The sequence below is a fragment of the Arthrobacter yangruifuii genome (assembly GCF_009192775.1).
Taxonomy (GTDB): Bacteria; Actinomycetota; Actinomycetes; order Actinomycetales; family Micrococcaceae; genus Arthrobacter_B; species Arthrobacter_B yangruifuii.
In genome coordinates, this window is record NZ_VTFX01000001.1 from 787009 (window position 1) to 1017694 (window position 230686).

Annotated in this window: 217 protein-coding genes, 4 tRNA genes and 1 pseudogene (1 of these 222 cut by a window edge); 160 read left to right on the forward strand and 62 right to left on the reverse strand. The window is 66.0% G+C overall.

Annotated features, from left to right (window positions below):
• Positions 1-71: 71 nt before the first annotated feature.
• On the reverse strand, positions 72-1091 hold the full coding sequence (locus GD627_RS03840) for an LLM class flavin-dependent oxidoreductase (protein ID WP_152271407.1): 1020 nt from the start codon (positions 1089-1091) through the stop codon (positions 72-74).
• A gap of 79 nt (positions 1092-1170) precedes the next feature.
• On the opposite strand from GD627_RS03840, the gene GD627_RS03845 reads away from it, so the two are divergent.
• From GD627_RS03845 to GD627_RS03855, 3 genes are all read left to right on the forward strand, one after another.
• Positions 1171-1722: an RBBP9/YdeN family alpha/beta hydrolase gene (locus tag GD627_RS03845; RefSeq protein ID WP_152271408.1), complete on the forward strand. Its 552-nt coding sequence runs from the start codon at positions 1171-1173 to the stop codon at positions 1720-1722.
• Between the two features lie 10 nt (positions 1723-1732).
• Positions 1733-2800: an ATP-dependent DNA ligase gene (locus GD627_RS03850; protein WP_152271409.1), complete on the forward strand. Its 1068-nt coding sequence runs from the start codon at positions 1733-1735 to the stop codon at positions 2798-2800.
• Positions 2801-2918: 118 nt separating this feature from the next.
• Entirely contained in the window at positions 2919-4289 is a 1371-nt protein-coding gene (locus GD627_RS03855; RefSeq protein ID WP_152271410.1) for an FAD-binding oxidoreductase, read from the forward strand.
• 24 nt (positions 4290-4313) lie between these two features.
• On the opposite strand, the gene GD627_RS03860 is transcribed toward GD627_RS03855, so the two are convergent.
• Positions 4314-5339: an SGNH/GDSL hydrolase family protein gene (locus tag GD627_RS03860; protein WP_194265951.1), complete on the reverse strand. Its 1026-nt coding sequence runs from the start codon at positions 5337-5339 to the stop codon at positions 4314-4316.
• 304 nt (positions 5340-5643) lie between these two features.
• Here GD627_RS03860 and paaZ point away from each other — a divergent pair, with 304 nt between their 5' ends.
• Entirely contained in the window at positions 5644-7716 is a 2073-nt protein-coding gene (gene paaZ, locus GD627_RS03865; RefSeq protein ID WP_152271412.1) for a phenylacetic acid degradation bifunctional protein PaaZ, read from the forward strand.
• Positions 7717-7747: 31 nt separating this feature from the next.
• On the opposite strand, the gene GD627_RS03870 is transcribed toward paaZ, so the two are convergent.
• Positions 7748-8284 (reverse strand): CGNR zinc finger domain-containing protein, encoded by a 537-nt coding sequence (locus GD627_RS03870; RefSeq protein ID WP_194265952.1) that lies wholly within the window; start codon positions 8282-8284, stop codon positions 7748-7750.
• 290 nt (positions 8285-8574) lie between these two features.
• Between GD627_RS03870 and GD627_RS03875 the strand changes: the two genes are divergently transcribed.
• A complete protein-coding gene (locus GD627_RS03875) occupies positions 8575-9876 on the forward strand; it encodes an MFS transporter (protein WP_152271414.1) in 1302 nt (433 codons plus the stop codon).
• Between the two features lie 30 nt (positions 9877-9906).
• Here the strand turns inward: GD627_RS03875 and GD627_RS03880 are convergent, their stop codons facing one another.
• The 4 genes from GD627_RS03880 to GD627_RS03895 form a co-directional block, all read right to left on the reverse strand.
• The gene (locus GD627_RS03880) at positions 9907-10947 is read right to left on the reverse strand and encodes a hypothetical protein (RefSeq protein WP_152271415.1); all 1041 of its coding nucleotides are present in this window, start codon (positions 10945-10947) and stop codon (positions 9907-9909) included.
• Between the two features lie 128 nt (positions 10948-11075).
• Positions 11076-11807: a TetR/AcrR family transcriptional regulator gene (locus GD627_RS03885; protein WP_152271416.1), complete on the reverse strand. Its 732-nt coding sequence runs from the start codon at positions 11805-11807 to the stop codon at positions 11076-11078.
• Positions 11808-11824: 17 nt separating this feature from the next.
• Positions 11825-13189 carry a phenylacetate--CoA ligase PaaK gene (gene paaK / locus GD627_RS03890; RefSeq protein WP_152271417.1) on the reverse strand — a complete coding sequence of 455 codons (1365 nt, stop codon included), beginning with the start codon at positions 13187-13189 and terminating at the stop codon, positions 11825-11827.
• Entirely contained in the window at positions 13186-13716 is a 531-nt protein-coding gene (locus GD627_RS03895; protein WP_152271418.1) for a hotdog fold thioesterase, read from the reverse strand. The genes paaK and GD627_RS03895 overlap by 4 nt, the downstream gene beginning before the upstream one ends.
• A 135-nt stretch (positions 13717-13851) precedes the next feature.
• Here GD627_RS03895 and GD627_RS03900 point away from each other — a divergent pair.
• Positions 13852-14532 (forward strand): annotated as a pseudogene (locus GD627_RS03900) (VTT domain-containing protein); the annotation flags it as partial.
• A gap of 503 nt (positions 14533-15035) precedes the next feature.
• Here the strand turns inward: GD627_RS03900 and GD627_RS03905 are convergent.
• Positions 15036-17213, reverse strand: coding sequence for a S9 family peptidase (locus tag GD627_RS03905; RefSeq protein ID WP_152271420.1), 2178 nt, complete (start codon positions 17211-17213; stop codon positions 15036-15038).
• 69 nt (positions 17214-17282) lie between these two features.
• Positions 17283-18053 carry a hypothetical protein gene (locus tag GD627_RS03910; protein WP_152271421.1) on the reverse strand — a complete coding sequence of 257 codons (771 nt, stop codon included), beginning with the start codon at positions 18051-18053 and terminating at the stop codon, positions 17283-17285.
• A 139-nt stretch (positions 18054-18192) separates the two neighbouring features.
• Between GD627_RS03910 and paaA the strand changes: the two genes are divergently transcribed.
• The 7 genes from paaA to GD627_RS03945 all read left to right on the forward strand — a co-directional run bounded on the left by paaA (position 18193) and on the right by GD627_RS03945 (position 23135).
• A complete protein-coding gene (paaA, locus tag GD627_RS03915) occupies positions 18193-19155 on the forward strand; it encodes a 1,2-phenylacetyl-CoA epoxidase subunit PaaA (protein WP_152271422.1) in 963 nt (320 codons plus the stop codon).
• A 2-nt stretch (positions 19156-19157) separates the two neighbouring features.
• Complete coding sequence (gene paaB, locus GD627_RS03920) at positions 19158-19514, forward strand: 1,2-phenylacetyl-CoA epoxidase subunit PaaB (protein WP_194265953.1); 357 nt, start codon at positions 19158-19160, stop codon at positions 19512-19514.
• Positions 19511-20329 (forward strand): 1,2-phenylacetyl-CoA epoxidase subunit PaaC, encoded by an 819-nt coding sequence (gene paaC / locus GD627_RS03925; RefSeq protein ID WP_152271423.1) that lies wholly within the window; start codon positions 19511-19513, stop codon positions 20327-20329. Before paaB ends, paaC begins: the two co-directional genes overlap by 4 nt.
• Before the next feature lie 5 nt (positions 20330-20334).
• Positions 20335-20838, forward strand: coding sequence for a 1,2-phenylacetyl-CoA epoxidase subunit PaaD (gene paaD, locus GD627_RS03930; protein ID WP_146360836.1), 504 nt, complete (start codon positions 20335-20337; stop codon positions 20836-20838).
• A gap of 4 nt (positions 20839-20842) precedes the next feature.
• Positions 20843-21976: a 1,2-phenylacetyl-CoA epoxidase subunit PaaE gene (gene paaE / locus GD627_RS03935; RefSeq protein WP_152271424.1), complete on the forward strand. Its 1134-nt coding sequence runs from the start codon at positions 20843-20845 to the stop codon at positions 21974-21976.
• Positions 21977-21985: 9 nt separating this feature from the next.
• Entirely contained in the window at positions 21986-22753 is a 768-nt protein-coding gene (locus GD627_RS03940) for an enoyl-CoA hydratase/isomerase family protein (RefSeq protein ID WP_152271425.1), read from the forward strand.
• Positions 22754-22886: 133 nt separating this feature from the next.
• On the forward strand, positions 22887-23135 hold the full coding sequence (locus tag GD627_RS03945; protein WP_146360842.1) for a DUF6480 family protein: 249 nt from the start codon (positions 22887-22889) through the stop codon (positions 23133-23135).
• Between the two features lie 165 nt (positions 23136-23300).
• Here the strand turns inward: GD627_RS03945 and GD627_RS03950 are convergent, their stop codons facing one another.
• The gene (locus GD627_RS03950; protein ID WP_152271759.1) at positions 23301-23753 is read right to left on the reverse strand and encodes an Lrp/AsnC family transcriptional regulator; all 453 of its coding nucleotides are present in this window, start codon (positions 23751-23753) and stop codon (positions 23301-23303) included.
• Between the two features lie 184 nt (positions 23754-23937).
• On the opposite strand from GD627_RS03950, the gene pdhA reads away from it, so the two are divergent.
• From pdhA to GD627_RS03975, 5 genes are all read left to right on the forward strand, one after another.
• Positions 23938-25083: a pyruvate dehydrogenase (acetyl-transferring) E1 component subunit alpha gene (gene pdhA / locus GD627_RS03955; RefSeq protein WP_152271426.1), complete on the forward strand. Its 1146-nt coding sequence runs from the start codon at positions 23938-23940 to the stop codon at positions 25081-25083.
• Between the two features lie 68 nt (positions 25084-25151).
• The gene (locus GD627_RS03960; RefSeq protein WP_425481890.1) at positions 25152-26240 is read left to right on the forward strand and encodes an alpha-ketoacid dehydrogenase subunit beta; all 1089 of its coding nucleotides are present in this window, start codon (positions 25152-25154) and stop codon (positions 26238-26240) included.
• Positions 26237-27751, forward strand: coding sequence for a dihydrolipoamide acetyltransferase family protein (locus tag GD627_RS03965; RefSeq protein ID WP_152271428.1), 1515 nt, complete (start codon positions 26237-26239; stop codon positions 27749-27751). The genes GD627_RS03960 and GD627_RS03965 overlap by 4 nt, the downstream gene beginning before the upstream one ends.
• Positions 27752-27812: 61 nt before the next feature.
• Positions 27813-28673 (forward strand): MBL fold metallo-hydrolase, encoded by an 861-nt coding sequence (locus GD627_RS03970; RefSeq protein WP_152271429.1) that lies wholly within the window; start codon positions 27813-27815, stop codon positions 28671-28673.
• 41 nt (positions 28674-28714) lie between these two features.
• Positions 28715-29932 (forward strand): MFS transporter, encoded by a 1218-nt coding sequence (locus GD627_RS03975; RefSeq protein WP_152271430.1) that lies wholly within the window; start codon positions 28715-28717, stop codon positions 29930-29932.
• A gap of 25 nt (positions 29933-29957) precedes the next feature.
• Here the strand turns inward: GD627_RS03975 and GD627_RS03980 are convergent, their stop codons facing one another.
• Positions 29958-30878, reverse strand: coding sequence for a phosphatase PAP2 family protein (locus tag GD627_RS03980; RefSeq protein WP_152271431.1), 921 nt, complete (start codon positions 30876-30878; stop codon positions 29958-29960).
• Between the two features lie 92 nt (positions 30879-30970).
• Here GD627_RS03980 and GD627_RS03985 point away from each other — a divergent pair, with 92 nt between their 5' ends.
• Complete coding sequence (locus tag GD627_RS03985) at positions 30971-31966, forward strand: o-succinylbenzoate synthase (protein WP_152271760.1); 996 nt, start codon at positions 30971-30973, stop codon at positions 31964-31966.
• Positions 31967-31998: 32 nt separating this feature from the next.
• On the opposite strand, the gene GD627_RS03990 is transcribed toward GD627_RS03985, so the two are convergent.
• Complete coding sequence (locus tag GD627_RS03990) at positions 31999-32409, reverse strand: ACT domain-containing protein (RefSeq protein ID WP_152271432.1); 411 nt, start codon at positions 32407-32409, stop codon at positions 31999-32001.
• Positions 32410-32538: 129 nt separating this feature from the next.
• Here GD627_RS03990 and menD point away from each other — a divergent pair, with 129 nt between their 5' ends.
• Positions 32539-34272: a 2-succinyl-5-enolpyruvyl-6-hydroxy-3-cyclohexene-1-carboxylic-acid synthase gene (menD, locus tag GD627_RS03995; protein ID WP_194265954.1), complete on the forward strand. Its 1734-nt coding sequence runs from the start codon at positions 32539-32541 to the stop codon at positions 34270-34272.
• A 140-nt stretch (positions 34273-34412) separates the two neighbouring features.
• Here menD and GD627_RS04000 read toward each other — a convergent pair whose 3' ends face one another.
• The 6 genes from GD627_RS04000 to GD627_RS04025 all read right to left on the reverse strand — a co-directional run bounded on the left by GD627_RS04000 (position 34413) and on the right by GD627_RS04025 (position 40003).
• On the reverse strand, positions 34413-34967 hold the full coding sequence (locus tag GD627_RS04000) for a DUF3237 domain-containing protein (protein ID WP_152271433.1): 555 nt from the start codon (positions 34965-34967) through the stop codon (positions 34413-34415).
• A 141-nt stretch (positions 34968-35108) separates the two neighbouring features.
• The gene (locus tag GD627_RS04005) at positions 35109-35861 is read right to left on the reverse strand and encodes an amino acid ABC transporter ATP-binding protein (protein WP_152271434.1); all 753 of its coding nucleotides are present in this window, start codon (positions 35859-35861) and stop codon (positions 35109-35111) included.
• Positions 35862-35866: 5 nt separating this feature from the next.
• Complete coding sequence (locus GD627_RS04010) at positions 35867-36652, reverse strand: amino acid ABC transporter permease (RefSeq protein ID WP_152271435.1); 786 nt, start codon at positions 36650-36652, stop codon at positions 35867-35869.
• A gap of 72 nt (positions 36653-36724) precedes the next feature.
• Positions 36725-37513, reverse strand: coding sequence for a basic amino acid ABC transporter substrate-binding protein (locus GD627_RS04015; RefSeq protein WP_152271436.1), 789 nt, complete (start codon positions 37511-37513; stop codon positions 36725-36727).
• A 167-nt stretch (positions 37514-37680) separates the two neighbouring features.
• Positions 37681-38460 carry a basic amino acid ABC transporter substrate-binding protein gene (locus GD627_RS04020; protein WP_152271437.1) on the reverse strand — a complete coding sequence of 260 codons (780 nt, stop codon included), beginning with the start codon at positions 38458-38460 and terminating at the stop codon, positions 37681-37683.
• Between the two features lie 193 nt (positions 38461-38653).
• Positions 38654-40003, reverse strand: coding sequence for an isochorismate synthase (locus tag GD627_RS04025; protein ID WP_152271438.1), 1350 nt, complete (start codon positions 40001-40003; stop codon positions 38654-38656).
• Between the two features lie 119 nt (positions 40004-40122).
• Between GD627_RS04025 and GD627_RS04030 the strand changes: the two genes are divergently transcribed.
• From GD627_RS04030 to GD627_RS04040, 3 genes are all read left to right on the forward strand, one after another.
• Positions 40123-40833, forward strand: coding sequence for a demethylmenaquinone methyltransferase (locus GD627_RS04030; RefSeq protein WP_146360868.1), 711 nt, complete (start codon positions 40123-40125; stop codon positions 40831-40833).
• Positions 40830-42155, forward strand: a complete 1326-nt coding sequence (locus tag GD627_RS04035; protein ID WP_152271439.1) for a geranylgeranyl reductase family protein — start codon at positions 40830-40832, stop codon at positions 42153-42155. The genes GD627_RS04030 and GD627_RS04035 overlap by 4 nt, the downstream gene beginning before the upstream one ends.
• A gap of 152 nt (positions 42156-42307) precedes the next feature.
• Positions 42308-43261, forward strand: a complete 954-nt coding sequence (locus tag GD627_RS04040) for a polyprenyl synthetase family protein (RefSeq protein ID WP_152271762.1) — start codon at positions 42308-42310, stop codon at positions 43259-43261.
• A gap of 22 nt (positions 43262-43283) precedes the next feature.
• Here GD627_RS04040 and GD627_RS04045 read toward each other — a convergent pair whose 3' ends face one another.
• The 4 genes from GD627_RS04045 to GD627_RS04060 all read right to left on the reverse strand — a co-directional run bounded on the left by GD627_RS04045 (position 43284) and on the right by GD627_RS04060 (position 46481).
• Positions 43284-43772, reverse strand: coding sequence for an HIT family protein (locus GD627_RS04045; RefSeq protein ID WP_146360872.1), 489 nt, complete (start codon positions 43770-43772; stop codon positions 43284-43286).
• Positions 43773-43779: 7 nt separating this feature from the next.
• Positions 43780-44208 carry a hypothetical protein gene (locus tag GD627_RS04050; RefSeq protein ID WP_146360874.1) on the reverse strand — a complete coding sequence of 143 codons (429 nt, stop codon included), beginning with the start codon at positions 44206-44208 and terminating at the stop codon, positions 43780-43782.
• Positions 44209-44416: 208 nt separating this feature from the next.
• Entirely contained in the window at positions 44417-45049 is a 633-nt protein-coding gene (locus GD627_RS04055; protein WP_152271440.1) for a putative glycolipid-binding domain-containing protein, read from the reverse strand.
• Between the two features lie 22 nt (positions 45050-45071).
• Positions 45072-46481 (reverse strand): PucR family transcriptional regulator, encoded by a 1410-nt coding sequence (locus tag GD627_RS04060; RefSeq protein WP_152271441.1) that lies wholly within the window; start codon positions 46479-46481, stop codon positions 45072-45074.
• A 145-nt stretch (positions 46482-46626) separates the two neighbouring features.
• Between GD627_RS04060 and GD627_RS04065 the strand changes: the two genes are divergently transcribed.
• Positions 46627-48057: a gamma-aminobutyraldehyde dehydrogenase gene (locus GD627_RS04065; protein ID WP_152271442.1), complete on the forward strand. Its 1431-nt coding sequence runs from the start codon at positions 46627-46629 to the stop codon at positions 48055-48057.
• 75 nt (positions 48058-48132) lie between these two features.
• Entirely contained in the window at positions 48133-49488 is a 1356-nt protein-coding gene (gene gabT / locus GD627_RS04070; protein WP_152271443.1) for a 4-aminobutyrate--2-oxoglutarate transaminase, read from the forward strand.
• Between the two features lie 107 nt (positions 49489-49595).
• Here gabT and GD627_RS04075 read toward each other — a convergent pair whose 3' ends face one another.
• A complete protein-coding gene (locus tag GD627_RS04075) occupies positions 49596-51491 on the reverse strand; it encodes an HNH endonuclease signature motif containing protein (RefSeq protein ID WP_152271444.1) in 1896 nt (631 codons plus the stop codon).
• A gap of 318 nt (positions 51492-51809) precedes the next feature.
• A complete protein-coding gene (gene rarD / locus GD627_RS04080; RefSeq protein ID WP_152271445.1) occupies positions 51810-52862 on the reverse strand; it encodes an EamA family transporter RarD in 1053 nt (350 codons plus the stop codon).
• A gap of 142 nt (positions 52863-53004) precedes the next feature.
• On the opposite strand from rarD, the gene GD627_RS04085 reads away from it, so the two are divergent.
• A complete protein-coding gene (locus tag GD627_RS04085; protein WP_152271446.1) occupies positions 53005-54426 on the forward strand; it encodes an FAD-dependent oxidoreductase in 1422 nt (473 codons plus the stop codon).
• 140 nt (positions 54427-54566) lie between these two features.
• Positions 54567-55961: a GAF domain-containing protein gene (locus tag GD627_RS04090; protein WP_343032375.1), complete on the forward strand. Its 1395-nt coding sequence runs from the start codon at positions 54567-54569 to the stop codon at positions 55959-55961.
• Positions 55962-55971: 10 nt separating this feature from the next.
• Here the strand turns inward: GD627_RS04090 and GD627_RS04095 are convergent, their stop codons facing one another.
• A complete protein-coding gene (locus GD627_RS04095) occupies positions 55972-57654 on the reverse strand; it encodes a DHA2 family efflux MFS transporter permease subunit (RefSeq protein WP_152271447.1) in 1683 nt (560 codons plus the stop codon).
• Between the two features lie 203 nt (positions 57655-57857).
• On the opposite strand from GD627_RS04095, the gene exaC reads away from it, so the two are divergent.
• The 7 genes from exaC (at position 57858) to GD627_RS04130 (ending at position 64152) form a co-directional block, all read left to right on the forward strand.
• Positions 57858-59381, forward strand: a complete 1524-nt coding sequence (gene exaC / locus GD627_RS04100; protein ID WP_152271448.1) for an acetaldehyde dehydrogenase ExaC — start codon at positions 57858-57860, stop codon at positions 59379-59381.
• 82 nt (positions 59382-59463) lie between these two features.
• Positions 59464-60483 (forward strand): alcohol dehydrogenase AdhP, encoded by a 1020-nt coding sequence (gene adhP, locus GD627_RS04105; RefSeq protein WP_246165304.1) that lies wholly within the window; start codon positions 59464-59466, stop codon positions 60481-60483.
• The gene (locus tag GD627_RS04110; protein WP_152271449.1) at positions 60483-60878 is read left to right on the forward strand and encodes a DUF779 domain-containing protein; all 396 of its coding nucleotides are present in this window, start codon (positions 60483-60485) and stop codon (positions 60876-60878) included. The genes adhP and GD627_RS04110 overlap by 1 nt, the downstream gene beginning before the upstream one ends.
• Before the next feature lie 102 nt (positions 60879-60980).
• Complete coding sequence (locus tag GD627_RS04115; RefSeq protein ID WP_152271450.1) at positions 60981-61331, forward strand: hypothetical protein; 351 nt, start codon at positions 60981-60983, stop codon at positions 61329-61331.
• A gap of 355 nt (positions 61332-61686) precedes the next feature.
• Positions 61687-61986, forward strand: a complete 300-nt coding sequence (locus GD627_RS04120) for a DUF4193 domain-containing protein (RefSeq protein WP_146360892.1) — start codon at positions 61687-61689, stop codon at positions 61984-61986.
• Between the two features lie 78 nt (positions 61987-62064).
• Positions 62065-62820 carry a nucleotidyltransferase family protein gene (locus tag GD627_RS04125; protein ID WP_152271451.1) on the forward strand — a complete coding sequence of 252 codons (756 nt, stop codon included), beginning with the start codon at positions 62065-62067 and terminating at the stop codon, positions 62818-62820.
• A 141-nt stretch (positions 62821-62961) separates the two neighbouring features.
• On the forward strand, positions 62962-64152 hold the full coding sequence (locus GD627_RS04130; protein ID WP_152271452.1) for a TerC family protein: 1191 nt from the start codon (positions 62962-62964) through the stop codon (positions 64150-64152).
• A 209-nt stretch (positions 64153-64361) separates the two neighbouring features.
• On the opposite strand, the gene GD627_RS04135 is transcribed toward GD627_RS04130, so the two are convergent.
• A complete protein-coding gene (locus GD627_RS04135; RefSeq protein ID WP_152271453.1) occupies positions 64362-64985 on the reverse strand; it encodes a DUF2238 domain-containing protein in 624 nt (207 codons plus the stop codon).
• Between the two features lie 88 nt (positions 64986-65073).
• On the opposite strand from GD627_RS04135, the gene GD627_RS04140 reads away from it, so the two are divergent.
• A complete protein-coding gene (locus GD627_RS04140; RefSeq protein WP_152271454.1) occupies positions 65074-65835 on the forward strand; it encodes a glycosyltransferase family A protein in 762 nt (253 codons plus the stop codon).
• A 116-nt stretch (positions 65836-65951) separates the two neighbouring features.
• Here GD627_RS04140 and idi read toward each other — a convergent pair whose 3' ends face one another.
• The gene (idi, locus tag GD627_RS04145) at positions 65952-66473 is read right to left on the reverse strand and encodes an isopentenyl-diphosphate Delta-isomerase (protein WP_152271455.1); all 522 of its coding nucleotides are present in this window, start codon (positions 66471-66473) and stop codon (positions 65952-65954) included.
• A 35-nt stretch (positions 66474-66508) separates the two neighbouring features.
• On the opposite strand from idi, the gene GD627_RS04150 reads away from it, so the two are divergent.
• Genes GD627_RS04150 through GD627_RS04175 form a run of 6 tightly spaced genes read left to right on the forward strand, consistent with a single transcriptional unit; the run spans position 66509 to position 71835 of the window.
• The gene (locus tag GD627_RS04150; protein ID WP_152271456.1) at positions 66509-67576 is read left to right on the forward strand and encodes a polyprenyl synthetase family protein; all 1068 of its coding nucleotides are present in this window, start codon (positions 66509-66511) and stop codon (positions 67574-67576) included.
• Positions 67577-67579: 3 nt separating this feature from the next.
• Entirely contained in the window at positions 67580-68506 is a 927-nt protein-coding gene (locus GD627_RS04155) for a phytoene/squalene synthase family protein (protein WP_152271457.1), read from the forward strand.
• A gap of 2 nt (positions 68507-68508) precedes the next feature.
• Positions 68509-70203, forward strand: coding sequence for a phytoene desaturase family protein (gene crtI / locus GD627_RS04160; protein WP_152271765.1), 1695 nt, complete (start codon positions 68509-68511; stop codon positions 70201-70203).
• Positions 70203-70604: a lycopene cyclase domain-containing protein gene (locus tag GD627_RS04165; protein ID WP_152271458.1), complete on the forward strand. Its 402-nt coding sequence runs from the start codon at positions 70203-70205 to the stop codon at positions 70602-70604. Before crtI ends, GD627_RS04165 begins: the two co-directional genes overlap by 1 nt.
• On the forward strand, positions 70601-70951 hold the full coding sequence (locus GD627_RS04170; protein ID WP_152271459.1) for a lycopene cyclase domain-containing protein: 351 nt from the start codon (positions 70601-70603) through the stop codon (positions 70949-70951). The genes GD627_RS04165 and GD627_RS04170 overlap by 4 nt, the downstream gene beginning before the upstream one ends.
• 35 nt (positions 70952-70986) lie before the next feature.
• The gene (locus GD627_RS04175; RefSeq protein ID WP_152271766.1) at positions 70987-71835 is read left to right on the forward strand and encodes a prenyltransferase; all 849 of its coding nucleotides are present in this window, start codon (positions 70987-70989) and stop codon (positions 71833-71835) included.
• A gap of 127 nt (positions 71836-71962) precedes the next feature.
• Here the strand turns inward: GD627_RS04175 and GD627_RS04180 are convergent, their stop codons facing one another.
• Complete coding sequence (locus tag GD627_RS04180; protein ID WP_146360912.1) at positions 71963-73453, reverse strand: catalase; 1491 nt, start codon at positions 73451-73453, stop codon at positions 71963-71965.
• Positions 73454-73506: 53 nt separating this feature from the next.
• Positions 73507-73956: a Fur family transcriptional regulator gene (locus GD627_RS04185; protein ID WP_152271460.1), complete on the reverse strand. Its 450-nt coding sequence runs from the start codon at positions 73954-73956 to the stop codon at positions 73507-73509.
• 168 nt (positions 73957-74124) lie between these two features.
• Between GD627_RS04185 and GD627_RS04190 the strand changes: the two genes are divergently transcribed.
• Positions 74125-74856 carry an alpha/beta fold hydrolase gene (locus GD627_RS04190; protein WP_194265955.1) on the forward strand — a complete coding sequence of 244 codons (732 nt, stop codon included), beginning with the start codon at positions 74125-74127 and terminating at the stop codon, positions 74854-74856.
• 5 nt (positions 74857-74861) lie between these two features.
• Complete coding sequence (locus tag GD627_RS04195) at positions 74862-75695, forward strand: esterase/lipase family protein (RefSeq protein ID WP_246165305.1); 834 nt, start codon at positions 74862-74864, stop codon at positions 75693-75695.
• A 57-nt stretch (positions 75696-75752) separates the two neighbouring features.
• Here the strand turns inward: GD627_RS04195 and GD627_RS04200 are convergent, their stop codons facing one another.
• Complete coding sequence (locus tag GD627_RS04200) at positions 75753-76496, reverse strand: MBL fold metallo-hydrolase (protein WP_152271462.1); 744 nt, start codon at positions 76494-76496, stop codon at positions 75753-75755.
• Between the two features lie 124 nt (positions 76497-76620).
• Here GD627_RS04200 and GD627_RS04205 point away from each other — a divergent pair, with 124 nt between their 5' ends.
• The 3 genes from GD627_RS04205 to GD627_RS04215 all read left to right on the forward strand — a co-directional run bounded on the left by GD627_RS04205 (position 76621) and on the right by GD627_RS04215 (position 79611).
• Positions 76621-77892, forward strand: coding sequence for an MFS transporter (locus tag GD627_RS04205; RefSeq protein WP_152271463.1), 1272 nt, complete (start codon positions 76621-76623; stop codon positions 77890-77892).
• A 126-nt stretch (positions 77893-78018) separates the two neighbouring features.
• The gene (htpX, locus tag GD627_RS04210; protein ID WP_152271464.1) at positions 78019-78891 is read left to right on the forward strand and encodes a zinc metalloprotease HtpX; all 873 of its coding nucleotides are present in this window, start codon (positions 78019-78021) and stop codon (positions 78889-78891) included.
• Between the two features lie 42 nt (positions 78892-78933).
• Entirely contained in the window at positions 78934-79611 is a 678-nt protein-coding gene (locus GD627_RS04215; protein WP_152271465.1) for a histidine phosphatase family protein, read from the forward strand.
• 164 nt (positions 79612-79775) lie between these two features.
• Here the strand turns inward: GD627_RS04215 and GD627_RS04220 are convergent, their stop codons facing one another.
• Entirely contained in the window at positions 79776-80267 is a 492-nt protein-coding gene (locus GD627_RS04220) for a YajQ family cyclic di-GMP-binding protein (protein ID WP_152271466.1), read from the reverse strand.
• Positions 80268-80402: 135 nt separating this feature from the next.
• Here GD627_RS04220 and GD627_RS04225 point away from each other — a divergent pair, with 135 nt between their 5' ends.
• The 6 genes from GD627_RS04225 to amt all read left to right on the forward strand — a co-directional run bounded on the left by GD627_RS04225 (position 80403) and on the right by amt (position 85324).
• Complete coding sequence (locus GD627_RS04225; protein ID WP_152271467.1) at positions 80403-80735, forward strand: hypothetical protein; 333 nt, start codon at positions 80403-80405, stop codon at positions 80733-80735.
• 235 nt (positions 80736-80970) lie between these two features.
• Positions 80971-81052, forward strand: a tRNA-Tyr gene (locus tag GD627_RS04230).
• Between the two features lie 93 nt (positions 81053-81145).
• Positions 81146-81583 (forward strand): MarR family winged helix-turn-helix transcriptional regulator, encoded by a 438-nt coding sequence (locus GD627_RS04235; protein WP_152271468.1) that lies wholly within the window; start codon positions 81146-81148, stop codon positions 81581-81583.
• 64 nt (positions 81584-81647) lie between these two features.
• Positions 81648-82049 (forward strand): thioredoxin, encoded by a 402-nt coding sequence (trxA, locus tag GD627_RS04240; RefSeq protein WP_146360930.1) that lies wholly within the window; start codon positions 81648-81650, stop codon positions 82047-82049.
• A 197-nt stretch (positions 82050-82246) separates the two neighbouring features.
• Positions 82247-83473: a formaldehyde dehydrogenase, glutathione-independent gene (gene fdhA / locus GD627_RS04245; RefSeq protein ID WP_146360932.1), complete on the forward strand. Its 1227-nt coding sequence runs from the start codon at positions 82247-82249 to the stop codon at positions 83471-83473.
• A 255-nt stretch (positions 83474-83728) separates the two neighbouring features.
• Positions 83729-85324: an ammonium transporter gene (gene amt, locus GD627_RS04250; RefSeq protein ID WP_152271469.1), complete on the forward strand. Its 1596-nt coding sequence runs from the start codon at positions 83729-83731 to the stop codon at positions 85322-85324.
• Here amt and GD627_RS04255 read toward each other — a convergent pair.
• On the reverse strand, positions 85321-85614 hold the full coding sequence (locus tag GD627_RS04255) for a putative quinol monooxygenase (RefSeq protein ID WP_152271470.1): 294 nt from the start codon (positions 85612-85614) through the stop codon (positions 85321-85323). The two genes, amt and GD627_RS04255, sit on opposite strands and share 4 nt — an antisense overlap.
• A 154-nt stretch (positions 85615-85768) precedes the next feature.
• On the opposite strand from GD627_RS04255, the gene GD627_RS04260 reads away from it, so the two are divergent.
• Positions 85769-87421 carry an AMP-binding protein gene (locus GD627_RS04260; protein WP_152271471.1) on the forward strand — a complete coding sequence of 551 codons (1653 nt, stop codon included), beginning with the start codon at positions 85769-85771 and terminating at the stop codon, positions 87419-87421.
• Between the two features lie 130 nt (positions 87422-87551).
• Here GD627_RS04260 and GD627_RS04265 read toward each other — a convergent pair whose 3' ends face one another.
• Positions 87552-88589, reverse strand: a complete 1038-nt coding sequence (locus GD627_RS04265) for a DNA-3-methyladenine glycosylase family protein (RefSeq protein WP_246165307.1) — start codon at positions 88587-88589, stop codon at positions 87552-87554.
• 124 nt (positions 88590-88713) lie between these two features.
• On the opposite strand from GD627_RS04265, the gene GD627_RS04270 reads away from it, so the two are divergent.
• The 3 genes from GD627_RS04270 (at position 88714) to GD627_RS04280 (ending at position 93486) form a co-directional block, all read left to right on the forward strand.
• Positions 88714-90093, forward strand: a complete 1380-nt coding sequence (locus GD627_RS04270) for a cystathionine beta-synthase (RefSeq protein WP_152271472.1) — start codon at positions 88714-88716, stop codon at positions 90091-90093.
• Positions 90094-90121: 28 nt separating this feature from the next.
• Positions 90122-91309, forward strand: a complete 1188-nt coding sequence (locus tag GD627_RS04275; protein WP_281349955.1) for a cystathionine gamma-synthase — start codon at positions 90122-90124, stop codon at positions 91307-91309.
• 326 nt (positions 91310-91635) lie between these two features.
• A complete protein-coding gene (locus GD627_RS04280; protein WP_152271474.1) occupies positions 91636-93486 on the forward strand; it encodes an HNH endonuclease signature motif containing protein in 1851 nt (616 codons plus the stop codon).
• 306 nt (positions 93487-93792) lie between these two features.
• Here GD627_RS04280 and GD627_RS04285 read toward each other — a convergent pair whose 3' ends face one another.
• Positions 93793-94263, reverse strand: coding sequence for a hypothetical protein (locus tag GD627_RS04285; RefSeq protein ID WP_152271475.1), 471 nt, complete (start codon positions 94261-94263; stop codon positions 93793-93795).
• Complete coding sequence (locus tag GD627_RS04290) at positions 94263-95441, reverse strand: amidohydrolase (protein ID WP_152271476.1); 1179 nt, start codon at positions 95439-95441, stop codon at positions 94263-94265. The genes GD627_RS04285 and GD627_RS04290 overlap by 1 nt, the downstream gene beginning before the upstream one ends.
• Positions 95442-95599: 158 nt before the next feature.
• On the opposite strand from GD627_RS04290, the gene GD627_RS04295 reads away from it, so the two are divergent.
• The 3 genes from GD627_RS04295 to GD627_RS04305 all read left to right on the forward strand — a co-directional run bounded on the left by GD627_RS04295 (position 95600) and on the right by GD627_RS04305 (position 99886).
• The gene (locus GD627_RS04295; RefSeq protein WP_194265956.1) at positions 95600-96889 is read left to right on the forward strand and encodes a glycosyltransferase 87 family protein; all 1290 of its coding nucleotides are present in this window, start codon (positions 95600-95602) and stop codon (positions 96887-96889) included.
• 9 nt (positions 96890-96898) lie between these two features.
• The gene (locus tag GD627_RS04300) at positions 96899-97579 is read left to right on the forward strand and encodes an MOSC domain-containing protein (protein ID WP_146360952.1); all 681 of its coding nucleotides are present in this window, start codon (positions 96899-96901) and stop codon (positions 97577-97579) included.
• A 399-nt stretch (positions 97580-97978) separates the two neighbouring features.
• On the forward strand, positions 97979-99886 hold the full coding sequence (locus GD627_RS04305; protein ID WP_281349956.1) for a DEAD/DEAH box helicase: 1908 nt from the start codon (positions 97979-97981) through the stop codon (positions 99884-99886).
• Positions 99887-100025: 139 nt separating this feature from the next.
• Here the strand turns inward: GD627_RS04305 and GD627_RS04310 are convergent, their stop codons facing one another.
• Positions 100026-101408 carry a protein kinase domain-containing protein gene (locus tag GD627_RS04310; protein WP_246165310.1) on the reverse strand — a complete coding sequence of 461 codons (1383 nt, stop codon included), beginning with the start codon at positions 101406-101408 and terminating at the stop codon, positions 100026-100028.
• Positions 101409-101584: 176 nt separating this feature from the next.
• Between GD627_RS04310 and GD627_RS04315 the strand changes: the two genes are divergently transcribed.
• From GD627_RS04315 to GD627_RS04350, 8 genes are all read left to right on the forward strand, one after another.
• Positions 101585-101656, forward strand: a tRNA-Thr gene (locus GD627_RS04315).
• Positions 101657-101730: 74 nt separating this feature from the next.
• A tRNA-Met gene (locus GD627_RS04320) sits at positions 101731-101804 on the forward strand.
• A gap of 245 nt (positions 101805-102049) precedes the next feature.
• Positions 102050-102616: a type 1 glutamine amidotransferase domain-containing protein gene (locus GD627_RS04325; RefSeq protein ID WP_146360964.1), complete on the forward strand. Its 567-nt coding sequence runs from the start codon at positions 102050-102052 to the stop codon at positions 102614-102616.
• 75 nt (positions 102617-102691) lie between these two features.
• Entirely contained in the window at positions 102692-103648 is a 957-nt protein-coding gene (locus GD627_RS04330; protein WP_194265957.1) for a DUF2797 domain-containing protein, read from the forward strand.
• Between the two features lie 58 nt (positions 103649-103706).
• Positions 103707-103943, forward strand: a complete 237-nt coding sequence (locus GD627_RS04335; RefSeq protein ID WP_146360968.1) for a hypothetical protein — start codon at positions 103707-103709, stop codon at positions 103941-103943.
• Complete coding sequence (locus GD627_RS04340) at positions 103943-104392, forward strand: FAS1-like dehydratase domain-containing protein (protein WP_146360970.1); 450 nt, start codon at positions 103943-103945, stop codon at positions 104390-104392. Before GD627_RS04335 ends, GD627_RS04340 begins: the two co-directional genes overlap by 1 nt.
• Before the next feature lie 5 nt (positions 104393-104397).
• A complete protein-coding gene (locus GD627_RS04345; protein ID WP_152271480.1) occupies positions 104398-104829 on the forward strand; it encodes a MaoC family dehydratase in 432 nt (143 codons plus the stop codon).
• 5 nt (positions 104830-104834) lie between these two features.
• Entirely contained in the window at positions 104835-105899 is a 1065-nt protein-coding gene (locus tag GD627_RS04350) for a UDP-N-acetylmuramate dehydrogenase (protein WP_152271769.1), read from the forward strand.
• Between the two features lie 16 nt (positions 105900-105915).
• Here the strand turns inward: GD627_RS04350 and GD627_RS04355 are convergent, their stop codons facing one another.
• The 9 genes from GD627_RS04355 to GD627_RS04395 all read right to left on the reverse strand — a co-directional run bounded on the left by GD627_RS04355 (position 105916) and on the right by GD627_RS04395 (position 115325).
• The gene (locus GD627_RS04355) at positions 105916-106416 is read right to left on the reverse strand and encodes a hypothetical protein (RefSeq protein ID WP_152271481.1); all 501 of its coding nucleotides are present in this window, start codon (positions 106414-106416) and stop codon (positions 105916-105918) included.
• A 234-nt stretch (positions 106417-106650) separates the two neighbouring features.
• Positions 106651-107799, reverse strand: coding sequence for an aspartate-semialdehyde dehydrogenase (gene asd, locus GD627_RS04360; RefSeq protein WP_152271482.1), 1149 nt, complete (start codon positions 107797-107799; stop codon positions 106651-106653).
• A 10-nt stretch (positions 107800-107809) separates the two neighbouring features.
• Positions 107810-108517, reverse strand: a complete 708-nt coding sequence (locus GD627_RS04365) for a dihydrofolate reductase (protein ID WP_152271483.1) — start codon at positions 108515-108517, stop codon at positions 107810-107812.
• Positions 108518-108527: 10 nt separating this feature from the next.
• Positions 108528-109331 (reverse strand): thymidylate synthase, encoded by an 804-nt coding sequence (locus GD627_RS04370; protein ID WP_152271484.1) that lies wholly within the window; start codon positions 109329-109331, stop codon positions 108528-108530.
• Between the two features lie 36 nt (positions 109332-109367).
• Positions 109368-110222 carry a DUF1648 domain-containing protein gene (locus GD627_RS04375; RefSeq protein ID WP_152271485.1) on the reverse strand — a complete coding sequence of 285 codons (855 nt, stop codon included), beginning with the start codon at positions 110220-110222 and terminating at the stop codon, positions 109368-109370.
• A 67-nt stretch (positions 110223-110289) separates the two neighbouring features.
• Positions 110290-111255, reverse strand: a complete 966-nt coding sequence (locus GD627_RS04380; protein ID WP_146360988.1) for an NUDIX hydrolase — start codon at positions 111253-111255, stop codon at positions 110290-110292.
• The gene (locus GD627_RS04385) at positions 111255-113480 is read right to left on the reverse strand and encodes an RNA degradosome polyphosphate kinase (RefSeq protein WP_152271486.1); all 2226 of its coding nucleotides are present in this window, start codon (positions 113478-113480) and stop codon (positions 111255-111257) included. The genes GD627_RS04380 and GD627_RS04385 overlap by 1 nt, the downstream gene beginning before the upstream one ends.
• Positions 113481-113556: 76 nt before the next feature.
• Positions 113557-114561: a mycothiol synthase gene (gene mshD, locus GD627_RS04390; protein WP_152271487.1), complete on the reverse strand. Its 1005-nt coding sequence runs from the start codon at positions 114559-114561 to the stop codon at positions 113557-113559.
• A gap of 62 nt (positions 114562-114623) precedes the next feature.
• Entirely contained in the window at positions 114624-115325 is a 702-nt protein-coding gene (locus GD627_RS04395; protein ID WP_152271488.1) for a winged helix-turn-helix transcriptional regulator, read from the reverse strand.
• A gap of 141 nt (positions 115326-115466) precedes the next feature.
• On the opposite strand from GD627_RS04395, the gene GD627_RS04400 reads away from it, so the two are divergent.
• The 4 genes from GD627_RS04400 (at position 115467) to GD627_RS04415 (ending at position 118724) form a co-directional block, all read left to right on the forward strand.
• The gene (locus GD627_RS04400) at positions 115467-116210 is read left to right on the forward strand and encodes a hypothetical protein (protein ID WP_152271489.1); all 744 of its coding nucleotides are present in this window, start codon (positions 115467-115469) and stop codon (positions 116208-116210) included.
• A 277-nt stretch (positions 116211-116487) separates the two neighbouring features.
• Positions 116488-117087 (forward strand): heme-binding beta-barrel domain-containing protein, encoded by a 600-nt coding sequence (locus GD627_RS04405; RefSeq protein WP_146361001.1) that lies wholly within the window; start codon positions 116488-116490, stop codon positions 117085-117087.
• An 87-nt stretch (positions 117088-117174) separates the two neighbouring features.
• A complete protein-coding gene (ygfZ, locus tag GD627_RS04410) occupies positions 117175-118266 on the forward strand; it encodes a CAF17-like 4Fe-4S cluster assembly/insertion protein YgfZ (protein WP_146361003.1) in 1092 nt (363 codons plus the stop codon).
• A 56-nt stretch (positions 118267-118322) separates the two neighbouring features.
• The gene (locus GD627_RS04415; protein WP_152271490.1) at positions 118323-118724 is read left to right on the forward strand and encodes an ankyrin repeat domain-containing protein; all 402 of its coding nucleotides are present in this window, start codon (positions 118323-118325) and stop codon (positions 118722-118724) included.
• A gap of 27 nt (positions 118725-118751) precedes the next feature.
• Here GD627_RS04415 and GD627_RS04420 read toward each other — a convergent pair whose 3' ends face one another.
• The 5 genes from GD627_RS04420 to GD627_RS04440 form a co-directional block, all read right to left on the reverse strand.
• Positions 118752-119468 (reverse strand): GNAT family N-acetyltransferase, encoded by a 717-nt coding sequence (locus GD627_RS04420; protein WP_152271491.1) that lies wholly within the window; start codon positions 119466-119468, stop codon positions 118752-118754.
• Between the two features lie 152 nt (positions 119469-119620).
• Positions 119621-120652, reverse strand: coding sequence for a 6-phosphofructokinase (locus GD627_RS04425; RefSeq protein WP_152271492.1), 1032 nt, complete (start codon positions 120650-120652; stop codon positions 119621-119623).
• A gap of 70 nt (positions 120653-120722) precedes the next feature.
• Positions 120723-120965, reverse strand: a complete 243-nt coding sequence (locus tag GD627_RS04430) for a PspC domain-containing protein (RefSeq protein WP_152271493.1) — start codon at positions 120963-120965, stop codon at positions 120723-120725.
• A 92-nt stretch (positions 120966-121057) separates the two neighbouring features.
• Positions 121058-121459 carry a hypothetical protein gene (locus tag GD627_RS04435; RefSeq protein ID WP_152271494.1) on the reverse strand — a complete coding sequence of 134 codons (402 nt, stop codon included), beginning with the start codon at positions 121457-121459 and terminating at the stop codon, positions 121058-121060.
• Between the two features lie 2 nt (positions 121460-121461).
• Positions 121462-122955: a PspC domain-containing protein gene (locus GD627_RS04440; RefSeq protein WP_152271495.1), complete on the reverse strand. Its 1494-nt coding sequence runs from the start codon at positions 122953-122955 to the stop codon at positions 121462-121464.
• 133 nt (positions 122956-123088) lie between these two features.
• Here GD627_RS04440 and GD627_RS04445 point away from each other — a divergent pair, with 133 nt between their 5' ends.
• Together GD627_RS04445 and GD627_RS04450 are read left to right on the forward strand one after the other, a co-directional pair.
• Positions 123089-124510 (forward strand): ATP-binding protein, encoded by a 1422-nt coding sequence (locus GD627_RS04445; protein WP_343032376.1) that lies wholly within the window; start codon positions 123089-123091, stop codon positions 124508-124510.
• Positions 124507-125169, forward strand: a complete 663-nt coding sequence (locus tag GD627_RS04450) for a LuxR C-terminal-related transcriptional regulator (RefSeq protein WP_152271497.1) — start codon at positions 124507-124509, stop codon at positions 125167-125169. Before GD627_RS04445 ends, GD627_RS04450 begins: the two co-directional genes overlap by 4 nt.
• Before the next feature lie 93 nt (positions 125170-125262).
• On the opposite strand, the gene GD627_RS04455 is transcribed toward GD627_RS04450, so the two are convergent.
• Positions 125263-126486: a pyridoxal phosphate-dependent aminotransferase gene (locus GD627_RS04455; protein WP_152271498.1), complete on the reverse strand. Its 1224-nt coding sequence runs from the start codon at positions 126484-126486 to the stop codon at positions 125263-125265.
• Between the two features lie 285 nt (positions 126487-126771).
• Between GD627_RS04455 and GD627_RS04460 the strand changes: the two genes are divergently transcribed.
• The 9 genes from GD627_RS04460 to GD627_RS04500 all read left to right on the forward strand — a co-directional run bounded on the left by GD627_RS04460 (position 126772) and on the right by GD627_RS04500 (position 133414).
• A tRNA-Trp gene (locus tag GD627_RS04460) sits at positions 126772-126844 on the forward strand.
• Positions 126845-126928: 84 nt separating this feature from the next.
• Positions 126929-127210: a preprotein translocase subunit SecE gene (gene secE / locus GD627_RS04465; RefSeq protein WP_146361022.1), complete on the forward strand. Its 282-nt coding sequence runs from the start codon at positions 126929-126931 to the stop codon at positions 127208-127210.
• 73 nt (positions 127211-127283) lie between these two features.
• Positions 127284-128099 carry a transcription termination/antitermination protein NusG gene (gene nusG / locus GD627_RS04470; protein WP_425481891.1) on the forward strand — a complete coding sequence of 272 codons (816 nt, stop codon included), beginning with the start codon at positions 127284-127286 and terminating at the stop codon, positions 128097-128099.
• 129 nt (positions 128100-128228) lie between these two features.
• A complete protein-coding gene (rplK, locus tag GD627_RS04475; RefSeq protein ID WP_146361026.1) occupies positions 128229-128660 on the forward strand; it encodes a 50S ribosomal protein L11 in 432 nt (143 codons plus the stop codon).
• A gap of 113 nt (positions 128661-128773) precedes the next feature.
• A complete protein-coding gene (rplA, locus tag GD627_RS04480) occupies positions 128774-129481 on the forward strand; it encodes a 50S ribosomal protein L1 (RefSeq protein ID WP_146361028.1) in 708 nt (235 codons plus the stop codon).
• 172 nt (positions 129482-129653) lie between these two features.
• Positions 129654-130754: a GNAT family N-acetyltransferase gene (locus tag GD627_RS04485; protein ID WP_152271500.1), complete on the forward strand. Its 1101-nt coding sequence runs from the start codon at positions 129654-129656 to the stop codon at positions 130752-130754.
• A gap of 340 nt (positions 130755-131094) precedes the next feature.
• Positions 131095-131664: a 50S ribosomal protein L10 gene (rplJ, locus tag GD627_RS04490; protein ID WP_146361032.1), complete on the forward strand. Its 570-nt coding sequence runs from the start codon at positions 131095-131097 to the stop codon at positions 131662-131664.
• Between the two features lie 61 nt (positions 131665-131725).
• On the forward strand, positions 131726-132100 hold the full coding sequence (rplL, locus tag GD627_RS04495) for a 50S ribosomal protein L7/L12 (protein ID WP_146361035.1): 375 nt from the start codon (positions 131726-131728) through the stop codon (positions 132098-132100).
• A gap of 159 nt (positions 132101-132259) precedes the next feature.
• Positions 132260-133414 carry an ArsB/NhaD family transporter gene (locus GD627_RS04500; RefSeq protein ID WP_152271501.1) on the forward strand — a complete coding sequence of 385 codons (1155 nt, stop codon included), beginning with the start codon at positions 132260-132262 and terminating at the stop codon, positions 133412-133414.
• Here GD627_RS04500 and GD627_RS04505 read toward each other — a convergent pair.
• Positions 133411-134646: an acetyl-CoA C-acetyltransferase gene (locus GD627_RS04505; protein ID WP_246165312.1), complete on the reverse strand. Its 1236-nt coding sequence runs from the start codon at positions 134644-134646 to the stop codon at positions 133411-133413. The genes GD627_RS04500 and GD627_RS04505 overlap by 4 nt on opposite strands.
• A 536-nt stretch (positions 134647-135182) precedes the next feature.
• Between GD627_RS04505 and rpoB the strand changes: the two genes are divergently transcribed.
• From rpoB to tuf, 17 genes are all read left to right on the forward strand, one after another.
• Positions 135183-138683 carry a DNA-directed RNA polymerase subunit beta gene (gene rpoB / locus GD627_RS04510; protein WP_152271502.1) on the forward strand — a complete coding sequence of 1167 codons (3501 nt, stop codon included), beginning with the start codon at positions 135183-135185 and terminating at the stop codon, positions 138681-138683.
• A gap of 191 nt (positions 138684-138874) precedes the next feature.
• Positions 138875-142765 carry a DNA-directed RNA polymerase subunit beta' gene (locus tag GD627_RS04515; RefSeq protein ID WP_146361041.1) on the forward strand — a complete coding sequence of 1297 codons (3891 nt, stop codon included), beginning with the start codon at positions 138875-138877 and terminating at the stop codon, positions 142763-142765.
• Between the two features lie 113 nt (positions 142766-142878).
• Positions 142879-143646 (forward strand): IclR family transcriptional regulator, encoded by a 768-nt coding sequence (locus tag GD627_RS04520; protein WP_152271503.1) that lies wholly within the window; start codon positions 142879-142881, stop codon positions 143644-143646.
• Positions 143647-143782: 136 nt separating this feature from the next.
• The gene (locus tag GD627_RS04525; RefSeq protein WP_152271504.1) at positions 143783-144979 is read left to right on the forward strand and encodes a 4-hydroxybenzoate 3-monooxygenase; all 1197 of its coding nucleotides are present in this window, start codon (positions 143783-143785) and stop codon (positions 144977-144979) included.
• A 120-nt stretch (positions 144980-145099) separates the two neighbouring features.
• Positions 145100-145918, forward strand: a complete 819-nt coding sequence (pcaH, locus tag GD627_RS04530; RefSeq protein WP_152271770.1) for a protocatechuate 3,4-dioxygenase subunit beta — start codon at positions 145100-145102, stop codon at positions 145916-145918.
• Positions 145918-146484 (forward strand): protocatechuate 3,4-dioxygenase subunit alpha, encoded by a 567-nt coding sequence (gene pcaG, locus GD627_RS04535; RefSeq protein ID WP_152271505.1) that lies wholly within the window; start codon positions 145918-145920, stop codon positions 146482-146484. The genes pcaH and pcaG overlap by 1 nt, the downstream gene beginning before the upstream one ends.
• Before the next feature lie 2 nt (positions 146485-146486).
• Positions 146487-147902 carry a lyase family protein gene (locus GD627_RS04540; RefSeq protein ID WP_152271506.1) on the forward strand — a complete coding sequence of 472 codons (1416 nt, stop codon included), beginning with the start codon at positions 146487-146489 and terminating at the stop codon, positions 147900-147902.
• Complete coding sequence (locus GD627_RS04545) at positions 147899-148711, forward strand: alpha/beta fold hydrolase (RefSeq protein WP_152271507.1); 813 nt, start codon at positions 147899-147901, stop codon at positions 148709-148711. The genes GD627_RS04540 and GD627_RS04545 overlap by 4 nt, the downstream gene beginning before the upstream one ends.
• A 4-nt stretch (positions 148712-148715) precedes the next feature.
• Positions 148716-149120, forward strand: a complete 405-nt coding sequence (pcaC, locus tag GD627_RS04550) for a 4-carboxymuconolactone decarboxylase (RefSeq protein WP_227918757.1) — start codon at positions 148716-148718, stop codon at positions 149118-149120.
• 63 nt (positions 149121-149183) lie between these two features.
• Positions 149184-150383: a thiolase family protein gene (locus tag GD627_RS04555; RefSeq protein WP_152271508.1), complete on the forward strand. Its 1200-nt coding sequence runs from the start codon at positions 149184-149186 to the stop codon at positions 150381-150383.
• A 31-nt stretch (positions 150384-150414) separates the two neighbouring features.
• On the forward strand, positions 150415-151098 hold the full coding sequence (locus GD627_RS04560; protein WP_152271509.1) for a 3-oxoacid CoA-transferase subunit A: 684 nt from the start codon (positions 150415-150417) through the stop codon (positions 151096-151098).
• Entirely contained in the window at positions 151095-151760 is a 666-nt protein-coding gene (locus GD627_RS04565; RefSeq protein WP_152271510.1) for a 3-oxoacid CoA-transferase subunit B, read from the forward strand. Before GD627_RS04560 ends, GD627_RS04565 begins: the two co-directional genes overlap by 4 nt.
• Before the next feature lie 19 nt (positions 151761-151779).
• Positions 151780-152562: an IclR family transcriptional regulator domain-containing protein gene (locus GD627_RS04570; protein ID WP_152271511.1), complete on the forward strand. Its 783-nt coding sequence runs from the start codon at positions 151780-151782 to the stop codon at positions 152560-152562.
• Positions 152563-152903: 341 nt separating this feature from the next.
• The gene (gene rpsL / locus GD627_RS04575) at positions 152904-153278 is read left to right on the forward strand and encodes a 30S ribosomal protein S12 (RefSeq protein WP_146361060.1); all 375 of its coding nucleotides are present in this window, start codon (positions 152904-152906) and stop codon (positions 153276-153278) included.
• A 1-nt stretch (position 153279) separates the two neighbouring features.
• Positions 153280-153750: a 30S ribosomal protein S7 gene (gene rpsG, locus GD627_RS04580; protein ID WP_146361062.1), complete on the forward strand. Its 471-nt coding sequence runs from the start codon at positions 153280-153282 to the stop codon at positions 153748-153750.
• Between the two features lie 117 nt (positions 153751-153867).
• Positions 153868-155982: an elongation factor G gene (fusA, locus tag GD627_RS04585; protein ID WP_152271512.1), complete on the forward strand. Its 2115-nt coding sequence runs from the start codon at positions 153868-153870 to the stop codon at positions 155980-155982.
• 219 nt (positions 155983-156201) lie between these two features.
• The gene (tuf, locus tag GD627_RS04590) at positions 156202-157392 is read left to right on the forward strand and encodes an elongation factor Tu (protein ID WP_146361066.1); all 1191 of its coding nucleotides are present in this window, start codon (positions 156202-156204) and stop codon (positions 157390-157392) included.
• 121 nt (positions 157393-157513) lie between these two features.
• Here the strand turns inward: tuf and GD627_RS04595 are convergent, their stop codons facing one another.
• From GD627_RS04595 to aroA, 3 genes are read right to left on the reverse strand one after another with little or no spacing between them, the layout of a single operon-like run.
• The gene (locus GD627_RS04595) at positions 157514-159499 is read right to left on the reverse strand and encodes an oxidoreductase (protein ID WP_210250451.1); all 1986 of its coding nucleotides are present in this window, start codon (positions 159497-159499) and stop codon (positions 157514-157516) included.
• A complete protein-coding gene (locus tag GD627_RS04600; RefSeq protein ID WP_210250453.1) occupies positions 159496-160746 on the reverse strand; it encodes an acyl-CoA dehydrogenase family protein in 1251 nt (416 codons plus the stop codon). Before GD627_RS04600 ends, GD627_RS04595 begins: the two co-directional genes overlap by 4 nt.
• Positions 160743-163781: a 3-phosphoshikimate 1-carboxyvinyltransferase gene (gene aroA / locus GD627_RS04605; RefSeq protein ID WP_152271513.1), complete on the reverse strand. Its 3039-nt coding sequence runs from the start codon at positions 163779-163781 to the stop codon at positions 160743-160745. The genes GD627_RS04600 and aroA overlap by 4 nt, the downstream gene beginning before the upstream one ends.
• 757 nt (positions 163782-164538) lie before the next feature.
• On the opposite strand from aroA, the gene GD627_RS04610 reads away from it, so the two are divergent.
• The 35 genes from GD627_RS04610 to glmM all read left to right on the forward strand — a co-directional run bounded on the left by GD627_RS04610 (position 164539) and on the right by glmM (position 190914).
• Positions 164539-169872, forward strand: a complete 5334-nt coding sequence (locus GD627_RS04610; RefSeq protein ID WP_152271514.1) for a hypothetical protein — start codon at positions 164539-164541, stop codon at positions 169870-169872.
• Positions 169873-169904: 32 nt separating this feature from the next.
• Positions 169905-170036 carry a hypothetical protein gene (locus GD627_RS16930; RefSeq protein ID WP_281349957.1) on the forward strand — a complete coding sequence of 44 codons (132 nt, stop codon included), beginning with the start codon at positions 169905-169907 and terminating at the stop codon, positions 170034-170036.
• Positions 170037-170533: 497 nt separating this feature from the next.
• The gene (gene rpsJ, locus GD627_RS04615; RefSeq protein WP_146361073.1) at positions 170534-170842 is read left to right on the forward strand and encodes a 30S ribosomal protein S10; all 309 of its coding nucleotides are present in this window, start codon (positions 170534-170536) and stop codon (positions 170840-170842) included.
• Between the two features lie 17 nt (positions 170843-170859).
• Positions 170860-171516, forward strand: a complete 657-nt coding sequence (rplC, locus tag GD627_RS04620) for a 50S ribosomal protein L3 (protein ID WP_152271515.1) — start codon at positions 170860-170862, stop codon at positions 171514-171516.
• Between the two features lie 4 nt (positions 171517-171520).
• The gene (rplD, locus tag GD627_RS04625) at positions 171521-172135 is read left to right on the forward strand and encodes a 50S ribosomal protein L4 (protein ID WP_146361077.1); all 615 of its coding nucleotides are present in this window, start codon (positions 171521-171523) and stop codon (positions 172133-172135) included.
• Complete coding sequence (rplW, locus tag GD627_RS04630; protein WP_066295939.1) at positions 172132-172437, forward strand: 50S ribosomal protein L23; 306 nt, start codon at positions 172132-172134, stop codon at positions 172435-172437. Before rplD ends, rplW begins: the two co-directional genes overlap by 4 nt.
• 30 nt (positions 172438-172467) lie before the next feature.
• Positions 172468-173307 carry a 50S ribosomal protein L2 gene (rplB, locus tag GD627_RS04635; RefSeq protein WP_146361090.1) on the forward strand — a complete coding sequence of 280 codons (840 nt, stop codon included), beginning with the start codon at positions 172468-172470 and terminating at the stop codon, positions 173305-173307.
• Positions 173308-173319: 12 nt separating this feature from the next.
• Complete coding sequence (rpsS, locus tag GD627_RS04640; protein WP_104052734.1) at positions 173320-173601, forward strand: 30S ribosomal protein S19; 282 nt, start codon at positions 173320-173322, stop codon at positions 173599-173601.
• Positions 173602-173639: 38 nt separating this feature from the next.
• Positions 173640-174005, forward strand: coding sequence for a 50S ribosomal protein L22 (gene rplV / locus GD627_RS04645; RefSeq protein WP_146361092.1), 366 nt, complete (start codon positions 173640-173642; stop codon positions 174003-174005).
• The gene (rpsC, locus tag GD627_RS04650) at positions 174006-174848 is read left to right on the forward strand and encodes a 30S ribosomal protein S3 (RefSeq protein WP_146361094.1); all 843 of its coding nucleotides are present in this window, start codon (positions 174006-174008) and stop codon (positions 174846-174848) included. It begins immediately after the preceding gene.
• Entirely contained in the window at positions 174849-175265 is a 417-nt protein-coding gene (gene rplP / locus GD627_RS04655; protein ID WP_146361096.1) for a 50S ribosomal protein L16, read from the forward strand. It begins immediately after the preceding gene.
• A 2-nt stretch (positions 175266-175267) separates the two neighbouring features.
• Positions 175268-175597 (forward strand): 50S ribosomal protein L29, encoded by a 330-nt coding sequence (rpmC, locus tag GD627_RS16935; RefSeq protein ID WP_146361098.1) that lies wholly within the window; start codon positions 175268-175270, stop codon positions 175595-175597.
• Positions 175594-175899 carry a 30S ribosomal protein S17 gene (gene rpsQ, locus GD627_RS04665; RefSeq protein WP_146361100.1) on the forward strand — a complete coding sequence of 102 codons (306 nt, stop codon included), beginning with the start codon at positions 175594-175596 and terminating at the stop codon, positions 175897-175899. The genes rpmC and rpsQ overlap by 4 nt, the downstream gene beginning before the upstream one ends.
• A gap of 362 nt (positions 175900-176261) precedes the next feature.
• Positions 176262-176630, forward strand: a complete 369-nt coding sequence (rplN, locus tag GD627_RS04670) for a 50S ribosomal protein L14 (RefSeq protein ID WP_055239356.1) — start codon at positions 176262-176264, stop codon at positions 176628-176630.
• A 3-nt stretch (positions 176631-176633) separates the two neighbouring features.
• The gene (gene rplX / locus GD627_RS04675) at positions 176634-176993 is read left to right on the forward strand and encodes a 50S ribosomal protein L24 (protein WP_146361102.1); all 360 of its coding nucleotides are present in this window, start codon (positions 176634-176636) and stop codon (positions 176991-176993) included.
• Positions 176993-177562 carry a 50S ribosomal protein L5 gene (gene rplE, locus GD627_RS04680; RefSeq protein WP_146361104.1) on the forward strand — a complete coding sequence of 190 codons (570 nt, stop codon included), beginning with the start codon at positions 176993-176995 and terminating at the stop codon, positions 177560-177562. The genes rplX and rplE overlap by 1 nt, the downstream gene beginning before the upstream one ends.
• A gap of 90 nt (positions 177563-177652) precedes the next feature.
• On the forward strand, positions 177653-178051 hold the full coding sequence (gene rpsH / locus GD627_RS04685) for a 30S ribosomal protein S8 (protein WP_146361106.1): 399 nt from the start codon (positions 177653-177655) through the stop codon (positions 178049-178051).
• Between the two features lie 18 nt (positions 178052-178069).
• Complete coding sequence (rplF, locus tag GD627_RS04690; protein ID WP_146361108.1) at positions 178070-178606, forward strand: 50S ribosomal protein L6; 537 nt, start codon at positions 178070-178072, stop codon at positions 178604-178606.
• Between the two features lie 2 nt (positions 178607-178608).
• A complete protein-coding gene (gene rplR / locus GD627_RS04695) occupies positions 178609-178992 on the forward strand; it encodes a 50S ribosomal protein L18 (RefSeq protein ID WP_146361110.1) in 384 nt (127 codons plus the stop codon).
• A 29-nt stretch (positions 178993-179021) separates the two neighbouring features.
• Positions 179022-179699 carry a 30S ribosomal protein S5 gene (rpsE, locus tag GD627_RS04700; RefSeq protein WP_186764197.1) on the forward strand — a complete coding sequence of 226 codons (678 nt, stop codon included), beginning with the start codon at positions 179022-179024 and terminating at the stop codon, positions 179697-179699.
• Positions 179699-179911, forward strand: coding sequence for a 50S ribosomal protein L30 (rpmD, locus tag GD627_RS04705; RefSeq protein WP_146361114.1), 213 nt, complete (start codon positions 179699-179701; stop codon positions 179909-179911). The genes rpsE and rpmD overlap by 1 nt, the downstream gene beginning before the upstream one ends.
• A 1-nt stretch (position 179912) precedes the next feature.
• Positions 179913-180368 carry a 50S ribosomal protein L15 gene (gene rplO / locus GD627_RS04710; protein ID WP_146361116.1) on the forward strand — a complete coding sequence of 152 codons (456 nt, stop codon included), beginning with the start codon at positions 179913-179915 and terminating at the stop codon, positions 180366-180368.
• Between the two features lie 245 nt (positions 180369-180613).
• A complete protein-coding gene (gene secY / locus GD627_RS04715) occupies positions 180614-181924 on the forward strand; it encodes a preprotein translocase subunit SecY (protein ID WP_152271516.1) in 1311 nt (436 codons plus the stop codon).
• Positions 181921-182493, forward strand: coding sequence for an adenylate kinase (locus GD627_RS04720; protein WP_146361120.1), 573 nt, complete (start codon positions 181921-181923; stop codon positions 182491-182493). The genes secY and GD627_RS04720 overlap by 4 nt, the downstream gene beginning before the upstream one ends.
• Positions 182494-182541: 48 nt before the next feature.
• Positions 182542-183366, forward strand: coding sequence for a type I methionyl aminopeptidase (map, locus tag GD627_RS04725; protein WP_146361122.1), 825 nt, complete (start codon positions 182542-182544; stop codon positions 183364-183366).
• A 401-nt stretch (positions 183367-183767) separates the two neighbouring features.
• Positions 183768-183989 (forward strand): translation initiation factor IF-1, encoded by a 222-nt coding sequence (gene infA, locus GD627_RS04730; RefSeq protein WP_055239372.1) that lies wholly within the window; start codon positions 183768-183770, stop codon positions 183987-183989.
• An 84-nt stretch (positions 183990-184073) separates the two neighbouring features.
• Entirely contained in the window at positions 184074-184187 is a 114-nt protein-coding gene (gene rpmJ / locus GD627_RS04735) for a 50S ribosomal protein L36 (protein ID WP_012397712.1), read from the forward strand.
• A 201-nt stretch (positions 184188-184388) separates the two neighbouring features.
• Positions 184389-184766 (forward strand): 30S ribosomal protein S13, encoded by a 378-nt coding sequence (gene rpsM / locus GD627_RS04740; RefSeq protein ID WP_146361124.1) that lies wholly within the window; start codon positions 184389-184391, stop codon positions 184764-184766.
• A 66-nt stretch (positions 184767-184832) separates the two neighbouring features.
• Positions 184833-185234, forward strand: coding sequence for a 30S ribosomal protein S11 (gene rpsK, locus GD627_RS04745; RefSeq protein WP_049829160.1), 402 nt, complete (start codon positions 184833-184835; stop codon positions 185232-185234).
• Positions 185235-185416: 182 nt separating this feature from the next.
• Positions 185417-186427, forward strand: a complete 1011-nt coding sequence (locus tag GD627_RS04750; protein ID WP_146361126.1) for a DNA-directed RNA polymerase subunit alpha — start codon at positions 185417-185419, stop codon at positions 186425-186427.
• A gap of 65 nt (positions 186428-186492) precedes the next feature.
• Positions 186493-187053, forward strand: a complete 561-nt coding sequence (rplQ, locus tag GD627_RS04755) for a 50S ribosomal protein L17 (RefSeq protein ID WP_146361128.1) — start codon at positions 186493-186495, stop codon at positions 187051-187053.
• 38 nt (positions 187054-187091) lie between these two features.
• On the forward strand, positions 187092-188021 hold the full coding sequence (locus GD627_RS04760) for a tRNA pseudouridine synthase A (protein ID WP_194265958.1): 930 nt from the start codon (positions 187092-187094) through the stop codon (positions 188019-188021).
• Between the two features lie 308 nt (positions 188022-188329).
• Positions 188330-188773 (forward strand): 50S ribosomal protein L13, encoded by a 444-nt coding sequence (gene rplM / locus GD627_RS04765; RefSeq protein WP_152271517.1) that lies wholly within the window; start codon positions 188330-188332, stop codon positions 188771-188773.
• A 39-nt stretch (positions 188774-188812) separates the two neighbouring features.
• Positions 188813-189310: a 30S ribosomal protein S9 gene (rpsI, locus tag GD627_RS04770; RefSeq protein WP_146361132.1), complete on the forward strand. Its 498-nt coding sequence runs from the start codon at positions 188813-188815 to the stop codon at positions 189308-189310.
• 233 nt (positions 189311-189543) lie between these two features.
• Entirely contained in the window at positions 189544-190914 is a 1371-nt protein-coding gene (glmM, locus tag GD627_RS04775; protein WP_152271518.1) for a phosphoglucosamine mutase, read from the forward strand.
• A 60-nt stretch (positions 190915-190974) separates the two neighbouring features.
• Here the strand turns inward: glmM and coaA are convergent, their stop codons facing one another.
• Positions 190975-191955: a type I pantothenate kinase gene (gene coaA / locus GD627_RS04780; RefSeq protein WP_146361136.1), complete on the reverse strand. Its 981-nt coding sequence runs from the start codon at positions 191953-191955 to the stop codon at positions 190975-190977.
• A 122-nt stretch (positions 191956-192077) separates the two neighbouring features.
• Here coaA and glmS point away from each other — a divergent pair, with 122 nt between their 5' ends.
• From glmS to tsaD, 14 genes are all read left to right on the forward strand, one after another.
• On the forward strand, positions 192078-193964 hold the full coding sequence (glmS, locus tag GD627_RS04785; protein ID WP_152271520.1) for a glutamine--fructose-6-phosphate transaminase (isomerizing): 1887 nt from the start codon (positions 192078-192080) through the stop codon (positions 193962-193964).
• A gap of 13 nt (positions 193965-193977) precedes the next feature.
• Positions 193978-194328, forward strand: a complete 351-nt coding sequence (locus GD627_RS04790) for a holo-ACP synthase (RefSeq protein WP_146361140.1) — start codon at positions 193978-193980, stop codon at positions 194326-194328.
• Positions 194329-194338: 10 nt separating this feature from the next.
• The gene (locus GD627_RS04795; protein WP_152271521.1) at positions 194339-195871 is read left to right on the forward strand and encodes an NAD(P)H-hydrate epimerase; all 1533 of its coding nucleotides are present in this window, start codon (positions 194339-194341) and stop codon (positions 195869-195871) included.
• A 75-nt stretch (positions 195872-195946) separates the two neighbouring features.
• Positions 195947-198127, forward strand: coding sequence for a glycogen debranching protein GlgX (gene glgX / locus GD627_RS04800; RefSeq protein ID WP_152271522.1), 2181 nt, complete (start codon positions 195947-195949; stop codon positions 198125-198127).
• Positions 198124-200454, forward strand: a complete 2331-nt coding sequence (gene treY, locus GD627_RS04805) for a malto-oligosyltrehalose synthase (RefSeq protein WP_152271523.1) — start codon at positions 198124-198126, stop codon at positions 200452-200454. The genes glgX and treY overlap by 4 nt, the downstream gene beginning before the upstream one ends.
• Entirely contained in the window at positions 200451-202193 is a 1743-nt protein-coding gene (gene treZ / locus GD627_RS04810) for a malto-oligosyltrehalose trehalohydrolase (RefSeq protein ID WP_152271524.1), read from the forward strand. Before treY ends, treZ begins: the two co-directional genes overlap by 4 nt.
• A 131-nt stretch (positions 202194-202324) precedes the next feature.
• A complete protein-coding gene (mgrA, locus tag GD627_RS04815) occupies positions 202325-203371 on the forward strand; it encodes an L-glyceraldehyde 3-phosphate reductase (RefSeq protein ID WP_152271774.1) in 1047 nt (348 codons plus the stop codon).
• A 28-nt stretch (positions 203372-203399) separates the two neighbouring features.
• Positions 203400-203918, forward strand: a complete 519-nt coding sequence (locus tag GD627_RS04820) for a GNAT family N-acetyltransferase (protein WP_152271525.1) — start codon at positions 203400-203402, stop codon at positions 203916-203918.
• Positions 203919-203967: 49 nt separating this feature from the next.
• Positions 203968-205236: an alanine racemase gene (gene alr / locus GD627_RS04825; protein ID WP_152271526.1), complete on the forward strand. Its 1269-nt coding sequence runs from the start codon at positions 203968-203970 to the stop codon at positions 205234-205236.
• Positions 205233-205766: a tRNA (adenosine(37)-N6)-threonylcarbamoyltransferase complex ATPase subunit type 1 TsaE gene (tsaE, locus tag GD627_RS04830; protein ID WP_152271527.1), complete on the forward strand. Its 534-nt coding sequence runs from the start codon at positions 205233-205235 to the stop codon at positions 205764-205766. The genes alr and tsaE overlap by 4 nt, the downstream gene beginning before the upstream one ends.
• Before the next feature lie 307 nt (positions 205767-206073).
• The gene (gene bsh, locus GD627_RS04835) at positions 206074-207021 is read left to right on the forward strand and encodes a choloylglycine hydrolase (RefSeq protein WP_152271528.1); all 948 of its coding nucleotides are present in this window, start codon (positions 206074-206076) and stop codon (positions 207019-207021) included.
• Between the two features lie 102 nt (positions 207022-207123).
• On the forward strand, positions 207124-207792 hold the full coding sequence (gene tsaB / locus GD627_RS04840) for a tRNA (adenosine(37)-N6)-threonylcarbamoyltransferase complex dimerization subunit type 1 TsaB (RefSeq protein ID WP_152271529.1): 669 nt from the start codon (positions 207124-207126) through the stop codon (positions 207790-207792).
• Complete coding sequence (rimI, locus tag GD627_RS04845) at positions 207789-208301, forward strand: ribosomal protein S18-alanine N-acetyltransferase (protein ID WP_343032378.1); 513 nt, start codon at positions 207789-207791, stop codon at positions 208299-208301. The genes tsaB and rimI overlap by 4 nt, the downstream gene beginning before the upstream one ends.
• Positions 208302-209384: a tRNA (adenosine(37)-N6)-threonylcarbamoyltransferase complex transferase subunit TsaD gene (tsaD, locus tag GD627_RS04850; RefSeq protein WP_152271530.1), complete on the forward strand. Its 1083-nt coding sequence runs from the start codon at positions 208302-208304 to the stop codon at positions 209382-209384. It begins immediately after the preceding gene.
• Between the two features lie 95 nt (positions 209385-209479).
• Here tsaD and GD627_RS04855 read toward each other — a convergent pair whose 3' ends face one another.
• Entirely contained in the window at positions 209480-210625 is a 1146-nt protein-coding gene (locus tag GD627_RS04855) for a glutamate--cysteine ligase (protein WP_152271531.1), read from the reverse strand.
• A gap of 156 nt (positions 210626-210781) precedes the next feature.
• Between GD627_RS04855 and GD627_RS04860 the strand changes: the two genes are divergently transcribed.
• A complete protein-coding gene (locus tag GD627_RS04860) occupies positions 210782-211594 on the forward strand; it encodes a shikimate 5-dehydrogenase (RefSeq protein ID WP_152271532.1) in 813 nt (270 codons plus the stop codon).
• 34 nt (positions 211595-211628) lie between these two features.
• Here GD627_RS04860 and GD627_RS04865 read toward each other — a convergent pair whose 3' ends face one another.
• Positions 211629-212855, reverse strand: a complete 1227-nt coding sequence (locus GD627_RS04865; RefSeq protein WP_152271533.1) for a THUMP-like domain-containing protein — start codon at positions 212853-212855, stop codon at positions 211629-211631.
• Positions 212856-212909: 54 nt separating this feature from the next.
• Here GD627_RS04865 and GD627_RS04870 point away from each other — a divergent pair, with 54 nt between their 5' ends.
• Positions 212910-214085, forward strand: coding sequence for a MalY/PatB family protein (locus GD627_RS04870; RefSeq protein ID WP_152271534.1), 1176 nt, complete (start codon positions 212910-212912; stop codon positions 214083-214085).
• A 37-nt stretch (positions 214086-214122) separates the two neighbouring features.
• On the opposite strand, the gene GD627_RS04875 is transcribed toward GD627_RS04870, so the two are convergent.
• The 4 genes from GD627_RS04875 to GD627_RS04890 form a co-directional block, all read right to left on the reverse strand.
• Positions 214123-214881, reverse strand: coding sequence for an iron ABC transporter ATP-binding protein (locus GD627_RS04875; protein ID WP_152271535.1), 759 nt, complete (start codon positions 214879-214881; stop codon positions 214123-214125).
• Between the two features lie 34 nt (positions 214882-214915).
• On the reverse strand, positions 214916-215932 hold the full coding sequence (locus GD627_RS04880; protein WP_152271536.1) for an iron chelate uptake ABC transporter family permease subunit: 1017 nt from the start codon (positions 215930-215932) through the stop codon (positions 214916-214918).
• A complete protein-coding gene (locus GD627_RS04885) occupies positions 215925-216965 on the reverse strand; it encodes an ABC transporter permease (protein WP_152271537.1) in 1041 nt (346 codons plus the stop codon). The genes GD627_RS04880 and GD627_RS04885 overlap by 8 nt, the downstream gene beginning before the upstream one ends.
• 65 nt (positions 216966-217030) lie before the next feature.
• Positions 217031-217972 (reverse strand): siderophore ABC transporter substrate-binding protein, encoded by a 942-nt coding sequence (locus GD627_RS04890; protein ID WP_152271538.1) that lies wholly within the window; start codon positions 217970-217972, stop codon positions 217031-217033.
• A 332-nt stretch (positions 217973-218304) separates the two neighbouring features.
• Between GD627_RS04890 and groES the strand changes: the two genes are divergently transcribed.
• The 10 genes from groES to GD627_RS04940 form a co-directional block, all read left to right on the forward strand.
• The gene (gene groES, locus GD627_RS04895; RefSeq protein WP_146361179.1) at positions 218305-218601 is read left to right on the forward strand and encodes a co-chaperone GroES; all 297 of its coding nucleotides are present in this window, start codon (positions 218305-218307) and stop codon (positions 218599-218601) included.
• An 82-nt stretch (positions 218602-218683) separates the two neighbouring features.
• The gene (gene groL, locus GD627_RS04900; protein WP_152271539.1) at positions 218684-220294 is read left to right on the forward strand and encodes a chaperonin GroEL; all 1611 of its coding nucleotides are present in this window, start codon (positions 218684-218686) and stop codon (positions 220292-220294) included.
• A 270-nt stretch (positions 220295-220564) separates the two neighbouring features.
• Positions 220565-222085: an IMP dehydrogenase gene (gene guaB, locus GD627_RS04905; protein WP_146361183.1), complete on the forward strand. Its 1521-nt coding sequence runs from the start codon at positions 220565-220567 to the stop codon at positions 222083-222085.
• 114 nt (positions 222086-222199) lie between these two features.
• On the forward strand, positions 222200-223339 hold the full coding sequence (locus tag GD627_RS04910) for a GuaB3 family IMP dehydrogenase-related protein (RefSeq protein WP_152271540.1): 1140 nt from the start codon (positions 222200-222202) through the stop codon (positions 223337-223339).
• A 64-nt stretch (positions 223340-223403) separates the two neighbouring features.
• Entirely contained in the window at positions 223404-225128 is a 1725-nt protein-coding gene (locus GD627_RS04915) for a glycerol-3-phosphate dehydrogenase/oxidase (protein ID WP_152271541.1), read from the forward strand.
• A 102-nt stretch (positions 225129-225230) separates the two neighbouring features.
• Entirely contained in the window at positions 225231-225707 is a 477-nt protein-coding gene (locus GD627_RS04920) for a PTS sugar transporter subunit IIA (RefSeq protein WP_281349973.1), read from the forward strand.
• 55 nt (positions 225708-225762) lie between these two features.
• Positions 225763-226572, forward strand: coding sequence for an SURF1 family protein (locus GD627_RS04925; protein ID WP_146361189.1), 810 nt, complete (start codon positions 225763-225765; stop codon positions 226570-226572).
• Positions 226569-226985, forward strand: coding sequence for a DUF3817 domain-containing protein (locus GD627_RS04930; protein WP_146361191.1), 417 nt, complete (start codon positions 226569-226571; stop codon positions 226983-226985). The genes GD627_RS04925 and GD627_RS04930 overlap by 4 nt, the downstream gene beginning before the upstream one ends.
• A gap of 83 nt (positions 226986-227068) precedes the next feature.
• Positions 227069-228658: a glutamine-hydrolyzing GMP synthase gene (guaA, locus tag GD627_RS04935; protein WP_152271542.1), complete on the forward strand. Its 1590-nt coding sequence runs from the start codon at positions 227069-227071 to the stop codon at positions 228656-228658.
• Between the two features lie 148 nt (positions 228659-228806).
• Positions 228807-230686: the 5' portion of a DUF4011 domain-containing protein gene (locus tag GD627_RS04940; RefSeq protein ID WP_246165313.1), read on the forward strand. 1963 nt of this gene lie beyond the right edge of the window; the window shows 1880 of its 3843 coding nt (coding positions 1-1880); it begins with the start codon at positions 228807-228809; the stop codon falls past the right edge of the window.

Genomic DNA, 230686 nt, shown 5'->3' on the forward strand with positions numbered 1-230686 from the left:
TCCAGGCCCCGTAGCTGCCACGGCTCACCGGAAAGGTGCCGGCTTGCCAGCGTCCGTTGCTGCCGGAGGAGTTATCTCCAGCCGGCCCCCGGCGCCACCAGCTTCACGATGCTTTCCAGCAGATGCGCGTTGTACTCCACGCCCAGCTGGTTCGGCACGGTCACCAGGACGGTATCGGCAGCCTGCACGGCGGCGTCAGCGGCCAGCTCGGCCGCAATGACATCGGGTTCACCGATGTAGCTCTTGCCGAACCGGGCAAGGCCGCCGTCGAGGTGGCCCACCTGGTCCCGTCCCTCGGCCTGCGCGCGCAGCCCGAAGTAGTGCCGGTCCTCACCGGTAACCAGCGGAATGATGCTGCGGCTGACGGAGACCCGCGGCGTACCCGGGTGCCCGGCGTCGGCCCAGGCCTTGCGGTACACCTCGATCTGCTCGGCCTGCAGCTGATCGAACGGCACACCGGTGTCCTCGGTCAGCAGGGTGGAGCTCATCAGGTTCATGCCCTGCTCGCCGGTCCATTTGGCCGTGGCGCGCGTGCCCGAACCCCACCAGATGCGCTGGGGCAGCCCGGGGGAGAGGGGATCGATGGCCATGGGCGCGGTGGTGCCGGTCATCGCGGGATCGGACTGAGCCACCCCGGCACCTGCAATGGCGGCACGGAACACTTCGGTGTGCTGCCGCGCCATGTCGGCGTCGGAGAAATCCGGCCCCGGCACGTAGCCGAAGGACTCGTATCCGCGCAGGGCCGGCTCGGGGGATCCCCGGCTGATGCCCAGCTGCAGCCGTCCGCCGCTGATCAGGTCCGCAACGGCGGCATCTTCTGCCATCGAGAGCGGATTCATATAGCGCATGTCGATCACACCGGTGCCCAGCTCAATGCGGCTGGTCCGGGCGGCCATGGCTGCGAGCATGGGGAACGGGGCGGAGAACTGCGGGGCGAAATGGTGCACCCGCATATACGCGCCGTCGACGCCGATTTCCTCCGCCGCGACCGCCAGCTCGATCTGTTGCAATATTGCGTCCTGTGCACTGGGCGTCCGGGACCCCAAAGCATTCCGGTAATGTCCGAAGGACAGGAACCCTATTCGTTTCATATCAGCCTCAGCGCCGGAAGGCTCGGCGGTATTCCCGTCTCCGCCGGGGCCGGATAAACGGCGTCAGAAAGCAGGCACAGTGCACATCACCATGGTCCCGGGCTACCAAGGCTCACCGCCCGAGCAGTGGCAGAGCCGCTGGGAGGCGGAGCTGCCGAACGTCACCCGCATCGCGCCGTCGTCGTGGGATGAACCCGAGCTGGAGGACTGGATGACGGCGCTGGACCGGGCAGCCGGAGACCAGCACGGAGACACCGTTCTCGTAGCGCACAGCCTGGGCTGCCTGGCCGCGGCGGAATGGCTGCTGCGCAACCCTCATGGTGCCCGCGGAGCGTTCCTGGTCAGCCCGCCGGACCCGGTGGCCGCCTCGTTTCCGCAGCCGGCGGGAAGCTTCCGGAATCCGCGGCTGCAGCAGCTGCCCGTCCCGGGACTGCTGATCGCCAGTGAGAGCGATCCGTACTGTGCGCTGCCGGCAGCGGAAGCCATCGCCGCCGCCTGGAAACTGCCCGTGGTCAATGCGGGCGAACTGGCCCATATCAATGAAAAGAGCGGTGTCGGCTACTGGGAACAGGGCCGGGATTTACTCACGGCCTTCACCGCAGGGCTGGGGGAACGGGCTCCGCTCGGATAAGAATGGGCACATGCAACTTCCGGTGATGCCTCCCATTGCGCCCATGCTGGCCAAAGCGGTTACTTCCCTGCCCGAAGGGAACTACCTCTACGAGCCCAAATGGGACGGGTTCCGGTCCATCATTTTCCGGGACGGCGACGACGTTGAGATTGGCTCGCGGAACGGGAAGCCGATGACGCGCTACTTTCCCGAACTCGTCGAAGCCTTTAAGCAGAACCTGCCCGAACGCTGCGTGGTGGACGGGGAGATTGTGATGGTTGGCGCCGACGGCAAACGGCTGGACTTCGAGCTGCTGCAGCAGCGCATCCATCCGGCCGCCAGCCGGGTGAAACTGCTTGCCGAGCAGACTCCGGCCCGGTTCGTGGCCTTCGACCTGCTGGCGCTGGGGGACACCGACTACACGCAGAAACCGTTTGCCGAACGGCGGGAGGCACTGGTCCGGGCCCTGAAACCCGCCCAGCCACCCGTGTCCGTCACCGCAGCCACGGATGATCCGGAGCTGGCGCGGGACTGGTTCGAGCGCTTCGAAGGCGCCGGTCTGGACGGAGTAGTGGGCAAACCCCTGGACGCTCCGTATGCACCGAACAAGCGCACCATGGCCAAGCTCAAGCACGAGCGCACGGCGGACTGCGTGCTGGCCGGCTACCGGGTGCACAAGTCCGGCCCCGATCTGATCGGCTCGCTGCTGCTGGGCATCTACAACGACGACGGCGTCCTCACCAATGTGGGCGTGGCCGGAGCCTTCTCCATGGACCGGCGCCGGGAGCTCTTCGAGGAACTGCAGCCGCTGGTCGCGGGGGAGGACGGCCATCCCTGGGCTGCGGAGGAGCAGGACGGCGGCACCCGCACACCGCGGAACTCCGAGGGCAGCCGCTGGAGCGGGAAGAAGGACCTGTCTTTTGTGCCGCTGCGCCCGGAACGGGTGGTGGAGGTGAAGTACGACCACATGGAGGGTGAACGGTTCCGCCACGTGGCCCGGTTTGTCCGCTGGCGGCCCGACCGCACCCCGGAGTCCTGTACATACGATCAGCTGGAGGAGCCGGTGAAATTCGATCTGGCGGAGGTACTCGGGGCCTGACGGAGAGGGGGATTTTCGGTGGGGTCTATGCCTGCCTGAACGGGTGTGGCTAGCATTTTCCAGACAGATGTTTCCCGAACCGGGGACCGGGAACTCCCGCCAACCCAGGGAACAACCCATGATCCTCAACCCAGAATTGGAAACCCTCCGCTCCCGTGTCCACGGCCCGGTGAGCGGCCCCGGAGACCCGGGCTACGCCGTCGACACCTTCAACCCCTCAATGATCCAGCGGCCGGATGCCGTGCTGGCCGCCGCCGATGCGCAGGATGTGCAGAACGCCGTGCGCTGGGCCGCCGAAACCGGGATTCCCGTGGGTGTGCAGGCCACCGGGCACGGAGCAGCGGCGGCCATGGATGAGGGCCTGCTGATCAGCACATCCGCGCTGCAGGATCTTCGGCTGGATCCTGAGGCCGGGACGGTGACCCTGGGCGCCGGCGTCCGCTGGAAGACGGTGCTGGAGCAGACGGTTCCGCACGGACTGACCGCCCCGAACGGGTCATCGGGCACCGTAGGGGTTGCCGGGTACGCCACCGGCGGCGGCCTGCCGGTCATGGGCCGGGCCTTGGGATTCTGCAGCGACCATGTGAAGGCGATGGACGTGGTCACTCCCGACGGCGCCTTGCACCACACGTCAGCGGAGGTTGACGCCGAGCTCTTCGCGGTCCTGCGTGGAGGCAAGGGCAATTTCGGGGTGGTCACCTCGCTGACCCTGGAGCTGAACGCCTTCAGCGGGTTCTACGGCGGCGGACTTCTGTATCCGGAGGAAACCGGGCCGCAGGTCCTGGAGGCGTTCCGCGGATGGACGGAGCAGCTGCCGTCGGACGCCTCCGCATCCATGGCGTTTCTGCACCTGCCGGATGCGCCGTTCCTGCCCGGGGAGCTGCGCGGAACGGCGCCCGTGCACGTACGGTTTGCCTGCTTCGGCAGTGCGGAAGAGGGGGATACCCTCCTCGAGCCGATGCGGCGGGCAGCGGCACCCCTGATGGATACCGCCGGGACGATGGACTACCGCGCGGTGGGCAGTATCCACATGGACCCGGAAGGCCCCATTCCCAGCCTGGACACCGGCGCCCTGCTGACCGGACTGCCGGACGGGCTTGCCGCCGCACTGCTGGAAGAAGTCGGTCCCGGATCCGGGACACCGCTGATGATGACGGAGATCCGGCTGATGGGAGGTGCCCTTGCCGTGGACCCTTCGGCACCGGACGCGGTCTCCGGGCGAAGTGCCGGCTTCAACGTGTATGCCGTCGGGTTGAACATGCCGCCCGCGGCGGAGGCCACTGCAGCGGCCTTGGAGCGGCTGGACACAGCCGTGGCGCCGTACACCGAGGGGGCTCTGGTCAACCTCGCCGGGCGGGTCCGGCCCGGATCCGGCGGCCAGCCGTTCTGGAGTTCCGAGGTGCTGCTGCGGCTGCAGGCTGCCAAAGCGGCCTATGATCCCGACAACCTGTTCCGTTTCGGGCATGCCGTGCCGCAGCCGGTTCCCTGAGCCACACCCGGGCCGCCGCGGAAGTCAGCGACGGCCGCGGCAACCTCCGGCCTGGAACTCACCGCCGGCATCGGCCAGGACGGCCGCGGTGTAACCGTCCCGGTAGCCGGTCTCCGTGGGGTGCAGGTTGAAGGGGTTGCCCTGCTCGAAAATGATCCAGGAATCAGGGGAGCCCACTCCGTGTCCGGCAAATTCATCCACCACGTCCACAAACTCCCCGTTCTCGGGAACCTGTCCGGCAATGACGGCATTCAGGGCATCGGTTCCCTGGTTGAACAGGGCCACCGCCTCGGCGCTGAGCGGTCCCGCCGCGACGGTTTCAAACAGGTGCGGGTAACCGGTGACCACCAGGGTGGCCCGCGGGGCGGCCGCCGTGATCCGGGCGAACTCCGCCGCGAGTTGCGGCGCCAGGACGGTTTGGGCGTAGGCACTGGCCTGCTCGATGGCCGGTGCGCAGGTGGCCGGAAGCTGCGCACCAGCGCAGGCGGCCACCACGGTGACGAACTGGACATCGTTGCCGCCGATCGTCACGGTCACGACGTCGGTCCGGGAGGTGAGCTTGCCCTGGGCCACGGCGCCGGTGATCTGCTCCGGCAGATCCACCGGTGTGTCGGCCGGAGTGGTCAGTGCGGTGGCACCGGCGCAGGTGGCATCGGTGTCCAGATCCACCCGGTTCAGGGCGTCCAGCAGGGCAGGGTAACCCTGCGCCGTCCGGCCGCAGGCATCCAGCAGCGGCCCGCCGCCGAAGCCGGAGGCGTAGGAGTCTCCGAAGGCTACGTAGTCGACGTCGCGGCCGCTGCCGTGCCCCGCGCCGTGCCCCGCGCCGTGTCCTCCGCCGTGTCCGCTGCTGTGCCCCGCGCCGTGTCCGCCGCCGTGTCCCGTCCCTTGTCCGTTCCCGTGCCCTCCGCCGTGCCCGCCGCGGTGCTGTACGGAGTCTCCACCGGAGCTTCCGGCTACGGCAGGGGTGGTTCCGCCGGCCAGGAGAGCGGCTCCGGCAAGGACCACAACGGCGGACTTCGCACGGAAGGACAGGTGTTGGGTGGGGCTCATCTTTGCGCTCCTTAGGGCAGCGGACACAACAACATCAAGGCCGACAGTCTGACGCAGCATCAGTGCGGCGGCAATCGTGACGCTCTTTATCCGCTGTCCCGGTGCCCGGATCACCGCCGGACGCCGCGGCACGGCGTTCCCCGCCGCCGACGGTCAGGCAGCGGGGTGTGACCGCGGACACTCTGCGCTACGCTGGCGATATACCGACCGTCTGTTCAGTAATCATGGGTCGGCAATAATCCGGTATCTCCGGCAGCCGGGCAATGGTGCCCTGCCGGCCGCGTCCCGCGTGAAAGGTTTCCCCATGACGGCAACAGCTCTCGACGTCGACTACGTGCCCAGCTATGTACGCGGCGCCTGGTGGTCGCCCGGCGCCGGAAGGCAGGGAACCGAGGTGCGCGATGCCAGCACCGGAGAGCTGCTGGCCCGGGTGAGCACCGACGGCCTGGACACCGCCGCCGCCGTCGAATATGCCCGCGTGACCGGTCAGTCCGAGCTGGGGAAGTACACCTTCCATCAGCGGGCGCTGATGCTCAAGAAACTCGCCATGCACCTCAATGCACAGCGCGAGGAGCTGTATGCCGTCTCCGCCCGCACTGGCGCCACCCGGGGGGATTCCCTGGTGGACATTGACGGCGGAATCGGCGTCCTGTTCGCCTACGCTTCCAAGGGCCGGCGCGAACTGCCCAACTCCACGGTCCTTGTCGACGGCGCCGTGGAGCAGCTCGCCAAGGACGGCTCCTTCCTCGGCGAGCACATCTACACCCGCATTCCCGGTGTTGCCGTGCAGATCAACGCCTTCAACTTTCCGGTCTGGGGCATGCTGGAGAAACTGGCTCCGGCGTTCCTCGCCGGCGTGCCAAGCATCGTGAAACCTGCCACCCCCACCGGGTACGTCACGGCAGCGGCCGTCCGGATGATCGTGGAGTCCGGGGCCCTTCCCTCCGGTTCGCTGCAGCTTATTTCCGGTCCGGCCAGGGACCTGCCGGACCACCTGGACTACCGTGACCTGGTCGCCTTCACCGGTTCCGCCTCCACTGCCGAAAAACTGCGTGCCCATCCTCGGATCGCGGTCGGTGGTGTCCGCTTCACTGCCGAGACAGATTCGCTCAACGCCGCCATCCTGGGTCCCGATGCGGTCCCCGGCACTCCGGAGTTCGACGCCTATATCAAGTCGCTGGTTACCGAGGTGACCGTCAAGGCCGGACAGAAGTGCACCAGCATTCGGAGGGCCCTGGTGCCGCGGGACCTGGTGGACGACGTCGTCTCCGCCGCCGCTGCGCGTCTCCGGCAGCGGGTGGTGCTGGGTGATCCGCGCGCCGCGGACGTGACCATGGGTGCCCTGGCGTCCCGGGAACAGCTCGACGGCGTCCGGGAATCGGTGCAGCAGATGCTCGCGGCCGGCGCCGAGCTGGCGTGGGGATCATTGGAGGCGCCCGACGTCGTACGCGCCGACGGAAGCACGGGAACCTCGCCGGACGGCGCCTTTATGGAGCCGCTGCTGCTGACCTGGCCGGACAGTGACGCGGATGCCCTGCACAGCGTCGAAGCGTTCGGGCCGGTGGCCTCGGTGGTGGGCTACACCGACGTGGCCGACGCCGTCCGGCTGGCTGCCCGCGGCGGAGGGTCGCTGGTGGCAACCGTCTGCACCAATGATCCGGATACCGCCCGGGAGATCCTCACCGGCATCGCCGGACACCACGGGCGGGTATTGTTCCTGAACCGCGAAGACGCCCGCAGTTCCACGGGGCATGGGTCACCGGTGCCGCACCTGGTGCACGGCGGTCCGGGCCGCGCCGGCGACGGCGAGGAGCTGGGCGGCATCCGTGCGGTGCGGCACTACATGCAGCGGACCGCGGTGCAGGGTTCACCGAATATGCTCACCAGCCTCACCGGTATCTGGCATGCCGGGGCCGACCGCCGGTTCGACGCGGGGCACCCGTTCCGCAAGCCGCTCAGTGAGTTGCGGGTCGGCGACGCCGTGCGCTCGGACCTGCGGAAAGTCACGCTTGAGGACATCTCCGCCTTTGCGGAAACCACCGGGGATACCTTCTACGCGCACACGGACCAGGAGGCCGCGGCGGTGAACCCGTTCTTTCCCGGCATCGTGGCGCACGGCTATCTGCTGCTGTCCTGGGGAGCGGGACTGTTTGTCGATCCGGCGCCGGGTCCGGTGCTGGCGAACTACGGGCTGGAGAACCTGCGGTTCCTGACCCCGGTCGCCGCCGGGGACTCCATCCGCGTCACCCTGACCGCCAAGAAGATCACGCCGCGCGAAACGGAGAACTACGGGGAGGTGGCCTGGGATGCCGTACTCACCAACCAGGACGACGAACTCGTGGCGACCTATGACGTGCTGACTTTGGTGGAGAAGTAAGTCCCGGAGGCGGCAGGGCTAGGAGGGCGGGCTAAACCTTCCGCTTCCGGTAGGCCTGCATCTTGGTGCGGGCGCCGCAGATCTCCATGGCGCACCAGGTTCCGCCCCGATTGCGGGAAGTATCGAAGAAGACCCAGCGGCAGACGTCCCGCCGACACGCTTTCAAGCGCTGAAGCTGGGCCGGATCGGCATGAACCAGGACGGCGCCGATGCGGGCGAGTGCCTCGCGCACAGGGGGCTGGGGGACCGGTTCGACGCGGGACTCTCCTCCTGGGACCACGACCCGAACGGGAAGCTGCTCCAGTGCACGGTCCAGGCGCTGCAGGCCGACGACGGTGTCGGGTGCCGGCGTGCCGTGCAGATGCCCGCCGTCGTGGTGCGTGAGGAAGAGGGAGCGCAGCCCCTCCCGAAGTTCGATCGCTAGGGCAAGATCCCCATCAGTAGCCTGCGTGCCTGCCCCAACGAGCCCGTAGCTGGCCAGCCACGCCGTCAAGCTGTCGGGGTTGTCCAGAGCGTCTTGCCCGGCTTCCCGGTCAGCCGTATTGGCGAACACCTGGAGGAGTCGCAAGGGAGCAGGGGCCGGTGCGCGACCGCCCGGCTCAGGGTATCCGCTGTCCGCGGGAACATTTTGTTCCGAAGTGTTACCGCTCATAGCTGATTGCCGGTAACGTGTGCCGGAGCAGCGGAAACGGACAAGCCGTCAGGGGACCCAGCTATGCACGCATCAGCTCGATCGAGGATGGCTCGTCGTCCCGACAGCCTGGCTCGATTCCACGTCGCAGCGGGTCTCCATATCCGGCACATGCCTTCATTATTGCCCGTCATGCACACAGCCGCCTTACAGTCGAGGGCCGCGGCATGAAGGACCCAAGCTGGGTGCTGCTGCGCACCGACCGCAGTTTCCGCCGCTACTGGCTGGGGCAGGGTGCTGCCAGCGCCGGGGCCCAGGTCACGGGCATCGCTCTTCCGTTGGTCACAGCCATTGCCCTCGATGCCGGACCGGCGGCGGTCAGCCTTGTCGCCGCGGCCGGCACCCTGCCGTACCTGCTGTTCGCATTGGTGGCCGGGCATCTCCTGCAGGGACGGGACCAGCGGTGCTCCATGGTGGCGGCCGATCTTGCCCAATGCGTGCTTCTGGCACAGATTCCGCTGGCCTGGGCCGGAGGATGGCTCAGCGTCCCCCTGCTGGCAGCAGTCACCTTCCTGAGCGGCTGCTGCGCCTTGGTCTTCGGGTTATCGGCCTTCGCCTTTGTGCCCGCTCTCGTTGCGGACCAGGACCTCGCGCCGGCCAACCGCGCCGTCCAAGCCAGTCGAACCGTCGCGGAGATCAGCGGCCCGGGGCTGGCCGGTCTTCTCGTCTCGGCGCTGGGTGCTCCCGGCGCCTTGATTGCCACCATGCTTGGGCACCTGGCTTCCGCTGCGGGAGTGGCCTCGAGCCGCCCGCGGGAACAACGTTCCGGTGCGGCGGCTCCGGCGTCGGGGGCCTCGATCGCTGCGGGGAAGGAGAACCGGAACCCGGTTCCGGAGAAGCGGCCCACCCTCCTCACCGGACTGCGGATCCTGTTCGGTGACCGCCACCTGCGCGCCTTGACCGTCCATGCGGCGACCTATAACGCGGCAGAACAGATCCTGATGCTGAACCTGATTCTCTGGGCGGTGCAACAGCAGGACGTTGGTGTTGGCGCCTATGGTCTGGCGCTGGCCGGAGCCGGAGTCGGCGGTCTGCTCGGGACACTGACTGCACTCCGCCTGGCCGACAAAGCAGGCCTGGGTCCGGCCTTCGCCGTTTCACTGCTGCTTTCCTGTGCGGTTCCGCTGCTGCTGCCGGTCTGGCCGGTCACCGGGTGGACTCTGGCAGCTGTCATTGCTGCGGTCATGCTGCTGCGGGGCATAGGGGAAGGTAACGCCAATATCTACTCACTGACGATGCGCCAGCAGCTTATTCCTCGGGAGGAGCTCACGCGCTCCGCAGGTGCCTATACCCAGGTGATGTACGGCTCCATTCCGCTGGGCGCCCTGCTGGCCGGCGTCGTCGGTGAAACACTGGGGGTCCGCGTCGGGGTCCTGATTGGGGCCGGAGGACTGGTGCTTTCTGCCCTGCCGATGCTCACCCCGGCGTTCCTGCGGCTCCGCACCATCCCTGTCCCGGCCGCCGCCTAACCTTCCGGCCATCGGGGGCCGGGCGTAGGGTCAGGCGACACGGATCCAGGTGTCCTCTGACCGGCGCCAGACCTGCCGCGGCCCGTTGACCTCACGGGCACGGTCGGTCAACCAAAGAGTGCTGTCCGGGTCCCAGCCGGCAATCACCGAGGCGGTCCCGGCGTCGACGTCGAGCGCCCGCCCCGCGCTGCGAAGGTAGCCCAGGACCGTCAGGTGCACGGCGTCCCATTGCCCGGCGGCGCGTTCCCAGTCCGGGATCACCCAGCGGCCAATGCGTCCCGTGGTTTGGAACCAGTTATGCCTGCGGGACGCTGTGACCTCCAGCGGATAGGCCCGGCACAGCGTCATCCAGTCTGCGGGGGAGCGGATGTCGAGGATCCGGCCGATGCCGCTGACCGGAATGACGGTCGCTTCGTCCAGGCCGGCCGAGTCCTCAACGAGGCTCAGCCCCGCGGGAATCTGCCCGGCGGTGCGGACCAGCCCGAGCGGGGCGGACCACCAGGTTCCACTGAATGCCGCCCGCGGATCCTGCGGACGGTCCCGTTCGGCCTGCGCTTCCTCGGCCCGGACAGCCTCGCCCCACTTCTGCAGGATGCCACGGGGGTTTCGGGGAAGGGGTGCCGGGTCCTCCGCCGGCCGCCAGTCGATGGACCACTGTTCCGGTGTCCCGGGGGAATCCCACGCCTGCGCCGCGCGTGTGTCGAGCACCCGTTCAGCCAGGGGTTGAAGGGCCCTGCGGATGACCGGAAGCGCGGCCAGCGCGTCTTCACCCTCCGGTGCCTGCCAGTACCGGGCCGAGTCAACGGACCGTTGGAGGGCAGCGCAGATCTGCTCATCATCCATGCGGCGGAGGTCGAGGGACAGAATCGTGCCTGCCAGGTGTTCGGGCGAGGGCCGCTCAGCGGGGTCGGCGGAACCGAACAGTACCCTTGACGTTCCTTTCCCCGGGTCGAGTTCGTAACCCAGCCAGAACACGGCCGAGCCGATGTCCTCGTCCAGCGCGGCCGCAAGCTCGAGGCACAGGCGCCGTCCCCTTGGTCCTTCCAGGAGCAATTCCGCCGGTTCCGTCATGGGCACATCCTTGCACGGGGGTCCGGCTGCGGCGCGGATAGGCAGGACGCTGATTTCCCCGGCCACGGCCGGAGACGCCTTCCGTAGAAGGATCTGGAGCCCGGAGCCGCTTTCCGCAGACGGATCCGCTAGGCCCGGCGGGTGTGCAGCCCGTCGAACACCATGGTCATGACGTTGTCCGCCAGCTTCTGCGCCGGGAGCGGCCCGCCGGGCCGGTACCACTCCACAATCGAGTTGATGGTGCCGAACAGCAGCCGCGTGGTGGTGCGTGGATCAATATCGCTGCGTACCGAGCCTTCGCGCCTAGCAGCGTCCACCAGGTCAGCCACCCGGTGGTCGAACTCCCGGCGCCGGGCCAGGGCACTGCGTTCAATCTCCGTGTTGCCGCGCAGGCGCAGCAGCAGCGTCACGAACGGGAGCCGCTCGGTCAGCACTTCGATGGTGCCGCGCAGCACGAACTCCAGCCGGGCATCGGCGGCACCGGACGAGGCCCGCGGATCATCCAGCACCGCCTCGAGCCCGTCCAGTGCATGGTCCAGTGCCAGCCGCAGCAGGTCCCCCTTGGACGGCACGTGGTGGTAGATCGCGGACTTCGTGATGCCCAGGTTCTCGGCCAGGATGCCCATGGAGGTGGCTTCATAGCCGTGCCGGTTGAACACGTCCACGGCCACGTTCAGCACCGTCTGCTGGTCATATCCCGGCCGTCCCCGGCGCGGCCCGGACGCGGGACCGGACACGGGACCGGACACCGGCCCGACGGCGGCCGCGGGCTCAGGGGCGGCTGCGGGCACGGCGGCCCCGGCCTCAGCAGCGGGCACGGGGGCAGGGTCGGCGGGCGACCCGGAAGAGACAGCAGGCATGGCGCCATTTTCCCATGTCAACGGGCGCTTCCCTGCGCCGGGGCAGGATCGGTGTCGCGGCGCAGATCGTAGATCCGGCGCAGCTTGCCGCTGGAGCGTGCCAGCGTTCCGGGCTCGACTATCTGAACGGTGCAGGTGGAGCCGATATGGATCTTGATCTGCGCGGCAAGATCCAGCGCTGCCGCGGCGGAGTCCGGCGTCGAGGAGTCTTCCCGCCGCTCAATCCGCACCGTGAGTTCGTCCAGGCGCCCGGGGCGGCTGATTTCGAGCTGGAAGTGCGGGCTGAGGGCCGGGATGCGGAGGGCGATTTCCTCAATCTGGGTGGGAAAGAGGTTCACTCCGCGCAGGATGATCATGTCGTCGCTGCGGCCGGTGATGCGTCCCATCCGGCGCATGGACGGACGGGCGGTGCCGGGCAGCAGGCGGGTGAGGTCATGCGTGCGGTAGCGGATGATCGGCAGGGCCTCCTTGGTCAGGGAGGTGAAGACCAGCTCGCCGGGTTCGCCGTCGTCAAGGACCCGGGTGTCGTCAAAGGGATCGATGATCTCCGGCCGGAAATGGTCCTCCCAGATATGGGCGCCGTCCTTGGTTTCCACGCACTCGCCGGCCACTCCCGGTCCCATCACTTCGGACAGGCCGTAAATGTCGCAGGCATCCAGGTCCATGACGGTTTCGAGTTCGTGCCGCATTTCCTCGGTCCACGGCTCGGCCCCCAGAACTGCGTTTTTCAGCGAGGTGGAGCGGGGGTCGATACCGGCGGCCGCCATGGCGTCCGCGATGGCCAGCAGATAGGTGGGTGTGCAGAGAATGGTGTCAGGTTCGAAGTCCTGGATCAGCTGAACCTGCCGTTCCGTCTGCCCGCCGGAGACTGGAATCACCGTGCAGCCGAGCTTCTCGGCGCCGAAGTGCGCTCCGAGGCCACCGGTGAAGAGCCCGTAGCCATAGGCGTTGTGGACCTTGTATCCGGGCTGCACTCCCGAGGCGCGCAGCGACCGTGCCACCAGCGCACTCCAGCGCGCCAGATCCCCGGAGGTGTAGCCGACGACGGTGGGACGCCCGGTGGTTCCGGAGGAGGCATGGATGCGGGCCACCTGCTGCTGCGGAACGGCGAACATGCCAAACGGATAGGTCGAGCGCAGGTCCTCCTTCGTGGTGTACGGGAACCGTGCCAGATCCGCCAGCTCCCGCAGGTCCGAGGGATGGACGCCGGCGTCGTCGAACTTGCGCCGGTACAGGGAAACCCGTGCGTAGGCGTAGGCGACGGTTTCCTGGAGACGCTTGAGCTGGAGGGCCTCCAGTTCGTCCCGGCTCATGCGCTCCTCCGGGTCCCAGGCGGACAGATCGGCGGCAGCGGATTTGATCGGAAGGGGAGTGGTTTTCATGCCCGGCTTTCGGTCGGGACCGGAGGGGGAATCCGGGCGGGGTTGCGGATGGTGCGGGAACGTCCGCGGAAGAGCGCGACGACGGCGGCGGTGCCGTCGGGGTGCTCGGACCGGACCTCGATGTCGTAGACCCCGCTGCGGCCGTTGCCGGCGCGGTGCTCGGCGGATGCGGTCAGCAGGTCACCGGCCATGGCGGGCGCCAGGAAGGTGATGTCGGCGCCGGCGGCCACCGTGATGGTTTCGCGTTCCCTGGCCGGGCCGCCGCCTTCCGGGTTGCAGGCCAGGGCGAAGGCGGTGTCGGCAAAAGCGAAAACCATCCCGCCGTGGCCGATGCCGAAGCCGTTGACCATCTCCGGGCGCAGACGCATGGCAATGCGCGCCGTCCCCCTGCCGATCTCCAGGACTTCGATCCCCAGCCAGGCCGAGGCTGCATCGTCCGCGAGGAGGGGATGCCCGGGAACAAGAAGGGGATGCCCGGGAGCCGTACCCCCGAGAGCCGTACCCCCGGAGACGTCACCGTTAGCCATGGGACCTCTTTTCTTTACCGAATGTTCATTAGGTAATCCCGGCGACCAGCAGGCTGTCAAGGATCACGCATCGGGGTCCGTATCGGCTGCCGGCGATGGGCCGGAGTTGCGGAGCGCCGCGGCTGGCCGGAGGGCATGGCGTACCCTAATGAGGTGACTCTCTCCGCGGCCACTGCCGTTTCCGGTCCTGTCCGGCCTCCAACATCTTCCCTTTTGCCTGAGTGGCTGGACCCCCAGGTGTTCCTTGCAGACCCTGCTCTTGGGCCGTGGGTCGTCCTCATGGTGTGCGGCATTGTCTTCGCCGAAACAGGACTGCTTATCGGTTTCTTCCTGCCGGGGGATTCCCTGCTGTTCACTGCCGGCCTGCTGGTGGCCACAGGCACCATTGACATCAACGTGTGGCTGCTTGCGGTCCTGGTCTTCATCTGCGCCTTCGCGGGGGACCAGACCGGTTATTACATCGGCAGGAAGGCAGGGCCGGCCGTTTTCAACCGGCCGGACAGCAGGCTCTTCAAACGGGAGAACGTTCGGCGTGCCCAGGTGTTCTTTGACCGTCACGGCGGCAAAGCCGTGATCCTGGCCCGGTTTGTGCCCGTGGTCCGGACCTTCACCCCGGTGGTGGCCGGCGTGGCTGAGATGAACTACAAGGCGTTTGTCTCCTTCAATGCCGTGGGCGCCTTCCTCTGGGGTGTGGGGGTCACCCTGCTGGGCTACGTGCTTGGCGACCGGGTGCCCTTTGTCCGGGAAAACCTGGATCTGATTTTTGTGGGCGTGGTGCTGCTCTCCGTGATCCCGATTGTTATTGAGGTTCTGCGCCAGTCCCACAAGGCCGTGAGCAAGGATGATGCTGAGGGTGCCAAGGGTGCCAAGGGTGCCAAAGACACGGGCGCCGAGGATGCGGGTGCCGAGGATACAACTGCCCGCGCAGCCGATGCCGGGCACGGAGCCAGCAGGGCCGACATCGACCGTCCGTCCGATGCCGGCCGCACAGGCGACGCCGGCCGCGCAGGCGACACCGGCCGTGCAGCCGATGACGGTGACGGCGCTGACGGTTCCACGCCGCTGACGGAGAGCCGCCGCGCTGCTCCCACGGAGGGCCGCCGCACCGCTCCCGCGGACGGACGCCGCTTCATCACACCGGAGCCGAAGGCCGACCGCGCAGCCGAATAGCCTGCCCCGCGTGCATGCTCGGCCAGACGATTGCCAAGCCAAAACAGGTCCGAACCCCCTGAGGGTCCGGACCTGTTTTGCTTTGGTGTGCTGCCCCGCAGCCCCGCCCCTGCACCCTGAGGGTGCCTTGCCGGGGCGACTGCCGCAGGCTAGGCGGCGTCCTGTCGGCTGGGTGCAGGAAGCAGGTCGCGGGCACCGAGGGCGGACAGGATAAACGCGTAATCCCAGGCCCGGTCCTTCCAGGCCTCGTACCGTCCGGATGCTCCGCCGTGGCCGCCGTCCATCTCGATCTTCAGCACGATCGGCTCGCTGCCGGTGGTGGTTTCCCGCAGCTGCGCCACCCACTTGGCCGGTTCCACATAGAACACCCGGGTGTCGTTGAAGCTGGTGACCGCGGCGATCTTCGGATAGTCCACGGCCCGGATGTTTTCGTACGGGCTGTATTCCTTCATGTACCGGTAGACCTCGGGATCGGTGATGGGATTGCCCCATTCCTCCCATTCCAGGGCCGAGAGCGGCAGGTCCGGATCCAGGATGGTGGTGAGGGCATCCACGAAGGGCACCTGCGCCACGATGGCCCGGTATTTCTCCGGGGCAAGGTTCGCGACGGCGCCCATCAGCAGACCTCCGGCGGAGCCGCCCATGGCCGCGATCCGGTCCGGATCCGCCCACCCGGAGGCGGCTACCCAGTCCGTGGCGTCCACGAAGTCGGTGAAGGTGTTCTTCTTGTTCAGCTTCTTCCCGTCGTCGTACCAGGCGCGGCCCATCTCGCCGCCGCCGCGGATGTGCGCCACCACGTAGATGACTCCCCGGTCCAGCAGGGACAGCCGGGCGACGTTGAATCCCGGGTCCATGCTGATTTCATAACTGCCGTAGGCATAGACCAGTGCCGGATTGCTCCCGTCCTTGGACAGGTCCGCCCGGCGAATGACCGAAAGCGGAATGCGCGTGCCGTCCGCCGCCGTCGCCCATTCGCGTTCTGCCACGTAATCCTCGGACCGGTAACCGCCCTTCACGGGGGTTTCCTTGCGCAGCTCCAGCTCCCCGGTGGCCAGCACGTAGTCGTAAACCCGCGGAGGAGTGAGGAAGGACGTGTAACTGAGCCGGATGATCGGGGAATCGAACTCGGCATTGGCCAGGTTGGCGGTATAGAGCTCTTCGTCGAAGGCCGGTTCCACCGGTGCACCCTGTGCCGGGGTGCCGAGACCGTTCACGGGAAGGATCTGCACCCGTTCGGTGGTGTCCTTGCGGACCGAGACGAGGACGTGGGAGCGGGTGACCGCAGCTCCGTTGACGCGCACGGTGTCGTCATGGGCAATAACGGTCTGCCAGTGCTGTTCCTCCAGCGGCTTGGCGAACTCCTCCTCCGCCACCAGGGACAGCATGGAGTTCAGGGCACCGCGGTTGTGGGTGAGCAGGTACTGCCGGCGTCCGTCGAGCGTCAGCGGCTCGGCTTCGTAGAGGATGCCTTCGCTGCGGGGGATCAGGGTCCGCACCGTGCCGGCGGGATCGTCGAAGTCCAGGACGCGGTACTCGCTGTACTCGGAGCTGCTGATGCCGATCAGCAGCTGCCGGCGGTCAGCCGAGAGATCGAAACCGGTCCACATGGCAATGTCGTCCTCCTGGTAGATGACGACGTCGTCCTCCACCTCGGTGCCGAGCGTGTGGGCCTTGACCTGGTAGGGGCGCCAGGAATCGTCCACCACTGTGTAGAAGACCCGGCGGCCGTCCGGGGAGAACGCCAGGGAGTAGAAGACGTTGGAAATGACATCCGGAAGCAGCTCCCCGGTGCGCAGGTCCTTGATCCGGAGGGTGAAGCGCTCGTCTCCTGCGTTGTCCTCCGAGTAGGCCAGCAGGTTGCCGTCTTCGGTGACTGCCAGTCCGCCAAGCGAGAAGAACGGCTTGCCTTCGGCTTCGGCGTTGCCGTCCACCAGGATCTGTTCGCCCGGAACAGGAACACCGGGGACGACGGCGGGCGGCGTCCAGTCGGCGTCGAGGTTCCCGGTATCGGCGGCGGCCGTGCGGCAGTGGATGGCGTACTGCTTGCCTTCCTCGGTGCGGGTGTAATACCACCAGCCCTTTTTGCGTGCCGGAACGGACAGGTCCGTTTCCTCGGTCCGGTTCTTGATTTCGTTGAAGATCTGCCCGCGCAGCTCTTCCTGATCTGCGGTCATGGCCGCGGCATAAGCGTTCTCCGCCTTGAGGTGTTCAACCACCTCCGGGTTTTCCTTCTCCCGAAGCCACTCGTAATTGTCAATAAACGTGTCGCCGTGGCGGGTTCGTTCGGTGGGGACTTTCTTGGCAACCGGGGGCTGAGGAGTAGTCATCTTTCGAATATATCCATCCGGGCGGCGCCGTCGAAGGAAGCCGCCAGGCGTTATGCTCGCGGCTTAGCCCTAGTCTCCAAGCAGCAGCCAGGCACAGAATGCTCCGGCAGCGAGGAAGAGCGCCCAATTCACGGCCACCACCAGCAGGGTGGAAGCGAAGGGCCGTGCCGCCGCCTCGCGGCGGGGGAGGATCACCGGCTCGGGGATGGGGCCCTTGCGGAACTGGCCCCACAGGCTGGTGGCCAGCAGGACCACTCCTCCGCCCAGTGCCAGGGGCAGCGCGGGCACTGAGACCAGGACCAGCTGGGGGGCGAACAGCAGTAGTCCCGTTTCCGCCAGCAGGCAGATGGCCAGCAGGAAGGCCGGCCGCCGCAGGGATGCCCAGGTGGGATGTACTGCGTAGAGCGGGCTGACGCCGGCCGCCACCAGTGCGGTGAGGGCCAGGAGCAGCCCGGGGACGGTGACGTTAACCGTGGCAGCGTCAGCAGTCACGGCGGCGGCCACGGCGAAGAACCCCAGCAGACCCAGCAGCGTGGGGACAACAACGGCAGCCATCGGCGGCCTTCCTGCCGGGCCGGCCTCGGCATGTCCTGCCTTTGCCTGTCCCGCCTCGGCATGTCCCGCCTTTGCCGGGCGGACCTCTGCCTGTACCGCCTCTGCCTGGCCATCCGGGGACAGCCACCCCGTTCCGTCCGGCGTCGGGGGACCGCTGCTGCCGGAAGCGCCGCCGGCTGCACCGGACGCAGTGCTGGCGGCACCGGAAGCAGTGCCGGATGCCGTCCCGGAAGCCATGCCGGAGGAGGAAGACCGGCTGTCGGCGTCGGGTTCGGGGATTCCCATGACCATCCTTTCGCACGGTTTCTTCTCCCCACCAGTGTTCCACAGCGGCCTTGACCTGCACGCCCCGGCTTCCTATCCTGAACGAACGGTCGGTAAATAAATGGGCGGGCCGGTAAACCAGCGATGAGGCAGGTCACCGATGAGTGCAGGAACCGTAACCGGGCAGGAGCAGTTTGACGCGCTCATAGCGGCGGATGCACGCGTGGAGCCCCGTGACTGGATGCCGGAGGGATACCGTAAGACCCTGGTCCGGCAGATCTCGCAGCATGCCCACTCGGAAATCATCGGGATGCAGCCGGAGGCAAACTGGATCACCCGGGCCCCCTCCCTCAAGCGCAAAGCCATCCTGATGGCCAAGGTGCAGGACGAGGCCGGCCATGGACTGTATCTGTACTCCGCTGCCGAGACGCTGGGCACTCCCCGGGACCGGATGACCGCCGATCTCATTGCCGGCAAGGCCCGGTACTCAAGCATCTTCAATTACCCCACGCTCACCTGGGCGGACATGGGTGCCATCGGCTGGCTGGTGGACGGTGCCGCGATCTGCAACCAGGTCCCCCTCTGCCGTGCCTCCTACGGACCGTACGGGCGGGCGATGGTGCGGGTCTGCAAGGAGGAATCCTTCCATCAGCGGCAGGGTTTCGAGATCCTGCTGGAGCTGGCCCGCGGCACCGAGGCGCAGCGGACCATGGCACAGGATGCGGTCAACCGCTGGTATGCCCCCTCCCTGATGATGTTCGGCCCTCCCGATGACGATTCCCCCAATTCCCGGCAGTCCATGGAATGGAACATCAAGCGATTCTCCAATGATGAGCTGCGTTCGCGTTTTGTCGGCATGATCGTGGAACAGGTCAAGGTCCTCGGCCTGACCCTGCCGGATCCGGACATCCGCTTCAACGAGGAGACCGGCCGGTGGGAGCACGGAGAGCTGGACTGGAACGAGTTCCGCGAGGTCCTCGCCGGCCGCGGACCCTGCAACTCCCAGCGACTGGCCCGGAGGCGGGAAGCCCACGAAGACGGCGCCTGGGTGCGCGACGCCGCGGCGGCCTACGCCGCACGGTTGGCGGCCCGCGGGAATGCCGCTGCAGGGGCGGTGGCGTAGCCATGACCGGTGGATCAACAACGGGCGACGACGGTTCCCGACCCGTAGCTGCGGCCCCTGCGGTCCCCTCAGCCCCCGCCGCAGCCTGGCCGCTGTGGGAAGTATTCGTCCGCTCCTCCCGGGGCCTTTCCCATGTCCATGCCGGATCCCTGCACGCCCCGGATGCCGACATGGCGGTCCGTAACGCCCGCGACCTTTACACCCGGCGCAACGAAGGCGTATCGCTCTGGGTGGTGCCGGCGTCGGCCATCATCGCCAGCGACCCGGACTCCAAGGGGCGGTTCTTCGAATCCCCGCAGGGCAAGGACTACCGGCACGCGACCTACTACACGGCGTCTGAAGGGGTGAAGCACCTGTGAATTCGGACAGCGCCACGCGTATTACCCCCGGCAATGCGCTGCGGCCCGAGGACATTGCCGCCGCCGGCACCCGGGCAGACCCGGACGTTGCCGCCTATGCCCTGCGCCTGGGGGATGACGCGCTGATCCTGGCGCAGCGGCTCGGCTGGTGGATTTCGCGGGCCCCCGAGCTGGAAGAGGACGTGGCGCTGGGCAACATCGCCCTGGACCTGATGGGCCATGCCCGCTCCTTCCTCACCTACGCGGGCAGCGCGGACGGACGCAGCGAGGATGACCTCGCGTACTGGCGGAAGGAAACCGAGTTCCGTTCCGCCCACCTGGTGGAACAGCCCAACGGCGACTTTGCCCGGACCATTGCCAGGCAGCTGGCGGTCTCGTACTACTCCTTCGAGCTGTACAGCGCCCTGCAGCGCTCTGCCGACCCCACCCTCGCCGCCATCGCGGCGAAGGCAGTGAAGGAAGTGGACTACCACCGGGACCACAGCGCCCAGTGGGTGCTCCGGCTGGGCCTGGGCACCGACGAGTCGCGGCGCCGCATGATCCGTGCGCTCGACCTGACCTGGCCGTACGTAGGGGAGCTGTTCGACGACGACGAACTGGTGGTCTCGCTCGACGGTTCCGCCGTCCTGCCCTCGTCCCTGAAGCCTGCCTTCGACAGCGGTATCGCGGCCGTGCTGCGGGACGCCGAGCTGGAGCTGCCAGCGGTGCAGCCGGCTCCCGGGGGAGGCCGGCAGGGGAGGCACAGCGAGCACCTGGGCTACCTGCTGGCCGAAATGCAGGTCCTGGCCCGCGAACATCCCGGTGCGTCGTGGTGAGTGTCATGGAAATCCCGCTGCGCCCCGCAGACCCGGCCGCTGCCGCAGCCTGGGACGTTGCCGCCACGGTGTGCGATCCGGAGATTCCCGTGCTGACCATCGAGGACCTCGGGGTGCTGCGGCGGGTGGAGCTAACCGAGGCCGGCGTGCAGGTGGCCATCACCCCCACGTATTCGGGCTGCCCGGCCATGGATGCCATCCGGCAGGACGTCACGGCCGCCTTGGGGGCAGCAGGTTACACCGGCATCCAGGTATCCCTGGAACTGGCACCGGCCTGGACCACGGACTGGATGACGGGCGCCGGGAAGGAAAAGCTGGATGCCTACGGGATCGCGCCGCCGTCGGGCCGTGCCGCTGCGGGCCCGGTGCGGGTGGGGCTGAGCGTGAAATGCCCGCAGTGCTCGTCACTGAACACCCGCGAGCTGACCCGGTTCGGCTCGACCTCCTGCAAGGCGCTCTGGGTGTGCGGCGACTGCCGGGAACCGTTCGACTACTTCAAGGTGCTCTGAAGCCATGACTGCACTTCCCCAGGCCCCGCCCCGCCGCGGAGCCTTCCATTCCCTGACCGTGACGGCCGTGCGCCGGCTGACGGACGACGCCGTGGAGGTCACCTTCGCGGTGCCGTCCGGCCTGATGGAGGCCTATTCCTATCTCCCGGGACAGTACGTTGCCCTCCGCACGGTGCTGGACGGCACGGAACTGCGGCGCAGTTATTCAATCTGCGCGACGCCGTTGCCCGGCGAACTCCGCGTGGCCGTGAAGCGGGATCTCGGCGGGCTGTTTTCCTCCTGGGTGAATGACCATCTGAAGGCCGGCGATGTGCTGGACGTGATGAGCCCCGCCGGCAGCTTCACCTCCCGGCATGCCCCCGGCAGTCCCGGTCCGGAGGCGGTTCGGGGGCAGGTGTTTGCCGCGGTGGCAGCAGGATCCGGCATCACTCCGGTCATCGCGATTGCCCGCACCGTCCTGGCTTCCTCCGACAGCACGCGCTTCGATCTGGTCTATGCCAACAAGGCAGCCATGGATGTGATGTTCCTGGAGGAATTGGCGGACCTGAAGGACCGGTACCCGTCCCGCTTTGCGCTGCACCACGTCCTCTCCCGCGAACAGCGGATCTCGCCGCTGCTCAGCGGCAGGCTCGACGCCGGCAAACTCACCACCCTGATCGACTCGGTGCTGCCGGCCGCAGCGGTGGATGAATGGTTCCTCTGCGGCCCGTTCGACCTGGTCCAGCTCTGCCGGGACGCGCTCGCCGAACGCGGTGTCGACCCCGCCAGGGTGCGCTTCGAACTGTTCACCACCGGACGTCCCGACCGGCCGGAAGGCTCCGCCGGTCGTCCGGTCCTTCCCGACGGTTCGGGGGAGAACTATGGCATCACCTTCCGGCTGGACGGACTCCAGGGCAAGGTGGCCAGCCCCGTGCATGCCCGCGAATCCCTGCTCAACGCAGCATTGCGCGTCCGCCCGGACGTGCCCTTCGCCTGCGCCGGCGGCGTCTGCGGAACCTGCCGCGCCAAACTGGTCTCCGGCACCGTGGAGATGGAGGAGAACTACGCGCTGGAACCCGAGGAACTGGAGCGCGGCTATGTCCTGACCTGCCAGAGCCGGCCCACCAGCCCGGAGGTCACCGTTGACTACGACGCCTAGGAGCACCCGATGATTGACCTGCGAATCCACGACGGCGTGGCCGAAGTTGTCCTCAATGCGCCGCAGAAACTCAACGCCCTGGACGGTTCCGCACTGGCGGAGCTGGGACGGGCGTACGACGACGCCGCTGCCGCCGGGGTGCGGGCCCTGCTGCTGCGGGGGGAGGGCCGCAGCTTTTGTGCCGGCCGGGACCTGTCCACCGTCACCCCGGAAGGCGACGATGCCCGCGGCTACCTCGTCGATGACCTGCTCCCGCTGCTGCAGAAAATGTCAGCCTTCCCTGCACCCACCTTCGCCGCCGCCCAGGGTGCGTGCCTGGGAGTGGGGCTCGGCCTGCTGGTGGCCACCGACGTCGTCTACGTAGCTGCGGACGCGAAGATCGGCTCGCCGTTCGCCAACCTGGGTGCGGCACTGGATTCGGGCGGACACTGGCTGTTCACGGAGCGGCTGGGACCGCACCGCACCCTGGACCTGATCTACACCGCGGACCTGATGACCGGTGCCGAAGCCGTGGCCGGGGGACTGTTCAGCCGTTCGCTGGACCCTGCGGAGCTGCTCGACCGCACCCGGGACGCGGCGGTGCGCGTTGCCTCCGGACCCACTCAGGCGTTTGCTGCCTCACGGGAGCTGGTGGCGCAGATCAGGGACCGGCGGCTGGGTTTCTGGGAGGCCCTGGATGCCGAAAATGCCGTGCAGGAAAAACTCAGCTCAACCCCCGACTACGCCGAGGGCTTTGCCGCCTTCCTCGGCAAGCGCAGACCCGTTTTCCAGGGATGAACAGCCCGCCGTGACTACACGCTCCGGCTTGTGATGCGGCGGACACCGGACTAAGTTGGAACCAACTCGTAAGCATGCTTATAACAGCTGCTTGCCGGCGCCAGAGAACCCTGAGACACCGAGGAGGCGGAACATGGTCCAGAGCTATGACCCGAACAATGACCCGGCAAACCCGGACAAGCCCAAGGATGCGCAAAAGGGCTCCAACACGCAGGAGGGCACCGGAAACCATGCCCACAGCGAGGCGAAGGCCGGCAGCCCCAACCCTGATCCGGCTGACGGCAATATCACCGGCCTGGAACCCGGCGGCGGCGTTCCCCCGGGAGAGACCCCTCCGGCCGAAGGCCAGATGAGCAGTGACCAGGGGCACGACGAGAACTGAATCGGCCCTTGCCGCAGACCAGCGCCCGCAGCAGTTGCTGCGGGCGCTGTTTTGCGTTTGCGGCCGTCTCCAGCGGCGGGAAGCGCCTTCGGTGGGTTTATCCGTGGCTTTTCCGGTGGGTTTTCCGGTGATCGCGGGGGATCCGGCGGGTGGCATCTCCGGCCGTCAGCGGGTATCCCGTTCCTCGAAGACCAGGAATGTCTGGGTGTCCAGCACACCGGGCATGGACTGGAGCTGGTCGAAGATGACCCGGCGCAGATGAATGTTGTCCTCGGCCCGCACCAGCAGAATAACGTCGAACGACCCGCCGACCAGGGCAATGTGATGGATCTCAGGCACCTCGCTGAGCCGGTCCTTCAACTCCCGCCAGGCATGCTGGCGGACTTTCAGGGTCACATACGCAGAGGAGCCCAGGCCGGCCTTTTCCGGATCGACCAAAGCGGTAAAGCGGCTGAGCACCCCGGACTCGGTGAGCCGGGCAATCCGCGAATAGGCATGCGCCCGGGAAATATGGACCGCCTGCGCAACAGCGGTGAACGAGGCCCTGCCGTCCTCCCGCAGGACAGCCAGGATTTTCCGGTCAACATCGTCCAGAGGTGGTACCTGCGTTATCGCCATAATGTCCACGCTCTCCCGGGTAATCTGGGTCACATCTGCAAGGTGTCCATCAGATTACTCCCGCAGGCCCCTGACGTCCAAGATTCGCCGTAATGCTGGTAACGAAAGCGCGCCCGAAAGCATACTGGCAAGACAGAATCCCCGAGCGCAAAGACGCCTCGGGCCCTGCGTTCGGAGGCTCATGATGACCATCTCTACCGGCAGGACACCTCAGGCTGCCGTGCACGCCGACAATGGTGCTGATGCGGTGACAGCTCTGCTGCCCTCGGAGGTTCCCGTCCGGCTCATCGGGCCCGACGGCGCTGCGCAGGAGGATTCCCGCTACCCGCGTCCTTCCGGAGAGGCCCTTCTGGACGCCTACGCCAGACTGGTTTCCGGGCGCAGGATCAATGACCAGGCCAACGCCCTGGTGCGGCAGGGCCGGCTGGCCGTTTACCCTTCCTCCCACGGGCAGGAGGCCTGCCAGGTGGCCGCGGCCGCGGTGCTGGAACCCCAGGACTGGCTGTTCCCCACGTACCGGGACAGTGTTGCCGTGATGTCCCGCGGAGTGGATCCGCTGCAGGTGCTGACGCTGCTGCGCGGAGACTGGCACAGCGGGTATGACCCGTACGAGCACCGGGTGGCTCCGCAGGCCACGCCGCTGGCCACCCAGCTGCTGCACGCCGTCGGCGTTGCGCATGCGGCCAAGCTCAAGGGGGAGGACACCGTGGTGCTGGCCCTGTGCGGTGACGGTGCCACCAGTGAGGGCGACTTCCACGAGGCGCTGAACTTCGCCGCAGTGTTCCACGTTCCCGTGGTGTTCTTTATCCAGAACAACGAATACGCCATCTCGGTGCCGTTGAAGAACCAGTCCGTGGCTCCGTCGCTGGCGCACAAAGCCGTGGGCTACGGGATGCCGGGGGAGCGGGTGGACGGCAACGACGTCGCCGCACTGCTCTCCGTCCTCGGTGCGGCCGTGGAGCGCGCACGGGCGGGCGGCGGTCCTGCCCTGGTTGAAGCGCATACCTACCGCATGCAGGCCCACACCAATGCCGACGACGCCACCCGGTACCGCTCGGCCGAAGAAGTGCAGAACTGGGTGCCGCGGGATCCGCTGACCCGGGCCCGGAGCTACCTGCGCAGCCTCGGGCTGCTGGATGACCGCCGAGAGGAAGCTCTGGTTGCCGACGCCGAGACGGTTGCCGCTGCCATGCGGAACGGGCTGAACACCGACGCCGACCCGGATCCGATGGCCCTGTTCGAACATGTCTACACCGCGCGGACCACCCAGCTGCGCGAACAGGCCGAGCTGCTGCGCGGCGAACTGGAGCGGGACGAGGCTTCCCGGTGACATCTCTTGACTCGAAAGGCAGCGCCATGGCTTCAACCTCCACTGACATCCGCGTCCAGACGCAGGAGATGCCGGAGTCCGGTCCGGAAACGCTCACCTTCGCCAAGGCGCTCAACGCCGCGCTCGCTGACGAGATGGCCGCCGATCCGACGGTGGTGGTCTTCGGCGAGGACGTGGGGCCGTTGGGCGGCGTCTTCCGGATCACCGACGGGCTGACCGCCCGGTTCGGTGCCGACCGCTGCTTCGACACGCCCCTGGCCGAATCCGGGATCATGGGCATGGCCGTGGGCATGGCGATGAACGGGCTGCGTCCGGTGGTGGAAATGCAGTTTGATGCGTTCGCCTACCCGGCCTTCGAACAGGTGGTCAGCCACGTGGCGAAGATGTCCAACCGGACCCGGGGCAAGGTGAAGCTGCCCCTGGTGATCCGTATTCCCTACGCCGGCGGGATCGGCGGGGTGGAACACCATTGTGATTCCTCCGAGGCCTATTACGCCCACACTCCCGGGCTGACCGTCGTCGCGCCTGCCACCGTGGCGGACGCGTACACGCTGCTGCGCGATGCGGTCCGCCTGAATGATCCCGTGGTGTTCCTCGAACCGAAAAAGCTGTACTGGAGCAAGGAAACAGTGGATCTGCCCGGCCTGCGCCGGGCCGCCGATGAGGCACTGCGCACCGGCGGACGGGTTTCCGGCGGCGTCGGCACGGCAGCCGTGGCACGGGCAGGAACCGATGCAACCCTGGTGGCCTACGGGCCGTCCGTATCGACGGCGCTGGCCGCGGCCGCCGCTGCGGAAGCGGAGGGACGGTCCCTGGAAGTCATTGACCTCCGATCCATAGTTCCGTACGACGACGCCACGGTGGATGCTTCCGTCCGCCGGACCGGCCGTGCCGTGGTCATCGCCGAAGCGCCCGGTTTCGCCTCCGTGGCATCGGAAATCGCCGCCCGCATCTCTGAACGCTGCTTCCACTCGCTCGCCGCGCCGGTGCTGCGCGTGACCGGGTTCGATGTTCCCTATCCCGCGCCGAAACTGGAGCACTGGTTCCTTCCCGGTGTGGACCGCATCCTGGACGCCGTGGACCAGCTGCAGTGGGAGGAGCCTGCGCCCCTCGGGTCCGCCCCTGCCGGAACCGGCTTTTCGGGGGAATGGCGATGAGCGTGCGTACCTTTCTGCTGCCGGATCTCGGCGAAGGCCTGACCGAAGCTGAACTCGTGACCTGGCTGGTGGCCGTAGGGGACATCGTGGCGGTGGACCAGCCTGTGGCGGAAGTGGAGACAGCCAAGTCGCTGGTGGAAGTGCCCTCCCCCTTCGCAGGCCGTGTGGCGCAGCTGCACGGCCGTGCCGGGGAGAGTGTCGACGTCGGGCGTCCGCTGATTTCGGTGGAGACCGCAGTTGCCGCGGCGGCCGCAGGACAAAGCGCTGCGGGGGAGGCCTACCGGGAGGAAGAGAAGGCAGGATCGGGCAATGTCCTCATCGGCTATGGCACCCCGGCCGGCGGCCGGTCTTCGCGCCGCACGCGTGCAGCGAGGGCAGGCATGGCCGGGTTCCGGGGTGTTGGACCTGAGGCTCCCGGCCACGCTAGGGCAATGCCCGCAGCTGCCGGTCCGGAGATGTCCGGAGCCGCAAGGCAGGAAGCTCCGCGGTGCATTTCTCCTCTGGTCCGGCGTTTGGCCCGGGATGCCGGGCTGAAGCTGGCAGAGGTCTCCGGCAGTGGACCCGACGGGCTGATCCTGCGCCGCGATGTCGAAGCCGCCATGGCTCCGGCCACCCGAGCGGGCGGACCCGCCGGAACTGCCGTAGACGCCGGACATGCCGGACAGGCTGGAACTGCCGGGCCTGCCGTAGACGCCGAAACCGTGACCGCAGCCGTAACCGGAACCGTCACCGCAGTCGGAACCGACCGGCGGACGGGGCTTGCCGTCGCTTCGCGAACACCGGTCACCGGGCCACGGCGCACCATTGCTGCGAATCTGAGCCGCAGCCGCAGCCTCATTCCGGAAGCTACTGTCTGGGTGGATGTTGATGCCACGGCCCTGATGGACCTGAGGACGGACTTGTCGCAGCAGCGGCAGGAGGCCCCCTCGCTGCTGGCCTTCCTGGCCCGTTTCGCCCTGGCCGGACTGGCCCGGTTCCCCGAGCTGAACACCCGCTTCGTCCCTGCGGCAGGGGACGCCGGCCAGAGCCCTCCGCGGAACCCGGGGGAGGGCCGCGAAGAACAGCAGGCCGTGATCGAAACCTTCGACGGCGTCAACCTGGGTATTGCGGTCCAGACCGGCCGGGGATTGATGGTCCCCTCGGTCCGGCGGGCGGACACCTTGACCACCCGGGGCCTGGATACGGAAATCCGCCGCCTCACCACGGCCGCCCAGGCGGGCAAGGCAACACCTGGTGAACTCTCCTCGGGCACCTTCACCCTGAACAACTACGGTGTCTACGGCGTGGACGGCAGCGCGGCAATCATCAATTATCCGGAATCAGCCATCCTCGGCGTGGGGCGCATCATCGAGAAACCCTGGGTAGTTTCCGGCCAACTCGCGGTTCGCAGAGTCACCCAGCTGACCCTGGTTTTCGACCACCGGGTCTGCGACGGTGCGGCAGCCGGCGGTTTCCTGCGCTACGTTGCGGACGCCGTCGAAAGTCCGGGACGCATCCTGGCAGACCTGTAATAAGTGGAACGGGCAGCCGCACGCGATAGGTTGGAATTTGGCCGGGAGAAGGAAAACTGACATGACCGAAACACCGCAGCACGTCACCACTGCCCACCGCGGATGGCAGGAGGTGGCACCCCGGATCTGGGTGCGCGCCAATGCCGCTTTTGCCGTGAACACCGGGCTGGTGATCGGAGATGAGCGTGCCCTGCTCATTGATACCGGAGCCGGTCCGGGGATGGCGCAGGAGATTTACGACGCCGTCCGGATGCTGACGGACCTTCCCCTGACTGCGGTGAACACGCACGCCCACTTTGACCACTACTTCGGCAACGCGCTGATGCTCGCCAACGGCGTGGAGGATATCTGGGCCACTGCCGGATGCGCCGCCAGTATCCGGGAGAACGGAAACAGCCAGCGTCCGCAGGCCGCCGACGCGGAACCGGAAATGGCTGTGGCCATGGGCGGAAACACGGAGCTCGCCGAGCCCACGAAACTGGTGGAGGACGCCCCTGTGGACCTTGACCTGGGCGGGATCTCTGTGACTCTTTTCCACCTCGGACGCGGCCATACGGATCATGATCTGCTGGTGGGTGCCGGGGATGTCCTGTTCACTGGAGACCTCGTGGAACAGGGGGCCGACCCCGCCTTTGAGGACGCGTTCCCGAAGGATTGGATCCGCACCCTGGGGAAAATCGCGGCGCTCGAGGACCTGTACACCGTCTTCGTTCCGGGCCACGGCAAACCCGTCAGCGTGGATTTCATCACCACCCAGATGAACAAGATGCGTACCGCCGTCGCCGTCACCCGCAGCGCCATGGACCAGGCCTCGGTGGACATGACGAAGGCGATCCCCATCCTGCCGTACGGTCCGGACCAGTCCCGGGCGCTGCTCACCCGGCTGCGGACCCTCGCCCGGTGGAGGTGGCTCCAGAAGTAACCCGGGCCGGGCGGGCACCCGTTCAGCGGTAGTCTGGGGCCGTGCCAGCGGACGATTTCAGCCTTCGGAAAATTGCCATCCCTGCCTACGGCCCCACCCTGCTCTACGGCCTGGCGACCGGGGCGATCCTGCCGGTAATTGCGCTCAGCGCCCGCGGACTGGGTGCCACCGTGGCGCTGGCGGCGCTGGTCATCACCCTTACCGGAGTCGGTTCGCTGCTGACCAATGTGCCGGCCACCATCGTGACCACCCGCTTCGGCGAGAAGTGGGCCCTCGTCGCCGCGTCGGCCTGGTGCGCGCTGGCCATGGTCCTTGCCGCGTCCGTTCCGGTGCTGTGGGTGTTCGCGGTGGCCGTTTTTATGGTCGGCATGGCCGGCTCGGTGTTTGGACTGGCCCGGCAGAGCTACCTGACAGAGGCCGTTCCGGTGTATTTTCGGGCGCGGGCCCTGTCCACGCTCGGTGGAGTGAACCGCATCGGTGTGTTCATCGGCCCCTTTGCCGCTGCCGGCGCCATCTCCTTGTTCGGTACCGCGGGAGCCTACTGGGTAGGTGCTGCGGCGGCCGTCGGTGCCGGGATCCTCAGCCTTCAGGTACCGGATCTTGCCGTCCGGTCTCCCGGGGCCGGTGCCGCGGTATCAGCGCCCGACGCCGGCCCCGCACCCACGGTACGGTCCATCCTGCGCAGCCACGCCAGGGTGTTCCGGACCATCGGCATCGGGGTGCTGCTGATCGCAGCCGTCCGTGCCACCCGCCAGGCCGTGATTCCGCTCTGGGGCCAGCACATCGGACTGGATCCCACAGCCACGGCACTGATCTACGGGCTCTCCGGAGCCATCGACATGCTTATCTTCTATCCCGCCGGCAAGGCCATGGACACCTGGGGGAGGCGTTCGGTGGCTGTGCCGTGCATGCTGATCATGGGGCTGGGACTCGGGTTGCTGCCGCTGGCTTCCGAAGCAACCGGACTTCTCCTGGCAGCACTGCTGATCGGGTTCGGCAACGGCATCGGATCCGGGATTGTCATGACCCTGGGGGCGGATTTCTCGCCCTCGCCCGGACGCCCCCAGTTCCTGGGCATCTGGCGTCTGCTGGCGGATATCGGAACCATGGCCGGTCCCGGTATCCTCTCCGGCGTCACGGCCGCGGCGTCACTGTCGGCAGGGATCGGGGCCACCGCGGTCCTGGGACTGCTGGGGGCTGTGGTGCTGTGGACCTGGGTTCCCGGCCGGAAGGCCGCCGTCGGCTCCATCACGGGCTGAGCCGCCGTTCAGCGCGCGGGGGCCGCTAGCGCCGGGCAGACCCGCGGTCGGGGTCTCCGGCCTGTTGGCTGAAAAGCCAGCAGGCGAGGGAACTGACCAGATAGCCCACGCCCACAATGAGGGTCAGCCCCGCCCAGAAATACAGCGGCACGGCGGAGGTGACGGCCGCCGGATGCCAGCGGGCATAGGAGTACAGGCCCAGGCTCCCGGCCGTCGCCAGCACCCCGGGCACGGCACAGAGCAGGGCAACCGCCCTGGCGGACCACTGCGCGGCTCCCTTGGCTGGCCAGCGGTTCCAGTCGGGGTTGGTCCGCATCATCACCAGGCCGCCGACCAGTGTCCATGCTGCAACCACCAGAAGCGAGGCGACGACGTCGGCCGGCCGGTGCCACAGGTTCAGGAAGGTGGCAGCACCCGCGAGCACGGCGTAGCTGCCCCCGAAGAGCGCTGCCAGCGGCCGCCAGCGCGGTGAGGCGAGCAGGAAGACCGCGGCGGCAGCAGAAGCGGCAAGCGTGGTGTGGCCGGACGGCAGCGAATTGAAGTCCAGTGTCACCACCCCGCGGTCGGGCCGGTCCAGCACGGTCCGCTTCAGCAGCTGACTGCTGATGTTCGCCGCTGCGAAGGTGCCCAGGGCAATGACTGCCGGGGAAATCCGGTGCCGCAGGATGGTCACAAACACCACCACAATCACGGCAATAAACACCGAGATCAGCGGCAGCTCGTCGAGGAAGGCGATAACCGGCCGTTCGGTGGCCGGGGCAATCAGCTCGGCCTCCTTGAAGGCGGACTCATCAGCCAGTTGCCCGGTGGTGGTCCGGACGAAGAACCAGTAGGTAGCGGCAACACCGGCAGCACACAGCAAAGCGGCGAAAAGGAAAAGAGCCGGATTATGCGCAGCCGGCCGTTGGGCGCGGGCGCGCGGTGCCAGCAAATTGCGAGTATCCATCTCTTCCAGACTGCCACATCATCTTGATGGTTACCTGTTCGCGGCAGCGGCCCCGGACGCCGGACGTCAAAGCGTAGGCTGGCAGGGTGCCGATGAGTCCTGACCTGTCCGTCCTCCTTGCCAATGCCCGCGTCGTCTCCATTCCCATGCGGGTGAAGTTCCGCGGCATCCTCCACCGGGAGGCCCTGCTGCTTTCCGGCCCGGCCGGCTGGGGAGAGTTCGCGCCGTTCCCGGAATACTCCGACGCTGAAGCTGTGCCCTGGCTTGCCTCCGCCCTTGAGGCCGCCTGGGAGGGCTACCCCGATCCGGTCCGCAGCTCCGTTCCGGTCAACGGCACGGTGCCTGCGGTCCCAGTCAACGAGGTGGAGCCCGTGCTGGCCCGGTTCGGGAACGTATCCGCCGTGAAGGTCAAGGTAGCGGAGGCCGGCCAGTCTCCACAGGAGGATCTGGCCCGGGTGGCCGAGGTGCGCCGGTTACTGCCCGACGCCGGGATCCGGGTGGATGCGAATGAGGGCTGGGACGTCTCCACCGCCGTCGACACGCTGACCGCGCTGGCCGGGGCCGGACTCGAATATGCCGAGCAGCCCGTCGCCGGGATCGCGGGCCTGCGTGCCGTGCGGACCGAGCTGCGCCGGCGCGGGGTTCCGGTGCTCATTGCCGCAGACGAAAGCGTCCGGAAGGAAAGCGATCCGCTGAAGGTTGCCCGGGAAGACGCAGCGGATCTGATCATCGTCAAAGCGGCTCCGCTGGGCGGTGTGCGCCGGGCGCTGGAGATCGTGGCGCAGGCCGGGCTGCCGGCGGTGGTGAGCTCTGCCATCGACACTTCCGTGGGGATCCGCACCGGTGTGGCGCTGGCCGCGGCACTGCCCGAGCTGCCGTACGCCTGCGGTCTGGGTACACTCTCGCTTATGGCCGGAGACGTCACCGGGGACTCCCTGGTTCCCGACGGCGGTGCCCTGGCCGTGCGGGACGTGCCCGTATCCGGAGAACTGCTGGAACGGTTTGCCGCCTCTCCTGAACGCAGCCGGTGGTGGCTGGACCGGCTGGAGCGGGTGCACGGACTCCCGGCGGCGCGTCCGCAGGGCTAGCCGCGGAGGCAGCCGGCACGCCGTCGTCGTACCTAGCGCAGCGTGTGGCCGGCTTCCCGCAGCAAGCCGCGGGCAAGCTCATACTTCGACGATGGAACCATAAGGATGTCTCCGTCAAAGGTCGAGACCACAAACACCGGGCAGCCGGCGGCGGACAGCGGTCCGACGAGGGCCGTCACCACCCCGGTCAGTCCGAAGGGAATCGGGCCGGAGGCATAGAGTGCGGCCCAGGGTCCGTCGATTTCGGCATCTGCCGGGGCCAGCGCAGCGGGGCAGACAATGGAAAGCTCCTGCGGCGTGCGGGTGACGGACACAAATCCGCCCGGGAGCGCCGGTGACAATAGTCCGGCCGGGGTCTCCGCTGCCGCTGAAAGCCTGGCAATGACATAGTCGCCGGCGAGCGCGTGCAGCTCCACGGAAGGGCCGGGGGCTGGAAAGGGCATGGCAGGATCCTGATTCACTGGGTGTGCGGAAGGCTCCAACTGCAGAGCCGCGCTCATCGCACCCCATCATCATGCCAGCCCTCCGAGGCTGCTGGCCCATGCAGAAGTGGGGACACCTAGGATGGAAGGGTGACTGGAAACCCGCGCGCCTCCGACTCATCCGCCAACAGTTCCGAACCGATTTCCGGCAGCGGGCTCAGCTCGCTGCAGGCCGCCCGCTCTGCGCTCGCAGCCCTCGCAGCTGCCGGGGTGCGCGACGTCGTCCTGGCACCGGGATCGCGCAGCGCACCGTTGGCCTACGCATTGGCGGAAGCGGAACTGCAGGACCGGATGCGGGTACACGTGCGGATCGACGAACGGGTGGCCGGCTTCACTGCGCTGGGCCTGGCCCGCGGCGGGCGCCGTCCCGCAGCTGTGGTGACGACGTCGGGAACTGCCGTGGGTGAACTGCTGCCTGCGGTCATGGAAGCCCACCATTCCGGCATCCCGCTGGTGGTCCTCTCCGCCGACCGGCCGGCGGAACTGCACGGCACCGGCGCCAACCAGACCACCGTGCAGCCGGGGATTTTTGCCCACTATCCGGTGGCGGCTGCGGATGTGGAGGCCGGCTCCGATCCTGCCGGACCCATTTCCGCCTTGCTGGACCGGCTCGGCAACGGGATTCCCGTGGGGCCGGTGCACGTGAACCTCCAGTTCCGTGATCCGCTGACTCCCGGAGAAACCGATCCGCTCTTCCTGGAAACGGGGGCTTTCGCGGAGGACCTTCCTGCTCCCTCCGCACCGGTTCCTGCCGAAGACCGGGTTCCCGCTGCCGATCCGCCGATTCCCGGCACGCACCGCACCGTGGTCGTGGCCGGCGACGGCGCCGGGGAAACCGCTGCACTCTTTGCCCTGCGTGCCGGGTTGCCCCTGCTGGCGGAGCCGTCCTCCAACGCCCGCTTCGGTCCCAACGCCGTAGGCGCATACCGGCTGCTCCTGCAGGACCTGGGGCCGCTGATCGAGCGCGTTGTGGTGTTTGGCCGGCCCACGCTGTCCCGTCCCGTGGCCGCACTGCTGGCCCGCACCGACGTCGAGAAGGCGCTTTACCTGCCGCGTCCGGTGAACTGGTTCGAGCCCGGACGGCGCCCGGAAACGATCATCAGCGATATCCCGGCGCTCTTCGACTTCGCCGGCACCGGGGCGCCTGACTGGCTGGAACAGTGGCGGACGGCGTCGGAGGCGGCACTGAACACGCTGAACAACCTGCTGGAGCAGCAGCAACAGCTCACGGGACTGCAGGTGGCGGACCTGGTGTGGGACGCTGCGGATGCCAACCTCGTGCTCGGTTCCTCCAACGTCATCCGGGATATGGACCTGGTGGCCTCCCCGGGCTGGCATCCGCTGGATGTGTACGCCAACCGCGGTCTGGCAGGTATCGACGGAACTATTTCCACGGCCACGGGCATTGCTCTGGCCAACGGCATTCCGACGCGTCTGCTGCTGGGGGACCTCACCTTCCTGCACGACGCCGGAGCGCTGCTCCTGGGGAACGGCGAGCAGGCACCGGACCTGCAGATCATCGTGCTGAACGACGGCGGCGGCGGCATCTTCACGGTCCTTGAACACGGCGCGCTGGGGGAGGATCCCCGCTACACGGCCCTGGTGGAGCGCTTCTTCGGCACGCCGCACCGCGCGGATCTGGCTGCACTGTGCCGCGGCTACGGTGTCCGGCACCGGCAGGTCCGCTCTGCCGATGAACTGGAGGCGGCACTGGCCGAACCGGTGAGCGGACTGTCCGTGCTGGAAGTAGGGACGGCACGGGAGACCCTGCGCAGCCTGCATCAGCAGGTGCAGGCCGCTGTGACGGCAGCGCTGCGGGGCTAGGACCCGGAGAGGGGACAGCAAGGAACCCTGCATCCTTACCGTGGGGTCCGGGGCAGCAGGACGGGGCCGCAGTTTACGGCATGGCACCGTCCTTGGACGACGTGCCGGTTCTGGTCGGGCGGTCTTGGGTGCTGGGCCGCTTAGGCGAGGATCCAGATGTCGATGCGGACACTCGACGGAAGCCGGGTTCCGGCACCTATCAGGATGCGTGAGGAGAGCCAGGACCATTCCGGCCCGCCCGCCAGGAACCGCGGCGTGCACCGGAAATAGATCCGTTCGGGGTCCACTTTGCCGCCGCGAACGAGGGTGGCTAGGTCCTCGGCCGATCCGGACCGGATCCCGAAATTCGAGACGTAGATCCGCTCTCCGGTGTCCGTTTCAATGGAGTACTTGGCTTCGAGCTCGGTGAGTGTCGCAGAGCGCAGCAGCTGGAAATCAGCCCCGCCCGGCAGCACCGTACCGTTGAGCTGCGGTCCCCTGACCGTCCCTCCGGTTATCGGGATGAGCCGCCGGGTGCCTTCCGCCGTGGGCCCGATCTCGACGGGATCGCCCACACTGATAAGCAGCGTGGCCAGGAAATCCAGGCCCGGGGCAGCCGGGGGCCCCGCGTCCGCCCGCGTGTCCTGTGGGGGCGGGCTGACGGTGGTGCGGGCGCCGGCGGCGTTATCCCCGGCCCCGGATCTCTGCGTGGTCATGGACAAGAGGCTACCGGTGGCACGAACGGAAGGGATGGCTTACCTGGCACCCGAGCCGGTGTAGGAACAAAACGGACGGCCCTTCCGGACCGAAGTCCGGAAGGGCCGTCCGCGCCGGCAGGAAGCCGGTTGTGAATGAGTCTAGAGAACCTTCGAGAGGAACGCCCGGGTGCGTTCATGCTGCGGGTTGCCCAGGACGTCTTCGGGACGTCCCTGCTCCACCACAACGCCGCCGTCCATAAAGACGACGCGGTCGCCGACTTCACGGGCGAAGCCCATCTCGTGGGTCACCACCATCATGGTCATGCCTTCCTCGGCAAGCTGACGCATGACGGCAAGGACGTCGCCCACGAGTTCCGGGTCCAGCGCGCTGGTGGGCTCATCGAAGAGCATCATGTCCGGATCCATGGACAACGCGCGGGCAATCGCCACACGCTGCTGCTGGCCGCCCGAAAGCTGCGCGGGGAATGCCGTGGCGCGGTCCTCCAGACCCACCTTGGCGAGGTTCTTCAGTGCCACCTTGGAGGCCTCTGCCTGGTCGCGCTTCTTTGCCCGGCGCTGTGCCAGCGTCAGGTTGCGCAGCACGTTCAGGTGGGGGAAGAGGTTGAACTGCTGGAAGACCATGCCGATCCGGGTGCGGACCTTGTCCAGGTCCGTGTCGGGATGGGTAATATCAACGCCCTCCACCAGGACGGTGCCGCTGGTGGGCTCCTCCAGGCGGTTGACGCAGCGCAGCAGGGTGGACTTGCCTGAACCGGACGGACCGATCACGCAGACCACTTCGCCCTGGTCCACATGGAAGTCGATGCCCTTGAGCACCTCGTTGCTTCCGAAGGACTTGTGAAGGTTGCGGACCTCGATGGCAGGGCCGGAGGTGTTTTTGTCGACGCTCATGGCTGCTACCTGCCTCTCTGGTTGTGTCGTTCAAGCTTTGCCACCAGCTGGGTCAGCGGCAGCGTGATGATCAGGTACATCAGGGCAGCGAGCACCAGGGGAGTAGCGTTCGCGGTCTGCGACACGGAGTCACGCGCAAAGGTGGTCAGCTCGCGGTCCTGCAGGGCCATGCCGGCGATGAAGAGCAGCGACGTGTCCTTGATGAGGATGACCAGCTCGTTGGTCAGCGGCGGCGTGATGATCCGGAAGGCCTGGGGCAGCGTCACGGAAATCATGGTCCAGGCCGGACCCATGCCCAGCGACCGTGCGGCCTCGGCCTGGCCGGAGGGCACAGCCTGGATTCCGGCACGGATAGTCTCGGCAATGTAGGCGCCGGAGACAATGATCAGGGCAAGAAGCCCTGCGCCCGCACTGCCTCCCGGCGGCCGCCAGTCGAACGCGATGGGCACGGCGAACGCGAAGCCGAAGATCACCAGCAGGGCAGGCAGGCCGCGGAACAGCTCAATGTACGCGGTGGCCGCCCAACGGTACGGTGCCACGGGGGAAAGCTTCATCAGTGCCAGGAGCAGCCCCAGCAGCAAGCCGCCGGCGAAGGCGATAACCGTGTAGATGATGGTGTTTTTGACCGCCACGGTGATGATGGTGGGGAAGGCTTCACGGGCCACCTCGGCGTCGAAGAAGTTCTCGCCAATGGCTTCCCAATCGGCTGCCAGAACTACTGCTACCAGCGCGATGACAAAAACGGCATACAGGACGCCCCTGAACAGGCGTCTGCGGGTGGAGGGTTTCACTATGGGGGCCTTCCGGGGAAGAAAAGGTGTCGTCCCGGGCACCCGGCCCGGGACGACTCAATGGTCTAGGCGTTATTCAGCGAAGTACTTGTCGTAGATCTCCTGGTACTTGCCGTTGTCCCGCAGTTCAGTGAGCTGCTCATTCACTGCAGAGACGAGTTCGGTGTTGTCCTTATCCATGCCGAAGCCGTAGGACTCATCGGTGGGATATTCCTCGGCAATGCTGAAGTCCCCGTCCTCCGTGTGTCCAATGTTCACCGGAAGGTCCTGCAGCACCGCATCGACGTTACCGGACTGGATGGCCGGGAAAAGTTCCCCGTCACTCGGGTAGGCCATGATTTCCGCGCCGGAGGCATTGTCGCGGGCGTATGACTCGCCGGTGGTATTTCCCTGCACGCCGAGCTTCTTGCCGTCCAGGTCATCGATGCTCTTGATGTCTGACCCGGCAGGGACCAGCAGCGACTGCAGCGAGTCATAGTACGGATCGGAGAAGCCCATGGCCTCCTGGCGTTCAGGCGTGATGGTGATGGCGCTGGCCGTCAGGTCGCACTGTCCCGCAGCCAGCACCGTGCCGCTGGCAATGCCCTCGAAGCCGGCATCCTGGACCGCGAGTTCAAGGTCGAGGCCCGCAGCGATCTCCTTGACCATGTCCATATCGAAGCCGGTGTACTCGCCGTTTTCCTCATACTCGAAAGGAACAAAGGGAATGTCGGAGCAGACGGTCAGCTTCCCGTCGGAGACGAGATTGAATCCATTGCCGGCTTCATCGGAGGCACCGGCGTCGTCACCTCCGCAGGCCGTCAGCGAGAGGGCGCCGATGGCCAGGAAGGCAAGGGCTGCGGTGCGGGCTTTGTGCGGCATTGGTTTACAACCTTACGTCGGACGGTGTGAGCAGTCTCACCCGTAGCTTGGTGTTGGGAAGCAGTCTAGAGTGTACGCAGCCCATAGTTCCGCAACGCCTCCCGCACTGACGGCGCAGTGCGGGAGGCGGAGACAGTCGCTGTTGGTACCCCGGCTACTCCGGCCGGCTACTTCGTGAAGAACTGGTCATGGAGTTCCTGATACTTCCCATTCTCCCGCAGGGCCGCAAGCTGCTCATTCACCGCGGTGACGAGTTCCTCGCTGCCTTCCTTCTTCATGGCAAAGCCGTACGACTCGCCCGTGGCGAAGGTGCCGGAAATCTTGAACTTGCCATCCTCGGTGTGGTCAATGTTCACGGCCTCATCCTGGATGACTGCATCGATGTTGCCGGCCTGCAGGGCCTGGAAGAGCTCGGCATCCGTCTGGAAAGACATGATTTCCGCGTCAGCGGCGTTGTCCCGTGTGTAGCTCTCGCCGGTGGTTCCCTGCTGGACGCCCACCTTCTTGCCTGCCAGATCGTCCAGGGAGGCAATGCTGGAATCCGCAGGAACCAGCAGCGTCTGCGGCGAATCGTAGTAGGGGTCGGAGAAGGCCAGCTTCTCGGCGCGTTCGTCGGTGATGGACATGGCTGCGGCAATCAGGTCGCACTGGCGGGCAGCCAGTACGGTTCCGCTCTGCAGGCCGTCGAAACCAACGTTCTGCACCTCGTGCTCCAGACCCATGCCCTTGGCGATTTCGCGGGTGAGTTCGATGTCGAAGCCGGTGAACTCACCGTCCACTTCATATTCGAAGGGCTTGAAGGGAACGTTGGAGCAGACCGTGAGGGTGCCTTCGTTGACCATGGCGAGGCCGGATTCCTCGGTGTCGCTTCCGCCGCCGCAGGCGGTCAGGGACAGTGCCGAGATGGCAAGGAGGGCGGCAATGGTGGTGCGGGTTTTGTGCGGCATGACGTTTCAGGACCTTTTGTGGCAGGAATAGATAGGGCCGCAGGCGGAAACCAGCCGTCTCCAGAGCGGCGTCAGACGGAATCACCAAGCGGCGACTCCCGAGTTTCTATTCTACCCACTGTAATTTTATGCAAGAAACCATGTGGGTATGCAGTCCGTCTCGCGGGGCCCGTCCTTCGGCTGCCGAAGCCTGTCAGGATCCGGCGCGCGAGGAGGCGAAGTCGGGGCTGCGCAGCGGAACCGCACTCGGACGGTCCAGGCCCAGGGCCTCCAGCATCGGCCGGAATTTACTCCAGGTTTCCTCCAATTCCGCCGAAGGATCGGAGCCGGCGACGATTCCACAACCTGCATAAAGGCGAACGTCAGTGGGGCTTTCGATCACAGCTCCGCGCAGGGCGATACCCCATTCACCGTTTCCATTGCCGTCCATCCAGCCAACCGGTCCCGCATACGGACCGCGGTCCATGTGTTCAAGCTCACTAATCAGCTCGCCGGCCACGCTGGTGGGGAATCCGCACACGGCGGCAGTCGGATGCAGGGCCTCAACGAGGGTCAGCGGTGTGGGAACCGCTCCGTTGCCGTCCGGAGCGAGTTCGGCGGTCACATCCGAAGCCAGGTGCCAGACATTAGGCAGCTCGAGGACAAACGGCTCGGTATGGGAGGTCATCGAGGAGGTGAAGGGTTCCAGGGACCGGGTGAGTGAGTCAATGGCGATCTGGTGCTCGTGCTGCTGTTTGGCGGAGCCCGCAAGCACCCGCTGGGCATACCCGGGATCATCGACGGGTGCGGTGGCTCGGTCGAGGGTGCCGGCCAGGACGCGTGCCTCAGCCCTGCCGTCCTGCACCCGGATCAGCATTTCAGGGGTGGAACCGATCAATCCGTCGACGGCGTAGGTCCAGCAGTCCCGGTAGCGTACGGCCAGTTCGCGCAGTACCTGCGACGCCATCAGGGGGCTGGCCAGCTTCACCGCAATGTCGCGGGCCAGAACAATCTTGCTGAGGTCGCCGGCCGCCACGTGGGCCACGGAGCGTGCCACGGCGTTCTTCCATTCCGCCTCGCTCAGCATGCCGGGCAGGACCTGGTCTGCCGGATCGCTTTCGCGGTAGGTCGGCAGATCCTCCAGATAGCGCGCGAGTGCTGCGTTTGCAGTCTCAGCGTTGAGCTTCGCCTCGGGATCCGTTGTTGTGTAGGTCAGCCAGGCGGCACCGTCCTGCAGGCCGACGATGATTTCGGGAACCACGAGGCGGGATTCGAAGGGGGAGCGCTTGGAGAAGGCGAAGGATCCAAAGGCGACGATGCCTGTGCCGGGAGCTTCCAGGGGGTCCTGGACCTCGGCGTGGGCCAGGAGGGACCGCCACCAGTCCTGCGCCCGGGCAAAGCGGTCCGGGCCGCTGGAGGTAAAACGGGCAGTTTCGCCGAAGCCTACGAGTCCCTCCTGCCGCCGAATCCAGCAGAGTTGCTCGTCAAGCACCAGATACTCGAGAAGACCAATGGTGGAGGAAAGCTCACCGACGGGCACAGTCACAGAACGCAGGGTGGTCATAGTGGTTCCACAGTACTCCGCCGCCGGTCGACGCCGGATATCGGGCTCCCCGGGTGAGAGGAACGAGACAGCCCCACGGCCGGTTCGGTGGCTCTCCTATTGTTTGAGACAATGACAGAGTGAACCGCGCATCGTTGGAAAAACGCCCGGATGAAGTTGCTGCCATGTTTGACGACGTGGCACCTAAATACGACGTCGTAAACGACGTGCTGTCCCTGGGGCAGACACGCCGCTGGCGCCGTATTGTGGTGGACGCCGTCGGAGCCGTGCCCGGCCAGAGGGTCCTTGACCTTGCCGCCGGCACCGGCACCTCGAGCGAGCCCTACGCCGACGCGGGCATCGACGTCGTTGCCTGCGACTTCTCCCTCGGAATGCTAAAGGTCGGCAAGCGCCGCCGTCCGGACATCGACTTCGTCGCCGGGGACGCCACCAATCTGCCGTTCGAGGACAATTCCTTCGACGCCTCCACCATTTCCTTCGGCCTGCGCAACGTCAACGAGCCGAAGAAGGCCCTGGCGGAAATGCTTCGGGTCACCAAGCCCGGCGGACGCCTGGTGATTGCGGAGTTCTCCTCACCGGTGGTCCCCGTCTGGCGCACGATGTACACCGAGTACCTGATGCGCGCCCTTCCGCCCATCGCCCGCAAGGTTGCCTCCAACCCCGATGCGTATGTGTACCTGGCCGAATCCATCCGCGCCTGGCCCAACCAGGACGGCCTGGCTGCCTGGATTGCCGAAACCGGCTGGGAGGACGTTGCCTACCGCAACCTCACCGGCGGCATTGTCGCCGTGCACCGTGCCGTCAAGCCCGGAGGGCATCCGGCGAAGTGAAGGTCCTTATTGTCGGTGCCGGTCCTGCCGGTTCCACAGCCGCGTACTACCTCGCCTCTGCGGGCGTGGATGTCACCGTTCTGGAAAAAACCGCCTTCCCCCGCGAGAAGGTCTGCGGCGACGGCCTGACTCCGCGTGCCGTGCGCGAAGTCCAGTACCTCGGCCTGCCGCATGACGAAGCCGACGGCTGGCGCCGGAACAAGGGGCTGCGCCTGATTGCCGGAGGCCGGAAACTCGAGCTGCCCTGGCCTGTGCTCTCGGATTTCCCCGACTATGGGCTGGTCCGCACCCGCCTCGGTTTCGACGAGGCCCTGGCCCGCCATGCGCAGGCTGCCGGAGCGAAGATCCTGGAGCATCACACCGTGGTCTCTGCCCTCCGCGGCGATGATGGACGAGTCGAGGGCGCCGTCGCCAATGTCCTGGACGCGGACGGCAGGCGTACGGGTGAACGGCGGGAGTTCTTCGCCGACGTCGTTCTGGCTGCCGACGGAAACTCCAGCCGAACTGCCTTGAGCCTGGGCATCGAAAAGCGCGACGACCGCCCCATGGGCGTGGCGGTACGCACCTACTTCGAAAGCCCGCGGACCAACGACGACTGGATGGAAGGCTGGCTGGAGCTTCCCGATGCCTCCGGCAATCCGCTGCCCGGCTACGGCTGGGTTTTCGGTGTGGGCGACGGAACCTCCAACGTGGGCCTGGGCATCCTGAACTCCTCCAGGGAATTCGGAAAGCTCGACTACCGCAAGGTGCTGCGGGACTGGACCGCCGGTATGCCCGCCGAGTGGGGCTTCACGCCGGAGAACCAGGTAGGCGAGATTCGCGGTGCTGCTCTGCCGATGGGCTTCAACCGCACTCCGCATTACTCTCCGGGGCTGCTTCTGCTCGGCGATGCGGGCGGAATGGTCAGCCCGTTCAACGGTGAAGGCATCTCCTATGCCATGGAGTCGGCTCGCTTTGCCGCCGAACACATCATCGAGGGTTCCGGCGCTGCGCTTGTTCCGGGTCTGCTCACCTCGCGTGCCGCGTTCGATGTCGAACTGCGCGCCTATGCAGACCACGTGCGTCAGGAGTGGGGAAGCCACTTTACGCTTGGCCGTATTTTCGCCGGCATGATCGGCCGTCCGGCAGTCATGAAACTTGCACTGCGTACAGGAATGCCGATTCCCGTGCTCATGCGCTTCGTGGTGCGCATGCTCGCCAACCTCACGGACAGCAACTCCAAGGGCATAGAGGATAGAGTGATTGCCTTACTGGAAATGCTGGTCCCGGCGGCAAGCAACCAGGGAACGCCGACAACCCGGCAATCCGTGCAGCGCCCGTGACGTTTGATGCCTCTTGTCCACCCGTTCCGACAAATAGTTAGTCTTGAACAGTGACTGAATCCACCAACACCAGCCCGGAGACCGGGTCGAGCACTTCCATACTGCCTCCTGGCTTCGCGCTGCTGGCGGAGGATCCGAGGCTTGGCCCCTCCATGGTCGCTTCCCTGGAACAGGTGGAAGTCCGCCTGCGCGAGGCCGTGGCGAACTCCGATCCCTTTGCCGATACCACGTCCCGGCATCTGGTGGAGGCCGGCGGCAAGCGGATCCGGCCCCTGCTGACCCTGCTGGCTTCCCACCTTGGCGGGGAGGAAGCCGGGGACCAGGTCATCCAATCCGCCGTCGTCGTGGAATTGACGCACCTGGCCACCCTCTACCATGACGATGTCATGGACGAGGCACCCTATCGCCGCGGTGCCCCGACCGCACATGAAATCTGGGGCAACTCCGTAGCTGTGCTTACCGGTGACCTGATCTTTGCCCGGGCGTCCAGCCTGGTCTCCGCGTTGGGCGGACCTGCGCTGGCCATTCAGGCGCACACCTTCGAGCGGCTGTGCATGGGACAGCTGCACGAAACCGTGGGTCCGGCCGAGGGCCAAGACCCGCTGGAGCACTATCTGTCCGTGATTGCGGATAAGACCGGTTCCTTGATTGCAGCTTCCGGCCAGTTTGGTGCGCTGTTCTCCGGAGCCGGCCAGGAAGTCATCGACATCATGGTCGAATACGGCGAGAAGGTCGGTATTGCCTTCCAGCTTGCCGACGACGTCATCGACGTGACCGGCATACAGGAGAAGTCGGGAAAGACCCCGGGAACGGACCTGCGCGAAGGGGTTCCCACGCTGCCGGTGCTGTTGCTGCGCCGGGCCGCTGCATCCGGTGATGCGGATGCCGCTGCGGTGCTGGAACTGGTGGAGCGGGACCTGAGCTCTGACGAGGCCCTGGCCGAAGCAGTTGCTGCACTGCGCAGCAGCCCGGTCACGGAGGAATCCTGGGCCGTGGCCCGCAACTGGTCCGAGGATGCCGTGGCGGCTCTCGCGCCGCTGCCGGACTCCGTGGTGAAGGAAGCCCTGGCTGCCTTTGCCCGGGCAGTTGTCGACCGCGAGGTCTAGGGATACTGCCGGATCCGGGTGTCTACAGGACGGCGCGCAGCTCTGCGGCTTTGCGGGCACGGACAGCGGGGGGCACGATGGGCCGTTTCGGCGTGAAGTAGAGGCCGTCATCGGTCCAGCGGGGGAGCACGTGCTGGTGGTAATGCCAGACGTGCTGGCTTCCGGCAGGCTCATTGTGCTGCCGGGTGGTGACGCCGTCGGGGTTCCACGCCTTCTTGATGGCGACCGCCATGTCCCGGGTTACCAGCATGATCCGCGCCGCGACGTCGTCGGGCAGTTCATAAAGCAGCTCGTAGTGCTGCCTCGGCGTGACCAGGACGTGTCCAGGTTCCGGATCGAAGCCATGGGAAGCGATGAACGCAAGCACCAGCTCGTCGGAGTAGATGAGGTCGCCGGGCTCGCAAAGGTTGCCCGGGTAGCGGAACTCACCGGAAGCCATGTCGCAGAACGGGCACTCATAGCCCTCCGGTGCATGGCTCTGCCACGTCTCTTCGCGGAAAACGTCCCTCATTGAAGGTTCAGTCCTCGTCCTCGTCCTCTTCGAAAACCCACTCGAACATGTCCAGGACATACTCGCTCAGGGTGCCTTCCTCGCTTTGCCAGTCGCCGCGGGCGTTGTTGCGCCGCCAGACAATCGGGTCCGGAACGTCCAGCTGGTCCGCCCGGATGCCCCAGACAAACTTTTCGTCCTCATCCTCGAGGAACAGCAGGTATCCGTCTTCAATCTCGAGCTCGTCGGGATCCCAGAAGAAATGGAAGGCTTCCATCAGGTCTTCGCAGCCGCCCAGGGCAAGGTAGAACTCCCGCAGCACCAGCGGGATGCTGAAGTCGTGGGCTGCGAGCATGGAGTCAAGCTCCTGCTCGGGGATGCCGTCTTCTTCCCGCCAGTTGTCCTCAAGATACTTTGGGACCAGTGCGCGGAACCGGTCCAGGAAAATTTCACTCATGAGGTCTCCAAGCGTGCGTTGAGTGGATGTATTCCAATCCTAGCCGGGACCTGGACTCGGTCCCGACGTCGGCGGCGCGGTGACGGGGCGGTGACGGGGCGCGGTGACTCGGTCCGGACGTCGACGGCGCGGTGACGGGGCGCGGTAACTCGGTCCCGACGTCGGCGGCGCGGTGACGGGGCTCCACGGGGCTGCACGGGGCTGGAGGCTAGGGCAGCCTGGTGGCCAGACCCGGATAGTTAATGAGGGTGCCGTCCGCGTCGACGGTGAGCTCGGCGGTGAACCCGCGGTTGGCGGAGCTGTGGAGGACAAGGGCGTGACCCGCATCCGCCGAATACGCCCGGACCTGCGAATAGACCTGTGTTCCGGGAAGCACCCGCAGGCTGGGCATTTCCACCCAGGCCACGGCCAGCTGGGTCTCATCCGGGGGAGCGGAGTCATTCAGCAGATCCAGCCGCAGGATCGGCATGGTGTAGGTGAGCGGGCACAGGCCAAGGTCGCAGTCCTGGGCTTCATCGAGGCTGCGGGGGTCGGCAATGCCGGGGTCCGGCAGGTCCGTCATTCCGGACGTGGTTGTCTCGGCATTCCACCGTCCCTCGGTGCTGCGCTCGAGCAGCAGGCGACGCGACCAGCCTTCACCTTCCACCTCCACTATCAGCCGGCGTGTGACCCAGCCAGGGATGGTGGACAGGGTCCAGGACGCCCGGTAGCCGGGAGCGACCGAGGTTCCCGCTGCGGCAAGCTCCCGGTCCCGAAAAGACACCACTGCCGTATCCGTGCGGTCCGGATCATCCAGACCCTGCCAACGGACAGTTCTGGCCTTCTGCGCGGTGGTAGTCATTCCTACAGGTTAACTGCCCGGCTCAACTGCCCAGTCTGCGGACGTTCAGCGCCAGGTAGAGGTGCACCCGGTCCGCAGTGACCGTTGGGTCGTACCCGGTCAGCTCCGCAATCTGCGCCAGACGGTAACGGACGGTGTTGCGGTGCAGGCCCAGATCTGCCGCCACGGCGGCCACCGAGCCGTTCAGGAGCAGATAGGCGTCCAGGGTGGGGATCAGATGTGCGCCGTGTTTAGTGTCGAAGGCCGCCAGGGGGTCCAGGGCTTCGGCGGCGAGATCCGTGAGCGGAACATCACGGCTGGCCATCAAAAGGGACGTCAGGTTGAGGCGTTCGGGCTCGTTCACCGGCGCGCCGTTCCGCAGTGCTTCCCGTGCCTCGTAGAAGCTCCACCGCAGCCCGGCAGGTTCAGTGTACGAACCACCGATTCCCACCTTTGCCGTCAGGCCCGCATCGAAGAGGTAGGCACTCAACCGGCTGGCCAGTCCGCCGGCCTCCGCCGCGGAAACCATCAGGGCGAGCCGCTTGTCATGGATGGCGGAAGGGAAGCCGCTGAATTCTGTTGGCAGAGGCAGTGCAGGGAGTGTCCGGATTTGGCCGGATGCCACCTCCACCAGGAGCACGGATTGACGCCTGTCAGCGTCGATACCGGCTGCCTGAAGCCTCGCGGCCGCCTCCTGACCGGTGAGCAGGCCGTTCACCACGTCTCCGACAAGCTGTCCCGTGACTGCCCTGCTGCTGGCCCGTCTTGCGGCCTGGTTGCTTAGTTCCACTCCGATCAGGCTCTGCGCGTAGGCAACGATGTCCGGCTGGACGGATGGTTCGGCAATGGCCAGTGTGCAGCGGTCCCGCAGTCCGGTGGGGACCGGGATCCGCCGCCAGGAAGCGTCGGGCTCGGATGTGGCGAAGACCGGTGCGCCGTACTGGAACAGGGCCACATCTGCCTTTACCAGGTGCGCCAGCTCCGCCAGAAGCCGGGGCAGCCCCTTGCCGCTGAGCAGTGCTTCCGCCAGAACCTGATGTGCGGACAGCAGCTGATGCAGCTGGGTGAGGTGGTCTGCGGACAAGGAATCGGCAACCAACTTCCCAAGCGCCATGAAGGGCGTGCTGTAGGGGACCTCGAACACCGGTACGCCCAGGCGGTCCGCCTCTGCCAGAAGCGGAACCGGCACCGTGTCGTGGCTGAGCCCGGTTCCGAATCCGATTCCGAGGGCTCCTGCCCGCTTCACACTCTCCACGAAGCGGCGTTGGGCCGCAGTACTGCGGTGCCGCAGTCCGGTGGTCAGCACCACCTCGCCGCCGCCGAGGAAAGGGGCGGGATCTTCCAGTTCGGTTACGGCCACCCATTGGATGGGATCGTCGGAAAGCGCCGAGGTGCCGTGGCGTGTCAGTTCCAGGCCGCGTGCAGCCAGGAGGTCCGAAAGTGTGATCGACATTGCACCACTATAGGCGGCGGGGGTTTAGGCGGGTGCACTGTGGGATTGTCCGGTGGCTGTGCAGGTGGCCCTACGTGTGAGAGCTGCTTCACAGTAGGTTTGAGGGGATCACTGACGCAGTTCCCGCCCCGAAAGGACATCCGGCATGGCTGAGACGTTGCAGAATTTCATTAGCGGGGCTTTTGTCCCGTCGCGCGGTACCGAGGTGCTGGACGTCGTGAATCCGACCAACGGCGAAGTAGTGGCCGTGTCTCCGGTTTCCGTCCAGGCCGACGTTGACGCCGCCATGGATGCAGCCGCTGCAGCGTTCAGGACCTGGAAGCGCACTACTCCCAGCGAGCGCCAGCGCATGCTGCTGCGTCTGGCTGACGCCCTGGAGTCCAATTCGGACGAACTGGTGGAAGCGCAGCACCGTAATACCGGACAGGTCCGCTCGCTGATTGCTGCCGAGGAGGTAGCCGTTGGTGCGGACCAGCTCCGCTTCTTTGCCGGTGCGGCCAGGCTCCTGGAGGGTAAGTCTGCCGGGGAATACATGGAGGGGTTCACGTCCTTCATCCGCCGCGAACCGATAGGCGTCGTTGCCCAGGTGGCTCCGTGGAACTATCCGCTGCTGATGGCGGTCTGGAAAATCGGTCCGGCCCTTGCCGCAGGAAACACAGTGGTGCTCAAGCCGTCCGACACCACCCCCGAATCCACACTGGTTCTTGCCCGGCTGGCGGCGGAAATCTTCCCGGCCGGCGTACTCAACGTCGTCCTCGGCACCGGTGAAACCGGAGCACTGATGGTCGAGCACCCCGTGCCCGGCCTCGTCTCCATCACGGGTTCCGTGCGGGCCGGCGTCGCCGTGGCATCCGGTGCCGCGAAGACACTCAAGCGTGCCCACCTGGAACTCGGAGGCAAGGCACCTGCGGTGGTTTTTGCCGATGCTGATCTGGACCGGACCGCCACGGCCATTGCCGAGTTCGCGTTCTTCAATGCCGGTCAGGACTGCACAGCCATCACACGGGTGCTCGTGGAGGATTCCGTGCATGACGCGCTGGTGGGCAAGCTGGTTGCAGCGGCAAAGGAACTCAGGACGGGCAGCGACAACGACGAGGAAAACTACTTCGGACCGCTGAACAACATCAACCACTTCAACGCAGTGAACGCGGTGATTGAGGCGCTTCCCGCGCACTGCCGTGTGGAGACCGGCGGACGGAGGGCCGGGTCCAAGGGCTTCTTCTTCGAACCCACCGTCATCACCGGTGCCCGCCAGGATGACGACGTAGTGCAGAAGGAAACCTTCGGTCCCGTCATCACCGTGCAGAAATTCGATACCGAGGAGCAGGCTGTGGAACTGGCGAACGACGTCGAATACGCCCTGGCCTCCAGCGTCTGGACCACCAACCACGGCCGGGCGATGCGGCTGTCCCGGGACCTGGATTTCGGAGCGGTCTGGATCAACACGCACATCATGCTCACAGCCGAAATGCCGCATGGCGGTTTCAAGAGCTCCGGTTACGGCAAGGACCTCTCGATGTACGGCGTGGAGGACTACACCCGGATCAAGCATGTGATGAGCGCACTGGACGCCTAGCCTCGCGTCCGGTTCCCTTGTTTTTTCGTCGGCACCACCCTGAATTCCTTCATCGGCCCCCCGAAAGGCAGCCTTATGAGTACCTCCGTTATGACCCCCAGTTACCGCCTTGAACAGCGACGCCGGATTGCCGGCACCTTTCCGGGGCCGAACTCCGCTGCCCTGGAGGCACGGCGGGCTGCCGTAGTGCCCAAGGGTGTTGCCTCCAGTGTTCCGGTGTATGCCGCCGACGCGGACGGCGGGATCATCGTGGACGTGGATGGCAATGCCTTCATCGATCTGGGCTCGGGCATTGCTGTGACCAGTGTGGGAGCCTCCGATCCTGCCGTTGTGGCTGCCGTGCAGGAACAGGTGGCGCACTTCACGCACACGTGCTTCATGGTGACACCCTATGAGGGCTACGTGGCCGTGGCCGAACGTCTTGCCGCTGTCACTCCCGGGGACTTCGAGAAACGCACGGTGCTGTTCAATTCCGGCGCGGAAGCGGTGGAGAACGCGGTGAAGATTGCCCGATCGGCGACCGGGCGGAACGCCGTCGTTGCTTTCGACCACGCCTACCACGGCCGCACCAACCTCACTATGGGCCTGACGGCGAAGGCGATGCCTTACAAGACCGGCTTCGGCCCGTTCGCTCCGGAAATCTACCGGATGCCCATGAGCTATCCGTTCCGTGAGGAGAACCCGAACATCAGCGGCGCCGAGGCCGCTGACCGGGCCATCCTGGCGATCGAGAAGCAGATCGGTGCAGACCAGCTTGCCGCGCTTTTGATCGAACCGATTCAGGGTGAGGGCGGGTTCATTGTCCCTGCAGAGGGTTTCCTGCCCCGGCTTGCGGAGTGGGCACAGGCCAACGGCGTGGTCTTCATTGCCGACGAGGTGCAATCCGGTTTCTGCCGTACCGGTGAATGGTTCGCGGTGCAGCACGAGGGAGTGGTTCCGGACCTGATCACCATGGCCAAGGGCATTGCCGGCGGAATGCCGCTCTCTGCCGTGACCGGGCGTGCGGAGCTGCTCGACGCCGTCCACCCCGGGGGTCTGGGCGGCACTTACGGCGGCAACCCTGTCGCCTGTGCTGCTGCCCTGGCAGCAATGGACACCATGGAATCCCAGGATCTGGCCGGTAGGGCACGGCACATCGAGGAGCTTGTACTGCCCCGGCTGCGGGCACTCGCGGTGGAGGGCGGTGGCGTTGGAGATGTCCGCGGACGAGGGGCCATGCTCGCCATGGAATTCGTTCGGCCCGGGGCCAAGGAGCCCGACGCCGAGACTGCGAAGGCTGTTGCCGCTGCCTGCCTGCGGGAAGGCGTTATCGTGCTGACCTGCGGCACCTATGGAAACGTGATCCGGCTGCTGCCGCCGCTCACCATCGGTGACGACCTTTTACTTGATGCACTGGACGTCTTGGAGACTGCTGTGCTGTCTCTGGGCTAGCGCCGGGAAACGTGCCAGCGGGAAGGTTGGCGTCTGGAAGGTTGGCGTCTGGAAGGGTGGGGCCTGGCGGGACGGCGGCCGGGTGTCTTTGCAGAGACCGGGACCGGTCAGGTTCCACCCGGGTGGTTGCCTGATGCAGGCGCCCCCGGGTGGAAGTAGGTGTTTCGCAGCGGTTGACGGTCCGGGTCCACGTAGCCCGGCGGTCGGAACCATGGAATACCTGAGCGCATGGATATCTGCCAGTTCCCCTGGTGGATGATGTGATGGTGGAAGGAACACAGCAGGACTCCGTTTCCAATGCTGGTGTCTCCACCCTGCTCCCAGAACGTCACATGATGCGCCTCGGTCCACGGCCCCGGCACAGTGCAGCCAGGAAAGACGCAGCCGCGATCACGGGCATGCAGGGCCTTGCGCAGGTGCGGAGGGAACAATCGTGCCGCCCGGCCCAGATCGAGCACCTGACCCTTTGAGCCCAGGACTACGGGGAGAAGGTCCGCGTCGCAGGCGATCCGGCGAACGGCCCCGGTATCGATAGGCCCGGCGAAGGATGCTATTCCCGGCGACGGGAAACCATCGTCGCTTGGTTTGTTGTCTGGAGAGTCTGGAGAGTTTGGAGAGTCTGGAGAGTTTGGAGAACCCGGAGGGTGCGGAGAGTCCGGAGAGTCCCAAGGGTTCGGAGAGTCTGGAGAGTCCGGCCGCTCCGGGGTGTTGCCACAGTTCCGCTGGCCCAACGTCCCTGCTGGGCTCATCAATCCCTTCAGCAACTCCTTGTGGCCGATAGTGATCATGACCTGGGGACGTAATCCTCCGGCAGCAGGCAGGCCTCCCGAGGCAAGAGCAACACGGACCGCGGCCAGCAACCCTTCAAGAAGCAGCTGCGGTCGGGTTGGCCTCGGCAGGCGGCCGGTGACGTCACCGTCGGCAGATGATTCCTGTGCCGCTGTGGCCGGAGCGGACTCGCCGGTTTCCGGTGTGTCATCAGCGGGACATGACATGTCGGCATCTGTGGAGATGCCGGGGACTGTCGGCCCGTCTGGGCATGCTGCCCCGGTTCCCACACGGTCGGTTTCGGGAGCCCCGCTTTCCTCGGCACCGCGGGTCGATCTGCCGGGAGTCGGGTGCTCCCGGCCGGTCAGTCGGGGATTGGCGGCACTGTTGATCAAGGTTGTCAGTGCCTCGTGCTGTTCATCAGTGCAATAGATATGGAAATGGTTCAATCCATTTCGCCGTCGACCAGGGAAGATCCCTTGGAACCGGGCGAGTTCCTCCTCGGTGGGCGGTTGGTCCTGATTCAGCACGGCGGTCCAGTGTTTGGCTGTACGCACGAGGAAATCATGGTCCTGACGGGAACCGATGTCTGTGAGTTGCTTCTCCATGGCTTCCAGAGCCTGCGGTTCCAAACGCGGAAGCGCTTCCTCCAGGGCATGAGCAATGACATCCACCCCGGATTCAGCCAGCGCAGCATCTGCGCAGGCCGCAGCGAGCCGGGGATAGGCGGGCGGCAGCACCTGGCCCAGGGGAGTGGTTCCGGGAAGGACAGCTGCGGCCAGTGCCAGTCGGCGCCGGGCTTCAGCCAGCGAGATGCGAAGGCGGGAGCGCATGAACTCCGCGGTACTCCGAAACTCCCGAATATGGGCTTCCTTTCCCGAAAGAGACGCAGAAGCCGCGTCTTTGCGGCCATCAAACCCGGTGGAGGCCCCGGGAACGGTATCTCCAGCCGCTGACCACGCTGCGCCGGCGAGAGCATGGGCGGGCCGCTGCCGATCGATGGCCGAGGCTGCCGTCAGCTTCAGGTAGTCCGTCATCCGTGACAGGGCCTCAACAGCGGCGGCGAAATCCGCCGCGTCCTGAAGGCCGAGAAGGCCGACTTCGGAAGTTGCATGGTCCCGAAGCTCACCGGCCTCGGCCAGGACCGCTTCGGCACGCTGGACAAGGTCCACACCGGAAGCCGCGAGGGAGAATTCGGCCGGTAGCGGCAACTCGTCCAGAGGATCCAAAGTCATACGACAAGAGTGACGCAGCAATCCAAAGGCGCCATCAGCAGACTGCGGTGCGGGGGATAACCACGCCGGCACCCGGCAAAGAGCGCCCTTGGGGAGGACAGGTCACTCCGCCGGCCCACTCACCTGAGGGGAAAGGCCAGCCCAAGGCCGGTTTCGGACGGAGCCTGCTGACGACTGGACGCATTCCAACCGTGCCCATGAAGTCCCCGCTCTAGGAAGCCCGCGGATACGTCCCGGCACTAGGAAGTCCCCGCTCTAGGAAGCCCGCGGAAACGTCCCCCGGCGGAAGCCCGAGCATTCCAACCGTGCCCCGGGATGTTAGACCGTCGCCGCGCGGAGCCTGCGGTTGCGGCGCGGGCCGCCGATCATGTCGACGGTCAGCATCACCAGTGCGAGCCAGACCAGACCGAAGCCCGCCCAGCGCTCGGGAGGCATGGCTTCCTTGAAGACGGTCAGCGCCAGAATGAACTGCAGGGTGGGAGCCAGATACTGCAGCAGCCCCACCGTGGACAGCGGCAGACGGCGGGCAGCAGCACCGAAGAAGATCAGCGGCACGGCAGTGATGACGCCCGAAGCGACCAGGAGCCAGAAGTGCCCTGCCCCGTTGGAAGCCAGCGTTGCCGTGCCGGTGACGGACAGCCAGATCATTACTGCGACGGCGATAGGAGTGAGTACAGCGGTCTCGATCGACAGGCTGGAGACGGCATCCACGCGGGAGCCAATGCCCTTTTTGACCAGGCCGTAGAACCCGAAGCTGAACGCAAGGGCCAAAGCCACCCAAGGCACGGTGCCGTACGCCAGCGCGAGGACCAGCACGGCAATGAATCCCACGCCCATGGCTGCCCACTGCAGCGGACGCAGCTTTTCCTTGAGCACCAGCACGCCGAGCAGAACCGAGACAAGCGGGTTAATGAAGTAGCCCAGGGCAGCCTCCACCGCGTGTTCGTTCAGCACCGCCCAGGAATACGTCAGCCAGTTCACAGCGATAAGCAGCGCCGCCCCGGCAAGTGTTCCCACCGTCCGTGGATTGCGTCCCGCAGCAAGCATAGGCTTCCAGGCCCGCATGACTGTGAGCAGGATGGCGCAGAAAACCAGGGACCAGACCACACGGTTGGCAACGATTTCCACAGCCCCGGCAGGCTTGAGGACCATGAAGTAGAGAGGAAGCAGACCCCAGAGCCCGTACGCTCCGACTCCGAACAGAATGCCGGGCAGGTTTTCGCGGCCGGGCGCCGGAGCTGCGGACGTCCCCGGTTTCCCGGAAGGCGCCGGGGTGTTCGAGGAAGAAGAAACGGAGGAGGATGCGACGCCGGTGTCGGCTGCAGCATTGCGGTCGCCGCCAACAGCGGGGACGGGTTTTGAGGAAGGCACGTGGTGCCTAACACGCGGAAGCCGGAACGTATTCCCGGCAGCGGTTCCGGGCCGTTTAGACGACGGGGGAACCCGGCATTTAGAATAGATAACTGTGTGTTAAGTGCACACCCAGAAGCTCAGAAGAGAAGAAGGACTATCAGTGACTAACGCAGCCGCGGACAGCGCCCAGCGTCCCTTGAGGGTCGCCATAATCGGTGCAGGCCCCGCCGGTGTTTACGCCGCCGACATCCTTACCAAGGCCGACCGGGATTTTGAGGTCAGCATTGACCTCTTTGACCAGTACCCCGCGCCCTACGGCCTCATCCGCTACGGGGTTGCTCCCGACCACCCGCGGATCAAGGGCATCGTCAACGCCCTGCATAAGGTCCTGGACCGCGGCGACATCCGGTTCCTCGGCAACGTGAACTACGGCCGCGACCTGACGCTGGCAGACTTCCGCCACTTCTACGACGCCATCATCTTCGCCACCGGCGCCATCAAGGATGCTCCGCTGAACGTGCCCGGCGTCGAGCTTGAGGGTTCCTTCGGCGGCGCTGAATTCGTGTCCTGGTATGACGGCCACCCCGATGTCCCGCGGGACTGGCCGCTGGACGCCAAGGAAGTGGCGGTTATCGGCAACGGCAACGTAGCCCTTGACGTGGCCCGCATCCTTTCCAAACACGCCGATGACCTGCTCACGACGGAAATCCCGTCCAACGTCTATGCGGGGCTGAAGAAGTCCCCGGTCACGGACGTGCACATCTTCGGCCGGCGCGGCCCGGCGCAGGTGAAGTTCACGCCGCTGGAACTGCGTGAACTCTCGCATTCCCGCGACGTCGACATTGTCCTGTACCCCGAGGACTTCGAATTCGACGAGGGCTCAGACGAGCAGATCCGCACCAACAACCAGACCAAGACCATGGTCAACACCCTGACCAACTGGCTGGTGGAGGAACAGGACACCGGTGCGTGCCGCCGTCTGCACCTGCACTTCCTCCACAACCCGGTGGAGATTTACGACGACGCCGCGAACCCGGGGAAGGTCGCCGGCATGAAGTTCGAGCGCACCGAACTGGACGGCACCGGCAATGTGCGCGGCACCGGGGAGATCGTGGACTACCCCGTCCAGGCCGTCTACCGGGCCATCGGCTACTTCGGTTCCGAGCTTCCCGAAGTGGGTTACGACGAGCAGCGCGGCGTGATTCCCAACGAAGGCGGCCGTGTCATCAACGAAGACGGCGCTCCGGTGCCGGGCATCTACACCACGGGCTGGATCAAGCGCGGCCCCGTTGGCCTGATCGGGCACACCAAGGGCGATGCGCTGGAAACCATCGGCTTCCTGCTGGAGGACCGGCTGAACCTGCCGGCCGCGACGCACCCGGACCCGTCGTCGATCATCGAGCTCCTCGAGGAGCGCGGCGTGAAGTACACCACCTGGGAAGGCTGGCTGAAACTGGATGCCTATGAGCGCAGCCTCGGGGCGTCCTACATCCACCCGGATCCGCTGACCGGAGAACTCGTCCGTGAGCGCGTCAAGGTGGTCGACCGCGAGGAAATGACCCGCATTTCCCGCGGCGAGTAACCGTTCGGGACTAAAGTCCCGTTCCTCTGGCCTCCGCCGGTCCGCGCATGGGAGCATGTCCAACAAAAGAGATGTTCCCTCAGCGGGCAACGTCCGTTGTTGGGACGTTGCCCGATTATCAGCGTGGATAGGCGGGGGCCGTGCGCATTGCGGCGCAGAATCAAAGTGTTGCCGCGGGCGGGCCGTCCGGTGTCCTGCCGCGGATACCGGCGGATGCGCTGCGCCGGAACGCCGTGCGGGCGCATGAGAGCCTCGGGTCCGGCAGCGGCTGGCTGGAACGGCTGCGGCCCTCCGTCCGGGAGTCCTGGCAGCGTTCCCTCCAGCACCACCGGGATCCGGATGCCCCGCGTCCGGAAATAGTGTTCGACGACGCCGCGCTGGTCTACTACCGGTCGGTCCACCCGCTTTCCGCCGTGATGCCCGTGATCCGCCGGCTCCTTGTGGAACCGGGAGAGGATTCCGGGCTGCTGGTGGCCGTGGGGGATGAGCTGGGCCGCCTGCTGTGGGTGGACGGCGATGCGGTGCTGCGCAGGCGTGCCGAAGGCATGCTGTTCGTACCCGGAGCGGACTGGTCCGAACGAACGGTCGGAACCAGTGCCCCCGGAACCGCGCTGGCCACCGGGTCTGACGTCCAGATTGCCGGTCCGGAACACTTCAGCCGGCTCGTCCACTCCTGGAGCTGTACTGCCGTGCCCGTGCATGATCCGGACACGGGATCCCTGCTCGGCGTTGTGGACGTCACCGGCGGTCCCGAAGCAGTCGCCCCGCATACCCTGGCCCTGGTTCGGGCAGCCGTCGCCGCCGCCGAAGCGCAGCTTCAGGTCCACCGCCTGCAGGCCGGCCGTGACGAGCCGCGCAAGGGGGCCCTCGCCTCCCTGGGCGCCCCGCGCCGCCGCACGAGCCGGCCGGCTTCCCCGCCCGCCCGCAATACGGAAAGCCTGGAGCTGCTCGGCCGGGATCGCGCGGTACTGCATACCGGAAGCGGATCTGTGGAACTCAGCTCCCGCCACGGAGAGCTGCTCGCCGTGCTGGCGCTGCATCCGGACGGCCTTACCGCCGAGGAACTGGCAGCACTCGCGTATCCCGACGGCGGACAATCGGGCACGGTGCGGGCAGAGATGCTGCGGCTGCGCAATCTGATGGAAACCGTGGCGGCCGGGACACCGGTCGAGCCGTTGGTCCCGCGCTCCCGCCCCTACCGTCTGGCCCGGCCGTTGGCGCTCGACGCCGGGCAGGTCCTGCGGTTCCTGGAACAGGGTGCCCACAGGCTGGCCCTGGGCATGTACCGCGGACCGGTGCTTCCGCGCTCCGAGGCCCCGGCACTGATCCGGCTGCGCAGCAACGTTTCGGCGGTCCTGCGCCAGGCCATGCTCTCCGACGCCGGTGCGGATGCCCTTCTGCAGTATCTGCACCTGGCGGAAGCAGAGCACGACGCCGAGGCCTGGCAGCGTGCACTGCAGGTGCTTCCGCCGCGCTCACCCCGCAGGGCAGCCGTCGCCGCAGCCCTTGAACGGATCGAACGGGACCTGGCCTAGGCGGACGGGGTTATTTCTCCTGCCCCGGTGAAGCGGCCCCGGAAGGTTCCGAGCCCCCGGACGGCGTGCCGGCGGGCCCCGAGCCTCCGGGCACCGTGCTGGCCGCCTGCCGGATCCGAAGACTGCTCAGCAGCCCGACCAGCAGCGCTGCGGCAGCTATCCAGCTCGCCAGCGACGCGCCGTCGGTCATCGCCTCCCTGGCTGCATCCGCAATGAAGGCCGTCTGCGGATCGGCCGCCAGGGCCTGGATGCTCCCACCCGAAGTTGCATTGACGGAATCCACCACACCGGCGAGCTGCGGCGCGTTGGCCACGGCGTCCGCCACACGGTCCTCGGTGCCGTTACGCAGCGTCGTGAAGAACGCGGTCCCCAGAACGGCAATACCAAGTGCTGATCCGGTTTGCCGTGCCGTGCTCTGCGTAGCCGAACCCTGCCCGCTCTTGGCCACTGGAACATCGGCGAGGATCACGGAGGTCAACTGCGCCGTGGCGAGCCCCACGCCCATTCCGTAGACGAGCAGGATCGGAGAGGTCAGCCACGCGGTGCTGTCCGGGGCAATCAGCAGTGCCAGCGATGCAATGGCGAGGATCTCCAGGCCCAGGCCCATCCGGACCACTACCACCGGACGGAAAATCCGAGCCAGCGAGGTGACCCCGCCACTGGCAAGAAAGGATCCCAGTGCCAGCGGAAGCAGGGCAAGGCCGGCCTGGAACGCGCTGTACCCCAGCACGTTCTGGAACCAGAGGGGCAGGGACAGGATCAGGCCAAACTCGCCGAAACTCACGATCAATGCGGTGACGTTGCCGTTGGCAAAGGAAGGAATCCGGAACAGCGAAAGATCCAGGATGACGCCTTTGCCCTCGTTCGTCCGTCTCCGTTCCAGCAGGACGAAGCAGACCAACGCCACGGCGGCGAGCAGGAAGGCCAGCGGAACAGGAGACAGTGGACCCACCTGCAACAGCGCGTCGTCCGCGGGGCGCCACCAGCCGAAGCTTCGGCCTTCGATGAGACCGAAAACCAGGGATCCGAAGCCCACGATGGACAGGAGCGCTCCGCCCAGGTCCAGCCGCTGCGCAGCAGAGGAGATCTCCTCCTTCGACTCGGCAACGAACAGCAGCAGGCCGGCGAGTATAACCACACCCACGGGAACATTGATCCCGAAGGCCCACCGCCAACTGGCATGCTCGGTCAGCCAGCCGCCCACCAGGGGCCCGACCGCCGCCATGCCGCCGATGGTTGAGCCCCACACCGCGAAGGCAATGCCGCGTTCACGTCCCTGGAAGTTGGCGTTGAGAAGCGCCAGGGTGGTGGGCAGGATCATGGACCCGCCCAGCCCCTGGACGGCCCGTCCCAAGATAAGGATGCTGCCGGACGAAGCGGCGGCGCAAAGCAGGCTGGCGGCCACGAAGATGACGACGCCGGTCAGCATCACCCGCCGCCGGCCCACCCGGTCGGCGATCCGGCCCCAGGTCAGGAGCAGGGCCGCGAAAAGCAGGGTGTAGATCTCCTGGACCCACTGGATCTCGGTACTGGAGATGCCCAGATCCGCAACGATCGAGGGTATGGACACGGAAACGATGGTGGCGTCCATGATGATCATGGCGACGCCGAGGCTAATGGCCAGCAGGCCCCACCAGCGGTATCGGACAAACCGGCCGGGAGGAAGGGAGCCGGTTTCGGAAGGAGTAGCCATGTGCCGTCCTGGGTCGGTGGGGGAGGGGGGATCTGCGGATCGGGGACGTTGCTCACGAAAGAGTACGGCTGTCCGGTGCCAATGTGCCAGCAGGCCGGCCGGTCAGCGGCCGGGGGAGGATTGCAACCTGCTTGCAACGTTGTGGTCCGTAGCATCGCAGCATACGCAACCGACATCGGCGTCGAACGCACAAGGAGCACAAAATGACCGTTTATGCACAGCCGGGCACCGAAGGATCCAAAGTCACCTTCAAGCCGCGCTACGAGAACTGGATCGGCGGGGAATGGGTGGCCCCGGTTAAGGGTGAGTACTTCGAAAACATTTCCCCGATCAACGGCCGTCCATTCTGCGAGGTGGCCCGCGGAACGTCCGCCGACATTGATCTCGCACTGGACGCCGCCCACAAGGCTGCAGGAGCCTGGGGCAAGACGGCAGTGGCCGAGCGTGCCCTGGTCCTGACCCGCATCGCGGACCGGATGGAAGCCAACCTTGAGATGCTTGCCGTCGCCGAAACCTGGGACAACGGCAAGCCGATCCGGGAAGTCCTCGCCGCGGACCTTCCGCTGGCCATCGACCACTTCCGCTACTTTGCCGGTGCCATCCGCGCACAGGAGGGCGGCATCTCCCAGATTGATGACAACACCACGTCGTACCACTTCCATGAGCCGCTGGGCGTGGTGGGACAGATCATTCCGTGGAACTTCCCCATCCTCATGGCTGTCTGGAAACTGGCACCGGCACTCGCCGCAGGTAACGCCATCGTGCTGAAGCCCGCCGAGCAGACGCCGACGTCGATCCTGGTGCTGATGGAGCTGATTGCCGATCTGCTGCCGGCGGGCGTGCTGAACGTCGTGAACGGCTTCGGCGTGGAGGCCGGCAAACCGCTGGCATCCTCGAACCGGATCCGGAAGATCGCCTTCACGGGTGAGACCACCACGGGCCGGCTCATCATGCAGTACGCCAGCCAGAACCTCATTCCGGTCACGCTGGAGCTGGGCGGCAAGAGCCCGAACATCTTCTTCGCCGATGTGGCTGCCGCTGATGACTCCTTCTATGACAAGGCCCTTGAAGGCTTCAACATGTTTGCCCTGAACCAGGGCGAAGTCTGCACCTGCCCGTCCCGCGCGCTGGTTCAGGACTCCATGTATGACACCTTCATGGCCGATGCCCTGGCCCGCACGGCACAGATGATCCAGGGCAATCCGCTGGATACCAACACGATGGTCGGAGCGCAGGCTTCCAACGACCAGTTGGAAAAGATCCTGTCCTACCTCGACATCGGCCGGCAGGAAGGTGCCCGGGTCCTGACCGGTGGAGCACGTGCCCACCTCGACGGCGATCTTGCCGGCGGTTTCTACGTCCAGCCGACCGTCTTCGAGGGCACCAACAACATGCGCATCTTCCAGGAGGAGATCTTCGGCCCGGTGGTATCCGTGACGCGGTTCTCCGACTACGGCGAGGCCATGGCCATTGCCAATGACACCCTGTACGGCCTCGGAGCAGGTGTCTGGTCCCGGGACGGCAACACGGCATACCGTGCAGGGCGGGACATCCAGGCCGGCCGGGTGTGGGTCAACAATTACCACGCCTATCCCGCCCACTCCGCCTTCGGCGGCTACAAGTCCTCCGGCATCGGCCGAGAGAACCACGCCATGATGCTGGACCACTACCAGCAGACCAAGAACCTGCTGGTCAGCTACGCCGAAAACAAGCAGGGGTTCTTCTAGGCAGCCCCTCTGCGTGCCTAGGCTGAGGGATCATTCGTCTTCCGCGCGAACTACCGTGTTCCGTTGATGGAAAGAGGATCCCATGGCCAGCATGCAGGCAGCAGTAGTGAATCAACTCGGTGGAGGACTCTCCGTCGAGGACGTTGAGGTACCTGCCCCGGGCCCGGGGCAGGTACTCGTCAAGCTGGTGGCCACGGGCGTTTGCCATACGGACCTCCATGCCGCGGACGGCGACTGGCCCGTAAAGCCGTCCCCGCCGTTCATCCCCGGCCACGAAGGGGTAGGGGAAGTGGTGCAGGTCGGTGAAGGGGTTACCGACCTGCACCTCGGCGACATGGTTGGCAACGCCTGGCTCGCCTACGCCTGCGGCGTGTGTGAGTACTGCCGGACCGGCTGGGAAACGCTGTGCGAGCAGCAGAAGAACAGCGGCTACTCGGTGGACGGCTCCTTCGGCCAGTACATGCTGGTGGATGCCCGCTTCGCAGCGCGCATTCCGGAAGGGGCAGATCCGCAGGAAATAGCTCCGATCCTTTGCGCAGGCGTCACGGTGTACAAAGGGTTGAAAGTCAGCGAGGCACGTCCGGGTCAATGGGTGGTCATCTCCGGCATCGGCGGACTGGGACACGTGGCCGTGCAGTATGCCATTGCCATGGGGCTGCGTGTGGCTGCCGTGGACATCGCCGATGACAAGCTGGAACTGGCCAGAAAGTACGGTGCCGAGGTTGTGGTCAATGCACGCAACGAGGACCCGGTCGCGGCCATTCAGCAGAAAATCGGCGGCGCCCACGCAATACTGGTCACCGCGGTGCATCCGGCGGCGTTCGGCCAGGCCATCGGCATGGCCCGGCGCGGCGGCACCATCGTCTTTGTGGGACTGCCTCCCGGGGACTTCCCCGCTCCGATTTTCGACACCGTGCTCAAGGCACTCACCATCCGCGGATCCATTGTGGGTACGCGCCAGGACCTGGCTGAGGCGATTGACTTCTATGACCGCGGACTGATCCACCCCAACATCACCGTCCGCAGCCTGCAAGAGATTAATGACGTAATGACTGAACTCCGGGAAGGCCATGTAGATGGCCGTGTGGTGATTGGATACTGATGGATTCTCCGCTTGCTTCTTCGCTCGACGCTGCAGCCGTGCTGCCCGGAGAGAGCTTTTCCCGGGTGGCCCTGACACCTGAGGCGCAGGAGCTGCTGCTGCGGCTCCGGCCGATCCACGGTGAGCTGATGTTCCACCAGTCAGGCGGCTGCTGCGACGGGTCCTCGCCCATGTGTTATCCCAAGGGGGAGTTCCTGACAGGAGAGGCCGATGTGCTTCTGGGCGTCTTTGACCTGCAGGGGGAAGAGCTCGAATTCTGGATGTCGCGTGAGCAGTTTGAGTATTGGAAACACACCCATCTGACAGTGGATGTTGTGTCCGGACGGGGAAGCGGGTTTTCCGTGGAAGCGCCCGAAGGTAAGCGCTTCCTCATCCGGTCCCGTCTGTTTGGGTAGGATCCAAATAGTAAGCTGGCTGTTGAAACTGCCGTTTCGGACGGTAGTGTGCATGTGGACGGAACTTATGAGGCCCGGTACGGGCAGGAGAAGAGGAAGACCATGGTAAAGAAATTCGTATTTTTGGCGGGCGCGGGTATTGGCTACCTCGTTGGCTCCAAGGGCGGCCGTGAAAAGCTGATGCAGCTCTGGAAGGACCCGAAGGTGCAGGAGACCGTGTCCCACGGCACCGACTGGGCGAAGGAAAAGGCGCCGGGACTGCAGGAAAAGGTCACGGGTGCCGCCAAGGACGCCGCCACCAAGGTCACCGGTTCCAGCAGCTCCAGCAGCAGCGACTCCAGCTCGGCCCCGACCACGGGCTCTTCCGCAGCAGGCAGCACGGGAACCAGCGGTTCCTACACCTCCGGCGGCGAGTCCAAGATGACTCCGGCTGAACCCCAGCCCGAGTCCTAGGCGGATAAAGGCGCCGGATACCAGGTGAAAGCCCGGTGTCCGGCGCTTTTTCGTTTCCCCGTCCGAGCAGGCAACTTCCGGCAAAAAGCCGGAACCTCTCCAACGGCACGCACGTTGGACATGCAGCGGGCGCACGGCACTGACGGCAGATCCCGCTGTTCAACGGATCTGCGGTGCCACGCGCCTCCTCCGGGGGAGGGCCTCGACGGCGGGATGCGAACCGGGTTCCGGAGCAGCAAATCTGCTGCCGGCACCGCCGAGGTGAACCGAAGGGAACTGCATGTCCGTGATCTTCGGCTAGTATCGAGTGCCCCGGAGCAACAGAAACTACGGATTTGGAGTGTGAGCCGAAAACATGGCTACAGATTATGACGCGCCTCGCAAGACCGAGGAAGAGGCCGGTCCGGCTTCGATCGAGGAGCTTCAGGCCCGTCGGAGCGATAAGCAGTCTGCCGTAGTTGACGTGGATGAAACCGAGGCCGCTGAGGGATTTGAGCTGCCCGGGGCGGACCTGTCCGGCGAAGAACTGCTCGTACGCGTAGTGCCGCCGCAGGAAGACGAGTTCACCTGCAACTCCTGCTTCCTCGTCCGCCACCGGTCCCAGCTTGCCGTGGAAAAGAACGGCCTGGCTTACTGCAAGGACTGTGAAGGCTAATTACCCGTAACCTCAGCCGCCGCGCCGCCAGGGTGCGGCGGCTGCCTGTTTAAGGCCGGAACGTGGAGGGATAGGCAGATGAGGGCAACGACGACGGCGGTCCTGCTGGCCGGCGGTGCGGGTGTCCGTCTCGGGCGCGGCCCCAAGGCACTGCTGCCCTTCCGCGGCCGGCCCCTCATCGAGCATCAGGTACGCGTGCTTCTGGCCGGCGGCTGCGGCACCGTGGTGGTCGTGCTGGGCGCCGGGAGTGCGGAAGTACGCACCGCCGCCCGGCTGGGGAACGCTGACGTGGTGGTCAATCCCCGCTGGGACCTCGGAATGGGCTCCAGCTACCGGTGCGGAGTCGAGGCAGCCCTGGGACATGACCCGGGAGCGGTGCTCGTGGCCCTCGTGGACCAGCCCGGCCTGAATCCGGCAGTGGTGGCACGCGTCCTGGCCGCCGGGCGTCCCGGCAGGATCGCCGCCGCAGGGTACCGGGGGGCAGACGGCCGTCTGGAGCGCGGACACCCCGTGTGGTTCGACGCTTCCCTGATACCGGAGACCCTGGCGCCGCAGACCCTGGCGCTGCAGACCCTGGCGCTGCAGACCCTGATACCGGAGACCCTGGCCCCGCAGACCCTTGTACCGGAGACCGTGGCCCCGCAGGCGCCGGAAACCCCGCCGGACGTCGCCGGGGCCAGTGCGGCCGGCGCAGCGCGGAAAAATGCTGATTCGGATTCCGGTGCCAGGGCCTTTTTGGCCGCTCATCCCTATCTCGTGGACGTGGTCGACTGCTCCGACCTCGCCGACGGGAGGGACATAGACACCGAAGCGGACCTCATCCTGTTAGACTGATGGCTTCGTAGGGGAGTATCCCGAAACGCCGATATCCGTCAACACGTGGAGCACCGACGCTCCGCCGGATTCAGCGGCCACCTGTAAGGGTGGCGGGAGAGACCTATGCTCCTTCGGCATACCCTACGAAAGTTGACTTTCATGACTGTTTCCCCCTTGGTCTGGGGAGTGACCATTCTGGTCATTCTGGCCCTCTTGGCCTTTGATTACTTCTTCCACATCCGCAAAGCGCACATTCCCACGCTGAAGGAAGCGGCCCTTTGGTCCTCCATCTATGTGGGCCTGGCCATCGTTTTCGGCATTGTCGTCTGGATCTTCGGCGGCAGCCAGATGGGCACCGAGTACTTCGCCGGCTACATCACCGAAAAGGCCCTGTCGGTAGACAACCTCTTTGTCTTCCTGATCATCCTGGCAAGCTTCCGGGTGCCGCGTGAGGACCAGCAGAAGGTCCTGCTCTTCGGCATCGTGTTCTCGCTGATCGCCCGTACCGCGTTCATCTTCCTCGGCGCCGCGTTGATCAACTCCTTCTCCTGGGTGTTCTACATCTTCGGCCTGATCCTGCTTATCACCGCAGGCAACCTGCTCAAGCCCGAGAGCACCGAGGGCGAGGACGAAGCCAACAACTTCATCATCCGGCTGGCCCGCAAGATCTTCCATACCTCGGATAAGTACGACGGCGACAAGCTGTTCACCATGGAGAACGGCAAGCGCGTCCTGACCCCCATGCTGCTCGTGATGGTTGCCATCGGCGGCACGGACATCCTCTTCGCCCTCGACTCCATTCCGGCCATCTTCGGCCTGACCCAGAACGTCTACATCGTCTTTACCGCCACGGCCTTCTCCCTCATGGGCCTGCGCCAGCTGTTCTTCCTCATTGACGGACTGCTGGACCGCCTGATCTACCTCAGCTACGGCCTTGCTGCCATCCTTGCCTTCATCGGCGTCAAGCTTGTCCTGCACGCCCTGCATGAAAACACCCTGCCGTTCATCAACGGCGGAGAGCACGTCCCGGTCTTCGAAATCACCACGGGCCTTTCGCTCTCGGTCATCGTCGGCGTACTGGTCATCACCGTCATCGGCTCCCTGCTCAGCCCCGCGGGCAAGGCCATGACGGCCGTGAACAATGCGCGCCGCCACGCAGACGCGTACCTGGACCTGTCCTACACCGCAGACCCGGCCGAACGGGAGCGCGTCTACAAGGCGCTGTGCGATGAGGAGAAGGACATCATGCAGATGAACCTCAAGTACCGCGACAAGGTCAAGGACATCGAAGAGATCCGCGAAACCGTTGCCCGCGCACACAGCGAGCACGAGCGGTACCTTTCCCGCTAGCGGATACGCCGGTAGGAAGAACCTGCAGGAGGGCATCCCGGGCAGCAGCGTCAGTGCTGCCGGGGTGCCTTTCGCGGTTAAGCCGGGGTAGCCGGGTAGCCCGGTAGCCGGGTAGAGCCGGGTAGAGCCGGGTAGAGCCGGGTAGCCGGGTAGCCGGTTAATCCCGGTAGCCCGGGTAGCCGGTTAAGCCCGGTAGAGCCCGGACCGGATCAGCGCCCGGTGTGGTGGGGCGCCGGAGCGGTCAGCAGTGCCCCGGAACGGCGGACCGCAGAGCCAAGGCACAGCCCCCCAACCAACGCACCCAGCCCTCCGGCCGCCAGATCGGTCATGGTGTCCACATAGCCCACGTGGATCCGCGCATCCACATACGTGTTTCCCCACCATTCACCGATCTCCCACAGCACACTCATTCCCAGTCCGAGTGAAAGCACCAGAAGCGGAACCACCACGGGCAGCGACCGCGATGCACGGTGAGGGCGCTGGATTGCCGGAACGGCGCCGAACTGCACCAGCAGGAAATAGGCGACGACGGCGAGGACACCGGTGGAGGCGCAGTGAACGGCCAGATCCCACCAGGAAATGCGGGCGTAGAGATCCGCCACGCTGCTCCATGCGGCGGTTAGCAGCACCAGGCCGTAGACGGTGTCGAAGCCGGGCAGGACACTCAGGGACCGGGACACCAGCAGACCCAGCAGCACCAGCAGGAACAGCGCCGTTTCCACCGGTCCCAGCAGTACCAGCGCCGCTACGACACTAAGCACCGACAGTGCACGGACCGCGTCGGCAAGGTAGTCCACCCGGGTTTCCGGCGGGCGGAGCAGCGCATCGATCATGGTCCTACGGTAGCCCGGCACAGCCTCCGGGTGCAGGGCCCAACGAAAACCGGCCGGGCCGGCGCCGGCTCCACGCTAAACTCGGCCCATGCCCTCCGAGCTTCCGGCAGTGTCCGTGGTGATCCCCTGTAGAAACGATGCAGTGTTTTTGGAAGCCTGTCTGTTGTCCCTGTCCCGGCAGACAGTGCCGCCCCGGGAAATAGTGGTGGTGGACAACAACAGCAGTGATGCCAGCGCCGGGGTTGCCCGGCGCTTCGGGGCCCGCGTGGTCTTCGAGGCGGTTGCGGGAATCCCTGCCGCCGCCGGCGCCGGGTATGACGCCGCCGCCGAAGACACGGAGGCGGGAACCGGCGCGGTTATTGCGCGATGTGACGCCGACTGTGTCCTTCCCCCGGATTGGGTTGCGCGCATAGCTGAATCTTTCGCCGAGGATCCGCAGCTGGAAGTGCTCAGCGGACCCGGCGTCTTTTACGGCATGCCCAGGCTGCGTGCACAGCTGCTGTCCCGGCTGTATCTGGGCTCCTATTACCTGGCCATGGGCTCGGCCCTGGCCCATTGGCCGTTTTTCGGCTCCAATCTGGCCCTGCGAGCCGCAACCTGGCGGGAAGTCAGCGGCGTCGTGCATCGCCGCGATGCGCAGATGCACGACGACGTGTGTCTGAGTTTCCATCTGGGGCAGGGGCGGCGGTGCCGCCTGGATCCGACCCTGGTGGTCGGGATGGCACCGCGGGCGGTGCAAAGCCGGGCCGGTCTGGCCCTGCGCTTCCGCCGCGCCTTCCACACCCTCGCCGCTCACTGGCCGCGGGAATACCCGTGGATTCGCTGGGGACGGCGGTTCGCCCGGGCCTGAAGGGACCGGAGGAATCCGGCTCTCGTATTCCCGCGGGTCTGGTTTCCCCACCGGGCTCTGCGGGCGCGGATTTCCGTTGCCGCCGTGCCGGGCGCGCAGACCTGGAGGAAGGCAGCTTAGGGGTAAAGCAGCGGCAGCTGCAGCACCAGCCAGGGACTGAACGCCCAGGGCGTCAGCCGTACCGCGGGAACAAGCTGCGCCGGATCGGCCCATTGCCAGTCCATGACCTCGTCCGCGGCAGGGACCGGATCGGCATCGGCAACAGCCGTGTACACGGGACAGATCTCGTGCTCGACAATTCCGGAGGCATCCACGGCACGGTAGCGGAACTCCGGAAGCCGCAGCGTCAGGTCCCGCACGGTAAGTCCCAGCTCACGCCGTGCACGCCGCGCCACGGCATCTTCGGTGGCTTCTCCGGGACCCGGGTGGCCGCAGAAGGAATTGGTCCAGACTCCGGGCCAGGTCAGCTTTGTCAGGGCCCGCCGGGTGACCAGCAGCTGGCCGCGGGTATTGAAGACATGGGTGGAGAATGCCAGATGCAACGGCGTGTCGGTGGTGTGCACGCCGGCTTTGTCCCGGACGCCCACGGCACGGCCGTCATTATCTACGAGAACCACCTGTTCCGTGCTACTCGTCATTTCTTCCCCTTGTCCCATACGTGTTTACTTTACCTATGGATACGCACCCCCCGCTCGATCTGTCCGCAGGCGAGGACCAGGTTGAGATTGTCCTGCAGCAATTCTTCGAACAGGCGAAGGAGCGGGCGGCGAAGCTCGGCCCCGCCTATCTGTCCCTCTGGCAGTCACTGGAAGACTCGGCGGCAGGCGGCAAGCGGGTGCGTCCGCGGATCCTTCTGACCTCCTACCTGGCGCTCGGAGGCACGGACCGCGGGGCCGCGGCCCGGGTGGGTGCAGCCTTTGAACTGCTGCACACCGCGCTGATCGTCCACGATGACGTGATCGATCTGGATTTCACCCGCCGCGGCCAGGAAAACGTCGCGGGGGTGTTCCGGGGGCTCGCAGCGGCCGCCGGCGTCGAGGAACGGGCCGCCCGTCACCGCGGACTCTCCGCAGGGGTCATTGCCGGTGACCTCGCATTGACTGGCGCCTTCCGGCTGCTGGACCGGCTTGAGGTGGATACCGAGGTGCGGCTGCGCCTGGCCGAGATCCTGGACGAGGCGGTCTTTGCCTCCGCCGGAGGCGAACTGATCGATGTGGATCTGTCCTTCCAGCCCGGCGCGCCGCCGGTTGACGAAATCCTGCGGATGGAACGCCTCAAGACTGCTGTCTACTCCTTCGAAGCTCCGCTGCAGGCGGGTGCGGTGCTGGCGGGAGCCTCGAACGACGTCGTCGACCTCCTGGGCCTGTACGGCAGGGACATCGGGATTGCCTACCAGGTGGTGGATGACCTTCTGGGGGTCTTCGGTGCCGAGAGTGCGACGGGCAAGTCCAGCTTCTCCGACCTGCGTGAAGGTAAACGCACGGTACTGATCTCCCACGCAGCGCAAACCCCGGAATGGAGCGAACTCTCGGCACTGCTGGGCAGCCCAACGCTGAGTGCCCGCGAGGCCGCCCGCGCCCGGGAACTGCTGGTTGCCTGCGGCGCCAGGGATTACGCACAGAATCTGGTCCTGGAATATGCCGAGCGCGCACGGCAGCACCTGCAGTACCCGGCAGTGCCGCCGGCCCTGCGCACAGCCCTGTTCGCGGTAGCGGACCGGGCCGTAAACCGGGGGCGGTGATCCGTGGCAGCTGAACAGGGCCTCGCCCTCTACAACACCGTGGCGCAGCAGACCGCCGCCGTGCTGATCCGGTCCTATTCGACGTCGTTCGGGCTGGCGTCCCGGTTGCTGGCGGCGCGGACACGCCTGCAGATTGAAACCATCTACGCGCTGGTCCGGCTGGCGGATGAGATTGTCGACGGCGTGGCGGCGGAGGCGCTGGTTCCCCGCGCGGAGGTCGGCGTGCTGCTGGATGAGCTGGAAGCGGACACGGAGCGTGCCCTGCGCACCGGGTACAGCGCCAACCTGGTAGTCCATGCCTTTGCGCTGACCGCCAGGGAAACCGGGATCGGCCCCGCCCTCACCCGGCCGTTCTTTGCCTCGATGCGGGCTGATCTCCACCAGGCGGAACATACCGAAGCCAGCTTCGATGAATACGTCTACGGTTCCGCCGAAGTGATCGGGCTGATGTGCCTGGAATGCTTCCTCCAGGGGGTGTCCCTGCCCGATGACCAGGCCAAGCGGCTGCGCGAGGGTGCCCAGCGCCTGGGCGCGGCATTCCAGAAGGTCAACTTCCTGCGGGACCTCGCCCAGGACTTTGAAACCCTGGGACGCAGCTATTTCCCCGGGGTCACCGTTGAAGCCTTTACCGAGGCGGACAAGCACCGGATCCTGGACGGGATCGACGCCGACCTTTTGGTCTCGGGCACCGCCGTGGCGCAGCTGCCCGCAGACTGCAGGGCCGCCGTCGCACTGGCCCAGGACCTGTTCACCGAACTGGCCCGCCGGCTCCGTGCCACCCCGGCCGAGCAGCTGCGCACCACCCGGGTTCGTGTTCCCAACGCCGTGAAGGCCCGCATCGCAGCCCGGGCAGTCCTGACCCGCCGGGTCTCCGCACACCGTTCACGACACCAAACCCCCGATCTTGCGGGAAGCGAAAGGCAACCATGAGCATGCGTCCGCGCACCGCCGTCGTGATCGGCGGCGGTATCACCGGGCTGGCCACTGCGGCGCTGTTGTCCCGGGAAGGCCTGGCGGTCACGGTCCTGGAGAAGCAGCCGGAAACCGGAGGCAGGGCCGGCAGCTGGGAAACCGGAGGATTCCGCTTTGACACCGGACCGTCCTGGTACCTGATGCCGGAGGTCTTCGACCATTTCTTCCGGCTGCTGGGCACTTCGGCGGCGGACCAGCTGGATCTGGTCCAGCTGGATCCCGGCTACCGGGTGCTCTTTGAAGACACCGCGGAACCGGTGGATGTGGCCGCCACGCGGGAAGGGAACATTGCGCTCTTCGACTCGCTGGAACCCGGAGCCGGTGCCCGGCTCGAGGAGTACCTGAAGTCATCCGAAGAGGTCTACGCGATGGCGAAGAAGCGCTTCCTCTATACGACGTTTGCCTCGTTCCTGCCGCTGCTGCGCCCGGATGTCCTGCGCAGCGGGCCCCGGCTGGCCCGGCTGCTGCTGGAACCCCTGAGCAGTTTTGTTGCCAAGCGCTTCACAGACCCGAGGATCCGGCAGATCCTGGGCTACCCGGCGGTCTTCCTGGGCTCCTCGCCGTTCACCACGCCCAGCATGTACCACCTGATGAGCCGGCTGGACCTGGCCGACGGGGTGCTTTATCCCATGGGCGGCTTCTCCCGGCTGGTGTCCGTAATCTCCGATCTGGCCCGCGCCGAAGGCAGCCGGGTCATCACCGGCGCGGAGGTCACCCGGATCCGCACGTCCGCTCCGTCCGGATCCCGGCGGGGCCACTTCCGAACCCGCAGGCCGCGTGCCGTGGGCGTGGACTACCGCGACGCCGAGGGGAAGCTCGTGTCGCTGGATGCGGACCTGGTAATTTCGGCCGCGGACCTGCACCACACGGAGACAGCCCTCCTGCCCGAAAATTTGCAGACCTACCCGGAAAGCTACTGGGAACACCGCGTCCCCGGCCCCGGCGGGCTCCTGCTGCATTTGGGCGTGCAGGGGACCCTGCCGCAGCTGGAACACCACACACTCCTGTTCACCCGGGACTGGGAAGCCAACTTCGAGAAGATCTTCGGTGCGGACACCTCCGTGCCGGACCCGGCGTCCCTCTATGTCTGCCGGCCAAGCGCCACCGATCCGGGCGCCGCTCCGGAAGGACACGAAAACCTGTTCGTGCTGGTGCCGGTGCCGTCGGATCCCACGCTGGGCGCCGGAGGAATCGACGGCGCCGGGGATCCGCAGATCGAGAAGATGGCCGACGCCGTCATTGCCCAGATATCCTCCTGGGCGGGTATCCCTGACCTGGCAGAGCGGATTATCATCCGCCGGACCGTGGGCCCGCAGGACTTCGTTGCGGATCTCAATTCGTGGCGCGGAACCCTGCTGGGCCCGGCCCATATCCTCAAACAAAGCGCGTTCTTCCGCGGTACAAACGCCAGCCGCAAAGTGGAAGGACTGCTGTACGCCGGCGGTTCCACCCTGCCGGGTATCGGCCTGCCCATGTGCCTGATCAGCGCGGAACTGGTCCTCAAGCGGCTGCGCGGGGAAACCGGCACCGAGGCACTGCCCGAGCCCCCGCCATGGTCAGCGCAGTCGTGGCCGGCCGGACTGGCGTCCTCCGACCTGCCGCCGGCGGGGCCGCATGCCTCCGCAGGGCCACCCATCGGCGGGACGGACGCGTGATGGGTCTGCTCTACCTGCTTTTCCTGCTGCTGTCCCTGGGCTGCATGGTGCTGCTGGACCACCGGTTCCGGCTGTTCTTTTTCGCCGACGTCCGCCGGGCCGCCGCCGTGCTGGCCGTCGGGGTGCTGTTCTTCACCGGCTGGGACCTCGCCGGCATCGGCTCGGACATCTTCTACCGGGGCGAGACCCCGTTCATGCTCGGCGTGACGCTGGCACCGCACCTGCCGGTGGAGGAAATCTTCTTCCTGGCCTTCCTCTGTTACCTGACCATGGTGGTCTTCGGCCTGGTCCGGCTGGCCGCCGGACATGCTGCGGAACGTGCTGCGGCCCGGACCGGGAACCACACCACGGAGCAGCCCGGACACCCGGGCCGCCGGCCGGCAGAGCGGACGCAGCGATGACCTACTGGACCCTCAACGCCTTCTTCCTTGTTCCGGCGGCCCTCATCTTCGCCCTGGCGCTGCCGGGCCGGCGCCGGCCGCGGTACTTCGCTTCGGCAGCCGCGGTGACCGCCGTGGTGCTGCTGGCCCTGACCGCAGTCTTCGACAACCTCATGATCCGCGTGGGCCTGTTCTGGTACAACGAGGACCGTATTTCCGGAGCCTTTGCCGGCGCCGCACCCCTGGAGGATTTCGCCTATCCGCTGGCGGCCGCCCTCCTGCTGCCCGCCCTCTGGGTGCTGCTGCCGGGACGGGCCCCCGATCCGGGGGCTTCTCCCCGAAACCGAACCGCCAAGGAGCAGCCGTGAGTACCGCCGCCACCGGAACAACGGGAACCCTGCGGATGCTGCTGGTGTCCTCCCGGCCGCTGTCCTGGGTCAATACCGCGTATCCCTTTGCCGCGGCGTACCTTCTGACCACCGGGCGGATCGATGCCGCCTGGGTGATCGGGACGCTGTACTTCCTGGTGCCCTACAACCTGGCGATGTACGGCATCAATGACGTTTTTGACTACGAGTCGGACCTGCACAATCCGCGCAAGGGGGGAGTGGAAGGCGCCGTCCTGGACCGCAGCTTCCACCGCACCACCCTGTGGGCGGCGCTGGCCACCAACGTGCCGTTCCTTGCCGCCCTGGTGCTGCTGGGCAGTCCGCTGTCCTGGCTGGTGCTGGCCGTCAGCGTGTTTGCGGTCATCGCCTACAGCGCCCCGGGGCTGCGGTTCAAGGAGCGCCCGTTCCTGGACTCCATGACCTCGAGCACCCACTTCGTCAGTCCGGCGGTCTACGGGCTGGTGCTTGCGGGGGCGGTCTTTACTCCCGGACTGTGGGCCGTGCTCGGCGCCTTCTTCCTCTGGGGAATGGCCAGCCAGGCGTTCGGGGCGGTGCAGGACGTGGTGCCGGACCGGGAAGGCGGCATCGGGTCCATCGCCACCGTGCTGGGTGCCCGGCCCGTGGTTTGGCTGGCCGCGGGGGCTTATCTCGCCGCCGGCCTGCTGATGCTGCTGACCCCGTGGCCGGCGCAGCTGGGCGGGTTGTTGGCGGTGCCCTACATCCTCAACCTGGTGCCGTTCCTGCGGATTACCGACGCCGGGTCCGCGGCAGCCAACGCCGGCTGGAAACGGTTCCTGAAATTGAACTTCCTGACCGGGTTCCTGGTGACCCTGCTCCTCATCGCGTACTGGCCCAACCGGTAGGGCCGGCAGCAGCGGTCAAGGACAGAGGGCAGTATCCGAACAGACAGCAGCGGCCGGCCCCCGAGGGGACCGGCCGCTGCCGTTGTTACTGCCTACCGGGAACCGGTGTCAGCGTCGAAGGGAGTAATTACTCCGCAACGCCCACGAACTCGGCCTTTTCGTTGGCCGTGGTCTCGCCCTGTGCCAGGGAAAGGCGCAGCTTCTCGCCCAGGACCGCGTCAACGTTGGTCCAGTACTGGATCGCTGCTTCGCGGATGTGCGGACGCTTCACACCGGAGATGGCGCCGGTGATGGTTTCCAGGAAACGCTGCTTGGCGGCGTCGTCGAATACCTCGCGGTACAGCGTGCCGGCCTGACCGAAGTCGCTGTCCTCGGAGTGCAGGGTGGCGGCGGAACGCACCAGGGCGCCGTCGTTCTCCCAGCTGCCCGCGCCGGCCAGCGCTGCGTCGGCCACGGGGCCGCCGAGCGTGTTCGGAGCGTAAACCGGGGTTTCCGGGGTGTTGTAGGAGAAGCGCATGGCGCCGTCCTGCGAGTAGTTGTTGACCGGAGCCTTGGGGGCGTTGACCGGCAGCTGGTTGTAGTTGGCGCCGATGCGGTAACGCTGGGCGTCCGGGTAGGAGAAGATGCGGGCCATCAGCATCTTGTCCGGGCTGGCATCAATGCCGGGGACCAGGTTCGCGGGGGACAGGGCAACCTGTTCGATCTGCGCGAAGAAGTTCTCCGGGTTGCGGTTCAGGGTGTGGGTACCCACCTTGATCAGCGGGTAGTCCGCGTGCGGCCAGACCTTGGTCAGGTCAAACGGGTTGAAGCGGTACGTCTTGGCATCTTCGTACGGCATGACCTGCACGTGCAGGTCCCAGGACGGGAAGTTGCCTTCGGCAATCGCCTCATACAGGTCGCGGCGGTAGTAGTCGGCGTCGGCGCCGGCAATCTTTTCAGCCTCGGCACCGGTCATTTCGGAGTTGCCCTGGTTGGACGTGAAGTGGTACTTCACCCAGAAACGCTCGCCGGCGGCATTGATCCACTGGTAGGTGTGCGAACCGAAGCCGGGCATTTCGCGCCACGACGTCGGGAGTCCGCGGTCGCCCATGAGGTAGGTGACCTGGTGGGCCGACTCGGGGGAGTTGGTCCAGAAATCCCACTGCATGTCCGCATCGCGCAGACCGGAGCCCGGAAGACGCTTCTGCGAGTGGATGAAGTCCGGGAACTTGATGCCGTCGCGGATGAAGAACACCGGGGTGTTGTTGCCGACGATGTCGTAGTTGCCCTCGGTGGTGTAGAAACGCATCGCGAAGCCGCGGACGTCACGCCAGGTGTCGGGGGAGCCCATTTCACCGGCCACGGAGGAGAACCGCTGAACTGTCTCGGTGACGGTGCCCGGCTGGAAGACGGCTGCACGGGTGTACTTGGAGACATCTTCGGTGACTACGAACTCACCGAATGCGCCGCCGCCCTTGGCGTGCACGATGCGCTCGGGCATCCGTTCCCGGTTGAACTGCGCCAGCTTCTCGACGAGGTAGCGGTCGTGAAGGGCAACGGCGCCGTCGGCGCCGGTGCTCAGCGAGTGTGCGTCGCTGGAAACCGGGGTGCCGGTCTGCGTGGTGGTGAAATTGGACATACTTGTTCTTTCTCTGGTGCTGACAAAAGGAGGAGGAAAGGCTGGGGGCCGGCTCAGGAGGCTGCTTCGGCGCAGTCGGTGCAGAGCCCGCGGTACAGCACATCGGCAATCTGAATGGTCATGCCGGTGGGATTGCCGGGGGTAAGGCAGGGTGCGTGGCCGACGGCGCAGTCGACGTCTTCAATCCGCCCGCAGCCGGTGCAGACCGCGTGGTGGTGGTTGTCATTCACGCGGGTCTCATACCGGGCCGGTGAGTCGGGTGTCTCGATTTTCCGCAGCAGGCCGATTTCAACGAGGTCCGCCAGGACCACATAGACCGACTGCAGGCTGATGTCCGGAAGATCGTTCCGGGCACCCGCCGCGACGTCGTCCGCTACCGAGTGGGGTGCGGCGTCAACGGCGCGGAGCACGGCCAGGCGCTGTTTGGTGACCCGGCGGCCATGCATGCGCAGCTCGGCAGACCACGCGGCGGTGGTCTCTTCTGCTGCTGCTGTTCCGGTCATGCCACTCATCCTATCTTTAATCTGAGTAATTCATAATAAGTCGACCCTTACCTGCCGCCGTCCCGGTACGCTGGGCGTAGATCATTCCACGGAACACCAAGCGGAGGCATAGTGCCGGCAGCAGACGTTCGAATCGGATACCGGCGCGTAACGGTAGGGCAGACAGAGGTGGATATCCGTACCTACCGGCGCTTTGATGACGCCGGAACGCCGGACTGGCCCGAAGCCCCGGGCGAGGTGGTCCTGGTGCACGGGATCGGCGCGTCGGAGCGGTATTACGGACCGCTGATCCGGGAACTGGCACGCACCTCGATTGTGCACACGCTGGAACTTCCCGGTTTCGGCTCGACTCCGAAACCGCGCAGGCAGCTCCAGATGGAAGATTTCGGGCGCATTGCCGTCGAGGCCCTTGAACTTGCCGGCATATCCGGCGCGCAGTGGGTGGGCCATTCGATGGGCTGCCAGGCGGTGGTGGAGATGGCGCTCGCCGCCCCCGGTGCCGCCTCCTCCGTGGTACTGCTGGGTCCCACTATTAACGACGCCGAGCGCTCTGCCCCGCTGCAGGCGCTGCGCCTGCTGCAGGACTGCCTGGGCGAACCGCCGGCGGTCAACTACATCCTGGTCACCGACTACCTCCGGGCCGGTCCGCGCTGGTACCTCACGACCCTGCCCGTAATGATCCGCCACCGGATCGAGGACCGGCTCCCGGACGTGGTGCCCCCGGTGCTGCTGGTGCGCGGAGGTAAGGATCCGGTGGTGCGGGCGGACTGGCTGGCCCGGCTGGCCGCAGCCCGCCCCGGTACGGTGACGGCGGAAATCCCCGGTCAGCCGCACGTGATGATGTACACCCGCCCCCGGGAAACGGCCGCCCTGATCCGGACGGCGGTTCCAAAACGGTGATGCAGGTGCCGCGGAAGCCGGGTGGCCCTAGGCTCCGGAAGGCGGATGCGCCGGAAACCGGCAAGCCCGGGGTAGCGCCGGATGCCGGACTCCGCGCCGGAACGGGTGCCGGTGTCCGCCCGCGGCGCGGCGGCCGGATTTTCCGCTGGAGCCGGGAAGCGGGCGGCTGGGCCTCGGACTACGCGTACGTGGCCTACTGGCAGGTCCGGAACTTCGTGCTGCGCCGCGATCCGTCCGCCTACCTCCACCCCGAGGGCCCGCAGCGGGCCCCGGTGGTGCTGATTCCCGGAGTCTATGAGAACTGGCAGTTCCTGCGTCCGCTGGCCGACTACCTGTTCGAGCGCGGACATCCGGTGCATACAGTGGCGCCGCTGGGCTACAACCGCGGCGCGATCGAGGATATGGCGGCGCTGGTGGAACGCTACCTGGTGGAACAGGGCCTGCAGGACGTTCTCGTGCTGGCGCACAGCAAGGGCGGGCTGATCGGCAAGCAGCTGATGACCCTGCCGGAGGGCGGGGTCCGGGTAGACCGGATGATTGCCGTCAACACGCCGTTCTCCGGATCCGTGTATGCCGATCTGTTTCCGCTCGCGTCGATCCGCGCTTTCTCCCCCCGGGACCCGTTCCTGCGGCGGCTGCTCGGCAATGAGGAGGTGAACGCCCGGATCACCTCCGTCTACAGCAACTTCGACCCGCACATCCCGGCCGGCAGCCACCTGGCCGGTGCACGCAACATCCAGCTGCAGACCATGGGCCACTTCCGGCCCATCGGAGATTCGCGGCTCCTCGACGTCTTGGAGCAGGAGCTGAACGACGCCGGACCCGGCGGGCCGGCCTAGGGTATCTGCGCCGAGTGCATCGCCCCGGGGGCGCGTCCCGACTAGGGTGCGTCCCGCCTAGGACGCGCCGCGGGCCAGGGCCTCTTCCACGGCCGCTGCCGCGCCGTCCCGCCACGGTTCGCCGTGGCCGGTGAGGAGCAGGGGAGCATCCGTTTCGGCCAGCAATGACAAGGAGGCGAGTGCCTGGGCGCTGTCCGCCGTCGCCGCGCCGGAGACGATCTGCGGACCCTTGGCACCGGTGTAGGGGTTCAGGGTGACCAGGGAATCGCCGCTGATCAGCACGCCGCGGTCCGGATAGTGCAGGGCCACGTGGCCCGCCGTGTGTCCCGGGGTGTACAGAATCTCGGGCGTGCCGGGCAACGCGGCTCCGGAATCCCTCGTCAGGCTGTGCACATCGGTCACGCCGCGCACGTTCAACGCCCCGGCAAGGGTCATTGCGCCCAGCACCGGCACCGCCTTGGGGTAGCGGATCGGATACAGGAACCGGTTGGTTTCGTGCTCGTAGCGGTAGGGGTGGGCGGCAATGTACCGGTCCGCGTCATGCACCAGGATAGGCGTGCGGTACTCCTGCCGAAGCCGTGCAGCGGTACCCACATGGTCGAAATGCGCGTGGGTCAGCACCAGGGCGCGGAGATCCCCGGGGCCGTAGCCCAGCTCGTCCAGTGCACCGGTCAGGTGCGGCCACATTCCCGGCAGGCCGGCATCGATCACCGCCACGCCGTCGTCGTCCTCGACGAGGTAGACATTCACAAAGGAATGCTCAAGGCGGTGGATTCCATCGGCAACGTTACGGGTAAACACGGCGGTTACTCCTTAGACAGGAACGGCGGACGGCATGGTTTCTCCCCCCATCCTAAGCAGGCTTTCTAATCCGGCGGGCGTGTGCTGTGCCCGAAGAGAGCCGGCGGAACCCTAGACTGCTTTGGTGCCAAGACTGCTCGCTGACCTCACGCCCCTGCGCGAAAGCCCCGAATTCCGGCGGCTCTGGACCGGAACCGCGCTGTCCGCCGTCGGCACCCAGCTCACCCTCGTGGCCGTCAGCCTGGAAGTCTACGAACTGACCGAGTCGAGTTTCAATGTGGGTCTGCTGGGGCTCGTGGGCCTGGTGCCGTTGATCCTGGCCGGTCTCTACGGCGGATCCGTGGTGGACGCGTATGACAGGCGCAAAGTGGCGCTGTTCTCCTCGGGGCTGCTGTGGATCAGCACCATCGGCATTGCCGCGCAGGCCTGGGCCGGGGTGGGCAATGTGTGGCTGCTGTACCTCCTCGTGGCAGTCAATGCCGGTGCGGGCGGGCTGAACCAGCCGGCCCGCAGCGCGATCATTCCCCGGCTGGTCCGTCCCGAGCTGCTGCCGGCCGCCAATGCGCTGAGCATGATGACGTTCGGCCTGGCCATGACGGCGGGCCCGCTGCTGGCCGGCGTGCTGGTGGCCCGGGTGGGCTACGGCTGGACCTACACCATCGACGTCGTCACCTTCACCGCCGCCATGTGGGCGGTGTACCGGCTGGCGCCCATGCCGCCCGTGGGCAAGGTGCAGAAGGCCGGGCTGGGCTCCGTGCTGGAGGGATTCCGGTTCCTGGGCACCAGGCCCAATATCCGCATGACCTTCGTGGTGGACCTGTGCGCCATGGTGTTTGCCCAGCCCCGGGCACTGCTTCCGGCGATCGGGGCACTGATGCTGGGCGGCGGCGCCACCACCGTAGGTGTGCTGCTGGCGGCCACCGCCGTGGGAGCCTTCCTTGCCGGACTGTTTTCCGGGCCGCTCGGGCTCGTCCGCCGGCAGGGCCTGGCCGTGCTGTGGTCCGTGGCGGCCTGGGGGCTGTCGGTCACGGCCTTCGGAATAGTGGTGGTGCTTGCCGGGCACAACGACGGCGCCGTTCCGTCCCAATGGCTGATTCCGGCGGCGGCGGCCATGGCCTGCGCAGGAATTGCCGATTCCATCAGCGGCGTCTTCCGGTCCACCATCCTGCAGTCCGCCACGCCGGACGCCATGCGGGGCAGGCTGCAGGGTGTGTTCGTGGTGGTGGTGGCCGGCGGGCCGCGGCTGGGGGACCTGGTGGCGGGTGTGGATGCCTCGCTCGTGGGAGAGGGCTGGGCGGCCGTGCTCGGCGGACTGATCTGCGTGGCCCTGGTGGCGGTGCTGGCTCGGAGCCAGCCCCGGTTCGCGCGGTATGACGCGCTGCATCCTGAGCCCTGAGCCCTGAGCCCTGAGCCCTGAGCCCTGAGCCCGGCGCTCGCGGAACAGTCCGAGCCACTTAAACGTTGAACCATATGGATCAACAGACACCGCAGGCCCCGCCTGTATGAAAGGACCAACACACCCGTGCACCGACACTTCAACGGCCTCAAAACCGCAGCCCTGTTCGGCGTACTCTTCGCCGTGCTGCTGGGCATCGGAGCCCTGCTGGCCAGCGGAACCGGAAGTTCCGCGTTCATTTGGATCTTCCTGGTTATCGGACTGGCCACCACGGCCTACAGCTACTGGAACAGTGACACGCTCGCCATCCGGGCCATGCGTGCCGTGCCGGTTACCGAGGCACAGGCCCCGGAAATGTACCGCATTGTCCGGGAGCTGTCCCTGCAGGCCGGCCAGCCCATGCCGCGGCTGTACATATCTCCCACCATGGCCCCCAACGCCTTTGCCACTGGCCGCAACCCCCAGCACGCCGCCGTGTGCTGCACCCAGGGCATCCTGGCCCTGCTGAATGAACGCGAGCTGCGCGGTGTGCTCGGCCATGAACTGATGCACGTCTACAACCGTGACATCCTCACCTCTTCGGTGGCTGCGGCCATTGCCGGCGTGATCACCTCGCTGGGACAGTTCCTGCTGTTCTTCGGCGGCGGCGACCGGCGCAACGCCAATCCGCTGGCGGCCATCGCCATGGCCATCCTGGCCCCGTTCGCTGCGTCCCTGATCCAGATGGCGATCGGCCGGACCCGGGAGTACGACGCCGACGAAGACGGCGCCAGGCTCACGAATGATCCGCTGGCGCTGGCATCGGCGCTGCGCAAGCTGGAGAGCGGAACGCAGCGTGCACCGCTGCCCAGCAATGACCAGAAGCTGGCCAACACCGCGCATCTGATGATCGCCAACCCGTTCCGTGCCGGCGTGCGCGGCCTGCTGGCCACCCATCCGCCCATGAACGAGCGCATCCAGCGCCTGGAGCGCATGGCGGGCCGCAGCCTCGGCGCCTAGCCGGGATATGATCCGCTGCCCGGGACAAAGTAGGCTTCGGGCATGCGTCTGATACTCATCCGCCACGGCCAGACCCCCTCCAATGTGGAACATTTCCTGGACACCGCTGTTCCGGGACCTGGCCTGACGGAACTGGGCCAGGAGCAGGCGGCGTCGCTGCCCGAAGCCCTGGGCCACGAACCCATCGACGGCATCTTTGCCTCCAACCTGGTGCGTACCCAGCTCACTGCCGCACCCCTGGCCGCCGCACTGGGGCTACCGGTCGACATCCGTGACGGGCTGCGTGAAATCTCCGCCGGTGAGCTGGAAATGCGCAATGACCGGGACGCGATTATTGCCTACCTGAAAACCGTCTACAGCTGGGTTTCCGGCGACACTGCCGTCCGGATGCCCGGCGGGCCCGACGGCGCCGCCACGCTGGGCCGCTTTGATGCCGTCATCGAGGAACTGGCTGCCGCGGGACTGAAGTCTCCGGCCCTTTTCAGCCACGGGGCCATCATCCGGGCCTGGGCCACGGCGCGTGCCGCGAATGTGGGAGCGGATTTCATCGTTGACAACGGGCTCAGCAACACCGGCGTTGCCGTCCTCGAAGCGGAAGACCTGTCCGGCGGCGGCCTCGGCCCCTGGCAGCTGCTCACCTGGATGGGCGAAGCAGTGGGCGGCGGAGATCTCAGGGACTACGGCAGCGACGGTCCCGCGGCGGACGACGTCACCCTCTAGGCTGCCGCTGCCCGGACTCCCGCGGCCCGGACCGCCGGACAGTTGGACCGCCGGTCAGTTGGGCAGCCGCGCGGCCGGAGGGGGTACGGCAAACGGCGCCGTCCCCGCCGGGGGAGGCGCCGTCGTCGGACCGTGCTGGAGTCTTGCGGAAGTCCCGTTGGGATCTAGCGGAAGTTGATGAACTGCAGATCGACTTCGAGGTCCGCACCCTTGAGCAGGGCCATGGTGGCCTGCAGGTCATCGCGGGACTTGGAGCTGACCCGCAGCTCATCGCCCTGAATCTGGGACTTGACGCCCTTGGGGCCTTCGTCGCGGATCAGCTTGTTGATCTTCTTGGCCTGGTCCTGGGCAATGCCTTCCTTCATGGAGGCTTCGATCCGGTATTCCTTGCCGGAAGCGAACGGCTCGCCGGCGTCCAGGGACTTCAGGGAAATGCCGCGCTTGACCAGCTTGGACTGCAGAACGTCCAGGACGGCCTTCACCCGGTCCTCGGAGTTGGCCTTCATCAGGATCTTCTCACCGCTGAAGTCCACCTCGGCACCTACGCCCTTGAAGTCGTAGCGCTGGATAATTTCCTTCTGCGCCTGGTTCAGCGCATTGGCCACTTCCTGCTTATCGATCTTGCTGACGACGTCGAACGTGGACTCGCTGGCCATTTCGGAACTCCTCTAAGTTGGTGACTTTTTCCTGCTACTTAGCGTAGTAGGTCCCGGCACGGATGGCGCCCCGCTCACAGGAGCCGTCCAGCCGGCACCCGGCATTGCCACATCCAGGCGCGGAAGGGTGAGGGGGTGGAAAACAATCCCCATACCGCGTCCCGCCCCTCTCCCCGCCGTCCCGCCGCTGTCCGCATCCGTACCGCGGCAGCCGGTTCGTTCCTTGCCGCAGCGTCGGCTGCCGGACTCGGAGTCATCGGTGCTCCACCGGCGAAGGCGGAGATCGGTCCGGTCTCCTCAATGCTCGACGGCGGCACGTTGGCCGCGGACGACGAACGGGGCGTCCGGGAGCGCCTGGCCGGGATCCGCACTGATCTGGACAACGCCGTCGCCTGGGGTTCGGTGACCCGGACCCAGGCGGACCGGTTCTATGCACAGCTCGAAGGACGCATAGCGCGGGGCCTGTAGGCCCGCAATCCGGGGAAGGGTGTCGAAAGGCCGGGGATGCACCCGGAGCAGGCCAGGAACAGGCCCGCGAATGTGCCCGGAACAGGCCCCGTGACAGGCACGCAACAGACCCGGGAACGGCGTCCTTTAGTGCCTCGGAAGGGGATTTGGGGCTCGATTCGTAACTTTGGAAAATCTTCGGTAAAGTTGTCTTGTCCGCAGCCGCTGCGGACAACGTCTTCGGTTGAAGACGCTCGGCAGATTACCCGAGCGGCCAAAGGGGGCTGACTGTAAATCAGCTGGCAACGCCTTCACTGGTTCGAATCCAGTATCTGCCACCGACAAACCCGTCCTCACTCCGGTGGGGGCGGGTTTTTCCGGATATACGGGCCCTTGCGCGCCACGCCCACTAGATATTAGGCTCCCTAAATATGAGTAGCGATCCCGCCCTGGACGAGCTTGCCGATGAATTCCGCGAGTCGCTCCGGCTGGCACTGTACATTGCCCGCAACATGGACGCTGACGCCAGGTTCAGCGCCACGCAGGTCAGCCTTATGAAGATGGCCTCCGGCGAGGGGATGCGCGTGAGCGAGATGGCCCGGAACCTGGGAGTGAAAGTTCCCAGCGCCACTGAGCAGATCATCCGGCTCGAAGGGGCGGGCCTGCTCAAGCGCAGCCCCGATCCCCACGATTCCCGCGGTGTCCGCGTCACCCTCACGCCGCAGGGTCAGGAGTCGCTCCAGGATGCCAACCGCACCAGGACTGCTTTGATGGCCTCCCTGCTGGAGCAGCTGAACAGCGAGGAACGGGCGGCACTCTCGGCAGCACTGCCGGTCATCCGCAGGCTCACGAAGCTGCCCGGAGCCTAGGCTGCGCTTCACCGGTCAGCGAACAGCTGCAGACAATGCCCGCGGGCCCGGTTAGCGTTGGACCATGGCAACTATCGACATCACCGAAGCAACTTTCCCCGAGACCATCGAGGAAAATGACATCGTCTTTGTGGACTTCTGGGCGGACTGGTGCGGTCCCTGCAAGCAGTTTGCACCCGTGTACGACTCCGTCTCGCAGCAGCACGATGACATCACCTTCGCCAAGGTGGACACGGAGGCCGAGCAGGGGCTGGCAGCCGCCGCAGGCATCACTTCCATTCCCACCCTCATGGCCTTCCGGGAAAAGGTGCTCGTGTTTTCCCAGCCGGGCGCACTGAACGCCAGCCAGTTCAGTGAGCTGGTGGAAGCAGTCAAGGGCCTGGACATGAAAGCCGTCCATGAGCAGATTGCTGCACAGGAGCGAGAGGCAGCCGCAGGTTCCAACGGACAGGCCAAGCAGGCCTAGTTCCTCCTTTCTCTGGTCAGGGAGGCATCCGCGACGGATGCCTCCCTGACTGCGTTGATGGTGCCGTCTTCGCTCCGATTCGAAAGCGAATACCTCCTACCGCCTCCGGGCTGGCCGCTGTAGTCTCCCTGTCACGGCCGCACCGCGGGGGGAGCAAAGGGCGGACGTCAACGACGACGAGACGATGCGAGGAAGACATGAGCTCCAATCGAGGAATTGCCTATATGGAACCGGGCGTGGTGGAAGTCCAGGACATCGACTACCCCACCTTCGAACTGCAGGACGGGCCCGGGGTAAATCCGGCCAATGTAGGCCGGAAGCTGCCACACGCGGCCATCCTGAAAGTGGTCACCACCAATATCTGCGGATCCGACCAGCACATGGTCCGCGGGCGGACGACGGCGCCGCCGAACCTGATCCTGGGTCACGAAATCACGGGGGAAGTGGTGGAGACCGGACCGGACGTTGAGTTCATCAAGATAGGGGATATCGTCTCGGTCCCCTTCAACATTTCGTGCGGCCGCTGCCGCAACTGCAAGGAGCGCAAGACCGGCATCTGCCTCAACGTGAACCCCGACCGTCCGGGCAGCGCCTACGGATACGTGGACATGGGCGGATGGGTGGGAGGACAGGCGGAATATGCGCTGGTGCCCTACGCGGACTGGAACCTCCTGCGCTTCCCGGACAAGGACCAGGCCATGGAGAAGATCCTGGACCTGACCATGCTCTCGGACATTTTCCCCACCGGTTACCACGGAGCCGTCTCGGCCGGGGTGGGCGTGGGCTCCACTGTCTACATCGCAGGTGCCGGTCCCGTAGGCCTGGCGGCAGCGGCGTCAGCACAGCTGCTCGGTGCGGCCGCGGTGATCGTGGGTGACCTGAACCAGGACCGGCTTGCGCAGGCCCGCAGTTTCGGCTGCGAAACGGTTGACGTGTCGCTGGGGGATCCGCGGGACCAGATTGAGCAGATCCTGGGGGTACCGGAAGTGGACTGCGGCGTCGACGCCGTGGGATTCGAGGCCCGCGGGCACGGTGCCGGTTCCGGAACGGAAGCACCCGCCACGGTCCTGAACTCACTCATGGGAATCACCGCGGCAGGCGGTGCCCTGGGCATTCCCGGGCTTTACGTCACCGGGGACCCGGGCGGCGTGGATGAGGCGGCGCAGAAGGGATCCCTGAGCCTCGATCTGGGTACGGGTTGGGCCAAGTCCCTGTCCTTCACCACGGGGCAGTGTCCGGTCATGAAGTACAACCGGGAGCTGATGATGGCGATCCTGCATGACCGGGTGCAGATTGCCAAGGCCGTCAATGCCACCCCGATCAGCCTGGACGAGGCGCCGGAAGCTTACCGGGAGTTCGACTCCGGCGTGGCACGTAAGTATGTGATCGATCCGAACGGGATGTTGAGCTCGGACCGGAAGTAGACCGCAGGACCGCAATCAGGACCGGAACGCAGCACAGCGGCCGGGAGGACCGGAGAAATCGGACCTCCCGGCCGCTTTCTGCGCCGGGACCCTACTGATCCCCTCGCACGCGGCGGTACGCTCGACTGGCCAGCGGAGCCGGATGTCGCGGCCCCCAACTTCTTGAATGCCCACGGCAGAAGAACGAGTTGGAAGCGGGAAAAACATGTGCGCTAGCAAAAGAACTTTCAGGAGCGGCGCTTTCGGAGCCGCTGCGTGAACGGGGCGGATACCGCCTGGGTGCTGGTGTGCGCAGGTCTTGTCTTGTTCATGACGCCCGGACTGGCACTCTTTTACGGCGGCATGGTCCCCGTGCGCAATGTGCTGACCATGATGATGCAGAACATCATTCCGCTGGGCATCATCTCGGTGACCTGGGTCCTGGTGGGGTACACACTTGCCTTTAGCAACAACGGAAACTCCGTCGTCGGCGAGTTTGACGCGTTTGCGCTTATCGACGTCGATACACCCCAGTTCCACACCGTAGCCGCCGGCGTCACCATTCCGGCACTTGCCTTCGTGGCCTACCAGATGATGTTCGCCGTGATCACTCCGGCACTGCTCACCGGTGCGACCGCCGGCCGGCTGAAATTTGCCGGCTGGGTGGTTTTCCTGGCGGCCTTCTCCATCCTTGTGTACCCGCAGGTGGCCCGCTGGCTTTGGCACCCGAAAGGCTGGCTGGCCCAGCTGGGGGCGCAGGACTGGGCCGGTGGAATTGTGGTGCATGCTTCTGCAGGTGCCGCCGCCATAGCCGTGCTGCTCGTGGTGGGACGGCGGCGCGGCTGGCCCAACCTGCGGACTTCCCCCAACAACCTTCCCCTGATGCTGGTGGGCGGCGGAATCCTCTGGTTCGGCTGGTTCGGCTTCAACGCCGGTGACGGGCTGCAGGCCAACGACATTGCCGCGCAGGCGCTGGTGAACACCCATATTGCGGGTGCGGCGGCAATGCTCACCTGGCTGGTCACGGAGCGGATCACCAGCGGCCACAGTACCCTGGTGGGTGCGGTCTCCGGGGCTGTGGCCGGACTTGCCACCATCACGCCCTGTGCAGGTTTTGTGAGCACCGGCGCGGCCCTGCTCATCGGCCTCATTGCCGGGTGTGTGTGCGCGCTGTGCGTGCGGCTCAAGCACGTGTTCGGTTATGACGACGCCCTGGACGTGATCGCCGTGCACTTTGTCGGCGGCGTCCTCGGGTCCCTCCTGCTGGGCTTCTTCGCGGACAGCTCCGTGAACCCGGTCAGTGCTGACGGCGTCTTCACGGGCGGCGGCGGCGGGCTGCTGTGGCACCAGGTGGTGGCGATTGTCAGCGTAGTGCTGTTTTCCTTCGTGCTGAGCTGGATTATCGCCGTTCTCATTTCCCGCACCATGGGCCTGAAAGTGCCCGGGCCCGAGCAGGAGGACCTGGACCACGTGCAGCAGGGTTCCTCGGGATACTCGCTCAGCCCCACCACCACCCGGCCCACTGCCGCCGGCCGGGCCGCGGCAGACAGCAGCAACTCCGCAGACCGCCGGGACCACCCGTCGCCGAACCACCTGGTCAGCGCCGTGGTCAACGCCGAACGGATCGACGGACTCCGGGATGCACTCCTGATGGCCGGAGCGCGGTCCCTGGAGCTCGCGGATGCCGTGGTCTACACCGACAAAGTCCGCACCGAAACCTTCCGCAGCGAGAAGCGGCGGATCGACTTCGATGACCGGATCCGGGTGCAGGCGGCCGTGGACGAGGACCATGAGGAGGCCGTGGTGGCCGTCCTCAAGCGGTTCGGCGCGGAGCCGGAGTCCATCTACCGGCTGGCCATCACACCGTATTAGACCTGCTCAACCTTCAAGGGTTCGGCAAGCAGGGCGCTCAGGGATTCCCGAAGGTCCTGCAGAGCAGGCCCGCGGGCATGGCGGTCCAGATCTTCCTGGGAGGCCCACCGTTCGGCCAGGACAATTTCCTCCTCGGAATCCTTGATGATTTCGTAGCGCAGGCAGCCCGGTTCGGTCAGCACCTGCTCAACGGCGATGTCCAGGGCCAGCTTCACCCGGGTGTGTTCGCCCGGGTTGGGGACCATGGTGGCGCGGAGGTCAATGGCGTTGTTTGCATTAGCTTCAGTCATGATCCCACCCTAGGCGGCCCGGGCCCCGGTGACACGGACATCCGCGCCGCAGCCTGCCACACCGCCTCCTGACACACCCGTGTATCCCGCTTCGCAGGGACGCAAAGTGTTGGTAGCGTTGCGGCCACCTGTTCCGCAGCCGAAGGAGTCTGCCGTGTCCTCATATGCAGCTTCACCGTCGCAGGTTCCCCTGCTGGAGGAAACCATCGGGGCGAACTTTGAGCGGACCGCCCGCCGGTTCCCGGCTGCTCCCGCGCTGATTGACGTCCCCACCGGCCGCACCTGGACTTATGCCGAATTGAACGCAGACGTCAACGACGTCGCTGCCGGGCTGCTGTCCCGTGGCGTCCAGGCCGGCGACAGGGTGGGAATCTGGTCTCAGAACTGCGCGGAGTGGACAGTGGCCCAATACGCCACCGCGAAGGCCGGCGCCATCCTCGTCAACGTCAATCCGGCCTACCGGCAGCACGAACTGGACTTCGTGGTGAAGCAGAGCGGGATGCAGATGCTGCTTACCGCCCCCAGCGACCGGCGCAGCGGCTATGAGGAGATGGCGCAGGCCGCACTGCAGGCCGGGGAGTCGCTGACCGATCTCGTATTCCTCTCCGGTGACGGGGCCGGCAGCTTCACGGCGCTGGCCCGGGAGGGGCGGGAGTCCGGGGCTGCGGGACAGGACGCACTCGCAGAACGGATGGCGGGCCTGAAGCCGGGGGATCCCATCAATATCCAGTACACGTCCGGAACCACGGGTTTTCCCAAGGGAGCGACTCTGACGCATTCGAACATCCTGAACAACGGATACTTCATCGGCGAGCTGCTCGGCTACACCGAGGCGGACCGTGTGGTGCTTCCGGTGCCGTTCTACCACTGCTTCGGCATGGTGATCGGCAACCTTGCAGCACTCTCGCACGGTGCAGCCACCGTCGTTCCCTCCCGGATGTTCGACGCTTCAGCGGCGCTCGCCGCCGTTGAAATGCACCGGGGGACTTCCCTGTACGGCGTGCCCACCATGTTCATCGCCGAGCTGGGGCTGCCGGACTTCGGCCGGTATGACCTCTCCACGCTGCGCACCGGCGTCATGGCAGGCTCGCCGTGCCCGGAGGAGATCATGAAGCGGGTCATAGACGAGATGAACATGGCCGAAGTGGCCATTTGCTACGGCATGACCGAAACGTCGCCGGTATCCACCATGACCGTCCGCGGGGACTCACTGGACCGCCGCACCCGCACGGTGGGACGGACCATGCCGCATCTGGAAAGCCAGGTAGTGGACCCCGGAACGGGGAAGCAGGTTCCCTTCGGCGACATCGGCGAACTCTGCACCCGCGGCTACAGCGTCATGGCCGGATACTGGAACCAGCCGGAGGCCACCGCCGGGGCCATTGACCCGGAGGGCTGGATGCACACCGGAGACCTGGCCCGGATGGATGAAGACGGCTACGTCAGCGTGGAGGGCCGCATCAAGGACATGGTTATCCGCGGCGGGGAGAACATCTACCCCCGGGAGATCGAGGAGTTCCTCTACACGCACCCCTCGATCCAGGACGTCCAGGTCATCGGTGTTCCGGACGAGCGCTACGGAGAGGAACTGATGGCCTGCATCATTCCGGTTCCCGGGGAACCGGAACCGGATGCGGAAGCCATCGCGGACTTCTGCCGGGGACAGCTGGCCCACTACAAGATTCCCCGGTATGTGCAGATCCGGGTCAGCTTCCCCATGACCGTGTCCGGCAAGATCCGCAAGGTCGCCATGCGCGAGGAAGCAATTGGCCTGCTGGCGGGCACCGGCACCCCTGCGGTCTCCTAGCGGGAGTAAGCGGGCATTCGGGGGAGGGGTCCGGAGGAGGCGGCTTTAATATTCCCTGCGAGCTCTGCGAGCGGGGAATTTCGTTGCCGCCGACCCGGGCACCTGCCCCGCCCGGCACACCGGGATCACCTCAGCGCCGGCGGTGGTCCATCGGTGCGAGCTTCGGTCCGTAGGTGGGCTTGCGGTAACCGCTGAGCATAATCATCCGCACCACCCGCTGACGGTGTCCCTGCCAGGGTTCCAGCAGCCTGAGCATGCCGGCGTCGTCCGTGCGTTGTCCCGTAAGGGCGGCACCCACATACGCGGCCAGATGGTAATCGCCCACCGAGACGGAATCCGGAGCCCCGTGCGTCCGCTGGGTGATTTCCGCTGCACTCCATACGCCAATCCCGGGCACAGAGCACAGCTTGGCCGTCAGATCGGCACCCAGGGGTGCGCCCGCCAGCCGCTCAAGAGCCGAGGCCTGCGAACAGGCCCGCAGGATAGTGCTGGAACGGGAGGAGTCCACCCGTGCCTGATGCCATTCCCAGCTGGGGATCCGCCGCCAGGTGTCCGGTGCCGGTGCTGCAAACATGCCTGCCGGTGCCGGGCCCGGAGCCGCGGTGCCGTAACGGGTCACGAGGTAGCGCCACGCGTAGTAGGCCTCCAGGACAGTGACCTTCTGCTCCAGCACCACCGGGATCAGGGTGTCCATGATCCGGCCCGTGCTCGGCAGCCGCAGGGAGAGGTTCCGGCGCCGGGTCTCGGTAACCATCCGGGGCAGCGTCGCGAGGAACGCGTCGTCGTCGAACCCTGACCAGTCGTCCTGCTCTCCGAGCAGCGCGGGCACCGAGTCCAGGGCACACTCCGCCCCCGGGCCCCAGGCCTCTGCACGGACACGGGCGCCCGGGGCGGGAACCGGCTCCTCGCGCAGGTTCAGCGTGGCCGGACCCTCAGGAGTGAAGAAGGTCAGCCAGGCAACCCCGGGGCCGAGCCGGATGGTCGGATCCTGCTTTCCCCGGACCAGGATGCGCAGCGAGGTCTGAAGGCAGTACGGAGCGGGTGAGTCCCAGTAGCGCACCAGGCCCGCAGCACCGGACGCGGCGGAATTCCGTGCCCGCGGAACAGGCCCCGGCGGAACGTGCTGCACTGGAACAGGCCGCATTGGAACAGCGGCAGTGAAGGACATGCACCTATGGTTGCACGTACCGCCGCCGCTCCCGGCAGCCAGACGGACTGCCCCGGTGTGCGTTTTGCTACGCCGTGTTCCATGCCCCCTGTTGCGGGCGGGACAAGCAAGTAACGTTGGTCACATGAAGTATGCCAACACCGTCCTGGACCTGATCGGCAACACCCCTTTGGTGAAGCTCCACCACGTGACCGAAGGTATCCAGGCCACCGTCCTGGTAAAGCTGGAATACCTGAACCCGGGCGGCTCCGTAAAGGACCGCATCGCCGTGAAGATGATCGACACGGCCGAGCGCGAGGGCAAACTGCTGCCCGGCGGCACGGTGGTCGAGCCCACCAGCGGCAACACCGGCGTCGGGTTGGCGCTTGTTGCCCAGCAGAAGGGCTATAAGTGCATCTTCGTCACCCCGGACAAGGTGGGCGTGGAGAAGCGGGACGTGCTGCGGGCGTACGGCGCGGAGGTGGTGGTGACGCCGACGGCGGTGGCCCCCGACAGCCCTGACTCCTACTACGGCGTCTCCGACCGGTTGGTGCGGGAGATCGACGGGGCGTACAAACCGGACCAGTTCTCCAACCCGTCCGCTCCGGCCAGCCACTATGAATCCACCGGCCCGGAAATCTGGGCCGACACCGACGGACGGATCACCCACTTCGTTGCCGGGGCAGGTACGGGCGGCACCATTACCGGCACCGGGCGCTACCTGAAGGACGTCTCCGCGGACCGGCCGTCCGGGCCCGTGCGGGTGATCGCCGCGGATCCGGAGGGCTCCGTGTATTCGGGCGGCACCGGACGCCCCTACTTCGTGGAAGGTGTGGGGGAGGACATGTGGCCGGACAACTTTGACGCCTCCGTTCCGGACCAGGTGATTGCCGTGAAGGACGCCGAATCCTTCGCCATGACGCGCCGCCTGGCACGGGAGGAAGGCCTGCTGGTGGGCGGTTCCTCGGGTATGGCGGTGACGGCGGCACTCGAGGCTGCGCGCTCGCTCGGGCCCGACGACGTCGTTGTGGTCCTGCTGCCGGACAGCGGGCGCGGCTACATGGGCAAGATCTTCAACGATGACTGGATGCGGTCCTACGGTTTCCTGCAGGACGGCGGGGAACAGGCCTCGGTCCGCGACGTGCTCGCCACCAAGGACGGCTCGCTGCCGGAACTGGTCCACACCCATCCGAACGAAACCGTGCGGGACGTCATTACCATCCTGAACGAATACGGTGTCTCCTTCCTGCCCGTCCTCTCCCAGGAGCCTCCCGTGGTCCTGGGAGAGGTGCTGGGCTCCGTGGACGAGCGCTCGCTGACGGAAAAGCTCTTCCGCGGAGAGGCCAAGCCCACGGATCGGATCAGCGAGCACATGGGCCCCCGGCCTGCCCTTGTGGGGGCCGGAGACTCCGTGGAGACGGCCCGGGCGAAACTTCACGACGACGACGCCGTGATGGTTACGTCCGATGGCGCCGCCGTTGGCATGCTGACCCGCCACGACCTACTTTCGTACCTGAGCCTCTAACCGGGCACGCCTTCGCAGGGGCGCTGTTTTGCACCGATCTGCCGGCCACCGCCGGCGCAAGGAGAACACCATGACGAGCTTCAGTACCCGCGCCATCCATGCGGGCCAGGCACCGGATCCCACCACCGGAGCGGTCATTCCGCCCCTGTACCAGAGCACCACCTATGCCCAGGACGGCATCGGCGGGCTGCGCAACGGCTATGAGTACGGCCGCGGCACCAACCCCACGCGGGATTCGCTGCAGGAACAGCTCGCCGCACTGGAAGGCGGGAAGCATGCCTTCTCCTTCAGCTCCGGCCTTGCTGCGGAGGACGCCCTGATCCGGGGGCTGCTGGCTCCCGGAGACCATATCGTGCTGGGCAACGATGCCTACGGCGGTACCTACCGGCTGATCAACAAGGTGCTGGGCAAATGGGGGATTACCAACGCAGCTGTGGATATGTCCGACGCCGCCGCTGTGGCGGCCGCCGTTGCAGCCGGGAACACGAAGATCGTGTGGCTGGAAACGCCGTCGAACCCTCTCATGAAGATTTCCGATATTGCCGCAACCGCGCAGGCAGCGCACGACGCCGGGGCCATCCTGGTTGTCGATAACACCTTTGCCTCTCCCTACCTGCAGCAGCCGCTGTCGCTGGGGGCCGACGTCGTAGTGCATTCGACCACCAAGTACATCGGCGGGCACTCGGACGCCGTGGGCGGTGCCGTCATCCTGAACGACGACGCGATGGCGGAGGAGATTGGGTTTATCCAGTTTGCCGTAGGTGCAGTGTCGGCACCGATGGAGGCCTGGCTGACCACCCGCGGACTGAAGACGCTGGCTGTGCGGATGGACCGCCATTCCGCCAGTGCCATGGCCGTGGCGAAGTGGCTGCGCAACCAGCCGGCAGTGGAGAGCGTGCTGTATCCGGGGCTGGAAGAGCACCCCGGGCATGACCTGGCCAAGGCGCAGATGAAGGATTTCGGCGGCATGGTTTCGGTGACTTTCAAGGGCGGTGAGGCTGCGGCACGGAAGGTCGCCGAATCCACCCGGCTCTTCCTGCTCGCTGAATCGCTGGGCGGGGTGGAATCGCTCATGAACTACCCCTCGGAAATGACGCATGCCTCGGTGAAGGGAACTGACCTGGCGGTTCCCGAGAACCTGCTGCGGCTTTCCGTGGGTCTGGAAGACATCGAGGACCTCATCGCGGACCTGGAGCAGGCGCTGGGTCAGCTTTAGCTGGGACGGGGTGTTCCGGTGGGGTGTTTTCGCCGGGGGCAGCCGGTGCTTGGTGGAGGGGGCAGCCTGGGCCGGGCGGGGCCGGTAAGATGCCTGGGCCGGGCGGGCCGGGTGGCTCTCGGGTCCAGGGGAGGTTGACCCTGCCGCGGTGCTCCGCTTGACCGACCATAGCGCTGTCATTTGCTGCCATCCGCCGTAGCCAATCCGATCGGATTTGAGGACTAGGTAGTCGCCTGAGAAAGACGGGTATTTCCGGTTTTCCGGGAGGCCCGTTTTTGGTCTGTTTTCGGGCCGGAAATGTCAGTGCCGGGTGAAATCCTGAGGGTATGGATCAGCTCGGGAACACCGAACAGACAACCGAAGAACCAGCCAGTGAAGACCAGCAGCCAACAGGCTCGGCTGGAGATGAGGATGCTCCGCACACGCCCTGCACGCTGGCGGTATATCGGGCGGTTCCGGATGTCAGTGGTGACGCTACGGACTCCGACGACGGCGGCACCCGGGCTGGCACTGTCACGTGCACGGATACCGACACCAACACCGGCGATGCCTCCACCGATCCCGCCGCAACGCCGGCTGCCGCCCTCTTCGATGTACCCATTCCCGCACCGGATTCCGCGTCCGGCTCGACTACCGCCGGACCTGCAGAACCCCAACCCGGACCCGTTCCAGAGGACACCACAGGGTCGGCGGCCGCTGAACCTGCCGAACCCGCTGAACCCGCTGAACCCGCTGAACCCGCTGAACCTGCGGAGCCCGCCACAGGTGCCACCGGTGCTGATGGTGAGGGCTTTCCGGATGGTTTTACCGGGGTGCTGGCGATGGCGAATCTTGAGTCCTTCGACGAACACGACACCGGTGAGGTGTTGGCGAGGCTGGCGCATTTGGTGCGGTGGACGCAGGCCCAGCAGGCCCGCGCGATCAACCATATGGAGGAACTGTTCCGCAAGGATGTGTGCAAGCACTTCGGCAGTGAAGGTCCGGGGCTGGCGTTCAGTCTGGCAGCCGCCGAATGTGCTGCGATTTTGAATGTTCCGCAGACCACCGCGCAGGGCATGATGTTCGAAGCCGGAAGACTCTGCAGCACCCACACCGCCACCCTGACCGGACTGGAAGAAGGACGGTTCTCCTATGCGCACGCGCAGGTGGTCCTGGATCAGTGCGAGAACATACCCTCCGCGGAACTTCCCGGGTTCGAGGCCGAGCTGCTCGCCAAAGCCGAAGGCATAACCCGGCCACAGTTCTGTGCCAAGGCACGCCGGCTGCGGGAGAAAACGTATCCCGAGACCATTGCCGAACGGCACCGGACGGCGTTCGAGAAACGCAAGGTGGTCTTGGAACGGGACGAGGACGGCATGTCCTGGCTGTCGGCCCATCTGCGGGCCGAACATGCCCAGCAGATCTACACCGCACTGTGTGCGTCGGCTAGGGGTGAACAGGCGGAAGGGGACCCGCGGACAGCCGACCAACTGCGGGCAGACATCCTGACCCAACTGCTCATGGGCGGCCTCGGTTCACCCCGCGGTGGCGGTGCCTCTAAGCCAGGACACACGTCGGACAGCGATTCAGGCAAAGAGGGTCCCGCAGGTGTTCTGCCTCGGGCGGAGATCATGGTGTTGATCAACGCCGAAACGTTGTTCGGTGCCGACGAACAGCCCGCCGAACTGCACGGCTACGGACCCATCAGCGCCGACGCAGCCCGCAGACTCGCACGCAACGCCGTCCACTGGACCGGACTCGCCCAGGACCCGACGACCGGAGAGATCCTCTGGGTCGGACGCCGCCGGAAAGTCCCCGCCGGACTCGCCCGCTGGCTCAGAGCCCGGGACGGAACCTGCAGGTTTCCCGGCTGCAGGGTCAGCACCGCGGTCACGGAAATCGACCACACCACCGACTGGGCGAAAGGCGGCGACACCGAACACGGAAACCTGGAACACCTCTGCCGCCGGCACCACCGGTTCAAAACCCTGGGATTCTGGAAAGCCACCCAACCCACACCCGGCGTGATGGAGTGGACGTCTCCTACGGGACGGGTCTACCGCACAGAGCCGTTCCTCCAAGTGGCACCACCATCCCCTGTATCGGAGCCGGTTCATCGGAAGGGTCCCTCAAACACTGATCAGTCCCAGGAACGCAGAGTGGTGGATGAGGTACCGCCTGAACCGGCACCGTTCTGATCAGGCACGCAGTGACTGGTGGATGAGGCTCCGCCTGAACCGGCACCGTTCTGATCAGGCACGCAGAGTGGTGGGTTAGATGCCGCTGGAGCCGGCACCGTTCTCATCCAGCGTGGCCGCGTACTGGCCGCACTGATCCGGCACACGGATGAACCACCACCGGTCGGCAGGGGAACGGGCGGTGTGTCTCGGGCCCTCCGATTTCCAGTGCCGGGACCAAGACCGGGATCAAGACCGGAACCCGGGCCGGTGGAGGGGACCAAGACCGGTCCCGGAACCGGGCCGGGTCATCGGTCGAAGGGGCCTTTAGCGTTGCCGCCGGCCCTTCGCCCCACCCCTCGACCGGCGCTTCCTGGGGTCCCGGAGCTGGATGAACCGGTTGCTGGCCGGCAGCCAGAGCAGGACGGTGCAGGCCAGCAGCAGAAGGCCCACAGCCACCAGGGCTGGACCGCGGAAAAGCAGCGGGACACCGGCAATCACCCCTATGCTGCTGAGCGTTTCCCTGGCACTGCGCTTACCCGACCACAGCCGCAGCACGCTATAGGCGCTCAGCAGAGCCAACGCCAGCGCCAGTATCCCCAACATGATCAGCCCCGTGCTGTCCTGATGCTGGGTGCGGGCCGACACGATAAAGGAAACACCCGCTGTTGCCACCAGGACGGCTGCCACCAGCCAGGCAGCGGCGGCCATCCGGATGATCGACGGCGGGGGAGTGCGGTCCCCGGTGCCGGGCGTGCCAGGACCTCCCGGACCCGCAGGGATATCACCGGAACGCATCAGCGGGGAGCTACGATCTGCTCGTGCGCCTCGACGTCGTAGCGGTAGACCTCGCGGCCGCCAATCCACACCTTCAGCGCCCGCTGCATCACGTCCAGCGGATCACCGCTCCAGAGGACCAGATCCGCATCCTTGCCCGGTTCGAGCGAGCCCAGCCGGTCCGCCAGCCCCAGAACCCGGGCAGGATTGATCGTGACAGCACGGAGTGCCTCGTCCCTGTCCAGACCCTCCTTGACGGCCAGGGCAGCCTGGAAGATGAGGAAGTTAATAGGGACCACGGGATGGTCGGTGATGATGGAGATTTCCACCCCTGCTGCCGCGAGTTTGCCAGGATTGGCCATGCTGCGGCCGCGCAGCTCCACCTTGGACCGGGTGGTGAACAGCGGCCCGATGAGAACCGGCACGCCGCGCTCGGCCAGCACGTCCGCCAGCAGATGGGCCTCGGTTCCGTGGTCGAGCACCAGCTCATAGCCGAACTCATCGGCCAGACGCATTGCGGTACCGATGTCATCGGCACGGTGGGCATGCTGGCGCCACGGGATTTCCCGCCGCAGCACCATGGCCAGTGCCTCCAGATGCGGATCCCGCTGGTTCGGGTCCGCTTTGCCCAGATAGTTCTGCGCCTCCATGAACGCCTGCCGGATCACCATCGCCGTTCCCAGCCGGGTGGACGGAGTCTGCTTCTTGTCGCTGTAGACCCGCTTCGGGTTCTCGCCCAGGGCGGACTTCAAGCCGCTGGGTGCACGAAGCACCATCTCCTCCAGATAGCGCCCGTGGGTGTGCAGGGCCACGGCCTGCCCACCGATCGGATTGCCGGAACCGGGATTGATGTTCGCGGTGGTCACTCCGCCGGCAAGCGCGTCGTCGAACCCCGTATCGAACGGGTTTACGGCATCCAGCGCCCTGACCCCTGCCATCACCGGGTCCGTCATTTCGTTGGAATCGTTGCCGGCCCAGCCCTCGCCCTCTTCATGTACGCCGAGATGGGTGTGCGCGTCCACCAGGCCGGGCAGCAGCCACTGACCTCCGGCGTCGAGCACCTCCGCACCCTCGGGAACGACGACGTCGGGCCCCAGGTCCCGGATCTTCCCGTCCTCGATGAGGACGGTGCCGTGGAAGGGGGTACCCGTAACGGGAACCACGTGGGCGTTCGTGAGGGCAAGAAGCGCGGGGGACATGGGGGGACCTTTCGCTTGCAGATCTGGTCCGGCCAGCCTATCGCCTGCCCCGTGACGGGGGCGCGGATCAGGCTGCCCGGTAGACTTGCCCTGATCGATATCACCGAACTACGCCAGGCCGTGCCATGCACACGTCCGGCGTTCCAACAGGGAGAATAATGGGCCAGCTCCACCGATCCGCCGTCGTGCGGACCGTTGCGACCCTGGGGGCGCTGGCACTTGCCGGGCTGCTCGTATGGACAGCTTTTGACGTGTCTCCACGCCACGGCCTGGATTTCAGGGTCTACCTTTCCGGCGGGCAGAGCGTGCTCGACGCCGCAGGGGAGCTGTATACGAAGTCGGTCCAGTACGACGCCGACAGTAGCCTGCTCTTCACCTATCCGCCTTTTGCGGCGCTGGTCTTTGCCGTGCTGGCCCCGTTCGGCCAGAGCCTGGGGCTGAACATCTTTACCGGCATTTCCCTGGCGATTGCCGCTGCCACCGCTGTTTGGGCGGTGCGTTACGTGCACAGCAGCGGCAGCGCCGCGGATGTGCTTCGGCATCCGTGGCTGCGGCCCCTGGCCATCGCCTGCGCCGGGTTGATTGTGCTGCTGGGCCCCTGGCGCGAAACCTCCGCCTTCGGGCAGATCAACATCCTGCTGTTCGGGCTGATCATGGCCGATTTCCTGATCAAGAAGGACGGCTGGCCCACCGGCCTGCTGACCGGAGTGGCGGCCGGGCTGAAACTGACTCCGCTGGTCTTCGGCCTGTATTTCTTGGCCCGGGGCGACTGGCGCGGGCTGCGCAACATGACCTACGGCTTCCTCTCCACCTTCGCCCTGGGGTTCCTGATCCTGCCGCGCGAATCACGGACCTACTGGCTTGACCTGCTCCCGGACACCTCACGGATCGGCGGTGCAGGCTACGTGGACAATCTCTCCCTCAAGGGTGCAATCCTGCATTTCGGCGGCCCGGATTTCCCCGTCGACATTCCGTGGCTGATCCTGTCCCTGGCCGCCGTCGCCGCTACTGCAGTCATCATCCGCATTGCCGGTTCACGCGGACAGACCTTCACCGCGCTGGCCGCTGCCGCCCTGCTGATGCTGCTGATTTCCCCGGTGTCCTGGTCCCACCACTGGGTCTGGGTGGCGCTGTTCATCCCCGTCCTGGCGCGGAACATCATGGACCTCGGCCCCGGGCAGCGGAAACTGCGGATCTCCGGGCTCATCCTGCTGGTCTCCTCGCTCGTCATCTTCATCTACTCGCCCAAAACCATTGGCGAGCTGTTCGATGCGCCGAACCTGGACTCCCAAATTCCGGAACCCTGGCTGATGGCTTCCAGCATCGGCGTGTTCTGGGGCATCGGACTGCTGGCCTGGTGGCTGGCAGGGTACTGGGGCAGCCGCCCGCGCGACTGGTGGCGTAACAACCCGCCCGGGCTGCTGCGTGCCCCGGAGCCGCAGCCCTAGACTGCTGGCATGAGAACCGGTTCGCTGCTTGCCGTCTGCCTGCTGCACGGCCTCCTGCCCACTCGGGATGCCACCGGCGTCACCGCCATCGACAAGCGTGCAGTTGACGGTCCGGTGAAAGTCCACCCGCTGGGACTGACCGGAGACCTGCAGGCAAGCCGCAAACACCACGGCGGAGAATCCAAGGCCTTGTACGCCTACTCCCAGGACGACGCCGACTACTGGTCCGGAGAACTGGGCCGGGACATTCCGCCGGGCCTGTTTGGCGAAAACCTGCGGCTGGCCGGTATGGATGCCACCGCCGCGCTGATCGGTGAGCGGTGGCGGATCGGTGCCGACGTCGAGTTGGAGGTGACCTGCCCCCGCACCCCGTGCCGGAACTTCCAGCAGCGAATGGGCGTCCCGAACTTCCAGCGCCGCTTCGCTGAGGCCGCACGGGTGGGAACCTATCTGCGGGTCCGCCGCCGCGGCAGCATCACTGCGGGGGACACCGTGGAAGTGGTGACCGCACCCAGCCACGGGGTGAGCGTCCGCGACGTCTTCCTCGGACTCAACGATGATCAGGCCGCCGCCCTGCAGGCCTCCCGCGCAGCAGGAGAGATCACTTTGTCCCCGGAAATCCTCAAGGCACTGCGCACACTCGCGGCCAGGACCGCCCGCTCCACGGAGGCCTTGCCTGCAGGGCTCTGACCCGGGACGGACCGCCCGAAGACGGTGCGAAGCAGGGGCGGATCCGGCCCCTCGGAAGGGCCTGTGCCCAAGGTCACCGCCCGGAACAACGTTCCCGCCTCCGGGATGCCGTACACTTGAACACATCCCCCACTCCGGTATTCCCTTATTTTCGTGCGGTTCATCGAGGTTCTCACCTTAAATCCGTACGGTTCGTTGTGTTGGGGCCCGCATTCTTATGCGGGCAGATTCATCTTTTGGGGAGCGCCGGCAAAGAAATCGTCACACCGGTCGTAGGCACAATCCAGTGAAATCGGCCCACAGCTGTGACGGAAAGTCCTGCCTGGGATTGCAACAGCGCCGGACTTACGTCCCGCAGCCTCCTGGTTGCCTGGTCCCCGATTGAATGAGGATTACCTCTTGTCTGAAGCCACACTGGAAAACACCCACACCGCCGACAGCGCCGCTGTCGCCACCCCCGAAGCCGAAGAGAACACTGTTCTGTTCAGCGACTTCGGACTGGACGAGCGTGTCTTGGCAGCCCTGAAGGATGTGGGCTACGTCAAGCCTTCACCCATCCAGGCAGCCACCATCCCCCTTCTGCTCGAAGGCCGCGACGTCGTGGGCCTGGCACAGACCGGTACCGGCAAAACCGCCGCCTTCGCCGTTCCCGCCCTGTCCCTGCTGGCCGGACGTCCGGCCACCAAGGCCACCCAGGTGCTGGTGCTTGCCCCCACCCGTGAACTGGCACTGCAGTCCGCAGAGGCCTTCACGTCCTATGCAGTCCACATGGACGGCATCACCGTTCTTCCCGTATACGGCGGCTCCGCCTACGGTCCCCAGCTTGCAGGCCTGCGCCGCGGCGCACAGGTAGTTGTGGGCACTCCCGGCCGTGTGATTGACCACATCGCCAAGGGTTCCCTCGACCTGTCCAACCTCGAGTACCTGGTGCTCGACGAAGCTGACGAAATGCTGCGCATGGGCTTCGCCGAAGACGTGGAGCAGATCCTTTCCTCCACTCCGGCAGAGAAGCAGGTTGCCCTGTTCTCCGCCACCATGCCGCCGGCCATCCGCAAGATTGCCAAGAAATACCTGAACAACGCTGCGGAAATCACGGTCAAGTCCAAGACCACCACCGGTGTCAACACCCGCCAGCGCTACGTGCAGGTCATGGGCCCGCACAAGCTCGATGCCATGACCCGCATCCTGGAAACCGAAGAGTTCGACGGCGTTATCGCGTTCGTCCGGACCAAGGCAGCCACCGAGGATCTGGCCGACAAGCTGAAGGACCGCGGCTACAGCGCCGCCGCCATCAACGGCGACATCCCGCAGCAGCAGCGTGAGCGTACGGTCGAGGCCCTCCGCGACGGCAAGATCGACATCCTGGTTGCCACGGATGTTGCCGCCCGCGGCCTCGACGTCGAACGCATCAGCCACGTCGTCAACTACGACATCCCGCACGACACCGAGTCCTACGTCCACCGCATCGGCCGCACCGGCCGTGCAGGACGCAGCGGCGACGCGATCCTGTTCATGACCCCCCGCGAGAAGTACCTGCTGCGGGCCATTGAAAAGGCAACCCGCCAGCCGGTGGAGCACATGCAGCTTCCCAGCGTCGACGTTGTCAACGAGAAGCGCCTGGCCAAGTTCTCCGAGAAAATCACGGAAACCCTCGGCTCCGAGGACATCGCCGTGTTCCGGGACCTGGTGACCAAGTACCTGTCCGAGCACGACGTTCCCGCAGAAGACGTTGCCGCAGCCCTGGCCGTCATGGCCCAGGGCGGCCGCGACCTGCTGCTGCGCGAAATCCCCGTGGCTCCGGCCCGCCAGCGCGAGCGTTCCGAAGGCCGTAACGACGGCGTCGGATCCCGCGGCCCGACGCGTCCGCTGACCGAAGGCAATGCAACGTACCGCATCGCCGTCGGCCGCCGCCAGCGCGTTCTGCCGGGTTCGATTGTCGGCGCCATTGCCAATGAGGGCGGCCTGTCCTCAGCGCAGATCGGCGGCATCGACATCCGTGCAGACCACACCCTGGTGGAACTGCCTGCTGACCTTTCCAAGGATCAGCTGCGCGCACTGTCCCGCACCCGGATCGGCGGCGAGCTGATCCACCTCGAACTGGACAAGGGCCGCAAGCCGGCACGTGAGCGTGAAGGCGGAAGCTTCAACGACCGTGCAGACCGCGGCGGCTTCAAGAAGGACTTCAAGAAGCGCGACGGCGAGCGTTCCTTCGGGGACCGCGGCAGCGACCGCCCGTTCAAGAAGCGTGAAGGCGGCTTCCGCGACAGCGCAGCCGCAGGTGCCCGCAAGCCCCGTTTCCGCGACTAGGAAACCTCCGGCGCCGTTAGCCTAGGCGCCGGACAGCACGGCCCGTACCAAGAAGGACGCCTCCCGCACGGGAGGCGTCCTTCTTGCTGTCTTCGTGGCCGTGCTTCTTACTGACCCTGCTTTTTACTGCCCGTGCTTCTTACTGTCCGTACCCCCGGGCGCGGCGGGTATCGAGGCGCAACTCGAGGTCATTCATGACAATCGCTGCGAGGTCCTGCAAAGTGGCCGCGTCTTCCGGGGAGAAGGTGCGCGGCTCCCGGTCCAGGATGCAGAAGGTGCCCAGGTTGAACCCGTCCCTGGTCTGCAGCGGCACTCCGGCGTAGAACTGCAGGCCGAATTCGCCGGCCACCAGGGGATTGGCCAGTGTCCTTGGATCCTGCCGGGCGTCGTCGACCACATAGACGCCGTCCTGCAGGATGGCGGATGCGCACAGGCCCGGGTCGCGGCCAATCTCGACGGCTTCGGTGCCGTGGTGGGACTTGAACCAGATCCGGTCGGTGTCCACCACGCTGACAATGGCCACGGGGGCGTCGAAGAGACGCGATGCCAGGGCGGTGACCCGGTCGAAGGCACCGTCCGGGGGAGTGTCCAGCAGTTCGTAGCGGCGAACCGCATCCATGCGCTGTGCCTCATCATCAGGGAGCAGCCCGGGGTCCACCCGGTGCCGTCCCCGGGCGGTGACGATCATGTCGTAGAGCACCTGGGAGACGTCGTGGGCGCTGGGACGCTCAGCGGCGTCCTGAGCCGTCATGGCACGCAGAAGCGGCTCCCAGTCGCCGCCGAGCCCTGCGGGGATCTCAGGGTCGCGCAGGAGGCGTGCGAGGGCACTTTCCAGGGCGGGGCCGGGGAAGGCCGGTTTCCCCGTCAGGCACTGCAGCAGGACCAGGCCCAGGGAATACACGTCGCTTGCAGGCCCTGCCTGTTCCCCGCGTGCCTGTTCGGGGCTCATGAACGCAGCGGTGCCGGAGAATGTGCCGGGTTGGGACTGCGGGTCATTCGCGACGAGGGCAACGCCGAAGTCCGTGAGCTTGGCACGAAGGCGGGCATCGGCGCTCTGGTAGTCGAACAGCATGATGTTCGCCGGTTTGACGTCCCGGTGCACCACGCCGTTTTCGTGGATGTACCCGAGTCCCAGGGCCAGGTCGTAACCCAGCAGTGCGGCCTGCCGGCGGGGCAGCCGGCCCTCCTTGAGCCGTTCGCGCAGGTCCAGGCCCTGGACGAGTTCCATGACCAGATAGATCTGCGGCGATTCGGGAGTGGACGTGTCGGATCCGGCATCCAGGAGTGTGACCAGGCTGTGGTGGTTCAGGCGCGCCAGGATCTTGGCCTCGGCGTCACTGCGCCGAAGGTCCATCTCGCTGGTCGCTGACGGGCGGATGATCTTCACCGCTACGTCTCGGCCCAGGAACTCATCCCTGGCCCGGTGGACGGTGCCCATGGCACCTGCCCCGATTTGATTCAGGAGACGGTATCTTCCACCCAGGAAGATACCGGCTGAAACATGGTTCGGCACTGTGCTCACGCGCCCTCGCTTTCTTGTAGGGTAAGCATACTGACAAAACCCGCCTGTGAGGTGCGGCAGAGTCGGCGGGGCGGCCGTTTTTGCAGGGCCGCAAAAGTGTCTCTCGTCACCTTTTCCGCAAACGGCCCATTTCGATTTCATGTTCAGGAAAAGTGCTGGTAAAGTTTTATGTCGTTGCCCCGATAGCTCAGTGGTAGAGCGCCATCTTGGTAAGATGGAGGTCCCGGGATCGATTCCCGGTCGGGGCTCTCAATGGGAGGGCCCGCGTTGCTCAGGCTGTGTTTTTTGCGCAGGCCTCGGTAGGGCGGGCTTCACTCATTTTGGCGGTGTAGCTCAGTTGGTTAGAGCGCACGACTCATAATCGTGAGGTCGGGAGATCGAGCCTCCCCACCGCTACGGACAAGCCCCCGGAATCTCTGGATTCCGGGGGCTTTTTCGTTGTCCGGAGTCTTTGGGACCGGAGTCCTGTCGCGGGCGGCCGGTGGAACGGGACCCATCCCTAAGCTTGCTTATTATTACTGCTTGTTCGTAGGGTAGGGATAGCGGATAACCGGAAGGTTTCCGAACGATTTACGAAACCGTAGAAACATCGCAGCCGGTTCCCTAAGCGGCCCGGCAGCTGAACCGAACGGAGTCAACGCATGGCAGAGCACGATATTTCCGGCAAGAAGGTAGCTTTCCTCCTCACGGACGGAGTGGAGCAGATTGAGCTGACCAGCCCGTGGAATGCGGTCAAGGAAGCCGGCGGCGAGCCGGTGCTTGTGTCTCCGAAGAAGGGCTCCATCCAGGGCTTTGACGGCATGGACAAGGGCGAGACGTTCACGGTTGATCTTGACGTAGCCGATGCCGACGCAGCTGATTTCGACGCGCTGGTCCTGCCCGGCGGCGTTGTCAACGCCGACTTCCTCCGCGTGGACAAGAACGCCCAGCAGTTTGCCCGTGCCTTCTTCGAGGCGCACAAGCCCGTCGCTTCCATCTGCCACGGCCCCTGGCTGCTGATCGACGCCGGCGTCGTCAAGGGACGCGATCTGACGTCCTACCACACGCTGGCAACGGACCTGAAGAACGCCGGCGCAAACTGGACCGACGAGGAAGTGGTGGTGGACCAGGGCTTCGTCACCAGCCGCAACCCTGACGATCTTCCTGCCTTCAACGACAAGCTGATTGAGGAAATCGCCGAAGGGGAACACGCGGGCCAGCACGCCTAGGCCTTCCCGAAGCACCGCCGGAGGGTGGGGTAACGTAAAAAACGTTATTCCGCCCTTTTGGCGTTAAACGGGAGGTTGACCATTCCTGCAGCCGGGAGCACCACAGCGAACGCCGACGCCGGCAGGTTCCTCTGTTCGGGAACGTCCTGGGACGGCTCGGGCCCGCGCCTGGCACTGCACCTGCCCGACGGGCAGCCGCACCGCCAGCCGCTCACGCCGGGCACCGAGCTCCGGTTCCGGGTCCTGGCGGACACCAACGGCAATGAGAAGTTCTGCCTCGGCTCCTGGCAGGTGAACGACGACGGCGTCCAGTCCCACACTCCCTGTCCGGGCCAGGCTCCTGCCGAGCGCGGTTATCAGTGCAGCAGCTGCTTCATCCGGGACGAGGTGCGCGGCATCCACAACAGCCACCGTGTGGACAGCATCCCCGACGCGCTCCGGCGCTACCTGGACCAGCCGCACTGGCTGTACGTTGCGACCTTCGCCGACGGGTCCACCAAGGTAGGTACCGCCGCAGACGGGCGCAAACGGCTGAGGCTGGTGGAGCAGGGAGCCGTCTGTGCCCGCTATGTTGCCCGCGCAGGCGACGGGCTGATTGTGCGGGTGCTGGAAGACGCTGTCACCGCCGTCGTCGGCCTGCAGCAGGCAGTGCGTGCGGGAACGAAAACAGCTGCCCTGACCCGTCCGCTGGCTGCAGGGACACTGGACGCCCGCAACGCGGAAGCGGCCGAGTCGGTGCGGAGCATGCTGGCGGATACGGGGATCACCGGCTTCCGGCCGGTCGACGAGGTCTGGGAACCGCCTGCCCAGTTCGCCACCGTCCTGGACACGTCGTGCGAACTGTATCCGTGCGACCCGGCATCCGGAGAGCACGGCATGGTCATCCAGGCCGTCCTGGGCGCAACGGCCCTGGTCCGGGTGGACGGCGAAGAAACCCTGTTTGCAGCGGACCTGTCCCGGCTGAAGGGCCGCCGGCTGCAGTACGGTCCCTTCCGCACAGCAGTCCCGGCGCTGCAGGCCGCCCTGTTCTAGCGGGAGTCCCGCGGCAGGCGGTTCGGGGCGGCCCCGCCCGCCCCTGTATTCTGAAGACATGCTAAATACCCCCTGGGAGACAGGCTCACCCCTGTACCGGAAACTTGTCGTGAGCGCCTTGGCCATCAGCGGCGCCGGGGTGCTGCTGGTCCTCCTGGGGGCGGTCCTGGACAACCAGGTCCTGATGTACATCGCCCTTCCCCTGATAGTGGTGGGCCTGAGCACGCACCTGAGCGGTATGGTGGTCCGCGCCAGGGACACCCGCCGCCGCATCAAGGGCATGAAGGACACATAATGAGCATCAATCCCGCACTTCAGGGGCGCACGTATCCGGCCGGGGAAGCGTATTCCGTGGGCCGCGAAAAGATCCGTGAATTCGCCGCGGCCGTCAAGGCCACCAACCCGGCACACTTCGACGTGGCCAAGGCGCAGGAGCTGGGCTACGCGGACCTGGTTGCCCCGCCCACCTTCGCCATCATCGTGGCGCAGCGTGCCGACGCCCTGCTGGTGGCCGATCCCGGGGCAGGCATTGACTTCTCCCGGGTGGTGCACGCCGACCAGCGCTTCACCCACCACCGCCCCATCGTGGCCGGAGATGAACTGGTGGCAGAACTGCACGTGGACTCCGTCCGGGCCATGGGCGACGGCGCCCTGATCACCACCCGCGCGGAAATCTCCACGACCGAGGGCGAACACGTAGCCACCACCCTTTCATCCATCCTCGTCCGCGGAGAGGGACAGTAACCGCCATGTCCATTGCACTGAGTGAGCTTTCCAAGGGCAGCGAGATCGGTTCCACCACGCTGGAGATTTCCCGCGCGGACCTGATCCGCTACGCCGGCGCCTCCGGAGATTTCAACCCGATCCACTGGAACGAGCGCTTCGCCCGCGAGGTGGAACTGCCCGGCGTCATCGCGCACGGGATGTTCACCATGGGTACCGCTGTCCAGCTGGTGAGCGACTGGATTTCGGATCCCGGTGCGGTCATCGACTACCAGACACGCTTTACCCGGCCCGTCCTGGTGGAGGACATCGACGGCGCCCCCGGCGCAGTGGTCGAGGTGACCGGAGTGATCGGCGCCGTCGACCCGGACAATTCGACCGCCCGGGTTGACCTTACGGTGACCTTCAACGGCCAGAAGGTGCTGGTCAAGGCCCAGGCAGTGGTGCGGGTCTGGTGACTGCTTTGACCCGGATGCCGCTGGCATCCCTGACCACCGCCCGCGTCGGCGGTCCCGCCCGCCGGTATATCGAAGCGGAAAACGAAGACGAACTGATCATCGCCGTCCGCGCCGCAGATGAAGCGGGGGAGCCCCTGCTGGTCATCGGCGGCGGCTCCAACCTGCTGATCTCCGACGACGGGTTCGACGGCGCCGTCATCCACATCGCCAGCCGCGGCCTGGACATCCGGGAGACCGGCGACGGAACCGCAGTCCTGCGGGCCGAGGCCGGGCACCCCTGGGACGAACTGGTGGCGTACACGTTGTCGGAGGGCTTCTCCGGCCTGGAGGCCCTGTCCGGCATTCCGGGGCTCGCCGGCGCGACGCCGGTGCAGAACGTAGGTGCCTACGGCGCCGACGTTTCCCAGTGCATCACGTCGGTGCGCGCGTGGGACCGTACCGGACGCACCGTGGTGGAATTCTCCAACGCGGACCTGGAATTCGGGTACCGGGACTCGATCCTCAAACGCAGTACGGTCAACGGTTCGCCCCGCTACGTTGTCCTCACCGTGGAGTTTGCGCTCTCCGCGGGAACCACCAGCGCCCCGGTCCGCTATGCCGAACTGGCACGGGCACTGGGCGTGGACATCGGCGAACGTGCCGATGCGGTGGACGTGCGCCGCGAGGTCCTGCAGCTGCGGGCGGGCAAGGGCATGGTCCTGGACCCCTCGGACCCGGACACCTACAGCACCGGTTCCTTCTTCACCAATCCCATCGTGGATGAGGCAACGGCAGCCGCGCTGCCGGCGGACGCACCCCGCTACCCGGTGGCGGAGCCCGGCAAGGTGAAGCTCAGCGCCGCCTGGCTCATCAGCCATGCCGGTTTCCGCAAGGGCTTCGGGCTGGCGCCGGAGGACGGGACGGGCGGCCGTGCAGCGCTGTCCACCAAGCACACCCTGGCCGTCACGAACCGCGGGGAGGCAACCGCGGAGGACCTGCTGGTGGTTGCCCGGGCGGTTGCGTCCGGCGTGGAGAAGGCCTTCGGCATCCGGCTCCGTCCCGAGCCGCTGCTGGTGAACTGCGCGCTGTAAGGACGGGCTGCCGGGCTTAGCCCGATTGGCCGCCGGCACTTCCGGTGCTGCCTGTAGCGTCGCTGTCGGCATGCCCGGCGGCTCCGCGGCCAAGAGCCGGTCCTTTCCTCGCCCGGGCTGCGGCTGCCCGTGCGCTGCGGATGGCTGGGAGATGCCGGCGGGAATCCAGCAGGCAGCTGTTGCACAGCCATTGGATCAACCGGGGTGTCAGTGCCACCTGGGTCCGCCGGTCCTGTAGGTCCGGCAGCAGCCACCGGGGTTCGAGGAAGCCGCTGAGGGCGTACGCAAGGTCCTCAGCGCCGAATAGCCGGGCAAAGGCCGCCTCCGGCTCCAGGGACCGCTCCAGCTCCAGGAGCGCAGCGTCCTCGTCGCGCAGGCTGTCTGCTCCCTCGGCTTCCAGATACCGCCGCAGCTGAAGGGCCACGCGGAGGTAGCGGGCCCGGGTGGGAGTCTGCTTCCCGACACAGCTGAAAGTAAAGAACGTGTTGAGGATTGAATCCACGCTTTGCTGTTCCATGCGGACACCATGCCACCCGGCACTGACAATTCTGCCGGGGCAGCAACTCGGGGGTTCCCGGGCTTAACGCCGCCGGGCCCGCTCCAGGGGGAGCGGACCCGGAAGGCACACCGGCAACACATCGGCGGGCAACACACCGTTCGGCAGAAAACCCGGCGGGCAGAAAACCCGGCCGGCAATACAAACCCGGCCGGCAATACAAACCCGGCCGGCAGAAAAGCCGGCGGAGAAAGATCAGAGGTTGCCGGTGGCGATGCGCAGCATCCGGCGCAGCGGTTCGGCAGCGCCCCAGAGCAGCTGGTCGCCGATGGTGAAGGCGCTGATGTACTCCGGACCCATTTCCAGCTTCCGGATGCGGCCCACGGGGATGTCCAGGGTGCCGGTGACCGCTACCGGCGTCAGCTCCGCCATGGTGGCTTCCTTGATGTTGGGCACCACCTTGGACCACTCGTTGTCCGCATCAATGATCTTTTCGATCTCCGCCACGGAGAGGTCCTCGGTCAGCTTCAGGGTCAGCGCCTGCGAGTGGGAGCGCATGGCTCCGATCCGCACGCACAATCCGTCGAAGGGGATCCGGCCGGCAGCTCCGCGGCCGAGGATCTTGTTGGTTTCCGCCCCGCCCTTCCACTCTTCCTTGGACATGCCGTTGCCCAGGTCTGCGTCGATCCACGGGATGACGGATCCTGCCAGCGGCACGCCGAACCGGGAGGAGTCCATGGAAGGGTTCTTCTGCTGGGCCAGGACGGCACGGTCAATCTCCAGGATGGCCGACGCCGGGTCGGACAGTTCTGCGGCCACGGAGCCGTGAAGGGCCCCGAACTGGTTGAGCAGTTCGCGCATGTGCCGGGCGCCGCCGCCGGAGGCCGCCTGGTAGGTCATGGACGTGCCCCACTCCACGAGGCCGTTGCGGAACAGTCCGCCCAGGCCCATCAGCATGCAGGATACGGTGCAGTTGCCGCCCACGAAATTCTTCACGCCGCGGGCCAGGCCGGCGTCGATCACGTCCCGGTTCACCGGGTCCAGCACGATGATGGCGTCGTCTTCCATGCGCAGCGTGGAGGCCGCATCGATCCAGATGCCGTCCCAGCCGGCAGCGCGCAGCTTCGGGAAGATTTCCGCCGTGTAGTCCCCGCCCTGCGCAGTGACGATGATCGGCAGTTTGGCCAGCGCATCGACGTCGTACGCATCCTGCAGCGGCCCGGCCCCGGACGCGAAGGACGGTGCGTCGCCGCCGGCGTTGGACGTGGAGAAGAACACGGGATTGATCAGGTCGAAGTCGCCCTCGTCCTGCATGCGCTGCATCAGGACGGAGCCGACCATGCCGCGCCAGCCAATGAAACCAGCCGTGGGAATGCCTGCAGCGGGAAGGGAGGAAAAAGTCATGGTTTCCACTTTAGGCCAGCGGTGCCGCTGAGTCTCGGTGGCCCGCGTCATGTTCGGCTGTCGCCCGGTCCCGGGTCCACAGGGCAATCCGGTACCGGGTGCCGTTGGCGGAGGTGTACCAGTCCGCAGCCGGACTGACACCGCTGAAGGTCCAGTCCGGTCCCAGGGCCGGGGCGAACGTGTCGCCTTCGGTTTCCAGGTCGATGACCGTCACCACGGCGGTGTTGGCCTTCGGGACGGCAGCCTCGTACAGCTGCGCGCCGCCGATGATCCAGATCTCTTCGCTGCCGGCACTGGTGCGGGCGGCCGCGAGGGCATCCTCAAGCGAGCCGACGACGGCGGCGCCCGCCGCTGCGGCGTCCTCCCGGAGGCCGGGGCTGGAGGAGACAACGATGTTCGTGCGGCCGGGCAGCGGACGGTAGGCCGCGGGGAAGGACTCCCAGGTCCGGCGGCCCATGATGACCGGGTGCCCCGCCGTCGTGGCCTTGAAATGCGCCATGTCCTCGGGCAGGTGCCACGGCATGCCGCCGTCGCGCCCGATGACGCCGTTAAGGGTCTGCGCCCAGATCAGGCCGATCAACGGCTCCCCGCCGCGCAGCGTGCCGCGGTTCCGCAGCACCTCCTGCAGATCCGCTCCCTCGCCGGTGCCGCCGCCGACCGGGTGGTAGCGGGTGGGTCCGGAGCCGGCGGCGGTTGCCTCGGGAAGGAACTCGGTCATAGTTGTCCTCTCAGACGGCAATCGGTGCTTTGATGCCGGGGTGGTGCCGGTAGTTGAGGACCTCGAAGTCCTCCAGCTCGTAATCGAAGATGCTCTCCGGGGTGCGGCGGATGTGCAGCTTGGGGTAGGGGAAGGGCTCGCGGCTGAGCTGTTCGCGGACCTGGTCCACATGGTTGTCGTAAATGTGGACGTCGCCGCCGCTCCAGATGAATTCACCCGGTTCCAGTCCGGTCTGCTGGGCCACCATGAGCGTCAGCAGCGCGTAGGAGGCGATGTTGAACGGAACGCCGAGGAAGGTATCCGCCGAACGCTGGTAGAGCTGGCAGGACAGCTTTCCGTCCGCGACGTAGAACTGGAAGAGCGCGTGGCAGGGCGGCAGGGCCATGTTTTCGACCTCGGCCGGGTTCCAGGCCGTGACGATGTGCCGGCGGGAGTCGGGGTTCTTTTTGATGCCTTCAACCAGCTTGGCGATCTGGTCGATGTGCCCGCCGTCGGGGGTGGGCCAGGAACGCCACTGGACGCCGTAGACCGGGCCCAGCTCGCCGTCGTCGTCCGCCCATTCATCCCAGATGCTGACGCCGCGTTCCTGCAGCCAGCGCACGTTGGAGTCGCCGCGCAGGAACCACAGCAGCTCCAGGGCCACGGACTTGAAGTGCACCCGTTTGGTGGTGATCAGCGGAAAGGACTCGCTGAGGTCAAAGCGCATCTGGCGGCCGAACACGCTGCGCGTGCCGGTGCCGGTGCGATCCGACTTCTGCGTTCCGTTGGCCATGACATCGCGCAGCAGGTCTTCATAGGGGGTAGGAATACTCACTCCGCCAGTCTAGAACAGGGCCCGCTCCGGAACAGGTCAGTGTCCGAGCAGGGGGGCTGCGATGCCCGCCACAACGGCCGCCAGCGAGAGCACGGCAAGGCCGAGGTAGAAGGCGAGGCCGCCAGGGTGTCCCGCGTTCACCGACAGGCCCACGCCCAGTCGTTTGGGCACCAGGACGCGGGGGTCGGCCCGGTTAACGTAGATGATTCCGGCCCGGTAGTTGCGGGGATCATCCACGGGATCGGAGGCCGGCATGTCATCGGATGACGCCGTCGGGTCAGCTCCAGGGAGCGAAGGCCGTGTCGGATCCGACGCCCCGCTGCCGGCTAAGTCGTTGCGGTAGCGGCGCCTGGCAAGCAGGCCGAGGCCGGCCATGACGGCAATCAGGGCCAGGAGGGGCAGGATGAAATAAAGCGCGCTTCCGTCCGGCGGCAGGAGCCATCCGCGCAGCGTGAACCAGGCGAGCAGCAGGCTCAGTGCGAGGGTGGTCCCGCCCAGGAAGAACTGCGTTGCGCGGAGATTTGCGGCCTGGGCAGCGGGACTGTCCGCCGTCCGGAGTTGCCCGCCGGCAGCCGTCAGGCGCGGGAGGAACACAGCCAGCCCCAGCATGAACAGGACCAGTCCCGCGGAACCCAGCGGAACCGAAAAAACGGACCACACGGACTTCGCGGCAAAGCTGTCTGCCTGCCCGGCGCCGTTCCAATGCGTGGGCAGCGAGGGCGGAAGATCCGGATACAGCCGCAGACCCACGAAGGCTGTGGCGGCAGCCACCGCACCGGCAGCCAGATACCAACGGTAGGCGGGCCGCGGCGGCAGCGCGTCCCTCTCCACCGGAGGCTTCGGGGCAGAGCCCTTCGCCGTCCCGTGGTGCATCTGTTCAGCGTGTTCCATCGCGTGCCCCCTTTACGGGGAAGCCTAGCAGCTGCGCCGGCGGGCGGACCCGACCCGGCACGGCCGGTCAGTCATCGAAGGCGCGGTACTTTTCCAGCGACACAATCCGGCCCTCGTCCACACTGCTCACCTGGCAGATGATGGACTCTCCGGGGGCAAGATACGGGTCCTTGGCCGGCAGCCGGGCGGCCATCTCCGGAGGCATGTGCGCGGACAGCACCCCGAAGACCAGGGGCAATACCGGCCGGTGCGTGCACACTGCCACGGGTTTGGCCTTGTCGAACAGGCCCTCGATGGCGTTCCGGGCCTTGCCGGGCTTGCGCTTGGCGTTATGCTCCGTGAGTGCGTCAACGGTCTTGAACTTGGTGCCCTCGGCCTTCACATAGGGGCGGACGGTCTGCACGCAGCGCACCCAGGGGCTGGACACCACCCGCTTGGGACGCCAGGCCACCAGCAGCCGCGAGACGGCCATGGCCTGGCGAAGTCCCGTGGCTACCAGCGGACGTTCCCCCTCCGCCCGGGTCCATGCGGACCGCGGCTTGGCCTTGGCATGCCGGACCACAATCAGGGGCCAGGTGCTCAGCCGCTGCTCGGCGTAGGCCAGCACGAGTTCCTGGAGCGGCACTTTGTCCGTGGGATTGGTCAGTGCCTCGGCGGCCTCTTCCGGGCTGCACCAGCGCGTTCCGTCCACTTCCCTGCCATCGGGCCGGGCCTTGTCCGAGTCCACGTGGGACGCCCAGTAATGCACCCGTTTCATGCCTGAGGCCACGGGATAGACAGTGGCCGGCAGCGGAATGCCCAGGCTGATCCGCAGGCCAACTTCCTCCCGGACCTCGCGCACCGCGCACTCCGGCGTGGTCTCGCCCGCGTCCAGCTTGCCCTTGGGCCAGGACCAGTCGTCATACCGGGGCCGGTGAATCATCAGAACCTGGAGCCTGCCCCCGCGTACGCGCCAGCAAAGCGCCCCCGCCGCCACCACCTTCACGGGGGTGTCTTCCTGCACAGCGGGGGCCGGAAACTGCAGTGCCTCCATCAGCGCCGGGCCACCGAACGCTGGCGGGAACGTGAGGCCAGCAGCAAGGACTGGACGTCCTGGAGCGGATTGCCGTCCTCGTCCTTGTGGTGCCGGGTCCAGGTACCTTCCTGGTCCAGATGCCAGCTGGCCGTGCCCGGGTCCATGTAGCGGTCCATCAGGGCGATCAGGTCAGCGACGTCGTCGCGTGCCACGAGCTGGACCAGAGCCTCAACCCGGCGGTCCAGGTTGCGGTGCATCATGTCCGCCGAACCGATGAAGACCACGGGGTCCCCGCCGTTGGCGAAGGCGAACACCCGCGAGTGCTCCAGGAACCGGCCGAGCACCGAGCGGACCGTGATGTTCTCGCTCAGCCCCGGCACACCGGGACGCACGGAGCAGATGCCGCGGACAATCACGTCCACCCGCACCCCGGCCTGGGAGGCACGGTAGAGGGAGTCGATGATCGCTTCGTCCACCATGGAGTTGACCTTGATGATCACCCGCGCGTTCAGGCCGGCCTTCTTGTTCGCAATTTCCCGCTCAATCCGGTCGATCAGACCGGACCGGACGGAACGCGGTGCCACGAGCAGGCGCTTGAACGTGGACTTCGGCGCGTAGCCCGAGAGCTGGTTGAACAGCTTCGTGAGGTCCTCGCCCACCTGCTCATTGGCGGTCAGCAGGCCCAGATCCTCGTAATAGCGGGCCGTACGCGGGTGGTAGTTGCCCGTACCGATGTGGCAGTAGCGGCGCAGCCCGTCCACTTCCTGCCGCACCACCAGGGACAGCTTGCAGTGCGTTTTCAGGCCCACGATGCCGTACACCACGTGCACGCCGGCCTGCTCGAGCTTCCGGGCCCAGGAAATGTTCGCCTGCTCGTCGAAGCGCGCCTTGATTTCCACCAGGGCCAGGACCTGTTTGCCTGCCTCGGCGGCGTCGATCAGGGCATCGACAATGGGCGAATCCCCCGACGTCCGGTACAGGGTCTGCTTGATGGCCTGCACCCGCGGGTCCGCGGCAGCCTGCTCCAGGAACGCCTGGGTGGATGTGGAGAAGGAGTCATACGGGTGGTGCAGCAGGATGTCCCGCCGGCGCATCGCAGCAAACACGTTCGCCGGCTTGGAGGTCTCGGATTCCTTCAGGTGCCGGTTGGTATGCGGCACCTGCTTCGGATAGTGAAGGTCCGTCCGGTCGATCCGGCTGATGCCGGCCAGGCCGCGCAGGTCCAGCGGTGCGGGCAGGACATAGACCTCGTCCGATTCCACGCCCAGTTCGCGTTCAAGCAGCTCGCGGATGTTCGGGTTCATTTCCGGAGTGACTTCCAGGCGCACGGGCGGCCCGAAGCGGCGGCGCAGCAGTTCCTTTTCCAGCGCCTGGAGGAGGTTCTCGGCGTCGTCCTCTTCCACCTCGAGGTCCTCGTTGCGCGTGACGCGGAAGGTGTAGTGCTCAATGACGTCCATGCCCGGGAACAGCTGGTCCAGATGCTGGGCGATCACGTCTTCGAGCGTAATAAAGCGGGCGGTGCGGCCGGCAACGTTTCCGGCGCGGGGGCCGTCCACGGAGATCAGCCGCGGAAGCTGATCGGGAACCTTGACGCGGGCAAAGAACTCCTTGCCGCTCACCGGGTTGCGCACCACCACGGCCAGGTTCAGGGACAGGCCGGAAATGTAGGGGAAGGGGTGGGCCGGGTCCACGGCCAGCGGAGTCAGGATGGGGAAGACCTTCGCCGCGAACTGCTTGTGCAGGTTCGCCTTGGCCGCATCATCCAGCTCGTCCCAGCTGACCAGGTAGATCTGTTCCTCGGCCAGGGCCGGGCGGATCTGCCGGGCGAAAACGTCCGCATGGCGCTGCTGCAGCTGGTAGCCGGCGGCCACGATCTGCTCGAGCTGTTCGATCGGGCTCATGCCCGCAGCTGAGGGGACGGCCAGTCCGGTGGCGATGCGCCGCTTGAGGCCGGCAACCCGGACCATAAAGAACTCGTCCAGGTTGGAGGCGAAGATGGACAGGAAATTCACCCGTTCCAGCAGGTACAGCTCCGGATCTTCGGCCAGTTCCAGGACCCTGGCATTGAAGTCCAGCCAGCTGATCTCCCGGTCCAGGAACCGGTCCGGAGAGATCTCTCCGCTGGGAACAAGGGCTGGACCGAAGTCCGGGATGTCGATGCGGTCCTGGGTGGCCCGCGGTGCCGACATGGCCTCGGCGGACCCGAAGGTCGACCGGGGCTCGGCGTCGGTATCGAAACTCATAGTGTCTCCCTGAGGTGCTGGCGGCCGGCAGATCCCGGCGCGCTGTACTGCGGACGGACCGACCCTGAAAACAACATTACAAGCTGCTGCCCGGTGCGGGTGCGTACATCACGTCCTGGTCCCAGCGGACAAAGCCCAGCCGGCGGTACAGGGCGACGGCGGCAGTGTTGTCTGCGTCGACGTACAGCATGACGGCGTCCAGGCCTGCCGCATGAAGGTGTTCGATACCGGCCACGGTCAGGGCCTTACCCAGGCCCCTGCCCTGTGCCTCGGGGGAAACGCCCACTACGTAGACCTCTCCGATGGGCGGGTGGCCGCCCGTGCCCGGGTGGACCTTGGTCCAGTGGAAACCAAGGATCTTCCCTTCGGCGTCCACGGCAAGGAGGAAGCCCTCCGGGTCAAACCAGTCCTCGCCCATGCGGGCCTGCAGGTCCGCCAGGGTCATGGAGCCCTGCTCGGGATGGTGGGCAAATGCAGCGGCATTGGCATCCAGCCAGGCCTGCTCGTCGCGGCCGGGTTCGAAGGCACGCAGCGTTACCCCCGCAGGAAAGCGGACCTCGGGCAGGGACGCGCTGGATCGGCTGAGGCGCATCTTCCACAGGTCACGGACGGGACGGTAACCGAAACGGGCGGCGAGCTCGACGGCGGCCTCGTGGTTTCCGTGCGACCAGGCGGCGGGCCGGGGATCGCCCCCGCCGGCGGCTTCGGCGTTCCGCACCGAGTCCTGCACGGCGGCGGCCAGGGCCGTGCCGACGCCCTCGCTGCGGTAGTTCGGATGCACCACCAGTTCCAGCACCCCCGGGTCGCGGGGCGTTTCGGATATCAGCACAGCGACGCCGGCGAGATCCTGCCCGTTTCCCGCGGCGGAACCCGGATCAGGGGCATAGATGGTGAAGACGGACAGCGTGTCCGGATCGGCCTCGGGGGAGCGCAGGTCCACGAGGGTCTGCTCGGACAGCGGCGGGTTGCCGTCCGAGTCCTGTGCCGCGGACGCCAGCTGCAGGATGCCGGCGAGGGCATCGGGTTCGGGCGTGCCATGGGTTTCGACTACGGGCCAGGCTGTCAGCGGTTCTTCACTCATGACGAAAGCCTAGCGCGGCAGGTGCAGCTCCGCAGGGGGCGGTGCGGCCCTGCAGCCCGGAATCACGCGTCCTGGCTGGCGGCTGCCGCGGTTTCGGCGCGTGACCGGGTGAACCGGTAGCCGACATTGCGGACCGTGCCGATCAACGTCTCATGGTCCGGTCCCAGCTTTGCCCGCAGCCGCCGAACGTGCACGTCCACCGTCCGGGTGCCGCCGTAGTAGTCGTAGCCCCACACTTCGTGGAGCAGCTGATCGCGGGTGAACACCCGGCCGGGATGCTGTGCAAGGTATTTGAGAAGCTCAAACTCCTTGTACGTCAGGTTCAGTGCGGTCCCGTTGATGCGGGCCGTGTAGCTGGCCTCGTCAATGACGACGCCGGAGGCCCGGATCTCGGTGGACGGGGCCTCGGCGCCCCGGCCGCGCGCCGCGGCCAGGCGGAGCCGCGCCTCCACTTCGGCCGGACCGGCGGAATCAAGAATGACATCGTCGGCCAGCCAGTTGGGGGACACGGCGGCCATTCCGCCCTCCGTGAGGATAAGGATCAGCGGGGTGTCCAGGCCGGTGGCCTTCAGGAGCTGGGTCAGGGAACGCGCACCGACGAGGTCCCGGCGGGCATCCACGAGGATGACTTCGCTGGGTTCGGTATCCAGCAGGGCCGTCGGTTCCGCAGGCACAACGTGGACCTTGTGGTTAAGCAGTTCCAGGGCAGGAAGGACGTGAACCGAAGAGCCGGAACTGTTGGTCAGGAGCAAAATGTGCGACATAGGGCCTCCGAGTGTTGGGCGCACATCGTTGGGCACGTTTCTTCGCCGATCCGCTGGCTTGAAGTGATCGAAAGTATACCCATCCGCCTGCCGGGCCTGTCGCTTTTCTTCTGGACGCCGTAATAAGGCAGGATAACTAGGGTGAAACTTTGGAGCTTAGCGGTGCCGGCGGCGCTTGCCATTATCGGTATCGTGGGCGCCTCCTACCTGTCCGTACCTGCCGTGGCAGTGCTCAGCGGCGCAGCGGCCCTGCTGGCAGGTGTCTGCTGGCCGCACCTGATAGGCGTGCCGGTCCGCAGGACGCAGGGCGCGGCCCTGGGCCTGGCGGGGGCGGCGGCAGCGGCGGGGGCGTACTTCGCGCCCGCCGGGGCCATGCTGACCTGGCTGCCGGCCGTCGTCGCCGTGGGCGTGGGCGCCGTCTTCCTGATCCAGCTGCTCCGCGGCACGGGACAGGCACACCGGCTCGAATCCATTGTCGGCATCATCTCCGGCGTACTGGTTGTCGCCCTCGGCTCCGGCTGGGTGGCCGCGGACCGTCTGGCCGGCGCCGAGGGGGATCCGGCACTGCTTTCCGTGGCAGGCAGCGCCGCGCTGGCAGCCCTTGCCGTGACCCTCATTCCGCTTCCGGACCGGATGGCGGCACCTCTGGGACTGCTGGTGGGCGGGCTGACCGCGTCCCTGGTGGCGCTGGTTGTCGCAGGTATTCCGTGGCAGGCGGCAGCGTTCAGCGGCGTGGTGATTGCCGCCGTCGTAATGGCCTTCCGGCGGCTCGCCCTCTCCCGAAAAGACGTGTCCAACACTGCGGGACGGCTGGCGCTGGGTCTGGCCCCGGTCCTTGTCCTGGGATCCGTCGTCTACTTCCTGGGCCGGCTCCTGGTTCCCTAGCCGTCTTCCCCCGGCGTCACTGCAGCGGGACGGTTTTTGCCCGCGGCTGCCTGTCATGATCGAATGGCGGAAAGGAAACTGTTCCTCCCGCGCGTTAGGATGTAGCCATGGTTGCTCTCGAAATTTTCTTTATTGCCCTGCTGGGCCTCACCGGTCTCGGGATGGCCGGATTCGCCGCGCTGGTCGTTTCCCGCCTGTACAAGGGCCAGAAGTAAACACGTCCCTGACGTTTCCGCAGGCTCCGCCCCATCCGTAATACCGAAGGACAGGCCCTCCCATGCCAATGGAGATCCCCACCGATCTGACCCCGGAACTGGTACCGCTGTCCTGGCTTATCGGCACTTGGGAAGGGACCGGACGCCTCGGCGAGGGAGAGGCCGACTCTGAGCATTTCGCCCAGAAGGTCACCTTCACCCAGAACGGCCTGCCGTATCTGCAGTACACCGCGGAAAGCTGGCTCACCGATGAGCAGGGCACCCGGCTGCGGCCGCTGGCGGTGGAGACCGGCTTCTGGGCCCTGGACCGTCCGCTCAATGACGCCGACGGCGGCCCCGGCCTGGTTCCGGCGGACATTGTGCCGGCGCTGCGCAGCGCGGACGAAGTCGAAGAGCTGCGCAACGATACGGGCGGCTTCGACATCACCGCCACCATCGTCCACCCCGGCGGCATCGCGGAGCTGTACTACGGCCAGATCAAGGGCCCGCAGATCCAGCTCACCACGGACCTGGTGATGCGGGGCGTGAACTCCAAGGAGTACTCCGCGGCCACACGCATTTACGGGCTGGTCAACGGCGACCTCTACTGGCGGTGGGACGTTGCCTCCGAGGGGAACGCGCTGAAGGCCCATGCGTCGGCCATCCTGAACAAGACCGCCTGACTAAGATTTCCTGAATAAAACCTCCGGTGCCTCCTCCTCAAGCGGGCCGGAGGAATAGGCCCGCACCGCTAGGACGTTGCACCAGTCATGACGTATTCCAGCCCCTTGCTCTCCCGCCACGGCGCCGTTGAAGCCGGCGGACTCGACGCCGGTACGGCCTCGCATTACGGGGACCCGCTGCGCGAGCAGCGCGACCTTGCCCGCGGCACCGCCGTCGTCGACCTGTCCTTCCGCGGCGTAGTCACCGTGACCGGTCCGGACCGGCTCAGCTGGCTGAACACTTTGTCCTCCCAGCAGGTGGCTGATTTGCAGCCGGGGGTGAGTTCGGAACTGCTGCTGCTCAGCGTGCAGGGCCGGATCGATTACGACGCCCGCATCATTGACGACGGCGCCACGGCCTGGCTGCTGGTGGAGGCCGCCGAAGCGCCGGGGCTGGCCGAATGGCTGCAGCGGATGAAATTCATGCTCCGGGTCGAGATTGCGGATGTGACGGATCAGTGGGCGGTGGCCGGTGCCACTGCGGAGGTTCCGCAGTGGGAGCAGTACCTGCGCTGGACCGATCCGTGGCCGCAGATCGGAGCCGGCGGCTTTGCCTACACCGCCGTGCCGGAAGACGCCCATCCCGGGCTGGAGCGCCCCTGGTATGAGTACGTGATTCCACGTGCCGAATTCGAAGGCGCCATTGAGGCCTCCGGACGCACCCTGGCCGGATCCATGGCCTCCGAAGCCCTGCGCATCGCCGCCTGGCGGCCGCGGCTGGGAGCGGAAACGGACGAGAAAACCATTCCGCATGAGCTTGACCTGATCCGCACCGCGGTGCACCTGGCCAAAGGCTGTTACAAGGGCCAGGAAACCGTTGCGCGGGTACACAACCTGGGACACCCGCCGCGCCGGCTGGTGTTCCTGCAGCTGGACGGCTCCCAGCACACACTTCCAGCGGCCGGCAGCCCGGTTCTGCTTGGGGAGCGGCAGGTGGGAACCCTGACCTCGGTGGGGGCGCACTACGAAATGGGTCCCGTGGGCCTCGCGGTGGTGAAACGCTCCGTTGATCCGGCCGCCCAGCTGGTGGTCAATGACGGCGGCGAGCTGTACGCGGCCGCCCAGGAACCCATCGTGGCACCCGACGCCGGCGCCGTGGTGGGACGCGCCTCGGGCTTCCTGAAGGCCCCGCGGCGCTAGCGCCCCGTGTCCCCAGCCATCCGTAGAGCCGTACCAACCGATATCCCAGGAGCACCATGAGCACTTCCGAATCCCGCCCCGAAATCGACGACGACGTCATTGAGCTTGCAGGCCTGGTGTTTAACGCCGCGCGGGCCGGCGACATCGAAGGCATGCGCAGTTACCTCGACGCAGGCGTACCCGTGAACCTGACCAACAGTGCAGGGGACACCCTGCTGATGCTGGCCTCCTACCACGGCCACGCGGACCTCACCGCGCTGCTCGTGGAGCGCGGCGCGGACGTCAACACCAGCAATGACCGCGGCCAGACCCCGCTCGCCGGTGCGGCCTTCAAGGGGTATGTGGAGATTTTCCGTATCCTGGCCGAAGCAGGCGCCGATCCCGACGCCGGATCGCCGACCGGACGGGACACCGCAGCCTTCTTCAAGCGGCAGGAAATGCTGGACCTGCTGGGCTAGGAGGCGGTTCCCGGGCGCGGCGCCCGGCTAGGCGGTCAGGGCCACCGACGTGCGGCTGCCCGCAGGGATAAACCCGGATCCCACCGCCGTGCGGGCTGCACCCACGTTGTCCAGCCGCGCCCGCCACTGTGGAATCAGGCCGCCTGACATGGCGTCCTCGAGGGCCACGGAACTGATGTAGCTGCCCAGCCCCTGGAGCCGGAAGCCCGGGGCCGTCAGGACGCTCATGTCCGCCAGGATGCCGTCGGTGACACTGTAGCCGGCAGCTGCCACCGGCCGGGGGGTGTCGAAGGAATCGTCCACCAGGACAAAGACTTCCTCCTTGCCTGCCAGTGATGCCTCCGCAACGTCGTCGGGAGGGCAGAGCCGCTCCAGGGCAACGGCCAGATCCGGTTCGTAGGCTACGGCGAGATCGTCGAGTGGAACCACGGTGGGGAAAACATCGGCAAAAAACAGCTGTTCGGCGCCCAGTACCCGTCCGCCGCGTTCCATGGACATCTTAATGAGCCCGGAATTGCGGGTAAGGTCGGCAGCGCTCTGGGTCCGGGCATGCTCCGCGGCCCATTCCGGGCCGCTGAAGACCTCGGTGCCGAAAAGTCGCAGGAAGCATGCCGTTTCCGGCTGCTCACGAACGTTGTAAATGCGTTCCCCGGTCTCCGTGTCCGCCAGGGCATTGTCCGGCAGACCCAGATGGCGGGACCAGGCCAGCTGGATAATCGCGATGGTTCCCGAGTCCAGATTCATGCTTTTCAACCTACACCGCGGGATGCACACGGATGGGAGCGCCCTGCCGGAGCATCCGGAATGCTCAGCAAATGCACAGGATCGCTGACGGAATCCGGAGGCCGACGGCAGGACGCGGCGGACAAAGGGCCGGGCGCAACCCGGGCTCCGCCCTAGCCGAAGAGAATGGCAGCCTCGTCGTACCGCTGCTCGGGCACCGTCTTGAGGTTGCCCAGGGCCTTTTCGAAGCCGACGTGGACAATATCCGTACCGTGCAGCGCCACCATGGTTCCCCACAGGCCGTCCACCACCGAATCCACTGCCGCCATGCCCAGCCGGGTGGCCAGGACCCGGTCGAAAGCCGTGGGGACACCGCCGCGCTGGATATGGCCCAGCACCGTGGCACGGGTTTCGATGCCGGTCCGTGCCTCGATCTCCGGGGCCAGCAGTTCGCCGATCCCACCCAGCCGCGGACGGCCAAAACTGTCGAGGCCGCGCTCCGAATGCGGCATCTCCATGTCGGTGGTGACGAATCCTTCGGCCACCACCACCAGCGGTGCACGTCCACGGTCCCGGGCCTCGCTGACCCACTGGGAGATCTGGTCAATGCTGACCGGGTGCTCGGGAATCAGGATGGCGTGGGCGCCGGCCGCCATACCGGTATGCAGGGCAATCCAGCCGACATGCCGGCCCATCACTTCGGCCACCATGCAGCGGTGGTGGGATTCGCCGGTGGTGCGCAGCCGGTCGCAGGCCTCAGTCGCAATCTCCACGGCGGTATCGAAACCGAAGGTGTAGTCCGTGGCGTCCAGGTCGTTATCGACTGTCTTGGGGACGCCGACGATTTTCAGTCCGGCGTCCGTCAGCCGTTGTGCAGCGGCAAGGGTGCCTTCGCCGCCGATGGCGATGATGGCGTCGATGCCCAGCCGGTCCAGCGTTGCCTTGATTTTCTCCGGGCCGCCGTTGGGTCCTTCGAACGGGTTGGTGCGCGAGGTCCCCAGGATCGTGCCGCCCTGCTTGGAGATGCCGCGGACCCTGGAGCGGGGCAGGTCCATGATGTCGCCGTCGACCACGCCGCGCCAGCCGTCGCGGAAGCCGACAAACTCGATGTCGTCGTATTCCTTGATGCCTTTGAGGACTGCACCGCGGATCACGGCGTTCAGCCCGGGGCAGTCGCCTCCGCTGGTGAGGATACCGATTCTCATGTCATTACCCCTGGATCTGCTGGCGGTGAAAACGTCGTCCGTTCGATTCTAGCCAGCCCGCAGGCAAGGACTAAGCGCGGGGACTCACCAGGCTCTGCACGAGGATGGTTCCGTCCTGCTTGGGCAGCAGCAGCCAGGCCACCAGATAGGTGCCGATACCCACAAACGGCAGGAGGAAGGACAGGAGCACGCCGATCCGGACCAGGGAGACATCCCAGCCGTAGGCTGCGGCAATGCCGGCGCAGACGCCGCCCAGCCAGCCTTTACGCCGTTTGACGGGGGAGGAGCGGAGGATCGAGAAGAACTTTTCCATGGATCAAGCCTTATCTGATAGTGCTGAAAGAGGGAAACGGGACCGTCCGGGAGGACGGCGAACGACGCCGACGCCGGACGGCGGCGGGGTGCCTAGCGGCGGCGGTTTTTGGCCGTCGCGGCCAGAAACCCGCCGGCCAGCAGGGCGACGCCGGCTCCAAGGGTGACCGCGAGGATCACCAGGACCGGATCCAGCGACAGGTTCACGGCAGAGACCAGCAGCATAAGCACTGCCAGGGTGGTTAGGACCAGGCCCCAGACCACCGTACCGATCTGGAGCTGCCGGGGCACGGTTTCCGGCGGGACAACTGCAGCGTTCGCCGTTGACGGAGTCTGTTCTCCGGTCCCGGCTCCGGCAGGCGTCCGGGCCGGAACCCCGCCCGCACCGCCGTCGTCGGGAAGGAACGGGGACTCATATTGGCCCGACGATCCGGAATCCGAACTGCCGCCGGCGTATTGCCGGCCGAGGTAGTCCCTTTCGCTGTTCTGTTCCATGGCTAGAGATCGCTTTCTTCAGTGGTGACAAGCACGTTGCCCGCAACGCTTCGGACGTCGATGGTGATCCGTTCGCCGTCGGCATCCTTATTGAGCGTGTGTTCATCGGACGCCTGCCACAGTCCGCTGTAGTTCCTGCTGTCCGTCCCGTCGTTGGTTTCCACGTTTCCGGCCACCGCGGAAAACCGCACGATGACTGGTGAATCGTCGGGAACCAGGATGCTGATGTTGCCCGCAGCCATGCTCACGGGAACTTCGTAGTCGCCGGAAGCATCGGTGCCGCGCAGGTCCACGGTGCCGTTGCCCGCAATGGCGGTGTAGCCGCCGGATGCCTGTCCTGCATCCCGCGGTGACCAGTCGCCGTTGCTCATGACGGCCAGATTGGAGTGGGTCATGCCGGGCTGGGCCAGGAACGAAATGACGAGCGCCGCCACCGCGGCGGATCCAACGCCGCCCGAGCGCCGTCCTGCCAGGCCCAGGATCACGACGCCGAGGCCGAGGACCACGGCCGTGGCGGCCAGGGCGACGGACAGCGGGGCCGCCGGATTCAGGATGTGGACATAGTCCAGGGCGAGAATTGCCCCGCCTGTCAGCAGTGCCGCACCGAAGAGCGCAGCCAGATACGCGCCCGGAGCGCCGGGAACCTTAGCGGAGCCGCCGCTGCCCTTCCGCTTCGCAGTTCCGGACGGCGCCGCGGGTTCCGGCGCCGCGGACGTTCCCGACGGTGCGGACATTTCGTACCGCGGTGCTGCGGAAACCGGGGCTGCACTGCCGTCTGCTGAAGGCAGGCCGGTCTTGGCCAGAGTCACCGGGGGGTTGCCGGGTGCGGGGGCGCCGCCGGCAGCAGGGCCGCCAGGTGAGCCCGTGTCACCCGGTGTGGCCGCAGCAGCAGGATCGGCACTCCCGCCGGTCCTGCCGGAAGTGAAGTGCCGAAGGTGCGCTCTGCCCTTTGGAGTGGAGAACCAGTAGATGGCACCTACCCCCGCGGCGACCCAGAACAGGGTCCATACCGTCGCACCGAGCCAGCTGTCCGCACCGAGGAAGGAGACGCCCGGCCCGCCGGTCCCCAGAACCACCAGGACCAGTGCCCCGGTCATTCCGGACGTCCAGTTGCCGCGGATGGCTTCCTCCGCATGGATCCGGCCGTCGGGCTCGGGCAGCAGTGCCCAGGCGGCTCCGTAGAGAAGGAACCCGATACCGAAGACACCCAGGACCATAAACAGTCCGCGGATCAGTACCGGGTCCAGTCCGGTCCGGGCGGCAAGGCCGGAGGCCACCCCGCCGAACCAGCGCTCGTGGCCGCGGATGATCCCGAATGAACGGATCCAGTCGAAGAACCCGTTGTGCGGTGTGCCGGACGCCGCTGTGCCGGACGCCGCTGTGCCGGACGCCGGCCCGCCGGGGGAGGCGGGGTGTGCGGCCCCGGCGGCAGGGTGCTGCTCCGCTGCGGCGGCCGGGCGTTCCGGCCCGGAGTCTGATGCTGGGGAAGGATTCATGTATCCAGTCTTCCTGCGGCGGGGACCGGACACATCAGGGACTACCCTGAGATGCCCCTGAACTGTCCCTGAAGAATCCGGATCCTATGGCCGGACCCGGAAAACCCACCCCCGGCCGTGCTTGGATATGACCATGAGAGAACCGTTGGTGCGTCCCCGCGACCGGATTGTTGCCGGCGTGTGCAGCGGGCTGGCTGTCCACCTGGGCTGGCCGGTCAAACTGACGCGTGCCGTTATGGGGGTGATGGTCCTTGCCGGCGGCACAGGGTTCCTGCTCTACGGGTGGTTGTGGATCATGGTCCCCACGCAGGAAGAGCAGGAGAAGAAGGAGCAGGTCCAGGCCAATCCCCGCAGTATTGCCGGCAACTACGAACGGCAGATGCGGGAGGATGCCGCCTCCGCGTCCGGCGCCTTCCGGGCGCTGGGGAAGGCAGGGCAGCGGGAAGTCGCTGCGGGCATCGTCCTCCTGCTGGTGGCTGCCGTGTTCATCGCGCAGCAGCTCGGGGCGAACCTGAACTGGGGCCTGGTCGTTCCGGTTGCCGCCATCGCCGGCGGTGCGGTTCTGGCGTGGACGCAGCTGGATGAAAGCAGGCGGGCCGGGCTGGTCAACAGTGCCGGGGCGGACCGCGCGTCCGGCATCATCCGGCTGTCCGCCGGACTGCTGCTGGTGATCGCCGGCGTGCTGGTGGTTGTTTCCGGCTCAGTGAGCTGGGATGTGCTGGTGGCCGGGCTGCTTGCCTCCGCCGCGGTCCTGGCGGGCGTCGCCCTGGTGCTCACTCCGTGGGCCGTGAAGCACTGGCGGGATCTGGAAGCGGAACGGGCCGGACGCATCCGGCAGACCGAGCGGGCGGAAATAGCTGCCCACCTTCATGACTCGGTGCTGCAGACCCTGGCCCTGATCCAGAAGCGGGCCGGTTCAGAACAGGACGTCATCCGGCTGGCCCGCGCGCAGGAACGTGAACTGCGCCGCTGGCTCTATACCGACCGGGCAAGGGCGGAAGACCATTTGGTGGAATGCCTGCGGAGGATTGCCGCCGAAATCGAGGACGCGTACGGCCATCCCATCGACCTGGTGGCCGTCTCGGATGCGGAGCTCGATGAACGCAGCGAGGCCCTGGCCTCCGCCGCCCGGGCGGCGATGCTGAACGCGGCGCAGCACGCAGGGGGCACCGTCTCCGTCTATCTCGAATGCCGGCCGGAGCAGCTGGAGGTCTTCATCCGGGACCGCGGCCCCGGATTTGATCCGGCGGCGGTGCCTGAGGACCGGATCGGTGTCCGCGGCTCCATCATCGGGAGGATGGAGCGTGCCGGAGGCAGTACCGTAATACGCAGCACCGCGGACGGCACCGAGGTTCGGCTGATACTGCCGCTGCCGGGAGGCGCCGAGGGCCAGGCGCCCGCCGGAGCCGGCACGGCCGCACGAAGTGAGGCAGGAGCGCCGGCCGGGAAGGCGGCACCAGCTGCCAACGGCTCGTCCGCGTCCCGCCCTGCCCCGCGGGGCCGGGACACCTCTTCGACCATCCGCGTATCCAGTGACGGAGCAGGCAGCACATGACCGATTTCCCCGACCCGGCGATCACCGTCGTCGTGGTGGACGACCATGCAATCTTCCGATCGGGTCTCCGCGCGGATCTCGACGCCCGGCTCCATGTGGTGGCCGAGGCGGACAGCGTGGAATCCGCCGTCGCCGTGATCACGCGTGAGCGGCCGGCCGTCGTCCTGCTGGACGTTCATCTGCCCGGCGGCAACGGCGGAGGCGGGGCCGAAGTGCTGGCCGGTTGCTCCGGCCTGCTGGGCAGGACCAGGTTCCTGGCCCTGAGCGTTTCCGACGCCGCGGAAGACGTCGTCACCGTGATCCGGGCCGGAGCCCGGGGGTATGTCACCAAGACAATTTCCGGTACGGAGATCTCCGATGCCGTGGTGCGGGTGGCCGGCGGTGATGCGGTCTTTTCGCCGCGGCTTGCCGGGTTTGTGCTGGATGCCTTCGGCACCGCCAGCGTGGCGTCCGTAGATGACGAACTGGACCGGCTTTCGGCCCGGGAGCTTGAGGTGATGCGGCTGATTGCCCGGGGCTACAGCTATAAGGAGGTGGCCCGGGAACTGTTCATCTCCGTCAAGACGGTGGAAACCCACGTCTCCTCGGTGCTGCGCAAACTCCAGCTCTCCTCACGGCACGAACTTACGCGCTGGGCCGCGGACCGCCGCCTGCTCTGAGCCTGCACCGCTTTCCTCCCGCCCGCGCCGGGCGGGAGGAGCGCCGGGCGGCAGGAGGGCAGCGGCGGCGCCGGAGCAGGCGGGGCCGCAGGCCTAGCGGACGGCCTGGCCGAGGAAATCCTGCAGGCGCTGCATTCCCGTAGCCAGGTCCTCGTCGCCGAGGGCATAGGAGAGGCGCAGGTAGCCCGACGGGCCGAACGCTTCACCGGGAACCACGGCCACCTCCACGGTGTCCAGGATCAGGGCCGCAAGCTCGGCGGAGGTCTGCGGACGCACGGCACCGTCCTTGCCGGGGAACTCGCGTCCCAACAGTCCGCGGACGTCCGCGTAGGCGTAGAAGGCGCCTTCAGGCATGGGGCATTCGACGCCGTCAATGGAGTTCAGGGCGGCGACCATGGCCCGCCGCCGCCGGTCGAAGGCCTGCTTCATCTCATCCACGGCCGTCAGCGGCCCGGACACGGCGGCCAGGGCCGCCATCTGCGACACATTGGACACGTTCGAGGACAGGTGGGACTGCAGGTTGGTTGCAGCCTTGATGACGTCCGGGGCTGCGATCATCCAGCCCACCCGCCAGCCGGTCATGGCGTAGGTCTTGGCGACGCCGTTGAGCACCACCACCTTGTCGCCCAGCTCGGGGGCTGCCGTGGCTATGGAGGTGAACGGCACGCCGTCGTACGTCAGGTGCTCATAGATTTCGTCCGTGATCACCCACAGTCCGTGTTCTGCGGCCCAGCGGCCGATTTCGGCCACCTGTTCCGCCGGGTATACGGCGCCGGTGGGGTTGGACGGCGAGACGAACAGGAGCACCTTGGTGTTCTCCGTGCGGGCGGCCTCAAGCTGCTCGACGCTCACCAGGTAGCCCTGTTCCGGTCCGGCAAAGACCTCCACCGGAACACCGCCGGCCAGCCGGATTGCCTCCGGGTACGTGGTCCAGTACGGGGTGGGAACCAATACTTCGTCCCCCGGGTCCAGCAGGGTGGCGAAGGATTCGTACACGGCCTGCTTGCCGCCGTTGGTCACCAGGACCTGCGCGGGGTCGACGGCGTACCCGGAGTCCCGCAGGGTCTTGGCGGCAATGGCCTTCTTCAGCTCGGGCAGCCCTCCGGCGGGGGAATAGCGGTGGAAGCGCGGCTGGCGGGCGGCATCCACGGCGGCCTCAACAATGTAGTCCGGGGTGGGGAAATCCGGCTCCCCGGCGCCGAAGCCGATCACCGGGCGCCCGGCGGCCTTGAGTGCCTTGGCCTTGGCATCCACTGCGAGGGTAGCGGACTCGGCAATGGATGCGATGCGCTCTGATATACGGCCGGTGGAAGACATGGGGTTCCCGTCTGGAGTGTGGCGGCGGCTTACATATGCCCCGTCCGTCCTGCCGGACGACGGCGGCATTCCCCCAGTTTAGGCGTTCAGCATCCCCGCCGCAGGCGTGCCGGGCACCGGGCGGACGCGCCCGGTTCGACGGGACGCCAAAGTTTGCGTAGACTGGTTCCTCGGTGGTTCTCCGCACCACGCTTCATTGTGCCAATCAGCCCGGAACGATTCTGGAAAGAATCACCGGTCAGCTGTGGCTACAATGGTGGCGGTAGGGTGATTGTTTTCCTCCATAGGGTAGTGGCGCAATTGGTAGCGCAGCGGTCTCCAAAACCGCAGGTTGCAGGTTCGAGTCCTGTCTGCCCTGCGCAGAACTGTCGTTTCCGGCAGCTCAGCAGTCCTTCATGGAATGAGCAGTCCCAGCGCATGCTGCGATTGTGAACCGACACAGATGAGTGAGGCGAAGGTGACCGAGACAGCTGCCAGCAGCTCCAAGGGACACCCCTCCAGCGGGCCCAAAAAACGGGGTTTCTTCGCCGGTATCGCTCTCTTCCTGCGCCAGGTGATCGCCGAACTCAAAAAGGTAGTCACCCCCACCCGTAAGGAACTGCTGAGGTACACACTCGTGGTCCTGGCTTTCGTGATCGTGATGATGCTGATCGTTACGGGTCTCGACTTTGCCTTTGGCAAGGGCGCACTGTGGATCTTCGGTTCGGGCGGCGGCGAAAGCTAGCCAAAGACCTGGGGCTCCGCCCGCTGGTGCGGAAAACCGGAGACCATGAGCTAGTGACAAACCCGATAGTGTTCTGAAGAAGAAAGCAGGAATCTACGTGTCCGAGCAAGAACTCGAATCACAGATCAATGACAACGCTGATCTGGATACCGAGGATCAGATCGCCGCAGCCGACGTCGACGAGGCGCCCGCTGCTGCTGATGCATCGGCCGACGAAGAAAACGCAGCCGAAGAGACTGCTGATTCCGCTGAGGACGCTGAGCCTGAAGAAGACGCTGAGCCCGAGGAAGACCCGGTCGAAGCCTTCAAAGCCAAGCTCCGCCGCCAGGAGGGTGACTGGTATGTCATCCACTCCTACGCAGGTTACGAAAACCGCGTAAAGGCCAACCTTGAGACCCGCATCCAGACCATGGACATGGAAGAGGATATCTTCGAAATCCAGGTCCCGATGGAGGAAGTCGTCGAGATCAAGAACACCACGCGGAAGATCGTGAACCGCGTGCGGATCCCCGGCTACGTGCTGGTGCGCATGAACCTCACCGACGAGTCCTGGGGCGTTGTCCGGCACACGCCCGGCGTCACCGGCTTCGTGGGCAATGCCCACAACCCGACTCCGCTGAGCCTGACCGAGGTGTACTCGATGCTCGAGCACACTGTGGTTTCGCCGAAGGCCGAGGCAGGCAAGCCCGCCCAGCAGCAGTCTTCGAACATCGCAGTGGATTTCGAAATCGGCGAGCCCGTCACGGTCAACGAAGGACCGTTCGAAACGCTTCAGGCCACAATCTCGGAGATCAAGCCCGAGTCCCAGCAGCTGGTGGTCCTGGTGACCATCTTCGAGCGCGAAACCCCTGTGACCCTCGGCTTCGGCCAGGTCACCAAGCTCCAGTAGCTTTCAGACTTCGCTGCCGGCAGGTCCGCTTTAACCTGCAGACAGCGTCCGGCCGCCAAGCCATGGCGGCCACCACCCCGGATGAACGCTCCTGTTCTTCGGGAACATAATTTAGAGAAGGACCCTTTCATGGCCCCCAAGAAAAAGGTCACCGGCCTCATCAAGCTGCAGATCAACGCAGGCGCCGCCAACCCGGCTCCTCCGATCGGTCCGGCACTTGGCCAGCACGGTGTCAACATCATGGAATTCTGCAAGGCGTACAACGCTGCAACCGAATCCCAGCGCGGCAACGTTATCCCGGTGGAAATCACCGTTTACGAAGACCGTTCCTTCACCTTCATCACGAAGACTCCTCCGGCTGCCCAGCTGATCAAGAAGGCCGCCGGTGTGGCCAAGGGTTCTGCAACCCCGCACACCGCCAAGGTTGCCAACCTGACCCAGGCACAGGTCGAAGAGATCGCCACCATGAAGATGGAAGACCTCAACGCCAACGATGTCCAGGCAGCTGCCAAGATCATCGCCGGCACCGCCCGTTCGATGGGCATCACCGTAGAGGGCTAAAGCCCCCTGCGTTAACGTAAATTCATCAAAATGCCGCAGCCCCTGAGGCCTGCGGCACGTGGCAGGGCCGGGCGCGGTCCGATAGACCACAACTGCACAAGGAGAAAAAGCAGATGGCAAAGCGCAGCAAAGCATATGAAGCAGCTGCAGCGAAGATCGATGCGGACAAGCTGTACGCACCGGTCGAGGCTGTAGAGCTGGCGAAGGACACGAATCCTTCCAAGTTCGACGCAACCGTTGAGGTGGCTTTCCGCCTGGGCGTTGACCCCCGTAAGGCTGACCAGATGGTCCGCGGCACGGTCAACCTGCCCCACGGCACCGGTAAGACGGCCCGCGTCCTCGTTTTCGCAACCGGCGAGAAGGCAGAAGCAGCTATCGCTGCCGGCGCCGACTTCGTTGGTTCCGACGACATGATCGAAAAGGTTGCAGCAGGCTGGACCGACTTCGACGCCGCAGTGGCTACCCCGGACATGATGGGCAAGGTCGGCCGCCTGGGCCGCGTGCTCGGCCCGCGTAACCTCATGCCGAACCCGAAGACCGGTACGGTCACCCCGAACGTGGCCAAGGCTGTCACGGACATCAAGGGCGGCAAGATCGACTTCCGCGTTGACAAGCACTCCAACCTGCACTTCATCATCGGCAAGGTGTCCTTCGATTCCCAGAAGCTGGCTGAGAACTACGCAGCCGCCCTGGAAGAAGTACTCCGCCTGAAGCCTTCCGCTTCCAAGGGCCGTTACATCTCCAAGGCCACCGTGTCCACCACGTTCGGCCCGAGCATCAGCGTTGACCCCAACGTCACCAAGGTCCTCGCCGACGCATAGTCGTTGAGAACGTCCGGAGGAATCCTCCGGAAGAGGCGGCCGCAGCTTATCGCTGCGGCCGCCTCTTTGTGTTCCCCGCCTCTTTGTGTTCCCCGGGCCGCAGGGCATACCGGTGTGCGGAGACCGGACCCCGTGTTTGGCAGCTTGCCGCCCGCACGGCAGGATATGGTCCATGACACATATCAGCATTACGTCTGTCCCTGTCCCGGCCGGTCTGGCCGGACCCGATGCGGTGGACTTCCTTGCCGTGGCGGAACTTCTCAACGCCCAGCAGCAGGAGTTTTGGGGCAACAATGACTTTTATGCTCCGCCCCAGGCGCAGCTGGCCGGACGAGGCAGCACCCCAACCCGTCGCCGTGAGCTGCTGGCAGCCCGGATGGGAACGGAACCGGATGCGGCTATTATCGGCGTGGCCCAGCTGAACCTGCCTCTCACCGACAATCTGCATACCGGAACCGTCAACGTTGTGGTGGCGCCCGTTGCCCGCCGCCAGGGGGTGGGAACGGCGCTTTTCGCGGCAGCGGCGAAACTGGCTTCCGCTGCCGGCCGGCGCATGCTGATGGCGGAGACCGACCATCTGGGCGGAGGGCCTGCGGGCACCGGCGAGGATAGCTCCGGCACCGAAAACGCAGCGGCGTTCATCCCGCACGACGCCGCGGCCGCCTTCGCGGCCGGGCTCGGCTTCCGGCTGGAGCTGGTGGACCGTGTCAGCGTCCTGGAGCTGGAGGGGTACGACGCCGAAGCGGTGCTGGGGCAGGCCGCCAGGACTGCCGGTCCGGGGTATGAACTGGAATTCTGGCGCGGTGCCTGCCCGGAAGAACTGGTGGATGCGTATGCCCGCCTGAGGCAGAAGATGAGCACCGATGCGCCGCTGGGCGGGCTGGAGCTGGCGGAGGAGGCCTGGGACGCAGAGCGTGTCCGGGAGGCCGAAGGGAAGGCCCGCGGCATGGACGCCGAGGTGCTGGTTACAGCCGTGCGCCACGTTGCCACCGGCGAGCTGGCCGGACACACGGTCCTGGAGGTCTTCCGCAACAACCCGGCAGTCGCCTACCAGGATGACACCTTGGTGCTGGATGCCCACCGGGGAAACCGGCTGGGCATGCTGCTCAAGGCCGCCAACCTGGAGAAACTGAGGAAGGCCATTCCCGAAGCATGCCGGGTCTATACCTGGAACGCCGAGGAAAACCGCTACATGCTGGCCATCAACGAGCAGCTGGGGTTCGCCGCCGTCGGATACTCGGGGGAGTGGCAGGCTGATCTTTCCGCCGGGTAGGCGGGACCCCCGCCGGACCTGCGGTCCGGGACCCGCCCGTCATCCGCCGCCCTCAGGCGATTTGGCCTCCACCGCATTCTCCCGTACTCTGGAACTACCAAAGACCGTCGGTCGATGTGCATTCAATCCCACCGTATGGCTGAACCCTCAGCCCTCCACGCGTGGAATCCGGTTGGAGATACATCCGAAAGTCCCTTGCCTAAAGGGCGGCCTGCGCAGGTGAACGAACTGAACTTTTGGAACTTCGTGTGTCCGTAGAGTGAAGCCCCGTGCATCTGCCCGGGGCGTTTTTTATGTTCGGGACCCGATCCACCGGCACTATTTCCCCGGAAGGAGGGTTATGGCAACGCCAACAAAGGTGTCAGCAGTCGAGGAGATCACCACCGATTTCAAGGAATCGACCGCTGCTGTCCTAACCGAATACCGCGGGCTCACCGTTGCACAGCTCAAGGAGCTGCGTCGTTCGCTCGGCCAGGACACCAAGTACTCGGTCGTCAAGAACACCCTGACTGGCATTGCAGCCAAGGAAGCCGGCATCGACGCGTTCGAAGGCCAGCTTGCCGGACCTACTGCAATCGCCTTCATCAAGGGTGACGCAGTTGCAGCTGCAAAGAGCCTGACGGATTTTGCCAAGACCAACCCGCAGCTCATCATCAAGACCGGTATCTTCGAGGGCAACGCCCTGGATGCCTCCGGTGTAGCCGCACTGGCTGCCCTTGAGTCCCGTGAGTTCCAGCTTGCACGCGTCGCCGGTGTCCTCAAGGCACCGATGTCCATGCTCGCCCGCACGGCTGACGCACTGCGCATGAAGCTCGAAGAGGAAAGCGGCGCCCCCGCTGACTCCGCTGCAGAAGAGGCTCCGGCCGCTGCAGAAGAAGCTCCGGCCGCAGAAGCAGCCACCGAAGAGTAAATCCTCTTCTCCACCAATCTCCGGTGCCTGCGTGCACCAACTATAGGAAGGACGCCACACCATGGCGAAGCTCACCAACGAAGAGCTCATTGAAGCTTTCAAGGAACTGTCCATCATCGAGCTCTCCGATTTCGTGAAGCTCTTCGAGGAGACGTTCGACGTCACCGCCGCTGCTGTTGCAGTTGCAGGCCCCGCTGCCGGTGCCGCTGAAGCCGCTGAAGAGAAGACCGAATTCGACGTCATCCTCGAAGCTGCCGGCGACAAGAAGATCGCAGTGATCAAGGAAGTCCGTGCCCTGACTTCCCTGGGTCTGAAGGAAGCCAAGGACCTGGTTGACAGCGCTCCGAAGGCCGTCCTCGAAGGCGCCAACAAGGAAGCCGCTGACAAGGCCAAGGACGCTCTCGAAGCTGCCGGCGCCACCGTCACCGTCAAGTAGTTTTCCTTTTACGGCTTCGGCTGTAAAAATCGGAAAGACCCCGTCCATTGGGCGGGGTCTTTCTGCGTTCATCAACTGAAAAAGTCCGCCCGGCGGGGCGTTCCGGCAGCAGCAGCAGCCGGCATCAACCGGCGGAGGCAACCAAGGAAACGGCCCGGAATGCGACAGGCACTGGTGGTGGGCGTGCTGGCCGCGGCTGCCGCAGCATGCGCGCTGACCGGTGCGCTGCCGGCATCCGAAGCCGCCGCCCTGATGGCCCGGATCGGCCCCATCATGGTCTTCGTGACGGCGGCCACTGTTGTCAGTCACCTGGCGGATGCCGCCGGCCTCTTCCGCGTCCTGACCCGCTTCACTGCGGGGCTGGGACGGGGACGTACCTTCACTCTCTGGATCCTGGTGCTGGCCTTGACCGCGGCGTCCAGCGCGTTCCTTTCCCTGGATACGGCCGTGGTGCTGATAACGCCGCTTGTGGTGGCGCTGGCCGTCGAGGCGGGGATTCCGCCGATCATCTTCGCCCTAAGCACGGTGTGGCTGGCCAACACGGCCTCCCTGCTCCTGCCCGTCTCGAACCTCACGAACCTCCTCGCCCAGCAGAAGGCAGGGCTGCATCCGCTGGAGTACGCGTCCACCGTCTGGGCGCCGGCCGCGGCAGGCATCGTGGTGCCGTCCGTGCTCCTCTGGCTTGCCTTCCGGCGGTTCCTGCACGGCCGGTATACCCTTCGGGCTGATCCGGAACAGGTGCCGGACCGTGCCCTGCTCATCCTGAGCGCAGTGGTGGTGGCACTGCTGCTGCCCGCACTGGTCAGCGGCATCAATGTCGCCATTCCCTCCACCGCTGCCGCGGCCGTGCTCGCTGCCGGGTTCCTGTTCCGGCAAAGGAGTGCCTTCAGCGCGGACATGCTGCCGGTTATGCCGGTGGTCCTGGCAGTGAGCCTGTTCATCCTGGTCCAAACGGCCCACAGCCACGGGCTGGGTACTCTCCTGGCGCAGGCCGCCGGGTCGGGGGAAGGCTTCGGCGACCTGCTGCGGCTGGCCGGGGCCGGCGCCCTTGCGTCCAACGCCGTGAACAACCTCCCGGCCTACCTGGCACTGGAACCGGCGGCAGGCAGCCCGGTACGCCTCGCGGCACTGCTGGTGGGGGTCGATCTGGGAGCAATCGTGACGCCGTGGGGTTCCCTGGCCACGCTGCTCTGGTATGACCGGATGCGGTCCATGGGCGTGGCGGTACAGTGGGGCCGCTTCATCGCCGCAAGCGGGGCCGCCGCCGTGGTGACCGTGACGGCAGCGACGGCGGCCCTGGCCCTGACCGGCTAGGACTCTTCGCGGAAGAGCAGCAGGGCCTCGCCCTGTCCGCCGCCGCCGCAGAGGGCGACGCCGGCACGGCCTGAGCCCCGCCGGAACAGCTCGTGCGCAGCCGTGAGTGCGAGCCGGGCACCGGACGCCCCGATGGGGTGGCCCAGCGCGATCGCCCCGCCGTGCAGGTTGCACTGTTCCAGGTCCATGCCCAGCTCGTTCAGGGACTGGACCGCGACGGCGCCGAAGGCCTCGTTGATTTCGATGAAGTCCAGATCGGACACGTTCCAGCCGGCCCGGCCCAACGCTGCGAAGAGGGCGTTGGAGGGCTGGGAGTGCAGGGTGTTGTCCGGCCCGGCCACCTGGCCCGGCAGGCCGACGGACGCGAGGACTTCCAGTCCGTGCTCCGCGGCGTAGGCGCGGGTGGTGAGGATCAGGGCTGCGGCTCCGTCCGAGAGGGGGGAGGAGTTGCCTGCCGTGATGGTGCCCTCGGCGTCGAATGCCGGCCGCAGGCCCGCCAGGGTGTCCACCGTGGTGTTGGGGCGCACGCCCTCGTCGGAGGTCAGTACCAACGGCTCCCCGCGGCGCTGCGGCACGGACACGGGAACAATCTCCGCCTCGAAGACGCCGGCAGCCATGGCGGCGGCGGCACGCTGGTGGGAGGCGGCGGCAACTTCGTCCTGTTCCAGCCGCTTGATGGCGAGTTTGGTGTTCCCGCGTTCGGTGGAGATACCCATGGAGTCGTTGTCGAAGGCATCGGTCAGGCCGTCATGCGCCACGGAGTCCAGCGCCGAAATGTTTCCGTAGTTCCAGCCCTGCCGGGAGCCGGGAAGCAGGTGGGGACCGCGGCTCATGGATTCCTGGCCGCCGGCCACCACTACGGTGGCCTCGCCGCCCCGGATCAGCCGGGCAGCGTCAATCACGGCGGCCAGGCCGGACAGGCAGACCTTGTTGACGGTGACCGCGGGGACATCCCAGCCGATTCCCGCCTTGATGGAGGACTGGCGGGCGGGGTTCTGTCCGCACCCCGCCTGCACTACATGGCCCATGATGACGGAATCCACATCCGCCGGCGCAACTCCGGACCGGTCCAGTGCGCCCTTGATGGCAAAGCCGCCAAGCTCGACGGCGGTGAACGGTGCGAGCTGGCCGTTCAGCCGGCCCTGGGGCGTGCGGGCACCCCCTACGATAACCACTTCGGGAACTGCCGATCCGTCACGGGCGGCGGAGGGGTGGATGGGTGCGTTAGTCACTCGGAAGTCGCTTTCGTCGTTGTATTCGTCGTTGAAGACTGCGTTCGCCGGTCAAGGAGTCGGCCAAGACAGGAGAAGACACGGATAAGGCTACGCCACCGGACGGTGCCGGGGGAGACAGCCGTCACATGCGCCCGAGGTGCCGCACACTGCACGGGAAGCACAAAACCGCCGTTGTGCGGTAAGGTATCTGTATCCGATGCGTGAACGGTGCGCCGGTGTTGCCTGTAGCTCCCCCTCATACCGGGGATTTCCTTCGCTGGAGATTCCGTCCCGGGACGTCCTTTCGGGGGGTCGAGCGAAGCAGGGTGCAAATACCGGCTAGACTTGTCTGCCCATAATGCCCTATAGTGGATATTTGCTTCCTCCTGTTAACCTTCAGCCTTCATATAGCGGTGGGCTTCGTTCCGTGCCGGGCAGTATCCGCAACCTGTGGATGTGCCCCGCGCCGGACATCGGGACGCACACGGACTCGGTCCGGATCGTGCAGGGGAGGAGGCGTGAAACACGCCTGAAGGTCTGTGGAAGGATCCCTCTTGGTCGCCTCGAGCACCTCTAATAACGAAACCGCTACTAATCCGGAGAACGCAGCTTCCCGGATTTCATTCGCAAAGATTCACGAACCGCTTGACGTTCCCAATCTTCTTGCCCTGCAGACGGACAGCTTCGACTGGCTCGTCGGCAACGAGCGCTGGAAAGCGCGCGTTGAAAAGGCACGGGAGACCGGCGAACAGGGTATTGCCACCACTTCCGGCCTCGCTGACATCTTCGAGGAAATCTCCCCGATTGAAGACTTCCAGGGCACCATGTCCCTGAGCTTCTCGGAGCCGGAGTTTGCCGACCCGAAGTACACCGTGGCGGAGTGCAAGGACCGGGACGCTACGTACTCGGCCCCTTTGTACGTTAAAGCCGAATTCATGAACAACAACACGGGTGAAATCAAGCAGCAGACCGTGTTCATGGGCGACTTCCCCCTCATGACAAACAAGGGAACGTTCGTCATCAACGGCACTGAGCGTGTTGTTGTTTCCCAGCTGGTCCGTTCCCCGGGCGCCTACTTCGAGCGCACCGCGGACAAGACCAGTGACAAGGACATCTACACCGCGAAGATCATTCCTTCCCGCGGTGCATGGTTCGAACTGGAGATCGACAAGCGCGACCAGGTGGGCGTCCGCCTGGACCGCAAGCGCAAGCAGTCCGTTACTGTGCTGCTCAAGGCACTGGGCTGGACCGAAGGCCAGATCCTCGAGACCTTCGGCGAATACGACTCCATCCGGGCCACCCTGGAAAAGGACCCCACCGAAACCCGCGAAGATGCCCTGCTGGACATCTACCGCAAGCTCCGTCCGGGCGAGCCGCCCACGGTTGAGGCTGCCCAGACCCTGCTGGACAACCTGTACTTCAACCCGAAGCGCTACGACCTGGCCAAGGTTGGCCGTTACAAGATCAACCGCAAGCTCGGCATCGACAAGCCCCTGACGGACCCCGATGCTTCGGTGCTGAACAATGACGACATTGTCGCCATGATCAAGTTCCTCGTGGCACTGCACGCCGGCGAAAAGACGGTTCCGGGCAAGCGCAACGGCGACGACGTGGACATCCGCGTCGAGGTCGACGACATTGACCACTTCGGCAACCGCCGCATCCGCGCCGTCGGCGAACTGATCGAAAACCAGATCCGTACGGGCCTGTCCCGCATGGAGCGCGTCGTCCGCGAACGGATGACCACCCAGGACGTCGAGGCCATTACGCCGCAGACCCTGATCAACATCCGTCCGGTCGTTGCTGCGATCAAGGAGTTCTTCGGAACCTCCCAGCTCTCGCAGTTCATGGACCAGAACAACCCGCTGGCCGGCCTGACGCACAAGCGCCGCCTGTCCGCACTGGGCCCGGGCGGTCTGTCCCGTGACCGTGCAGGCATGGAAGTCCGAGATGTGCACCCGTCCCACTACGGACGCATGTGCCCCATCGAAACCCCTGAAGGCCCGAACATCGGCCTGATCGGTTCGCTGGCTTCCTACGGCCGCATCAATGCCTTCGGCTTCATCGAAACCCCGTACCGCAAGGTCGAGGAAGGCGTAGTCACCGACAAGGTCGACTACCTGACCGCCGATGACGAAGTTGAGCGCACCATTGCCCAGGCAAACGCCCCGCTGCGCGCCGACCAGCACTTCGCCGAGGACCTCGTCCTCGTCCGTGCCCGCGGCGGTTCCGGTGAGCCCGTCCTCGTTGAGCCCAACGAGGTCGAGTACATGGACGTCTCCCCGCGCCAGATGGTGTCGGTGGCTACGGCCCTGATTCCGTTCCTGGAGCACGATGACGCCAACCGCGCCCTCATGGGTGCGAACATGCAGCGCCAGGCTGTGCCGCTGCTCCGTTCCGAGCGTCCCGTTGTGGGCACCGGCATGGAGAAGTACACCGCCGTGGATGCCGGCGACTCCGTCACCGCCAAGAAGCCCGGTGTTGTCACCGAGGTTTCCGCTGACATCGTCACCGTCATGAACGACGACGGCACCGAGACCAGCTACCCGATCATGAAGTTCGAGCGCTCCAACCAGGGCAACGCCTACAACCAGCGCGTGCTGGTCTCCGAAGGCGCCCGGGTTGAGGTCAACAGCATCATCGCCGACGGTCCCGCAACGGACCAGGGTGAACTGGCCCTTGGTAAGAACCTGCTCGTGGCATTCATGTCATGGGAAGGCCACAACTACGAAGATGCCATCATCCTGTCCCAGCGCATGGTCTCCGACGATGTCCTGACCTCGATCCACATCGAGGAGCACGAGGTTGACGCCCGCGACACCAAGCTTGGTGCCGAGGAAATCACCCGCGACATCCCCAACGTCTCCGAAGAGGTGCTCTCGCAGCTCGACGAGCGCGGCATCATCCACATCGGTGCCGAGGTTGAAGCAGGCGACATCCTGGTTGGCCGCGTCACCCCGAAGGGCGAAACGGAACTGACCCCGGAGGAGCGCCTGCTGCGCGCCATCTTCGGCGAGAAGAGCCGCGAAGTCCGCGACACGTCCCTGAAGGTTCCCCACGGCGAGTCCGGCACCGTCATCGGCGTCCGTATCTTCGACCGCGACAACGACGACGAGCTGCCCCCGGGCGTCAACCAGCTGGTCCGCGTCTACGTGGCGCACAAGCGCAAGATCACGGACGGCGACAAGCTGGCCGGCCGCCACGGCAACAAGGGCGTCATCTCCAAGATCCTCCCGATCGAAGACATGCCGTTCATGGAAGACGGAACCCCCGTCGACATCATCCTGAACCCGCTGGGTGTTCCGGGCCGAATGAACGTCGGACAGGTCCTGGAAATCCACCTCGGCTGGGCTGCCAAGCAGGGCTGGAAGATCGAGGGCGAGCCGGACTGGGTCAAGGACCTGCCGAACCTGCCCCGCGAGACCGGCCCCACCACCGTCGCCACCCCGGTGTTCGACGGTGCCAGCGAGGACGAGATCATCAACCTGCTCGACTCCACCAACGTGACCCGTGACGGCAACCGCCTGATCGGTGCCTCGGGCAAGGCCCGGATGTTCGACGGCCGCTCCGGCCAGCCGTTCCCGGACCCGATCTCCGTCGGCTACATGTACATCCTGAAGCTCCACCACCTGGTGGACGACAAGATCCACGCACGCTCCACCGGACCGTACTCCATGATCACGCAGCAGCCGCTGGGTGGTAAGGCACAGTTCGGCGGCCAGCGCTTCGGTGAGATGGAAGTCTGGGCCCTGGAAGCGTACGGCGCCGCCTACACGCTTCAGGAACTGCTCACGATCAAGTCCGATGACATCCATGGCCGCGTGAAGGTCTACGAAGCCATCGTCAAGGGCGAGAACATCCCGGAGCCCGGCGTTCCGGAATCGTTCAAGGTCCTGATCAAGGAAATGCAGTCGCTCTGCCTGAACGTGGAAGTCCTCTCCACCGAAGGCAACACGATTGAAATGCGTGACTCGGATGAAGAAGTCTTCCGGGCCGCGGAGGAACTGGGTATCGATCTGTCCCGTGCAGAGCCCAGCTCCGTCGAAGAGGTTTAGCTGGTAGATCCGTCCTGGTCGGCGCCAGGACGGTCCGGAACGGCGGCAACGAAATTCCGCAGCTCGCAGAGCTCGCACGGAATATTAAAGCCGCCTAACCCGGACCGGCTGGCGCCGGCCCTGATGGTCACCTTCAATCTTTTCCGCACCCGAGACATTCAGATTTAGAGAACAAGAGAGAACAGGGACCCATGTCCAACGATTCCACGTTCGGCCTCATGCGAATCGGCCTTGCCACCGCGGATGAAATCCGCGGCTGGTCTTACGGCGAAGTCAAGAAGCCGGAAACCATCAACTACCGAACCCTGAAGCCGGAGAAGGACGGTCTTTTCTGCGAAAAGATCTTCGGTCCTTCCCGCGACTGGGAATGCTACTGCGGTAAGTACAAGCGCGTCCGCTTCAAGGGCATCATCTGTGAGCGCTGCGGCGTCGAGGTCACCCGAGCCAAGGTGCGCCGCGAACGCATGGGCCACATTGAGCTCGCCGCTCCGGTCACCCACATCTGGTACTTCAAGGGTGTCCCGTCCCGCCTGGGCTACCTGCTGGACCTGGCGCCGAAGGACCTTGAAAAGGTCATCTACTTCGCTGCCTACATGATCACCTCCGTCGACGAGGAAAACCGCCACGCCGAACTGCCGAACCTGCAGGCCGAGCACGACCTGGAGCGCAAGCACCTCGTTGACCAGCGCGACTCCGACATTGCCGCGATTGCCAAGGACCTCGAAGGCGAGATTGCCCGCCTCGAGGGCGAAGGCGCCAAGGCTGCCGACAAGAAGAAGGCCCGCGACTCCGCCGACCGCCAGATGGCCAAGGTCCGCCGCGACGCCGACAACAACATTGAGCGCCTTGAGCAGGTCTGGGACCGGTTCAAGAACCTCAAGGTCGGTGACCTGGAAGGCGACGAAGGCCTCTACCGCGAACTGCGTGACCGTTACGGTCTGTACTTCGAAGGCTCCATGGGTGCCGAAGCCATCAAGAAGCGTCTTGAAGACTTCGACATGCAGGCCGAGTCCGAGAACCTGCGCGACATCATCCAGAACGGCAAGGGCCAGCGCAAGACGCGTGCCCTGAAGCGCCTGAAGGTTGTCAACGCGTTCCTGACCACCACGAACAGCCCGCTGGGCATGGTCCTGGACGCCGTTCCGGTCATCCCGCCGGAACTGCGCCCGATGGTCCAGCTCGACGGCGGCCGTTTCGCGACGTCGGACCTCAACGATCTGTACCGCCGTGTTATCAACCGCAACAACCGCCTGAAGCGCCTGCTGGATCTCGGTGCCCCCGAGATCATCGTGAACAACGAAAAGCGGATGCTCCAGGAAGCTGTTGACTCCCTGTTCGACAACGGCCGCCGCGGCCGTCCGGTCACCGGACCGGGCAACCGTCCGCTGAAGTCGCTGTCCGACATGCTCAAGGGCAAGCAGGGCCGCTTCCGCCAGAACCTGCTGGGTAAGCGCGTTGACTACTCCGGCCGTTCCGTGATCGTCGTCGGCCCGCAGCTGAAGCTGCACCAGTGCGGCCTGCCCAAGCAGATGGCGCTGGAGCTCTTCAAGCCGTTCGTGATGAAGCGCCTGGTTGACCTCAACCACGCACAGAACATCAAGAGCGCCAAGCGCATGGTCGAGCGTTTCCGTCCGCAGGTCTGGGACGTACTGGAAGAGATCATCACCGAACACCCGGTGCTCCTCAACCGTGCACCCACCCTGCACCGCCTCGGCATCCAGGCCTTCGAGCCGCAGCTCGTTGAAGGTAAGGCCCTTCAGCTGCACCCGCTGGTCTGCGGCGCCTTCAACGCCGACTTCGACGGTGACCAGATGGCAGTGCACCTGCCGCTGAGCCCCGAAGCGCAGGCCGAAGCACGCATCCTGATGCTGTCCTCGAACAACATCCTGAAGCCGTCCGACGGCCGCCCGGTCACCCTGCCTTCGCAGGATATGATCATCGGCCTGCACCACCTCACCACCAAGCGCCCCGGTGCTGTCGGTGAAGGCCGCGTGTTCGGGTCCCAGGCCGAAGCCATCATGGCCTTCGACATGGGTGAACTGCACCTGAACGCCCTGGTGAAGATGCGCGTGGACGGCTTCGTCCCCAGCGCAGGACAGCCCGCTCCGGAAGGTTGGGAAGAAGGCACTCCTGCCCTCATCGAAACCTCCCTCGGACAGGTCATCTTCAACCAGACGCTGCCTGCGGATTACCCGTGGGTGCCGGAAGTTGCCGATAAGGGCCAGCTCTCGACGATCGTCAACGATCTCGCCGAGAGGTACCCGAAGGTCGTCACGGCGGCCACGCTGGATAACCTGAAGGACGCCGGTTTCTACTGGGCCACCCGCTCGGGCGTTACCGTCGCCATCTCCGATATCGCGGCTCCGATCGACAAGCCGGCCATTATGGAAGGCTACGAAGCCCAGGCTGCGAAGGTTGAAAGCCAGTACGGCAAGGGCCTGATCGCCGAAGACGAGCGCCGCCAGGAACTGATCGACATCTGGAACAAGGCCACCAACGAGGTTGCTGCTGCAATGCGGGCGAACATGCCCGAATTCAACAACATCAACCGCATGGTGTCCTCCGGTGCCCGTGGTAACTGGCTGCAGGTCCGGCAGATTGCCGGTATCCGCGGTCTGGTGGCCAACCCTAAGGGCGAGATCATCCCTCGCCCGATCAAGTCCTCCTACCGCGAGGGCCTGTCGGTGCTGGAATACTTCATCGCCACCCACGGTGCCCGTAAGGGTCTTGCCGATACCGCACTGCGTACCGCCAACTCGGGTTACCTGACCCGCCGTCTGGTGGACGTTTCCCAGGACGTCATTGTCCGCGAGGAAGACTGCGGTACCGAGCGCGGCCTGAACGTGACCATCGCGGTTCCGGACGCCAACGGCGAGCTGCAGCTGCACGAAGAGGTCGAGAACTCGGCGTACGCACGTACGCTGGCCACCGACGTCTCCGATGCGCAGGGCAATGTCCTGGCCAAGGGCGGCGACGATGTGGGCGACGTCCTCATCGCCAAGCTGTTCGAAGCCGGCGTCACGGACATCAAGGTCCGCTCCGTACTCACCTGTGAGTCCGCCGTCGGTACCTGTGCACTCTGCTACGGCCGCTCCCTGGCCACGGGTAAGACCGTGGACATCGGCGAGGCCGTGGGTATCATTGCCGCACAGTCCATTGGTGAGCCGGGTACCCAGCTGACCATGCGTACCTTCCACACCGGTGGTGTTGCTTCCGCTGAGGACATCACCCAGGGTCTGCCCCGTATCCAGGAGCTCTTCGAAGCACGTACGCCTAAGGGCGTTGCTCCGATCTCCGAGACCGCGGGCCGGGTCACCATCGAAGAGACCGACCGCCAGATGCGTCTGGTTGTCACTCCCGATGACGGTTCGGAAGAAATCGCGTACCCGGTCCTGCGCCGTGCCCGCCTCCTGGTTGCCGACGGCGACCACGTCGAGGTTGGCCAGCAGCTGGTCTTCGGTGCGGTGGATCCCAAGCAGATCCTCCGTATCCTCGGCCCGCGCAAGGCACAGGAATTCCTGGTGGACGAAGTCCAGCGCGTGTACCGCAGCCAGGGTGTGGGTATCCACGACAAGCACGTCGAGGTTATTGTCCGCCAGATGCTGCGCCGCGTGACCGTGATCGAATCCGGCGACTCCGATCTGCTCCCGGGTGAGCTGACCGAACGCCGCCGCTTCGAGAGCGAGAACCGCCGCGTGGTTTCGGAAGGCAAGAAGCCTGCTTCGGGCCGTCCGGAACTGATGGGCATCACCAAGGCCTCCCTGGCCACCGAGTCCTGGCTGTCCGCAGCTTCCTTCCAGGAGACAACCCGCGTCCTGACGCAGGCTGCCATGGAAGGCAAGAGCGATCCGCTGCTCGGCCTCAAGGAGAACGTCATCATCGGTAAGCTGATCCCGGCCGGAACGGGCCTGCCCCGTTACACCGAGGTCACTGTCGAGCCGACCGAGGAAGCAAAGGCCAACCTGTTCACCGGCCCGAGCGCCTTCAGCGACTTCGACTACGCCGGCGTTGACGGCGGCCTGAGCCCTGAGTTCCACGCCATCCCGCTGGATGACTACGACATGGGCAGCGACTTCCGCTAAGGAAAGCGCACACCAACGGCAGGTCCCGCACCCTCAGGGTGCGGGACCTGCCGCGTTTAAGCCCCCGGGCGGGGCCCCGGCCTCCGCACCGGCGCTGTGCCAGAATGAGGAACATGGCGAATTCCCCCACCGGCGAATCCATGACCAGCCGGATCGTCAGGATCATCAGTGCCTTCGATGACACGCACCAGTCCATGCCCGTGGCCGTGCTGGCCCGCCGCGCGGATCTGCCCCTGTCCACCGCCCACCGGATCGTGAAGGACCTCATGGGGCACGGCTTCCTCCAACGCGAACCCGACGGAGGCATCCGCCTCGGCCTGCGTCTGTGGGAACTGGCCAACCGCAGCTCCGCGGCGCTGGGCCTGAAACAGATAGCGATGCCGTTCATGGAGGACATCCAGGCAGTGGTCCGGCAGCACACCCAGCTGTCCGTGCTCCGCCAGGACGAGGTTCTCTTCATCGAGCGCCTGTCCAGCCACGGATCGGTGCTGAACCACGCCAAGGTAGCCGGCCGGCTCCCCGTCCACGTTTCCTCTTCGGGGATGGTGATGATGGCCCACTCGCCCCGGCACGTGCAGGAAGCCTACCTGCAGCGGCGGGACCTCGACGCCGCCGGGGAAAAGAGCCTGCGGGCGGCCTGGGCCCGCATGCGCCTGGAAGGCAGCGCCAGCCTGCCCGGCGCCGTCGTGGCCGATACCACCGGGATCGCGGTGCCCGTTTTCGGGGCGGGCAGCACCGCAGTGGCCGCGATCGGCGTGGTCGTGCCGACCGGAGCCGAGGACATCCCCGCAACCGTCCCGGCACTGATGACCGCCGCCCGCGGCATATCCCGGGGCCTCGGGGTCCGCACCGAGGCGGCGGGACCGCATCACCGGACCTGACCCGGGACCGGCGCCCGGCCGCCCGACCGGGCCAGGCTCATTTCCCAATGAATGAGAATCACTTTGGAGCACCCCGTGTGCCGGCAGTCACACTGGAAGGTAGTGTCCGCTACAAAGTTTCCAAAGGAGTTCGATGATGGGTGCAGAGCGCACAATTCTCAAAACGCAGGTCGGCATTGTGGGCGGCGGCCCCGCAGGGCTGATGCTGTCGCACCTGCTGGCCAAGTCCGGCATCGAGAACATCGTGGTGGAAAAACGGGACCATGAAACCATCCGCACCACGCACCGGGCGGGGATCCTGGAGCACGGCAGCGTCCGGATGCTCACCGAGACCGGCGTCAGCGACCGGGTGCTCAGCGAGGGCTACCGGCACGAGGGAATCGACCTGCGTTTCGGCGGGGAAAGCCACCGCATCGACTTTGAAGACCTGGTGGGGGAGTCCGTGTGGCTGTACCCGCAGAACGAGGTGTTCACCGACCTCGCCGCCGCCCGCGAGCGGGACCACGGCGACGTCCGCTACGGAGTCAGCGACACCGCCGTCGTGGACCTGGCGACGGACACACCGAAAATCCTCTTCACCGACAGCGACGGCCGGGACTTCGAAATCCACTGTGAAATCCTGGTCGGCTCGGACGGGTCCGGCGGCATCTGCAAGCGCTCCATCCCGAAGGAAGCCCGGACGGACAACTTTATCGAATACCCCTTCGCCTGGTTCGGCATCCTGACCCGTGCCGCCCCCAGCGCACCTGAACTGATCTATGCCAACTCGGACCGCGGCTTCGCCCTGATCAGCCAGCGCAACGACGAGGTCCAGCGGATGTACTTCCAGTGCGATCCGAACGAGGATGCGCAGTCCTGGAGTGAGGAACGCATCTGGGACGAGCTCCAGGCCCGGGTGGACGGCCCCGACGGCTTCCAGCTGACACGGGGACCCGTCTTTGAGAAGACGGTGCTCAAATTCCGCAGCTATGTATGCGAACCGCTGCGGTACGGCAACCTGTTCCTGGCCGGAGACGCCGGGCACACCGTTCCGCCCACGGGCGCCAAGGGCCTGAACCTCGCCCTGGCCGACGTGCGGGTACTGTTCGAGGCCATTGATTCCTTCTACGCCACCCGCTCCGCGGAACTGCTGGACGGCTACAGCGACAAGGCGTTGAAGCGGGTCTGGCGGGCGCAGAACTTCTCCTACTGGATGACCTCGATGCTGCACACCCGTGCAGATGCCACGCTGTTTGAACGCAAGCGTGCGCTGGGCGAGCTGAGCGGCGTCGTCGCCTCCCGGCACGGCAGCGCCTACCTGGCCGAGGCCTACACGGGGTGGCCCAACACCTGAGTTCGCATAGTGAACATTTGTCCATCCAATGAACAAGCCGTGTTATTGTGGTCTCGACCACGTGGTGCTTGAAAAGCCGGAGCGCGAGGGCGCGCTTCTTTGAAAGGAAGACCCATGGAAATGGAAGAGGACCTTTTCTCCGACAGCCATGTCATCGAGAAGCTGGACGCCGCCGAGGCTTCGCAGGACCAGATCTCCGCTGAAATCGCTTCGGTCCACGCCGAGTACGCCAAGGGGGTGAACGACGGCGGCGCCGAGGAGACCCAGCCCCGCATCGATTTCACGCCTTACCGCAGCTCGCTCCTGCGCCACCCCACCAAGGATCCGCACCACGTGGACCCCGAAACCATTGAGCTGTGGTCCCCGGCCTTCGGGCACCAGGATGTCCACGCGCTCGAAAGCGATCTCACCATCCAGCACAACGGCGAGCCGATGGGGGAGCGGATCATCGTCCGGGGGCGCATCCTCGACGGTGACGGGCATCCGGTCCGCAACCAGCTGGTGGAGATCTGGCAGGCCAATTCCGCCGGCCGCTACATCCACAAGCGCGACCAGCACCCCGCCCCACTGGACCCGAACTTCACCGGCGTGGGCCGCTGCATCACCACGGACGACGGCTCCTACGAATTCACCACCATCAAGCCCGGCCCGTACCCGTGGAAGAACCACTACAACGCCTGGCGGCCCGCGCACATCCACTTCTCGCTCTTCGGCACCGACTTCACCCAGCGCATGATCACCCAGATGTACTTCCCCGGGGATCCGCTCTTCGCCCTGGACCCGATCTACCAGTCGATTACCGACTCCAAGGCGCGGGACCGGCTTGTGGCCACGTATGACCACAACATCACCTCGCATGAATGGGCCACCGGCTACAACTGGGACATCGTGCTCACCGGCAGCAACCGCACCTGGATGGAAGACGAGGACGCAGAGTAATGAGCGAGCAGAAGCTAACCGCCACGCCCGGCCAGACCATCGGCCCGTTCTACGGCTACGCCCTCCCCTTCGAGAAGGACAACCAGCTGCTGCCTCCGGGCATGCCCGGCAGCGTCCGCCTGCAGGGCACCGTGACCGACGGCGCCGGAAACACCATTCCGGACGCCCTGCTGGAAATCTGGCAGGCCGACGCCGACGGGAACATCCCGCAGCGCACCGGGTCCCTCGTCCGTGACGGCTACACCTTCACCGGCTGGGGCCGCACCGCCGTCGACAATGCCGGCAACTACACCTTCACCACGGTGAACCCGGGCCCCACGGAAGAGGGATCCGCCCCGTTCATCTCCGTGGTCATTTTTGCCCGCGGACTGCTGAACAAGCTGCACACCCGCATGTACCTGCCGGACGACGAAGAGGCACTCGCCCGTGACGCCCTGCTGTCCTCGCTGCCCGAGGACCGCCGCCGCACCCTGATAGCCACCCGCGAAGCGGACGGCGGGCTGCGCTGGAACATCTGCCTGCAGGGCGAAAACGAGACCGTTTTCCTCGCCTACCCCGGAGCGTAGCCGTGGGCGCAGCGGACAGCGCGGACTACGGGCTGCTCTCCCCGGCCTGGGCGGGAACCCCGGCCGCGGACCTCACCGGAGACCGCCAGCTGCTCCAGGCCCTGCTGGACGTGGAACTGGAATGGGTGCGCGTGCTGGCCTCCGCCGGACTGGCCGATCCGGAAGCTCCGGCCGTGGTTGCCGCAGTGTCTGACGCCTCCCGGTATGACACGGCGTCCCTTGCCGAACGTGCACAGGGCGGCGGAAACCCCGTAATCCCGCTGCTGGCGGACCTCCGGGCCCAGGCACGGGCACAATCCCCGAAGGCCGCGGCAGCGATCCACCGCGGTGCCACCAGCCAGGACATCATGGACACGGCTCTGATGCTGATGGCCCGCCGTGCCCTGGACACCATCCTGGCGGACGCGGACCGTGCTGCCGCCGCACTCGGGGATCTGGCCCGGCGCCATGCGGCAACCCTGTGCGTGGCCCGCACCCTCACCCAGCACTCCCTGCCCTCCACCTTCGGGCTGCGTGCCGCGCAATGGCTGCACGGCGTCGGCGCCGCTGCCCAGGGCCTGCGCGCGGCTGCCGCCGACCTTCCCCTGCAGTGGGGCGGAGCCTCCGGAACGATGGCCGCCCTGAGCCTGGCCGCCGGGTCAGCCGCGGGGAACGGGGCACCGGTCACCGCCTTCAGCCTCAGCGCGAGCCTCGCCCAGGGCCTTGGCCTGGCGGAGCCCGTGGCACCCTGGCAGACCAACCGCCTGCCCGTGACCGCCCTCGGCGCCGCCCTGCAGGACTTCACCGCGGCAGCGGGCAAGATGGCCAACGATGTGCTGCTGCTCAGCCGCCCGGAAATCGGCGAGGTCTCCGAACCCCGCGCCGCCGGCCGCGGAGGGTCCTCCGCCATGCCGCAGAAGCAGAACCCGGTCCTGTCCGTCCTGATCCGCAGCGCCGCCCTGGCCGCCCCCGGCTACGGCCTGCAGCTCAACGCCGCCGCAGCAGCCGCAGACGATGAACGGCCCAGCGGTTCCTGGCACGTGGAATGGCAGGCCCTGCGCTCCCTGCTGCGCCTGGCCGGGGGAGCGGCCGCCAAACTTGCCGAGCTGGCCGAAGGCCTCCAGGTCTCCACGGACGCACTGGCCCGGAACCTGGAAACCGCCGGCCCGCTGGTGGTCAGCGAAAAAATCATGGCCGTTGCAGCCCCGCTGCTCGACGACGGCGTGCCCGGACGCGGCAAGGAAGTCATTGGCGGCGCCGTGGCCCGCTCGCTCTCCTCGGGCGAGCCCTTCGAACACCTGCTGCGCAGCGCCGTCCCCACCGACCTCCTCTCCGATGCCGAGCTTCGGAATCTCCTCAACCCCGCCTCTTACCTAGGGGAAGCAGCCGCCCTCATCGAGCGGATCACTACTGCCTACCCCGGAAAGCCCTCAGCATGAGCATCCCCGCCATCAAGGCCACCCGCCTCTCCTACGCCGGACCCAAAGCCCCCGTCCTGATTGCCGGACCGTCGCTGGGCACCGCGGCCCTGCCGTTGTGGAGCCGGGCGGCCGCCGCGCTGGACACCTATACGGTCCTTGCCTGGGACCTGCCCGGCCACGGAGCCAGCCCCGCCGCCGAGGAGCCCTTCAGCGTCGCGGACCTTGCCGCCGCCGTCGCCACCCTGGTGATCGGTGCCCGCGGCGCGGGAGACATCCCCGCCGACGCACCGGTCTTCTACGCCGGAGTGTCACTGGGCGGCGCCGTCGGGCTGCAGCTGGGCCTGGACCACGGGACACTGTTCGACGGCATAGCCGTTCTGTGCTCCGGTGCCAAGATCGGCGAAACCGCAGCCTGGGAAGAGCGGGCGGAAACGGTGCGCGTCCAGGGCACGCCCACCCAGGTGGTCGGTTCCGGACAGCGCTGGTTCGCCCCGGGCTTCATGGACCGGGAACCGGCCGTCGCCGCCGCCCTGCTGCACTCCCTGCAGGACGCCGACCGCTTCTCCTACGCGCTCTGCTGCCGGGCACTGGCGACCTTCGACGTCCGCGGCCGGCTGCCGGACATCACGGTTCCGGTGCTCGCCGTGGCGGGCGCCGACGACGCCGTCACCCCGCTGTCCTTCGCGCAGCTGATCGCCGACCGCGTGGCGAACGGAGCCGCCGTCGTCGTTGATGATGCCGCGCACCTGGTTCCGGCGGAGCAGCCGGCGGCAACCGCGGACCTGCTGAAGGATTTCTTCGGCGCCCAGTACCTTGAAGGGAAATAACACAGTGATTGCAGACGCCAACAAGAGCCGCCAGGACGTGTACAACGAGGGCATGGCGGTCCGCCGGGAAGTCCTCGGCGCCGAACACGTGGACCGGGCCAACGCCGGCAAGGACGAATTCACCACGGATTTCCAGGACCTCATCACCCAGTACGCCTGGGGGACCATCTGGACCCGTCCCGGCCTGCCGCGCACCATGCGCAGCGCCATCACGCTGACCGCGCTGATAGCGCACGGGCATCTGGAGGAGTTCGCCATGCATGTCCGCGCCGCGCTGCGCAACGGCCTGGACCGTGACGAGATCAAGGAGATCGTGCTGCAGTCCGCCATCTACTGCGGCGTTCCGTCCGCCAATTCCGCCTTCAAGGTGGCCCAGGGCGTCTTCCGGGAAATCGACGCAGCGGCGTAAGCCGCAGCCCGCGCCCCCTTCCCCTACCTCTTCCAGTTTCCGCTTTCCAGTTCTAGGAGCACCGTGAACCAGGCCTTCATCTACGACGCAGTCCGCACCCCCTTCGGCAAGTTCGGCGGCGCCCTCGCCGGAGTCCGCCCGGACGACCTGGCCGCACAGGTCCTGAAGGCGTCCGTGTCCCGGGCCCCCGGCCTGGACCCCGAACGCATCGACGAAGTGCTCTTCGGCAACGCCAACGGCGCCGGCGAGGAAAACCGCAATGTTGCCCGCATGGCCACCCTGCTGGCAGGCCTGCCGACCAGCATCCCCGGCACCACGGTCAACCGGCTGTGCGGTTCCTCGCTCGATGCGGCCATCATCGCCTCGCGGCAGATCAACACCGGCGAGGCGGACCTGATGCTCGTCGGCGGCGTCGAGTCCATGAGCCGTGCCCCCTGGGTGCTGCCCAAGAACGAAAAGCCTTACCCCGCCGGAGACCAGACCCTGGCCTCCACCACCCTCGGCTGGCGGCTGGTCAACCCGGCCATGCCCAAGGACTGGACCGTGTCCCTGGGCGAGGCCACGGAACAGCTGCGCGAGAAGTACGGCATTACCCGCGAACGCCAGGACGAATTCGCCGCCGCTTCGCACGCCCGGGCCGCCAAGGCCTGGGAAGACGGCAAGTACGCCAACCTGACCGTCGGCGTCGAGGGCGTGGACCTGGACCGTGATGAAAGCATCCGTGCCGGTTCCACTGTGGAGAAGCTCGCCACGCTGCGCACCGTCTTCCGCCCCGTCTCCGATGACGCCTCGGGCGGAACCGTCACCGCAGGCAACGCCTCCCCGCTGAACGACGGCGCGTCCGCGGCCTGGCTGGGCAGTGAAAACGCCGCCGGGATCCTCGGCCTGGACCCGCTGGCCCGGATCGCCGGCCGCGGTGCCGCCGCCAACGAACCGCAGTTCTTCGGCTATGCCCCCGTGGAGGCCGCCAACACGGCACTGAAGCGTGCCGGCATCAGCTGGAGCGACGTCGGCGCAGTGGAACTCAACGAGGCCTTCGCCGCCCAGTCCCTGGCCTGCCTGGACGCCTGGGACGTGGACCCGGAGATCGTTAATGCCTGGGGCGGCGCGGTAGCCATCGGGCATCCGCTCGGTGCCTCCGGCACCCGCGTCCTGGGCACGCTGGCCCGCCGGCTGCAGGAATCCGGAGAGCGGTGGGGCGTGGCCGCCATCTGCATCGGCGTGGGCCAGGGCCTCGCCGTCGTACTCGAAAACGCCAACTAAGCATCCAGACACCGAAGACGTAAGGAAAAACGTGCTCAACATAGTGCAGGACGTCGATGAGGCCGTCGCTCCCATCCACGACGGCGCCACCGTCATGATCGGCGGGTTCGGCCGGGCCGGCCAGCCGGTGGAGCTCATCGAGGCGCTGCTGCGCCAGGGCGCCACGGATCTGACCGTCGTCAACAACAATGCCGGCAACGGCGAACAGGGCCTCGCCGCCCTGATCGGCGCCGGCCGCGTGAAGAAGATCATCTGCTCCTTCCCGCGGCAGACCGATTCGCAGATCTTCGACGCCAAATTCCGCGCCGGAGAGATCGAACTGGAACTGGTGCCCCAGGGCAACCTCGCCGAGCGCATCCGCGCCGCGGGCGCCGGCATCGGCGGCTTCTTTACGCCCACCGCCTACGGCACGCCGCTGGCCGAAGGCAAGGAAACCCGGATGATCGACGGCCGCGGCTACGTTTTCGAAACTCCGCTGCATGCAGACTTCGCCCTGATCAAGGCACTGCGCGCGGACAAGGCCGGCAACCTCGTCTACCGGAAGACGGCCAGGAACTTCGGGCCGGTCATGGCCACCGCAGCGAAGACCGCCATCGTCCAGGTCCGCGAGATCATCGACGTGGGCGAGATGGACCCCGAAGTTGTGGTCACCCCCGGAATCTACGTCAACAGCCTGGTCCGCGTGGACCGGGAGAAAGCGCCGGCTGCAGCATGAGCAACGTTTCCGAAAAGCTGGACAGGAATGACCTGGCTGCCCTGGTGGCGGCCGACATTGCCCCCGGGTCCTTCGTGAACCTGGGTATCGGCCAGCCGACCCTGGTCTCCAACTACCTCCGGCCTGAACAGCACGTCACCCTGCACACCGAAAACGGAATGCTGGGGATGGGCCCCGAGGCCACCGGCGACGAGGTGGATCCGGATCTCATCAATGCCGGCAAGATCCCCGTGACCGAGCTGCCCGGCGCGTCCTACTTCCACCATGCCGACTCCTTTGCCATCATGCGCGGCGGGCATCTGGACGTCTGCGTCCTGGGCGCGTTCCAGGTCTCGGCGTCCGGCGACCTGGCCAACTGGCACACCGGCGCACCTGACGCCATCCCGGCAGTGGGCGGTGCCATGGACCTGGCCACCGGTGCGAAGGACGTCTACGTGATGATGTCCCTGTTCACCAAGGACGGGCTCAGCAAACTGGTTCAGGAATGCAGCTATCCGCTCACCGGCGTCGGCTGCGTCACCCGCGTCTACACTAGTGAAGCGGTCTTCCTGCTGAAGGAGGACGGCGTCCACGTCCGCGAAACCTTCGGCACCACGTTCGAAGAACTGGCGGCACGGATGGACATTCCGCTGATCCGCGCCGCGGCAGACGGCCGGCAGTAACACAACACCTGGGGGAAAGATGAGCGCCACGGCAGCGGCCAGCGGCCAGTTCGTGCAGTCACTGGCGCGCGGGCTGGTGGTGATCCGGGCGTTCGATGCCGACCACGTGCAGATGACCCTGAGCGAGGTGTCCCGCCGCACCGGGCTGACCCGGGCAACCGCGCGCCGGTTCCTGCTCACCCTCGCACAGCTGGGCTACGTCCGCACCGACGGGCGGACCTTCGAACTCACCGCGCTGGTGCTGCAGCTGGGGTACTCCTATCTCTCCGGCCAGTCCCTGCCCCAGCTCACGCAGCCGGTGCTGGAGGATCTCTCCCGGGAGATCTCCGAATCCACGTCGGCGTCCGTGTTGGACGGAGACGAGATTGTCTACATTGCCCGCATCCACACCCGCCGGCTGATGACCGTCGGCATCAGCGTGGGCACCCGGTTCCCTGCCTATGCCACCTCCATGGGAAGGGTCCTGCTCGCCGGGCTTCCCGAGGACCGGTTCGAGGACTACGTCTCCACCGCCGAACTGCTCCCGCTGACGGACCGCACCGTCACGGACCCGGAGCAACTGCGTGCTGCCGTGGCGCAGGCGCGGGAGCAGGGCTGGGCCATCGTGGACCAGGAGCTGGAGCTGGGGCTGCGTTCCGTGGCCGTTCCGGTGCTGGACCCGAAGGGTGCCGTGGTGGCAGCCCTGAACACGTCCATGCAGGCCACCGCGGGGCTTACAGTGGAAGAGGCAGCCGCCCGCGTGCTGCCCCACCTGCAGCAGGCTTCCGCCACCATCACCGCTGCCCTGACGGCCCGCAGCTAGTGACGCTGGCCTCACTCGCACCAGGTCCGCGTTAAGTCTGCTAGACTGAAAACCAATTGTTTGTGTGGCAGTGGATGAAGGCCGCTCGCGTGCCCTCCGTGGTGAGATACTCGGAGGAATGCATTCCGAAAGGAATGGGCGGGCCTGTTTCCGGGTTGCGGGGTCCTTGCGCAACGAATGCCACACTTTTGCACGCCTACGGTCGCTTTCGGCGAGAATATCGGAACTTCTCGGGGCATTGCGGCAACGACTTGAAGCGCGTCGCCCCGGAACCGGCTCCCAGCCGGCGGCGGGACGAGGCAACCAGAGAATTATCTCGAGAAAAAACGGAGAACACGAAAGTGCCTACGATTCAGCAGCTGGTCCGCAAGGGCCGCTCACCCAAGGTCTCCAAGACCAAGGCTCCTGCCCTCAAGGGCAGCCCGATGCGCCGTGGTGTCTGCACCCGCGTCTACACCACCACCCCGAAGAAGCCGAACTCGGCTCTGCGTAAGGTTGCACGTGTCCGCCTCAACGGCGGCATCGAAGTAACCGCATACATCCCCGGTGTGGGTCACAACCTTCAGGAACACTCCATCGTGCTGGTGCGCGGCGGTCGTGTGAAGGACCTTCCCGGTGTCCGCTACAAGATTGTCCGCGGTGCCCTCGATACCCAGGGTGTCAAGAACCGCAAGCAGGCTCGCAGCCGCTACGGCGCGAAGATGGAGAAGAAGTAATATGCCCCGCAAGGGTCCGGCCCCCAAGCGGCCGCTCGTACTGGATCCCGTCTACGGCTCCCCGCTGGTCACGCAGCTGATCAACAAGGTCCTCGTCGACGGCAAGAAGTCCACCGCAGAGCGCATCGTTTACGGTGCACTTGCAGGCGCCCAGGAGAAGACCGGACAGGATCCGGTTGCAGCCCTGAAGAAGGCCATGGACAACATCAAGCCGAGCCTTGAGGTCAAGTCCCGCCGTGTTGGCGGCGCCACCTACCAGGTTCCGGTTGAGGTCAAGCCGGGCCGTGCAACTGCACTGGCACTGCGCTGGCTCGTTGGCTACTCCAAGGCCCGCCGCGAGAAGACGATGACTGAGCGTCTGCGCAACGAAATCCTGGACGCTTCCAACGGTCTTGGTGCAGCTGTGAAGCGCCGCGAGGACACCCACAAGATGGCCGAGTCCAACAAGGCCTTCGCCCACTACCGCTGGTAAAAAGCCTGGCCGACGGCGGCCCCTCCTTCAAGGCCCTGCATTCCGCTTAGGCGGGGTGCAGGGCCCGAAGCAGATAAACGCAGTCGATCCGGCGAACACCAAATATAGGGAGAAACCGTGGCACTTGACGTGCTTACCGACCTGAACAAGGTCCGCAACATCGGCATCATGGCCCACATTGATGCCGGCAAGACAACCACCACTGAGCGCATCCTGTTCTACACCGGTGTCAACCACAAGATCGGCGAGACCCACGACGGTGCGTCCACGATGGACTGGATGGCACAGGAGCAGGAGCGGGGTATCACCATTACCTCCGCAGCTACCACGTGTTACTGGGACAACAACCAGATCAACATCATCGACACCCCGGGTCACGTTGACTTCACTGTCGAGGTTGAGCGGTCCCTTCGCGTCCTCGACGGCGCCGTTGCTGTCTTCGACGGCAAGGAAGGCGTGGAGCCGCAGTCCGAGACTGTCTGGCGCCAGGCCGACAAGTACGACGTTCCGCGTATCTGCTTCGTCAACAAGATGGACAAGCTCGGCGCTGACTTCTACTTCACCGTCGACACCATCATCAACCGCCTGGGCGCCAAGCCGCTGGTCCTCCAGCTGCCGATCGGTTCCGAGAGCGAATTCGAGGGCGTCGTTGACCTCCTCGAAATGCGTGCACTCACCTGGCGCGGCGACGCCAAGGGTGACGTGACCATGGGCGCCAAGTACGAGATCGAGCCGATCCCCGCAGAACTGCAGGAAAAGGCCGAAGAGTACCGCGCACAGCTCATCGAGACCGTTGCCGAAGCCAGCGACGAACTGATGAACAAGTACCTCGAAGGCGAAGAGCTCAGCATTGCCGAGCTGAAGGCCGGCATCCGTAAGCTGACCATCAACTCCGAGGTCTACCCGGTTCTGTGTGGCTCCGCCTTCAAGAACCGCGGTGTGCAGCCGATGCTGGACGCCGTCGTCGACTACCTGCCCAGCCCGCTGGACGTCCCGAACATCAAGGGCCACGACATCCGCGACGAAGAGGTTATCCTCGAACGCGCCGCTGATGCCAAGGCTCCGTTCTCGGCTCTGGCCTTCAAGGTTGTGACGCACCCGTTCTTCGGCCGTCTGACCTACATCCGCGTGTACTCCGGTCACGCTGCTTCCGGCGCCCAGGTCATGAATGCGACCAAGCAGAAGAAGGAGCGCATCGGAAAGCTCTTCCAGATGCACGCCAACAAGGAAAACCCGGTCGAGGAAATCACGACGGGCCACATTTACGCCGCCATCGGCCTGAAGGACACCACCACGGGCGATACCCTGTGCGACCTTCAGGAACCGATCGTGCTGGAATCCATGAGCTTCCCGGAGCCCGTGATTTCCGTGGCCATCGAGCCGAAGACCAAGGGTGACCAGGAGAAGCTCTCCACGGCCATCCAGAAGCTCTCCGAAGAGGACCCGACCTTCCAGGTCTCCCTCGACGAAGACACAGGCCAGACCATCATCGCCGGCATGGGCGAGCTCCACCTGGACATCCTGGTGGACCGCATGCGCCGCGAGTTCCGCGTCGAGGCAAACGTGGGCAAGCCCCAGGTTGCCTACCGCGAAACCATCCGCCGTGCAGTCGCCAAGCACGACTACACGCACAAGAAGCAGACCGGTGGTTCGGGTCAGTTCGCTAAGATCCAGATCGCCATCGAGCCGCTGGATACGTCCGACGGCACGTTCTACGAATTCGAGAACAAGGTCACCGGTGGTCGCGTTCCGCGCGAATACATCCCCAGCGTTGACCAGGGTATCCAGAGCGCCCTCACTGACGGTGTGCTCGCCGGTTACCCGGTTGTCGGCATCAAGGCGACGCTGCTTGACGGCGCGTACCACGACGTCGACTCCTCGGAAATGGCGTTCAAGATTGCCGGACGGCAGGCTTTCAAGGAAGCCGCACGTATGGCAAGCCCGGTCCTGCTCGAACCGCTGATGGATGTTGAAGTCCGCACCCCTGAGGAATACATGGGTGAAGTTATCGGTGACATCAACTCCCGTCGCGGCCAGATGCAGTCCATGGAAGATGCAGCCGGCGTAAAGGTCATCCGGGCACACGTCCCGCTGTCCGGCATGTTCGGCTACATCGGCGACCTGCGGTCCAAGACCCAGGGCCGCGCCGTGTACTCGATGTCCTTCAACAGCTACGCCGAGGTCCCGAAGGCAGTTGCCGACGAGATCATCCAGAAGACGCGCGGCGAGTAAAACTTGGAGGGTGGAACGGTTCACGCCGGACTGCCCGCCGTGTGCGCCTGGTCCGGGTTTCGGCCCGGACCGGGCGCATAGCCAGACTGAGCGGCCTTGCGAGGCTGCTGCGGATATCGGCAATTTCATCAAATAAACAGCCCCAAGTAGACTTACATCAGTTTCAGTTGCGAAAAGCGCGGCTGGAGATTGAGTCTTCTAACTCTCTAGGAGGAACCCGTGGCGAAGGCAAAGTTCGAGCGGACTAAGCCGCACGTCAACATCGGCACCATTGGTCACGTTGACCATGGCAAGACGACGTTGACCGCTGCCATTTCGAAGGTGCTTGCTGACAAGTACCCTGATCTGAATGAAAAGCGCGATTTCGCTGCTATCGACTCTGCACCTGAAGAGCGCCAGCGCGGTATCACCATCAACATCTCGCACATCGAGTACCAGACCGAGAAGCGCCACTACGCACACGTAGACGCTCCCGGCCACGCTGACTACATCAAGAACATGATCACTGGTGCAGCTCAGATGGACGGCGCAATCCTCGTGGTTGCCGCTACCGACGGTCCGATGGCCCAGACCCGCGAGCACGTTCTGCTCGCCCGCCAGGTTGGCGTTCCCTACCTGCTGGTCGCACTGAACAAGTCCGACATGGTTGATGACGAAGAACTGCTCGACCTCGTGGAAATGGAAGTTCGCGAACTGCTGAGCTCCCAGGACTTCGACGGCGACAACGCTCCCGTCGTCCGCGTTTCCGGCCTCAAGGCTCTGGAAGGCGACCCCAAGTGGGTTGCTTCCGTCGAAGAGCTGATGGAAGCCGTTGACAACAACGTGCCGGACCCCGTTCGCGACAAGGACAAGCCGTTCCTGATGCCGATCGAGGACGTCTTCACGATCACCGGTCGTGGAACCGTTGTCACGGGCCGCGCCGAGCGCGGTACCCTCGCCATCAACTCCGAGGTCGAGATCGTCGGCATCCGTCCGGTCCAGAAGACCACGGTTACCGGTATCGAGATGTTCCACAAGCAGCTTGACGAAGCATGGGCCGGCGAGAACTGTGGCCTGCTGCTCCGCGGTATCAAGCGCGAAGACGTAGAGCGTGGCCAGGTTGTCGTGAAGCCGGGTTCCATTACCCCGCACACCGACTTCGAAGCCAACGTCTACATCCTGTCCAAGGATGAAGGCGGACGCCACAACCCGTTCTACTCGAACTACCGCCCGCAGTTCTACTTCCGTACCACGGACGTAACCGGCGTCATCACCCTCCCCGAGGGCACTGAAATGGTTATGCCCGGCGATAACACTGAGATGACCGTTGAGCTCATCCAGCCGATCGCTATGGAAGAGGGCCTCGGCTTCGCTATCCGCGAAGGCGGCCGCACCGTTGGATCAGGCCGCGTCACCAAGATCATCAAGTAATTTGATGATTTAGCCTGAACCTCATCGGTTCTTAGCAGGACCCCGTTGCCTACGGCAGCGGGGTCCTGCTGTGTTTAAGCACCGGCTGGCCCGGTCCCCGGCGCCGGGCCCCGGCTCCGGGCTACCCCGGGATCCGCCCGTCCAGCACCCGCGCCACTGCCGTACCGGCGGTCAGTCCCTGGTCGAAGGCCCGGACCGCGTTCAGCCCGGAGGCGTCCAGCGCTCCGCCGATCACGGTGACGGGAACACCCCGGCGGGTTAATGCTGCACGGTGGGGGAGATGGGGCACCTGTCCGGCGGCCAGCACCACGACGTCGGCGGGCAGCAGCACCGCGGCGCCGTCGCGGTCCCGCACCCGCAGCCCGTGCGCAGTTACCTCCAGCGGCGTGGTGCCGGGCAGGGTCCGGACGCCTGCGGCACGGATCTCCTGCAGCACCGCCCACCGGGTGGACGGTCCGATGCCTTCGCCGATGCGCAGGCCGCGGCGGAGGATGGTGACGTTTCGGCCGCCGCCGGGCACTCCCGGATCCACGAGCAGCCGGGACAAATCCACCGCGATGCCCCCGGCTCCGACGATGACCACGCGGGCACCCAACGCCGTCGGGTCCGCGAAGGCCTGCCGGTAGTCGAGGACCGGGAGATCGCCGCTGGTGCGCAGGCGCACGGGCCGGGGACGGACCCCGGTCGCCAGGATGACGTGCGCATAGCCGGCCAGCCGCGCGGTGTCGGGAGCCGTCCCCGTCAGCACGTGCACGCCGAGCCGTGCCAGTTCATGGGTGAAATAGCGGATGGTCTGGAGGAAATCGGCTTTACCCGGCACCTGCCCGGCGAGCCGGAACTGTCCGCCGATGGTCTGCTCCCGTTCAAACAGGTCGACCGCATGCCCCGCCGCCGCGAGCGTTGCGGCGGCCTGCATTCCCGCCGGCCCGGCGCCCACCACAGCGACCCGCACCCCCGAGGGCGGCGGAACTGGCCGGAGCGGGAAATCGGCTTCACGGCCGGCCCGCGGGTTCACGAGGCAGGAGACCGGCTCGGCGCCCAGGGAACGGTCAATGCAGGCCTCGTTGCAGGCGATGCAGGTGTTGACAAGACTGCGGTCTCCGCGCCGGGACTTGGCGACGATGCCCGGATCGGCGAGGAACGGCCGGGCCATGGATACCAGGTCGGCCTGCCCGGCTGCCAGGGCACGCTCGGCGGCCTCCAGCGAGTTGATCCGGTTGCTGCCGATCACCGGGACGGGGAGCCGGGCTGCGGCAAGCGCTGCGCGGATGCCGCCGGCAATATCCAGCCAGCGGCCCGGCGGCACCATGGCCTGTACGGAAGGGACCCGGGACTCGTGCCAGCCGATGCCGATGTTCACCGCATCGGCGCCGTCCCGGGCCAGCGCCACTGCCAGTGCGGCGGACTCCTCCAGGGTGCTGGATCCTGCGACGAAGTCCGCTCCGGACGTGCGGCAGATGACCGGGTAGCCGGCACCCACGGCCTCCCGGACCGCCTTCAGCACGGCCCGTGGAAAGGACTGCCTGCGCTGCGGATCCCCTCCCCAGCCGTCCCGGCGCCTGTTCGTCAGGGGTGAGGCGAACTGGTTGATCAGGTAGCCCTCCGACCCCATAATTTCCACGGCGTCGAACCCGAGGCTGCGGGCCGCAGCTGCACCGGCGGCGAAATCGGACAGGGTGTCCTCGATCTGGGTCTGGGTCATTGCGCGGGGGACGCAGCGGGAGAAGTCCGAATACACCTCCGAGGGCGCAGCAGGCGTGATGCCGTAGGTTGCTTCGAAGGCGTAGCGTCCTGCGTGGAACAGCTGCAGGGCCATTTTTCCGCCGGCATGGTGCACCGCGTCCAGGACCGGAGACATCACGGCCGCCGCCGCAGGGTCATTGATCAGCAGATAATTCGCCCCGCCGGCACCCGTCCGGTTCACTGCGGCCCCGCCCGTGACGATCAGGCCTGCCCCGCCGGCTGCCCTTTCCCGGTAGAACGCCGCCAGGGCACGGGGATCGTCCTCCCGGTTCAGGTGCATGGACCCCATCACGATGCGGTGGTCCAGCTGCAGCGGACCCAGGGAAACAGGGGAGAAGACCCGGTCCAGCATCGGGGTGGTCACTCCAGGACGGTAGGCGCGCCGGCGGGTGCGGGGGCCTTGGCGGGTCCGGCGTCGTCCGCGGCCGCAGCGTCTGACCGGCGGAACAGATGGCGGGCAATCACCGCCTTCTGGATCTCGTTTGTCCCTTCTTCGAAGCGCTGCGCCCGCGCGTCGCGGTAGACGCGCTCGATGGGCATGGTCTTCCAGTAACCGATGCCGCCGTGGACCTGCAGCGCCTTGTCGGTGACTCGGGTGAGCATATCCACGGCGGTGAGCTTGGCCATGGATGAAAGGGACCCGGCGTCGACGGCGCCGTCCTGCCATGCCTGCGCGGCATGCAGGGTCAGTGCGCGGGCGGCCGCTATGTCGGCGGCGTTTTCCGCCAGGGCGAAGGCGATGGCCTGCCGCGAGGCCAGCGGCTTGCCGAACGTGGTGCGCTCCAAGGAGTAGGCGACCGCGAGCTGCTGGGCACGCTGGGCCAGCCCGACGCAGCTCATCGCCACGGAGATCCGGCTGGGAGTAAGGAAGCCGCCGAGGGCAACGGCCAGTCCGTCCCCTTCCGCGCCGATGCGGTTGGCTACGGGGACGGGAGTGTCCGTGAAGGTGAGGGAGGCGTGGTCGGTGCCGCGGACACCCATGGTGTCGGATGTATCTTCGACCTCGACGCCGGGGGCATGCCGGTCCACCAGCAGCGCCACCGTCCCGCCGCTCCCCGTGCTCCCTTCCAACCGGGCAAAGAGCAGCCAGTAGTCACAGCGCACCCCGAACGTGATCATATGCTTGCGCCCGGAGAGGTAATATGTGTCGCCTGCCCGCCGGACACTCGAGGTGATGTCGGCGCCCGTCCCGTTGCCGGGTTCGGTCAGGGTGAAGGCCACCAAGAGGTCCCCGGCGACGGACGGGCGGACGAACCTGCGGCGCTGCGCCTCCTCCGCGTGCGGGTTCATGGCCCGCCAGGTGCCGTTGACCACGTGCACAATCATGCGGACCGAGGCGTGCGACCGGGAGAAAACCTCCATCAGCCCCATCCACTGGACAAAGCTCAGCCCCCGGCCGCCCAGGTCCGGGGGAGCGGCCAGGGCCAGGAACCCGGCCCCGCGCAGTTCCTTCCACAGGGCATCAGGCACGGTGCCGGTGGCTTCGATGCGGCCGGCCCATTCCTCGCCGGGGCCTTCAACCCAGGCGGTGACGGATGCGAGCAGGTCGCGGTAGTCCGGTTCCGGAACAGCGCTGCCCCGTCCGTCGGCGGTGATCGCTGGTGTGGTCACTGGCTGCTCCGATCCGGTGGGGGAAAGCCGCGGGCAGTATCCCGCAGCAGGAACTTCTGCACCTTGCCCACGGCGTTGCGGGGGAGGGCATCCACCAGCTCGAGGCGTTCGGGCCAGTAATGCCTGGACACCTGGTGGCCGTCGAGGAACCCGGTAAGGTCTGCCAGCAGCGGGCGTCTTCCCGGCACCGGAACCACGAAGGCGCAGGCCCGTTCACCCAGCCGTTCATCGGGCATGGCAGCCAGGGCGACGTCGAGCACGGCAGGGTGCCGGTAGAGCAGCTGCTCGATCTCGGCCACCGGGATTTTCTCCCCTCCGCGGTTGATGATGTCGCGGACCCGTCCGGTAATGCGCAGGAACCCGGCGCCGTCGAGAATTGCCGTGTCGCCGGTGCGGTACCAGCCGTCTTCCGTAAACACTTCCTTGGTCAGGTCCGGACGGTCAAGGTAGCCCTCGAAGACGGTGGGAGTGCTGAGTTCGAAGTTGCCTTCCACTCCGGGCGGCAGGAGGCGGCCGACGTCGTCGACAATCCGGGTCCGTACGCCCTCCAGCGCCCGCCCGTCGGTGCCCCACACCTTGACCGGCTCGTCCCGGGGCGAGGCCAGGGTGCCCAGGCAGGTTTCGGTGGTGCCGAACGCCCCGCAGATCCCGGCGCCCAGGACCCGGGTGGCGCGTTCGGCGAGGTGCCGGGGGACGGCTGCGCCGGTGGCGACAAAGATGCGCAGGGTGGGCGGGGCCGGGGTGCCCGCATCCACGGCAGACACCAGGTCGGTCAGGAACGGGGTGGCTGCCTGCACGAAGGTGGCCCGCCAGCCGCGCATAAGCTGCAGGGCGCGTTCCGGGTCCCAGACAGGCTGCAGGATCTGCGGGCAGCCGAGAACGAAGGAGAGCCACATGCCGTAGAGGAAACCGGTCTGATGGGCCAGTGGGGACGGAATGAAGACGGCATCGTCGCTGGTGAGGCCCAGATGGGCGGCCTCCATGGCGGCGGCACGGCTGAGTGTTCCGTGGCGGTGCACCACGCCTTTGGGCTCGCCGGAAGTGCCGGAGGTAAACAGCAGCTGCGCAGCATCCCGGGCAGTCGGCGCCGCCTCCGGCAGCAGGGCCGGTCCGGACGGTGCCTGTTGCAGGGCCGCATCCCAGTCGGTGAAGCGCGGGCCGCCGGGGACCGAGGGAAGCGGACGCACGGACCCCGGAGACCGCAGCACCAGGACATTGGCCAGGGAAAGCGGTGGCACTGGGCCGGCGGCGTCCGGGCGGCGAAGGAGGCCGGCGAGTTCCTCGGCCGGCAGGCGTCCGCGGAACTCCTCCACGGTGACGAATACCCGGGCGGCCGCGCGGTGCAGTGCCAGCGCCACCTCCCGCTCCCGGAAGATGGGCATCACGGGAGCGGCGACCGCGCCCAGCCGGAGGACCGCAACGGTGAGGACAACGAATTCGCTCTGGTTGGGCAGCTGGAACGCGATTCGGTCTCCCGGGCGCACCCCCAGCTCCAGCAGCGCGGCGGCGGCACGGTCGGCCAGGGCATCGAGTTCCACCCACGTCAAGTGCCCCGATGCCCCGGTGCCGCCGTCGACCACGGCCGTTTCATTGGGCCGTTCCGCCGCCCACCGCCGCACCCAGTCCGGACCGGTCACGGCGGCACAGGCTTCCACGGCTGCCGGACCGGCGATGGTCCGCGGCCGGCTTCCCCGTGCGGTTCTGGCGGGGCGGCTGGGAAGGGGGCGCCGCAGAACACCGGCTTCCACCTGCATCCGCAGCCCGAAGCCGGTCATGGCACTCAGATACTCCGGGTAGGAGATGCGGTAGGCATGGGGATAGGTCAGGGTGCTGCGCCCTTCCGCCGCGGAGGCCGCCACAGCCAGGGACATCAGGACCCGGTGGTCGTTGAAGGAGGAGAGATCGGCGCCGTCCAGGCCGCGGACTCCGCGGACTGCCAGGGTGGAGCCCTCCACCGTGAGGTCAGCGCCCATGGAGTTCAACTGCAGCATCGCTGCCACCCGGTCAGACTCCTTCATGCGCACATGGTCAATGTGCCGGAAAACGCTGCGGCCCTTGGCGAAGCACGCCATAACGGACAGCACGGGAAGCATGTCCGGCACGCGGCGGCAATCCACATCCACCGGCTGCAGGGACAGCCCCTGATGGCGGACCCGCACTGCGTCTGCTGCCGGATCGTAGTCCATGGGCACACCCATTTCGGCAGCCAGGTCGAGGAAATCCGCCTCGGGGTGGTCGGAGCCTGCCGAGGACGTGGAACGCAGGCCGGCAAGGGCAACATCAGCCGGATGCAGGGCTGCCGCCGCCAGGCCGAAGGCCGCCGAACCGATGTCGGGAGGCATCCGCAGATCCGCGGGGCGGGCCTGCTGGTCCGGCGGGATACGGAAATGCCGCCGGTCCTCGGATGCCTCCACGTGCAGGCCGAAGCGCGCCATCATAGCCAGGGTCAGTTCCACATAGCTGCCTTCGTTCTGTGCGCCCTCCACCACCACCGTGGTTTCCGAGCGTGCAAACGGTGCCAGCAGCAGCAGGCCGGAGATCCATTGGGACAGCGTGCCCGATATGTGGACTTCACCTCCGCGCGGCCTCCCGTGCGCCACCCGCAGGGGAGGGCAGCCGGTGCTGGACTCGATGTCCACACCCATGGCGCGAAGGGCGGCAAGCAGGGCGCCGATGGGCCGGCGCTGAAAGTATTTTTGCCCGGTCACGACGACGTCACGCGTCCCCAGCGAAGCCAGCCCGGCCATGAAATACAGGGTCGTGCCTGAACTGCCGGCCGAGACGCTCGGGCGGAGGGGAGTGTAGGGGCCGCCGTGGACAATATAGGTGTCATCCTGCACCTCAACGCCGGTCCCGAGCTGGCGCAGCATGGAGACCGTGTAGTGGACATGCCGGGCATCGGTGAGTCCCGAAATCCGGCTTGTGCCCGGGGCCAGGGAAGCCAGGATGAGCGCCCGGTGGGCGTGGTATTTGGAATTGGGAACCTGCACCGTTCCGGTGATGCCGGTGTGCGTTCCAAGGACCGAAAGATACATGGCCGCAGGGCCTTTCCACTCGTCCGGGGGCCTCCCCCTGTCCCTCGTGGGCCGACGCTAGCAGGTTGGCATCCGGGCCGGAACAGCCCGCGGGCAAACCGGCAGGCGCGGCCGGACTATCCGGGGTCTATGCCTGCACACCTGTCCGGGATGCGGCCTGCGGGAAACCCTGTCCACATCGCGGCGGAACAGTTACCGGGATGTGAGCCGAAGCACCCTAGGATGGTCTGCAGTTGAGCACAATCCGGAAGGTAGCAGTCTCATGGGGGTCTTCTTTTTATTCCTGGCCGCGGTCACAGCCAGCTTTTTCGCGGGCAGGGCGGCGGGCAGGAAAGCCGCCCGGCCCGTGGATGCCCAGGGCAGGCCGCTGCCGCCGCCGGCCCGGATCTATGAAGAGGGCTATCAGGCGGGATTCAGGGACGCGGCGCAGCGGTCCGCCGCCGGTTCGAATCCTGCGTCCGCGGCGGCTGCGCCGGCTGCAACTCCTGAGCTAACTCCAGCGGCGTCCGGGTTCACTGCCCCATCCGCGGCGTCCCCATCGGCGCCCGCGGAACCTTCTACCCGCACGGAGGCTGCGCCGTCGCCCGGTGCCCCGGCTCCCGCCGGCCCGGCCTGGGCATCCCCCGCCCGGGCGGTTCCCGCGGCCCCGGTGCCGTCCCCTGCGCACCAACCACCCGCTCAGTCACCGGTTCCGGCAGCCCGGACGGCGGATGCCTCCGCCGCGGCCGCGGCACAGGGAACCCCGAGCCGGAAGGCAGTGGAGCAGCCCACGCCCGTTCTGCCCAGGCCCGTTCCGCCCAGGCCGGCTCCGCCGGTAAAGACGGAAGCCCAGCTGAGGGAAGAGAAGCGCCGCAGGGACCTGCGCAACATCAACATCACCCTGTACTCCGCCAGCCTCCTGCTGGTGGCTGCTGCGGCACTGTTTATCGGCCTGGCCATCCCTGCCGAGGCACGTTTCTTCGGCGTCGTCGCCGTCACGGCACTGTTCTATGTTTCCGGGCTGGTCATACACTCGCGCAGCAAACGCCTTCAGCCGGCCGCCGTCGCCTTCACGGGCACCGGCCTGGCCCTCATTCCGGTGGTCGGACTCGCACTCTTCAATTTCGTGCTGCCGAACGGTCCGGCAGCCTGGCTGGTGACCTCGCTGGTCGGGACGGCGGCATTTGCCTACGCCGCGGCAAGAATCGAAAGCCGGGTTGTCACCTATCTCGCCCTGACCTTCCTGCTGTCCTCCGGTCTTGCTTCCGGGGCCGCCCTGCGCTGGGGGATTGTCTGGTATTTCCTCTTCACGGTTATCCTCGCCACGTTGATCAGCCTGGCCGCCATCAAACGCCCCGGCTGGCTGAACAACCTCTATGTAGATGCCTTCGTGCGTTCCCACCGCTATCTGGTGCCGGCTACGGCCATCGCCTGTGTCCAGATCTCCGGGCAGATGACCTCGGCGCAGCTGGGCGTCCTGTTCCTCGCCTTCGCCCTCTACTACGCGGTCATGTTCTGGCAGGGGCCGGCCAGCAACCGGCTCGTCAACAGCTACGGGCTGCGGGCCGCGGGCACCGTGGGCCTCACCTCCCTGTTCTACTCCTTCACGGATAACAGCCAGCTGACACTGCTGGCCTTCGCTGTTCAGGTTGCCGCCCAGACCGCGGGGGTCCTGGCACGGCGCCCGGTGTACGGTGCAGCAGCCCTGCTGCAGGTGGCTTCCAGGAGCACGGGACTGCCGCTGGACTGGGACGCCGAACCCCGTCCGCGGGCAGGGGCGGAAACGGCATCCGGCACGGGCACCGCCCTCCGGGCAGCAACTGAGGGAGGCGGAACGCCGGCATCTGCGCCTCCGGGACCTCCGGCACCGCCGGTGGGATCCGGAGCAGCCGAATCCACACAGCCAGGATCCACACAGCCAGAATCCTCACAGCCAGAATCCACACAGCCAGGATCCACAGCGTCCGGAGCAACAGCCGCGGCACCCGCCGTGTCGGCGTGGGGCGGTCCGACGGCACCGGAGTCCGTATCCGCACCGGGGGATGCCTCCGCAGCAACCGTGAGCCTCGCGAAGAAACCCGCCGCTGCTCCGGAAACCGTGGCCCGCAGATTCTTCCGGGTGGACATTGCGGCATTGTTGATTCTGCAGGCGTGCACCGGCCTGGCCGCGGGAGTCTGGCATGTCGTTCTGGAGCGGCAGGCCGTCGGAAGTTCCGCGGCCTTCGCCGGAACCGCCGTCGTCGTGCTGCTGACGTACCTGGCCGCCGCATGGAAACTCGGCGGACGGCTGGAATTCAGTGTCCTCGTACCCGTCGCCCTCGCCTTCGTTCCCAGCCTTCTTATGCCGGGCGGATCATTGTGGCCGGGGATCCTGGTCACTGGAATCCTCGGCGCCTACCTGGTGGTCCGGGCTGTGGATGGAAATCAGCAGGCGCGCCCCGTGTTCGTCCTCGCCGCACGCGCTGCAGCCGTGCTGCTGGTGCCCCTGGTGGTCCTGGCAGTCCTTGCCGGCGCGGAAGGCGTTCCGGCTGCCGCCTGGTCACTTGCCTCCACGGTGCTTGCACTGACAGTCAACCAGGCTGTTTCGGTTATCCGTATCTCCCGCGGAAAGGCTGAAGGGTTCCCCGGAGCAGCGGTAGGCGCGGCGGCCGGCGGTGCCGCGGGACTGACCCTGCTGCTCAGCTTCCAGCAGCAGCCCGGAGCTGCACTGAGCCTCGCCGCCCTGTGGGCGGTTGTAGCTTCCAACGCCCTGACCTCGGTGCTGCTGCCCCGCGGTCTGTTCCTTGCGGCCGCGCCCGCAGGCTTTTCTGCCGCTGCGCTCATCGGGGCAGGCGTGTTCGGCCTCAGGGGCTATGAGCTCCTTGCAGCTGCGGCCCTTTGCTACTGTGCGGTGCAGATCCGGAGGACGGAGTCCGGGACGCACCGGAGCTACTACATAGCGGCAGGGCAGGCACTGCTGACCGTCCTGGCGGCGCTGGTGGCCGCGGACTTCGGTGCGGGAGTGGACGGCATCTTTATTGCCGTGGCCGTAACAGCCGCAGTCCAGCATCTCGCACGGATCGTTTTTGACCGGAGGCTTCGCGGCCTCGGCCTGTCACGGACCATCCTCTGGTTTGCGTTGGCCCTGCTGGGGCTCCTGCCTCCGCTCTATTACATCCTCACCTACACCGCGGCACGTTCGGACACAGCAGTGGTCCTGCTGCTTATCGGAGCCGGGTCTGCGGCGTTCACGCAGGCGGCCTATAGCCTCGGCGCCGCGGGACGCACCGGCTTTGGGGTACTGGACCCGGCCGGAAGCGATTCCCTCGGGACGGCTGCGGGGAGGGTCGACGGACAGGCCTCCGGGACGGCCGGGGGGACGGCCGACGGACAGGCCTCCAGGACGGTTTCGAAAGCGGGCCGCCTCTACCCGGCCGGCCGGGGTGCTGCCGTTGCTGCCGCGATTGCGGCGGCACTGGTCCTGCTGCTCAGCGCCGGGGTGCGGGCGGCGGAAGGCAACGGCGGCATTGCCGGCCTTGCCGTGCTGGCGGGTGCCCTGGCAGTCAATATCTTTACCTCGCTGCTGCTTCGCCGCAGCTGGCCTGCGCTGACGGCACCCGCCGGGTTCGTGGCAGCGGCCGTCATCGGCGCGGGAAGGTTGGGGCTGCCGGGCTACGAGGTCCTGGTGGCGGTTGCGCTTGGCTACTGTGCCTACCTTGTTCTCGGCCGGAGCAATCCCCTGCGGGGCGCCTATCTCCTTGCCGCCCAGGTCCTCGCGGTGGTCCTCGCCGCGCTGGCAGCGGCCGATCTGACCGGAGATGTCCATCCGGTCTTCGCCACCGTGGCCGTCGGGATCGCCGTCGGGCAGGTGCTGCGGTTTGTCCTGGCCGTAAGGCTCGAACCCCTTGGTTTTGCCTCGTGGGCACGCTGGGGCGGCCTGGCTGCCTCGGCCGCCGTCCCCTTGGCGTATGTCGGGCTGCAGGCGCAGGCCGGGCAAAGCGGGACGCTGATGTTCCTGGTCCTGTGCGCAGCCGCCGTGGCAGTATTCAGCCAGATGGCTGCCGTCGTCCGGCTGCGGAGGGGCAGGCCGCTTCGATCGGCTGCAGAGTTCCTCGCTGCGGCAGCCCTGGTGGCGCTGCTGGCAACGGTGGCATCCCGGGGAATCGAGGGACAGGGGTCCGGCTGGACCCTGGTGCTGCTTTGGACAGCCCTGGCGGCAAACGCGGCCACGTCACTGCTGCTTTCCGGCCGGTATGAGACGGTGGCCCTGGCGGGGTTTGCTGCCGCGGGAGCCGTCGGTGCCGGCGTCCTGGGGCTGCGCGGCTACGAACTGCTGGTCCTGGCGGCATTGGCCTATGCGGCCCATTCCGCGCTAAAGCGGGAAGAGCCGAACCGTGGTTTGTACCTGCTTGGCGTGCAGGGGCTGCTGGTGATCGGAACGGTCCTGGCGGCGGCCGATCTCGGTGCGGGCATGCACGGGCTCTACCTTGCAGGCGCTGCGGCCCTGGCGGCGCAGCAGTTGCTTCGTACGTTGCTGGACCGCCGCCTCGACGCGCACGGATACGCCGAGGCCTCGCTGTGGCTGAGCCTTGCCTTGCTGGTGCTCGTGCCGTTTGCCTACGGCTTCAACGCCGGCACAGACACCCAGCGCCCGGCTGTGGCCCTTCACCTGTTCCTGCTGCTCCTCACCGCTGCGGCGGCATTTGCGCGCCGGCACAGCGCGGGGGAGAAGCGGTCAGCCTGGATCCTCTATCCTGCCGGGTATGCCCTGGGGGCGCTTCCGGTGGTCCTCAGCACCGGGGGATTGGTTCCGGATCCGCTGCTTGCACGGGGAGCGGCAGGCACGTTCCTGCTGGTCCTGGCTGCGGCAGCGCTGTGCGGGGAAGCCCGCCGGTCCCTCGACAAGCCCACCCGCACCGCGTTGCTAGTCATAGCGGTCAGCTATACCGCCTATGTTTTGGCGGCGACACCGCACGGGGACAACAGCTTCCTTCTGGCAGCAGCCTCCGCCGCGGGCGGGACGGTCTTCCTGGTTGTCTCCTACACGAGGAACCGGCCATGGCTGGCGGTTGGACTGCCGCCCCTGCTGGTCCTCGGCATGATGTTCCTCTTCCGCGGTCTCACCGATACCGTCCTCGGCAGCATCGATGAGACGGGTATTGCATCCCTTCTGCCGGTCTGGGCCGCTGTTGCAGTTCTCCAGGCCATCCGGCTGGCCACCCCTCTGCGGCCCGTTGAGGCTTCCCTGCCCGGCAGCGCTGAACATCCGGCAATGCCGCCGTCCCTGCTTCGCCGGCGGATACTCGGTTCGGCTTCCGCCCTCGTACCGGCTCTCGCCGCCATTCCGGCGATGGCCCCGGACATGTCCGCCGTAGCCGGCTCGGCGACCCTTGTTGTGGCTCTGGTGCTGGCACTCGTGGAGGTCCCTGCCCGGTTCCGCGAACCGGCGGCCCAGGCGGCGGTGCTCGTGGCGGCACTGGCGGTCCTGCGGGTCTGCTGGCTGGTGCTGGGCAGCGTGAATGGCTTCTGGTCCCTCCAGTACTGGGCGGTGGTCCTGACCGGACTGGCCGCCTACGAGTTCCTGCGCAAGCGGGACCGGCGGGGCACCATGGTCCTGGCAGCTGCGGGCGCCATCCTCTCCGCCAGCGGACTTTCCACTGTCATTTTCGGGGGCAGCGGAAAGCAGCTATGGGCACTGGTGGCGCACGCGGGGCTGCTGGTGTTCGGTCTCCTCGCCAGCAGGAGGTTGTTCACCCTCTGGGGCGCGGCCGGTGTTGTCCTCGCGGTGCTTTGGTACCTGCGCGGCTACACCTTCCTGCTCCTGGCCCTGCTGGGCATCGGGCTGATTGCCCTGGCCGTCTGGCGGCTGACACGGGTACGGACCGACGAGCCAGGAAATCCTCCGGCCGCAACAACCGGCCCGGGCGCCGGTCCCGCCCCGTCCGGTCCGCATGCCGGTTCTGCCCCGGCTGGTCCGCATGCCGGGCATGCCCCGCCGCCGCCGACGGCGGCAGGCGTTATGCCCGCTCCCTCGTCTGCAGCACGGCCCGGTCCCGGCACAGGGGAGGGGCCCGTTCCCGACGCTGATGCGCAGGACCCCGCACCGCTTCCGGAGGGGGACCGAACCCACTGACGCCGGGGTCACTGCTCCGCTAGGCTCGAAGGATGGAACTACTTCTTCTCCTGGCAATCGTGGCCGCAGTTGCCGCCGGCGTGGGATTCTCACGCCGGCGGTTCCGTCCCGAGATCGAACGGGCGAAGCGGATCCGCCGGGCCAACCGCGGGGACCGGCGCTGACTTTTCCGCACCCCGAAGCCAGTGCGTTAGACTTGGGGAAGCAAAACCGCCGCTCGGCGGAGATCCCTCCACGAGCAGCGTCACCGGACACGGGAAGCCCCGGAGGGGAACCTCCGGCCCACAGATGCCTGATTAGCCATCTGTGCCCGAGTCTGGCAGACTAGAGAAGTTGTTCAAGCGCTTTTGTGCCCACATGCGCCCGTGTTCCTGCGAACAGCAGGGAATCAGGCAATGGTGAGATTGCGTCCCGGTCAGGATAATGCCTGATGCAGGGTCGGATCCTTCAGGGAAAGAGCCCATATATAACCCGCCCCTAATCTTGCTCGGCGTCGTTGGCTTCAACACCGCGACACGCCCGAGCGCGGGGGTCGGAGCCTCGGCAGGGTGAGGAACCCGGAATTATCCGGATTCAGTCTGTTGGAGGGGCGCCAGGCCGTAAGGCAGTTCGGTGCAAAAACTGTACAGAGAGCATTACTCGAAGAAAGAGGCACGACGCCATGGCGGGACAAAAAATCCGCATCCGGCTGAAGTCGTATGACCACGAGGTCATTGACGTATCAGCACGGAAGATCGTTGAGACGGTCACGCGTGCAGGCGCAACGGTAGTAGGCCCCGTGCCGCTGCCCACGGAAAAGAACGTTTACGTTGTTATCCGTTCGCCGCACAAGTACAAGGACAGCCGCGAGCACTTTGAAATGCGCACGCACAAGCGCCTGATCGACATCATTGACCCCACGCCTAAGGCCGTTGACTCGCTCATGCGTCTCGACCTGCCTGCAGACGTGAACATCGAAATCAAGCTGTAGGGGGGGAGCGGATACTTATGTCTACTTCACTTACACGCCAGGTAAAGGGACTGCTGGGCACCAAGCTCGGCATGACCCAGGTCTGGGACGAGAACAACAAGCTCATCCCCGTAACCGTCGTCCAGGCTGACTCCAACGTCATCACGCAGCTGCGCAACGCGGAAAAGGACGGCTACACCGCCGTTCAGATCGGCTACGGCCAGATCGATCCGCGCAAGGTGACCAAGCCGCTGGCCGGCCACTTTGAAAAGGCCGGCGTTACGCCGCGCCGCCACGTTGTTGAACTGCGTACCGCAGACGCCGACACCTACGAGCTGGGCCAGGAACTCTCCGTGGAGATCTTCGCTGCCGGCCAGAAGGTCGACGTCGTCGGAACCTCCAAGGGCAAGGGCTTTGCCGGTGTCATGAAGCGTCACGGCTTCCACGGCGTCGGTGCCTCCCACGGTGCACACAAGAACCACCGTAAGCCGGGTTCCATCGGTGGCGCATCCACCCCGGGCCGCGTCTTCAAGGGCGTTCGGATGGCGGGCCGCATGGGCGGCGTCCGTCACACCACCATGAACCTCACGGTTCACGGTGTGGACGCTGAGAAGTCGCTCCTGCTGATCAAGGGTGCCGTTCCCGGCGCCCGCGGCCAGGTCGTCCTCGTACGCACCGCCGTGAAGGGAGCTTAGTCTCATGGCTAACGAAACCACTGTTGAATTCCCCGCAGAGATCTTCGACGTTCAGACGAACGTACCGCTGCTCCACCAGGTGGTAGTTGCTCAGCTTGCAGCCGCCCGCCAGGGTACGCACAAGACGAAGACCCGCGCCGAGGTGAGCGGTGCAGGCCGCAAGCCCTTCAAGCAGAAGGGCACCGGCCGGGCTCGTCAGGGCTCCATCCGTGCACCCCACATGACCGGCGGCGGCGTGGTCCACGGACCGACGCCTCGCGATTACAGCCAGCGCACCCCCAAGAAGATGAAGGCTGCTGCACTGCGCGGCGCCCTGTCTGACCGGGCACGCAACGGCCGTATCCACGTCCTCGAAACCCTGGTTGCCGGCACCGCGCCGTCCACCAAGGAAGCACTGAACGCCCTGCGTTCGGTTTCGGACCGCAAGAACCTGCTCGTTGTCATCGAGCGCGCCAATGATGTTGCCGCACTGTCCGTGCGCAACGTGCCGGCTGTTCACGTGATCTACGTTGATCAGCTGAACACCTACGACGTGCTGGTTTCCGACGACGTGGTCTTCACCAAGGCTGCCTACGACGAGTTCGTCGGCAAGAACACAGTCAAGGAGGACGCCAAGTGAGCGCGACCACCGCTAAGGATCCGCGCGACGTAGTGCTTGCACCCGTCGTTTCGGAAAAGAGCTACGGCCTGATCGACGAAGGTAAGTACACCTTCCTGGTCGACCCCCGCTCGAACAAGACCGAGATCAAGCTGGCCGTGGAGAAAATCTTCTCCGTCAAGGTCGACTCGATCAACACCATCAACCGTGCCGGTAAGCGTAAGCGCACCAAGTTCGGATGGGGACAGCGCAAGAGCACCAAGCGCGCAATTGTCACCCTCAAGGACGGCACAATCGACATCTTCGGCGGTCCGCTCAGCTAGGGCGGAGACCACTTTAACGAGGAATAAATAATGGGAATCCGTAAATACAAGCCGACTACCCCGGGCCGTCGCGGCTCGAGCGTAGCCGACTTCACCGAAATCACGCGGTCGACGCCGGAAAAGTCGTTGGTACGTCCGCTGCCCAAAAAGGGCGGCCGTAACAACACCGGTAAGATCACGACCAGGCACAAGGGTGGTGGACACAAGCGTCAGTACCGTCTGATCGACTTCCGCCGCCACGATAAGGACGGCGTCAACGCCCGCGTTGCCGAGATCGAATACGATCCGAACCGTACCGCCCGCATTGCGCTGCTGCACTACGTTGATGGCACCAAGCGTTACATCATTGCTCCGAACAAGCTCAAGCAGGGCGACTTCGTAGAGGCCGGCGCCGGGGCTGACATCAAGCCCGGTAACAACCTGCCGCTGCGCAACATCCCCGTGGGTACCACCATCCACGCAGTTGAGCTGCGTCCGGGCGGCGGTGCCAAGATGGCCCGCTCCGCCGGCGCTTCCGTTCAGCTCGTTGCCAAGGAAGGCCGCTTCGCCCAGCTGCGTCTGCCTTCCGGAGAAATCCGCAACGTCGACGTCCGCTGCCGCGCCACCATTGGCGAGGTCGGCAACGCCGAGCAGTCCAACATCAACTGGGGTAAGGCCGGCCGTATGCGCTGGAAGGGCGTACGCCCGACCGTCCGCGGTGTCGCCATGAACCCGGTCGACCACCCGCACGGTGGTGGTGAAGGTAAGACCTCCGGTGGACGCCACCCGGTCAACCCGAACGGTAAGCGCGAAGGCCGCACCCGCCGCCCCAATAAAGAGAGCGACAACCTCATTGTGCGTCGCCGTCGTTCCGGCAAGAACAAGCGATAGGAGCCTGGAAACATGCCACGCAGCCTGAAGAAAGGCCCCTTCGTCGACCAGCACCTGTTTCTCAAGGTAGCGGCCGAAAACGAAAAGGGCACCAAGAACGTCATCAAGACGTGGTCCCGCCGTTCGATGATCATCCCCGACATGCTCGGGCACACGATCGCCGTACACGACGGACGTAAGCACATTCCGGTGTTTGTCACCGAGTCGATGGTCGGGCACAAGCTCGGCGAATTCGCTCTGACGCGGACATTCCGCGGCCATGTGAAGGACGACCGCAAGGGCAAGCGCCGCTAGGCGCTGCTCTTTCGGCAGAAGACGAGAGAAGGAAAGCAATGGAAGCCAAGGCAATTGCGCGTCATATCCGCGTAACGCCTATGAAGGCCCGGCGCGTCGTCAACCTTGTTCGTGGCAAGCAAGCGAATGAGGCTCTGGCAATTCTGAAGTTTGCCCCCCAGGCAGCTTCGGAGCCGGTACTTAAGGTAGTTCAGTCGGCTATGGCCAACGCACGAGTCCTCGCGGACCGTGACGGCGTGGCCTTCGACGAAGGTGACCTCATCATCAGCGAAGCATTCGTTGATGAAGGACCCACCATGAAGCGGTTCCAGCCGCGGGCCCAGGGCCGCGCGTACCGCATCAACAAGCGGACCAGCCACGTCACCGTGGTAGTCGCAACCCCTACGATCGAGGAGGAACGCTAAGTGGGACAGAAGGTAAACCCGCACGGGTTCCGACTCGGCATCACCACTGACCACGTATCGCACTGGTTTGCTGACAGCAACAAGCCGGGCCAGCGCTACAAGGACTTCGTCCGCGAGGACATCAAGATCCGTCAGCTGATGTCCACCGGCATGGACCGCGCCGGCATCGCCAAGGTTGAGATCGAGCGCACCCGTGACCGTGTCCGTGTGGATATCCACACTGCACGTCCGGGCATCGTGATCGGCCGCCGCGGCGCTGAAGCGGACCGCATCCGCGGCGAGCTCGAAAAGCTCACCGGCAAGCAGGTTCAGCTGAACATCCTCGAGGTCAAGAACCCCGAGATGGAAGCTCAGCTGGTTGCCCAGGGTGTTGCTGAGCAGCTCTCTTCCCGCGTGGCTTTCCGCCGTGCGATGAAGAAGGCCATCCAGTCCGCACAGCGTGCAGGCGCCAAGGGTATCCGTATCCAGTGCTCCGGCCGTCTGGGCGGCGCTGAAATGAGCCGTTCGGAGTTCTACCGCGAAGGCCGTGTGCCCCTGCACACCCTGCGTGCGCAGATCGACTACGGTTTCTTCGAAGCCAAGACCACCTTCGGCCGCATTGGCGTGAAGGTCTGGATCTACAAGGGCGACGTCACCGCTAAGGAACTGGCTGCACAGCAGGCTGCTGCACCGTCCCGCGGACGCTCCAACGACCGTCCGGGCCGCGGCCCCGCTGATCGTGGCGACCGTGGCGGAGACCGCCGTCGTCGTCCCGAGCGCAGCGACAAAGCCGCCGCGCCCGCCGCTGCAGAGGCTCCGGCCGCTGAGGCAGCTGCCCCCGCAGCAGAAGGAGGACAGGCTTAAATGCTTATCCCACGTCGAGTCAAATTCCGTAAGCAGCACCACCCGGGTCGCTCCGGCGCTGCAACCGGCGGCACCGCTGTCAGCTTCGGCGAGTGGGGTATCCAGGCTCTGACGCCTGCATACGTCACCAACCGGCAGATTGAAGCTGCACGTATTGCCATGACACGCCACATCAAGCGTGGCGGTAAGGTCTGGATCAACATCTACCCGGACCGTCCGCTGACGAAGAAGCCTGCCGAAACCCGTATGGGTTCCGGTAAGGGTTCTCCCGAGTGGTGGGTTGCAAACGTCAAGCCGGGCCGGGTTCTCTTCGAACTCTCCGGTGTTTCCGAAGAGGTAGCTCGTGAGGCCCTGCGCCTGGCGATCCATAAGCTGCCGTTGAAGGCACGCATTGTGCGTCGCGAGGGTGGTGAATAGAAATGGCAGTTGGATCAAAAGAGCTGACAACTGAGCAGCTGGACGGCTTCGATAAGGACCGTCTCGTAGAGGAACTGCGCAAGGCCAAGGAGGAGCTGTTCAACCTCCGTTTCCAGTCGGCCACCGGCCAGCTGGAAAACCACGGTCGTCTGCGTGCAGTCAAGCGCGACATCGCCCGCATCTACACGGTGCTGCGTGAGCGCGAGCTGGGCATTCGTCCCGAGGTTGTCGCTCCCGTTGAGGAAGCAGCACCCGAGGCACCGAAGAAGTCCAAGAAGAAGGCTGACAAGTCTGAAGCTGAAGCCAAGGTCGCTGAGGATGATGCCAAGTGAGCGAAAACAAGAATGAGGCAGCAGTGACAACTGACGCAAACGGAGCCGATGCCCGCGGGTACCGGAAGACCGCACGCGGCTACGTGGTCTCCGACAAGATGGACAAGACCATCGTCGTCGAGGTTGAAGACCGCGTGAAGCACGCCCTTTACGGCAAGGTTATCCGCCGGACTTCCAAGCGCAAGGCCCACGACGAGCAGAACGACGCCGGTATCGGCGACCTCGTGCTGATCGCCGAAACCCGGCCGCTGTCCGCTACGAAGCGGTGGCGCCTGGTCGAGATCCTCGAAAAGGCCAAGTAACCTAGAAGTAAGAAGTACCGGCCGGCCCGCCGGTGTGTTCCCCGCGGTTTAGCGGAGAACACACCGGCACCGTCCACAGCGTGAGGGCTCCGGCCGCGTTATCATCTTCGATTTCGCATCCGGGGCCTTTTCGCGATAAACTTGAAATCTTGTCTGTGTGGTGCGGAAGTGTGTCCGGAGTTCGGTCAGCATCCTCACCGCCGAATGAGACAAAAGCCCGATAATCTTGTTCGACGCCCCCAGGGCGGCTGCACTGGCGTGCAGCCCGGCCGGCCGGCGTTGAGTACCAGTATTACGGGGTCCACCCATATCCGTTCCGCAAGGCTCAGTAATGAGAACCGGCGCGACGACAGGAGTTATAAGTGATTCAGCAGGAGTCGCGACTGAAGGTCGCCGACAACACGGGTGCCAAGGAAATCTTGACCATCCGCGTTCTCGGTGGATCCGGCCGTCGCTACGCAGGCATTGGTGACACCATTGTTGCCACCGTCAAGGATGCAATTCCCGGCGGCAACGTCAAAAAGGGCGACGTGGTCAAGGCCGTCATCGTCCGTACCAAGAAGGAACGCCGCCGCCAGGACGGTTCCTACATCAAGTTCGATGAGAACGCTGCAGTGATCTTGAAGAATGACGGCGACCCCCGCGGTACCCGTATCTTCGGGCCGGTCGGCCGCGAACTTCGCGACAAGAAGTTCATGAAGATCATTTCGCTGGCTCCGGAGGTGCTGTAGTCCATGGCAAAGATTAAGAAGGGTGACCTCGTTCAGGTCATCACCGGTGCAAAGGCTGAACGCGGCGGAGACCGCGGCAAGCAGGGCAAGGTTCTGAAGGTTTTCCCCGAGAGCAACCGCGTTCTCGTTGAAGGCATCAACCGCGTCACCAAGCACACCAAGGTCGGCCAGACCTCCCGCGGTTCCAACACCGGCGGCATCGAGGTTGTTGAAGCACCGATCCACGTTTCCAACGTCGCCATTGTCGATCCGGAGACCAAGAAGCCGACCCGCGTGGGCTTCCGCACCGCAACCGTCGAAAAAGATGGCCGTGAGCGCACTGTGCGTATCCGCGTGGCCAAGGGCTCTGGGAAGGACCTCTAATGACTGAGACTGTCACCAAGATCGTTCCCCGTCTGAAGACCCGCTACGCAGCGGAGATCAAGCAGACCCTGCAGGACGAATTCAACTACGCAAACGTCAACCAGGTTCCCGGCCTCGTCAAGGTCGTCGTGAACATGGGTGTTGGAGATGCCGCCAAGGACTCCAAGCTCATTGACGGTGCTGTCCGGGACCTCACCCAGATCACGGGCCAGAAGCCCCAGGTCACCAAGGCACGCAAGTCCATCGCACAGTTCAAGCTGCGCGAAGGCATGCCGATCGGTGCGCACGTTACGCTGCGCGGCGACCGCATGTGGGAATTCGTGGACCGCCTGGTCACCCTGGCACTGCCCCGTATCCGTGACTTCCGCGGTCTGAACGGCAAGCAGTTCGACGGCAACGGCAACTACACGTTCGGTCTGACCGAACAGTCGATGTTCCACGAAATCGATCAGGACAAGATCGACCGCGTACGCGGCATGGACATCACCGTGGTTACCACTGCAAAGACCGATGACGAGGGACGCGCGCTGCTGAAGGCGCTCGGCTTCCCGTTCAAATCCGAAGATTAATTACTACGTAACAGGTCCGACGGAGATCCGTGAGGCTATGCCGCACGGCGCTCCTGCAGGAAACCGTTACGAGGGAGGGCAAGAGCCCACATGACAATGACAGATCCTGTCGCAGATATGCTCACGCGTCTGCGCAATGCAAACTCGGCATACCACGATTCCGTGTCCATGCCTTACAGCAAGCTCAAGGCGCGCGTTGCTGACATCCTCAAGGCCGAAGGTTACATCGCCGGCTGGAAGGAAGAAGAGGCCGAGGTTGGCAAGAAGCTGACCCTGGACCTCAAGTTCGGTCCGAACCGCGAGCGTTCCATCGCCGGCGTTCGCCGCATCTCCAAGCCCGGCCTGCGCGTTTACGCGAAGTCCACCAACCTGCCGCACGTGCTGGGTGGTCTGGGTATCGCAATCCTGTCGACGTCGTCAGGTCTTCTGACCGACCGCCAGGCCGCCAAGAAGGGTGTAGGTGGGGAAGTCCTCGCCTACGTCTGGTAGCAGGGAAGGGAAAGAAAAATGTCACGTATTGGACGTCTGCCCATCCCGGTTCCTGCCGGAGTAGATATCGCCATCAACGGCAACGTTGTATCCGTCAAGGGCGCCAAGGGCGAGCTGAGCCACACTGTGCCCAGCCCGATCACGGCCACGCTTGAAGACGGCACCATCACCGTTACCCGCCCGAACGACGAGCGCGAATCCCGCTCCCTCCACGGCCTGACCCGCACGCTGATCAGCAACATGATCACCGGCGTGACCGAAGGCTACAAGAAGGATCTGGAAATCGTTGGTACCGGTTACCGCGTTGTTGCCAAGGGAGCGGACCTCGAGTTCGCCCTGGGCTACAGCCACCCGGTCCCCGTCGCGGCCCCCGAAGGCATCACGCTTACCGTGGTTGCCCCGACGAAGGTCACCGTGTCCGGTATCGACAAGCAGCAGGTGGGCGAGGTTTCCGCCAACATCCGCAAGCTGCGTAAGCCCGACCCCTACAAGGGCAAGGGTATTCGTTACGCCGGCGAGATTGTCCGCCGCAAGGTCGGAAAGGCTGGTAAGTAACCATGGCCATCAGCATTAATAAGAAGAAGCACAGCAAGAGCAAGTCTGCCCTGCGCAGCCGTCGCCAGCTGCGTATCCGCAAGCGGATTTCCGGAACCGCGGCTCGTCCGCGCCTCGTGGTCAACCGCTCCGCCCGCCACATCTTCGTCCAGGTTGTCGATGACACCCGCGGCGTAACCGTGGCCTCCGCATCCACCATGGAAGCGGATCTGCGTGCACTGGACGGCGACAAGACCGCCAAGGCCAAGCGCGTAGGCGAGCTCGTCGCTGAGCGGTCCAAGGCCGCCGGTGTCGAGGCCGTTGTCTTTGACCGCGGTGGTAACCGCTACCACGGCCGTATTGCTGCAGTTGCAGACGGCGCACGTGAAGGTGGGCTGGCACTGTGACCGAGGTAAACAAGGAAAAGGAAAATCAGGTGACTGAAGCTACAGCTGCTGAGGCAACTGAGACCAAGGAAGCCGCAGCCACCGGTACCGACGACCGCCGCGGCGGACGTCGCGGCGAGCAGCGCTCCGACCGTGGAGGCCGCGGCGAACGCGGTGGCCGCGGTGGCCGCGACGGCGGACGCAATGATGAGAAGGACAAGTTCATTGAACGCGTCGTGACCATCAACCGTGTTGCCAAGGTGGTCAAGGGTGGTCGTCGCTTCAGCTTCACCGCCCTGGTTGTTGTCGGAGACGGCAACGGCATGGTCGGCGTTGGCTACGGCAAGGCAAAGGAAGTTCCCTCCGCTATCGCGAAGGCCGTCGAAGAAGCCAAGAAGTCCTTCTTCCGCGTCCCGCGCATCGGTGGAACCGTCCCGCACCTCGTCCAGGGTGAAGCTGCCGCAGGCGTTGTCCTGCTGCGTCCGGCTTCCCCGGGTACCGGCGTTATCGCCGGCGGTCCGGTCCGCGCCATCCTCGAATGCGCCGGCATCCACGACGTGCTGTCCAAGTCGCTCGGGTCCTCCAACGCCATCAACATCGTGCACGCCACGGTTGATGCGCTGAAGCGCCTCGAAGAGCCCCAGGCAGTGGCAGCACGCCGCGGCCTTCCGCTCGACCAGGTTGTCCCCGCCGCGATGCTCCGCAACATGCAGAAGGCAGGTGCCTGATGTCGACTCCGAAGAACGTTGCCGTTAGCACGGCTCGGCTGGAAATCACTCAGATCAAGTCCACCATCGGTGGTAAGCAGAATCAGCGCGACACGCTGCGTTCACTGGGCCTGAAGCACATCGGCGACTCCGTCGTCCGTACTGCTGATGCAGTGACCGTTGGCATGATCAACACGGTTCCGCACCTCGTGAAGGTTGAGGAGGCGAAGTAACATGCCCGAAGATAACAAAACTCTGAAGGTCCATCACCTGCGTCCGGCACCCGGTGCCAAGACGGCCAAGACCCGCGTAGGCCGCGGTGAAGGTTCCAAGGGTAAGACGGCAGGCCGCGGTACCAAGGGTACGGCTGCCCGCTACCAGGTCAAGGCAGGCTTCGCAGGCGGGCAGCTTCCGCTGCACATGCGTCTGCCGAAGCTGCGCGGCTTCAAGAACCCGTTCCGGGTCGAGTTCCAGGTTGTCAACCTGGACAAGATCTCGGAGCTGTTCCCCGAAGGCGGCACCGTGGACATCGAAGCACTGGTTGCCAAGGGTGCGGTTCGCAAGAACCAGCCCGTGAAGGTCCTCGGCTCCGGCGACATCACCGTCAAGGTTGATGTCTCGGCCAACGCCTTCTCCGCCAGCGCCGCAGAAAAGATCGCCGCAGCCGGCGGATCCACCACCACGGTCTAAGACTTACGTGGCGGGTCTGTCTGCCCTCCCCGTCCGGACACATCATGTGTGCGGACAGGGGAGGGGTGCACGATCCCTCGTTTTACCACTGAACTCCTGGCGGACCCATCCGGTCCGCCGGGAGTTCAGTTCTGTTTAAGGCAACTACCGCGTCCCGTATGGCGTTAACGCAGTAAGGGCCCCGAACGGCTAGACTCTGTTTCTGTCACAAGTCCGGATTGGACTTTCAAACTTCAGGAGGACGCTTGCTTAGCGCTATTGGCCGGGCTTTCCGGACACCAGATCTGCGACGCAAGCTGTTGTTTACGCTGGGAATCATCACTATCTTCCGCATGGGTGCTTTTATCCCGGCCCCGGGTGTTGACTACGGCAATGTGCAGCAGTGCTTGAATCTGGGTGCCACTTCCGGTGGTATTTACCAGTTCGTCAATCTTTTCAGCGGCGGTGCGCTGCTGCAGGTCTCCATCTTTGCCCTCGGCATCATGCCCTACATCACGGCCAGCATCATTGTTCAGCTGCTCCGCGTCGTGATCCCGCACTTCCAGGCCCTCTACGATGAAGGCCAGCAGGGCCAGTCCAAGCTGACCCAGTACACGCGCTACCTCACCATTGCGCTCGGCCTGCTCAACGCGACCACGGTCGTCTCCCTGGCCCGCTCCGGTGCGCTGTTCAACAACCAGTGCTCCCTGCCGATCATCCCTGATGACAACCTGGTGACCGTCCTGCTGCTCATCGTCACGCTGACCGCCGGCACCGGCGTCATCATGTGGATGGGTGAACTCGTCACGGAAAAGGGTGTGGGCAACGGTATGTCGCTGCTCATCTTCACCTCCATCGCGGCGTCCTTCCCCAGCGCCCTCGGCGCCATCCTCACCGCCCAGGGCTGGACCATCTTCCTGGCCGTCATCGCCGTGGGCATCCTGACGGTGGCCCTGGTCATCTTCGTGGAACAGTCCCAGCGGCGCATCCCGGTGCAGTACGCCAAGCGGATGGTCGGCCGCCGCACCGTCGGCGGCACCAACACCTACATCCCGATCAAGGTCAACATGGCCGGCGTGATCCCCGTGATCTTTGCGTCCTCCATGCTGTACCTGCCGAGCCTCCTGGCCCAGTTCAATACCCCGAGCCAGGGCACGCCCCCGGGATGGGTGGTATGGATCAACAACTACCTCGTCAGCGGCGACCACCCGCTCTACATGCTGGTGTACTTCCTGCTGATCGTCTTCTTCACCTACTTCTACGTCTCGATCACGTTCAACCCGGACGAGGTCTCGGAGAACATGAAGAAATACGGCGGCTTCATTCCCGGCATCCGGGCCGGCCGCCCCACCGCCGAATACCTGCAGTACGTGCTCTCCCGGATCACGCTGCCCGGCGCCCTCTACCTGGGCTTCGTCGCCCTGATCCCGCTGATTGCTCTGGTGTTGGTTGGAGCTAACCAGAACTTCCCGTTCGGCGGAACGTCAATCCTCATCATGGTTGGTGTGGGACTGGAAACAGTCAAACAAATTGACGCGCAGCTCCAGCAACGTCACTACGAAGGGTTATTGCGATGACAAGAATGCTCATTATCGGACCTCCCGGTGCCGGTAAAGGAACACAGGCGGCCCGGATCTCGGACCGCCTCGGTGTCACGGCAATATCGACCGGCGACATTTTCCGCTCCAACGTCAAGGAGCAGACTCCGCTCGGCGTGGAGGCCAAGAAGTACATCGACGCCGGCAACTTCGTTCCGGATTCCGTCACCAACGACATGGTCCGCACCCGCCTTGCCGAGGACGACGTCGAAGCGGGCTTCCTGCTCGACGGCTACCCGCGCACCGTGGCGCAGGTGGAGGAACTGGACGATATCCTCGCCGGCAACGGCCAGAAGCTCGACGCAGTCCTCCTGCTGACCGCCGACGACGACGAACTCGTTGCCCGCCTGCTTCGGCGTGCAGAACTCGAAGGGCGCAGCGATGACACCGAAGATGTCATCCGGCACCGCCTGGACCTCTACAAGCAGCAGACAGGCGACGTCGTCGCCCGCTATGAGGACCGCGGCATCGTGACCCGCGTAGACGGTCTCGGCGCCATCGACGATGTCACTGAGCGCGTCATGGAAGCACTGAAGGACCTGCGCTAAAAAGAAGAACGGCGCTAACAGCAATCCCGCTAGGAAGTTAGAAGACACATGTTCGGCCAGCCTCGAATCGAATACAAAACCAACGAGCAGATGCGCATTATGCGCGAAGCCGGCCTTGTACTGATTTCCGCCCTCGACGCGGCCGTGAAGGCCGCGGACGTCGGAGTCAGCACCCGGGAGATTGACGCAGTATTTGCCGGCGTGCTTCAGGAAGCCGGAGCGACCTCCAATTTCCTGGGCTACCACGGCTACCCGGCCACGGTCTGCACCTCCGTGAACGAGGAAGTTGTCCACGGCATCCCGGGGGACCGGGTGCTGCAGGACGGCGACATCATTTCCATTGACGGCGGAGCAGTCGTGAACGGCTGGCATTCGGACTCCGCGCGTACCGTGATCGTGGGTACGCCGGATCCCGAGGACCAGCGCCTGTCCGACGTCACCGAGAACGCCATGTGGCACGGAATCGCAGCTGCTGCCAAGGGCAGGTTCGTGGGGGACATCGGCGCGGCCATCGACGACTACGTCAGCAGCGTCCCGGGCAAGCGCCTGGGAATCCTCGAAGACTACGTCGGCCACGGCATCGGCACCCAGATGCACCAGGCACCGGACGTGCTGAATTACCGGACCGGCCACAACGGCCCGAAGCTGAAGCCCGGACTGTGCCTGGCCATTGAACCAATGCTGGTGCGCGGCAAGATCCTCACCCGTACCCTCGATGATGACTGGACGGTTGTCACCGAAGACGGGAGCCGGTCCAGCCAGTGGGAACACTCCGTGGCGATCCACGAGAAGGGGATCTGGGTGCTGACATCGCCCGACGGCGGTGCCTCGCGGCTGGAGCCGCTGGGCGTCACCCCGGTACCCGTTCCCTAGCCTGCGCGGATTTTCCGGCACCGGGACAGCACGACGCTCGGATGTCGGTACCGATGTCGGTACCGCAGGACACAGCAGGCCCCGTTCCGTTCCGGCACGGGGCCTGCTGCTTTCCGCCGAACCGGGCCGGCGTCGGCCACGGTGCCCCGGTAGCGCCGCCGCCCCCCTGGAGGTACGCCGGAAGGGCAGCGATTACCCGGAACGCAAACTGGACACCCGGAGCGATTTAACTTATGGGGGGTCATCCCGTAGAGTTATCTGTTGGTTGTCTCTACATTCGTGCCCGGATTGACCGTTTTCGATGCCTCGTGCGCCGAAGCGGTGGACGGAACGGACGTGACGGCCACATTCGAAAAACCGTTGCCGGCGCCAAACCGGCAACACAGACGTTAGCGGAGGATATGGCCAAGAAAGACGGCGTCATTGAGATCGAGGGCTCGGTAAACGAAGCCCTGCCCAACGCGATGTTCCGCGTTGAGCTGGCCAACGGCCACATTGTGCTCGCACACATCTCGGGAAAGATGCGTCAACACTACATTCGCATCCTCCCAGGAGACCGCGTTGTGGTGGAACTTAGCCCGTACGACCTCACCCGGGGTCGCATCGTCTACCGCTACAAGTAAACCGCTGCCGAGACGGACGGCGTACCGGCTGAGCCGGTCCGCTGACCGATCAGGCTCAACCCTGCAACCACGCAAAGGAAAACCATGAAGGTCCAGCCGAGCGTCAAGCAGATCTGCGATAAGTGCAAGGTGATTCGCCGTAACGGTCGAGTCATGGTGATCTGCGAGAACCCGCGCCACAAGCAGCGCCAGGGCTAATTAGCCTCTCTAGCTCCGAGGTCCGCAAGGGCACCGGCATGAGGGCCCCTGTTACAGGGAGTCAGCCCACGCGTAGTTAATTGAATATGGCAGTGCAGCGTCTATACGCGTGACGCATACCCCCGGTACGGAGGCCGGGGACCTGGCAACAGGGACGCACTGCTTCAGACCTCCGGTAATAACCAAAGGAGAACCGCCGATATGGCACGTCTCGCTGGCGTTGACATTCCCCGCGAAAAGCGGGTAGTGATTGCGCTTACCTACATCTACGGCGTGGGCAAGACCCGTGCAGAGCAGACCCTTGCAGAGACCGGCATCAGCCCGGAAACTCGCGTCAAGGACCTCACCGACGCTGAACTCGTTCAGCTGCGTGACTACATCGAGGGCAACTTCAAGGTTGAGGGTGACCTCCGCCGTGAGGTGGCCGCTGACATCCGCCGCAAGGTCGAGATCGGCAGCTACCAGGGCATCCGGCACCGCCGCGGCATGCCCGTCCACGGTCAGCGCACGAAGACCAACGCTCGTACCCGTAAGGGCCCGAAGCGCACCGTTGCCGGTAAGAAGAAGGCCGGCCGCTAAATAAGCGGTCTTTCGGCCACGGCCCGAATCCGGGCCACCTAAACCAAACTCTTTGTAGGAGAAGTAATGCCCCCCAAGACTCGTGGAGCGGTCCGCAAGCCGCGTCGCAAGGATAAGAAGAATATCGCGCTCGGCCAGGCGCATATCAAGAGCACCTTCAACAACACCATCGTGTCCATCACGGACCCGTCCGGTGCTGTTATCTCATGGGCTTCCGCCGGTGAGGTTGGCTTCAAGGGCTCGCGTAAGTCCACCCCGTTCGCTGCTCAGATGGCTGCTGAAGCTGCCGCTAAGCGCGCACAGGAGCACGGCGTCCGCAAGGTCGACGTCTTCGTGAAGGGTCCGGGCTCCGGTCGCGAGACCGCCATCCGTTCGCTGCAGGCCACCGGCCTGGAGGTTGGCTCCATTCAGGACGTCACTCCGAGCGCACACAACGGTTGCCGTCCCCCGAAGCGCCGCCGCGTATAAGCAGCACTGCGGTTCCGGTTCCCCCGGCGGGCAGCCCACTCTCATACAGTGGCCTGCCCGCCGGCGGGCACCGGTCCCGGGCTGGCTGTAAGCCGTCCAAGACGCCCGCGGAAGACCCGTCGTCGTCGTTTCCACCATTTGTGTTGCGTCATATAGCGGATGCTCGCTGAAAGGAAATGCAAGTGCTCATTGCACAGCGCCCCACCCTCACTGAAGAAGTCGTAGCCGACAACCGCTCACGGTTCATCATTGAACCCCTGGAGCCGGGTTTCGGTTACACCCTCGGTAACTCCCTCCGTCGTACCCTGCTGTCCTCCATTCCCGGTGCCGCTGTAACCAGCATCCGCATCGAGGGCGTGCTGCACGAGTTCACGACGGTTCCCGGCGTCAAGGAAGATGTCACCGAGATCATCCTGAACGTCAAGAACCTCTCGGTTTCCTCCGAGCACGACGAGCCCGTTGTGGCCTACCTGCGCAAGCAGGGCCCCGGCGTGGTTACGGCTGCGGACATCGCTCCGCCGGCCGGTGTGGAGTTCCACAACCCCGACCTGCACATCGCCACGCTGAACTCGAAGGGCAAGTTCGAACTCGAACTGACCATCGAGCGCGGCCGCGGCTACGTGTCGGCCAGCCAGAACAAGTCCGGTGACCAGGAGATCGGCCGCATCCCGGTTGACTCCATCTACTCGCCGGTCCTGAAGGTGACCTTCCGCGTGGAGGCCACCCGTGTTGAACAGCGCACCGACTTCGATCGCCTGATCGTTGACGTTGAGACCAAGGATGCCATTGCACCGCGCGACGCTGTCGCCTCTGCCGGTACCACCCTGGTTGAACTGTTCGGCCTGGCACGTGAACTCAACACCGCCGCTGAAGGTATTGAAATCGGTCCGAGCCCCACGGATGCCGCACTGGCAGCCGACATGGCCCTGCCGATCGAAGATCTCGAGCTGACTGTGCGTTCGTACAACTGCCTCAAGCGCGAAGGCATCCACACCGTGGGTGAACTCGTAGCCCGCTCCGAGGCTGACCTGATGGACATCCGCAACTTTGGTGCGAAGTCCATCGATGAGGTGAAGGCAAAACTGGTTGAACTGGGTCTGTCCCTGAAGGATTCCCCTCCCGGATTCGACCTGGCCGCCCGTGCCGCAGCTATTGAAGAGGACGAGTCCGAATACTCGGACGACGAGCTCTAACTGAAGCAAATTCTTGCCGGCGGGCTTTTCAAGCACCGTACGGCACCGTTTGAGGAGAAAAAGTAATGCCTACACCCACCAAGGGTAAGCGCCTCGGAGGCAGCCCGGCACACCAGCGCCTGATGCTGGCCAACCTTGCCGCGCAGCTGTTCGAGCACAAGCAGATCACCACCACGGTGACCAAGGCCAAGCGTCTGCGTCCCTACGCGGAACGCCTGATCACGTTCGCAAAGCGCGGGGACCTGTCCTCCCGCCGCCGCGTCCTGGCCCTGATCTCCGACAAGGGCATCGTTCACGAGCTCTTCACCGACATTGCTCCGGCAGTCGAGAAGCGCGACGGCGGTTACACCCGTATCACCAAGATCGGCAACCGTAAGGGCGACAATGCTCCCATGGCTGTCATCGAGCTGGTCCTGGAACCGCTTTCTGCCAAGCAGTCCGTCGTGGCCGAAGCCAGCACCGCAGCAGCTGCTGCAGCGCCGGCTCCGGTTGAGTCTGCCGACTCCGCTGATTCCGCTGATTCGGCTGAGTCTGCTGATTCCGCTGAGTCTGCCGACTCCGCTGATGAAGCAGTCGTCGCCGAAGAGGCTCCCGAAGCAGTCGTGGAGACCGAAGAGAAGAAGTAATTCTTCGCTGAGGTCCCGGTGCCCTTAATATGGGTGCTATGACTCTTGAAAGGCCCGCCGTCCCTGAAATGGATGGCGGGCCTTTCCGCGTCCGGATGGACCTTGCCTATGACGGTGCGCCCTTCTCCGGCTGGGCCGCCCAGCCCGGGCTGCGGACCGTGCAGGGCGTCGTGGAGGACGCCCTGGCGGTGCTGCTGCGCCGGCCCGTGCGCATTACCGTGGCGGGCAGGACCGATGCCGGAGTGCATGCCCGCGGACAGGTGGTGCACTTCGATCTCACCGCCTCGGAATGGTACGAGCTGGCGCGCGGACGGGACGTGGACCCCGGAGTCTCGCTGCGGCGCAGGCTGCACGGGGTGATCAACAAGGAACTCACCATGGCAGCCCGTGATGCCGGGCAGCAGCGGCGCTCCGTGGACGCCCTGGGCGGCGCCGTGGAAGTCCTTTCCGCAGTCCCGGCCCCTGCCGGCTTCGACGCCCGCTTCTCGGCCCTCTGGCGGCGGTACAGCTACCGCATCTGCGACCTGCCCGAGAACCGGGACCCGCTGTCACGGCACACCACCCTTTGGTTCAAGGCACCGCTGGACATCGGGCGGATGAACGAAGCAGCGGAAGGCGTGCTGGGCATCCGGGATTTCCTCTCCTTCTGCAAACCCCGCACCGGCTCCACCACCATCCGCGAACTCCAGGAGTTTCACTTCCGGCGCGGTTCCGACGGGATAATCACCACCCACATCCAGGCCGACGCGTTCTGCCACAACATGGTCCGCTCGCTGGTAGGGGGTTCCCTGCTGGTCGGCTCGGGGGAGCGGCGCCCCCAGTGGCTGGCAGACCGCCTCGCCGCCAGGATGCGGGACTCGAAATCGCTCCTGGCGCCGCCCCATCCGCTGGTGCTGGAAGAGGTCCGCTACCCGGCGGACGTGGAACTGGCCGGCCGGGCGGAACTGACCCGGGCGCACCGTAAATAGCGCTTCCCCGGGAGGCCGACGTAAAATGGGGGCAAATTCCATATCCGGGCGCACCGGCAGCTTTTGACCAGACTACGTAAGCAGGCTATTGTTTATAGTCGTTGTGCGTGTCCTACCTCGATAGGCCTATGCCCACGGGAGCGGCTTCGTTGCAGAGCCACCTGGCCCCGGGGAAATAGCCGAGATATCAGGACCACTGGTTACTTCAGTCCTCACCTGACCATCCGGTAACGCATAGAGAAGCTGCACTGTCCATGGCATCCATGGCCAGCGCGCCACCTAAGACAGAAGAAACGAAGGCAAACACCGTGCGTACGTACACCCCGAAGCCCGGCGACATCAACCGCCAGTGGCACGTCATTGACGCCACCGACGTTGTCCTAGGCCGTCTTGCCAGCCAGACCGCAACACTGCTGCGCGGAAAGCACAAGCCGACCTTTGCTCCCCACATGGACATGGGCGATTTCGTCATCATCATCAACGCCGAGAAGGTTGCCCTTACCGGCGCCAAGCTCGAACAGAAGCGTGCCTACCGCCACTCGGGTTACCCGGGCGGTCTGTCCTCCGTCAACTACGCTGAACTGCTGGAAAAGAACCCGGTACGTGCAGTTGAGAAGGCTGTCCGCGGCATGCTGCCCAAGAACTCCCTGGCTGCTGACCAGATCAGCAAGCTGAAGGTTTACCGCGGTGCGGAGCACCCCCACGCCGCACAGCAGCCCAAGACCTTCGAAATCACCCAGGTCGCCCAGTAGTTCTGGCCCGCCAACTAAGAAATTAATTCAAGGAGAATCGTGGCTCAGAACACTGAAGAGCTGAATGAAAACACCGAGGAGCTTTCGAGCTACACCTCGGAATCCTCTGACTCGGCCCAGGTCGCTGTCAAGGAACGCCCCGCCCTGACCGTCCCCGGCTCCGCCGTGGGACGCCGCAAGCAGGCTATTGCCCGCGTGCGCCTGGTTCCGGGTACCGGCAAGTGGATTGTCAACGACCGCGAGCTCGAGGATTACTTCCCGAACAAGCTGCACCAGCAGGAAGTCAACGAGCCGTTCAAGCTTCTTGACCTCGAAGGTGCCTACGACGTCATCGCCCGCATCCACGGCGGCGGCCCCTCCGGCCAGGCCGGTGCGCTGCGTCTGGGCGTTGCCCGCTCGCTGAACGAGATTGACCGCGAGAACAACCGCCCCGCCCTGAAGAAGGCAGGCTTCCTGACTCGTGACGCCCGCGTCATCGAGCGCAAGAAGGCCGGTCTCAAGAAGGCACGCAAGGCGCCTCAGTACTCCAAGCGCTAATCCAGTGCTTCACCAGAAGGCAGTCGCCACGGCGGCTGCCTTCTGGCGTATCCGGAGGCCGGAGCCCAGGGGTGCGGGAGAGAAAGATCACCCGCACCCGGTAGGTATTTGGCCGCGCCAAGGGCGTATTGAATACTTCAGTTTCGGAGACAGAGCCGCACCGGTGGCAGAATGGGCCAGTAAGTTGCCCAGAGTTGCTCCCGCTGCGGCTACAAACTGCTTGAGGATACGTAATGACTAGATTGTTTGGAACGGACGGCGTCCGTGGGCTGGCCAACGGGCTGATCACCGCCGAAGTTGCCCTCGGACTCGCCCAGGCCGCTGCCGTGGTGCTCGGACACCGCCGCGTGGAGCCGGGCCGGCGTCCGGTGGCCGTAATTGCCCGGGACCCCCGGATCAGCGGTGACTTCATTTCCGCGGCCATGGAGGCCGGACTGGCCAGTTCGGGCATTGACGTCTTCGACGCCGGTGTCCTGCCCACCCCCGCCGCGGCCTACCTGGTTGCGGACCTGGGAGCCGATTTCGGCGTCGTCATTTCCGCTTCCCACAATGCCGCCCCCGACAACGGCATCAAGTTCCTGGCCCGCGGCGGCCAGAAGCTTGATGACGCCGTCGAGGATGCCATCGAAGCCGAAATGTCGCGTCCCAGCATGCGTCCCACCGGAGCGGAGGTGGGACGGATCCACCGCTTTGCGGATGCCGAAGACCGGTACGTCGTCCACCTGCTCCAGACCCTCCCCAACCGGATCGAAGGACTGAAGGTCGTCCTGGACTGCGCCCATGGAGCAGCCAGCGGCTGCTCTCCCCAGGTCTTCGCCGACGCCGGTGCCGAGGTAGTGGTCATCGGCGCCGAGCCGGACGGCATCAACATCAATGACGGGTATGGCTCCACCCACCTGGAGAACCTGCAGGCCGCGGTCGTGGCCCACGGTGCCGATCTGGGCATCGCCCACGACGGCGACGCGGACCGCTGCCTCGCCGTGGACCACGAGGGGACGGTGGTGGACGGCGACCAGATCATGGCAATCATGGCGGTGGCCATGAAGGATGCCGGCACGCTGAAGGACAATGCCCTGGTGGCCACCGTCATGAGCAACCTCGGCCTGAAGCTCGCCCTCCGTGACGCCGGTATCCAGGTCATTGAAACCGGGGTGGGGGACCGCTATGTGCTTGAGGGGATGCGCAGCGGGGGATACAGCCTCGGCGGTGAACAGTCCGGCCATGTGATCTTCTCCGAATACGCCACCACGGGCGACGGCGTGCTCACCGGACTGCAGCTCGCGGCACAGGTTGCCCGGACCGGGAAGAGCCTGAAGGAGCTTTCCGGAATCATGCAGAAGCTTCCGCAGGTGCTGATCAACGTCAAGGGCGTGGACAAGTCCGCCGTCGAGACCAACGAGGCTGTGCGCCTCGCCGTCGAACAGGCAGGACAGGCGCTGGGCGAAACCGGACGGGTCCTCCTGCGCCCCTCCGGCACGGAGCCAGTGGTCCGGGTCATGGTGGAGGCAGCGGATATGGAAACCGCTGCAGACACCGCGCGCCGTCTGGCCGAAACCGTCGAAACCCACCTGGCCCTCAACGCAGGTGCCGGCGCGGCGGTCTAACCCCCTCACCCGTTCCGCGTCCGCCGCGGGACGGGCCCGGGAGCCGGCCCGGCGCGCAGCTCAGGTCTTGCGCAGGAGCATCCGGCTCACGGAATGGTCTGCGTCCTTGGTCAGTACCAGCTGGGCGCGGCCCCTGGTCGGCAGGACATTGGTGATGAGGTTCGGCTCATTGATCCGTTTCCAGATATCCAGGGCCGTGGCCCGTGCCTCGTCATCGGTGAGGTCCGCGTACCGGTGGAAGTACGACGCCGGATCCGCGAAGGCCCCGGTGCGGAGCGACTGGAAACGCCGGACATACCATTCCTCGATGTACGAGGTCCGGGCGTCCACGTAAATGGAGAAGTCGAAGAAATCGCTCAGCGCCAGCCCGGACCGCCCGTCGGCGCGCGTCCTGGCCGGGGCGAGGACGTTCAGCCCTTCCACAATCAGCACGTCCGGACGCCGGACCACCACTTCCTCATCCGGGACAATGTCATAGGTCAGGTGGGAGTACTTCGGTGCCCGGACTTCTTCGGCTCCGCTTTTGACCTCGCTGACAAAGCGCAGCAGCCGGCGCCGGTCATAGGATTCGGGGAACCCCTTGCGCTGCATCAGCCCGCGGCGGGCCAGCTCCGCATTCGGGTAGAGGAAACCGTCGGTGGTGACGAGTTCAACATTGGGTGTGTCCGGCCAGCGGCGCAGCATCTCCCGCAGCACGCGGGCGGTGGTGGATTTGCCCACCGCCACGGATCCTGCCACCCCGATCACGAACGGGGTGCGGGTGGTCTTCTCGCCCAGGAACGTGGTGGTGGCACTATGCAGCCGGCCTGCGGCAGCAACGTACAGGTTCAGCAGCCGGGAGAGCGGCAGGTAGACCTCCCGGATCTCGTCCAGGTTCAGCTGCTCACCGAGTCCGCGCAGCCGCAGGATGTCCTCCTGGTTCAGCGGCGAACGGATCTCGTGTGACAACCGCGACCAGGTCCTGCGGTCCAGTTCGACGAAGGGAGTGAAACTGCTCTCGGACGGCTGGGCCGCGGAGGACTTGACATGGCGTTCGGTCACCTTAGGAATTCTGCCCTGAACAGCAGGCAAACCCAAACGGCGCGAACCTCCGGGCAACGGCTCGGCCGGCCCGCGGAACCCTGCTTTCGGCATCGGGTCCGCGGGCCGGTACGCTTAGTGCTATGTGTGGAATTATTGGATATGCAGGCCGCCCTGACGCCGTTCCAGGGATCGGTACAGGCGGGCACGGAGCCCTCGACGTCGTGATGGAAGGCCTCCGGCGGCTGGAATACCGTGGCTATGACTCCGCCGGCGTCGCCGTCCTCACGCCCCTGGGCATCGAGTACCGCAAGAAGTCCGGCAAGCTGGCAAACCTGGTGGCCGAACTGGCTGCTGCGCCGCTGACTCCTGCCACCACCGGCATCGGCCACACCCGGTGGGCCACGCACGGCGGCCCGACCGATGAGAATGCCCACCCGCACCTGGCGGACAACGGGCGCCTGGCCCTGATCCACAACGGCATCATCGAGAACTTCGCCGAACTCAAGGCCGCCCTGGTGGACGCCGGCACGGAGTTCGTCTCCGAAACCGACACAGAGGTGGCCGCAGCACTGCTGGCCTCCATCTACCGCGGCGAGGGCAATGCGGATCTGGCGAAGTCCATGCAGCTGGCCTGCCAGCAGCTCGAAGGCGCGTTCACGCTGCTCGCCGTCCACACCGATTCTCCCGGCACCGTTGTTGCCGCACGCCGCAACTCCCCGCTCGTCGTCGGACTGGGCGACGGCGAGAACTTCCTGGGCTCGGATGTTTCCGGCTTCATCGACTTCACCCGCCGCGCCGTCGAACTGGGGCAGGACCAGGTAGTCACGATCACCCCCGACTCCGTCGTCATCACCGATTTCTTCGGCGAACCGGCCGTAGGCACCGAGTTCCACGTCAACTGGGATGCCGCCGCCGCCGAAAAGGGCGGTTATGACTCCTTTATGGAGAAGGAAATCAACGACCAGCCGCAGGCAGTGGGGGACACCCTGTTGGGGCGGTCCGACGTTGACGGCCGCCTCACCCTGGACGAGCTGCGCGTCAGCCCGGAAGAGCTTCGGAACGTCAACAAGATCATGGTGCTGGCCTGCGGCACGTCCGCCTACGCCGGCCAGGTGGCCAAGTACGCCATAGAGCACTGGTGCCGGCTGCCGGTCGAGGTGGAGCTCAGCCACGAGTTCCGTTACCGCGATCCGATTGTCGATTCCAACACGCTGGTGGTGGCCATCTCCCAGTCGGGCGAAACCATGGACACCCTGATGGCGGTCCGGTACGCCAAGGAACAGGGCGCAAAGATCCTGGCCATCTGCAACACCAACGGCTCCACCATCCCGCGCGAAGCGGACGCTGTCCTGTACACGCACGCCGGACCGGAAATAGCCGTCGCCTCCACCAAGGCCTTCCTCGCGCAGATCACTGCCGCCTACCTGCTCGGCCTCTACCTCGCGCAGATCCGCGGCAACAAGTTCCAGGGTGAGATCAAGGACATCCTGGCGGACCTGGCGAAGGTTCCGGGCAAGATCCAGCAGGTGCTGGACAACTCCGGGCAGATCAGGGAACTGGCGCAGCTGATGAAGGACACCGGTTCGGTGCTGTTCCTCGGCCGCCACGTCGGCTTCCCGGTGGCCATGGAAGGTGCCCTGAAGCTGAAGGAACTCGCCTATATCCATGCCGAGGGATTCGCCGCAGGCGAGCTCAAGCACGGCCCCATCGCCCTGATCGAGGAGGGCCAGCCCGTGTTCGTGGTGGTCCCGTCCCCCCGCGGCCGGGATTCGCTGCACGCCAAGGTGGTTTCCAACATCCAGGAAATCCGTGCCCGCGGTGCCAAGACGATCGTGATTGCCGAAGAGGGCGACGACGCCGTGAAGGCCTACGCCGAGCACATTTTCTACGTGCCGGAAACCCCGACCCTGCTGGCCCCGCTGCTCACGACGGTGCCGCTGCAGATCTTTGCCTGCGAGCTGGCGACGGCCAAGGGATTCGACGTCGACCAGCCGCGCAACCTGGCCAAGTCCGTCACGGTGGAATAAGGAGCGTTATTCGGTGATCATTGGAATTGGCGTCGACGTTGTGGACGTGCCGCGCTTTGGCCGTCAGCTGGAGCGCACCCCCGGGCTTCGTGCCCGGCTGTTCGCCCCCGCGGAACGGGAACTGAACCTGCGTTCCCTCGCAGCGCGCTTCGCCGCGAAGGAAGCCGTCGCCAAGGCCCTGGGCGCCCCGGCCGGCATGAACTGGCAGCACTGCCAGGTTGTGCTGGATTCAGCCGGAGCGCCGCTGCTGCAGATCGACGGAACCGTAGCCGCCGTGGCGGAGGGCAAAGGCGTGCAGACCTGGCACCTGTCCCTGAGCCACGACGGCGACATGGCAACTGCAATGGTCATCGCCGAAGGCTAGGACTGAACGCATGATTCGTGCGTACACCGGAACCGCGGTCCGCCGGGCCGAAGCACCGCTGCTGGCCGCAGGCCGGGGCGGGGAACTGATGCAGCGTGCGGCCTACGGGCTGTACGCTGCCGCCGCCGCCGGACTGGCTGAACGCCGCGTCCGGATCTACGGTTCGAGCGTCACCGTGCTGGCCGGCAGCGGCAACAACGGCGGCGACGCACTGTATGCCGCCGCCCGGCTTGCCCGGCGCGGAGCAGCAACCACAGCGGTGCTCACCTCCGCCGCAGCGCATCCCGCTGCGCTGGCGGACTTCCGGGCACAGGGCGGGAAGACCCTGGTCCTCACCGACTCCAACGCGGCAGCAACCGCCGCCGCGGTCCTGGCGGCCGACGCCGTGCTCGACGGCGTCCTGGGCACCGGCGGCAGCGGTGGACTGCGCGGTCCTGTCCGGGTATGTGCCGAGGCGCTGAACTCGGCCCGGCTGCAGGGGAAGGCCCCGCTGGTTGTGGCCTGCGACCTGCCCAGCGGAGTGGACGCCGATTCCGGCCGGGTTGACGGAACCTGCCTGTCCGCGGACCTCACGGTGACCTTCGGGGCCGTCAAGACGGGGCTGCTCGCCGGACCCGGTGCAGCGGCGGCCGGGACTATCCACTGCATCGACATCGGGCTTGGCCCGTACCTAGGAACCCCGGACGCTTACCGGCTGCAGGCCGAAGACCTGGCCGGGCTCCTGCCGGTTCCCGCACCCTCGGACCACAAATACAGCCGTGGCGTCCTCGGGATTGCCGCCGGCTCGGAGACCTACCCCGGAGCAGCGCTGATGGCGACGGGAGCCGCCCTCGCCACCGGCGTCGGCATGCTCCGCTATCTGGGACCGGCCGCCGTGGCCCGGCTGATCAACCTGGCGCACCCTGAAGCCGTCTGCAGCCCGGGCGAGGTGGGGGACGTCCACGTCCAGGCCTGGGTTGCCGGACCCGGTGCCGGCAATGACGGTGACCAGCTCCGCCGGGCCCGGGATGCCATGGCCTCCGGGCTGCCGGCCGTGATCGACGCCGACGCGGTCGGCGCCGTCGCACCCGGCCTGCACCCGGCTGTCATCCTGACCCCGCACGCCGGTGAACTCACGGCGCTGCTGCGGTCCCTCGGGGAAGAGGTTGAGCGCCCGGAGATCGAAGCCGATCCGATCCGTTACGCCCGCCTGGCAGCCGCACGCACCGGTGCCACCGTCCTGCTCAAGGGGTGGGCCACTGTGGCCGCCGCTCCCACCGGCGAACTGTACAGCCAGGCCGAGGCCACGCCGTGGCTCGCGACGGCGGGAAGCGGTGACACGCTCTCCGGCATCCTGGGTGCGCTGCTCGCGACGGATCGGACGCCGGAAGATGAGCGCCAGCCGGGGCACTATGCGCTCCTGGCGGCGGCTGCCGCCCACCTGCACGGCCGTGCAGGAGCGCTGGAAGCTGCCGGTGGACCGGTCCAGCCGTCGCTGCTGGGGCCCCGGATCCGTTCGCTGGTGGCGGATGCCGCCAAGCGGACGCCGGGCAAAATCAAGTAAGCTCCAAGTCTTGGGGTAAAAAGTAAGTAGACATATCAATTACGTGTTGTCAGGGAACTAGTTCAGGAGCACTACATGGAAGTTTGGCCGGGAGATGCCTATCCGCTGGGGGCTACCTATGACGGAAACGGCACCAACTTTGCCCTCTACAGTGAGGTGGCGGATTCCGTAACCCTGTGCCTGTTCGATGAGGACGGGACGGAGAGCCGGGTCCGGCTGACCGAGGTGGATGGGTATGTCTGGCACTGCTACCTGCCGCAGGTGATGCCGGGGCAGAAGTACGGTTACCGCGTGGACGGACCGAACGATCCGGAGAACGGCAACCGGTGCAACCCGAACAAGCTGCTGCTGGACCCCTACGCCAAGGCCGTTGCCGGCGAGATCGACTGGGACCAGGCGCTGTTCGGCTACAACTTCGGCGACGAACACTCACGCAATGACGAGGACTCCGCCCCGCACATGATGATGGGCGTCGTCATCAACCCGTTCTTCGACTGGGATGGTGACCGGAAGCCGAAGATCCCGTACCACCAGACCGTGATCTACGAGGCGCACGTCAAGGGCCTCACCGAAACGCACCCCGACGTGCCCGAGGACCAGCGCGGCACCTATGCCGGCGTTGCCCATCCTTCCGTGATCGCACACCTGCAGAAGCTCGGGATCACCGCGATCGAACTGATGCCCGTGCACCAGTTCGTCAACGACTCCACCCTGCAGGAAAAGGGGCTGTCGAACTACTGGGGCTACAACACCATCGGCTTCTTCGCCCCGCACAACACCTACAGCGCCACCGGCGACCAGGGCCAGCAGGTCCAGGAGTTCAAGGCCATGGTCCGTGCGCTGCACCTGGCCGGCATCGAAGTCATCCTCGACGTGGTCTACAACCACACGGCCGAGGGCAACCACATGGGTCCCACGCTTTCCTTCCGGGGCATCGACAACGCGTCCTACTACCGGCTGGTGGAGGACGACAAGAAGTACTACATGGACTACACCGGTACCGGCAACTCCCTCAACGTGGGCAACCCGCACTCGCTGCAGCTCCTCATGGATTCGCTGCGTTACTGGGTCACCGAAATGCACGTTGACGGCTTCCGCTTTGACCTGGCCTCGACACTGGCCCGCGAGTTCTACGACGTCGACCGCCTTTCCGCCTTCTTCGAACTGGTGCAGCAGGACCCGGTAGTTTCCCAGGTCAAGCTGATCGCCGAGCCGTGGGACGTTGGTCCCGGCGGCTACCAGGTGGGCAACTTCCCCCCGCAGTGGACCGAATGGAACGGCAAGTACCGGGACACCGTCCGCGATTTCTGGCGCGGAGAACCCTCCACGCTGGGCGAGTTCGCGTCCCGCATCACCGGCTCCGCGGACCTGTACGAGTCCTCGGCACGCCGCCCCGTGGCGTCCATCAACTTCGTTACCGCCCATGACGGCTTCACGCTGCATGACCTCGTGGCCTACAACGAAAAGCACAACGAGGCCAACGGCGAAGACAACAACGACGGCGAGTCCCACAACCGGTCCTGGAACTGCGGCGTCGAGGGCCCCACGGATGATCCCTCGGTCCTGTCGCTGCGGGCACGCCAGCAGCGCAACTTCATTGCCACCCTGCTCCTTTCGCAGGGCGTGCCGATGATCGCCCACGGCGATGAGCTGGGCCGGACGCAGCAGGGTAACAACAACACCTATGCCCAGGACTCCGAGCTGAGCTGGATCAACTGGGAGACCATGGATGCGCCGCTCCTGGAATTCACCGCAGCGGTCAACACCCTGCGCGCCGAGCACCCCACGTTCCGCCGCCGCCGCTTCTTCGACGGCCGTCCGGTCCGACGGGGCGAGGGCGAGGCACTGCCGGACATCGTCTGGCTGAACGAGGACGGCTCCACCATGTCCCCGGATGACTGGGACACCCCGGTCAGCCGTTCGCTGGGCGTGTTCCTGAACGGCCAGGGCATTTCGGGCAAGGACGCACGTGGGCAGCGCATCACGGACCTGAACTTCCTGCTGTACTTCAACGCGCACGACGAAGCAGTGAAGATCACCCTTCCGGCCAAGGAATACGCCCCGATGTGGGACACGGTCATCGACACCGCCGGTGAATACGCGGACTCCGAGCCGGTTGCCGCTGACGGACAGATGACCGTGGCTGCCAAGTCGATGGTGGTCCTGCGGGCACACGCAGAGGAAGAGGAGCACGACCACTCCGTGGCGGCGTCACTCGCTGCCATGGCAGCGCAGAACACAGAGGCTGCTGAATGAGGACACCGCTCTCCACGTACCGCCTCCAGATCCGTCCGTCCTTCACCCTGTTCGACGCCGCGGAACTGGTGCCGTACCTCGCTGACCTTGGGGTGGACTGGGTCTACCTCTCACCCATCCTCACGGCGGAAGAGGGCTCGGACCATGGCTACGACGTCACCGATCCCTCCAGCGTCGACCCGGCACGCGGCGGAGCGGAGGGGCTAAAAGCCCTCTCCGATGCCGCCCACGCGGCGGGCCTGGGCGTGCTGGTGGACATTGTGCCCAACCACATGGGCATCGCCACGCCGCACCGGAACAAGTGGTGGTGGTCCGTGCTGGCCGAGGGCCGCGGCTCAAGGTACGCCGAAGCCTTCGACATTGACTGGGACGCCGCAGACGGAAAACTTCGCCTGCCCGTCCTGGGCGACGGCGCCCACGAGCTTGACCAGCTCAAGCTGGCGGACGGCGAACTCCACTACTACGACAACCGTTATCCAATCGCCGAAGGCACCGCCTCCGAAGGGGACAGTGCGCAGGACGTGCATGCACGCCAGCACTATGAACTGGTGAACTGGCGCCGCGCCGACAGCGAGCTGAACTACCGCCGGTTCTTCGGGGTCAACACTTTGGCCGGCATCCGGGTCGAAGAGCCCTGGGTCTTTGACGAGGCCCATGCCGAGGTAAAGCGCTGGTTCGAGGAAGGCCTTGTGGACGGCCTGCGGATCGACCATCCGGACGGTCTCGCCGATCCCAAGGGATACCTGGCCCGGCTGCGGGAAATCACCGGGGGCGCGTACATCCTGGTGGAAAAAATCCTGGAACCCGGCGAGAAACTCCCCGCGGACTGGGAAACCGAAGGCACCACCGGATACGACGCGCTGGCCGACGTCGACCGGCTCTTTGTGGACCCGGCCGGCGAGGAACAGCTCACCGCCCTGGTGCCCACGGAACCGTACACGGACATGATCCACGGCACCAAGCGGGTCATTGCAGACCACCTGCTGAACTCAGAGGTGCAGCGCCTCGTGCGCCTGCTGCCGGCGGACTCCGGTCTGGAACCGGCAACCGCGGCGGATGCACTGGCCGAGCTGCTGGCCTGCTTCCCGGTGTACCGCAGTTACCTTCCCGAGGGTGCCGGGTACCTGACCGACGCCGTGATTGCGGCCAAGGTCCACCGCCCGGATCTCGCTGCCGCGCTGGATCGCCTGCAGGGGCTGCTGAACCCGCTGGCAGACGGAGAAACCGAGGTTTCCCTTTCCCGCTTGGGCGAGCTCGCAGTCCGTTTCCAGCAGACCTCCGGCATGGTGATGGCCAAGGGCGTCGAGGACACGGCCTTCTACCGTTACTCCCGCCTGACGTCCCTGAACGAGGTGGGCGCCGACCCGGCGCACTTCTCGGTAGCGCCGTTTGACATGCACACGCGCCTGATCCGCCGGCAGCTGGAACAGCCGGCAGCCATGACGGCACTAACCACGCATGACACCAAGCGCAGCGAGGACACCCGCGCGCGGATCTCCGTACTCGCGGAAATCCCGGTGGAGTGGAGCGAGGCGTTCACGCGCCTTGACGCCCTGGCTCCGATGAATGACGGGTCGATGGCGAACCTGCTCTGGCAGACCTTCGTCGGGGCCTGGCCGCTGAGCCGGGAACGTGCACACGCCTACGCCGAAAAGGCCTCCCGCGAAGCCTCCAGCAGCACCACCTGGACGGCTCCCAACGCCGAATTCGAAGAGCGGATGCATGCAGCCATTGATGCGGCGTTCGACAATCCGGACGTCAACGCAGTGATCACCGCACTGGTGGAACGGATCCGGACAGCCGGGTACAGCAATTCACTCTCGGCCAAGCTCCTGCAGCTGACGATGCCCGGCGTGCCGGACGTGTATCAGGGCACGGAATTCTGGGACCGCTCGCTCGTGGACCCGGACAACCGCCGCGAGGTCGACTTTGCCCGCAGGAGCCAGGCTGCGGCGTCGTTCGCCGACGCCGGTGCCCCCGCCGTGGACGAGGACGCCGCCGCGAAGCTGCTGGTCACCACCCGCGCCCTGCAGCTCAAGCGCGGCCGGCCCGAGCTGTTCACGGGATACGTTCCGGTAGCCGTGGAAGGATCCGCAGCTGAACACCTCTTCGGGTTTGACCGCGGCGGCGCGGTAACGCTGGTGACCCGTCTTCCGCTGGGGCTTGAGCGCGACGGCGGATGGCAGGACACCGCTGTTGTCCTGGCGCCCGGCACCTACCGGGACGTCATTACCGGGGCAACGCACGAAAGCCGCGGCCGCCTGGCGGCTGCCGACGTGTTCGGCACCTATCCGGTGGCGCTGCTGGTTCGGGAGGACGGCAAATGAGGACCAACTTTGACGTGTGGGCCCCCAAGGCCGGCACCGTAACGCTGCTGGCCGACGGCCGGCACCTGTCCATGACCCGGGGCGAAAACGGCTGGTGGCATGTCCAGCACGCCGAACTCACCGAGGACATTGACTACGGCTACCTCATTGACGGCGCCGAGACGCCGGTACCGGACCCCCGGTCCCGGCGCCAGCCCCAGGGCGTGCACGCACTGTCGCGCACATTCGACCCGGATCTGTACCAGTGGCATGACTCCGGCTGGGTTTCCCCGGGGCTCGACGGCAGTGCGATCTACGAAATGCACGTAGGCACCTTCACTCCCGAAGGAACCCTGGACGCAGCGATCGGCCGGCTGGACTATCTGGTGGACCTGGGTGTCCGCTATGTAGAACTGCTGCCGGTCAACGCGTTCAACGGAACCCACAACTGGGGCTATGACGGTGTGCTCTGGTACGCCGTGCAGGAAACCTACGGCGGGCCCGAGGCCTATCAGCGGTTCGTCGACGCGGCCCACCAGGCCGGCCTCGGCGTCATCCAGGACGTCGTCTACAACCACCTGGGCCCCAGCGGCAACTACCTCCCGATGTTCGGCCCCTACCTCACCGAGGGAAAGTCGAACACCTGGGGGGACTCGGTCAACCTGGACGGTCCGCTCTCCGACGTCGTCCGCGAGTACATCGTGGACAACGTCCTGATGTGGTTCCGCGACTACCACGTGGACGGGCTGCGGCTGGACGCCGTGCACGCCCTGCACGACGAACGGGCTGTCCACATCCTCGAAGAGATGGCTGCCGCGACGGATGACTGCGCCGAAGCCCTGGGCAAGCCGCTGTTCCTCATTGCTGAGTCGGACCTGAACAACCCCCGCCTCATCACCGGGCGCAAGGTCAACGGCTACGGTCTTGCCGGCCAGTGGTCCGATGACTTCCACCATGCCGCCCACACCAACCTCACCGGTGAAAACGGCGGCTACTACGAGGACTTCGACTCGATTGCCGCGCTGGCGAAGGTGCTGCAGGAAGGGTTCTTCCACAACGGGACGTTCTCGACCTTCCGGGAACGCAGCCACGGCCGTCCGCTGGACAAGGACGTGGTGACCGCACGCCAGCTGGTCACCGCCATCCAGAACCATGACCAGATCGGCAACCGGGCCGCCGGCGACCGGCTCAGCGCGAGCCTGGGGTACGATCAGCTCGCCCTCGGCGCAGTGCTGAGCCTGGCCTCGCCGTTCACCCCCATGCTGTTCATGGGGGAGGAATTCGGGGCATCCACACCCTGGCAGTTCTTCACGTCCCATCCCGAACCGGAGCTGGGGAAAGCCACCGCAGAGGGCCGTCTGAAGGAGTTCGAACGGATGGGCTGGGATCCGGACACGGTTCCCAATCCGCAGGATCCGAGCACCTTCACCAACTCGAAACTGGACTGGTCCGAGGTGGAAGAGGGAGACCACGGGCGGCTCCTGGAGCTGTACCGCAGGCTCCTGGCGCTGCGCCGGGAAACCCCCGACCTGATGGATCCGGACCTGCGCAACGTCCGGGTGGACTATGACGAAGTGGGACGCTGGCTGGTGATGCAGCGCGGATCCACCGCGGTGGCCCTGAACTTCGCCGACACCCCGCGTGAAGTGCCGGTTCCGTTGGGAACGCAGGCCCGCGTGCTGCTGGAAACCTCACCGGTGGAGCTCTACGGCGATGCCGTGCAGCTGCCCGCCTACGGGGCGGCCATCCTGGCCGGATAACAGCACCGCATCCTCCGCCGCAGCCGGCACCCGCAGGGTATTTTCCTGCAGGGTGCCGGCTGCAGGAGATTAACCGGTCCGCGGCGGGATCAGCGCGCTGTGAGGCAGGCAACAGTGGCAGTATGGGGCCTATGACTTATGTTGCTGCAGAGAACAGATATGAATCCATGCCCTACCGCCGCGTCGGACAGAGCGGACTCCAGCTTCCGGCCGTCTCGCTGGGGCTGTGGCACAACTTCGGCGATGACAAGCCCTTCGAAACCCAGCGTGCCATCCTGCGCCGCGCCTTCGACCTTGGGGTCACCCACTTCGACCTGGCCAACAACTACGGCCCGCCCTACGGCTCCGCCGAGACCAACTTCGGCCGGCACTTCCGTGACGACTTCCGCCCGTACCGCGACCAGCTCGTGATCTCCAGCAAGGCCGGCTACGACATGTGGCCCGGCCCCTACGGCAACTGGGGATCCCGCAAGTACCTGCTGTCCTCCCTGGACCAGTCCCTGGAGCGCATGGGCCTGGACTATGTGGACATCTTCTACAGCCACCGCCCCGACCCGGAAACCCCGCTGGAGGAAACCATGGGCGCCCTGGACACCGCGGTCCGGTCCGGCCGCGCACTCTATGCGGGTATCTCCTCCTACTCGCCCGAAAAAACGATCGAAGCTGCACGCATCCTGCGCGAGATGGGTACGCCGCTGCTCATCCACCAGCCTTCCTACTCGATGCTGAACCGGTGGGTTGAAGAGGGCGAGCCCGACCTGTTCGCCGCACTGGACGACGTCGGTGCCGGCTCCATTGCGTTCTCGCCGCTGGCCCAGGGCCTGCTGACCAACAAGTACCTGGACGGGGTCCCCGAAGACTCGCGGGCAGCCGCCGGGAAGTCCCTGGACCCGTCCCAGCTGTCCGAGGAAAACCTGAAGCGCGTACGGGGATTGAACTCGATCGCCGAATCCCGCGGCCAGAGCCTGGCGCAGATGGCAATCGCCTGGGTCCTGCGAAGCCGGAACGGTGCGTCCCCCATCACCTCCGCACTGATCGGCGCGTCCAGCGTGAAGCAGCTCGAGGATTCACTGGCCGCCGTGAACAACCTGGAGTTCACCCCGGACGAACTCCGGCGCATCGACGAGTACGCGGTGGATTCGAAGATCAACCTCTGGGCCGCCGCACTCGACGCCTGATGAAGCCCGGCACGGCTGGAGGGAACCCATGCAGCACAACAGCACAGGCATCACCGGCAGCCTGACCATCCGGCAGGCCCGGCCCGAGGACTGGCCGGGCATTTGGGCCCTGATGGAACCCATCCTGCGTGCCGGCGAAACCTACTGCTGGGACACCGCGCTCACCGAGGAGCAGGCCCGCCCGCTGTGGCTGGAGCCTGCTCCCTCGGTGGTGTTCGTCGCCGAGCAGGATGGGGGCATCGCCGGGACGGCGCTGCTGCATCCCAACCGTGCCGGCAACGGCAGCCATGTCGCCAATGCCTCCTTCATGACCGCGGCCCGGTTCAGCGGGCAGGGTGTGGCCCGCGCCCTCGCCGGCCACGTCCTGGCGGAAGCGGCCGGCAGCGGCTACCTCGCCATGCAGTTCAACGCCGTCGTCGCAACGAACACCCGCGCCGTGCAGCTCTGGCAGTCCCTGGGGTTCCGGATCCTGGCCACCGTCCCGGAAGCATTCCGGCACCCTGCCCGGGGGCTGACGGGACTGCACATCATGCACCGGACGCTGTAGGAAGGGCGGGAGGGACGTATTGCCTTTCGCAAAATGAAAGAATAGGGACGTGAACTACCCAGAACCCCAGCTTCCGCAATCCCCGCCTCCCGCAGAACGTACCGCCGTCATTGACCTCGCCGCCATCCGGCACAATGTCCGCCACCTTTCCCACGTCGTCAGCCCGGCACGCGTGATGGCAGTGGTCAAGGCGGATGCCTACGGGCACGGCGCCGTGCAGACCGCGCAGGCGGCGCTGGAAGCGGGGGCAGCCTGGCTGGGTGTGGCCCACATCAGTGAGGCGCTGGAGCTGCGCGCCGCCGGCATCACCGCACCGGTCCTGGCCTGGCTGCACACTCAGGACACCGCGTTTGCCGAAGCCATCCGCGCCAACGTGGACGTGGGCGTCTCCGGGTGGGACCTGGACGCCGTCGTCACCGCCGCCCGGGAACTGGAAATGCCGGCCAGGGTACACCTCAAGATCGACACTGGCCTCGGCCGCAACGGCTGCCCCGAGGACCTCTGGGAGGCCTTTGTGGGCCGGGCCCTGTCCTACCAGGAGGAGGGCCTGCTGCGGGTGGTGGGCATCTTCTCCCACTTCGCCGTCGCCGACGAACCGCACCGCCCGGAAACCGATGAGCAGCTGCAGAAGTTCCGCGTCGCCGTCGCCGTTGCCGAGGACGCAGGCGTGGACCGCGAGGTCCGGCACATTGCCAACACCCCCGGCGCACTGTCCCGGCCGGACGCGCACTTTGACCTGGTCCGGATCGGGCTGGGCATGTACGGGCTCTCGCCGTTCGCGGGCCAGACCCCGGCGGAGCTGGGCCTGCAACCGGCCATGACGCTGAAGACCACCATCTCCGCCTGCAAGGAGGTCCCTGCCGGGCAGGGCGTCTCCTACGGATTCACCTACCGCACCTCCGAACCGACCACGCTGGCACTGGTGCCGCTGGGCTACGCCGACGGCGTGCCCCGCGTGGCCACCGGCGGTCCGGTCCAGGTGGACGGACAGGTCTATCCGGTGGTCGGGCGCATCGCCATGGACCAGATGGTGGTTGACCTGGGCCGCACCGGACTGGCAGGAACCCCCCAGACACTGGTGGGCCGCGAAGCTGTCCTGTTCGGCGGCGCGGGGTATCCCGGAGTGGACGAATGGGCCTCGGCAGCCGGCAGCATCAACTATGAGATCATCACCCGGATCAGCGGCCGGGTAGCGCGCACCTATGTGGACAGCGCAGCGGAAGCGGAGGCCGGCGTCGACAGCCCTCCCATTGCCCTGGAAGCCGCGGGCGACGCCGGGCAGCCGACGGAAACGGCGCAGGCGGTGCAGGCCCTGTGACGCAGGATCCAAACTGGGAAGCGGAATTCCGCACTGCGGGCGCCGGGGAAACCAAGGCCTTCGCCGCACGCCTCGGCCGTGTCCTTCGTGCCGGGGACCTGCTGCTGCTGACCGGTGAACTGGGTGCCGGCAAGACCACGTTCACCCAGGGTCTGGGCGAAGGGCTCGGCGTGCGGCCGGGCATCATCTCGCCCACGTTCGTCCTGGTCCGCGAACATCCCTCGCTGGTCAACGGTCCGGACCTGGTCCACGTGGATGCCTACCGGCTCGGGTCGGAAGGCGAAGTTGATGACATTGACCTGGAAGCCTCCATGGACCGTGCCGTCACCGTGGTCGAGTGGGGCCACGGACTCGTCGAGCATCTGTCCGACAGCCGCCTGGAGATCACCCTCATCCGTGCCGTCGGCGGGGAGCAGCCCGCCCGGGGAGGCATCGCCACGGACTTCTCCGAGGAGGACACGGACGAGGAGCGCACCATTCGGCTGGCAGGATACGGACCGCGGTGGGTCGAGCCGCCCAGCCTGGGCTGATCCGCGTCGCCGCTGATCCGCGTCGCAGCTGATCCGCATCGCCGCTTCTCCGCGGCACCCTGTTTCTCCGCGGTGCCCTGTTCGCTGCGGGCCCCTGTTTTGCTGCCGGCACGGAATACTTTGCGGGTCTGCCGGGCCAAACGGGCATGGATGCTGCCGCCTGCCGGGGGACCGGGCCTAACCTGTTCGGGAAGGGGGACTGCCTGGCCGGGGGACCGGTCCGGCCCACCCCCGGCAGCGTCTCCGGCGCAAACCTGGGAACGGGCAGACTGCGTCGGGGCTTAGCCTCAACAGGGAGCAACCAAACATGTGCACAGGCATCAGGTTTACGGACGGCAGCGGCAACCTCTATTTCGCGCGCAACCTCGACTGGACCTCCGATTTCGGTGAGCGGGTGGTACTCACGCCCACCGGGTACGCCACGAAGTCACCGTTCGGTGCCGTGCCGGAGATATCCCACGCCGTTATCGGCATGGGGATCGTGCAGGAGGACACCCCGCTGTACTTCGACTGCGGCAATGATGCCGGCCTGGCAGTCGGCGGCCTCAATTTCCCCGGCTACGCGCAGTACGCGGCGGAACCGGTCGAGGGTAAGACAAACGTTCCCGCATTCGAGTTCCCGCTCTGGGTGGCGTCCCAGTTCGCCACCGTTGACGAGGTCGAGGCCGCGCTGGAGAACACCGTGATTGTGGACCGCCCCATCAATGACAAGTACCCGAGTTCACTGCTGCACTGGCTCATCGCCGACAAGACCCGCGCCATCGTGGTGGAGTACACCAGCGACGGCATGCAGGTCTTCCACGACGACGTCGACGTCCTGGCGAACCAGCCCGGTTTCGGCTGGCACCACGAGAACCTCCGCAACTACCTCAACACGTCACCCGACTTCCCCGAGGAAGTGGTCCTCAACCAGGCGCATCTGGTTCCGTTCGGATCCGGCTCGCTGATGCGGGGGATCCCCGGCGACTACTACTCACCGTCCCGGTTTGTGCGTGCGGCCTACGTCAACGCGCACTACCCGCAGAAGGCCAGCGAAGAGGAGAACGTCAGCCGCGCCTTCCATACCCTGCAGCAGGTTGCGATGGTGGAGGGCAGCGCGGCCATGGACTCCGGTGAGTTCGAAAAAACCACCTACACCGGGCTCTTCTCGGCCCGAACCATGACCTACTACTGGAACACCTACGAGGACCCGGCGGTTCAGAGCGTCGCCATGGCCGACCACAAGACCGATGGAACGGAGATTGTGGTCGTCTAACCCCGGCCCCACCCCGCCGCACGGGTGCGCACGGCACCGCCATTTCAGGGCAGCGAAGCCGCCCTGAAACGGCGGTGCGGCACGCGCCGTAGAATAGGAACCGTGCTGATTCTCTCCATTGATACCTCCGCCATAGCCAGTGCGGCACTGCTCACAGGGGAGTCAGCGATCCTGGCGTCCTTCGCCAGCGAAGACACGCGTTCCCACGCAGAAGTCCTCGCCCCGGCAATTGCGGACCTTTTGGCCGACGCCGGAGTGGCCGGTCCCGAGCTGGACGCCGTGGTCGTCGGGGTGGGCCCCGGCCCGTTCACCGGCCTGCGCGCGGGCATCGCCACCGCCCGGACCCTGGCCTTTGCCTGGGACAAGCCCCTGCACGGCGTGATGAGCCTGGACGCCATTGCCGTAGACGCCGCCCTGGACGCCTGGCGGCACGGCATCGACGAGTTCGCCGTCGCCACTGACGCCCGGCGCAAGGAGGTCTACTGGGCCGCCTACCGCAGCACCGGCGGCACCCCCGAACTGCTGGACGGGCCGCACGTGAGCGCCCCGTCCGAGGTCCCCGCCCTGCCCGTCTACGGTGCCGGCGCCGGACTGTACCCCGGGGTGCTGCACGCGGTTCAGGGCTTCGCCGACGCGCAGCCCACCGCTGCCGCCCTGGGACGCACCGCCGCCGCCCGGCTGGTCCGGGGCCTGCCCCTGCTGCCCAGCACGCCGCTGTACCTGCGCGAATCCGACGCCAAGGTTCCCGGACCGCGGAAGCGCGCCCTGTGACCGCCGCCGACACCATCCTCATCCGGCCGATGACCTCGGCGGACATCCCGGCCGTGGACACCCTGGAACGCCGGCTGTTCCCCGTTGATGCCTGGCCTCTGCAGATGTTCCACGACGAACTGGCGCAGACGGACACCCGGTCCTACTACGTGGCGGTGGACCCCGCCGGAACCGTCATCGGATACGCCGGGCTAATGTGCGTCCTGCCGATCGCGGACGTCCAGACCATCGCCGTCGTCCCCGAAAACGAGGGCGCCGGCATCGGGTCCCGGCTGCTGGCCACCCTCGTGGACGAGGCGAAACAGCGCGGCGCCGAGGACGTGCTCCTGGAAGTGCGTGACGACAACCCCCGCGCCCAGCGGCTGTACCGCTGGTTCGGTTTTGAACAGATCCACGTCCGGCCGCGCTATTACCGTGACGGCGCCTCCGCCCTGATCATGCGCCTGCCCCTGGCCGGCTGGTCCGGTGCTCCGACGGCCGGGACGGCAACAGAAACTAAGGAACAGTAAATGAACCGCACGGCCCCTTTGGTGCTCGGCATCGAATCCTCCTGCGACGAAACCGGGATCGGCATTGTCCGGGGAACCGAGCTGCTGACCAACACCGTGTCCTCGTCCATGGATGAGCATGTCCGCTTCGGCGGGGTGATCCCCGAGATAGCGTCGCGGGCGCATCTGGAGGCGATGGTTCCCGCCCTGCAGGCGGCGCTGGCCGAGGCCGGCGTGGCGCTGGCGGACCTGGACGCGATTGCCGTGACCTCCGGCCCCGGTCTGTCCGGGGCACTGATGGTGGGAGTCAGCGCCGCCAAAGCCCTGGCCCTGGCCACCGGCAAGCCGCTGTACGCGATCAACCACCTGGTGGCGCACGTGGGTGTGGGCGTGCTCGACGGCGGTGCCCTGCCGGATAACCTCGGCGCACTCCTGGTCTCCGGCGGCCACACCGAAATCCTGCGCGTGGCGTCCCTGACGGATGACGTGGAACTGCTCGGGTCCACGATCGACGACGCCGCGGGAGAGGCCTATGACAAGGTCGCCCGCATCCTCGGACTGGGCTACCCGGGCGGGCCGGCCATTGACCGGCTGGCACGGGAAGGCAATCCGAAGGCCATCCGGTTCCCCCGCGGACTGACCCAGCCCAAGTACATGGGCACCGCCGAGGCGCCGGGACCGCATCGCTATGACTGGTCCTTCTCCGGCCTCAAGACGGCAGTGGCCCGCTGCGTGGAGCAGTACGAGGCCTCCGGCCAGGACCTTCCCGTGGCCGATATTGCCGCGTCCTTCCAGGAAGCGGTGGTGGACGTGATTACCTCCAAGGCGGTGCTGGCCTGCACCGAGCACGGCATCACCAACCTGCTGCTGGGCGGGGGAGTGGCCGCGAACTCGCGGCTCCGGGCCCTGACCGCGGAGCGCTGCGCGGCCGCCGGCATTACCCTGCGGGTTCCGCCGATTTCGCTGTGCACGGACAACGGCGCCATGGTGGCGGCACTGGGCGCGCAGGTGGTCATGGCGGGCGGAGAGCCCTCCGGGATCGGTTTCGGCACGGACCCGTCACTGCCGGTGACCAGCATCCACGTGGCCGCAGCCGGGGTCTGAAGCCGGCCTGCAGCATCCGCTTCCCAAAGAGGCAGGGCCCCGGCGGTTATCCCGCTGGGGCCCTGCCTGCATGGTGGCCGGAAAACCGTCCGGGTTCAGGCTCCCCGGAGCTGGGCAATGCCGTCCAGGACGACGGCGCGCAGGTCGCCGTCGTTCTCTGCGGCAATGCTGCGCTGGCGCCGGTAGCCGCCGCCCCGCTCAATGATGGTCCGGACGTCAGCCAGCTCGGCGCTGCAGCCCAGCTCTGCGGCAACCGGTTCCAGGCGCGGCAGGACGTCTTCCAGCAGATGGTCGGTCACCAGCTTCTCGTTGCCCTCGGCATCGAGGATCACGATGGCTTCCATCCCGTACCGGGCCGCCCGCCACTTGTTTTCCTGGACGTGCCAGGGCGGCATGGTCGGGATGCTGCCGCCGGCGTCGAGAATGGAGGAGAACTCGTGCACCAGGCACTGGGTGAGTGCGGCAATGGCGCCCACGTCCCGGATGTCCGCCAGCCCGTCGCAGACGCGCATCTCGATGGTGCCCAGGCCGGGGACCGGCCGGATGTCCCAGCGGATTTCGCTGATGGAATCAATGACCCCGGTGGTGAACATGTCCTGCACATAGGACTCGTACTCGGCCCAGGACGCGAACTGGAACGGCAGCCCGGCGGTGGGCAGCTGCTGGAACATCAGGGCGCGCTGGGACGCGTACCCGGTATCCTCGCCGGACCAGAAGGGGGATGACGCCGAGAGTGCCTGGAAGTGCGGGAAGTAGTTCACCAGTCCGTCGAGGACGGGAAGCACCTTGTCCCGGCTGTCCAGGCCCACATGGACGTGCACTCCGAAAATCAGCATCTGCTGGCCCCACCACTGGGTCCGGTCTATGAGCTTTGCGTACCGTTCCTTGTCCGTGACCGGCTGCGAGCGCGGGGTGCTGAAGGGGTGGGAACCGGCGCAGAACAGTTCAACGCCCATGGGGTCGGTCACCCGCCGCACCGCCGCGAGGGACCGGGCCAGGTCCGCTTTGGCCTCCGCCACCGTGCGGCACACGCCGGTCACCAGTTCCACGGTGTTTTCCAGCAGTTCCTGCTTGATGTGGGGATGCTCTTCGTCTTCACGCAGCGAAGGGTCATTGACGTTCACTCCGCGCAGGACTTCGTCCGCCACGGAGACAAGGTCTCCGGTAGTGCTGTCCACGAGGGCCAGTTCCCACTCGACTCCCAGTGTTGACTGGGCGGACTTGGCGAACTCGATTTCCAAACTGTCTCCTGCTTTATGCGTTACGTCCTGCAGTTACCCGGACCCGCGTCTTTGCGTTGGGAACCGTACCAATCCTATAGCCGCAGACGCCTGCGGCCGGCCGCCGGCCGTTAATGCGGACGTAACCGGAAAGCGTGCTGCGGACATAATGGGAGGATGCCCATCCTGAACAAAGACATGACCCTGTGCATTTCCCTGGCCGCGCGGCCCAGCAACATCGGTACGCGCTTCCATAACTACCTCTATGACCAGCTTGGCCTGAACTATGTGTACAAGGCGTTCGCCCCGGCAGACCTGGCACAGGCCATTGCCGGGGTGCGGGGCCTGCCGATCCGCGGTGCGGCGGTATCCATGCCGTACAAGGAGGAGGTTATTGCCCTGGTGGACCGGATGGATCCGTCCGCGAAGGCCATCGATTCCGTCAACACGATCGTTAACGACGACGGCGTGCTCACCGCCTACAACACCGATTACCTGGCCATTGCCCGGCTGCTGCGTGACCACCGGGTGCCGGCGACGCACTCTGTGCTGCTGCGCGGTTCCGGCGGCATGGCCAAGGCAGTGGCGGCCGCCCTGCGGGATGCCGGCTTCACCAGGGTCACGATTGCCGCCCGCAACGAGGCCGCCGGCCGTGCGCTCGCGGACCTCTACGGCTTTGCCTGGCAGGGCGACCCGGGAACCTCCACGGCGGACCTGCTGATCAACGTGACCCCGCTGGGCATGTCCGGCCGGTACGAGGACGCGCAGTCCTTCAGCGATGACGCCGTGGCGGCCGCCAAGACGGTGTTCGACGTCGTAGCACTGCCGTCCGAGACTCCGCTGATCAAAGCCGCCCGGGCTGCAGGGACGCCGGTGATCACCGGCGCCGAAGTCATCGCCATCCAGGCCGAGGAACAGTTCGTGTTGTACACCGGGGTCCGCCCCACGCCGGAGCAGGTACGCGAAGCCAGCGAATTCTCCCGCGCCTAAAGCAGTTTTCCTGCGGACCGGCCCGGCAGGCCGCCTAGGCTGCGGAAACCGGTTCCACCACCAGGGCCACGCGGTCCTCACCGATCCGGGTGAGGACCAGCGTGGCTTTCCTGGTGCCCCGGTTACCTTTGCCGGAGCCCGTGAGCAGGGCCTTGCGCAGCTCCTCCGGTGTAACGGACATGCCGCGCTTCTTGATGTCCAGGACACCGATGCCGTTTTCCTTCACCCAGGACTTCAGCGCCCGGACGTTGTACGGGCGGACCTCGAGGATGCGGTAGGCGCGGGCGAACGGTGTCTCACGCAGTTCCGGAGCGCAGATGTAGGCGATGTGCGGATCGAGCAGGTGACCGTCCAGGGTGGCGGCGACGTCGGCCACCAGCCCGGCGCGGATCACGGCGCCGTCGGGTTCATACAGGTATCCCTCGGCGGGCCCGACGGCCACGTCCTGGGCGCCGGCGTCGTAATCCACCGGCGAGGTCAGCTCGGCGGCGCCCCCGGAGCCGATTACCAGGGCCGCACGCCGGACACCGGGGCGGCGCAGCACATTGAACCAGAGTGTGGCTTCGGTGACGTCGCCGTCCACGGACACCCACTGCGCCTCGCAGTTCGCCGGCAGCGCATCATGCGGGATGCCGGGTCCCATCTTCACCCCGACGGGCAGGCCGGCATCCGCCAGTGATTCCACGAAGGACAGGGGAGGGGAGAAAGCCTCCGGGTCGAAGATGCGGGTGGTGCCCGACGTCGAGGTGGTCCGGCGCGCCGGATCAAGCCAGACGCCGTCGAACCCGGTCAGGTCGAAGTCCTCGGCGCGGCCCTGGACCACCGTGGCTTCCGGCCAGGGCATGAGGTTGATGGTTGCCGCTGCAGCGGTGATTTCATCCAGTTCGACGGCGGTGACCTGCCGGTCCAGGGTGGCCAGGGCCAGGGAATCAGCGCCGATGCCGCAGCCGAGGTCCGCGACCTTGGACAGTCCGGCTTCCTGGAAGCGGCGGGCGTGCAGGGCAGCGACGTTAAGCCGGGTGGCCTGCTCCAGTCCGGGCTGCGTGAAGACCATGTGTTCGGCGAACGGGCCGAATTTCCCGCGGGCCTTCATCCGCAGCTTTGCCTGCGTCAGGACGGCGGCCACCAGCTCGGGGGAATGCCCGGCCTTACGCAGGTCCGTGTTCAGCTTCAGCGACTCGGATTCCAGATAGGGCGGAAGCGAGTTCAGCAGCTGCCATCCCTCGGGGGTCAGAACATGGGCAAGGGAAGTATCGGGCATGCCCTCCAGCCTAGTTGTTCTGTCCGCGGGCGCGTTAGCTGTAAGTTGGGCGCCATGACGAAGATCGCCGCCGAACCGCTGGCCGTACTGCGCGCCCGTACGAGCTACAAATGGCAGACCTATCCGGCCGACGTGCTGCCGCTGTTCGTAGCTGAAATGGACTATCCGCTGGCCGGCCCCGTGCAGCAGGCCATCATCGACAGGGTATTGGCCTCGGACACGGGGTACATTGCCGGGCCCCGGCCGGTGGCGGAGGCCTTCGCCGGGTTTGCCGGGCGGACCTGGTCCTGGGCCGTGGACCCGGAGGACGTGCGCACCACCACGGACGTGAGCGTCGCGATTGTGGAATGCCTGCGCCAGGCGGTCCCCATGGACAGCACCGTGGTGATCACTCCGCCGGTCTATCCGCCGTTCTTTGAGCTGCCGCTCGAAGCCGATGCCGCCGTGGTGGAAGTGCCGCTGTTATCCGACGGCGGGAACTGGGCGCTGGACCTGGCCGGGATTGAACAGGCCTTTGCCCTCGGCGCGGATGCCATGCTGCTGTGCAACCCGCACAACCCGCTGGGCCTGGTCCACTCGGTGGAAACCCTGCGGGCGCTCGCAGACTTGTCCGCGAAGTACGGCGTGACCGTGATCAGCGACGAAATCCATGCTCCGCTGACCTATGAACCGGGGGCCTTCACCCCGTATCTCACCGTTTCCCAGAACGCGCGCGGGTACGGAATCTGCGTCAGCGCCGCCAGCAAGGGCTGGAACATTGCCGGTACCAAGTGCGCCGTGATGGTGGCCCAGAGTGACCGGACCCGGCTGATGCTGTCCTCCATGCCCGAAGAAGTCTCCGCCCGCACCAGCATCCTCGGCCTGCACGCCGCTGCGGCCGCCTACACCGACGGCGGCCCTTGGCTCGCCTCGGTGCTGGAATCCCTGGCCGCGAACCGGCGCCTGCTGGGGGAGCTGCTGGCCGAGCACCTGCCGGGGGTCCGCTACCGCCTGCCGGCTGCCTCCTACCTGGCCTGGCTGGATTTCCGTGCCCTCGGCTGGGGCGATGATCCGGCGGCGACGGCCCTGGAGCAGGCACGGGTGGCGCTGGAATCGGGGCTGCGGTTCGGGCCGCAGGGCGCCGGATACGTCCGGCTGAACTTCGCCTGTTCCCCGGAGGTGCTCACCGAAGCCGTGGAACGGCTCGCCGCCGTGGCCGGCCGGGCAGGACAGAGGGCCACATTGGGCTGAGGGCGCCCGCACCCCGGATCAGCGATGAGGGCGGGGCCTAGGCGAAATACACGCCGATCCGGTTCCCCTCGATCTCTTCAATCCGGATGTCGATCTCGTAAATATCCTTCAGGACCTCGGACCGCATGATTTCCGCCGGCGGTCCCTGATGGACCAGCCGGCCGTCGCACATGGCAATAATGTCGTCCGAATAGCAGGAGGCGAAGTTGATGTCATGGATGACCAGCACCACGGTCTTCCCGAAATCGTCAGTAAGCCGGCGCAGCAGCCGCATCATTTCCACGGAATGCTTCATGTCCAGGTTGTTCAGCGGCTCATCCAGCAGCAGGTAGTCCGTATCCTGGGCCAGCACCATGGCGATGAAGGCGCGCTGCCGCTGGCCGCCGGAGAGCTCGTCCACGAACTTGTCCGCCAGCGCGGTCAGGTCCAGGTAGGCCATGGCCGTTTCAATGTGGGTCCTGTCCCCGGGACCCGGACGTCCGCCGTTGTGCGGGTACCGGCCGAAGCCGACCAGGTCCCGGACGGTGAGGCGGACGGTCAGCTGGTTGTCCTGGCGCAGGATGGCCATCTTCTTCGCGAGGTCCCGGCCGGGGGTGGAGACGACGTCGAGCCCGTCCACGGTGACCGAGCCCGAGTCCATGGGCAGCAGGCGGCTGATCATGGAAAGCAGGGTCGATTTGCCGGCACCGTTGGGTCCGATGATCGACGTGATGCCGCCTTCCTGAATCCGGCAGCTCACCCCGTCCACAACCACGGTGGAGGAGTAGCGCTTGGTGACGCCGTTGACGCAGATCATGGGGTGTTGCCTTTCGGGCGGTGCAGGGGGAGGGTCATTTCACTTTTCCCCTCAGGAGCAGGACGAGGAACACGATGCCGCCGACGAATTCGATGACGATGCTCAGGGCGGTGTCGAAGTCGAAAATCCGCTCCAGCATCAGCTGGCCGCCCACCAGGGCGATGATTCCCAGCAGCACGGCGATGGGCAGCACCGCGGCGTGGCGGAAGTTGGCGCACAGCTGGTAGGCCAGGGAGGCCACCAGGAGTCCGAAAAAGGTCACCGGCCCCACCAGGGCCGTGGACACCGCGACGAGCACCGAACAGATCACCAGCGTGGTGGTGACTGCCCTCTTGTGGTCCACCCCGAGGTTGACCGCTGTTTCCCGGCCCAGGGCCAGGACGTCGAAGGAATGGCGCATGCGCCAGGCCATGGCACTGACAATGGCGACGGCGATCGCCGAGTAGCCCAGCAGGGCGGCATCGACGTTGTTGAAGCTGGCGAAGAACAGGTCCTGGAGGATGATGAATTCGCTCGGCTCAATCAGCACCTGCAGAAGGGAAGAGAAGCCGCGGAACATGGTGCCGAAGACAATGCCGACCAGCAGCATGAGATGAAGGGATTTCCCGCCGCCGGTGAACAGCCACCGGTAGAGCAGGAAGGAGAAACCGACCATCAGCAGCACTTCGATGCTGAAGCGGACCGGTGCCCCCAGCGACAGCAGGGCTCCGCCGCCCAGGGTGAACACCAGGATGGTCTGGATCAGTACGTAGAGCGCATCAAAGCCCATGATCGACGGCGTGAGGATCCGGTTGGCGGTGACCGTCTGGAACAGGACCGTGGAGACGCCCACGGCGTAGGCCACCAGGATCATGGAGCCGACCTTGACCGCCCGGCGGGGCAGGGCGTACCCGAGGTTGCCGCGCAGTTCAATGGTCATGAACGCCGCGATCAAAACCGCGGCGGCTATGCCGAGGGTAATGATCCAGAACTTCGCCGGAACGGCCCGGACAGGGTGCCGGCGGTGTTCCGTGACCGCGGCGGGCAGCGCACTGGTGGAGGTTTCAGGCATGGGAACCGCGCTTGCGTAGGAGGAGGTAGAGGAAGATGACGCTGCCTACCGCGGAGACCACAACGCCCACCGGGATTTCGTAGGGGTAGCGGATGGTGCGCCCGATGATGTCGCAGAGCAGCACGAAGCCCGCTCCGAAGACGGCAACCCAGGGCACTGCGCGGCGGACGTTGTCACCGATCATCAGGGACACGAGGTTGGGCACGATGAGGCCCAGGAAGGGGATGGAGCCCACGCTGACCACCACCACCGCGCTGATCAGGGAGACAATCACCAGTCCGAGGGCCATCACCCGGTTGTAGTTCAGGCCGAGGTTCGTGGTGAAGTCCGCTCCCATGCCCGCGACAGTGAAACGGTCCGCCGCCAGATACCCGATAACGGTCAGGGCCCCCACAATCCAGAGCAGTTCATAGCGGCCGCGCAGGACGCCGGAAAAGTCGCCGACCATCCAGCTGTTCAGGGTCTGGAGCAGATCGGTGCGGTAGGCGAAGAAGGTGGTGACGGCGGAGATCACGCCGCCGAGCATGATGCCCACCAGGGGGACGATCAGTGTGCTGCGCAGCGGGATGCGGCGCAGCACCAGCAGGAAGAGGGCGGTTCCAGCTGCGGCGAAGACCGAGGCGGTGGACATCTTCAGGAACATGGAGGCGCCGGGCAGCAGCACGGTGACTGCCAGGATCCCCAGCTGCGCGGATTCCACCGTGCCGACGGTGGAGGGTTCCACGAACTTGTTCCGGGCCATCAGCTGCATGATCAGGCCGGCCACGCTCAGGGCCATCCCGGCGAGGATGATGCTGAGCGTGCGGGGGAGCTGGCTGACCCAGAACAGCATGCGGGTGGTGGGATCCCCGGACAGCAGCGAGGAAAGCGAAAGGTCGCCGACGCCGACAAAGAGGCTCACGGCCGCAAGCGCGGTGACGATGCAGACGCCGGCGGCGAGCCCGGCGGTTGAACGCAGAAAGCGCCGCTGTTCCAACGGAGCAGCGGCGGAGGCACGTGCCGGGTTCTTGCCCGGCAGGGCGGGGGCGGTCATATAGGTATCCAGTTCCTGCGCGGCCCGGCACAAACGGTGCCGGGCCGCGCAGCGCAGAGGTGCGGTTAGAGAGCGTCGTGGACGGTGTTAACCATGGAGTCCACGTTGTTCAGGCCGTATCCGACCAGGTACCAGCTGGCGGAGTCCAGCATGGTGATGTTGCCGTTCTGTGCGGCCTTGGTGCTCTTGACCAGTTCGTTGTCCAACACGGCGGAGGCGGCTTCGCCCGAGGTGCCTACGGCGACGTCGCGGTCAATCACGAACAAGTGGTCCGGATTGGTGTCCGCAATGAAGTTGAAGGAGGCCTTTTCTCCGTGCTTGCCCTCGCCCTGGACTTCCGCCGCGGGTGCGACGCCAAGGATGTCGTGGATGATGCCGAAGCGGGAGCCCGGGCCGTAGGCGCTCATTTCCCCGCCGCTGGTCATGACGATCAGGCCGTTGCCTGCGTCGGCGGCCAGTTCCTTGGTGTCTTCCACCTTGCCTTCGAGGGCACCCAGCTTTTCTTCGACCAGGTCTTCCTTTTCGAAGATCGTGCCGAGGGTCCTGGTGTTTTCCGTGAAGGAGTTCCAGGCATCGTTGGAATCGACGCTGAGATCGATGGTCGGCGCAATCTCGCTCAACTCGTCATAGGAGTCGGCCACCCGGCCGGAAATGATGATCAGGTCCGGATCCCCGGCGTTGATCGCCTCGAAGTCGGGTTCCTTCATGCTGCCGATCTTGGTGATCTCGTTGGCACTGTACTTGGACAGGCTGTCGGGGAAGTTCGCCGCGGGCACGCCGTCGACGTCGATGTCGAGGGCATCCATGGTGTCGAGGACGCCGAGATCGAACGTGTAGACGACCTCCGGGTTCACCGGCACTTCGGTGCTTCCCTGGGCGTGCTCGACCGTGATGGTTGAGGCGGCGGTGGAATCGGCGTCTGCTTCTGCTGCTTCGGTGGAGCAGGCGCTGAGCGCGAGGAGGGACACGAGGGCGGTTCCGGCCAGCAGGCGGGACTTGGTAAGCATGGGGGCTCCGGTGAGAGTCGATGTGCCTATCCGGGGATTAGGTCACAGAAATGTTTTCTAATGGTGCGCGCCTCTGAAAACTATCCCGGTTAGGCGAGCCTAAGCAAATTCCGTGACCGCTGCGGACGCAGGGATGCGGCGGGCGGACCGCCGTCGACGCTGCGCATTGGCACTCGCCTTGACCGAGTGCTAACCGTTGCATAAAGTCTCACTTAGCACTCTGAACGTGAGGGTGCTAACTCCCGAAGGGAAAGCGCTAACCGGCACCGCGACGACGGCCGGCGCCAGACCAACGGCCCAATTCCGTGAAAACTACGCAAAGGAGAGCCCGAGTGTCGGTCTCTATTAAGCCCCTTGAGGATCGTATTGTTGTCCGCCCGCTCGAAGCCGAGCAGACCACTGCTTCCGGCCTCGTTATCCCGGACACTGCAAAGGAAAAGCCCCAGGAGGGCGAAGTAGTTGCAGTTGGACCCGGCCGCGTTGATGACAACGGCAACCGCATCCCGGTTGACGTTGCCGAAGGCGACGTAGTCATTTACTCCAAGTACGGCGGAACCGAAGTCAAGCACGGCGGCCAGGAATACCTGGTGCTGTCCGCCCGCGACGTGCTGGCCGTCGTCGTAAAGTAGTTCCCCTGGAAAACCCCGGCCAACATTCTGGCCGGGGTTTTCTGATGTAGGTGCAGATGTAGTTGTCGGAAAGGACACACACATGGCAAAGCAGTTGGAGTTCAATGACTCCGCCCGTCGCTCGCTCGAAGCCGGCGTCGATAAGCTCGCCAACACGGTCAAGGTGACCCTCGGCCCGCGCGGCCGGAACGTCGTCCTGGCCAAGACCTGGGGCGCTCCCACCATCACCAACGACGGCGTCACGATCGCCCGCGAAGTTGAGCTGGAAGACCCGTATGAAAACCTCGGCGCGCAGCTGGCCAAGGAAGTAGCCACCAAGACCAACGATGTTGCCGGCGATGGCACCACCACCGCCACGGTGCTGGCACAGGCCCTGGTCAAGGAAGGCCTGCGCAACGTAGCGGCAGGCGCAGCCCCCGGCCAGCTCAAGCGCGGCATCGAGGTATCCGTCGACGCAGTGGCCAAGCGCCTGCTGGAGAACGCCAAGCCGGTTGAAGGCAACCAGGTGGCCCACGTTGCCGCCATCTCGGCCCAGAGCGCCGAGATCGGCGAACTGCTGGCCCAGGCCTTCGACACGGTCGGCAAGGACGGCGTCATCACGATCGAGGAATCCTCCTCCACGCAGACCGAGCTGGCCATCACCGAGGGCATGCAGTTCGACAAGGGCTACCTCTCGCCGTACTTCGTGACCGACCCGGAGCGCCAGGAAGCCGTCCTCGAAGACGCGCTGATCCTGATCAACTCCGGCAAGATCTCCTCCGTTGCCGAGTTCCTGCCGCTGCTGGAAAAGGCGCTGCAGACCTCCAAGCCGCTGTTCATCATTGCCGAAGACGTTGACGGGGAAGCCCTGTCCACCCTGGTGGTCAACAAGATCCGCGGCACCCTGAACGTCGTCGCCGTCAAGGCGCCGGGCTTCGGTGACCGCCGCAAGGCCATGATGCAGGACATCGCAACCCTCACCGGCGCCCAGGTGGTCAGCCCGGACCTCGGCCTGAAGCTGGACCAGGTTGGCCTGGAGGTGCTGGGTTCGGCCCGCCGCATCACGGTCACCAAGGACAACACCACCATTGTTGACGGCACCGGCTCCGAGTCCGACGTCGCCGACCGGGTGTCACAGATCCGCGCCGAGATCGAGCGCACGGATTCCGACTGGGACCGCGAGAAGCTCCAGGAACGCCTGGCCAAGCTCTCCGGCGGCATCGGCGTCATCCGCGTCGGTGCAGCCACCGAGGTGGAGCTGAAGGAAAAGAAGCACCGCATCGAAGATGCCGTTTCCTCCACCCGTGCCGCACTCGAAGAAGGCATCGTGGCCGGCGGCGGTTCCGCCCTGGTCCACGCCGCCCGGGCACTGGACACCGATCCGGAGGTCACCCAGCTGACCGGTGACGCTGCCACCGCCGTCGGCCTGGTCCGCCGCGCACTGGCCCAGCCGCTGCGCTGGATCGCCGAGAACGCCGGTTCCGAAGGCATGGTCGTCGTCGCCAAGGTCGGTGAGCTGGAGATCAACAACGGCTTCAACGCCGCCACCGGTGAGTACGAAGACCTCATTGCCGCCGGCATCATCGACCCCGTCAAGGTCACCCGTTCGGCACTGCGCAACGCTGCCTCGATCGCTTCGCTGGTACTCACCACCGAAGCCCTCGTGGTGGAGAAGCCGGCCGAGGAAGATGATGACCACGGTCACCAGCACTAAGCAGCCAGGCACGCGCCCCGGGCGCGGTTAGCAGGCTCTGGCCCCGCCCGGATACCCGTGCGGGGCCTTTTGCTGCCCGGAAGAAGCATGGCATCGCTCACATCCGGCAGCGGTCCGGGCGGGAAAACGGTGCGGGATGTCACGGCGGCGGGCTCAGGCGTTCCAAAAAGGGACCGGTTTGGAATAGGGGGCAGCCTGCTTTCGTTTTACGATAGGTACAGGCTAAATCGGGCCTTTTCCTTCCTCTCATTCCCCGAAAGAGGCGCAGCTTTGAGTCAGCAGTACCCAGAACATGATCCGTTTGGCTTTGTCGGCCTGACGTATGACGACGTCCTCCTGCTGCCCGGCCCGACGGATGTCATCCCTTCTGAAGCGGACACCAGCTCGCGGCTGTCCAAGCGCATTACGGTCCAGACTCCGCTGCTCTCGGCCGCCATGGACACGGTGACCGAGTCCCGGATGGCGATCGCCATGGCCCGGCAGGGCGGCCTCGGCGTCATCCACCGCAATCTCTCCATCGCGGACCAGGCCGAGCACGTGGACCGGGTGAAGCGCAGCGAATCCGGCATGATCACCAATCCGGTGACCATTGCCCCCGACGCCACCCTGCAGGAACTTGACGACCTCTGCGCCCATTTCCGCGTCTCGGGCCTGCCCGTGGTGGATGCCGAAAACACCCTCCTGGGCATCGTCACCAACCGCGACACCCGGTTCATCCCGCGCGCCGACTACCCCCGCCGCAAGGTTGAGGAAGTCATGACCCGCATGCCGCTCATCACCGGCCGGGTCGGCATCAGTGCCGAGGAAACCGTCGAGCTGCTGGGAAAGAACCGGATTGAAAAGCTTCCGCTGGTGGATGACGCCGGCAAGCTCCAGGGCCTGATCACCGTCAAGGACTTCGACAAGGCCGAGCAGTACCCGCTGGCCACCAAGGATGACGAAGGGCGCCTGCGCGTCGGTGCGGCCATCGGCTTCTTCGGCGACGGCTACGAGCGCGCCATGACCATGGTGGATGCCGGCGTCGACATCCTGGTGGTGGATACCGCCAACGGCCACAGCGCCGGTGTGCTGGACATGATTGCCCGCCTCAAGCGCGATCCGGCCGCAGCCCATGTGGACATCATCGGCGGCCAGGCTGCCACCCGTGAAGGCGCCCAGGCGCTGATCGACGCCGGTGCGGACGCCGTCAAGGTGGGCGTGGGCCCCGGCTCCATCTGCACCACCCGCGTTGTGGCCGGTGTGGGCGTTCCGCAGATCACCGCCATCTACGAGGCTTCCAAGGCTGCCATCCCCGCCGGCGTGCCGATTATCGCCGACGGTGGCCTGCAGTACTCGGGCGATATCGGCAAGGCCATCGTGGCCGGCGCCGACACCGTGATGCTCGGAGGCCTGCTCGCCGGTTCCGCCGAAAGCCCGGGCGACCTGGTCTTCGTCAACGGGAAGCAGTTCAAGTCCTACCGCGGCATGGGCTCCCTCGGGGCCATGCAGTCCCGGGGCAAGAACACCTCCTACTCGAAGGACCGTTACTTCCAGGCCGACGTCCCCAGCGACGAGAAGCTGATCCCGGAAGGCATTGAGGGCCAGGTGCCCTACCGCGGCCCGCTGTCCGCCGTGGCGCACCAGCTGGTCGGCGGCCTGCGCCAGACCATGTTCTACACGGGCGCACGCACCATCGAAGAGCTCAAGGCCAAGGGCAAGTTCGTCCGGATCACCCCGGCCGGGCTGAAGGAGTCCCACCCGCACGACATCATGATGACGGCGGAAGCCCCGAACTACGGTTCGCGCCGCTAAGCGCCGCTGACCCGTCCTGTCTGCCGAGGGCAGCTCCTGCGTACTACGCGGGGGCTGCCCTCGGTTTAACGGCTGCTTTAAGGCAGCGGACGCGCACTGGGATAACCTAGGGACGTGAGTAACGAGATAGAAATTGGCCTTGGCAAGCACGGGCGCAGAGCCTATTCCCTGGATGACGTGGCGATTGTGCCCTCGCGGCGCACCCGTGATCCCCAGGATGTGTCCATCAACTGGCAGATCGATGCCTACCAGTTCGAGATGCCGGTCATCGGCGCCCCGATGGATTCGGTGATGTCTCCGGCATCGGCCATTGCCCTCGGCAGGCTCGGGGGACTGGGCGTGCTGAACCTCGAGGGGCTGTGGACCCGCTACGACAATCCGGAACCGCTGCTGGACGAGATTGCCGCCCTCAGCAGCGACAACTTCAACCCCGAAGCCACCCGCCGCCTGCAGGAAATCTACAACGCCCCCATCCGGGCCGAACTGATCAGCTCACGCCTGGCCGAAATGCGCGACGCCGGTGTCACGGTTGCCGGTTCGCTCACCCCCCAGCGCACCCAGGAGTTCTACAAGACCGTCCTGGCCGCCGGCGTCGACGTCTTCGTGATCCGCGGCACCACCGTGTCCGCAGAGCATGTGTCCAAGACCGTGGAACCGCTGAACCTGAAGCAGTTCATCTACGAACTCGACGTTCCCGTGATTGTCGGCGGAGCGGCCGGCTACACCCCGGCCCTGCACCTGATGCGCACCGGCGCGGCCGGCGTCCTCGTCGGCTTCGGCGGGGGAGCGACCACCACCACGCGGCGTGCACTGGGCATCCACGCCCCCATGGCGACCGCCATCTCCGACATTGCCGAGGCCCGCCGGGACTACATGGACGAATCCGGCGGACGGTACGTCCACGTGATCGCCGACGGCGGCATGGGCACCAGCGGTGACATCATCAAGGCCTTCGCCATGGGCGCCGACGCCGTGATGCTCGGTTCCGCGCTGGCCCGCGCCGAAGAAGCGCCCGGGCAGGGCTGGCACTGGGGGCAGGAAGCACACCACAGCGAGCTGCCGCGCGGCGACAGGGTCCGCCTGGACACGGTCGGTCCGCTGAAGGAGGTCCTCTGGGGCCCCTCGCACCACACCAACGGCACCTCCAACCTCATGGGAGCGCTGCGCCGGGCGATGGCCACCACCGGCTACTCGGACCTGAAGGCGTTCCAGCGCATTGAAGTGCTGGTGTCCCCGTACCAGTACAGCCTGTAAATACCGGAGCCCAACCCATAGAGTGGACGCAGCTACGGCAGGACCCTAGAGAGGAACCTGGACCATGACTGCAGACGCCCTGAGCCCCGAGTACCGGATCGATGCCATGGACAGGCTCCAGGCAACCACCCGGCCGGGCAACGAGCTGGACATCCTCATTGTCGGCGGCGGAGTGGTGGGCGCCGGCGCCGCCCTGGACGCGGTGACACGGGGATTGAAAGTAGGCATGGTGGAGGCCCGGGACTGGGCCTCGGGCACCTCGTCGCGTTCCTCCAAGCTCATTCACGGCGGACTGCGGTATCTGGAGATGCTGGACTTTGCGCTGGTCCAGGAAGCCCTGAAGGAGCGGGGCCTGCTGCTGCAGCGGATAGCCCCGCACCTGGTGAAGCCGGTTGCCTTCCTCTACCCGCTGACGAAGCGGGTCATTGAGCGTCCGTACGTGGGTGCCGGCATTTTCCTGTACGACACCATGGGCATGACCTCCGGAAACTCCCGGGGGGTGCCCAGGCAGAAGCACCTGACCCGCCGCCAGACCCTGCGGATGGCACCGAGCCTGAAGGATGACGCCATGGTGGGCGCCATCCGCTACTACGACGGGCAGGTGGACGACGCACGGTACGTCGCCAACATGGTCCGCACCGCCGCGCATTACGGTGCCGCGGTAGTGAACCGCCTCGCCGTCGTCGATTTCCTCCGCGAGGGCGAACGCGTGGTGGGGGCCCGCGTCCGCGACCAGGAAACCGGCAACGAGTTCGACATTGCGGCAAGCCAGGTTGTCAATGCCACGGGCGTCTGGACGGATGAAACCCAGGCCATGGTGACCGACCGCGGACAGCTGAAGGTCCGCGCCTCCAAGGGTGTCCACCTGGTGGTCCCGCGCGACCGGATCCAGTCCACCGTGGGCATGATCCTGCGGACGGAGAAATCCGTACTGTTCGTCATCCCCTGGGGCCGGCACTGGATTGTGGGCACCACGGATACGGACTGGAACCTGGACAAGGCGCACCCGGCGGCCACCTCGGCGGATATCGACTACATCCTCGAGCATGTGAACCTGGTGCTGAAAACCCCGCTGACCCGCGAGGACGTGGAAGGGGTCTACGCCGGCCTGCGTCCGCTGCTGGCAGGGGAGAACGATTCCACGGCCAAGCTCTCCCGGGAACACGTTGTGGCGCACCCGGTGCCGGGCCTGGTGGTCGTGGCGGGCGGCAAATGGACCACCTACCGGGTCATGGCCAAGGACGCGGTCGACGAGGCAGCCAGGGCACTGGATGAAAAGGTTCCGGACAGCTGTACGCAGACCATCCCCCTGCTCGGCGCCGTGGGCTACAAGGCCGCCTGGAACCGCCGGCACCGCACCGCCGACGAATACGGGGTCCATGTGGTGCGCGTGGAGCACCTGCTCAACCGCTACGGTTCCATGGCGTATGACCTGCTTGAGCTCATCAAGGCCGACCAGACCCTCGCGGAGCCGCTGCCCGGCGCCGATGACTACCTGCGCGCCGAAGTGGTCTACGCCACCACCCACGAAGGCGCCCGGCACGTCGAAGATGTGCTCGCGCGGCGCACCCGCATCTCCATTGAAACCTTTGACCGCGGCGTGTCGGCGGCACCCGTGGTAGCTGAACTGATGGCTCCGCTGCTGGGCTGGGACAGCGAACGGGCGGAAAGCGAAGTGGCGCACTACCTCGCCCGCGTTGATGCCGAACGCCGCAGCCAGGAGCAGCCCGATGACAAGAGTGCCGATGCCGCCCGCCTGGCGGCCGAGGACATAGCCCCGCGCATCTAGCGCCCCGCCGCGATCGATGGAAACGAAGAACACTCCTTGAACGAAAAACAGTCTCTGCGGAACAGGCAGTCCCCGGTGCCGCCCCGGGAGGGGGAACTTACCCTGAACGAAGCCGGAGCGGTGCTCACGGAACCGGGCCTGGTGATCCTCTCGATGGAGGCGGCAGACCGGTACGACGCCGCCGCGCAGTTGGCGGAACGGCTCTACCGGGCCGGGCGGATCACCGACCTGGAGGGATTCCTCACCCAGGTCCAGGCCCGGGAACACCAGATGGCCACCGGCCTGCCCGGCGGGATCGGCCTCCCGCATGCCCGCAGCGAATATGTGCGCGAAACCTCCATCGCCGTGGGCATCGCCGCCTACGGACACAGCATTGATTTCGGAGCCTCCGACGGTCCGGCAACCCTGGTCCTGCTGATAGCCACCCCGGCAGCGTCCTTCTCGCAGCACCTGGAGGTCCTCGCCACCATCGCGCGGTCCCTGTTCCGCCCTTCCTTCCGGGACTCCCTGCGCCGGGCCAACGACGCCGAGGTCATCTCCGAGCTGATCAATTCCTCGCTGGTCTTCTTTGACCACTGAGCGGGCCGCCAGCCGTCATTGGGTTTTCTACAGCTTCACGAAGTACCGTTAACGAGTGCTCAAAACTGCCCTGCAGCCACGCTGGATCGCCGGCCTGCTCTTTGCCCTAGTCCTCTCAACGGTGTTTGTACTGTTGAGCCAATGGCAGTTTTCCAGTGCCGAATCCGGTGATGCCGGGGAACCCCGCGCCACCGAAGAGGTCCGGCCGCTGACCGAGGCCTTCACCCCGGGCAAGCCCATGTATGAAACCGAAGCGGACCAGATGGTCTCCTTCACCGGTTCCTTTGACCCGGATAAATCGGTCCTCGTGGAGCAGCGGCTCCAGGACGGCGAGACGGGTTACTGGGCAGTCACCGCGTTCAACGTCGACGGCGCACCCTCGGGCGAGTTCATCCCGGTGGTCCGCGGCTGGGTCCCGGACCCGGACGACGTGAGCCCCGTGCCGACAGGAGACGCCGCCGTCGTCGGCCGGCTGCTGCCCTCGGAGGCCCCGCTGGCTGCAACTCCGGAAGAGGGCCGCGTCAGCGCGCTGTCCACCGCCGAACTGATCAACCTCTGGGACGCCCCCGCCTATTCGGCGTTCGTCACCGCCTCGGAGATCACCGTGGACGGCAGCCCCGTTGACTCCGGCAGCATGGAACCCGTGCAGGTCAGCGCCCAGCCCGAGGACACCCCCGTCAACTGGCTCAATATTTTCTACGCGCTCGAGTGGATCGTTTTCGCCGGTTTCTCCGTCTTCCTCTGGTGGCGCCTGGTGGCCGACGAGTACCAGCGCAGCCTCGAGGACGACGAGTACGAGGACGATGACGACGACGGCGCACCCGAATCCGACAACCAACACCCCAGCAGCGAGGTAACCAAGTGAGCGAATCCGCAAGCACCGCCAAGGCACCGAGGAAAAAGAAGCGCCGGTTCGGCGGGACCCACGCCCAGATTCGTTCGGCCCTGAAGTTCTACAAGGTCTTTGCCTACGTCACCGGTGTGCTGCTGCTCGCGCTCGTGGTGGAAATGATTGCCAAGTACGGTTTCGACACCGAGATCATTGTCGGCGGCGTCAACCTCTCCATCGGTGTGCTCATCCTGCACGGCTGGATGTACGTGGTGTACCTGCTGGCCGACTTCCGGCTGTGGCAGCTGATGCGCTGGCCGTTCTCCCGATTTATCCTGATTGCGCTCGGCGGCGTTGTGCCGTTCCTCTCCTTTGTGGTCGAAGGACGGATCCACAAGCAGGTCCTGGCCGAGCTTGAAGCGCATCCTGAAGCGGCCAAGCGCTACTAAGGGAACCAGTCGCGGACGGTCGGGGCCGGCAGCAGCTGCTGTCCGGTGTGCACGGCCCGCGGCGGTCCGACTATCCTTGAAACGTGACTAATCCCGCGACAGATCCCATTGAAGAGCGGCCCGTCCTTGTTGTGGACTACGGAGCGCAGTACGCCCAGCTGATAGCCCGGCGGGTGCGCGAAGCCGACGTCTACTCCGAGGTGGTTCCCCACACCTACAGCACCGAGCAGTTGCTCGCGAAGAACCCGGCTGCCATTATTCTCTCCGGCGGCCCCTCCAGCGTGTACGCCGAAGGCGCCCCCAAGGTCGATGCAGACCTGTTCGAGGCCGGTGTTCCGGTTTTCGGCATCTGCTACGGCTTCCAGGCCATGGCCGCGGCCATGGGTGGAAAGGTCGCGAAGACGGGGCTGCGGGAGTACGGTTCCACCGACGCACGCGCAGTCGGCGGTTCCCGGTCCATCCTCGAAGGCACCCCGGACGAGCAGAACACCTGGATGAGCCACGGCGACAGCGTGCAGGAAGCACCCGAGGGCTTCGACGTGCTGGCCAGCACCGCCGGCGCACCGGTGGCTGCCTTCGCCAATGAGGCCAAGGGCCTCTACGGCGTGCAGTGGCACCCCGAGGTCAAGCACTCCGCCCACGGCCAGGCCGTGCTGGAGAACTTCCTGTTCAAGGGCGCCAAGCTCGAACGCAGCTGGACCACCGGCAACATTGTCGAAGAGCAGGTTGCCCGCATCCGCGCCCAGGTGGGAAACTCCCGCGTCATCTGCGGCCTGTCCGGCGGCGTCGACTCCGCCGTAGCGGCAGCACTGGTGCAGCGCGCCGTCGGGGACCAGCTGACCTGTGTCTTCGTTGACCACGGACTGCTGCGCGAAGGCGAAGCCGAGCAGGTTGAGCGCGACTTCGTGGCCGCCACCGGCGTCAACCTGTACGTGGCCAACGAGCAGGAGCGCTTCCTGTCCGCGCTGGCCGGAGTCTCCGATCCGGAGACCAAGCGGAAAATCATCGGCCGCGAATTCATCCGCGCCTTCGAAGAAGCCGAACGGGCCATCATGTCCAAGGCCGAGGCTGAAGGCGAGCCCATCCGCTTCCTGGTCCAGGGCACCCTGTACCCGGACGTGGTCGAATCAGGCGGCGGTGAGGGCGCAGCCAACATCAAGAGCCACCACAACGTGGGCGGACTGCCCGAGGACATGAAGTTTGAACTGGTGGAGCCCCTTCGGGCGCTGTTCAAGGACGAGGTCCGCGCCGTGGGCGCCGAGCTCGGACTGCCGGCCGAAATTGTCGGCCGCCAGCCGTTCCCCGGCCCCGGCCTGGGCATCCGGATTGTCGGCGACGTGACGCAGGAGCGGCTGGACCTGCTCCGCCGCGCGGACGCCATTGCCCGCGCCGAACTGACCAGCGCCGGGCTTGATGACGAGGTGTGGCAGATGCCGGTAGTGCTGCTGGCGGATGTCCGCAGCGTCGGAGTGCAGGGTGACGGGCGGACCTACGGGCACCCGATCGTGCTGCGCCCGGTATCCAGCGAAGACGCGATGACCGCTGACTGGTCCCGGCTTCCGTACGATCTGCTGGCCCGCATTTCCAACCGCATCACCAACGAAGTGGACGGAATCAACCGCGTGGTGCTGGACGTCACCAGCAAGCCGCCGGGAACAATCGAGTGGGAATAGCGTAAAGAGGACAGAGGACGGCCGTTTCGGCCGTCCTCTGTTTTGTCCCCCCGCGTTGCTATGTTCGGGAAACCCGCTCCGACGCGATAGTTTTGAAGGTATGCCAATTTGGTCGAGAACGCGCGGAAGTGCAGAAAAGAGGGCACTAGTGTCTGAGCAGAATACCGGGGAGAATCCCTCGGACTTCCTGCTGCCGTGGCTGGGACGATTGGGACAGCACGCCGGAACGGACACACTGCTCCATTTCACGCCGTCCGCAGCCAACAGTATCGACCTGACGCACGCGCATCCCTCGGGGCTGGCCCAGCTGCTTGCCGGCCGCCGCACGCGGCTGTCCACCCTGCTGCGGGATCCCGATCAGTACGGTGCCGCCATGAAGGCAGGGCGTCTGCTCCGCGCCAAGATCTACGAGCTGGGCACTGACCGCGGTATCGACGTCGGTTACATGGCTGCCGGCACCGCGTCCTGGCGCTACGCCTCCGACGAAGCAGTGCGGCCCGAGTCCCTGACCGCACCCGTGCTGCTTACGCCCGTGGCGCTGACGGTCCACGCCTCGCAGGATGACTATGAACTGCAGCTGACCGAAAAGGCGGCACTGAATCCGGCCCTGGTCCGCCACCTGCAGCAGGAACAAGGCCTGGACATCGACGTCGAGTCCCTCACCCGCCTGGCCTACGGCACCGCCCGCTTTGATCCCCACCCCGTGCTGGAAAAGCTCCGCGCTCTCACGGGCAGCGTCCGCGGGATCAACATTGAGCACCGCCTGCTGGTTTCCACCTTCGCGGACCTGTCAGACCTCAGCGAGGATCCGGCCCTGGACCCGGCCCACCCGATTCTCCGTGCCCTGATCGACGGCGCGCGTGACGGGGCGGCCAGTCCTGCGGAACCCGAACCGCTGGAGCTTCCTGCCCTGGACGAGCGCGACCCTGCCGATGAACTGCTCATCCTCGACGCAGACCGGCAGCAGCAGGAAGTCCTGGACCTGATCAACGCGGGCCGGTCCCTCGTGGTGTCCGCTCCGGCCGGGACCGGCCAGACGCAGACGGCGCTCAACGCGGTGGCGGCGCTGGCCAATGCCGGCAAGTCCGTCCTGGTTGTGGCGGAACGCCGCGGCACCCTCAACCAGTTCGTTTCCGAACTGGACGCCATGCAGCTCGGTTCCCTGATCCTGCAGGTCAACGCCGGTCTCACCCAGCAGCAGCTGAAGGACCAGCTGGTCCGCGCCATCGTACGCAATGAAAAGGCTGAGGCCCCGGAACTGCAGGGCCTGCACAAGGTCCTGCTGGAAAACCGCCACCAGCTGCGCGACCACGTCAAGTCCCTGCACAACGTCCGCCGCCGCTGGGGCTGCTCTCCCTACCAGGCCATGCAGTCCCTGGCTGACCTGACCTCCATGAACCCGGCACCGGCCACCGCCGTCCGGCTCAAGCGGAGCGTCCTGGACAGCATCACGGACCGTACCGAACTGTCCGGACGCCTGCGCCGCGCGGCCGAACTCGGCAGCTTCAGCCGGGCGGCGACCACCAGTCCCTGGTACGGCGCCAAGCTGCTCAACCGCAAGGAAACGGAAGAGGCGTACACGCTGACCCAGACCCTTGCCGCGGACCTGCCGGCCCTGCGGGCCAAGGTCCAGGCCGTGGCGGAGCACTCCGAAATCCGCCTCGGTGAAACCTTCGCCCAGTGGGGCGAGCAGCTTGAACTGCTTGTGGCCGTGCGGGAAAGCCTGGACAAGTTCACCCCGGACATTTTCGACCGCCCGGTAACCGACCTGATTTCCGCAACCGCTTCGTCTTCCTGGCGGCGTGAGCGCGGCGTGGACATGAGTTCCATGACCCGTTCCCGGCTGCGGCGCGTGGCAAAGGAGTACGTCCGTCCCGGCGTGCACATTTCGGACCTGCACGCCTCCCTGGCCGAAGTCCAGCAGCAGCGTGCCGTCTGGACCCGCTACGCCACGACACAGCGCCACCCCTCGGTCCCCACCGGACTGGCCGAGATCAACCGTTCCTACCTCCTGGTCAAGGAGCAGCT

What these genes read in the sequence shown, in the direction of transcription:
- GD627_RS04885 (WP_152271537.1), bottom strand. Translation starts at nt 216,965, where the DNA reads ATGACCGCCCCCGCCCTGCCGGGCAAGAACCCGGCACGTGCCTCCGCC.
- glmM (WP_152271518.1), top strand. Translation starts at nt 189,544, where the DNA reads ATGACTAGATTGTTTGGAACGGACGGCGTCCGTGGGCTGGCCAACGGG.
- GD627_RS04025 (WP_152271438.1), bottom strand. Translation starts at nt 40,003, where the DNA reads ATGACCACCCTGCGTTCTGTGACTGTGCCCGTCGGTGAGCTTTCCTCC.
- GD627_RS03980 (WP_152271431.1), bottom strand. Translation starts at nt 30,878, where the DNA reads ATGGATACTCGCAATTTGCTGGCACCGCGCGCCCGCGCCCAACGGCCG.
- GD627_RS04285 (WP_152271475.1), bottom strand. Translation starts at nt 94,263, where the DNA reads ATGCGTTCCGGTGATATCCCTGCGGGTCCGGGAGGTCCTGGCACGCCC.
- rpsJ (WP_146361073.1), top strand. Translation starts at nt 170,534, where the DNA reads ATGGCGGGACAAAAAATCCGCATCCGGCTGAAGTCGTATGACCACGAG.
- paaD (WP_146360836.1), top strand. Translation starts at nt 20,335, where the DNA reads ATGGAAATCCCGCTGCGCCCCGCAGACCCGGCCGCTGCCGCAGCCTGG.
- GD627_RS04290 (WP_152271476.1), bottom strand. Translation starts at nt 95,441, where the DNA reads ATGTCCCCCGCGCTTCTTGCCCTCACGAACGCCCACGTGGTTCCCGTT.
- GD627_RS03960 (WP_425481890.1), top strand. Translation starts at nt 25,152, where the DNA reads ATGCCGGAGTCCGGTCCGGAAACGCTCACCTTCGCCAAGGCGCTCAAC.
- GD627_RS04120 (WP_146360892.1), top strand. Translation starts at nt 61,687, where the DNA reads ATGGCTACAGATTATGACGCGCCTCGCAAGACCGAGGAAGAGGCCGGT.
- rplL (WP_146361035.1), top strand. Translation starts at nt 131,726, where the DNA reads ATGGCGAAGCTCACCAACGAAGAGCTCATTGAAGCTTTCAAGGAACTG.
- GD627_RS04040 (WP_152271762.1), top strand. Translation starts at nt 42,308, where the DNA reads ATGGTCGCTTCCCTGGAACAGGTGGAAGTCCGCCTGCGCGAGGCCGTG.
- GD627_RS04380 (WP_146360988.1), bottom strand. Translation starts at nt 111,255, where the DNA reads ATGGAGGCACTGCAGTTTCCGGCCCCCGCTGTGCAGGAAGACACCCCC.
- GD627_RS04135 (WP_152271453.1), bottom strand. Translation starts at nt 64,985, where the DNA reads ATGATCGATGCGCTGCTCCGCCCGCCGGAAACCCGGGTGGACTACCTT.
- GD627_RS04455 (WP_152271498.1), bottom strand. Translation starts at nt 126,486, where the DNA reads ATGTCTTCCACCGGCCGTATATCAGAGCGCATCGCATCCATTGCCGAG.
- GD627_RS04095 (WP_152271447.1), bottom strand. Translation starts at nt 57,654, where the DNA reads ATGGCTACTCCTTCCGAAACCGGCTCCCTTCCTCCCGGCCGGTTTGTC.
- gabT (WP_152271443.1), top strand. Translation starts at nt 48,133, where the DNA reads ATGAGTACCTCCGTTATGACCCCCAGTTACCGCCTTGAACAGCGACGC.
- GD627_RS04915 (WP_152271541.1), top strand. Translation starts at nt 223,404, where the DNA reads ATGACTGCAGACGCCCTGAGCCCCGAGTACCGGATCGATGCCATGGAC.
- GD627_RS03985 (WP_152271760.1), top strand. Translation starts at nt 30,971, where the DNA reads ATGAGTCCTGACCTGTCCGTCCTCCTTGCCAATGCCCGCGTCGTCTCC.
- GD627_RS04235 (WP_152271468.1), top strand. Translation starts at nt 81,146, where the DNA reads ATGAGTAGCGATCCCGCCCTGGACGAGCTTGCCGATGAATTCCGCGAG.
- GD627_RS04500 (WP_152271501.1), top strand. Translation starts at nt 132,260, where the DNA reads ATGCGACAGGCACTGGTGGTGGGCGTGCTGGCCGCGGCTGCCGCAGCA.
- GD627_RS04720 (WP_146361120.1), top strand. Translation starts at nt 181,921, where the DNA reads ATGACAAGAATGCTCATTATCGGACCTCCCGGTGCCGGTAAAGGAACA.
- GD627_RS04045 (WP_146360872.1), bottom strand. Translation starts at nt 43,772, where the DNA reads ATGAGGGACGTTTTCCGCGAAGAGACGTGGCAGAGCCATGCACCGGAG.
- crtI (WP_152271765.1), top strand. Translation starts at nt 68,509, where the DNA reads ATGCGTCCGCGCACCGCCGTCGTGATCGGCGGCGGTATCACCGGGCTG.
- bsh (WP_152271528.1), top strand. Translation starts at nt 206,074, where the DNA reads ATGTGCACAGGCATCAGGTTTACGGACGGCAGCGGCAACCTCTATTTC.
- GD627_RS03850 (WP_152271409.1), top strand. Translation starts at nt 1,733, where the DNA reads ATGCAACTTCCGGTGATGCCTCCCATTGCGCCCATGCTGGCCAAAGCG.
- GD627_RS03965 (WP_152271428.1), top strand. Translation starts at nt 26,237, where the DNA reads ATGAGCGTGCGTACCTTTCTGCTGCCGGATCTCGGCGAAGGCCTGACC.
- GD627_RS04170 (WP_152271459.1), top strand. Translation starts at nt 70,601, where the DNA reads ATGACCTACTGGACCCTCAACGCCTTCTTCCTTGTTCCGGCGGCCCTC.
- GD627_RS03910 (WP_152271421.1), bottom strand. Translation starts at nt 18,053, where the DNA reads ATGGGAATCCCCGAACCCGACGCCGACAGCCGGTCTTCCTCCTCCGGC.
- GD627_RS04415 (WP_152271490.1), top strand. Translation starts at nt 118,323, where the DNA reads ATGAGCACTTCCGAATCCCGCCCCGAAATCGACGACGACGTCATTGAG.
- GD627_RS04445 (WP_343032376.1), top strand. Translation starts at nt 123,089, where the DNA reads ATGAGAGAACCGTTGGTGCGTCCCCGCGACCGGATTGTTGCCGGCGTG.
- GD627_RS04860 (WP_152271532.1), top strand. Translation starts at nt 210,782, where the DNA reads ATGCCCATCCTGAACAAAGACATGACCCTGTGCATTTCCCTGGCCGCG.
- GD627_RS04150 (WP_152271456.1), top strand. Translation starts at nt 66,509, where the DNA reads ATGGATACGCACCCCCCGCTCGATCTGTCCGCAGGCGAGGACCAGGTT.
- GD627_RS04175 (WP_152271766.1), top strand. Translation starts at nt 70,987, where the DNA reads ATGCTGCTGGTGTCCTCCCGGCCGCTGTCCTGGGTCAATACCGCGTAT.
- ygfZ (WP_146361003.1), top strand. Translation starts at nt 117,175, where the DNA reads ATGACGTATTCCAGCCCCTTGCTCTCCCGCCACGGCGCCGTTGAAGCC.
- GD627_RS04820 (WP_152271525.1), top strand. Translation starts at nt 203,400, where the DNA reads ATGCAGCACAACAGCACAGGCATCACCGGCAGCCTGACCATCCGGCAG.
- fdhA (WP_146360932.1), top strand. Translation starts at nt 82,247, where the DNA reads ATGAGCTCCAATCGAGGAATTGCCTATATGGAACCGGGCGTGGTGGAA.
- glmS (WP_152271520.1), top strand. Translation starts at nt 192,078, where the DNA reads ATGTGTGGAATTATTGGATATGCAGGCCGCCCTGACGCCGTTCCAGGG.
- GD627_RS04335 (WP_146360968.1), top strand. Translation starts at nt 103,707, where the DNA reads ATGCTAAATACCCCCTGGGAGACAGGCTCACCCCTGTACCGGAAACTT.
- GD627_RS03860 (WP_194265951.1), bottom strand. Translation starts at nt 5,339, where the DNA reads ATGAGCCCCACCCAACACCTGTCCTTCCGTGCGAAGTCCGCCGTTGTG.
- rplO (WP_146361116.1), top strand. Translation starts at nt 179,913, where the DNA reads ATGCCCGAAGATAACAAAACTCTGAAGGTCCATCACCTGCGTCCGGCA.
- GD627_RS04365 (WP_152271483.1), bottom strand. Translation starts at nt 108,517, where the DNA reads ATGACCGAGTTCCTTCCCGAGGCAACCGCCGCCGGCTCCGGACCCACC.
- rplE (WP_146361104.1), top strand. Translation starts at nt 176,993, where the DNA reads ATGACTGAGACTGTCACCAAGATCGTTCCCCGTCTGAAGACCCGCTAC.
- GD627_RS04050 (WP_146360874.1), bottom strand. Translation starts at nt 44,208, where the DNA reads ATGAGTGAAATTTTCCTGGACCGGTTCCGCGCACTGGTCCCAAAGTAT.
- exaC (WP_152271448.1), top strand. Translation starts at nt 57,858, where the DNA reads ATGACCGTTTATGCACAGCCGGGCACCGAAGGATCCAAAGTCACCTTC.
- GD627_RS04520 (WP_152271503.1), top strand. Translation starts at nt 142,879, where the DNA reads ATGGCGAATTCCCCCACCGGCGAATCCATGACCAGCCGGATCGTCAGG.
- rplB (WP_146361090.1), top strand. Translation starts at nt 172,468, where the DNA reads ATGGGAATCCGTAAATACAAGCCGACTACCCCGGGCCGTCGCGGCTCG.
- GD627_RS04005 (WP_152271434.1), bottom strand. Translation starts at nt 35,861, where the DNA reads ATGAGCGTCGACAAAAACACCTCCGGCCCTGCCATCGAGGTCCGCAAC.
- rplP (WP_146361096.1), top strand. Translation starts at nt 174,849, where the DNA reads ATGCTTATCCCACGTCGAGTCAAATTCCGTAAGCAGCACCACCCGGGT.
- GD627_RS04020 (WP_152271437.1), bottom strand. Translation starts at nt 38,460, where the DNA reads ATGCCGCACAAAACCCGCACCACCATTGCCGCCCTCCTTGCCATCTCG.
- GD627_RS04525 (WP_152271504.1), top strand. Translation starts at nt 143,783, where the DNA reads ATGGGTGCAGAGCGCACAATTCTCAAAACGCAGGTCGGCATTGTGGGC.
- rplA (WP_146361028.1), top strand. Translation starts at nt 128,774, where the DNA reads ATGGCAAAGCGCAGCAAAGCATATGAAGCAGCTGCAGCGAAGATCGAT.
- GD627_RS04165 (WP_152271458.1), top strand. Translation starts at nt 70,203, where the DNA reads ATGGGTCTGCTCTACCTGCTTTTCCTGCTGCTGTCCCTGGGCTGCATG.
- GD627_RS04130 (WP_152271452.1), top strand. Translation starts at nt 62,962, where the DNA reads ATGACTGTTTCCCCCTTGGTCTGGGGAGTGACCATTCTGGTCATTCTG.
- GD627_RS04280 (WP_152271474.1), top strand. Translation starts at nt 91,636, where the DNA reads ATGGATCAGCTCGGGAACACCGAACAGACAACCGAAGAACCAGCCAGT.
- GD627_RS04215 (WP_152271465.1), top strand. Translation starts at nt 78,934, where the DNA reads ATGCGTCTGATACTCATCCGCCACGGCCAGACCCCCTCCAATGTGGAA.
- GD627_RS04565 (WP_152271510.1), top strand. Translation starts at nt 151,095, where the DNA reads ATGAGCAACGTTTCCGAAAAGCTGGACAGGAATGACCTGGCTGCCCTG.
- GD627_RS03880 (WP_152271415.1), bottom strand. Translation starts at nt 10,947, where the DNA reads ATGACGGAACCGGCGGAATTGCTCCTGGAAGGACCAAGGGGACGGCGC.
- GD627_RS04425 (WP_152271492.1), bottom strand. Translation starts at nt 120,652, where the DNA reads ATGAGAATCGGTATCCTCACCAGCGGAGGCGACTGCCCCGGGCTGAAC.
- GD627_RS03945 (WP_146360842.1), top strand. Translation starts at nt 22,887, where the DNA reads ATGGTCCAGAGCTATGACCCGAACAATGACCCGGCAAACCCGGACAAG.
- trxA (WP_146360930.1), top strand. Translation starts at nt 81,648, where the DNA reads ATGGCAACTATCGACATCACCGAAGCAACTTTCCCCGAGACCATCGAG.
- map (WP_146361122.1), top strand. Translation starts at nt 182,542, where the DNA reads ATGTTCGGCCAGCCTCGAATCGAATACAAAACCAACGAGCAGATGCGC.
- rpsS (WP_104052734.1), top strand. Translation starts at nt 173,320, where the DNA reads ATGCCACGCAGCCTGAAGAAAGGCCCCTTCGTCGACCAGCACCTGTTT.
- rplJ (WP_146361032.1), top strand. Translation starts at nt 131,095, where the DNA reads ATGGCAACGCCAACAAAGGTGTCAGCAGTCGAGGAGATCACCACCGAT.
- GD627_RS04075 (WP_152271444.1), bottom strand. Translation starts at nt 51,491, where the DNA reads ATGACTTTGGATCCTCTGGACGAGTTGCCGCTACCGGCCGAATTCTCC.
- GD627_RS04340 (WP_146360970.1), top strand. Translation starts at nt 103,943, where the DNA reads ATGAGCATCAATCCCGCACTTCAGGGGCGCACGTATCCGGCCGGGGAA.
- GD627_RS04055 (WP_152271440.1), bottom strand. Translation starts at nt 45,049, where the DNA reads ATGACTACCACCGCGCAGAAGGCCAGAACTGTCCGTTGGCAGGGTCTG.
- GD627_RS04760 (WP_194265958.1), top strand. Translation starts at nt 187,092, where the DNA reads ATGACTCTTGAAAGGCCCGCCGTCCCTGAAATGGATGGCGGGCCTTTC.
- GD627_RS03875 (WP_152271414.1), top strand. Translation starts at nt 8,575, where the DNA reads ATGAAGGACCCAAGCTGGGTGCTGCTGCGCACCGACCGCAGTTTCCGC.
- GD627_RS04870 (WP_152271534.1), top strand. Translation starts at nt 212,910, where the DNA reads ATGACGAAGATCGCCGCCGAACCGCTGGCCGTACTGCGCGCCCGTACG.
- mshD (WP_152271487.1), bottom strand. Translation starts at nt 114,561, where the DNA reads ATGAGTGAAGAACCGCTGACAGCCTGGCCCGTAGTCGAAACCCATGGC.
- asd (WP_152271482.1), bottom strand. Translation starts at nt 107,799, where the DNA reads ATGACTTTTTCCTCCCTTCCCGCTGCAGGCATTCCCACGGCTGGTTTC.
- GD627_RS04325 (WP_146360964.1), top strand. Translation starts at nt 102,050, where the DNA reads ATGGCAGAGCACGATATTTCCGGCAAGAAGGTAGCTTTCCTCCTCACG.
- GD627_RS04795 (WP_152271521.1), top strand. Translation starts at nt 194,339, where the DNA reads ATGATTCGTGCGTACACCGGAACCGCGGTCCGCCGGGCCGAAGCACCG.
- paaB (WP_194265953.1), top strand. Translation starts at nt 19,158, where the DNA reads ATGACCGGTGGATCAACAACGGGCGACGACGGTTCCCGACCCGTAGCT.
- GD627_RS04545 (WP_152271507.1), top strand. Translation starts at nt 147,899, where the DNA reads ATGAGCATCCCCGCCATCAAGGCCACCCGCCTCTCCTACGCCGGACCC.
- GD627_RS04065 (WP_152271442.1), top strand. Translation starts at nt 46,627, where the DNA reads ATGGCTGAGACGTTGCAGAATTTCATTAGCGGGGCTTTTGTCCCGTCG.
- GD627_RS04115 (WP_152271450.1), top strand. Translation starts at nt 60,981, where the DNA reads ATGGTAAAGAAATTCGTATTTTTGGCGGGCGCGGGTATTGGCTACCTC.
- glgX (WP_152271522.1), top strand. Translation starts at nt 195,947, where the DNA reads ATGGAAGTTTGGCCGGGAGATGCCTATCCGCTGGGGGCTACCTATGAC.
- rplQ (WP_146361128.1), top strand. Translation starts at nt 186,493, where the DNA reads ATGCCTACACCCACCAAGGGTAAGCGCCTCGGAGGCAGCCCGGCACAC.
- GD627_RS04220 (WP_152271466.1), bottom strand. Translation starts at nt 80,267, where the DNA reads ATGGCCAGCGAGTCCACGTTCGACGTCGTCAGCAAGATCGATAAGCAG.
- GD627_RS04880 (WP_152271536.1), bottom strand. Translation starts at nt 215,932, where the DNA reads ATGCCTGAAACCTCCACCAGTGCGCTGCCCGCCGCGGTCACGGAACAC.
- rplV (WP_146361092.1), top strand. Translation starts at nt 173,640, where the DNA reads ATGGAAGCCAAGGCAATTGCGCGTCATATCCGCGTAACGCCTATGAAG.
- GD627_RS04570 (WP_152271511.1), top strand. Translation starts at nt 151,780, where the DNA reads ATGAGCGCCACGGCAGCGGCCAGCGGCCAGTTCGTGCAGTCACTGGCG.
- GD627_RS04435 (WP_152271494.1), bottom strand. Translation starts at nt 121,459, where the DNA reads ATGGAACAGAACAGCGAAAGGGACTACCTCGGCCGGCAATACGCCGGC.
- GD627_RS04865 (WP_152271533.1), bottom strand. Translation starts at nt 212,855, where the DNA reads ATGCCCGATACTTCCCTTGCCCATGTTCTGACCCCCGAGGGATGGCAG.
- GD627_RS04385 (WP_152271486.1), bottom strand. Translation starts at nt 113,480, where the DNA reads ATGAGTTTCGATACCGACGCCGAGCCCCGGTCGACCTTCGGGTCCGCC.
- idi (WP_152271455.1), bottom strand. Translation starts at nt 66,473, where the DNA reads ATGACGAGTAGCACGGAACAGGTGGTTCTCGTAGATAATGACGGCCGT.
- rplD (WP_146361077.1), top strand. Translation starts at nt 171,521, where the DNA reads ATGGCTAACGAAACCACTGTTGAATTCCCCGCAGAGATCTTCGACGTT.
- GD627_RS04405 (WP_146361001.1), top strand. Translation starts at nt 116,488, where the DNA reads ATGCCAATGGAGATCCCCACCGATCTGACCCCGGAACTGGTACCGCTG.
- paaE (WP_152271424.1), top strand. Translation starts at nt 20,843, where the DNA reads ATGACTGCACTTCCCCAGGCCCCGCCCCGCCGCGGAGCCTTCCATTCC.
- GD627_RS03855 (WP_152271410.1), top strand. Translation starts at nt 2,919, where the DNA reads ATGATCCTCAACCCAGAATTGGAAACCCTCCGCTCCCGTGTCCACGGC.
- GD627_RS04180 (WP_146360912.1), bottom strand. Translation starts at nt 73,453, where the DNA reads ATGTCCAATTTCACCACCACGCAGACCGGCACCCCGGTTTCCAGCGAC.
- GD627_RS03950 (WP_152271759.1), bottom strand. Translation starts at nt 23,753, where the DNA reads ATGGCGATAACGCAGGTACCACCTCTGGACGATGTTGACCGGAAAATC.
- rpmJ (WP_012397712.1), top strand. Translation starts at nt 184,074, where the DNA reads ATGAAGGTCCAGCCGAGCGTCAAGCAGATCTGCGATAAGTGCAAGGTG.
- pdhA (WP_152271426.1), top strand. Translation starts at nt 23,938, where the DNA reads ATGACCATCTCTACCGGCAGGACACCTCAGGCTGCCGTGCACGCCGAC.
- GD627_RS04015 (WP_152271436.1), bottom strand. Translation starts at nt 37,513, where the DNA reads ATGCCGCACAAAGCCCGCACCGCAGCCCTTGCCTTCCTGGCCATCGGC.
- GD627_RS04060 (WP_152271441.1), bottom strand. Translation starts at nt 46,481, where the DNA reads ATGTCGATCACACTTTCGGACCTCCTGGCTGCACGCGGCCTGGAACTG.
- GD627_RS04420 (WP_152271491.1), bottom strand. Translation starts at nt 119,468, where the DNA reads ATGAATCTGGACTCGGGAACCATCGCGATTATCCAGCTGGCCTGGTCC.
- GD627_RS04430 (WP_152271493.1), bottom strand. Translation starts at nt 120,965, where the DNA reads ATGGAAAAGTTCTTCTCGATCCTCCGCTCCTCCCCCGTCAAACGGCGT.
- rpsH (WP_146361106.1), top strand. Translation starts at nt 177,653, where the DNA reads ATGACAATGACAGATCCTGTCGCAGATATGCTCACGCGTCTGCGCAAT.
- paaK (WP_152271417.1), bottom strand. Translation starts at nt 13,189, where the DNA reads ATGAAAACCACTCCCCTTCCGATCAAATCCGCTGCCGCCGATCTGTCC.
- GD627_RS04295 (WP_194265956.1), top strand. Translation starts at nt 95,600, where the DNA reads ATGGGCCAGCTCCACCGATCCGCCGTCGTGCGGACCGTTGCGACCCTG.
- infA (WP_055239372.1), top strand. Translation starts at nt 183,768, where the DNA reads ATGGCCAAGAAAGACGGCGTCATTGAGATCGAGGGCTCGGTAAACGAA.
- pcaH (WP_152271770.1), top strand. Translation starts at nt 145,100, where the DNA reads ATGGAAGAGGACCTTTTCTCCGACAGCCATGTCATCGAGAAGCTGGAC.
- aroA (WP_152271513.1), bottom strand. Translation starts at nt 163,781, where the DNA reads ATGTATCTTTCGGTCCTTGGAACGCACACCGGCATCACCGGAACGGTG.
- GD627_RS04125 (WP_152271451.1), top strand. Translation starts at nt 62,065, where the DNA reads ATGAGGGCAACGACGACGGCGGTCCTGCTGGCCGGCGGTGCGGGTGTC.
- rplK (WP_146361026.1), top strand. Translation starts at nt 128,229, where the DNA reads ATGGCCCCCAAGAAAAAGGTCACCGGCCTCATCAAGCTGCAGATCAAC.
- GD627_RS03970 (WP_152271429.1), top strand. Translation starts at nt 27,813, where the DNA reads ATGACCGAAACACCGCAGCACGTCACCACTGCCCACCGCGGATGGCAG.
- GD627_RS04265 (WP_246165307.1), bottom strand. Translation starts at nt 88,589, where the DNA reads ATGTCCTTCACTGCCGCTGTTCCAATGCGGCCTGTTCCAGTGCAGCAC.
- mgrA (WP_152271774.1), top strand. Translation starts at nt 202,325, where the DNA reads ATGACTTATGTTGCTGCAGAGAACAGATATGAATCCATGCCCTACCGC.
- treY (WP_152271523.1), top strand. Translation starts at nt 198,124, where the DNA reads ATGAGGACACCGCTCTCCACGTACCGCCTCCAGATCCGTCCGTCCTTC.
- GD627_RS04140 (WP_152271454.1), top strand. Translation starts at nt 65,074, where the DNA reads ATGCCCTCCGAGCTTCCGGCAGTGTCCGTGGTGATCCCCTGTAGAAAC.
- GD627_RS04890 (WP_152271538.1), bottom strand. Translation starts at nt 217,972, where the DNA reads ATGCTTACCAAGTCCCGCCTGCTGGCCGGAACCGCCCTCGTGTCCCTC.
- groL (WP_152271539.1), top strand. Translation starts at nt 218,684, where the DNA reads ATGGCAAAGCAGTTGGAGTTCAATGACTCCGCCCGTCGCTCGCTCGAA.
- GD627_RS04395 (WP_152271488.1), bottom strand. Translation starts at nt 115,325, where the DNA reads ATGTCGCACATTTTGCTCCTGACCAACAGTTCCGGCTCTTCGGTTCAC.
- GD627_RS03990 (WP_152271432.1), bottom strand. Translation starts at nt 32,409, where the DNA reads ATGCCCTTTCCAGCCCCCGGCCCTTCCGTGGAGCTGCACGCGCTCGCC.
- GD627_RS04440 (WP_152271495.1), bottom strand. Translation starts at nt 122,955, where the DNA reads ATGAATCCTTCCCCAGCATCAGACTCCGGGCCGGAACGCCCGGCCGCC.
- rplX (WP_146361102.1), top strand. Translation starts at nt 176,634, where the DNA reads ATGGCAAAGATTAAGAAGGGTGACCTCGTTCAGGTCATCACCGGTGCA.
- rplR (WP_146361110.1), top strand. Translation starts at nt 178,609, where the DNA reads ATGGCCATCAGCATTAATAAGAAGAAGCACAGCAAGAGCAAGTCTGCC.
- GD627_RS04355 (WP_152271481.1), bottom strand. Translation starts at nt 106,416, where the DNA reads ATGGAACAGCAAAGCGTGGATTCAATCCTCAACACGTTCTTTACTTTC.
- GD627_RS04185 (WP_152271460.1), bottom strand. Translation starts at nt 73,956, where the DNA reads ATGACCGGAACAGCAGCAGCAGAAGAGACCACCGCCGCGTGGTCTGCC.
- GD627_RS16930 (WP_281349957.1), top strand. Translation starts at nt 169,905, where the DNA reads ATGGAACTACTTCTTCTCCTGGCAATCGTGGCCGCAGTTGCCGCCGGC.
- GD627_RS04110 (WP_152271449.1), top strand. Translation starts at nt 60,483, where the DNA reads ATGGATTCTCCGCTTGCTTCTTCGCTCGACGCTGCAGCCGTGCTGCCC.
- GD627_RS04875 (WP_152271535.1), bottom strand. Translation starts at nt 214,881, where the DNA reads ATGATCTGCGTCAACGGCGTCACCAAGCGCTACTCCTCCACCGTGGTT.
- GD627_RS04300 (WP_146360952.1), top strand. Translation starts at nt 96,899, where the DNA reads ATGAGAACCGGTTCGCTGCTTGCCGTCTGCCTGCTGCACGGCCTCCTG.
- GD627_RS03905 (WP_152271420.1), bottom strand. Translation starts at nt 17,213, where the DNA reads ATGACTACTCCTCAGCCCCCGGTTGCCAAGAAAGTCCCCACCGAACGA.
- GD627_RS04375 (WP_152271485.1), bottom strand. Translation starts at nt 110,222, where the DNA reads ATGGAACACGCTGAACAGATGCACCACGGGACGGCGAAGGGCTCTGCC.
- treZ (WP_152271524.1), top strand. Translation starts at nt 200,451, where the DNA reads ATGAGGACCAACTTTGACGTGTGGGCCCCCAAGGCCGGCACCGTAACG.
- pcaG (WP_152271505.1), top strand. Translation starts at nt 145,918, where the DNA reads ATGAGCGAGCAGAAGCTAACCGCCACGCCCGGCCAGACCATCGGCCCG.
- adhP (WP_246165304.1), top strand. Translation starts at nt 59,464, where the DNA reads ATGGCCAGCATGCAGGCAGCAGTAGTGAATCAACTCGGTGGAGGACTC.
- rpsK (WP_049829160.1), top strand. Translation starts at nt 184,833, where the DNA reads ATGCCCCCCAAGACTCGTGGAGCGGTCCGCAAGCCGCGTCGCAAGGAT.
- GD627_RS04255 (WP_152271470.1), bottom strand. Translation starts at nt 85,614, where the DNA reads ATGACTGAAGCTAATGCAAACAACGCCATTGACCTCCGCGCCACCATG.
- secE (WP_146361022.1), top strand. Translation starts at nt 126,929, where the DNA reads ATGAGTGAGGCGAAGGTGACCGAGACAGCTGCCAGCAGCTCCAAGGGA.
- rpmC (WP_146361098.1), top strand. Translation starts at nt 175,268, where the DNA reads ATGGCAGTTGGATCAAAAGAGCTGACAACTGAGCAGCTGGACGGCTTC.
- GD627_RS03885 (WP_152271416.1), bottom strand. Translation starts at nt 11,807, where the DNA reads ATGCCTGCTGTCTCTTCCGGGTCGCCCGCCGACCCTGCCCCCGTGCCC.
- paaZ (WP_152271412.1), top strand. Translation starts at nt 5,644, where the DNA reads ATGACGGCAACAGCTCTCGACGTCGACTACGTGCCCAGCTATGTACGC.
- rpsM (WP_146361124.1), top strand. Translation starts at nt 184,389, where the DNA reads ATGGCACGTCTCGCTGGCGTTGACATTCCCCGCGAAAAGCGGGTAGTG.
- GD627_RS04270 (WP_152271472.1), top strand. Translation starts at nt 88,714, where the DNA reads ATGAAGTATGCCAACACCGTCCTGGACCTGATCGGCAACACCCCTTTG.
- GD627_RS04485 (WP_152271500.1), top strand. Translation starts at nt 129,654, where the DNA reads ATGACACATATCAGCATTACGTCTGTCCCTGTCCCGGCCGGTCTGGCC.
- GD627_RS03940 (WP_152271425.1), top strand. Translation starts at nt 21,986, where the DNA reads ATGATTGACCTGCGAATCCACGACGGCGTGGCCGAAGTTGTCCTCAAT.
- GD627_RS03895 (WP_152271418.1), bottom strand. Translation starts at nt 13,716, where the DNA reads ATGGCTAACGGTGACGTCTCCGGGGGTACGGCTCTCGGGGGTACGGCT.
- rplC (WP_152271515.1), top strand. Translation starts at nt 170,860, where the DNA reads ATGTCTACTTCACTTACACGCCAGGTAAAGGGACTGCTGGGCACCAAG.
- rpsG (WP_146361062.1), top strand. Translation starts at nt 153,280, where the DNA reads ATGCCCCGCAAGGGTCCGGCCCCCAAGCGGCCGCTCGTACTGGATCCC.
- GD627_RS04345 (WP_152271480.1), top strand. Translation starts at nt 104,398, where the DNA reads ATGTCCATTGCACTGAGTGAGCTTTCCAAGGGCAGCGAGATCGGTTCC.
- paaA (WP_152271422.1), top strand. Translation starts at nt 18,193, where the DNA reads ATGAGTGCAGGAACCGTAACCGGGCAGGAGCAGTTTGACGCGCTCATA.
- GD627_RS04450 (WP_152271497.1), top strand. Translation starts at nt 124,507, where the DNA reads ATGACCGATTTCCCCGACCCGGCGATCACCGTCGTCGTGGTGGACGAC.
- rplF (WP_146361108.1), top strand. Translation starts at nt 178,070, where the DNA reads ATGTCACGTATTGGACGTCTGCCCATCCCGGTTCCTGCCGGAGTAGAT.
- GD627_RS04515 (WP_146361041.1), top strand. Translation starts at nt 138,875, where the DNA reads ATGTCCAACGATTCCACGTTCGGCCTCATGCGAATCGGCCTTGCCACC.
- GD627_RS03840 (WP_152271407.1), bottom strand. Translation starts at nt 1,091, where the DNA reads ATGAAACGAATAGGGTTCCTGTCCTTCGGACATTACCGGAATGCTTTG.
- rpmD (WP_146361114.1), top strand. Translation starts at nt 179,699, where the DNA reads ATGTCGACTCCGAAGAACGTTGCCGTTAGCACGGCTCGGCTGGAAATC.
- GD627_RS04000 (WP_152271433.1), bottom strand. Translation starts at nt 34,967, where the DNA reads ATGACCACGCAGAGATCCGGGGCCGGGGATAACGCCGCCGGCGCCCGC.
- tsaD (WP_152271530.1), top strand. Translation starts at nt 208,302, where the DNA reads ATGAACCGCACGGCCCCTTTGGTGCTCGGCATCGAATCCTCCTGCGAC.